Here is a 230686-nt window from a genome sequence, read left to right as displayed (position 1 = left end):
GCCTGACGCCCGCCACCCCCGGCGTGGCCCTGTGCAACGACCGCGCCGAGAAGCGCTACGTCCATATCGCGCTGCCCCGCACGGACGGGGTGGTGGCGGTGGACGACCTCGCGAAGGCGGCCGCCGAGCTGGGCAAGGAGGCGCTCGGCGGCTGGTCGCGGCTCGTACCGGACGACGATCCCCCGACGGCGCCCCGGACCCAGGAACACCCGCTGCGCTTCACCGAGCTGCTGGGCATCGGCGACGCGGGCGCGGTCGATGTCTCCGTCACCTGGCGGCCCCGGACCGCGTACGAGCGGCTACGGGTACCGATCGGCGTCGACACCGACGGCCGGCCCGTCATGCTCGACCTCAAGGAGGCCGCGCTGGAGGGCATGGGCCCGCACGGCCTGTGCATCGGCGCCACCGGGTCGGGCAAGTCCGAGCTGCTGCGCACTCTGGTGCTGGGCCTTGCCGTCACGCACTCCTCGGAGACGCTGAACTTCATCCTCGCGGACTTCAAGGGCGGCGCGACCTTCGCCGGTATGTGGCAGCTGCCGCACGTGGCGGCGGTGATCACCAACCTGGCCGACGAGCTGACGCTGGTGGACCGGATGAACGACGCGATCACCGGTGAGCTGAACCGCCGCCAGGAAGTGCTCCGTAGCGCGGGCAACTACCCCAACATCAACGACTACGAGCGGGCGCGGACCGCGGGTGCGCCGCTGGAACCGCTGCCGTCGCTGGTCATCGTGGTCGACGAGTTCAGTGAACTGCTGACCGCGAAGCCCGATTTCATCGATATGTTCACCCAGATCGGCCGGATCGGCCGCTCGCTGGGGGTGCATATGCTGCTCGCCTCGCAGCGGCTGGAAGAAGGCAGGCTCCGGGGGCTGGATTCCTATCTGTCGTACCGGATCGGTCTGCGGACGTTCTCCGCGGCGGAGTCGCGGGCGGCGATCGGCGTGCCCGATGCCTACAACCTTCCCAGTGCGCCGGGTGCCGGCATCCTCAAGTACGACGCCGAGGTGATGGTCGAGTTCAGGGCCGCGTATGTCTCCGAGCGCTATCGGGGGGACGGGGCCGGCGAACTCCCGGACGGGGACGACGCGCCGGCCGATACGGTCCTGGACGTCATCGCGCAGCGGCTGGAGGGACAGGGCCGCCCGGCGCATCAGGTGTGGCTGCCGCCGCTGGAGGAGCCGCCGTCCCTGGACCAGCTGCTGCCGGAGCTGGCCGCCTCGCACGAGCGCGGCATCCACCCGCCGCAGTACCCCGCGCTCGGCGGGCTCGTGGTGCCGGTCGCGCTGATGGACAAGCCGTTCGAGCAGCGCCGCGACGTGCTGTACCTGGACTTCTCCGGCGCCGCCGGCCACGGCCTGGTCGTCGGCGGTCCTCAGTCGGGCAAGTCGACGGCGCTCCGCGCGGTGATCGCCGCGTTCGCCCTGACCCACACACCGCGCGAAGTGCAGTTCTACGGAATCGACTTCGGCGGTGGCGGCCTGCTGGATCTGGAGGGCCTGGCGCATGTCGGCGGCGTCGCCTCGCGTCTGGAGCCCGACAAGGTGCGCCGCACGGTCGCCGAGGTGGCCGGCATCCTCGACGAGCGCGAGGAGTTCTTCCGCGCCAACGGCATCGACTCCATCGCCACCTACCGGCAGCGCCGGGCGGCCGGGAGCTTCCCCGACCAGGCATGGGGCGATGTCTTCCTGGTGGTCGACGGCTGGTCCACATTCCGCACGGACTACGACCACCTCGACCCGACGATCCTGGACATCGCCACCCGGGGCCTCGGCTTCGGCATCCACCTGATCATCGGCACCACCCGGTACGCCGACCTGCGGCCCGCCCTGCGCGACCAGCTCCTCAACCGCGTCGAGCTGCGGCTCGGCGACCCGATGGAGTCGGAGGTCGACCGCCGGCGGGCGGCGAACGTGCCGGCACGGCGTCCCGGACGCGGACTGTCGCCGGACAAGTACGACCTCCTCATGGCCCTGCCGCGCCTGGACGGCTCCAGCGACGTCGAATCGCTCGCCGGCGGTCTGGCACACCTGGTCTCCTCGGTCGACGCGCGCTGGCCGGGCCCGCCGGCGCCGCCGGTCCGGATGCTGCCGGCGCTGCTGTCGGTCGAGGACCTGCCGGGGAGCGGCGACCACCCCGGCCGCGGTGTCGCCTTCGCCGTCGACGAAACGACGCTGTCCCCGGCGTTCATCGACTTCGAGACCGACCCGCTGTTCGTCGTCTACGGCGAGAGCGAAGCGGGCAAGACGTCGGTGCTGCGCCTGCTCGCCCGGCAGATCGCGCGGCGCTACACGCCCGAGCAGGCGCTGATGGTCGTCGCGGACTACCGCCGGTCGCTGCTCGAGGGGATACCCGAGGACCATCTGTCCAGGTACTGCGGCACTCCTCCGCAGCTGGCGGAAACCATCGCCGATCTGGCCGGTTCCATGGGCCGGCGGATGCCGGGTCCGGACGTCACACCGGAGCAGCTGCGCAACCGCAGCTGGTACGACGCGCCGGATGCGTTCGTGATCGTGGACGACTACGACCTGGTGGCGACCAGCAGCGGCAATCCGCTCCACCCGCTGCTGGAGTACCTCCCGTTCGCCCGCGACATCGGCCTGCGTCTGATCATCGCGCGCAGTTCCTCGGGCGCCGGCCGGTCCTCGTTCGAGCCGGTGACCCAGCGGGTCAAGGAGCTGGGCGCCCAGGGCCTGCTGCTGTCCGGCGATCCCAGCGAGGGTGCGCTCCTCGGCAACCACCGGCCGGTCCCGCTGCCTCCGGGCCGCGCCCGGTTCGTCAGCCGCAAGGGAGGAGCCCAGCTGGTGCAGACGGCCTGGCTGCCGACCGGCTGACGACGCGGGCGGCCACCCACGCGCCGGCGGTCCGGGAACCCGTGCGCACTCCACACCGTCTTCCCGCGTGTTGGCATGAACGGTCCGTGGAGGAACCCGGTGGAGCACAGGATGTTGGGGGAGCGCTACGAGCTGGTGGAGCAGCTCGGGCACGGCGGTATGGGGACGGTCCACCGGGCCGTCGACCACCGGCTGCGCCGGACCGTCGCGGTGAAGACCCTCTCCGCCGAACTGGCGCAGCAGCCGGAGTTCCGCACCCGCTTCCAGCGCGAGGCGCACGCCGCCGCCGCGCTCAATCACCCCGGCGTGGCCACCGTGCACGACGTGGGCGAGGACGACGCCGGCGGCGGCATCGAGCCGTACCTGGTGATGGAGTACGTGGCGGGCCGGACCCTCAGCCGCGTCCTGCACGACGGCGCGCTGCCCGTGGCGCAGGCGGCCGACATCACGGGCCAGGTGCTCGACGCCCTGGAACACAGCCACCGGCACGCCATCGTCCACCGCGACATCAAGCCCGCGAACGTCATGCTCACCGCCGCGGGCACGGTCAAGGTCGTCGACTTCGGCATCGCCAAGGCGCTCAGCGAGGTGGCCACCCGGCTGACCGGCACCGGCGTGGCCGTCGGCACGCCCGCCTATCTGGCGCCGGAGCAGATCAACGGCCATGAGACCGATCACCGCACCGACCTGTACGCCGTGGGCTGCCTGCTCTACGAGCTGCTGACCGGGCGTCCCCCGTACACCGGCGACTCGCCCTTCTCCGTCATGCACCAGCACCTGGCCGCCGAACCCGTGCCGCCCTCCCGCCTCCGCCCGGAGCTGCCGCCCGCCCTGGACGCGGTGATCGTCACGGCGCTGCGCAAGGACCGGGGGGACCGTTTCGCGGACGCCGCCGCGATGAGGGCGGCGGTCGGTGCGGCCGCCCGTGGCGGGCCGGTGCCGGCCGCCGCGGTACGGACGCCCACCACGGTGGATGCGGCGCCGGGCGCGGGTGCGGCCACCGCAACCGCTCCCGGCCCTGAGGCCGCCGCTCCCGAAGCCGCCGCCCCGGAGGCCCCGGCCCCGGAGCCGGTGGCCCCCGCGCCGCCGCCCGCCCGCCGGAGAAGACCGCTGCGCGTGGTGTTCCGCCCCACCGCCGAGGGCGCGGTCGCGCTGCTCGGCTGCGTCCTGTCCGTGGCGATATCCCGTACGGACATGATCGAGGTCGGCCAGTTCCACCGCGTCGCCCTGCTCGCCGCCGCGGCCGGGGCGGTGTTCCTGCTGTGGTCCGCGCGGCTCGCCTGCGCGGTGGCCTGGGGGCCCGTGGCGGAGGCCGTCGCGGCGTGGTCGCAGCTCTCCCGCGGCTACGTCGGCTGGGAGACCCATTACGTCATCATCGCCCTGGTCCTGGCCATCGTCGCCGCGCTCTGCCTCGCCGCCGGTTACCGCGACGAACGGGCGGGCGGCTTCGCGCTGGTGGCGTTCTGGTTCACCGCCCTGACGGCCGTCTGGTTCTTCCTCGACGACCTGAACAAGATCGGGGTGTTCTATGTGCTGCTGCTGGGGGTGACGCTGGCCATCGGGGCGCAGGCGCTGAAGGCCCGTACGGCGGCGGCCACCGGCGCCCGCTGACCCGCCGGACAGGCCCTAGCCTGGAGGAATGGGCCCTGACGTGGTCACGCTGTCCCTCTGCGGCGATGTGATGCTCGGCCGCGGAGTGGACCAGATCCTGCCGCATGCCGGGGATCCGGCGCTGCGGGAGGGCTTCATCCGCGACGCCCGCGACTATGTGGTGCTGGCGGAGGAGGCGCACGGCCCCATTCCCCGGCCGGTCGATTTCTCCTGGCCGTGGGGGGACGCACCGGCGGTGCTGGAGAAGGCCGCGCCCGCCGCCCGCGTGATCAACCTGGAGACCGGCGTCACGCGCAGCGACACCTTCGCCCCGGGTCAGGGGATCCACTACCGGATGCACCCCGCGAACCTGCCCTGCCTGGCCGCCGGCCGCCCCGACGTCTGCGTACTGGCCAACAACCACGTCCTGGACTTCGGCCGCCCCGGACTGACGGAGACGCTCGACAGCCTGGCGGGCGCGGGGCTGCGGACGGCGGGGGCGGGCGAGGACGCCGCCGCGGCCTGGCGGCCGGCGAGCGTGCCCCTCGGCGGCGGCCGCCGGGTGCTGGTCTTCTCCTTCGGGATGCCGTCCAGCGGGATCCCGCATCTGTGGGCCGCGACCGCGCGGCGCAGCGGGGTCGCCTTCGTGGCCGGGCCGTCGGACGCCGCCGCGGCCGAGATCACCGGACGGGTCCAGGAGGCGAAGCGGCCGGGCGATGTGGCGGTGGCCTCGGTGCACTGGGGCTCCAACTGGGGCTACCAGGTCTCCCGCGAGCAGATCGCCTTCGCCCATGCGCTGATCCACGGCGGCGTGGACCTCGTCCACGGGCACTCCTCGCACCACCCCCGCCCCCTGGAGCTCTACCGGGGCAAGCTGATCCTCCACGGCTGCGGCGACTTCATCGACGACTACGAGGGCATCACCGGCTTCGAGCGCTACCGCGACGATCTGCGCCCGCTCTACCTCGCCTCGCTGGAGCCGGACACCGGCCGGCTGCACGCCCTGCGGATCGCGCCGCTCCAGGCCCGGCGGATGCGCCTGCGGCACGCCTCGCCCGAGGACACCCAATGGCTGCGGGCGCTCCTGGACCGGATCGCCGACGGCTTCGGCCCGTGCACCGTCGACGGGGCGGAGGGCACCCTCACCCTCCGCCCGGCCGCTGACTCCGGCCCTTCGGCCGCGTCCTAGCGTCCCGCGATCGCGTCGGCGAGGGCGAGGATCCGGCGGGCGTCCTCGACGTGCAGGTTCTCGATCATCCGGCCGTCCACGGTGACGACGCCGCGCCCTTCGCGGGTGGCGAGGTCGAACGCCTCGATGATCCGGCGGGCATGGGCGACCTGGGCGTCGGACGGAGCGAAGACCTCGTTGCACGGCCCGACCTGCGACGGATGGATCAGCGTCTTGCCGTCGAAGCCGAACTGCCGTCCCTGCACACACTCGGCCTCGAAGCCCGCCAGGTCCTGGACGTCGTTGTAGACCCCGTCCAGGATCGCCTTGCCGGACTCGCGGGCCGCCAGCAGCGCCAGCGACAGCCCGGTCAGCAGCGGCGCCCGGCCCGGTACGTGCTCGGCGTGCAGCTCCTTGGCCAGATCGTTGGTGCCCATCACCAGCACGGTCAGTCGTTCGCTCGCGCCGGCCACCGCACGGGCGTCCAGCATCGCCCGCGGCGTCTCGACCATCGCCCAGATCGCCGTACGGTCCGGGGCGCCGGCCGCCTCCAGCGCCCGCTCGACCTCCCGTACGGTCTCGGCGGATTCCACCTTGGGCACCACGACCGCGTCCGGGCCGGCCTCCGCGGCGGCCCGCAGATCGTCGGCGTGCCAGGCGGTGCCCGGCCCGTTGACCCGGATCGTCACCTCGCGGTGGCCGTACTCCCCGGAGGCCGCGGCGGCCGCGACGCGCTCGCGGGCGTCGGCCTTCGCGTCGGGGGCGACGGCGTCCTCCAGGTCGAGGATCAGCGCGTCGGCGGGCAGCGTCCTGGCCTTCTCCAGGGCGCGTGCGTTGGCGCCCGGCATGTAGAGGACGGAGCGGCGCGGCCGCAGGGTCGCGTCGGACATGGGAGTTACTCCTTGTTCTGCTGGGGCTCGGCCGCTGCGTAGGCGTCGCGCAGCTCGGGGTCGCGGGCGGCGAGCGCGTCCGCGAGCCCGACGACCACCTGGCACTGCTTGTACGTGGCGTCGTCCTGCATCTTGCCGTCGAGCATCACCGCGCCGGTGCCGTCGCCCATCGCCTCGATGACCCGGCGGGCCCAGGCGACGTCGGCGGGTGGGGGCGAGAAGACCTTCTTGGCGATGCCGATCTGCACCGGGTGCAGGCTCCAGGCGCCGACACAGCCCAGCAGGAAGGCGTTGCGGAACTGGTCCTCGCAGGCGGTGGTGTCCTTGATGTCGCCGAACGGCCCGTAGTACGGCAGGATTCCGTGCGCCGCACAGGCGTCGACCATCCGCGCGAGGGTGTAGTGCCACAGGTCCTGCTGGAAGGTGGCGCGCGGCGCGTCCGCGCTCCCGGCGTGCGGATCCTCGCGTACGAGATATCCGGGGTGGCCGCCGCCCACCCGGGTCGTCTTCATCCGGCGGCTGGCCGCCAGGTCGGCGGGGCCGAGGGAGATGCCCTGCATCCGGGGGCTGGCCCCGGCGATCTCCTCCACATTGGCGACGCCGGAGGCGGTCTCCAGGATGGCGTGGACGAGGATCGGCCGCTGCACACCGGCCTTCGCCTCCAGCTGGGCGAGCAGCCGGTCGACGTAGTGGATGTCCTCGGCGCCCTCCACCTTCGGCACCATGATCACGTCGAGCTTGTCGCCGATCTCGGTGACCAGCGTCAGCAGATCGTCCAGCGCCCACGGCGAGTCCAGGCTGTTGATCCGCGTCCACAGCTGGGTCTCGCCGAAGTCCGTGGCCTTGGCGATCTCCACCAGGCCCGACCGGGCCGCCTCCTTGCGGTCGGCGGCGACCGCGTCCTCCAGGTTGCCGAGCAGGACATCGACGGTGGGGGCGATGGACGGCACCTTCGCCGCCATCTTCGCGTTGCCCGGGTCGAAGAAGTGGATCATCCGGGACGGCAGAAACGGCACTTCCCGCACCGGTGTCGGCGCACCGACGGCCAACGGGCGGAAGAAGTCCTTCGGAGAGCGCATGCAGTCTCCCTGGTCGGATCGAGGGGTTCGGGCCGCCGACGGCGCCCGCCGGCGGTCATCCGGGCCTCACTTTAGAGCCGCGGGACGGTCACGCTACTGGCCGGTACGTGTGCCGTTGGTCACCGTCGGCGACGGCGGTCCGGGGCGGTACGGACGCCCCGGACCGCCAACGGCCTCGGCCTTTCCCCGCGGTGCCGCCCGCTATCCGGCGGACCCGACCCCGGCCGCGTCGCCCTGCACGACGGCGAAGGGGCCGCGCTCCTTGGTGCCGTCCGGCAGCAGCCAGTCGGCGGTGACGTGCCCGGGTGTCCGCGCCGTGTCCGCGGCGGGGCGGAGCACGCGGTGGACCCGTATTCCCACGGACACCGGGCCGGATGCCGCGGCGGCGGTCTCCACCACGACGTCCGTGCCCTGCGGCCCGTTGCCCGCGACGGCGGAGCCCACGACGCCGGACCCCGCGAAGGACCCGGAGAAGGACCTGGCGACGGTCGGGTCCGGGGTGTCGGTGAGGCTCTGGGCCTGCGGTTCGGCGGTGCCGCCGATCAGGGCGAACAGCTGCGCAACGAGCACCGGGTCATGGGTTCCGTCGTAGACCCACCGCGATCCGAGCACCTCGTGTTCGAGGGTGCCGACGAGCGCATGGTCGGCCCCGTCGAGCGGCGCTCCCCGGTACGTGAGCGGTACGTGATAGACGACCGGCCGGTCACCGGAGGTATCGGCGACCACCATGAACTCGATCCCGACCTCCCCGTCCGGGTCATCGAGCCGAAAACCGCCGGCCTTGGCCAGTTCCGGCTGACGCTGCCCCGAGCCCGCGTACCAGGGCTGCCGGGGGAGCCAGGGCGTCAGCAGCTCCAGCTTGGTGGGCTTCAACGCGACGTGATGAATGACGGACATATGCCTTCAACGTCCCTTCTCCGGACCGGACTTGCGGACTTCTGAACTTGCGAACTTGCAGACTTGCAGACGGGCGGACATCCGCGCCGCCGGGCTCAGCGCCGCTTGTTCCGGTCGAACCAGACGGTGGCCAGTGTGGGCACGAGCCCCGCCCAGAACAGCACTTCGGGCACGCCGCGGTCCGTCCACGGCACCTGGGAGATCAGCAGGGCGCAGAGCATCGCCCAGGCCGCCTGGGCGAGCACGACGCGGGCCCAGCGGCGGCGGCGCACCAGGGACCGCACATTCAGCTGGACGCCGACGCGCAGCCGGCGGTAGCGGCGCCAGGCGCCGAAGCCCCAGATCGCGGCCATGGGCAGGAGGATGTAGAGGCGGTTGCCGAGCGGGATCGGCAGGTCCCGCGGCACGGCGCCGTCCTTCGGGAAGAGGTCGATCATGGCGCCGGCGGCCGCCACGCACAGCAGCGCCAGCCAGCGGACGCCGCGCAGCAGCCGGTAGGTGGCCTGGTCGAGGCCGCCGCGGAGCCAGGGCGAGTCGGGGACCGTGGTGAGCGCTTCGGCGTACAGACCTGCCGCGGCCGCGGCCTTCACGCCCGGGGACTGCGCCGCCTGGTCCGTCTGCATGACCACGGCCAGCGCGTTCGTGGGGTCCAGGCGCCGCAGGGCGACCAGCGTCCGCTGTGCCGTCTCCTGGTCGCCGGCCAGCAGCGCGGCCTTGTACAGGGACTCGTACGCGCGCGGCTCCTCGGGCGCCAGCCGCACCCCCTCCTGGCCCAGGCGCACGCCCTCTTGGCGGTCGCCGTCCGGCAGCCAGGGCTGGATTTCGGCCAGCGTGGCATACGCCGTCCACCGCTGCGGGTCGACGCGGAGCGCCTCGCGCAGCGCCGCGCCCGTCTCCACCATGCGGGAGGCGCTGCGCAGGGCGCGGGCGCGCATGTGGAGGGTGGCGTAGTCCTCCGGCGCCAGCTTCAGGGCGGCTTCGCTCGCCTCGACGGCCTCGTCGCGCTCGCCGGCGGCCAGATGACACCGGGTGAGTTCCAGCCAGGCGCGTACGTCGGTGGGTTCCTCGCCGAGACGGGCGCCGAGCGCGGCCTTGGCGTCGTCGTACCGGCCGAGGTCGACGAGGGCCTCGGCCCGGACGACCGAGGGGTGATCGGTCACGGCTCGCTCCGTCAAAGCTTGCGCCTCTTCTTCAGGTATCCGAGCAGGTCGTCGTACATCCCGCCGTCGTTGGCGAACATCGCCACATTGCGTGCGGACGCGAACCACGGCTCGGTGGAGGGGACCACGGACCGTGCCGCGGCGAGCAGGTCCGTCATGCCGATCATGCGGACGGTGCCGGTGCGGGCGGAGTCGAGCAGCGCCATCTCGGCCGCGGACTCGCACAGATGGGCAAGGTCGGCGCCCGAGAGGCCGTCGGTGGCCCTGGCGAGTTTGGCCGGGTCGACGTTCTCGATCGGGCGGTCGCGCAGGTGGTAGCGGAGGATCGCCTCCCGCGCGGCCGTGTCGGGCGGCAGGACGAGCAGGGTGCGGTCCAGGCGGCCGGGCCGGCGCAGGGCGAGGTCCACGTCCCAGGGGAGGTTGGTGGCGGCGAGGACGAAGACGCCTTCGTTGGCCTCGGCGGCGATGCCGTCCAGCTCGGTGAGCAGCTGGTTGACGGTGTTGCGCAGGCCGCTGTGCTGGGTGCGGCTGCGCTTGCCGCCGAGTGCGTCCAGCTCGTCGAGGAAGACCACGCAGGGGGCCTGGCGGCGGGCGGTGGCGAACACCTCGTGCATATGGCGTTCGGAGTTGCCGATCCACATGTCGAGTACGTCGTTGATCGACACGGACAGGAAGCCCGCGCCGAGTTCACCGGCCACCGCGCGGGCGATGAAGGTCTTGCCGCAGCCGGGCGGGCCGTACAGCAGCAGTCCGCCCCGCAGGCTCTTGCCGTAGAGCCTGCGCAGTTCGGGATTGCGCAGGGGGGCGAGGAAGGCGGCCTCCAGCCGGTCCTTGACCTCCTGCATGCCGCCGACGTCCGCCAGGCGCAGGGTGCCGGGCGCGTCCACGTCCCAGGCGGATGCCGCTCCATCGCCGTCGCCGCCGTCGTCGGCGAGCGGGGCCTCGACGAAGCGGGGCGGGACCACGCCGTCGACCTCTTCCTCGGCGGCCCGCCAGTCGAAGCCCGCACGGGGCGCGGGCGGCCGTGCGGTACGGGCCGGAGCCGCGGTGGCGGGCGCCGCGCTCTGCCCGGTGGGAGACGGCGCTCCCATGGCGCGGGCCATCAGCTCCCGCGCCTGCGCGTCACCGGGGGTGTGCTGCAGCGCGACGGCCACCTCCGCGACGGCCGCGTCGTGCAGGCCCGCGTCCAGCAGGAGTTGCGCCAGGTGCAGCCGCAGCGGGACATCGCCGGGCGCCGCGGCAACGGCCGTACGCAGGCTCTGGATGAGGGGCGAATCCTCCGACATGGCCCACACTTTACGTATAAGACGACCGTGGACCCGCCCCGCGCCTCCCGGGCCGCCGCGCGGCCCGGGAACGGCGGCAGCACTAGCCGATGCAGACAACTCCCAGCAGGCACAGGTGTGTTGGCTTGCTCTGCTGGGCGGGCTCGGCGGCCGGGGTGCTCGGCGCGGTGGGCGCCGGGCTCGACGCCGCGGGGGCCGTGGCGGAGTCGTCGGCCGGTGCGGGGGCGGACGTCGCCGGTGCCGGGGCGGCGCGGTGGCGGCCCTGGGGCTGCCCGGCCGGCGCGGAGTCGGTGTGCGGCGACGTGTGCGGGGCCGCGAGGGGGTGGCCGGCGGTGGTGGTCTTCGGCTGCCGGGCCGTCGTGGTGGGCGGAGTGGCGGCGGTGGTCTGCTGCCGGTGGGTGCTCTGCGGCCGGTCGGCCGCCCGGGAGGGGCGGGAGTCGTGGTGGCGGGTGTCCCCGGCGTCCGGCTCCTTCGACGCGGAGGCGGCGGGCTCCGTCCGGGGCGTACCCACCTTCTCCGGCTCGGGCGTCGAGGCCGCGTGGGCCTGGGAGGGCTTGTTCTGCAGCATGCTGACGGTCAGGCCGCCGCCGATGAGGGCGAAGGCCGTTGCGGCCGCGGCCCGCCGCCGGTGCTTCTTCCAGCGGGCCAGCTGCCGGCGCCGGGCTGCCCGGCCCTGCCCGGTGGCGGAGGAGGTGTCGGGGCCGCCGGGGCCGTCGGGCTCGGCGGCGTCCACGGCCTTGGCCGCGCCGTCCATCGGTGCGGTGTCGGCGAGCGGGGTGCCCCGGTGCGCTGCCGGCGCGGGAGCGTCCGTGGCGGGCCAGGCCTCCCATGCCGCGGGAGCGGCCGCCAGCCGGTCCAGGCGGTCCGGGCGGTGGGCGGACGGGGCTATGTCGGGTGCGTAATCACCGCACCCGGGGCATACCAGGGCCCCATTGAGAATCCGGTGGCACGACGAGCAGTAGTCCATCTGGGATCTTTCTGTGCTGACTGCGCCGCCGGAGGGGGACGGCGGCGACCTGATCAAGGTCGCACGCGATTTCGAGCGGGCAGTAACGCTAACGGCCTCCACTCACCGCAGCACGTGGGGGGTGTGACGCTACGGTGGAGATTTCTTGAAGGCCCGCCCCGCACTTCGGACATGTCGCGATGGATCCCCCGGTGTGACACTGGACTTGTCGCGCACTGTGTGATCTCCGCCCGGCCGCGCCTCCGTCCGCGCCCTGCGAGGCCACGGGGCGAGGGCGCGGAAATGCGACATGCGCGGTGCGTCGGGAGCGCGGAAATGCGACGCACGCGGCGGCGCGAAGCGGGTGCGGAGCCGTATCCGGACCGGGCGGAAATCCCTTCCGGGCGCAGTGCGGCGGCGCCATACTGCACCTACTGCAACTCGCTCACCATCCCTAAAGGGAGAGGGAGTTCGACCATCGAAGGGTGCGTGATCGTGCCTGGTCAATCCGGAGCGCCGCCCCATGCGGACGCGGCGCCGCAGCACCTCCGCAGCGAGGCCACCAGGCTGCTGTGCGCGGGGGTCTACTTCGACAGCGGGTTCCGCCGCCGCGTCATCGGGCAGCTGGTCGAGCACGAGGAGCGCCCGATCGCCCCCTCGCTCGGCATCGACGCCCTGCCGGTCCTCGCGCATGCGCTGTACGCCCGCCGCCGGGAGGCGCAGACCGCGCTGGTGCTGATGGCCGTCTGGGCGGCGTTCATCTGGCTGGGGCTCGCCGGCGTCGGATCGGACACGGTGCTGCCCATCCCCTGGTTCCTGGGGTACGCCGTGGTCTGCTTCGTGTGCTGGAGCGTGCGCGGCGGCAGCGGCGCCGTCTTCACCCTCGGCCGCTCGGTGCTCAAGGAGGCCACCCGCGGCCGGCTGAAGGCGGTGCTGCCGGTCCTGCCGTTCGTCGTGACGGCCGGATACTGGGCGGCCGTGCTCTACACGCTGTTCGTCGGCGCCAACGCCTGGGCGGCCGTGGTGTTCCCGGCCCTGCTGGTGCCGCCCCTGTGGGTGTACCGGGCGCACACCGTCTCCGTCATGCGCCGCAAGCTGAGCCGGGCCGCGTACGCCAAGGTGCCCCGGGAGGAGCTGCCGGAGCGCGACCAGTACCGGCGCATCGGCGCCGCCATCGACCGCGAGCAGCATGCGAGCCTGGCGATCTACGACCCCTTCCGGCCGTTCGTCGGCGCCGGCGAGCCCTACCAGCCGTGGTCGTTCGTCATGGAACTGAAGCGGCGGACGGGGCCGGAGCCGCGCAAGCGGCTGGATCCGACGCGGCCGGACGCCGGGACGAGTGCCGGGGAAGGGGCCGCGCCGCTCACGGGACGCGAGGTCATCGACCTCATCACGCCACGCCTGGAGGCCCTGCGCACCTCGGCGGCGGCCAGCAGCCGCGACCGGCTGCGCTCCCTCGAAATCGACGAGATGGTCTATCTGCCGGTCGGCGCCGCCCGCGACCAGGTCACGTACGAGCCCGAAGCCGTCCAGCGGCATCTCGACGGCGCGGTCGGCGAGGGCGGCGAGGCGCGCCGGCACTTCCTGCGGGTCCGGGTCGGCGCCTGGGACGAACAGGTCGGGGTCTCCCTCCTGGCCCGCGTCCACACCCAGGGCGGGATGCTGGTCCTGGAGGTCGTGCCGCACGTCCTGACCCCGGTGCGCCCGGAGTTCAAGTCGGTGGACGTGATCGCCGCGCGCCCCGCGGAGGACGTGCTGCGCGAGGCGGTACGCGGCCTGCTCGCCGGCCCCGCGGCCGGCTGCGCCGCCGGGATCTCGTTGGTCCACACGGCCGTCTCCGTCTTCCGTACCTGGCTGACGCTCCCGCAGTACGCGATCCCGGACGGGCCGGTCACGTCGGTGCGGGAGCTGGGGAGCGTGAAGGAGGTCTCGCTGCTCCAGGAGATGGACATCAGCCGGTATGTGAAGACGCTGCAGGACCGCATCGCGAGCGGGGTGCGGGAGGCGCTGCGGACGAAGGGCTACGAGACGGGCGAGTTCGAGCAGTACGTCATCAACGTGAACGGCGGCGGGGTCTTCATCGGGAAGATGAGCGGGGGCGCGGTCGCGTCGGGCGAGCGGGCCTCGGCGAAGCAGGTGGACGCGGCGGCGGAGACGAAGGGCGGTCTGTTGTGACCACGGGGAGGCAGGACCCGGCGGCGGACGAGGGGGACGGCGCGCCCGTCAACCACCCATCGCCACAGGAGAGTTCGGGTGGCATCAGCATCGGCGTGCTGACCGGTGGCGCGGTGGCGGCGGGGGAGGGCGCCACCGCCGAGGACCGCTCGCGGCGCGTCGGCCCGTCGGCGCCACCGCCCTCCCCGCCCGGGAGCGAGGGCCCGCCCGTACCGCCGCGGGCCGCCCCCGGCGGCATCGGGATCGGCGTCATGACCGGAGGCGCCGCGGCCGTGGGTCCGCACGCCGCGGCCCTCGACGCCTCGACGCAGCTCATCGACGCCACCCCCGAACTCCTCGCGGCCGTACGCACCCTCCGCGAGCAGCTGGGCCTGCTCCGCCCCGACGAGGAGACCGCCGAGATCGACGCCCGGCTCGCCGAGGCCGAGGAGGAGATCGGCGCCACGGGGCAGGTGCGGCGCGGCCGTCTGCAGTGGCTGCGCGAACGGCTCGACTTCGGGGCGACGGCCGCGGCCGGGCTGGCCTCGGCGGCGTCCGTCGTGCAAGCGATCACGCAACTCTTCGGCAGACAGGGGTAGTTGGCGTGGACCCAGTGGACCGAGTGGGCCGAGTGGGCCAATGGGATGAGGACGGACAGGAGTGGGTTTCGCCGCCGCATCCGCACGGGCCGCCGCCGGGCAGCAGGCGTGGGCGCCTGCTGATCGTGGCGCTCGCCGTGGCCGTGCTGGCCGCGGCGGCCGGCACCGGGATCTGGCTGCTGGCCCGCGACGACACCCCGGACCGCTCGGACGGGCCGCCCGGGAGCTACCCCACGACGACGGCGTCCGGCTCCGGCGCCGCGTCCGACCCGTGCGCGGCGGTCGACGCCACCACGGCCAGGCAATGGGGACTGGACGCGGGCCGGCCCGACAATCCCGCCGACCCCAACGCCGGGCTGAAGTCATGCCAATGGACCTATTACGGCACGGGCACCACCGCAATGGCCGTGTTCCACCTCATCTACACGAAGGACGTGCCCATGTCGCCGTCGCCGACGCCGATCCCGGTGGCCGGCGTGCCCTCCGCGACGGCCTCGGGGAACGCCAACGGCTGTGCGGTCCTGTGGCCCACGTCGTTCGGACAGGCGATCGTGCATGTCGCGCCGTCCGGTGCAGGCCCGCAACGGGATCTGTGCGGCTTCGCCGCGGACTTCGCCGCGGCGGTGGCTCCCGGGGTGCCGCATTGACGACGCCCCGACACCCTCATGAGGCCGCTTCGCGCAGCCGGATCCCCTTGACGGTGGCGTCGAAGACCGGCCGGTACTGGTTCCATTGCGCGTTCGGCGCGGAGAGGTAGACCACGTACTGCGTGTCGTCGGTGCCGCTGAAGGCCAGCTCCACCGCCCGGTACTGCCGCAGCCGGCCCTGGAAGGTGAACTCCCAGTACGCCGCGGGCCGTCCGCGGAACGCCGAGGCGGCCATCCTGACCCGCTCATAGCCCGGGTTGTCGCGGCGCGTCTGGTCCTCTTCGGTCTCCCGCCAGTGCCGGAGCGGATCGGACCCCGCGAACCGGACGACGTCGACCCGCAGGGACACCCGCTGGGACGGGTCGATGTACGCCATTTCACCGCCGGGCATGTCCTTGGGGGTCCAGCCGTCCCGTACCGGGACGGAGAAGCCCTGGCCGGCCTCCACGAGGTGGTATCCGGCGGGAACCGGCGGCGGCGGGGAAGGACTGGCCGCCGGCGCGCGGCCGGAGGCCGTGGCCGGGGACGGGTGGCCCTGCACCGAAGGGGCACCGCTTCGGGACCACAGCAGTACGCCGCCGGTCGCGGTGGCGGCGGCCACCACCGCCGCGACGGTCCACAGCGCGGTGCGCCGGCCGCGCCGCGCCCCGCGCACGGGAGTCACGGCGTCGCTCGCGCGCTCCGGCCGCGTGGGCGCCTCGCCGTCGGCGGCGCTCCCCGTACCGGCCGCCCGGCCCAGGAGCCGTTCCGCCTCGTCGGCGGCCATGCGCCGGCCGGGTTCCTTCCGCAGCAGCCCCTCGATCACCGGGGCCAGCGCCCCGGCACCGCGCGGGGGTGCGTACGGCTCGGCGGCGATGGCGTACGCCGTCTCGATCGCGGTGTCGCGGCCGAACGGCGGGCGTCCCTCGACCGCCTGGTACAGCGTCACGCCGAGGGACCACAGGTCGCAGGCGGGGCCGGGCTCGGCGATCGTGCTGCGGAGGCGTTCCGGCGCGAGGTACTGGACCGACCCGACCAGCTCACCGGTCCTGGTCAGCGACGGGGTCCCGGACTCCACGGCGATCCCGAAGTCGGTGAGGACGATGCGCCCGTCGTCGCCGAGCAGGACATTGGCGGGCTTGACGTCCCGGTGCAGCACTCCCGCGTCGTGCGCGGCACGCAGCGCGGCGGCCATGATGCGCCCGATCCGGGCCGCCTCTTCCGGCGGCAGGGTGCCCTGCCGCTTGAGGACATCGCCGAGCGTCACCGAGGGGACGTACTCCATGACGATGCACGGCAGGCCCTCGTCGTCGACGACGTCGTGCACCACGATCACATTGGGGTGGGTGATCCGGGCGGCGCTGCGGGCCTCGCGGCGGGTCCGCTCGTGGAGCCGCCGGATCTCGTCGTCCTGCAGATGCGGGGGAACGTGCAGCTTCTTCAGGGCGACGTGCCGGCCGAGCAGTTCGTCCTCGGCCCGCCACACGGTGCCCATGCCGCCGCGGCCCACACGCTCCACCAGCCGGTAACGGTCGGCGATGAGCCGTCCCAGATCGGACACCGTGAGACCTACTTTTTCCCGCACGCCTGAGCACGCCCGAACAGATTGCGGGTGCACCTTAGCGCGTGCGGATTGCATGGCCATGGCAGATGTTTTCCCGGGCGACGGCGCGGTGTTCCGGGCCGCCGGGCGGGTCTTCGGGGCGGGTGCGGCAACTTCCTTTGCGGTCCGTCCCGTTCGCCGCTTCGGGGCCCGGCGCGGCCCAGCTAGGGCCGGTCCGAGGGGGCGGGCCCGGTCGCGGGATGGTCCCGCCCCAGGGCGAGGGCGCGCAGCCGCCGCCAGTCCATCGGGGGCTTCGGCCGCGGCACACCGGGGCGGCGTCGCGGCACGCGCACGCGCAGCGCCCCGGGCCGGATCGTGCAGCGGACGGGCGTCGGCAGGGTGAGCGACTCGCCGTCGACGCCGGCCTGGATCTCGGGCTCGTCGGCGTCGACGACGACCTCCCGGGCGGTCAGCGCGGTGAGGCCCGGCCCGTGCCTGCCGCGCAGGATCCCGGCCGCCTGCGCCGCGTTGTCGACGGTGATGCCGAGGACCCCGAGGACGCCCGCATCCAGGTCCTCCCGCCGTCCCAGTCCGGCCGGATCGCCCATGCGGTAGGGGTTGTTGCTGACGAGGACCGCCTGCGGCCCGTCGAGGGCCGTGCCCGCCGCGCGCACGGTCAGCCGCGGGCCGCGCTGGTGCGTCAGCAGGTCCGGCAGCAGCTCCAGGGTGGTCCGCACCTTGTCGTCGCGGTAGGCGGGGCTCCGTACGACCGCCGCGTACGTCCCGAAGGAGGCGTTGTTGACGAAGGCCCGCCCGTCGATGAAGCCGAGGTCGACCCGGAGTTCGACGCCGTCGGTGAGGGCGTCGAGGCAGCTCGCCGGATCGTCGCGGTCCAGACCGAGGTCGAGCGCGAAATGGTTGCGGGTGCCGGCCGAGATCACCAGGAACGGGATGCCGTGTTCCGCGGCCACGCCCGCGACCATGGCCTGGGTGCCGTCGCCGCCCGCGACCCCCAGGAGGTCGGCGCCCGCGGTCACGGCGCCGCGCGCCAGCGCGACCACGTCCTCGTGGTGAGCGGTGTCCAGCAGATGCACCTCGGCGCCGAGTTCCTCGGCCCGTTCCTTCAGGTGGAAGGCGCCCACCTTTCCCCCGCCGGAACGGGGATTCATCACGAGGAACGGGCGCTGGGGCGGAGCGGTGCGGGCTCCCGGCGCGCGGGCCCGCCGGGCGTCCCGGCTGAGCGCGGCCCCGCCGGCGGAGACCGCCAGGGTCCACAGGGCGAGCGCGACGAACACCACCCACAGCAGACCGGCCCAGGCGTACAGCGCGAGCACCACGGCCGGCGCCACGGCGGCCAGGGTGCCCGCGAGCACCCTGATGAGCCCGCGGCGCGCCAGCGTCCACCAGATGCCCGCGGCGGCGAGGGCGAGTCCGGCCAGTCCCACACCCAGGAGAGCGAAGCTCCGGAGGCCGGCGAACACGAGCAGCACCAAGGCCGCCGCGGCCGCCGCCGTCAGGGCCAGCAGCGCGGACCAGCGCTGTGTTCCGCGGTCGTGTGCGCCGGCATCCGTATCCATGGCGACTCCCGTGCCGTGCGCGTCCCCGCTGCCGAGCGGGTCCCCGCTCCGGCGTGCCGCCTGCCATTCCACGCCCGGCGGCCGGGCGCGGCATCACCCCGGGCGGGTGAACGTCGTCGGGCGGGCGGTCCCGCGCCCCGGATGGCGATCATGCTTCGGAGGCCGTGAAGATGGAGGGGAACGGGGCCTTCGGAAGGCGCGAAGCGGTGCAACGCAACGGATCGGTCCGCACCGCCCGGCGGAACGCGCCGGAGGGCGGTGCGCGGCGCCAGGAGGCCATGGCCGTACCCGGACGGTGGTGCCCATGCCCCGCAGCGCAGCCGCAGCGACGGCGGACGACGACGGGGAGTCCCGTACCTCCCGGGCACCGGCGACCGCCCCGGCTTCCGGCCGCGGCGGCGCCCCACACCTGGGGCCGACCGGTGACCCCCTGCTGGCCGCACAGTTCTCCGTCCCGTCCGTGCCGCGGGAAGCCATCCGCCGGCAGCGGCTGCTGGACCGGCTCACCGAAGGCACCGCGGGGCGGCCGCTGACCCTGATCACCGGCCCGGCGGGCGCCGGCAAGACGACGCTGGCCGCCACCTGGGCCCGCGAGGGCGGCGCACCGGGCCCGGTCGCGTGGCTGACGGCCGAACGCGACGACGCGGCGCCCGGGGTGTTCTGGTCCTATGTCCTGGAGGCGTTGAGCCATCACGGCGTCGGGCTGCCGGACGAGGTGGGCCGGCCCGGCTCCGCCGACATCGCCGACCACTCCCTGCTCGCGCGGCTCGCCGCCGCCCTGGCACAGCTGCCCCGGCCGGTCGTCCTCGTCCTCGACGGCCTGGACCGCGTGCCCGGCCGGGCGGTGGCCGACGGCCTGGACTTCGTCCTGACCCATGCGGCACCGCAGCTGCGCCTGGTGCTGATCAGCCGCGTCGACCCGCTGCTGCCGCTGCACCGCTACCGCGCCGACGGCCGGATACGGGAAATCCGCGGCGCCGACCTCGCGTTCACCCGCCAGGAGGCCGCGCGGCTGCTGCGCGGGCACGGTCTGGGACGGTACGAGGACAGCGTCGACGCCCTCCTGGCGCGCACCGAGGGCTGGGCGGCCGGGCTGCGGCTGTGTGCGCTGGAGATGCGGCGGGCCGACGACCCGGCCGGCTACGCCCGGTCGTTCGCCGCGTCCCAGAGCGCCCTCGCCGACTACCTGCTCACCGAGGTCTTCGCCGCCCAGCCCGCCGCCACCCAGGATCTGCTGCTGCGTGGCAGCATCCTCGACCGGGTGCACCCGGACCTGGCGAACGCGCTGACCGGCCGCGAGGACGCCGAGTGGATCCTGGCCCACCTCACCCGCGCCCATGTCTTCGTCGAGCCGATCGATGCCACGCCGTGGTGCCGGTACCAGCCGCTGTTCGCCGAGGTGCTCCGCATGCATCTGCGCCATCACCGGCCCGGCCTCGAACCCCGGTTGCGGCGCCGCGCCGCGACCTGGCTCGCCGACAACGGACGGCTCGCCGAGGCGGTGGCACAGGCCGCCGCGGCCGGGGACTGGGAGTGGGCCTGCGCGCGCACGGTCGGCCGCCTGGAGATCGGCCGGCTGCTCACCGGCCCCGAGGCACCCCGGCTGGCGCGGCTCTTCTCGCCCCTGCCCGACGAACTCGCCGGAGCGGCGCCCGCGCTGGTCGCGGCGGCCGGCGCGCTCGCCCGCCACGACACCGCGGGCGCTCGGGCGCGGCTGGACCGGGCCGAGGAAGACCTCCGCACGCCCGGAGAACGGCCCGCCCCGCAGACCCGGCTCGCCCTCGCCCTGCTCCGCCTGCTCGCCGAGTCCGGTGCCGACGGCGGCGACGGCGGCGACGGCGCACGTCAAGCAGCGCGGCGGATCCGCGAGCTCGCCGGACAGGTGCCGCGGCCACTGATGGAGGCGCACCCGGAGATCGAGGCGCTGCGGCGGTACGGGCTGGCCCGCGCCCTGCAGCTGGGCGGGCGGCCGGACGACGCCGAACGGGCCTTCGCGTACGCGGCGGAGGGCTGCACCGGCGACGCGGCCCGCACCGTCCGGCACCACTGCCTCGGCCGGCTGGCCCTGATGGAGTCCCGGCGCGGGGCGCTGCGCCAGGCCGAGCGGCACGCCCTGCGCGCCCTCGACGCCGCCCGGCACCGGTCCGTTCCGCCGGCCTGCCGGTCCGGCACCGGCCACCTCGCGCTGGCCGCTGTCGCCCTCGAACGCGCCGAACTCCGCGAGGCCCGCCGCCGTCTCGACCTGGCATCCGCGTCCCCCGACGCGGGCCACGACCCGGTCACCGACACCGAGATCGCCGTCATCCGCTCCCGGCTGGACCTCGCGCGCGGCCGCCCGGCCGCCGCGCTCGCGGCCGTCGGGACGGGCAACGTGCCGGCCGGCCCCCTCGCGCCGTGGCCGGCGCAGCGCCTCGCCCTCGCGCGGGCGGCGGCCCAGCTGGCCCTGGGCGACCCCGCGTCGGCGCTCGCCACCCTGGACGAAGGGGGCCCGGCCGGAGCGGCGCAGGCGCTCGTCCTCGCCCAGGCCCGGCTCGCCGCCGGAGACCCCGACCGGGCCCTCGGCCTCCTCGCGTCCCTGGACCGCCGGCCGGACCCGGGAGTCGCCGAACGGGTCCGCCTCGGCCTGCTCCGGGCCCGCGCCGCGACCCTGACCCAGGACACCGGGACGGCAGCCGGCCTGCTCCGCGACGCGCTGGCCGCCGCCCGCCCCGAACGGCTGCGCGGACCCTTCACCGAGGCGGGCCCCTGGCTGGCGCAGCTGCTGAAGCAGCGGCCCGAACTGGCCGCCGGACAGGCCTGGCTGTCGGCCCGTCCGGCGGACGCCAACGGCACCGCCCGCACGGCCGCCCGGCCACCGGCGCCGCCCGTCATGGTGGAACGGCTCACCGACCGCGAGCGCGAAGTGCTCGGGTACGGCGCGGAGCTGATGTCGACCGAGGAGATCGCCGAGGCGATGTATCTGTCGGTCAACACGGTCAAGACGCATCTGCGGAGCATCTACCGCAAGCTCGCGGTCTCCCGCCGCGGCGATGCCGTACGGCGCGCCCGGGAGCTCGGTCTCCTGTGACCGCGGGGGGCCGGGTGTCACCTCGTGCGGGTGATGCGGCCGGGCCCGGTGGCCGTTCAGCATCGGAAGCAACGACCGAACCGATGCGGGAACGACCGCACCGACACCGGGGAGGCGCGCCCTCATGCGATACGAGTTCCGCGTGACCGGCCATCTGTCGGCGGTCGTGGCCGAGGCGTTCCCCGAGCTTCAGCGGACCCGCGTTCCGGAGCACACGGTCCTCTTCGGCCAGGTCACCGACGAGGCCCATCTCTACGGGCTGCTCAACCGCTTCCAGGACCTGGGCCTGCGGGTCCTGGAGATGCGCCGGCTGCCGGAGCCATGACGGTCCGGCCCCGGGCCGCCCGTTACGGGTGATGCGGTGCGGTCCGGGGCGGGTGACCGTGGACCGAGGATCCCCGCGAAGGAGCACGCCATGGACTCGTCGTCCGCGGCCGCCCCCGCCCCCGGAGGCCACCAGGGGCCCCTGAGCGCCGCCGAGCGGGCGGAATACGAGCGTCTTCGCCGCGCCGCCGGAATGCGGCACCGTCGGCTGCGCTACGCCGCCACCTCCCTGCTGCTGGTGCTGACCTTCGTCCTGGCCCCGCTGGGTGTCGTCGCCGCCTGGCTGGACTCGCAGATCTCCGACACCGGCCGCTATGTCCAGACCGTCGCGCCGCTGGCCAAGAACCCGGCGGTCCGGAGCGCGGTGACCAACCGCGTGACGAACAAGGTCGTCAGCTACATCGACACCGCGAAGATCACCGCCGCGCTGGAGCGCGCCCTGCGCAAGACCGGCGCCCCGCCGGTGGTGGTCGACCGGAGCGGTCTGCTCGCCGGAGCGTTGAAGTCCGGCGCCACCTCCGCGGTCCATGCGGTGGTGAACAAGGTGGTGACCAGCGACCAGTTCGCGGACGTGTGGAACATCGCCAACCGCAAGGCCCACGCCGCCATGGTCAACGTCCTCACCGGCAAGGGCGGCAGCGCGGTGGAGGCCAAGGGCAACACCATCAGCCTCGACATCGGCACCGTGATCACTCAGGTGAAGAAGAAGCTGGTCGACGAGGGCTTCCAGCACGCCGACAAGATCCCGAGCATCGACAAGTCCGTCGTGCTGGTGAAGACCGACAAGCTGAACAAGGCCCAGAACCTCATGCGCCTGCTCACCATCGTCGGCGGCTGGCTGCCCGTGCTGGTCGTCGTGCTGGCGGCGCTGGCCGTGTGGTCGGGGCCCTCGCACCGGGTGGCGATGATGAGCGCGGGCGCCGGTGTCGCCGTGATGATGGCCGTGTTCCTCGTCGCGCTCGCCTTCGCCCGCGGGAAGTACCTCGACTCCGTGGGGCCCAAGGTCCAGTCGCCGGACGCCGCGGCCGCCGTCTACGACGATCTGGTGCGGTTCCTGCAGCAGAGCACCCGCACGGTGCTCGTCCTCGGGGTGATCATCCTGGTCGCCGGCTATCTCTACGGGCCCGGACACGGCGCCCGCCGGATACGCTCCGGCGCCGTCCGCTGCACCGACGCCGCCGGACGGGGCCTGGCCCGAGCGGGGCTGCGCACGGGCGGCGCGGGCCGCTGGCTCGACCGGCACCGCGGCTGGACGACCGGGGCCGTCATCGGTGCCGGGGCGCTGGCGCTGGTCCTGTGGAACTTCCCGACCCCGGGCGCGGTGGCCCTGGTCCTCGGGATCGTGGTGCTCGTCCTCGTCGTCCTCGGCATCCTCGCCGCCGCGCGCACGGCACCCACGCCGCCGGGACCCGGCCCCCGGTCGGCCCGCCACGACGCCTGACCTGCGACGCCTGACCGCCCGCATCCCGCCGCCGCTCCCGGCCGCCCTGCGCGCCCGGCCGATTCCGGCGATCCTGGAGCGGTGGCAGATCACGGCCCCGAGCACGAAGGCGCCACGGCCCGCGAGCCGGTCGCGGCCCGGGAGACCGACTACGCCGGCGCCGTCTACGGATCGCTGCTGGCCGCCTCCGTGGTGGCCGGCGCGGGCACGCTCGGTGCCTTCCCCCACATCAAGCTGGTGCTGCTGCTGCTCGGCACCGGTGTGGTGTTCTGGGCGGCGCACGTCTACTCCCGGCTCGTCGGGGACCGGCTGGTGCACCGGGCGCTGACCCGGCGGGAGATCCGCCGGGTCTGTGCGGACGAGTGGCCGATCGTGCAGGCGGCCGTCCCGCCTGCGGTGGCCGTGGCGGTGAGTCCGCTGCTGGGGCTCGGGCCGGACGGCGCGGCGTGGCTGGGGCTGTCTGTGGCCGCCGCCGAACAGGTGGGGTGGGCGAGCGTCGCGGTCGTCCGGGCCGGTGCCCCGCGTCATCTGGTGCTGGTCGCCGGCGCGGCCAATCTTCTCCTCGGCCTGATCATCGTCGCCCTCAAGGCCGCACTCCACTGACGGCCGCCGGGGCGGTCCACGACCGCGAACGGCCGGTCGGGTGAGGCGCCACCGGACAGCCTGTATGTCGAATACATCCCGCTTTGCCCTGCCTATGCTGAACCGCGGTGACGGCCGACCGGGCACCGCGCGGCACGTCGGAACCTCTGGAGGTGCACGCGGTGGGGCGCTGGCGGCCCTTGGCCATCCTCGGCACGGCCCAGTTCCTGATGGTGCTGGACACCTCGGTGATGAACGTATCGATCAGCCAGCTGGTCGAGGACTTCCAGACCGAGGTCACCGCGATCCAGGCCGTCATCACCCTCTACACCCTCGTCATGGCCGCATTCATGATCACCGGAGGGAAGCTCGGCGACATGTTCGGCCGCCGCCGCATGTTCGCCATCGGGCTGGTCGTGTACGGCGCGGGGTCCGCGCTCACCGCCGTGGCCCCCGCCCTGTGGGCGCTCACGCTCGGCTGGTCGGTGATCGAGGGACTCGGCGCGGCGCTGGTCCTGCCGGCCCTGGCCGCGCTGGTGGCCGGTGCCTACACCGGCCGGGACCGGGCCGTGGCCTACGGGGTCGTCGGCGGGCTGGCCGGGGCGGGCATCGCGGTGGGCCCGCTGCTCGGCGGCTGGGTCACGACGTACCTGACCTGGCGGCTGGTCTTCGCCGGCGAGGTCGTCCTGGTGGTGGCCATGCTCTGCCTCATCCGGTGGGTCAAGGACCACCCGCCGCCGGGGCCGCGGCCGCGGCTCGACACCGGGGGCGCGGTGCTCTCCGCCGTGGGCCTGGCCATCGTGGTCCTGGGCGTCCTGCAGAGCAGCTCCTGGGGCTGGCTGAGGCCCCGGAACTCCCCGGTGACCGTCTTCGGCTTCTCCCTCACCCTCTTCTTCATCGCGGCGGGCGTCGTCGTCCTCTGGCTGTTCCGCATCTGGGAACGGCGGCAGGAGGCCTGGGGCCGGGACCCGCTGGTCCGGCTCTCGCTGTTCGCGAACCGGCCGCTGCGCTCCGGCCTGACCATGCTGCTCAGCCAGAACCTCATCCTCCTCGGCCTGTTCTTCACCATCCCCCTGTACCTCCAGGTGGTGCAGGGCTTCAACGCCTTCCAGACCGGTCTGCGGCTGCTCCCGGTTTCCCTGACCATGCTGGTGTCCGCCATGAGCGGCCCCCTCCTCGGCCGGTTCGCCGCTCCGCGCACGGTCGTACGGACCGGTCTGCTGGTGCTGCTGCTCGCCATCGTCTGGCTGCTCGCGACCATCCGGCCGCGCATCGACGATCTGTCCTTCGCCCTGGCGATGGCCGTACTGGGGCTCGGTATGGGACTGCTCGCCTCCCAGCTGGGCAACATCGCGCAGTCCAGCGTCGGGGAGTCCGAGCGCAGCGAGGCGGGCGGCCTCCAGTACACCGCCCAGAACCTGGGGTCCTCCCTCGGCACCGCCCTGATCGGCGCCATCCTGATCGGCGCCCTGGTCGCCGCGTTCACCCACCAGATCGCCGACCACCCGAAGATCTCGGACAAGGTCCGCGAGCAGGCCGGCATCGCCATGGAGGCCGGGGTCAGCTTCGTCGGCACCGACGAGATCCGCGCCGCGGCCGAGCGCGCCGCGCTGCCGCCGGACGAGGCCGACGCGGTCGTGGACGCCTATGCCGAAGCCCAGCTGAACAGCCTCAAGGCCGCCATCCTGGCGGCCGCCGCCATCACGCTCGCGAGCCTTGCGTTCACCCGCCACCTGCCCACGGAACGGCTCGGCGGCGCGGCGGCCCCGTGAGCCGCGGGCGACGGCCGTCCGCCCGCCGGGCGCCCCCGGCCTGCTTCACCCGCGGAGGGTGATGTCCGCGCTCCCGGGCGGGCGGAGCCTGGAGGGGCGACTACGAGTAACAGGAGGAAAGCCATGGGCAACCTGTACCTGGCGTACGACTATCCGGTGCTCGGCGCCTTCTGGACGGTCATGTGGATCTTCCTGTGGGTCCTGTGGCTGATCGTCCTCTTCCGCGTCATCGTCGACATCTTCCGCGACCACGCGCTGAACGGATGGGCCAAGGCCGGCTGGCTGATCTTCGTCATCATCCTTCCGTTCCTGGGTGTCCTGGTCTACGTCATCGCGCGGGGCAAGGACATGGGCAAGCGCGAGGCGGAGCAGGCCAGGCATCAGCAGGAGGCGATCGACCAGTACATCCGCGAAACGGCGGCCGGTGGCCGTGCCGGTGGCCCGAGCCACGCCGATGAGCTGGGCAAACTCGCCGACCTCAAGGCCAAGGGCGCCATCACGGAGGAAGAGTTCCAGCGGGCCAAGGACAAGATCCTCCACTGAGGGCTCCGGTCCCGGGGCGGCCTCGGCGACGGCGGCGTCAGAGCCGGACGACGACGAAGGCGATGTCGTCGCCCGCCCCGCCGGTGACACCGAGGCGGGCCAGCAGGGCGTCGGCCAGGCGCTCCGGGCCGAGCCGGCTGTCCTTGCAGAGGGCATCGCCCAGTCGGGCCAGGCCGGCGTCGATGTCCTCGTCGCGGCGTTCGACGAGCCCGTCGGTGTAGAGCACGAGCGTGTCGCCGGGGTCGTAGGGCAGGCCGGCCTGGGGGCGCGGCGCCTGTTCGGGGCGGGTGCCGAGCGGCGGGTCGGTGGCCTGGTCCAGCCACTGGCAGGTGCCGTCGGGGTGCAGCAGTACCGGCGGCAGATGGCCGGCGCTGCTGTAGTCGATCCGGCGGCGGGCGGTGTCGATCACCGCCGTGACCGCGGTGGTGGCCATCGCCCCCTCGACCGAGCGCGCATACAGGTCCAGTACCTCCAGCGCCTTCGCGGATCCCTCGACCGCGCGGGCGGCGGCGCTCAGGGCGCTGTGGAGCATGCCCATGACGGCGGCGGCTTCCAGGCCGTGGCCGACGACGTCGCCGACCGCCACCGTGAAGCGGCCGTCCGGCAGATCGACCACGTCGTACCAGTCGCCGCACACGTTCAGCGAGCCGATGGCCGGCAGATAGCGCACGGCCACGTTCGCGTGCCGGGCCAGGTCCGGCGAGTGCAGCATCGCCTCCTGCAAGGTGATGGCGACCTGGCGTTCGCGGGCGTGCGCCTTGCGCAGTTCCTCGTTCAGCTGCTGCAGCGCCCGCGCCCGCGCGTACAGCTCGGCCTCCATGGCCTCCTCGCGCGCGCTCAGCTGCGCCCCCGGCGGCCGGGGGCGGCCGCGCCGGGAGCGGACGAAGGCGGTCACGTCCTCCAGCCGCAGCAGGATCCACGCCACCGATCCGTCCGGCCCCAGGACGGGGGTGTTGATGGGGGACCACCAGCGCTCCTCGAACTCCTCCGACCGGTGGGCGACGGGGATGTCGTACTTCTGCGGGGCCAGGGTGTCCCGCTCGCCGAAGGCCAGGACGCGGTTCAGCGAGGCGTTGAGGGTCTGCATCCCGTCGGAGTCGGGGTCCTCGGGATTGTCCGGGAAGGCGTCGAAGATGTGCTGCCCCACCAGCTCGCCGCCGGTGCGGCCGGTCGCCTCCAGGGCCGCCTCGTTGACGTCGACGATCACCAGGTCCGGGTCCAGCACGAGACAGGGACTCGGCGTGGCGGCGAACAGCGCCGCGTGATCGATCTCCGGTCTTGTCACAGGCGGCTCCCTGTCGGTCTCGCCGGCCCACCTCATCAATCTACGAGGTACCCGGCGCCCGCACGCGGCGCGACGCCGTCATCCGCCCGTATGCCCGAACGGTCCGGGCGCCCGTCCGGCGCACCCGGCAACCTTCGCGGGGCGCGGGCGGAGCGGCCGAACGGCCCCGGCCGACAACGGCGGGGCGGTGCCGCACTCGCGCTAGTGTGCGGGCGTGAGCCTTCATGTCGTCATAGGGTCCGGGCCCGCCGGGGCGGCCACCGCCCGGCTGCTGGCCGAACAGGGCCATTCGGTACGGGTCGTCACCAGGTCGGGCCGGAGCCCGGAGCCCGGCATCGAGCATGTCGCGCTGGACGCGACGGACCACGAGCGGCTGACCGAGGCCGTGCGGGGCGCGGCCGCGATCTACGGCTGTGCCGCACCGCCCTACCCGCGCTGGGCGCGCGACTGGCCGCCGCTGGCGTCGTCGGTCTGCGCGGCGGCGGAGGCGAGCGGGGCCGTCCTGGTCATGCTGGGCAACCTCTACGGCTACGGCCCGGTGGACGGTCCGCTGACCGAGGAGCTGCCGCTCGCCGCGACCGGCCCCAAGGGCCGGGTACGCGCCGCCGTGTGGGAGCAGGCGCGGACACTGCACGAACAGGGCCGTATCAGGGCGGTCGAGGTGCGGGCCTCGGACTTCTTCGGGCCGGGCGTGACCGACGGCGGGCATCTGGCCGCGCGGGTTCTGCCGCGGCTGCTGCGCGGCAAGCCGGTCTCCACGCTGGGGAATCCGGACGTCCCGCACAGCTGGAGCTATCTTCCCGACGTGGCCAGGGCGCTGGCCGAGGTCGCGGGCGAAGAACGCGCCTGGGGACGGGCCTGGCACGTCCCGACGGAGCCCGCGCGCTCCGTCCGGGAGATGGTCGAACGCCTCGCCGCCCGCGCGGAAACGGGGCCGGTCGCGGTGCGCGGGCTGTCGCCGGCCGTGCTGGGCGTCGCGGTGGTCTTCTCCCCGCTGATCCGCGAACTGAAGGAGATCCGCTACCAGTTCGACCGACCGTTCGTGGCCGATTCGCGCGCGTACGAAGCCGCCTTCGCGGTACGCGCCACCCCGGTCGACGAGCAGGTCACGGCGACGGTGGACTGGTGGCGCGAGCGACTGGCCACGACCGGGTGACGGCGGACGGGTCCAGGGCCTGTCCCTAGTCGGTGGCCTCGCCCACCGGCACCACGAGTCCGATGCTCTCGGCCGCCACGGCGATGGCGTAGTCGAAGAACGCGGACTCGTCCCGGACGCTGTCGTGGGTACGGCTGAAGACCTGGAAGACCAGGAGCCCGATCAGATTGCTCCACAGCACGATGCCGCGCTCGATGACGTCCGAGAACGGAGCCTCGGGCAGGCCGCCGAAGAGCTCCACGGCCTCCGGCAGCAGCAGCGGCGGACCGGGCACCGCCCGCCGGGGCGGGGTCAGTTCACCGGCCGCCAGCGCCGCACGCACGATGCCGGCCAGCACCGCGGGGGTGCGCGAGGCGGGCGGGACGGTGTCCTGCGGGGCGTGGTAGCCCGGCACGGGTGAGCCGTAGACCAGCGTGAACTCGGCGGGGTTGGCGAAGGACCACTGCCGCAGCGCGCGCGTCACGGCGAGGAGCCGCGCACCCGCCGACGCACGGTCGTCCGCGGCGGCCCGGTCGGCCCGCTCCATCGCCGCGCCGGACGCGTTGTAGGCGTCGATGAGCAGCGCGGTCAGCAGGTCGTCCCGATGCGGGAAGACGGCTTCGACGTCGCCGACGGCAAGCCCGCCGCCGGCGGCCACGGCCTCCGGGGTCAGCCCTGCGGCGCCCTGTTTCACCAGCAGTTGGCGCGCGGCGGCCTTGATGTCCGCCGTCCGCCCGGAATGCACATCGGCGGCGTTTGCCCCGGAAATATCCATGGCCAAACCGTACCTGTCGGTGACTGCGGGCGTCGGTGCATACGCGCGAGCGGGGGGAATCCGTCGTTGCGTGGAACGGCGCGCTCCCTCCCGGGAGTTGGCCACGGAGGGCGACGGGCCGTGGCCTAGCATGGCGCGCATGTCGCGCCGCCTGCCCACATCGCTCCGGACCTGGTTCGGGGCGTTGTTGGTGTGCGCGCTCTTCGTCTGCCTGTCGGGGATGGCGCGGCCCTTGACGGCGATGCCCGCACCGATGGAGAGGGCTCCTGTCGTCATGGCAGGCGGCCACCTCATGGCTCCCGAGGTGAGCGGGGCAGCCCCGCATCCGGCGCACTGCCCGATGGCCGAGCAGCGGTGCGAGGCGATGAAGGCGACCCTCGGGCAGGACACCCCGACGGGGCCGGTTCCCGCGCTCACCCCGCGGGCGACGGGCTGCCCGTTCCCGGCCGAATCGGCGCGGCCGCATGCCCCGCCGCGGACGGCGGCCCCTCCTGATCTGCACCGGTTGTGCGTTTCGCGGACGTGAGGGCGCGCTGCCCGTGAGGCCGTCGCCTCACGGGACACGCCGCATTCCTCACGTCCGCAGTGGCATGCCCGGACTTCCGTGGGCCCGGACTCCTCCAGGTCCTTCCACGGGCCCGGACTTCCCCACGCATGCCGTCGTCGCGGAACCACCGCAGAAGCAGAACAGGAGTAACGACGCATGCCGTCGTCCGTCGCTTTGTTGATCACCGGTGTGAGCACCGGTCTGTTCGCCGGTGGCGCCTCGTGTGCCGCCGTTCAAGGGGGGCTGCTGGCCGGCGCGGTGACCCGCCGCCGTACGCCCACCGCCCCGGCACCAAAACCCGGTCCGTCGGGCCCGGCGCGCTCGGCACACGTGGTCGCGCCGCTCGCGCCGGTGGGGGCGTTCCTGGCCGGGAAGCTGCTCTCCCATACCGTGCTCGGCGCGCTGCTGGGCGTCTTCGGCGATGCGTTGCAGCCCGGTCCGCGGGCCCAGGCGGTACTGCTGCTGGCCGCCGGCGCGCTCATGGTGCTGTTCGCGCTGGATCTGTTCGGGGTCAAGGCCGTGGGCAGGCTGGTGCCCCGGGCGCCGGCGTCCTTCGGCCGGCTGATGAGGCGCAGCGCCAAGGCCGATTCGGTGGCCGCTCCGGCGCTGATCGGTTTCGTCACGGTGCTGGTGCCGTGCGGGGTGACGCTGTCCATGGAGCTGCTGGCCGTCACCTCGGGGTCACCGGTGGCCGGCGCCGCGGTGCTGGCCGGGTTCGTGCTCGGCACGGCGCCGCTGTTCGCCGCGCTCGGCTACCTCTTCCGCCGGAGCGCCAAGGCGCTCTCCGGCCGGCTGGCCGCGCTGACCGGCGTGGTGGTGCTCAGCGTCGCCGTCTGGACGATGGCCTCCGCGTTGCAGGCGGGGGGCTGGGTCTCCTTCGAGGGCCGGGACGCACAGCAGCCGGCCGCGGCCGATGCGCCGTTCACCGTCGAGGGCGGTGACCAGGCCGATGGGCGGGCCGGTTCCGCGGGCCGGGGCGCGTCGGCGCCGGGCGCTCCGGTGCGTACGGACGCATCCGGCAGGCAGATCGTGACGGTGACGGTGACGGACGGCTACGCCCCTGCGCAGCTCACCGCGAAGGCCGGTGTGCCCACCACGCTGGTGCTGCACGGCCAGGGCGCCAACGGCTGCGCCCGAGCCTTCACCATTCCCGAGCTCGGCGTCCGGGAGATCGTCGGGCAGGACGGCGACACCAGGATCGACCTCGGCAGGCGACGGCCCGGCACCCTGCCCTTCTCGTGCGCCATGGGCATGAAGACCGGCGCCATCACCTTCACCTGAAGCCCTCACGGCGTGGAAGACGCCAAGAACCTGACGACCGTAACGGCCCCGAGGGCCGTGACGACCCCGAGGGCCGTAACGACCCCGAAAACCCTGGCGACCCCGAAAACCCTGAAGAGAAGGCAGAGATGAAGCTCTTCCCCCGTAAGAACAAGCCCGCGGCGCGAGCCGACGGCCCGCAGGTGAAGCTCGTCATCGAGGGCATGCACTGCACCAGCTGCGGCCTGCTGATCGACGACGCGCTGGAAGACCTGGCCGCGGTGCGCTCGGCGGCCACGGACGTCCGCGGCGGACGCAGCGTCGTCCGCCTGGAAGCGGGCGCCGGCGTGGACGGCGCCGCCCTCATCGCGGCGGTGGAAGCGGCGGGCGACTACACGGCGCGCATCGGGGACTGACGCGTCGGCCGGGACCGGCCGGGGGTGACCTCCCGGCCGGTCCCGGCCCTTCGGGCCGCGGCGGCACCCTTCACTCGGACGCCTCCTGGAATGCCGCGAGCATCTCCGGGGACCAGGTCAGGCTGCCGTCCCGCAGATCGCTGATCACCCCTTGCAGCCAGCGTTGCTCGGCGGCGAGGACGGCGAGCAGGTATTCGTTCTCGATCAGCGTGATCCGCGGCAGTCCGGTCGCGGCTTCGGCGGACTGGCGCTCCAGGTCGGCATGCTGCGCGAGGAGCCGCGCCGCCCGCCGTTCCAGGATCGGCGCCGCCTCGTCGGGGCTGAGCAGGAGCATGTTCGACAGCGCCGCCGGGAACGCGGGGAACTCCGCCTTGGGCGCCGCCAGCATCTGCTCCAGCCATTCGCGGGTGACCGCCCGGCCCTCGTCGGTGACCTCGTAGACGGTCCGCTCGGGGTACTGCTGGTCGCGCTCGGTCTGCCGGACCGCGATCAGCCCGCCGGCCTCCAGCCGCTCGATGGTGCGGTACAGCCCGGCCCGCTGGCCGACGTTGACGACCTGCTCCTTTCCCCACTGCTTGAGCAGGCGCTGGATGCCGTAGGGGTGCAGCGGCCGGTGGTGCAGCAGCGCCAGCACGGTCAGGCCGAGCGGTGAGCTCTTCACGGAGGCGGACATACCGGCATCGTAGTCAAGGCGGAATTAGTCGCATCCAGAGTAGTTGCAATAGGACTAGTGGCTTTGCAACTATGGCCGGGCGCCTGAACGGCGTATCCGCATGACCCACGGGAGGGGTTATGAGCGACAACGAAGGCCGCGGCTCCGGCGTACGGACGGCACTGGTCATCGGGGGCGGTGTGGCGGGCCCGGTCATGGCACTTGCGCTGCGCAAGGCGGGCATCACGGCGACGGTCCACGAGGCGTACCCCGCCGCGGCCGACGGCGTGGGGGCCTGGCTGGGGCTGGCGCCGAACGGCCAGGCGGCGCTGGCGACGGTCGGCGCCGACGCGGCGGTGCGGGCCGCCGGGCAGCCGGTGCCCGGCGTGGTGATGGCGGACGGCGCCGGCCATCACTTCGCCCGCTTCGGCGGTTTCCCCGGACTGCCGCCCACGGTGACGCTGCCGCGCGACCGGCTGTTCCGGGCGCTGACCGACCGGGCGACCGCCGCGGGCGTCCGCTTCGCGTACGGCAAGCGGCTGGTCGCCGCCGAGGAAACGCCCGACGGCGTCACCGCTCACTTCGCCGACGGGACCTCCGCCACCGCCGACATACTGATCGGCGCCGACGGCATCCGCTCCACCGTCCGCACCGTGATCGACCCGCACGCGCCCGGCCCCGAGTACGGCGGCGTGCTGAGCTTCGGCGGCTACGCGGCGGCGGGCGGCGCGGCCGGGGCCGAACCGGGCACCATGTACTTCGCGTTCGGCCGCGCCTTCATGGGCTGCTGGCAGGGCCCGGACGGGCGGATGATCTGGTTCGCCGGACTGCCCACGGACACCCCGCCGAGCCCGGCCGACCTGGCGCGGGTTCCCGCCGCCGAGTGGCTGAGCAGGCTGCGTGACCTGTACGCCGGTCATGACCCGGGCGAGCGGCTGTTGCGGCACACCGGCCCCGACGAGCTGATGGTGGTCGGGCGGATGGAGCGCATGCCGCCCGTGCCGCACTGGTACCGCGGCCGGATGGTGCTGGTCGGGGACGCGGTGCACGCCCCGTCCTCCAGCTCCGGGCAGGGGGCCTCGCTCGCCGTCGAGAGCGCGGTCGAACTGGCCCGCTGCCTGCGCGATCTGCCCACGTACGGCGAGGCGTTCGCCGCCTACGAGGCCCTGCGCCGCCCGCGTGTGGAGGCGATCGGCCGCAACGCCGCAGCCGTCAACAAAGTCAAGGCCGGCAAGTCCGACGCCCCCGCGTCGGCCTTCCCGAGCCCCGAGGACATGTTCCGCCCGCTCCACTTCCACCGGATCGACTGGGCGGAGAAGGTGCACGCGGTGCAGTCGCAGCCCCGGTAGGTCCGCCCGCTTGGAGTGGCCTCCAGGTGCACAGGTACGCCCTATTTGGGGGATTACCCCAAGCATTTGCCAGTTGATTTACCGATCGGCATTGCAGATGCAGTATGGGAGGGTGCGGTTGCCGGGCGGCTGAGGGGGCGGAGACGGTGGGCGGTGTCGCGGAGGCTCTGAGGGAACGGAGCGGCGGCGGTTCGGGCCACCGCCGTCCGGACCCCCGTATTGCCCAGATCGTCGCGGACGCGCTGGGCGGTGCCCGTACGGTCATCAACGTGGGCGCCGGCTCCGGGTCCTACGAGTCGGCGGCGCCGGCGGTGACGGCGGTGGAGCCGTCCGAGGCGATGCGTGCGCGGCGCGCGGCGGGCCTGTCCCGGGCGGTGAACGCGGTGGCGGAGAGCCTGCCGTTCGGGGACGGGGCGTTCGACGCGGCGATGACGGTGTTCAGCGTCCATCAGTGGAGCGATGTGGCGGCCGGCCTGCGCGAGATGCGGAGGGTGGCCCGCGGCCCGGTGGTCGTGCTGACCTGTGACCCGTTGCTGGTGCGGGAGTTCTGGCTGTACGAGTACGCGCCCGAGGTGCTCGACACCGAGGCCCGCCGCTACCCGTCGGTCGAGAAGCTGGCCGCCTCGCTCGGCGCGGCCGGCCATGTGCAGTCCGTGCCGATCCCGTGGGACTGCACGGACGGCTTCAACGAGGCGTACTACGGGCGCCCCGAGATGCTGCTGGATCCGGCGGCCCGGCAGGCGTGTTCCGCCTGGAGTTTCGTCGACGACCGCGTGCGCGAGCGGTTCACCACGCGGCTGCGTGCCGACCTGGATTCCGGCCGGTGGGACGAACGCTTCGGCCATCTGCGCAGCCAGGCGTGCTACGAGGGCTCGCTCGTCATCGTGCGCGCCACACCGTAAGGGAGTTCCCGCACGGACCGGCGGCGCGTCCGCGGTCAGTACACGTCGCGGACATAGCGTTTGTCGGCGGCCAGGCGCCGGACGTAGGCGGCTGCCTCGTCGTCGGCCAGGCCGCCGTGGGTGGCGACGATGTCCTTGAGGGCCTGGTCGACGTCCTTGGCCATGCGGCCCGCGTCGCCGCAGACGTAGAAGTGGGCGCCGTCCTGGAGCCACTGCCACAGCCGGGCGCCGCTTTCGCGCATCCGGTCCTGGACGTAGACCTTGTTGCGCTGGTCGCGGGAGAAGGCCAGGTCGAGGCGGTCGAGGTGGCCGGACGAGCGGTACGCCTCCAGCTCCTGGCGGTGGTAGAAGTCGGTGGCCTGGCGCTGTTCGCCGAAGAAGAGCCAGTTGGGGCCGGTGTGGCCGCGGGCCCGGCGGTCCTCGAGGAAGCCGATGAAGGGCGCCACGCCGGTGCCGGGACCCACCATGATCATGGGGGTGGCGGAGTCGGCGGGCGGGCGGAAGTGCGGGGCGCGCTGGACGAAGACCTGGACCGGGCCGTCGTCCGCGCGGTCGGCGAGGTACGTCGAGCACACGCCCTTGCGGTCGCGGCCGAGGTCGTTGGTGTAGCGGACGACGGAGACGGTGAGGCGGACCTCGCTGGGGTGGGCGAGCGGGCTGGAGGAGATGGAGTACAGCCGCGGCTGAAGGCGCTTGAGGGCACCGGCCCAGGCGGCCGCGGAGGCGCGGAGCGGGAACGCACCGATGACATCGGCGGCCTGCCGGCCCCAGCTCCACTTCGCCAGGGCGTCCTTGTTGTCGGGCCGCAGCAGTCGCTTCAGGTCGTGGCTGCCGGTGTGTTCGGCCACGAACTTCAGCAGGCCGGTGGTGATGCGGGCGATGTCCAGCCGGGTGCGCAACGCCTCTTCGAGGGGGAGGCGGGTGCTGTCGCCGAGGTCGCCGAGGTCGCCGAGGTCGCCGAGGTCGACGGGCTCATCGGGGTCGAGGCCGGTGAGGGCCAGCCATTCGGCGACGAGTCCGGCGTCGTTGGCCGGCCAGACGCCGAGGGCGTCACCGGCGTCGTAGGCGAGTTCGCCGTCGCGGGTGTCGAAGGCGAACTGCCGTACCTCCTTCTGCGAACCGGGCAGGCTCAGCAGCCGGTTGCCGACGAGGAGGGTGGCGAAGGGCGACGCCTTGCCGTGGCCGGCGGGCGCGGGGGACGGCGGCGGGGAGGGGGCGGCCGGTGGGGTCGCGGCGGTGGTCGTACGGGCTCCGCGGGTGGGCACGGGGTGCCGGTCGTCGGCCGTGGCCAGGGCGGCGACGACCCGGCCGAGCCACCGTTCGGCGGCCTCTTCGTAGTCGGGTTCGCAGTCGGTGCGGGCGAGGAGGCGGGTCGCGCCGAGTTCGTCGAGCCGCTGGTCGAGGCGGCGGCCGTGGCCGCAGAAGTCGTCGTAGCCGGAGTCGCCGAAGGCGAGGACCGCATAGCGGACACCCGCCAGCCGCCCGGCGTCCGGGGCGGACAGGGCCTGCCAGAAGCCGGCGCCGTTGTCGGGGGCGTCGCCGTCGCCGAAGGTGCTGGTGACGATCAGCAGATCGGTGGCGGTGTCGCCGGCGAGGAGGGCCGCGGCGGCGTCCGTCATGGGCAGGAGTTCGGGGGTGCGGCCCGCCTCGGCGAGGTGCCCGGCGGCGGTGGCGGCGAACTCCTCGGCGTTGCCGGTCTGGGACGCCCAGAGGATGACCAGGCGGCGGGCCGGTACGGCCGTCCCGGCGGCCGGCGCGGTCGGCCGCGCGGGCACCGGAGCGGGCGCGTCGGTACGGGAGAACATGCCGGCGAGGACGCCGTCGACCCACAGGGCGTGGTCCGGGTCGAAGGGGGCGTCCGGCGGCAGCACCGGGACGCGCCCGTCGGGCGGGGTGTGGGCGAGACCTGAGAGATAGCCGGAGAGGTAGCGGCGCTCCGGCTCGGCCAGCGGCGCGGGGGCCAGGCCGTCAAGGCCGAACAGCTCAGAGAGCGCGGAGAGCGCGGTGAGCGCGGGGGCGCCGGAGTCCGCCGGGGCGGTGGCGCCCGCCGCGGCGGTCTCGGGTCGTATGCGCGGGCGCGATGCCGGGACCGGGGCGGCGGTCCTGGCGAGGGTGACGGCGCAGACCTTGAACTCGGGCTGGAAGGAGATCGGGTCGATGGCGTCGTGGGTGACGGCGTTGATGCTGAGGTACTCGCCGAACAGGTCGTTCCAGTGGATGGGCGCGAAGCAGGTGCCCGGCCGGACCCGGTCGGTGACCACGGCGGGCAGGACGGCCCGGCCGCGGCGGGAGGCGACCTCCAGATGGTCGCCCGCCGAGACGCCGAGCGCGGCGGCGTCGTCCGGGTGGACCTCGACGAAGGGGCCGGGGTTGAGCTTGGTGAGCTTGGCGACCTTGCCGGTCTTGGTCATCGTGTGCCACTGGTGCTGGAGGCGGCCGGTGTTGAGGACGAACGGGTAGTCGTCATCGGGGAGTTCGGCGGCCGGCAGATGCGGGCGGGCGAAGAACCGCGCGCGTCCGCTCGGGGTCGGGAAGGCCAGGCGGGGGCGGCTGCCGTCGGCGCGTTCCCGCAGCGTCTGGCTGACGCCGTCGTTGAGGTAGCGGATCGGGTTGCGGTCCGGGCCGTCGGCGCTCGGCGCCGGCCACTGCACCGGAGTGGTGCGCAGCCGTTCGTAGGTCACCCCGCGCAGGTCCCAGCCGGTCCCCGGGTTCCAGGCCCGCTTGAGCTCCTCGAACACCTCCTCGGAGGAGGCGTAGCCGAAGGCGTCGGCGAAGCCCATCGCGCAGGCCACCCGGGCTATCAACTGCCAGTCGGGCAGGGCCTGTCCGGGCGGGTCGACGACGCCCGGGGCGAGGGTGAGGTTCCGCTCGGAGTTGACCAGGACGCCGTCGGACTCCGCCCACAGGGTCGCGGGCAGGACCACATCGGCGTAGGCGTTGGTCTCGGTCTCCACGAACACGTCCTGGGTGATGACGAGTTCGGCGGCCTCCAGACCGGCGATGACGGTCCTGCGGTTGGCGACGGAGGCGACCGGATTGGTGCAGATGATCCAGCACGCCTTGATGTCACCGGCGGCCATCCGCTCGAACATCTCGACGGTGCCGCGCCCGACCTCGGTGCGCAGGGAGCCCTCGGGGATGTTCCACAGGTCCTCGACGAAGGCCCGCTCGGTGTCGACGAGCACCGAGCGCTGGCCGGGCAGGCCGGGCCCCATGTAGCCCATCTCGCGCCCGCCCATGGCGTTCGGCTGGCCGGTCAGCGAGAAGGGACCGGAGCCCGGACGGCAGATGGCGCCGGTGGCGAGGTGCAGGTTGACCAGGGCGTTGGTGTTCCAGGTGCCGTGGGTGGACTGGTTCAGGCCCATGGTCCAGCAGCTCATCCACTCGCCGGCCTCGCCGATCCACTGCGCCGCCTGCCGGATGTCCCGCTCGGCGAGGCCGGTGATCTCGGCGACCCGGTCGGGCGGGTAGTCGGCGAGGAAGGCGGGCATCTCCTCCCACCCCTCGGTGGCGTCGGCGATGAACTCCTCGTCGGTGTGCCCGTTCGCGACCAGCAGGTGCAGCAGCCCGTTGAGCAGGGCGAGGTCGGTACCGGGCCTGATCTGCAGGAAGAGGTCGGCCTTGTCGGCCGTGGCGGTGCGCCGCGGGTCGACGACGATCAGCTTGGCGCCCGCCGCCTTCACCCGGTCCATCATGCGCAGGAAGAGGATCGGATGGCAGTCGGCCATGTTGGAGCCGATGACGAAGAACGCGTCCGCGCCGTCGAAGTCCTGGTAGGAGCCGGGCGGGCCGTCCGCGCCCAGCGACAGCTTGTAGCCGGAGCCCGCGGAGGCCATGCACAGCCGGGAGTTCGACTCGATCTGATGGGTGCGCACAAAGCCCTTGGCCAGCTTGTTGGCCAGGTACTGAGCCTCCAGGGACATCTGCCCGGACACGTAGAAGGACAGCGCGTCGGGCCCGTGCTCGTCCAGGATCGCCCGCAGGCGGCCCGCGACCGCCGCGATGGCCTCGTCCACATCGGCCTCGGCCGGCCGGCCGCCGCGCTCGGCGCGCATCAGCGCCCGCTCCATGCGTCCGGGCGCGGCCATCATGTCCGCGCTCGTCGCACCCTTGGTGCACAGGCGGCCGAAGTTGGTGGGGTGGGCCTTGTCCCCGGAGGCCTTCGCGGCCCGGCGCCGGCCGTCCGCCGGATCCCGTGTCACGTCGAGCAGGACCCCGCAGCCGACCCCGCAGTACGAACAGGCCGTGCGGACGCTGCCGTCGTTCGAGCCAGCTGACACCGAAACTCCACTCCGCGGCGTGTCTACCCTCCTGAACCGGACCACCCCATCAGCGCAGGGAGCCCAGGGACAGCACCGTAGGAAGAGCGAATTTCGGGTCCGTCACGCGCTGGGAACGCGCGGGGTTACACCCCGCGCACGCGGCACCTCGGGCAGATGTGAGGTGATCGCGCCGGTACCCGCCGCCGGTGGCCGGCGGCGGGCCGTCGATTCCCACGCGCGCGGCCACCGCACGACGACACATCCAGCGATTCCGGAGTGAGGAACATGACCTTTCGCTTTTCTTTTTCCCCGCCCTCGGCGGGAGACAGGACCGGAGACGCGGAATACGAACCCCTGGAGGACGAGGAAGATTATGAATGCCTCGTCATGCGAGCGTGTGACGTTCTCCGTGCGACCGATGCGGAATTCCACATCGGAGGATTCGGTCACCCGGACTGGAAGTTCGATATCGGGTACGACATGTCGACGGTGCTGGAGCAGCTCCCCGAGCTGATCGCCGGGCTCCGCTCCGGGACCCCCGCCCATCTGGATCTCTACTCCCAGGGCGTGGAGCGCACATTGTCGTTCGTGCCGGATGCCGAGCTCGTCAGGGTCACCTGCGTATCGCATACGTCCTGGATTCCGGAACCCGATGAGGAAGTGTGCGACAGACGAGAATTGCTGGAGATGTCGGTGCGGCTCGCCATCGGCTTTTCGCAAGCCGTGGAGGTGTGGGTCCCGCATATTGCCCGCCTGGCGCCCTTCGCGGAGTGGCGGCGCGGCGATGTCTGATCCGATCCGTGCGGAGGCAGTGCGTAACGCAACGGAGCCGGCCGCAGGCGCCCTGTCCGCCGGCCGTCCCCACCCACCGCGCCGCCGCCATCCGAAGGAATTGCCGGGCGGGCCGCTCAGCTTGCCATGATGAGCAGCTCCTCCAGCGCCTCGACGGCTTTTGCGGCCGGTGCCGGCGTGAGACCCCACCCGTATGAGGGGGTGCCGCCGGTCGCCGTTTCCGGAACATCGCCGATGCCGCCCCCGCGCGCCGGGGAGGCTCCGGCAGCCCAGGCACTCGGGGGCCCGGAGGCCTGTTCCTCAACGAGCCGGTCCAGAAGATCGACGGTCGCATCAACGGATGTGGCATGGCAGGCGAGCCGATCGAGGATGTGCAGCTGACTCGCCACTTCCTCGCGACGGTTGACGTAGACACCTCCCGACAGCTGCTCGAAATGGACGATATCCGGGCAATCCGCATCATCGAAGCGCAGGATGGTGACGGGATGCCCGGGAGCCGCGGGACCTTGTGTGCACGGCAGGACCTGCAGGGCGACATTCGGCCGTCGCGCCATCGTCCTCAGATGCGCGAGCTGTTCGCGCATCACCTCGGCACCGCCAAAGGACCGTTGCAGCACGGACTCATCCACGACGGCCCAGAGCTGCGGCGCGTTCGGCCGGGTCAGGACCTGTTGCCGACGCATACGCACCGACACCCGCCGTTCGATCTCGCCCGACGACGCCTCCGGGTATTCCTTGCGGGTGAGCGCCGCAGCGTAGGCCGGCGTCTGCAGCAGTGCGGGAACGAACTGAACCTCGTAGGTGCGGATCAGGGAGGCGGCCTGCTCGAGATCGATGTGCGTTTGGAGCCGGTCCGGCATCACGTCCGAGTAGGCATGCCACCACCCCGTCTCCCCACTGCCTCGTGCGAGCTCGGCGAACTGGTCCAGGAGCTGTGGATCGGTGACCCCGTACAGCGCCAAAAGCCGCGGGAGATCTCCCTCCTTGATTGCGGCCCGCCCACACTCCACCCGGGACACGTAGGGAGCAGAACGGTGAACGGCCGCCGCTGCCTCGTGCATACGCAGCTCCGCGGCCTGGCGCAGGCGCCGCAGCTGAGCGCCCAGCAGAATGCGCTGGACGGTCGGCCCCCCTCGTAGCCGGGACCGCCGGAGGCCGTCACCGCCCGCCGCCGCAGGTGCCGGCCCCGCCGACGGGACGAGCCGACACGGCTCGCCCGGTACGTCCCCACCGGACTCCGCAGGCCCCGAAGCGCCGGAGACCTCATCAGCGCCGGAGATCTCATCGAGCAGACGTTGCGCTCCGCTCACGCGGTACCTGGCGGCCGTGCGCAGCCAGCGCACCGCTCGTTCCGGTCGCCCTTGCTCCCAGTGCTCCACGCCCAGGGCGTAAGCGTCATGGCCGAGTTCGTCCCGTTCGGCTCGGAGCTCCAGAGCGGCGCATTGCTCCGGAGTCAGGGCGTCGAGATCACGCATGACCGCCTCGAAGCCGCACGCCGGCGAGCGCGTTCCGCCGACCTCTCGGCCTGCCTCTCCGCCGGGGTTCTCGTCATGGGTCATCGCGTGCCACCTCCTACGGGGGGCTGGTAGGTCTCCAGGGACGGTGTCGTCCGCAGCGCGGCAAGCGCCCGTTGCACCAGCTTCTTCACCCCGTCGTCACTGATCCCCATGAGCCTGGCGGTCTCCGGTACCGAGAGGCGATCGAGGTAGTGCAGCCCCATCGCCTCACGCTGTCTGGCCGGTAACCACTCCAGCGCCCGCTGAAGATCGATCCTCTGCTCGGCATCTCCCACGGCGTCCGGCGTCATGGCGCCGGCGAGTTCCTCCAGGTCGGGCGGATCCGTCGGCTCCGCCGTTCCCCTGCGGGCCCAGAAGTCGGCGATCCGGCAGCGGGCGCTGCAGTACAGGGCGACCGCCGGCTTCTCGTAGGAGGCGAGGTAGTGGTCATAGCGAAGGAAGAAGCCGCGCCAGATCTCCTGACAGATGTCCTCGGCGTCCCCGTGATCGGGCACCCGGCGTATGACGAACCGCCAGAGCCGTGGCTGCTGAGCCAGGTAGAAGTCCCGCATCGCCTCGCGCCGGCCCGCCCCTTCCCCGCACGGGGCATCGGCCGCGTCGTGTCCTGTAGGGCTCACCGGACGGCGACGCCGCCCGCCGGGACGCCTCCCGGACGGCAGGCGCCACCGCCAGGCACGCCGACCTCCACCGACCACTCGCCGTCACCGACGCGCTGGCGGGCCGACACCACTCGATCGCTGCGTGCGATCACCTCGGCCACCACGCGCATCGTCCGTTGCTGCTCACGCGTGCGGAGGGTCCTCGCGGCCAGGACGCCCAGGTACAGCACGCCCGAGACCACTGCCGTCACATCCGTCGGTCCCATCATCGGCGGTCCCACTGCTCCTTGCCCTCGATGAATCGCATCACCCTCTACATCAGCCGACGGCGCGGAACCGGGTACGCCGACCGCCAAGATTCTTTGCACGGGGCACGGCGGAGCCCCTTCCCGGGCGGGCGACGCTCGACGGGGCCTCGCCGACACCAACTCCACACGCCACGCGACGCCTCGGACGTAACTCACGCGACGCCGCCGCGATGTGGTGCCCACCGCCCGCGTGACGTGCACGCATGACATTTGTACTGCCCGACCCGGGACAGTCGGACCTGCCGGTGCCTCGTCATCGCGCGAAGAATGGGTTTCGTCCTGAGGAGGAACGAGACCATGAACATGCGGACGCCGGCGAGCATCGCCGAGAAGAGCCCGGTGCCGACCGGTGAAGCGGCGGCTTCGCGGGCGGGCGAATCGGCAGCCGGCCGACGACGCACTCCCAGCCGGGAAATGGTCCGTACGTTCCTCGGGGATGTGGCGCTTCCGCTCGGCCTCTACTACGGCCTACGCCTGGCGGGCGTGAACCAGTGGTTGGCGCTCGCAGTGAGCAGCGTGGTGCCCGTCGTCCAGCTGATACGGCGGCTGGCGACCGAACGCCGGGTCAGCGGGCCGACGTTGTTCACCCTGAGCCTCACGGCGTGCAGCGCCGCGGTAACCCTGCTCACCGGTGATCCGCGGCTTCTCCTGGCCAGGGAGAGCTACTTCACCGCGATCCTGGGGCTATGGATGGCCGGCTCCGTTCCCACCCGGCGCCCCTTCGTGTACACGGCGACCGTCAAACTTCTCCCCGACGCCACCGCCCGCGAGTGGGAAGCCAGGTGGGAAGAGTCACCCGGCTTCCGACGAACCATGCGCATGATGACCGGTGCCTGGTCCGCGGCCTTCCTGCTGGACTCCGCGGCACGCGTGGTGATGGCCTACACCCTGCCGGTCGACCTGGTCCCGATACTCAGCTCCGCCCTGCTGGTCGCGATGCTGATCATCGTGGTACGGCTCGGCAAGGCCTACGGAAAGCGTCGACTGGCCTGATGACCGGGGCCCCACGGCGACCGCACCCGCCGAGCGGGAGGGACCGCCAGGGGCGATCCGCGAACAGGCCAGGACGGTTCGCAGCGGAGATCCCTCCTCCGGCCCGCAGCTTCAGGGATCACGGTCCAGGGTCGTCGCCGATGCCCCACCGGACAGGCCACTAGCGGTGCGCCAGGGGCGCGATGCCCCGCAATCGGCCTGGACAACAAACAAGGCCCAGGTCGCTGACCTGGGCCTCAACTATGGAGCGGGTGACGGGAATCGAACCCGCGCTCTGAGCTTGGGAAGCTCATGTTCTACCATTAAACTACACCCGCGTGATTCGCTCGGATGCGGAGCGAAGCATCGTCGCACACTCTACCCCATGACCGCCCGTCGGTGTATTTGCCCTTTCCGGGTGCCTGGGAGGGGCGCCATCGGAGGTCGCGCGGGGTGGCGTGGGACACGGTCGCGGGGGTGGGATGCGGCTGCGGGGCGCGGGAGTTGGGGCGTACGGTTGGGGCTCGGAGTGCCGCGTGTGAGCGCGCCCAGTTCATCCCCTAATGTGGCTTTTGTTGTCCACGCAGTTGGGAGAGGGACTTGATGGAGCGCACCGTCGTACGTTGTGCCGAGGGCCACGTGTTCAGCACCGCTTCGTTCCCCATGCAGACCACCGACCGGCTCGGCCCGGGGCGGTTGCTGCGTTGCCCGCGCTGCGCTCGGCTGCGGCAGTCGGTGCCCGTGGGGTACGCGAAGCGGTAGCGACGGAGCAGACGCACCGGGAGCGGTAGCAGGAGCAGTACGGGAGTGAAGTGAAGTGGGCCCGGTCCCCTCGGGGGGCCGGGCCCTCGCCGTGCGGCGGGGGTGGTGCGGGCGCGTATCCTCGTCTGCGTGCTTCTCTCAGACAAGGACATCCGGGCCGAGATCGACGCTGGTCGGGTGCGCATCGACCCCTATGACGAGTCGATGGTGCAGCCGTCCAGCATCGATGTGCGCCTCGACCGTTACTTCCGGGTGTTCGAGAACCACCGCTACCCGCACATCGACCCCGCCGTCGAGCAGGCCGACCTGACCCGGGAGGTCGTTCCGGAGGGGGACGAGGCGTTCATCCTGCACCCGGGCGAGTTCGTGCTGGCCTCGACGTACGAGGTCATCACTCTGCCGGACGATCTCGCGTCGCGGCTGGAGGGGAAGTCCAGCCTCGGCCGGCTGGGGCTGCTGACGCATTCGACCGCCGGGTTCATCGACCCCGGGTTCAGCGGGCATGTGACGCTCGAGCTGAGCAATGTCGCGACGCTGCCGATCAAGCTGTGGCCGGGCATGAAGATCGGCCAGCTGTGCATGTTCCGGCTGACGTCGCCGACCGAGCACCCGTACGGCAGTGAGCGGTACGGCTCGCGCTACCAGGGGCAGCGCGGCCCGACCCCCTCCCGGTCGTTCAAGAACTTTCACCGTACGCAGGTCTGAGCCGCGGCCGCGCAAGACGACAGAAGGTCTGAGAGAAATTCATGAGTGACGTACGGGAGAACCTGACCTACGAGCGGTTCGGCGGGGCGATCCGGGAGCTGGCGCAGACGATCGCCGACGACGGGTACGAGCCCGATGTCGTGCTCTCGATCGCGCGCGGTGGCGTGTTCGTCGCGGGCGGTCTGGCGTACGCGCTGGACTGCAAGAACATCCACCTGGTGAATGTGGAGTTCTACACCGGGGTGGGGACCACCCTGGAGATGCCCGTCATGCTGGCGCCGGTGCCGAACGCGATCGACTTCTCGCAGAAGAAGGTCCTGATCGCCGACGACGTGGCGGACACCGGAAAGACGCTGAAGCTGGTGCACGACTTCTGCCAGGGGACGGTGGCCGAGGTCCGCAGCGCGGTGATCTATGAGAAGTCGCACTCGCTGGTGAAGTGCGAGTACGTGTGGAAGCGCACGGATGAATGGATCAATTTCCCGTGGAGCGTCGAGCCGCCCGTGGTGCGGCGCGAGAATCAGGTTCTTGACGCCTGAGTGCCGAGTGATAGCCGGGTGATACCCGACTCCGGCTTTTTGTCAGGGAGTTGAGCGACGGGCTGCCCGTCGCTGTGACCGCTTGCGCGGCTTTCGGCCAATACCGTTCCGGGTGTTCCACCGGTGACTACCTCCGAGTAGAAACCGGCGGTAACAGCAGACCGGAGGGGAGGCCCAATGGTGCGTGCGGGATGGTTGGGACGGTCGGGTTCACCGGGATCGGCGCGTAGGCCGGTACGGGAGAGACCGCCAAGACGGGCGAGGTGGGCGGGCAGGTCCGGATGGCCGGCCCTGTGGGCGGCGGTGGGTGCGGTCGGCCTGGTGGTGGGCGGGACCGGTGGGGCCACGGCGGCGCCCGTCGGGCCGGCGGGCCATTCGGCCACCGTGGCCGGGAAGCCGCTGCCGCCCGAGTTGGAGAAGATCCGGGCCGCGGAGGCCACCAAGCTGTACGGCGACCCGGCGGAGCGGCCGGTCGGGGAGCGGAAGACCTCGCTGATCTCGCTGGGCGACAGCGAGATCTCGGGGGAGGGCGTCGGGACGTACGAGCCGGGTACCGACGGGCCCGGCAATTGGTGTCACCGGTCGCCGGATTCCGCGATTCACCGGACGGGCATCGCGGCGGATGTGACCTATAACGTCGCCTGCTCGGGGGCGTACAGCGGGAATATCCGGATCGGCGGCAGCAAGCAGTATCCGGATGAGCTGGTGCAGAGCGACAATCTGGCGATCAAGGCGCGCAATACACGGCTGAAGATGGTGCTGCTGGTCGCCGGGGCCAATGATGATCTGCAGTTCGGGCCGGTGATGACGGACTGCGTCGAGCGCTGGTTCCTGCTGCAGGGGACCTGCGAGCCGAAATACCAGCCGGGGTGGCAGGCGCGGGTCGACGGACTGGTGCCGAAGGTCGAGCAGACGGTGAACGATCTGCGGACCGTGATGCGCGACGCGGGATACGCGGACGGCGACTACAAGCTCGTGGTGATGTCGTATCCGAGCCCGATCGGCCCGGATGTCGAGGACAATCCGCAATTCCCCGGGAAGATCCCGGGCGGCTGTACGGGATACACCTCGGATGCCGGGTGGGGGCGTAATGCCGCGGTGCCCGCATTCGAGGCGGGAACGAGAAAGGCCGCGCGGGACACCGGGGCGCTCTACCTCGATGCCTCGCGGCTCTTCCACGGGCACGAGGTGTGCATGGAGGACGCCTGGGCCCGGGGGCTGTACGTCAATGTCTCCAATCCCTTCCCGCCGGACGCGAATTCGGTGCGGCAGTCGTTCCATCCCAATGTCCGCGGGCACGGCGCGTTCGCCTCGTGTCTGACGCAGCTGTACGCGGCGTCGGGGCTGCGGGAGGCGTCGTGCGCCGATCCGGCGAGCACCGGGCAGCCCAAGCTGTACCCGGGGGCCTGGGACGACGCGTACTGGCCGCTGAAGAATGCCGGAACGGGCAGCTGTGTGGACGCCACCGGCGCATCGAGCCGTAATGGGACGGCGGTCACCGGCTGGGACTGCAACGGGCAGCGGAACCAGAACTGGTGGTACGACCCGGACGCCGCCCGCCGGTCCGTGCACGTGGGGCTGACCCAGGACCGGTGCCTGGACGTGCCCGGCGGGAAGTACGAGCCGGGGGCCGCGCTGGTGCTGTGGAACTGCTCGGGGGCGGCCAACCAGCAGTTCGTACAGGCCGGCGGCGGGGTGATCCGGCCGGCCGCGGCGGGCTCGCTGTGTCTGACGCTGGCCGGGGCGAAGGAGCCGCTCCGGCTGCAGAAGTGTGACGGCTCCGCCGGGCAGAACTTCGCCTGAGGTCCCGCAGGCGTCCGGAGACGCGAAGGGCCCCGCCACACGAGGTGTGGCGGGGCCCTTCGGCGGTATGCGGCCGGGGGACGGTCAGAGCGTGCCGAGCTTCAGCAGGGCCAGCAGCGCGACCAGCTGGATGGCGGAGGCGCCGAGCGCCTTGGGCCAGGGCAGGTCGTGCGACTTGCTGACCATGGTGGTGAGCAGGAAGCCGGTCGCGAGCCAGGTCAGCCAGCCCAGGACCTGGACGAGGCCGCTGTCGCCGCCGAGGAACATGGCGAAGAGCAGACGGGGTGCGTCCGTGATCGTCATGATCAGCATGGTCAGGCCGATGGTCGGCGCCCAGGCGCCGTCGCCACCGAGCTGGCGGGCCAGGGTGTGCGTGACCGTGCCCAGGATCAGGCTGCCGATGATGAACATCGCGGCCGTGATCAGCACCCAGGGGATGCTCTGGGAGAGGGTGGCGTTGAGCACATCCTCGCGGGCCTTGTCGAAGCCGAAGACCGCGAGCAGGCCGTAGACGAAGGTGACGGTCAGCGCCGGGCCCCACACCGTGTGGTCCCGCATCTGCCAGAACGTGGGCGTGGGACGCAGCACGATGCCGGACAGCAGCTGCTTCCAGTGCAGCCGGGGGCCGGCCGGCGGCGCGGCGTTCTGGCCGGAGCGGTACGTGCCGCCGTCGGCGTACTGGCCGTCGGGGCCGTGGCCGGGGCCGTTGTCGTACTGGTCGGGGTAGGGGCCGTATCCGTCGGAGCCGTAGTCCGCGGCCTCGCCGATGCTGAACTGGCGGGTGCTGCCCGGGTTGTTGTCCTGGGAGTACGGCGCATGTGCCGACTGCTGCGGGTCGTAGCCGCCGTCGCCGAAGTACTCGGGCTCGCCGCCGCCCTGGGGCCGCCCCTGAGGGCCGCCGCCGTACTGCTGCGGCGGCGCCTGCCACTGCCCGTGCGGAGGCGGGGGCTGCTGCCCGTACGGCCCTTGCTGCCCGTACGGAGCCTGCTGCCCCTGCTGCGCCTGCTGCTGCCCGTCCTGCGCGGAGCGGGGATCCCGTCCGCGACCCATCCTGAATCCAGCCACGCCTTCGAAAGTACCTGGTCCGTGGGGATTCGGTGGCCGACCACGGAGAGTGGGCGGGGGTTTGCTGCCGAGCTGTGACATCCCCTAGGGGAACGGTCAGGGGGATCCCGGAGGAAAGGGCGGGGTGGGCGTCCATCTGAGGGTCAGTTCCGGGAGGTTTTCCATGTTGCCGCTGCCGTCGTCGGTGGCGATGACCTGGAAGCCGTGGTGGGCGTAGAAGGCGCGGGCATCGGTGTTGAGCCGGAAGACGTGGAGGGTCAGGCCCGTGGGGCTCAGCCGCTGGGCTTCGGCGAGGAGGAGCGTGCCGATGCCGCCGCGGCGGACGTCCGGGCGGAGGTAGAGCTGGTCGAGGAGGTCGCCCTGTACGGCGGCGTAGCCGAGCAGCTCCGGGCCGCGGGCCGCGACCACGGTGCGGCACTGCGGCAGCACGATCTCCCGGATCCAGCGGGTGACTTCGTCGTGGGAGCGCTGCTGGGGCGGGAGGTAGGGCATCGTGGCGCGGCGCGAGGCCTGGTGGAGGGCGGCGATGCCGGGGGCGTCGGTGGGGGCGGCGGGGCGGATGCGGAGGGGCGGGGCGGGAGGTACGGGGGCGGCGTCCATGGGGTCATGGTTGGGGCGGGGCGGGCCGGGGGCAACCGGATTCCGGTGGGTGCGAAGGGGCGGCGGGTGAGGAAGTGCCCGTCGGCCGGGGCGTGTTGAAGATGATGCCCCGTCAGGCCCGTGCGGCCCGCTCGTACAAGGCGCGGGCGCGGCGGTCGAAGAGCACGGCGACCGACTCGCGGTCGGTGTCGCCGCCGCTCAGTACGCCGATGAGCCGGCCGGGCCGGGCGGCGCCGCCGTGGTCGGCGAGCCAGGGGCCGCCGCTGGTGCCGGGCCAGAAGCCGGGGCAGGTCATGCGGACCATGTACGGCTCGTCGGGGTCGCGGCGGGTGCGGGTGGTGCAGGAGACGGGGCGGTTGCGGGGGTTGTGGTCCTCGTCGGGGTAGCCGATGACGGTGACCCGGCGGCGCGCGGACGAGGACCAGTCGGGGGCCGCGGCGCCGACGACGTCCTGGAGGCTGCGGCCCGCCTTGTCGGGGGCGACGGTCAGGAACGCGTAGTCGCCCCGGTCGTCGTTGTCGTCCTTCCACAGGGTGCCGACGTGGATGGCGGTGACCTTCCACTTCCCGTACGGGTAGCGGCCGGGGGCGGCTCCGGAGAACTGCGGAGCGAAGCGCAGATCGCCGTCGAAGAGCCCCGGCTCGTAGCCGTCCTCCTTGTCCTCCTTGTGGAAATACACGCAGTGGGCCGCCGTGGCGATCACATTGCCCCGGGGGCTGTCGACCACGCTCGCCGTGCACCAGTGGTCGTTGTCGCTGGTGAGGACGCCGACGAAGGGAAGGCGCGAGGGGTGGCCGGCGGCCGGGCGCGACGGTGCCGGGGAGCCGCACCCGGCGAGGAGGGCCGCCAGGAGGAGGGCGGCCGGCAGGCGGGTGGCCAGGAGGCGGGCGCGAAGGGGACGGGGGGTGTGCGTGTGCATGGGGTGTGTCGTGTCCTGCCGTGTGCCCGATGGTGCGGAGCGGCATTCCCGCCCTTCCTGCCAAGAGGCCGGGAGGGCGGGACGGGTTCCCTGTCCCGCAATGCCGACGGCCGGCCCCGCGCGCAGCGGGACCGGCCGTATCGGCGAGCGAGCGGTGCTACTTCACCGGCTCGGGCTCCGGGGCGTCCTCGGACTCCGTGTCGCCCGTCGGGTCGACCGGGGTCTTGACGGAGTCCAGCAGGAGCTGGGCGACGTCGACGACCTGGATGGATTCCTTCGCCTTGCCGTCGTTCTTCTTGCCGTTGACGGAGTCGGTGAGCATGACGAGGCAGAAGGGGCAGGCGGTGGAGACGATGTCCGGGTTGAGGGAGAGGGCCTCATCGACGCGCTCGTTGTTGATGCGCTTGCCGATGCGCTCCTCCATCCACATCCGGGCGCCGCCGGCGCCGCAGCAGAAGCCGCGCTCCTTGTGGCGGTGCATCTCCTCGTTCCGCAGGCCCGGCACCTTGGCGATGATCTCGCGCGGCGGGGTGTAGACCTTGTTGTGGCGGCCCAGGTAGCAGGGGTCGTGGTACGTGATCAGACCCTCGACCGGGGTGACGGGGATGAGCTTGCCCTCGTCGATGAGGTGCTGGAGCAGCTGCGTGTGGTGGATGACCTCGTACTCGCCGCCCAGCTGGGGGTACTCGTTCGCGATGGTGTTGAAGCAGTGCGGGCAGGTGGCGACGATCTTCTTCGACGACTTGGGCTTCTTCGTCGACTCGTCCTCGTCGTCCTCGCCGAAGGCGGCGTTCAGCGTCGCGACGTTCTCCGCGCCGAGCTGCTGGAAGAGGAACTCGTTGCCGAGGCGGCGGGGCGAGTCACCGGTGCACTTCTCGTCGCCGCCCATGATCGCGAACTTCACGCCCGCGATGTGCAGCAGCTCCGCGAAGGCCTTGGTGGTCTTCTTGGCGCGGTCCTCCAGGGCACCAGCGCAGCCGACCCAGTACAGGTACTCGACCTCGGTGAGGTCCTCGACGTCCTGGCCGACGACCGGGATCTCGAAGTCGACCTCCTTGGTCCAGGCGAGGCGCTGCTTCTTGGCCAGGCCCCAGGGGTTGCCCTTCTTCTCCAGGTTCTTCAGCATCGTGCCGGCCTCGCTGGGGAAGCTGGACTCGATCATGACCTGGTAGCGGCGCATGTCGACGATGTGGTCGATGTGCTCGATGTCGACCGGGCACTGCTCGACGCAGGCGCCGCAGGTGGTGCAGGACCACAGCACGTCCGGGTCGATGACGCCGTTCTCTTCGAGGGTGCCGATCAGCGGGCGCTCGGCCTCTTCGAGAGCGGCCTTCGGGACGTCCTTGAGCTGCTCCTCGGTCGCCTTCTCCTCGCCCTCCACGGTCTTGCCGCCGCCCGCGAGCAGGTACGGGGCCTTGGCGTGTGCGTGGTCGCGCAGCGCCATGATCAGCAGCTTGGGGGAGAGCGGCTTACCGGTGTTCCAGGCGGGGCACTGCGACTGGCAGCGGCCGCACTCGGTGCAGGTGGAGAAGTCGAGCAGGCCCTTCCAGGAGAAGTGCTCGACCTGGGAGACGCCGAACTGGTCGTCCTCGCCCGGGTCCTCGAAGTCGATCGCCTTGCCCTCGCTGGTCATCGGCTGCAGCGCGCCGAGCGCCACATCGCCGTCCGACTCCCGCTTGAACCAGATGTTGGGGAAGGCCAGGAAACGGTGCCAGGCCACGCCCATGTCGGTCTTCAGGGCGACCGTGATCATCCAGATGAAGGACGTCGCGATCTTCAGGCCGGCGAAGAAGTACGTGAGGTTCTGGAGCGTCGCGACGTCCATGCCCTCCAGCCACGAGACGACCGGGTACGAGATGAAGAACGAGCCCTCGTAGCCGTCCACGTGGTGCTGGGCGCCCTCCAGGGCGTGCAGCATGAAGATGCAGACGCCGACGATGAGGATGACGGCCTCGACGAAGTACGCCTGGCGGAAGTTGGAGCCGGCGAAGCGGGACTTGCGGCCCGCCTTGTTCGGCTTGGACAGCTGCCGGATGACGATCAGGGTCAGGATGCCGAGCGTCGTCATGGTGCCGAGGAACTCGACGAAGATGTTGTACGGCGTCCAGTCACCGATGATCGGCAGGATCCAGTCGGCCTTGAAGAGCTGTCCGATGGCGTTGACGATCGTCAGCAGCAGTGAGAAGAAGCCCACCGCCACGAACCAGTGCGCCACTCCGACGACGCCCCAGCGGTTCATGCGGGTGTGGCCGAGGAATTCCTTGACCACGGTGACGGTGCGCTGCGTGGGGTCGTTGGTCCGGGAGCCGGCGGGCACGGGCTGGCCGAGCTTCACATAGCGGTAGATCTGTGCGATGGCACGGACGAACAGTGCGACGCCCACCACGATGAGGACCAGCGACACGATGATCGCGGCGAGTTGCATGGATGGCTCCTCGGGCCTGCGAGAGCGGGGAACTACTGGGAATTACTGCGATTACTAAGCGGTAACTTTTCGGGTCTGCGCTGAGAGTACCCAGTATCCGCCGCCCCATGAAGCCGCCCAGCCGGTGATCTGCGTCGCGCAGGCAACCCTCGGTGCCGTATCGGGCGTCGGGCAACCCTTTCCGCCGCGCCGACGTCCTTGCATACGCGCTGGTGAGGATAAGGCCCGTATAAAAGTTGAGCGGACTCGACTCAGCTCTGTTGACAGGTTTTCCTCGGTGTTGCACTCTTGAGCCTGTTCCACTCAAGTCAGCTGGAGGAATTGAAATGGCACGTGCGGTCGGCATCGACCTGGGCACGACGAACTCCGTCGTCAGTGTTCTCGAAGGCGGTGAGCCCACCGTCATCACCAACGCCGAGGGCGCCAGGACCACGCCGTCCGTTGTCGCCTTCGCCAAGAACGGCGAGGTGCTGGTCGGCGAGGTGGCCAAGCGCCAGGCGGTCACCAACGTCGACAGGACCATCCGGTCGGTCAAGCGCCACATGGGCACCGACTGGAAGATCGACATCGACGGCAAGGGCTTCAACCCGCAGCAGATGAGCGCCTTCATCCTGCAGAAGCTCAAGCGTGACGCCGAGTCGTACCTGGGCGAGAAGGTCACGGACGCGGTCATCACCGTTCCTGCCTACTTCAACGACTCCGAGCGCCAGGCCACCAAGGAGGCCGGCGAGATCGCGGGCCTGAACGTCCTGCGCATCGTCAACGAGCCGACGGCGGCCGCCCTGGCCTACGGCCTCGAGAAGGAAGACCAGACCATTCTGGTCTTCGACCTCGGTGGCGGCACCTTCGACGTCTCGCTGCTGGAGATCGGCGACGGCGTCGTCGAGGTGAAGGCCACCAACGGTGACAACCACCTCGGTGGTGACGACTGGGACCAGCGCATCGTCGAGTACCTGGTCAAGCAGTTCAGCAACGGCCACGGCGTCGACCTGTCCAAGGACAAGATGGCCCTCCAGCGCCTGCGTGAGGCCGCTGAGAAGGCGAAGATCGAGCTGTCCTCGTCCACCGAGACCTCGATCAACCTGCCCTACATCACCGCCTCCGCCGAGGGCCCGCTCCACCTGGACGAGAAGCTCACCCGGGCGCAGTTCCAGCAGCTGACCGCGGACCTCCTCGAGCGCTGCAAGACGCCGTTCCACAACGTCATCAAGGACGCGGGTATCAACCTGTCCGAGATCGACCACGTGGTCCTGGTCGGCGGCTCGACCCGTATGCCGGCCGTCGCCGAGCTCGTCAAGGAGCTGACCGGCGGCAAGGAAGCCAACAAGGGCGTCAACCCGGACGAGGTCGTGGCCATGGGCGCCACCCTCCAGGCCGGTGTCCTCAAGGGTGACGTCAAGGACGTCCTCCTGCTGGACGTCACCCCGCTGTCCCTCGGTATCGAGACCAAGGGCGGCATCATGACCAAGCTCATCGAGCGCAACACCACGATCCCGACCAAGCGGTCCGAGATCTTCACGACGGCCGAGGACAACCAGCCGTCCGTGCAGATCCAGGTCTACCAGGGTGAGCGCGAGATCGCGGCGTACAACAAGAAGCTCGGGATGTTCGAGCTGACCGGTCTGCCGCCGGCCCCGCGTGGCGTCCCGCAGATCGAGGTGTCCTTCGACATCGACGCCAACGGCATCATGCACGTGACCGCCAAGGACCTGGGCACGGGCAAGGAGCAGAAGATGACCGTCACCGGCGGCTCCTCGCTGCCGAAGGACGAGGTCGACCGGATGCGCCAGGAGGCCGAGCAGTACGCGGACGAGGACCACAAGCGCCGCGAGGCCGCCGAGGCCCGCAACCAGGGCGAGCAGCTGGTCTACCAGACCGAGAAGTTCCTCAAGGACAACGAGGACAAGGTCCCCGGTGAGGTGAAGACCGAGGTCGAGACCGCCGTCGGCGAGCTGAAGGAGAAGCTCAAGGGCGAGGACACGGCCGAGATCCGCACCGCCACGGAGAAGGTCGCGGCCGTCTCGCAGAAGCTGGGTCAGGCCATGTACGCCGACGCCCAGGCCGCGCAGGCCGCCGGTGGTGCCGAGGGCGCCCCCGCCGGTGAGCAGGCCGAGGCCGCCGACGACGTCGTGGACGCCGAGATCGTCGACGACGAGAAGCCCAAGAAGGACGGTGCCGCGTGACGGAGGAGACCCCGGGCTTCGACGAGAAGCCTGACGTCCCCTCTGACGCCGCTCCCGAAGACGCGGCGCAGGAGGCCGGGTCCGCCGACAAGGCGGGCTCGGCCCCGGCCGGGGACGCCAACGAAAGCATCCAGGATGTGGCCGTGACGGCGCAGCTGGACCAGGCCCGTTCGGCGCTCAACGAGCGCACGGCGGACCTCCAGCGGCTCCAGGCGGAGTACCAGAACTACCGCCGTCGGGTGGAACGGGACCGGGTCACGGTCAAGGAGATCGCCTCGGCGAACGTCCTGTCCGAGCTCCTTCCCACCCTCGACGACATCGGCCGCGCCCGCGAGCACGGCGAACTGGTCGGTGGTTTCAAGTCGGTGGCCGAATCGCTGGAGGCCGTGGTCGCCAAGCTGGGTCTGACCCAGTTCGGCAAGGAGGGCGAGCCCTTCGACCCGACGATCCACGAGGCACTGATGCATTCGTATGCACCGGATGTCACGGAGACCACGTGCGTGGCGATCCTGCAGCCCGGGTATCGCATCGGTGAGCGAACGATCCGCCCCGCGCGGGTCGCCGTTGCCGAGCCGCAGCCGGGTGCGCAGAGCGCCAAGTCCGGATCCGAGGACGACGCCAAGGGCGCCAAGGCCTCGGACGAGGAGAGCGGTGGCCCGGAAGAGGGCTGACGTGGGGACACACAAGGAAATCGCGCGGAAGGAGGGACGTCGGGGATGAGCACCAAGGACTTCGTCGAGAAGGACTACTACAAGGTCCTCGGCGTCCCGAAGGACGCCACCGAAGCGGAGATCAAGAAGGCGTACCGGAAGCTCGCCCGCGAGAACCACCCGGACGCCAACAAGGGCGACGACAAGGCCGAGGAGCGCTTCAAGCAGATCTCCGAGGCCAATGACGTCCTAGGCGACCCCAAGCGCCGCAAGGAGTACGACGAGGCGCGGGCGCTGTTCGGCAACGGCGGCTTCCGGCCGGGCCCCGGCGCCGGCGGTGGCAGCTTCAACTTCGACCTGGGTGACCTCTTCGGAGGTTCCCAGGGCGGGGGCCAGGGTGGCGGCGGCTTCGGCGGCGGCCTCGGGGACGTCTTCGGCGGCCTGTTCAACCGGGGCGGCGCGGGCACCCGTACGCAGCCCCGGCGCGGACAGGACATCGAGTCCGAGGTGACGCTGAGCTTCACCGAGGCGGTCGACGGGGCCACGGTCCCGCTGCGGATGTCCAGCAAGGAGCCGTGCAAGTCCTGTGCGGGCACCGGCGACAAAAACGGTACGCCGCGGGTCTGTCCGACCTGTGTCGGCACCGGCCAGGTCAGCCGGGGCGCGGGCGGCGGCTTCTCGCTCACCGACCCGTGCGCCGACTGCAAGGGCCGGGGCCTGATCGCCCAGGACGCCTGCGAGGTCTGCAAGGGCAGCGGACGCGCAACGAGCGCCCGCACCATGCAGGTACGCATCCCCGCCGGCGTCTCCGACGGGCAGCGCATCCGGCTGCGTGGCAAGGGCGGGCCGGGCGAGCAGGGCGGCCCGGCGGGCGATCTGTATGTCGTCGTGCATGTCCATGCCCATCCGGTCTTCGGCCGCAAGGGCGACAACCTCACCGTCACGGTGCCGGTCACCTTCCCGGAAGCCGCGCTGGGCGGCGAGGTCAAGGTGCCGACGCTGGGCGGCCCGCCGGTCACGCTGAAGCTGCCGGCCGGCACCCCCAACGGACGCACCATGCGCGCCCGGGGCAAGGGCGCCGCCCGTAAGGACGGCACTCGGGGCGATCTGCTGGTCACCATCGAGGTACAGGTCCCCGGGGACCTGAGCGACAAGGCGAAGGAATCGCTGGAGAACTATCGCGAGGCGACCGCGGGATCCGACCCGCGGGCGGAGCTGTTCCAGGCCGCGAAGGGAGCTTGAGATGGACAGCCGGGGCGGGCAGCGTCGTAACCCATATGAACTGACCGAAGAGTCGCCGGTGTATGTCATCTCCGTCGCGGCTCAGCTCTCCGGCCTGCATCCGCAGACCCTGCGCCAGTACGACCGGCTGGGGCTGGTCTCGCCCGACCGCACGGCCGGGCGGGGCCGCCGCTATTCGGCCCGGGACATCGAACTCCTCCGTACGGTGCAGCAGTTGTCCCAGGACGAGGGCATCAACCTCGCGGGCATCAAGCGCATCATCGAGCTGGAGAACCAGGTCGCGGCCCTTCAGCAGCGGGTCGCCGAGCTGCAGGGCGCCCTGGAGGGCGCGGCCAGCGCGATGCAGCAGCGGGAGGCGGCGGTGCATGCCTCGTACCGCCGCGATCTGGTGCCGTATCAGGATGTGCAGCAGACCAGCGCGCTGGTGGTGTGGCGGCCCAACAAGCGCTCCGAGTAGGGCCGTTGGCCGTAGGCATGACGAGGGCCGGGGTGCGATGCACCCCGGCCCTTCGTCGTCCGTGCGGATCGTGGTCCCTGCGGATCGTCGTCCGTACGGGGCCTCAGCAGCCGTTGTATCCGGCGGTCGGCATCGACAGCCGCCGGTGCACATGCGACTTCATCGCCAGGGTGTAGACCGGCTCGTCGAGGTCGGCGATCTCCAGGCGTACGCCCGCCGCAGCGCAGCGCGCGCTGAATTCATCGGCCCCGTCGATGGCGTTCTCCAGCGCCCGGCGGTTGGGCGCCACGAACACATCGACCAGGCCGTCCTCGACATCGCTCCACAGCGCACTGTGGTCGGCGCGCAGCTGATGCAGGCTGAGCCGGCAGGTCAGGCGGTAATCACGGGCTGCCGCCCACTGTTTGCACATGTCGTGCTGACTGCGGTCGTCGACCAGGAACGGATCCTCGTCCAGCTCGGACAGCGGCATCAGGCAGGCGATCGCCGTCACTCGGACCGGGTTCATCGTGCCCTCCGGGGCGTGGCGACTGTGGGGGCGACGATACCCCCGCAGACGCCCCGGGGTGGAGGGGCGGTACCGGGCGGCGAGGCATAGCCGCAGGCGTGGCAGATCTTCCAGCCGTCCTGGTTGATGGCGAGCTGGCCGCCGCACCGGGGGCAGAGTTCCGCGCGTGGGTGCGGAGGGGTGACTGCCGGGCGGCGGGGAACAGGCCGGGGAACGGTCGTTGCGGTGCACAGCACCTGCGCCATGCGGGCCTCCAGCTGCCGTCTTGTGCTCGAAGGAGGGCCGAGAAGGTCCGCTTGGGTGCGGAACTGTTCCATTCCTGCTCGGTGCCTGCCGTTTCTCTTCTCCTGGGTACCAGGTGAAGACAAGATGGCGGGCGCGGAGCGTCCGTTTTCGGCCAGGCCCGGACGGGGGATGTCCCGGGGAGTGTCCGTGGGTCGTCCGTACGGGGGCCGTGCGGGGGTCCGTACGAGGGCAGTGTGGGGTCCGTATGGGGCTCAGGCCCGCCCCATCGCCCTGGTCACGGCGATCTCGATCATGACGCGGTCGGGGTTCGGCTCCGGCGTACGGCGGTACCGCTCGGCGTACCGGCTCACCGCGTCGGCCACCGACTCGGCATCCGTACGCACCCGGGCGATCCCCTCCAGCGTCGCCCAGCGGCCGCGGTCCACCTGGCACACCGCGACGGCGGCGCCGGCGGCGCCGGCGGCGAGGATGTTCTTGACCTTGGTGCTGTCCTTGCGCGTGATGATCCGCGCGATCCGCTGCCCGGCGTCGTAGGTGACGCCCACCGGGACGACATGCGGGGTCCCGTTCGTACGCAGCGTGGTCAGGGTCGGCATCAGGTACTCGCCCCAGAAGGCGAGGTACTCGGGCGTGAGGGCGTTGAGGTCGTGGGCCATGGGGGCAAGGGTAGGCCCGCGTTCCTCAGGGCTTGCGGGCCGTTGCGGAAATGAGAGTCAGAGGAAGTCGGTGGTCTCCAGGCCGAAGGAGAAGGGGGCGGGGAGGGGGACGGGTTTGCCGAAGGGAACTGTGGTGCTGCCCACGTAGTCTTCTGCGGAAGGCTCGCTGAACAGCGTCACCGTGGACCTGTCGCGGTCGACGAGGAGGTAGAGCGGAATACCGGCGCGGGCGTAGGCGCGCCTCTTGCCCTCGCGGTCGTTACGGGGCCTGGTCGATGTCGCCTCGACGACCATGGCGACGCCGTCGCTGGGCATCCAAGGAGGCGCGCCTCGAAAGATCCGCCGGGCGCGCGGCGCGATGGTGGCGTCGGGGATCACGTGGTCAGCGGGCTGGTTGTCCGCTGCGGACAGTACGAGTCCCTTGTGGCCGGACCATTCCATGTCGGTTGCCGACTCCCGTAGCACCTGCCGGTTGACCGTGCTCAGGTAGTCCTCGTGATCGCCGTCCGGTGGCGGTGTCACAACAATCTCCCCCTCGATGAGCTCGGCCCTGAAGCCGGTCGGAGTTTCCAGGGCCAGAAAGCCCTCCAGGAGGGTGTCGTCCTGCGTGTGCAGGGGCTCGTGCGCCATAGCCGTCATGCTGCACCTCCTCGTGGTCGAAGGCCAGTGTTACCGGCTGTGGTCGGCAGCGAAGGTGCGTTCGCCCTCGTTCACCCGTAGGCGTGAGATACAGCCTTGAGTGGAATAGACTCAACTTATCGCACGTTGGAACCAGCAAGACGTATCGGAACAGCACACAGGGAGGACACCGGGCCGTGGAAGCCGAGCTGACCAACAAGAGCCGGGAGGCGCTGGCCGCCGCCAATGAGCGGGCGGTCACCGCCGGTCACGCGGACATGACGTCCGCGCATCTGCTGCTCGCGCTGCTGGCCGGGCAGGACAACGAGAACATCATGGACCTGCTGGCGAGCGTCGAGGCCGATGCCGCCGCGCTGCGCAACGGTGCCGAGCGTCAGCTGGCAGGGCTGCCCAGCGTCCAGGGTTCGACCGTCGCGCCCCCGCAGCCGGACCGCGACCTGCTGTCCGCCATCGCGGACGCCACGCAGCGCGCCCGCGATCTCGGTGACGCCTACGTCTCCACCGAGCACCTCCTCATCGGCATCGCCGCCAAGGGCGGCCGCACCGGTGAGCTGCTGGAGCAGCAGGGCGCCGGCGCCAAGAAGCTGCTGGCCGCGTTCGAGGCGAGCCGGGGCGGGCAGCGGGTGACCAATGCCGACCCGGAGGGCACGTACAAGGCGCTGGAGAAGTTCGGTACGGACTTCACGGCGGCCGCCCGCGAGGGCAAGCTCGACCCGGTGATCGGCCGCGATCACGAGATCCGCCGTGTGGTGCAGGTGCTGTCCCGCCGCACGAAGAACAACCCGGTGCTGATCGGTGAGCCCGGCGTCGGCAAGACCGCCGTCGTCGAGGGGCTGGCCCAGCGCATCGTCAAGGGCGACGTCCCCGAGTCGCTGCGCAACAAGCGGCTGGTCGCGCTCGACCTGGGCGCGATGGTCGCGGGCGCCAAGTACCGCGGTGAATTCGAGGAGCGCCTGAAGACGGTCCTGGCGGAGATCAAGTCCAGCGAGGGCCAGATCATCACCTTCATCGACGAGCTGCACACCGTCGTCGGCGCGGGCGCCGGCGGCGACTCGTCCATGGACGCGGGCAACATGCTCAAGCCGATGCTGGCCCGCGGCGAGCTGCGGATGGTCGGCGCGACCACCCTCGACGAGTACCGCGAGCGCATCGAGAAGGACCCGGCGCTGGAGCGCCGCTTCCAGCAGGTGCTGGTCGCCGAGCCGACCGTCGAGGACACGGTGGCCATCCTGCGCGGGCTCAAGGGGCGCTACGAGGCCCATCACAAGGTGCAGATCGCCGACTCCGCGCTGGTCGCCGCGGCCACCCTCTCCGACCGCTACATCACCTCCCGCTTCCTGCCCGACAAGGCCATCGACCTCGTCGACGAGGCCGCCTCCCGGCTCCGTATGGAGATCGACTCCTCGCCCGTGGAGATCGACGAGCTCCAGCGGGCCGTGGACCGGCTGCGCATGGAGGAGCTGGCCCTCAAGAACGAAACCGACGCCGGCTCCGTCCAGCGTCTGGAGAAGCTCCGCAAGGACCTCGCCGACAAGGAGGAGGAGCTGCGGGGGCTGACCGCCCGCTGGGAGAAGGAGAAGCAGGGGCTCAACCGCGTCGGTGAGCTCAAGGAGAAGCTGGACGAGCTGCGCGGACAGGCGGAGCGCGCCCAGCGGGACGGCGACTTCGACACCGCCTCCAAGCTGCTGTACGGCGAAATCCCCAGCCTGGAAAGGGAGCTGGAGGAGGCCGCCGCGGCGGAGGCGGAGCAGGAGGCGTCCAAGGGCGCCTCGGGCGGCAAGGAATCCATGGTCAAGGAGGAGGTCGGCCCGGACGACATCGCGGACGTGGTCGGCTCCTGGACGGGCATTCCGGCCGGCCGCCTTCTGGAGGGCGAGACCCAGAAGCTGCTGCGCATGGAGGACGAGATCGGCAAGCGGCTGATCGGCCAGGCCGAGGCCGTACGGTCGGTCTCCGACGCGGTCCGCCGCAGCCGCGCCGGTATCGCCGACCCGGACCGTCCCACCGGCTCGTTCCTCTTCCTCGGCCCGACCGGCGTCGGCAAGACCGAGCTGGCCAAGGCGCTTGCCGACTTCCTCTTCGACGACGAGCGGGCCATGGTCCGTATCGACATGTCGGAGTACGGCGAGAAGCACTCCGTCGCCCGCCTGGTCGGCGCCCCGCCCGGCTACGTCGGCTACGAGGAGGGCGGCCAGCTCACGGAGGCCGTCCGCCGCCGCCCCTACAGCGTCATCCTGCTGGACGAGGTCGAAAAGGCCCACACCGAGGTCTTCGACGTCCTTCTCCAGGTCCTCGACGACGGCCGCCTCACGGACGGCCAGGGCCGGACGGTCGACTTCCGCAACACCATCCTCATCCTCACCTCCAACCTCGGCTCCGCCTTCCTCATGGACCCCCTCCTCAAGGAGGAACAGCGGAAGGAAAAGGTGCTGGAGACGGTCCGGGCGTCCTTCCGTCCCGAGTTCCTCAACCGCCTCGACGACGTGGTGGTCTTCCACCCCCTGGGCACCGACCAGCTCCAGCGCATCGCCCGGATCCAGCTCGACCACCTCCAGCGCCGTCTGGCGGGCCGCCGCCTCACCCTGGACGTCACCGACCGGGCCCTGACCTGGCTCGCGTGGCTGGGGCAGGAGCCGGTCCTCGACGCCCCGGCGCCGGACTTCTCCTACGGCGCCCGCCCCCTGCGGCGCCTGGTCCAGACGGCCATCGGCGACCAGCTCGCCCGCGCCATCCTGGCGGGCGAGGTCCTCGACGGGGACACGGTGCGGGTCGATGTGGACGGTGATCGGCTGTCGGTGGAGCCGGTCCGGCAGGGTACGGCCTGACCAGGGACGACCGTGCGGCTTGACCGACACCTTGCCCGCATCCGCCGCGTCCGGGGTTGCCAGGACGGGGCGGATGTGGGGGAGGATGGCAGGGACCATACGAAGGGAATTCCACGGTGAGCATCGACCCGTCCTCGATTCCGAATTTCGGGGGCCAGCCCGAACCCGAGCCGTCGGGGCCTGATGGTCCCGTCGTGCCTGACCAGGACCTGGTCAAGCAGCTCCTCGACCAGATGGAGCTGAAGTACGTAGTCGACGAGGAGGGTGACCTCGCCGCCCCGTGGGAGCAGTTCCGCACGTACTTCATGTTCCGCGGCGAGGAGGAGCAGCAGATCTTCTCCGTCCGCACGTTCTACGACCGCGCCCACGGCATCGACGACAAGTCGAAGCTGCTGGAGGCGATCGACGACTGGAACCGCCGGACGCTGTGGCCCAAGGCCTACACCCACACCCACGACGACGGCACGGTCCGTCTGATCGGTGAGGCATCGATGCTGATCGGCACCGGTGTCTCGCTCGAGCACTTTGTGTCGAGCACGGTCAGCTGGGTTCGCGCCTCGATCGAATTCGACAAGTGGCTCGTCGAGCAGCTCGGCCTCGAAGCCGAGATCGAAGGCGACTCCGACGACAAGCCGGGGGACGGCGAGGCCTGAGCCCCGCACCCTCGATTTCCCGGCTGCGCGGGCCCCGGAGCTTCGGCTCCGGGGCCCGCGTCGTGCTCCGGGGCCCGCGTCGAGGGCCCGGCGTCCGCCGCTCAGAGCTTCCGCAGCCGTTCCGCCGCCTCCCGGAGGACCTCCTCCTGCTTGCAGAAGGCGAAGCGCACGTACGGCGCGCCCCGGTCCTTGTGGTCGTAGAAGACGGCGTTGGGGATGGCGACGACGCCGGCCCGCTCGGGGAGGGCGCGGCAGAAGGCGAAGCCGTCGCCCTCGTGGGACAGTGCGGCGCCGAGGGGGCGGATGTCGGTGGTGATGAAGTACGTGCCGGAGGGGCGGAAGATCTGGAAGCCGGCGTCCGTGAGGCCGGTGGCGAGGATGTCGCGCTTGGCGCGGAGGTCGTCGCGCAGGGCCGTGTAGTAGCTGTCAGGGAGGGCGAGGGCCTCGGCGACGGCGTACTGGAAGGGGCCGGCGGAGACATAGGTGAGGAACTGCTTCGCCGAGCGGACGGCGCTCACCAGCGGCGGGGTGGCCGTCACCCAGCCGACCTTCCAGCCCGTGAAGGAGAAGGTCTTGCCGGCGGACGAGATGGTGACCGTGCGGTCGCGCATGCCGGGGAACGACGCGAGGGGGGTGTGCTCGCCCTCGAAGACCAGGTGCTCGTAGACCTCGTCGGTGATGACGAGGAGGTCGCGCTCCACGGCCAGTTCGGCGACGGCGGCGAGTTCGTCGTGGGTGAGGACGGTGCCGGTGGGGTTGTGCGGGGTGTTGAGAAGGATGAGGCGGGTGTCGTCGGTGACGGCGTCGCGGAGCTCGTCGAGGTCCAGGTGGTACGAGGCGGTTGACGGGTCCGGGCGCAGGGTGACGGGGACGCGGCGGCCGCCGGCCATGGCGATGCAGGCGGCGTAGGAGTCGTAGTACGGCTCCAGGGCGATGACCTCGTCGCCGGGCTCCAGCAGCGCCAGCAGGGACGCGGCGATCGCCTCCGTCGCGCCCGCGGTGACCAGCACCTCGGTGTCGGGGTCGTAGGACAGGCCGCGGTGGCCGTAGAAGCGTTGCTGGTGGGCGGCGACGGCGTTGCGCAGTTCGGGGATGCCGGGGCCGGGCGGGTACTGGTTGCCGCGGCCGTCGCGCAGCGCGCGGACCGCTGCCTCTCTGACTTCCTCCGGGCCGTCGGCGTCGGGGAAGCCCTGGCCCAGGTTGATGGAGCCGGTCCGTACGGCGAGTGCGGACATCTCGGCGAAGATCGTGGTGCCGAATTCGGCGAGGCGGCGATTGAGCAGCGGTCGGTCCATGCGCGCCATCCTCCGCCGAACCTCTGGACTTCCTCAACTGTGCTTTGGGCTTCGAAGGCCCCGGGCATCAGTCCCGCACAACAGACATGGACGGCCGCCGGCGAGGGCGGCCAGCGGCGCACGGGGCGCCGGACGGAGCGATGCCTCGCTTCGGGGGAACGAGAGGAGTGTGGGGCAGATGATGGGTGCCGTGGTGTTCATCGTGATCGTTTTTGTGGTCGTGGGGCTGGTGTCCCTGGCGGCCCGGCCCGGGGGGAGCTACAGCAAGCGGCGCCGCGACTACTCGGGCTCGAACAGCAGCTGGTGGGCAGCCGGTGGCGGCGGCAGCAGCTGCGGATCGAGCGGCGGCCATCATGGTGGTCACCACGGCGGCTGCGGCGGCGGCTCCTCCTGCGGGGGTGGCGGCTGCGGTGGCGGTGGGGGCGGCGGCTGCGGCGGTGGCGGGGGCTCCTGAGCGCCCTCGGAACGACCGTCAGGCACCTTCCCAGCTGCGTAGATGCAGCACACATGCAGCACACATGCATACGGCTCATGCTTGACCGCATATGCGCCCGGCGGACCGCGACCTGATGGTCAACATCCGCCGGGCGCTTGGCTGTTGAACAACTGAACTGCGGGGCCCTCTAGGGGATGGAAACCCATCGAAGATGGGTAAAACGGCTGTGGCCGACCTGCCATCCGTGATTCCCTCTTCATAAGAGAATCCCCCAGTTCTCGCATCCCACGTGGGCACGAGCCGGCAGGCAGTCGTACATCCCTGATCCTTCTCGGGCGGGCCGGCCCACCATCCACTGCGTGTTGCGGAGCCGACCCATGCTCACCACCCTGAAAACGGCGTACACCGATACCCGTGCCTCCGATCTCGCCTGGGCCCTGGGCAGGGAACCCCTGCCGGCCCTGGCGGTGCTGGACCTTCAACTCGACGACGCTCAGGTGCAGTTGAGGCTGCTAGGGGCTTCTCATCAGGTGCTTCTGGAGGAGGAACGCGGTACGTGTTCCGAGACCGTCGCGTGTATGCCGGGCAGCAGTACGCCGCTGCCGCTCGGTGTGGCCAAGCGACTGGGCGACTGGGAGTACGAATTCGCCGCCCATGTGGAGACGCTGTCGTGCGGCTCCTTCGCGGGGCGCGCACAGGAATTGCTCGCCCTGGTCGCCGAACATCCGTACGGCCTGGCGGGCACGTTCCCGGGCTCGCCGCATGCGTTCACCGCGATGCTGGCGCAGCGTCGGCACGGCCAGGTGAGCTGGCGGACCTGGCACGCGTACCCGCAGGAGGGCCGACTGGTGGCCACCCGCACACGGGTGGGCGTACGGGCGGCGGTCGCGGCCGTCTAGACGCGGGTCCGGCAGGGGGCGTGCCGCCCCTCGTCGCGCACGGCTGCCATGGGTGCGGTGCCCCGGGGTTCGGGGCGGGACGCATACATATGCCCTGCGCATGACGGCACCGGCGGCACGCCCCGTGCGCTGCGCGACAACACGGACGGCAAGGATCATGTGTAGAACGGAGAGTGCACTCGTGTGGGTGACAAAAGGGTACGGAACCGTCACGTAGCGTTCGTTTCATGATCGACCCGCCAGAGCCCGCCATGTCCGGCACCCTCGGGCCGCCGGAGGCCATGGAACCGGCGCGGCTGCCCGTGCCGTCCGGGCTCGGCCGGCTGCTCGTCCTCGCCGTCGTCTTCGTCTGCGCCGCCTGCGGTCTGGTCTATGAGCTCGAACTGGTGGCGATGGCCGCGTACTTGGTCGGTGACTCCGTCACTCAGGCGTCGGTCGTGCTGTCCGTCATGGTCTTCGCCATGGGCATCGGCGCGCTGCTGGCCAAGCGGCTGCGCGGCCGGGCGGCGGTCGGCTTCGGCGCGGTCGAGGCGCTGCTCGCGCTGGTCGGCGGCGGCTCCGCGATGGCGCTCTACGCCTGCTTCGCCTGGTTCGGCCAGTCCCGCTCCGCGCTCGTCGGCTTCTCCCTGGCCATCGGCGTCCTGATCGGCGCCGAGGTGCCGCTGCTGATGACGCTGATCCAGCGGGTGCGCAGCCAGGACGCGGGCGGCGCGGTCGCCGACCTCTTCGCCGCGGACTATGTGGGCGCGCTCGTCGGCGGGCTGGCGTTTCCGTTTCTGCTGCTGCCCTGCCTGGGCCAGCTGACCGGCACGCTGGTCACCGGCGGGGTCAATGCGGTGGCGGGCGCCGCGCTGGTGCTGTGGCTCTTCCGCCGCGATCTGAGCGGCCGTTCGCGCTGGTTGCTGCTCCTGGCCAATGTGCTGGTGCTCGCGCTGCTGGCCACGGGTGCGCTGCTGACCTCGTCCTTCGAGCGGGCCGCTCGGCGCGCGGTGTACGGCGCGGCGGTGCGGGTCGCGGTGCAGACCGGCGTCCAGGAGGTGGTGCTGACCGGCGGCACGGGCGGCACGGCCGGGGGCGGAGGCGGTGCGGGGCGCGGGAGGAAAGGTTCCGGCCGGCCGCTGGAGCTGTATCTGGACGGCCGCCTGAGGGTCAGCGCGGCCAACGAGTTCCGCTACCACGAGGCGCTGGTGCACCCGGCGATGGCGGGTGGCCCGCACGGCCGGGTGCTGGTCCTCGGCGGCGGCGACGGCCTGGCGGTCCGCGAGATCCTGCGCTACCGCGCGGTCCGTTCGGTCACCGTCGTCGAACTCGACCCCGAGGTCCTGAACCTGGCCCGCACGGACCCCGGTCTCTCGAACCTCAACCACCACTCGATGAACGACCCCCGGGTGCACACGGTGACGGCGGACGCCTTCGACTGGCTGCGGGACCGGGCGAGCGGCCGGGTGCGGGGGCGGCGGTACGACGTGGTCCTCACCGACCTCCCCGATCCCGGGATCACGGCCAGCACCAAGCTCTATTCGCAGGAGTTCTACGGGCTCGTCGCGCGGATGCTGGCCCCCGGCGGGCGGCTGGCGGTGCACGCCGGGGCGCCGTTGCAGCGGCCGCGGTCGTACTGGACGGTGGACGCGACGCTGCGTTCGGTGGGGCTGGCGACCGTCCCGTACCGCGTCCCGGGGCGGCTCGTCGACTTCTCCGGTGCCCCGGACCGCGCCGTCGGCCTGGTCGGGCCGGACGGGCCCCCGGCGTCCCCCGCGCCGGAGGCCGGTGTGCCGGCGTCCGGACGGGTCAGGTACTGGGGCTTTGTGCTGGCCGCGCGGCGCCCGCCCCGGCTGGGCCTGGCGCCGGACGCGCCCCCGCTGGTCTCCGTCACCCGCCAGGCGCTGCGGGCCGACGAGCTGGGGGCGGCCGCGGGCCGGATCCGCTCCGTTGTGCCCTCCACGCTGATGCACCCGCGCTATCAGGAGTGAGGGCGCGCCAGGGTACGCCGCGGGGGCGGGCCGCGGGCCCGTCCGGCCCGGGTGCGCAGAAAGTTGTACGCAGCGGGCACTGGTGCGGGGGGTGCTGGGTAGGCTCAGTTGCCATGGAGCATGAGGTGTACGTTCCGTTTCCCGTCGGGACCGTGCGGCAGGCACTCACCGAGCCGGAGCGCGTGGCGCGCTGCGTCCCAGGAGTCCAGCTCGACGCCGATGCGGCCCCGCGCATTCCCGAGGGCCGGCTCCGGCTGCGCATCGGCAGCTCCACCATCACGTATCGCGGCACGCTGACGATCGCCGACGAGGGTGGCAGGTCCGCCCCCGATGACGCCGCGCTGGTCTTCGAGGTGAAGGGCACGGAGTCGCGTGGCGACGGCGCGGTCGCGCTGACGCTGACCGTACGGCTGGTCCCGGTCGCCGAGCCCGGTCCCGGGACGAACCTGGTCTGCACGGGCGAGCTGCGCGGCGACGGCCGGCTCGCCGAGGCGACCGACCGGTCCGCCGAGGCCGCGGGCCGCCGCCTCCTCGACCGCTTCGCGGAGAACCTGGCGGCGGATCTGGAGCAGCGGCCGGTGGCGGCCCCTGCTGAGGAGCCGTCCGGAGAGACGCCCGAGGAGCCGTCCGGGGAGCCGTCGCGGCAGGGGATCTTCGAGACCGAGGTGCCGCCGCCGTCGCTCGATCCCCACAGCGATGTGGACGACAGCGATGTGGACGACAGCGTTGTGGACGATGCCGACGACGGGGGTGCGACGCCGGCCCATGGCGACGGGCGCGGCCTCGGTGACATCCATGACCTCGATGACGTCCACGATCTCGACGATGTGGATGCCGCGCTCGACGGCGGCGGCGCGCGCGACGCGGACCATGCGTACGACGGCGATGCCGAGGGCGATGCCCCCGCGGAGGCCGCCCACGCGCGCCGGACGATGATCGGGCGCAGCGCCGAAGAGGTCGACCACGCACCGCCACGCGGGCGGTATGCGCCGGTGCCGCCGCCCGAGGTGAACACGGCCTCGGCGACGCTGCGCTGGGCCGCGCCCGCCGCGGCGGTGGTGCTGGCCTCGGCCGTGGTCGTCGGCCGGGTGCTGCGCCGTCGCCGCTGAGCGCGGTGACCGGGACGCGGCCGGTCGGCGAGGGCACCGGCGCCGCGCGCAGGCCCACCGTTAGGGTCGTGCCGTGAGTACCGACAACACCACGCAGAGCGCCTCGCGGACGCGGTCGGACGGCGTACGGCTGGCCGCCGGGGACGCCGAAGTGACGGTCCATCCGGAGAACGGCTGCCGCCTCGGCAGCCTCCGCGTCGGCGGCCTGGAGCTGCTGCGGCAGGGCGACAAGTACGGCAGCTTCCCGATGGTTCCGTGGTGCGGCCGGATCGACCACGGCCGTTTCCGCAACGGCGGTGAGCTGCATCAGATGCCGGTCAACGCCGCGCCGCATGCCATCCACGGCACCGGCCGCAACCTCCGCTGGCGGACCGCGCGCGCCGGCGCGACGGCGGCCGCCTTCACCTACGACCTCACCGATCCGGCCGCACCCTGGCCGTACCCGGGGACGGTGACCCAGCTGGTCGAGCTCGCCGAGGACGGCTCCTCGCTCACCCTGACCATGGGCGTCGAGACGATCGGCGACTCCTTCCCGGCGCAGGCCGGCTGGCACCCGTGGTTTCTGCGGAATCTGGGGGACGGCGGCGCGGACGTCACCGTCGACTTCGACGCCGAGTGGCAGGAGGAGCGGGGCGCGGACCACCTCCCGACCGGCCGCCGGATCCCGCCGAAGCCGGGGCCGTGGGACGACTGCTTCGGGATGCCGCAGGGCGTGGACGTCACGCTCACCTGGCCGGGGCGGCTCCAGCTGACGGTGACCAGCCGTGCCGAGTGGGTCGTGATCTACGACGAGCAGGAGGCGGCGGTCTGCGTGGAGCCGCAGTCGGGCCCGCCGAACGGTCTCAATTCGCTGCCGCGCCTGGTTACGCCGATCGATCCGCTGGAGATCTCCACCACGTGGAGCTGGCGGGCGCTGTCCTGAGCCCGTGGTCCGGACCCCGGGGTTCCGGGCCCGGGGTCTTAAGCTCATGGCCATGAGTGACGACGTGCGCGGCGCGCTGCTGCAGCAGATCAAGGACAAGGCCGTGGTGCACGGCAAGGTGACGCTTTCCTCCGGCAAGGAAGCCGACTACTACATCGACCTGCGCCGGATCACCCTGGACGGCGAGGCCGCGCCGCTGGTCGGTCAGCTGATGCTGGACATCACCGCGGACCTGGACTACGACGCGGTCGGCGGGCTGACGCTCGGCGCCGACCCGGTCGCGACCTCGATGCTGCACGCGTCCGCCGCGCGCGGCCGCCGGCTGGACTCCTTCGTCGTCCGCAAGGCGCAGAAGGCGCACGGTATGCAGCGCCGTATCGAGGGTCCGGACATCAAGGGCCGCCGGGTGCTGGTCGTCGAGGACACCTCCACCACCGGCGGCTCGCCGCTGACCGCCGTCGAGGCGGCGCGCGAGGCGGGCGCCGAGGTCGTTGCGGTGGCAACGATCGTGGACCGGGGCGCGGCGTCTGCCATCGCTGAGGCGGGGCTTCCGTACATCACCGGCTACCAGCTCGGCGACCTCGGCCTGGGCTGAGCGCGGTCCGGGCGGCCCGCCGGGGCTCCCACCTGGAGCGTATGCAGGGGGCGGTTGGTTTCACGTGAAACCGGCCGCCCTTTCGCATGACGGCCGGATGGGCGATGTGGAGCAAGGCATCGAGTCTGGGAAGATGGCCCCGGCGAAGTCCTCGCCCCCTGGTCAGGGCCAAGAACGCACACCCGCATACACAAGGAGCGGACAGATGCCCATCGCAACCCCCGACGTCTACAACGAGATGCTCGACCGGGCGAAGGCCGGCAAGTTCGCCTACCCGGCCATCAACGTCACCTCGACGCAGACGCTGCACGCCGCGCTGCGGGGCTTCGCCGAGGCCGAGAGCGACGGCATCATCCAGATCTCCACCGGTGGTGCGGAGTTCCTGGGCGGCCAGTACAACAAGGACATGGTGACCGGCGCCGTGGCGCTCGCCGAGTTCGCGCACGTGGTCGCCGCCAAGTACGACATCACCGTTGCGCTGCACACGGACCACTGCCCCAAGGACAAGCTCGACGGCTACGTCCGCCCGCTCCTGGACGTCTCCGCGGAGCGCGTCGCCAAGGGCCTGAACCCGCTCTTCCAGTCGCACATGTGGGACGGTTCGGCCGAGACCCTCGCGGACAACCTGGCCATCGGCCAGGAGCTGCTGGCCAAGGCCACCGCCGCCAAGATCATCCTTGAGGTCGAGATCACCCCGACCGGCGGCGAGGAGGACGGCGTCACCCACGAGATCAACGACGAGCTCTACACCACGGTCGACGACGCGCTGCGCACCGCTGAGGCGCTGGGCCTGGGCGAGAAGGGCCGCTACCTGCTCGCCGCCTCCTTCGGCAACGTCCACGGCGTCTACAAGCCGGGCAATGTCGTCCTCCGCCCCGAGCTGCTCAAGGACCTCCAGCAGGGCGTCGGCGCCAAGTACGGCAAGACCGCCCCGTTCGACTTCGTCTTCCACGGCGGCTCCGGCTCCACCGAGGAGGAGATCGCCACCGCGCTGGAGAACGGCGTGGTCAAGATGAACCTGGACACCGACACCCAGTACGCCTTCACCCGCCCCGTCGCGGACCACATGTTCCGCAACTACGACGGTGTGCTGAAGGTCGACGGCGAGGTCGGCAACAAGAAGACCTACGACCCGCGCAGCTGGGGCAAGCTGGCCGAGGCCGGTATGGCCAAGCGCGTGACCGAGGCCTGCGCCAACCTGCGCTCCACGGGCACCAAGATCAAGTAACCCGACCTGTCCGCTGCGCTTGGCTTTTGGCCCCACGTTGTCGGCCGTCCCGCCGTGGTGGTTGGTCGCCGTTGCGCCTGCGCGGCGGGCGTGGGTTTGTCGGGTGCGGTGCCACCCCTCCGGACTTCGTCCTGCGGGGTGGCCCCTCCCGTGGGTGGGTGGGAGAGGTCGGTGGGGGTGTGCGTCGAGCGTCAGGCTCAGCTGTGATGATCAACCCACCAGGCACGCATGACCGCCGACGCACGCCCCCACCAGTCCTCCCCCACCCCCAACGGGGAGGTGCCGGGCCGTAGCGGCGGAGCCGTGTAGGCCCGGTGCCGCAGCCGAACAGCCCCGCGCAAGCGGCACCGCCCGCCGCAGGCGCAACGGCGGCAAACCCCCACGGCGGGCCAGCCGAACACGTCGGCCCAGGCAAAGCGCAGCGGAACAGCCCCGCGCAAGCGGCACCGCCCGCCGCAGGCGAGCCCAGAGGAACCCCCACGGCGGGACAGCCGAACACGTGGGGCCCAGGCAAAGCGCAGCGAAGGGGCAACGGCGAGACGCCCTAACGGTGGGAAAGCCGAAAAAGTGGGGCCAAGCCAAGCGCAGCGGGAACGCTCCCCGTATGACCGAACCGAGCGAACCGAGCGGGCCCGGCGGGGTCCGGCTGGCCTCGGCGCAGGGCCGATGGGTGCTGGCGACGTCCGTGCTGGGATCCGGCATGGCGATGCTCGACAGCACGGTCGTCAATGTCGCGCTGCCCACCATCGGCCGCGACCTCAACGCCGACCTCGGCGTCCTGCAGTGGACCGTCTCCGCGTACATGCTCACCCTCGCCTCGCTGATCCTGCTGGGCGGCTCGCTGGGCGACCTCTACGGCCGGCGGCGGGTGTTCGTCATCGGTGTGGTGTGGTTCGCGGCGGCTTCGCTGCTGTGCGGGCTGGCGCCGAACGCCGGGGTGCTGATCGCCGCCCGTGCGCTGCAGGGCGTGGGCGGGGCGCTGCTCACGCCGGGTTCGCTGGCGTTGATGCAGGCGGTCTTCCATCCGGACGACCGGGCGCGGGCGGTGGGCGCCTGGTCGGGGCTCGGCGGGGTGGCCGCGGCGGTCGGGCCGTTCATCGGCGGCTGGCTGGTGGACGGGCCGGGCTGGCGCTGGGTGTTCTTCCTGAACGTGCCGCTGGCGGCGGTGTGCGTGCCGGTGGCGCTGCGGCACGTCCCCGAGACCCGGGAGCGGGCGGCCCGCGCGCGCCACGGGTTCGATGTGCTGGGCGCGGTGCTGGGGGCGCTGGCGCTGGCCGGGGTGACTTACGCGCTGATCGCGGCGCCGGCTGGGGGAGCGACGCCCGGCGTGATCGTCCCGGCGGTGCTCGGTCTGCTGCTCGGGGCGCTGTTCGTACGCGTCGAGCGGCGGCGTCCGGACCCGATGCTGCCGCCGTCGATCTTCGCCATCAGGCAGTTCACCGCCGTCAACGCCGTCACGGTCTGCGTCTACGCCGCCTTCGGCGGCTTCTTCTTCCTCGCCGTGCTCCAGCTCCAGGTCGTGTCGGGCTATTCGGCGCTGCAGGCCGGTACGGCGCTGCTGCCCACGACCGTGCTGATGCTGCTGCTCTCCGCGCGCTCCGGGGAGCTGGGCCAGCGCATCGGGCCGCGGATCCCGCTCACCGTGGGGCCGGTGCTGTGCGCCGCCGGGATGCTGCTGATGTTGCGGGTCGGCGCGCATGCGTCGTACCTGGCCGATGTGCTGCCCGCGCTGGTGGTGCTGGGCATCGGCATGGTGACGCTGGTCGCGCCGCTGACCGCGACCGTGCTGGCGGCGGTGGACGTGGACCGGGCGGGCCTGGCCAGCGGCATCAACAACGCCGCGGCGCGGGCCGCGGGACTGCTGGCGGTCGCCGCGCTGCCGCTGCTCGCGGGCGTCAGCCCGGAGGCCTACCGCTCGGCGGACGAGTTCGCGGCCGGCTTCCGGCGCGCCATGCCGCTGTGCGCGGGGATTCTGCTGGTCGGGGCGTTGATCGCCTGGTTCACCGTACGCACCGATGTGCTGCGCGGTGCCGCACCCGAGGCGCCCGAGCCGTGTCGCGCGGAGTGCCAGTACCACTGCGGGGTGAGCGCTCCGCCGCTGGACCCGGGCGAGGTCCGGGCGCCGGGACCGGGCGAACGGTAGCCGTGGAGCGGGCCGCACCGGGGACCAGGCAGACTTGAGACATGGCCATTCACGAGAATCTCCTCGGGGGACCGCCCCCGACCCATCTGCCCGATGACCCCGAGCCCCGTGAGCTGCTCGCCGCGGGCACGGCGCCGTCCGATGTCGCCGCGAAGTACCCGACCTCCTCGCTGGCCTGGGCACAGCTCGCCGACGACGCGTTCGAGGGGGGCCGGGTCGTCGAGTCGTACGCCTACGCCCGCACCGGCTACCACCGCGGGCTGGACGCGCTGCGCCGGGCCGGCTGGAAGGGCCACGGCCCGGTGCCGTTCGAGCACGAGCCCAACCGCGGCTTCCTGCGTGCGCTGCATGCCCTCGCCCGCGCCGCGCAGGTGATCGGCGAGCAGGAAGAGTACGAGCGCTGCACGACGTTCCTCCGCGACTCCTCGCCGACCGCGGCCGACACGCTGTCCTGACGTCGTACGACGGGGATCTCCAGGGGCCGGCCGCATGATCGCGGTCGGCCCTTGCGCGCCTGGAGAACAGCACCGATGATTTCAGGTGGGCGGGGTCGTCACCTCGCCCGAGGGGACCGGGGCTCCCGTGCCGACAAGGAAGGAGCGGACCGCTACCCGGTAGTTCGCACCTGAGGAGTCCCTCATGTCGCAACCTTCTCCGATTTCTCCGGTCACGTCCGGACCACCCGTGATGTGCGCCGGCACTGTTTCACGTGAAACCACGGCAGATCTGCCGTTCGCCCCCGATCTGAGCATCGGCAGCAGCACCACGACCCCGTACGAGGACTACGTCCAGGCGGGCGTCCTCACCCACCTCCAGCACCCGCTCTCCGAAGACCCCGGCGAGATGGCCTTCCTGGTCACGACCCAGGTCATGGAGCTGTGGTTCACGGTCATCGTCCACGAATGGAGCACCGCCGCCGAGGGGCTGCGCCGCGACGATCTGACGGTGGCGATGGACGCGCTGCGCCGCTCCACCTACGAGCTGGAGGCGCTGAACGCCGCCTGGAAGCCGCTCGCCCGGCTGACCCCGGAGCAGTTCAACGCCTACCGCGCCGCGCTCGGCGAGGGCTCCGGATTCCAGTCCGCGATGTACCGGCGGATGGAGTTCCTGCTCGGCGAGAAGTCCGCATCGATGCTGGTGCCGCACCGCGGCGCGCCGCGCGAGTACGCCGAACTGGAGAAGGCGCTCCAGGAGCCGAGCCTGTGGGACGAGGTGCTGCGGCTGCTCGCGCGCCGCGGCCACGCCGTTCCCGAGGCGGTACTCCGGCGGAATCCGGAGCTGCGCTATGAGCCCGACCCGGCCGTCGAGGCCGTATGGGCGGAGATCTACGCCGGCTCGCAGGAGGACGAACTGGTCCGGCTCGGCGAGGCGTTGACCGACGTCGGCGAGCTGGTCTGGCGATGGCGCAACGACCATCTGGTCGCGACCCGGCGGGCGATGGGCTCGAAGATGGGCACCGGTGGCTCCGCGGGAGTGGCCTGGCTGGAGAAGCGGGCCCGTAAGAACGTCTTCCCCGAACTGTGGACGGCGCGCAGCCATGTCTGAGACCCCCGAGAACACCGCCCCCCAGGCCCGCGAACACGCCGCACGGGCCGGTCAGCTGGACGCCGCCGACCCGCTCGGCGCGACGGTCCGCGACCGCTTCGTCCTCGACGACACGGTCTACCTCGACGGCAACTCGCTCGGCGCGCTGCCCCGCGGGGTGCCGGACCGGATAGCCGACGTCATCACCCGCGAATGGGGCGAGCTGCGCATCCGCTCCTGGGACGAATCCGGCTGGTGGACCGCGCCCGAGCGGATCGGCGACAAGATCGCACCGCTCATCGGCGCGGCACCGGGCCGCGTCGTGGTCGGCGACTCCACCAGCATCAATGTCTTCAAGGCCGTGGTCGGCGGCATCCGGATGGCCGGGAAGGGCTGCACGGAGATCCTCGTCGATGCCACGACCTTCCCGACCGACGGCTATATCGCCAGGTCAGCGGCCCGGATGACGGGTCTCGCGGTGCGCCCGGTCGAGCCCGCACGGATCGCCGACGAGGTCACCGAGCGGACCGCGCTCGCGCTGGTCAACCATGTCGACTACCGCACCGGACAGCTCAACGACCTGCCCGGCATCACGACCGCGCTGCACTCCGCCGGCGCGCTCGCCGTCTGGGACCTGTGCCACAGCGCCGGTGCGCTGCCGGTCGGGGTGGACGCGCACCACGTCGATCTCGCCGTCGGCTGCACCTACAAGTACCTCAACGGCGGGCCCGGATCGCCCTCGTATCTCTATGTGCGCGAGAGCCTCCAGGAGCGCTTCGACTCGCCGCTGCCCGGCTGGAACTCCCACGCCGACCCGTTCGGGATGGCCCCCGATTACGCCCCCGCGGAGGGCATCGTCCGCGGCCGGGTCGGCACCCCCGACATCCTGTCGCTGCTCGCCCTGGAAGCGGCGCTGGACGCCTGGGACGGCGTCTCGATCGAGGACGTCCGCGCCAAGAGTCTCGCCCTGACGGACTTCTTCCTGGAGTGCGTCGAGGCCTATACGCCGCCCGGTCTGGTCCGCTCGGTCACGCCGCGCGACCACAGCCGACGCGGCAGCCAGGTGTCGCTGACGTGCTCCCCCAAGCGCGCCGGCGGCGTCGAGCAGACAGGTGGCCCCGTCGCCGCCGACGTGATGGCCGAGCTGATCCGGCGCGGGGTGGTCGGCGACTTCCGCCGGCCCGATGTGCTGCGCTTCGGCTTCACCCCGCTCTACACCTCCTTCGCGGACGCGGAGCGGGCGGCGTGGGTGCTGGGTGAGGTGCTGCGGGCGCTGCCCGAGGCGGCGGCCGGACCCGGCGCGTGAGCGCACCGGACGAGGAGACGGCGCTGCTGGGGCTCGCCCCGGTGGCGCCGGACCGGACGCTGGCGTACGGGGCACATCCGGACCAGGTGGTGGACCTGTACGGGCCGTGGGGCGGGGGCCCCGGCCCGGTCGTCATGCTGCTGCACGGCGGCTTCTGGCGCGCCGCGTACGACCGCCGTCACCTCTCACCGCTCGCCGCCGAGCTGGCCGGGCAGGGGCTGCCGGTCGCGCTGGCGGAGTACCGCAGAGTGGGTGCGGGTGGGGGCGCGCCGCGGACGTTCGAGGACGTGGCGGCCGCGGTCGAGGCGGTGGCACAGGAGGCGGCGGGCCCCGCGGGCGGCGGGGCCGGCGCCGGCCGCGGCCTCGTCCTGGTCGGGCACTCCGCGGGCGGCCACCTCGCCCTGCTCGCCGCCGCCCGCCCCGGCACACCGGTCACCCGCGTCCTCGCCGTCTCGCCGGTCGCCGATCTGGCCCGCGCCCATGAGCTGGGCCTCAGCGGCGGCGCGGTCGCCGAGCTGCTCGCCGCCACCGGGCCCGACGGCGGTGCGGAGCCGGGCGGGGCGGAAGCGGGAAGTGCGGCACCGGCCGGAGGCGCCGGTTTCCGGGCGCGGCTCGCCGCCGCCGATCCGCTGCGCCATCCGCCGCCCGCTGCCCTCCCCGTCACGATCCTGCACGGCGCCGCCGACCCGGACGTACCGCCGGAGCTCTCCCGTCGCTACGCCGCCGCCCACCCCACCGCGACGGACCTGCACGAACTGTCCGGCGTCGGCCACTACGCACCGGTCACCCCCGGCACCGCGGCCTGCCGCGCCCTCCTCGCCCATCTCCGCCCGAGCCCGCCGCGCTCCGACACGTAGTACCTGCGACGGAGGCGGAAGATACCCGCCGCAGCGGACGCCGCGGCGGCCGCGCGTGCTTACCGTTGTCTGCGTGAACCAGACGACCCACACCTCCCGGACGCAGGACCACCTGCGCTCGGAGGCACGGATAGCCCGCGGCGCGCTGCACTGGCTGCGCCAGGACCTGTTCGTCGATGCCTTCGCCTTCCACCCGATGCCGCCGCTCGAGGACGCCAAGGTGGCCCGATGGGTGCCCTGGCCGCCGGAGCGGCTACGGCGCTGGGTGCGCTGGCTGCCGCACTCCCTCGTCGGGCTGTTCGCCGTCTGCGTCTTCCTGGCGACCTTCGCAGAGCGTGACGGCATGGGCCCGTTGGGCGGCGTGTTCAAGGTGGGCGTCAGCCTGCTGCTCGCGGTCCCGGTGGTGCTCACGCTGCTCCGCCCGGTGGGCGCCTTCTGGCTGTCGCTGATCGGGTTCGTCCTGGAGATGGCCGGGTCCGGCCTCTCCTCGCCCCTCGCCTACATGACCCACCTCGCCGTGATGACCCTGGTGGTGCTGCGTACCCGGCCGCGGATGGCGCTGGAGATGTGGCTGGTCACCTTCGGGGTGGCGGCCGTGCTGACGTCCGTCGTCGGTGCCAATGCGGGAGATCTGCCGCCGGTGGCGGTCTTCTCCGGGCTGATGCTGACCGCCGTGGCCGCGGTACGGGCCTGGCGCGAGGAGCGCCGGCAGGTCGTCGCCACGCAGACCGCCACCGCCGAGGAGCGCTCCCGGCGCACGCTCCTGGAGGAGCGCGCCACCATCGCCCGCGAGCTGCACGATGTCGTCGCGCACCATATGTCCGTCATCGCCATCCAGGCCGAGGCCGCCCCGTACCGCGTCAAGGACACCCCGCCCGAGCTGGCCACCTCCTTCGCCACGATCCGCGAGAACGCCGTGGCCGCGCTCACCGAGCTGCGCCGCATCCTGGGCGTGGTCCGTTCCGAGGACCCGGACGCGTTCGCCGAGCACGACCCGGAGGCGCCGCAGCCGACCCTGGCCAGCCTCGATTCGCTGCTGGACAGCGTCCGCAGCGCCGGGCTGACCGTCGAGGCCGTGATCACCGGTGCGCCCAAGCCGCTGCCGCAGGGCGTGGAGCTGTCCGCGTACCGCATCGTGCAGGAGGCGCTCAGCAACGCCCTGCGGCATGCGCCCGGGGCCGACGCCCGGGTGGAGATCTCCTACGTCCTGGGCGGGATCGGCCTGCGGATCGTCAACGGCGCCCCGAGCCGGCTGGCCAAGCCGTCCCCGGGCGCGGGGCATGGTGTGCTGGGGATGCGCGAGCGGGTGCAGATGCTGGGCGGCGAGATGACGGCCGACCACACAGAGGACGGCGGCTTCGAGGTCGCGGCGTTCCTGCCCGTGTCGCATACGGCGACGAACACGTCGGCGAACGGACCAGGGGAGGCCCGGACATGATCCGCGTACTGATCGTCGACGACCAGGTGATGGTCCGGGAGGGCTTCTCCGTCCTGCTCAACGCCATGCCGGACATCGAGGTCGTCGGCGAGGCCGTCGACGGCCGTCAGGCGGTGGACAGGGTCGCGGAGCTCAAGCCGGACGTCGTCCTGATGGACATCCGGATGCCGGAGATGAACGGCCTGGAGGCGACCCGCGAGATCGTGGCCGCCGACGCGGAGGCCAAGGTCCTCGTGCTGACCACCTTCGACCTGGACGAATACGTCTACCAAGCGCTGCGTTCCGGAGCCAGCGGCTTCCTCCTCAAGGACGCCTCGGCCGGCCAGCTCGCCGAGGGCGTCCGCATCGTCGCCTCCGGTGAGGCGCTGCTGGCCCCCACCGTCACCAAGCGCCTCATCTCCGAGTTCTCCCGCCTCGGCACCCCGCGCGCCCCCGCCCAGGAACGCATCGGCGATCTGACGGAACGCGAGACGGAGGTTCTGGTCCTGGTCGCCCAAGGGCTGTCGAACGGGGAGATCGCCAAGCATCTGATCGTCGCCGAATCGACGGTGAAGACGCACGTCAGCCGCATCTTGGTGAAGCTCGGGCTGCGCGACCGGACGCAGGCGGCGGTGTTCGCGTACGAGGCGCGGCTGGTGACGCCGGGGGGCTGACCGCGGCCCGGCCGGGTGGACCGAACGGTGGCCGGGTGGCGCCTGTGCGCTGCCCACAGCCTGTGGACAACGTTTCGCCCGGCCTGCTTTCGCCATCGGAACGGGGAAGTGCGCCGCCGGAGTCCGCTACGGCTCCGGCGGCGCACGCCGTGAGATCGGCCCGCAGGTCAGCCGATATCGCGCCGCCGGAGGCCGGTCAGACCCGCGGCGATGAAGAGGACCGAGAGGGCGGACAGCCAGACGAACGGGGCCGCCGCCACCTCGCCGCCCGGGAGCTTGGGCAGATGGCTGAAGGGCGACAGGTCCATCGCCCACTGGGGGAGCTCCAGCGCCGGGCCGATCCAGCCGAGCGCGAGGCAGCCGCCGACCACTGCCCAGATGGCGGCGGACGCCTGCGGAAGCAGCCCGTGGACGAGGACGGCCACGCCGGTGAGGGCCCAGACGGCGGGGACCTGGGAGAGCGTGGCGCCGAGCGCCGGGCCGAGCTGTCCGGCGACGTCATGGGCGGTGATGCCGTAGCCGACGCCCAGGGCCAGACCGCCGCAGGCGAGGATCACGGCGGTGCCCAGGTAGGCGATGGCCAGATGGCCGCAGGCCCAGCGCAGGCGGCCGACGGCTCCGGCCAGCACCGGTTCGGCGCGGTCGCCGGTTTCCTCACCGCGCAGCCGGAGCACCGAACCGGCCGCGTAGACCGACGCGATCATGCCCAGCATGCCGGCCATCGTGGCCAGGAAGGCGTTGGTCAGGCCCGCCTGGCCGCCCATCCGCTGAACGATCTCCAGGGTCTGCCGATTGCCGCCGACCAGGTCCGAAGCGCCCTTGGCGATACCGCCGAAGAGGGCACCGGCGCAGAGGAAGCCGAGCGCCCAGCCCAGCAGGGTGGTGCGCTGAAGGCGCCAGGCCAGGCCGAACGGGCCGCTCAGCGAGCGGGGCGCGCGGGCCGGGCCGGGGCGGGCCGGCAGAAAGCTCATACCGATGTCGCGACGGGCCGTCAGGACGTAGGCGACGGCGACGGTCAGGGCCGTCGCGCCGACGAGGAGAAGGAGGACCCACCAGCGTGCGTCGGCGTAGGCGCGGACGTTCTCGGCCCAGCCGATCGGCGAGCTCCAGATGAGCGGCGACGACGCCCCGTCGGCGGCGGCGTCGCCCGCGGCGCGCAGCGCGAAGGCGAGGCCGAGGACCGCGCCGGTCAGGCCCTTGGCCGACCGGGCGCTCTCGGTGAGCTGGGCGGCGATGGCGGCCAGGCCCGCGAAGAGCATGCCCGTGCAGCCGACGGCGAGCCCGAGGGCGAGCGAACCGGCCGCCGGCTGCCCGGACTTGGCGAGCCCGCCCGCGATCAGCGCCGCGACCACGGCATTGGCGGTCAGGGCCGCGAGCAGCGCCGCCGTCAGCGGCGCACGACGCCCCACCATCGCCGCGGAGAGCAACTCCTGACGGCCGGTCTCCTCCTCCTCGCGGGTGTGCCGTACGACGATCAGCAGGCTCATCACCGCGGCGAGCACCGCGCCGAAACCGGCCATCCGCCAGGCGACCAGACCGCCGATGGAGTCGCTGAAGACCGGGCCGTACAGGGCGCGCAGCGAGGCGTTGGCGTTCATCGACGTGGCCAGCCGCGCGCGCTCGGCGGCGGTGTCGTACAGCGCCGCGAAGGAGGAGCCCGTACCGCCCACGGCCAGTCCCAGGCCCAGTGCCCAGGCGGGGATCATCACCCGGTCACGGCGCAGCGCGAGGCGCAACAGGGCGCCGGTCCCGGCCAGATGACGGGGTCCGCGGACCGGGGCGAGGGCGGCCGCGGCCGCTACGGCGGTCATCGTGCGCCCGCCTTCTCGCCGCGGGTGTCGTCCTGGTAGTGGCGCAGGAAGAGCTCTTCCAGGGTGGGCGGGGTGCTGGTGAGGCTGCGTACGCCGGATTCGCTGAGCGAGCGGAGCACGGCGTCGAGCTTGTCGGTGTCGACCTGGAGCCGCACCTGGTGTCCCTGCCCCCGGTCGATCGGCCTGCTGGCCACGTCGTGTACGCCGGGGAGGTGGGCGAGGCCGTTGGGCGGGCCGGCCAGCTCGGCGATGACGGAGGTACGGGTCAGATGCCGCAGCTGCCCGAGGGAGCCGGATTCGACGGTCCGGCCCTTGCGGATGATGCTGACGCGGTCGCAGAGCGCCTCGACCTCGGACAGGACGTGGCTGGAGAGCAGGACGGTGCGGCCCCGGTCGCGCTCCTCGGCGACGCAGCTCTGGAAGACCTCCTCCATCAGCGGGTCCAGTCCGGACGTCGGTTCGTCCAGGATCAGCAGGTCCACATCGGAGGCGAAGGCGGCCACCAGGGCGACCTTCTGCCGGTTGCCCTTGGAGTACGTCCGCCCCTTCTTGGTCGGGTCCAGCTCGAACCGCTCCAGCAGCTCGGCCCGCCGCGCGGTGTCCAGCCCTCCGCGCAGGCGCCCGTACAGGTCGATGACTTCCCCGCCGGAGAGATTGCGCCACAGGGTGACGTCCCCGGGGACGTAGGCGACGCGGCGGTGGAGTGCCACCGCATCGCGCCAGGGGTCCTTGCCCAGGAGCTGGGCGGTGCCGCCGTCGGCGCGCAGCAGGCCCAGCAGGACGCGGATGGTGGTGGACTTCCCGGCGCCGTTGGGCCCGAGGAAGCCGTGCACCTCACCGGCCTCGACGCTGAGGTCGAGGCCGTCCAGCGCGTGGGTCCGGCCGAACGACTTGTGGAGCCCGGCCACCCGGATCGCGACAGAGGGAGAGATTGCCTTCGTCATGATTTCGAAGCTACGCTTATTTCACAAATTTGTGAAGTTAAGTGAAGTTAAGAAACTGTATTAAGTTGGAGCCGCGGTTCTGATCAGGGGAGATGATGCAGGTATGGCGGAACAGGAGCAGCGGGGCCGGCAGGAACAGCGGCCGGCGCAGCGGGATCCGGAGAAGCGCGACGCCGAGGCGGTCTCGGAGTTCGTCGAACGCTTCGCCTCACAGCTCGTCGACGCCGGAATGCCGCGGATGCCCTCCCGTGTCTTCGCCTGCCTGCTGGCCTCCGACTCCGGCGTCCTGACCTCGGCCGAACTCGGCGAGCGCCTCCAGGTCAGCCCCGCCGCCGTCTCCGGCGCCGTCCGCTACCTCTCCCAGGTCAACATGGTCGGCCGCGAACGCGAACCCGGCTCCCGCCGCGACCGCTACCGCGTCCACAGCGACCAGTGGTACGAGGCCCTGACCCGCCGGGACAGCGTCATCACCCGCTGGGAAGCCACCCTGCGCGACGGCGTCCAGAGCCTGGGCGAGGACTCCCCGGCCGGCCACCGGATCGGCGAGACCCTCGCCTTCTTCGAGTTCATACAGGGCGAGCTCGCCGGGATGATGGAGCGCTGGCGCAACCACCGCGACCAGCTGCGGGCCGGCGGCCAGGAGAGCTGACCGCCGGGACCGTCCGAGGGCCGGTCCGATCGGTCACGGCCGGGCGCCCGGCCGCGGCCGAAGGGGAACGGCTCGTTCAGCGGGGCACCGTCAGCCGCCAGGCCCCCGCCTGCGCCGTCCACGTACGCGTCCTGACGGGCCCGCCCACGACCGCGTCCGCCCGGTAGTGGAAGTCCGCCCCGGACACCGTCACCGCCCGCGCCCGCGCCCGTACCGGCCGCGCCTCCCCCGGCCAGCGCACCTCGACCTGGGCCAGCCCGCACGCCCCGGCCCCGTCGGCGAAGCCGGGACCGGGCCCCGCCACCCCGGGCACCACCGACACCGCCCGCACCGGCCGGTCCAGATCCGCCAGCACGACCCCGTCCGCCTCGATCCGCAGCCGGTGCGTCGGCACCCTTCCCCACGGTCTCAAGAGCGTGCGAGCAGGGGAGATCCCGTCGCGCCGCCCGCCGAGCCCGAGCCCCGCCGCCGGAGCCAGCAGCGCCAGAGCCGTGCGGGCCGTCCGCGCCGCCGGCTCCCACCAGGGCCGATGGCCGTCGTCCGGCGCCGCCCGCGGGCCGGGAGGCGCCGCCGCCTCCGGTACCTGCCCCTCGTGCTCCGGCACGTCCCCGCAGGGGATCCGCAGCCCGCCGAGCACGATCCCGTCGCTGTCGTCGGTCAGCAGATCCATGGCCCGCTCCCCGCCGTCCAGGACCGTCCGTGCCGCCGCCACCGTGTCCGTGGGCACGCCCAGCGCCCGGCTCAGCGAGACCGCGGCCGGTGCGCCCACCGGGACCACGGCCACCGGCACCCGCGCCAGCTCCCGCTCCTTGTGCAGCAGCCCCACGACCCGCAGCAGCGCACGGTCGTCCCCGATCACCACCGGCCGCCGCTGCCCCCGCCGGGCCAGCGCCCTGGCGAACTCCTCCGGCCCCTCCGGCAGGCAGATCTTCGCCCCGGCGCCCGCGCACAGCACATCCCGCGCAATCCGTACGGATTCGCCGTCCGTGCGGCGCGCGACCGGGTCGATGACCACAAGCAGGGGGTACCCCCGAACGGGGTCTGCGGGGGTGTGCCCAGAAGGCTGCGCCGACACCTCGGTCCTTCCTCAGGTAGCATCTCGGTGCAAGAGCCCCTTGCGCTATTGCGCCAGGGGCTTCGTCTATTCCGGGGCACCGGTCCAACGGCTCTAGCGATGACGCACGCGTGAACACGCACGCCGACGCCATCCGTGCACGTTGGACATGCCCCGCCCGGAAGGGGTGTACGCCTGTGCCCGCACTTGTGCTGCTCGGTGCTCAGTGGGGTGATGAGGGCAAGGGAAAGGCCACCGACCTGCTCGGTGGATCCGTCGATTATGTGGTGCGCTACCAGGGCGGCAACAACGCCGGCCACACCGTCGTCGTAGGCGACCAGAAGTACGCGCTGCATCTTCTCCCTTCCGGAATCCTCTCGCCGGGGTGTACCCCGGTCATCGGCAACGGCGTCGTCGTCGACCCTGCGGTCCTGCTCTCCGAGCTGAGCGGACTCAACGAGCGCGGTGTCGACACGTCCAAGCTGCTGATCAGCGGTAACGCGCATCTGATCACGCCGTACAACATCACCGTCGACAAGGTGACGGAACGCTTCCTCGGAAAGCGGAAGATCGGCACCACCGGCCGCGGCATCGGCCCGACCTACGCCGACAAGATCAACCGCGTCGGCATCCGGGTCCAGGACCTCTACGACGAGTCGATCCTGCACCAGAAGGTCGAGGCGGCCCTCGACGTCAAGAACCAGCTGCTCACCAAGCTCTACAACCGCCGCGCCATCGAGGCCGGACAGGTCGTCGAGGAGCTGCTGACCTACGCGGACCAGATCAAGGGCTACGTCGCCGACACCACCCTGATCCTCAACAACGCCCTCGACGAGGACAAGGTCGTCCTCTTCGAAGGCGGCCAGGGCACCCTGCTCGACATCGACCACGGCACGTACCCCTTCGTGACGTCGTCGAACCCGACCGCGGGCGGCGCCTGCACGGGCGCGGGCGTCGGTCCCACGAAGATCAGCCGCGTCATCGGCATCCTGAAGGCGTACACCACCCGCGTCGGCGCCGGCCCGTTCCCGACGGAGCTGTTCGACGAGGACGGCGAGGCGCTGCGCCGCATCGGCGGCGAGCGGGGCGTGACGACGGGCCGCGACCGCCGCTGCGGCTGGTTCGACGCGGTCATCGCGCGGTACGCGACCCGGGTGAACGGCCTCACGGACTTCTTCCTCACCAAGCTCGACGTGCTCACCGGCTGGGAGCAGATCCCCGTCTGCGTCGCGTACGAGATCGACGGCAAGCGCGTCGAGGAGCTCCCGTACTCGCAGAGCGACTTCCACCACGCGAAGCCGGTCTACGAGATGCTGCCGGGCTGGTCCGAGGACATCACCAAGGCGAAGTCCTTCTCCGACCTGCCGAAGAACGCGCAGGCGTATGTGAAGGCGCTGGAGGAGATGTCCGGCGCCCCGATCTCCGCGATCGGCGTCGGCCCCGGCCGCGACGAGACGATCGAGATCAAGTCCTTCCTGTCGTAGCGACAGCGGCAGTACGGGGTCGCCCGTACGGCCAAGGGCCCGCGCACCGCTTCGGCGGTGGGCGGGCCCTCGTGCGTAGGCGTGGCAGGAGCCGGCAGGCCCTAGGACTCCCTGGAGTACGACCGCGGCGCCTTGTCCCCGCCCAGGAACTCCCGCTGCAACGTCCCGTCCGTGCCCAGCCGGAGAACGGAGGTGCTGCTCGGCTCGCAGCCGGGTGCGGCCTGGTCGATGACCGACGGGCCGACCGTGAGGCGGCCCCGCTCCGCCGCGTAGAGGTAGGCGTGAGCGGTGCAGCGGCCGGCCGGGCCCTCGACGACCGTGGTCAGGACCGTACTGCCCGCCGGGGCCTGCTTGACGGTCAGGTGCTGGGTCCCGGAGTCGGCGGGGTCGGGCCGCTGCCAGGTGCCGAGGAAGGCGGCCGGGACGGTCGCGGTGGCGGGGCCGGAGCGGTGGAGCGTGGCGGTGCGGCCCGCGGCCGCCCACCGCAGTGTGCCGCCGCTGCCCGGCTCCAGGGTGTGTTCGCCCAGGGCGGCGCAGCGGCCCTCCGGGATGGACCGTACGACCTTGGTGTCCAGGCGGAGGGCGGAGCGCCCGTCGTGTGCCGTGACGGCCACCAGCTTGGCGTCGCTGCGGCATTCGTAGCTCGTGCCGAGGCTGGTGCTGTTGGCGACCACCTCCCCGACCTTGCCGTTGGTGATCACGAAGCGGCGCTGCTGGCCGGTGGGGTCGCCGTCGCGCAGCACCTGACCGGACCAGGTGCCGAGGTAGCGGGCGGGGATGTCGGAAGGGGAGGACGGGGAGTCGTCCCCGTTGCCCGTGGCGCCGGTCAGCAGCGGGACGGCCACGGCCGTTGCGGCCGCCGCGACGACGGCCGTGGCGGCGAGGGGGAGCCAGCGGCGTCGCCTGGCGGCGGGGGCGCTCTCCGGGGCGGCGGGGGCGCTCTTTGGCCGGGGCTCCTCCCTGGGGGCGACCCTGGTGGTCGTCAGCGTCGGCGGATGCCCGCCCGGCGGGGTGTCGGTGTCCAGGAGGCGTACGGCGTGCCGGCCCAGGCTCGCGATCAGTTCGGCGGGCAGCCAGGGGGAGGCAGGCCCGCCGCGGGTCTCCGGACCGAGCCGGGCGGCGATCTCCTCGGGGGCGGGGCGCGCGGCCGGGTCCTTGGCCAGACAGTCGCCGATCAGTCCGCGCAGGGCGTCCGGCGCGCCGGTCAGGTCCGGGTCCTCCTGCGCGATCTTGAACATCACGGCGTGCACGCCCGATCCGGCGTTGCCGAACGGCTGCCGCCCGGTCGCCGCGTACGCCAGCACCGAGCCGACGCAGAAGACATCGCTGGCCGGGCCGATGCGATGCCCCTGCACCTGCTCGGGCGACATGAAGCTGGGCGAGCCGACGACCGTGCCCGCACGGGTCTGGGTCTGGTCGCCGACCGCATCCAGGGCGCGCGCGATGCCGAAGTCGATGACCCGGGGGCCGTCGATGGTCAGCAGCACGTTCGACGGCTTGAGGTCGCGGTGGACCAGGGCGACGCCGTGGATGTCGCGGAGGGCGGAGGCGAGGCCGTAGGCGAGGTGGCGGAGGGAGTGCTCCGGGAGCGGGCCGTACATGCCCGGCCGGCCGTACTCGACGTGCGGATGGCCGACGACCTCGCTCAGGCTCGGGCCCGCGATGTAGCCGGTGGCCACCCACGGGATCTCGGCCTCGGTATCGGCGTCGAGCACGGGCGCGGTCCAGCGGCCGCCGACCCGGCGCGCGGCCGCGACCTCGGCGCGGAAACGGTCGCGGAACTCCTCCTCGGCCGCCAGTTCGGCCTTCACCAGCTTCACGGCGACGGTCCGGCCGCCCTCGGAACGGGCGAGGTAGACCCGGCCCATCCCGCCGCTGCCGAGACGGCTGAGCAGCCGGTAGTCCCCGATCCAGTGCGGATCGTGGGCGGTCAGCCCGCGCAGGCCCTCCATCCGGGCGCCCTCCCCTGTGTCGTTCCGTGCCCCTGGCGCGTGCCGGCCGCAGGCGTCCCCTCCGTACGAGCCTAGGCCGCGCCGCGTTGCGCAACGGCCGACACGGCGTCACGAGCGGAAAACGATCGACGGACCTGGGGCGTACGTACGGGACCGACGGGCCCGGGACGTAAGGGACTTCGGAGGTCATCCGGGCGCGCGCTGCGCCGGCCCGCCGTGTGCCGCGTCAGCCCGCCTTGCGGTACGTCAGCGGCGGCTGGCCGTTGTCCATCGTGCGCCGCAGTTTGCCGCCCACCATCTCCAGGGTGCTGGGGGCTCCGGGGCTGCAGCTCGTGGTCGGCCCCGACACCATCTTGGACGGCCCGAGGCGCACCGGCGGCCCCGCCTCCTCCAGGGCGGCCTGGAACTCGCAGCGGAATGTCTCGCCGGTGGCCGTCATCGTCAGGACGGTGTCGCCCGGCCCGCCCTGCTTGAGCGTGAAGCGTTGCACCTTGCCGGTGTCGGCGCCGACCGTGGTCTCCCACGTGCCCAGATAGTTCGAGGGGATGCTCCCCTTCCCGGTCTCCTGCGCCGTGTTGCCCTTCGCGTCCGCCGGCCGTACCCCTTCGTCGTCGTTGTTCATCAGCAGGTACGCGGTGACCGCCCCGGCCGCGGCGACGGCCAGCGCGACGCCGGTGAGCAGGGCGGAGCCCCCGCGCTTGCGGCGGCGGGACGTCCGGTGCGTCCCCGAGGCGGACGGCGGCGTGGGGGAGTACCCGTACTGCCCTGGTGGGGATGCGTACGGAGCCGGGACCTGGGAAGCGGGCGGCGGGGTGGAGTGTGCGGCCGCGGGCGAGGCGCCGGTCGGCGTGGCGTACCCGCCGGGGCCCCCACCGGGGTACGGCGCGAACGGGGCGCCGGGCCCGTCCGCGGCGCCCGGGTCCGGATCGCCCTCGGGATTCTCCGCCTCCAGCAGCTCCACGGCATGCCGCCCCAGCCGGGCGATCAGCGCCCCCGGCAGCCAGGGCTCGTCCTCGTCCACATGCTCCGCCGCGGCGCCCTCCGCCATCGCCACCAGCTGTGCGGGGGTGGGGCGGTGGGCCGGGTCCTTGGCCAGGCAGGCGGTGACCAGGGGGTGCAGCCCCGGGGGCAGGGCGGAGAGTTCGGGCTCCTCCTGGGCGATGCGGTACATCACCGCGTGCACCCCGCTCTCGGCCGTGCCGAACGGCTGCCGCCCGGTGCCCGCGTACGCCAGGACCGACCCCAGGGAGAAGACGTCACAGGCCGGGCCGATCGGTTCGCCACGTACCTGCTCGGGGGCCATGAAGCCGGGCGAGCCCACCGTGGCGCCGGTGCGGGTCATGCCGTTGTCGGTCACCGCTTCCAGGGCGCGCGCGATGCCGAAGTCGATGACCCGGGGGCCGTCGATGGTGAGCAGCACGTTGGAGGGCTTGAGGTCGCGGTGGACGATGCCGGCGGCGTGGATCGCCTGCAGGGCGCGGGCCAGCCCGGCCGCCAGGATCCGTACGGTCCGCTCCGGCAGCGGGACGGGGGCACCGCCCGCCCGGCCGGAGCCGGGCGCGAGGGCGCCCATGACCACCTGCTGCAGGGAGGGCCCGGCGATATAGCCCGTGGCGACCCAGGGCGTTTTGGCCTCGGTGTCCGCGTCCAGGACGGGCGCGGTCCACTCCCCGCCGACCTGCTGCGCGGCCCGCACCTCCCGCCGGAAGCGGGCCCGGAACTCCTCCTGGTCGGCCAGTTCCCCGCGGACGAGTTTGACGGCGACGGTGCGCCCACGATCGGAGCGGGCCAGGAACACCTTGCCCATGCCGCCCTCGCCGAGCCGCCTGATCAGGCGGTAGTCACCGATGCGCTGTGGGTCCCCCGGCTGGAGGGGCGCCAGCCCTCCGGGCCGTCCCGCCTGCCCCGCACGCCCCTGCTGTCCCGCACGTCCCGGCTGTTCCACGATCCGTCGCCCTTCCCCCATATCCGCCCTGCCCGCGCCCCGCGTCCGCGGTGAGGATATCCAGGGGCCCGCAGGCAGGGAGAGGCGGAGCGGCCCCCGGCCGCGCAACCCACACCGGGGGCGCGCCGCCGGTCATCCATGTCGCCGGCCGTCCGCGGCCGTTGTCCGCCATCTTCCGTGCCGTCACCGGTCTGGACGCGGTGCACTTCGGCCAGGGTTCCGTCCGCGCCGACCTGGCCCGACGCCTCGGTGAGGCGCTGACGTGGACCGTGCAACGGGCCGACACTGTCCGGGACTTGCCGTTCGCGGAGGCCGGATTCCGCGTCCCGGAACTTTCCGCGGGTACGGAACGTAGAACGCGTACCGCTGTCCATCCCCTCGCGCAGACCCCGGCGCACCGCACGGCGCAGACCCCGCCGCAGCACACCCTGCACGAAGCCCAGCACGGAGCGCCCCGCCGAACACCGGACAACGCACTCCGAAGACCGCTCGTTCCCGCCCGTTCCCGCACGATCGCCCGTCCCCACTCCCCTTTCAAGGAGACCGTGTGATTCCCGCCGTACGAGCCATCGCCCGCGCCGCCATGGCCGCGCGCCCGGTCCCGCTCGCCGACGTCCAGGCACGGGCCGAACTCCTCGCCCGCTTCGGCAACACCTATCTCGTCCCCGTCGATGTCTTCGCCGCCTTCGCGGCCGAGCTCACCGACCGGCGGCGGCCCGGTGGGCCGTTCGCCGCGCTGTGCATCAACGGCCGCCGCTGGTTCCGCTACCGCTCCGTCCACTACGACACCCCCGACCTGCGGTCCTTCCACGACTACCAGCAGGGCCGGCGGCTGCGCTACAAGATCCGCGAGCGGCTCTACGAGGACACCGGCGAGCGGCAGTTCGAGATCAAGCTCAAGGGGCACCGGGGCGAGACGGTCAAGCACCGGCAGCCGCTGCTGCCCGGCGACACGGCCCTCGGCGAGGCCCCGCGCGGCTTCCTCGCCTCCGTGCTGGACCGCTCGTACGGCATCGCCGCCCCCACCGAACTGGGCCATTTCATCGAGACCGACTACACCCGCGCCACCCTCGTCGCCAACGGTCAGCGCATCACCTGCGATGCGGCCCTGCTCTGCCGGGACCTGGAGACCGGCCGCACGGTACGGGCCGACGGCGGACTGGTCTTCGTCGAGACCAAGACCACCGGCCAGCTCACCGAGGCGGACCGGCTGCTGCGCGGCTACGGCGTGCAGGCCGCCGAATTCACCAAATACTGCGGCGGGTTGGCGGCGCTGCGTCCGGACCTCACCGCCCATCGCCGGCAGCCGGCGGTGAGCACGGCGTTTCCGGCGGCGGCCTGACGGCGGAGGGGCGGCCGGTTTCACGTGAAACCAGCCGCCCCTTCCGCGGAACGCGGCGGGCGGTGGCCCGCCGGCCCCGCCCCGTTCCGCCGGCCCCGCCCCGCCCCGCTCCTGGAGCTTCCTCCAGACGCGGCAGACATTCCGTGTGTCCCGTAGACATTCTGTCCGTGCGGGTGGTGAGCGCCATACACAGTGTCGGTACCGGCCACCGGGCCGTGATCCTTAGGCTGAGGGCGTTCGCCGGGCCTGTCCACCGGCGGCCCGAGCGACCCCGATCCGAGGTACTGACCGTGACCACGACGCCCTCCGCCTCCCCTGCCGCCGACCCCGCCGCCGGCGCGGCAGTCAAGGCCGCCGACCGCGCGCACGTCTTCCACTCCTGGTCCGCGCAGGGCCTCATCGACCCGCTGCCGGTCGCGGGCGCCGAGGGCTCGTACTTCTGGGACTACGACGGCAACCGCTTCCTCGACTTCTCCTCCCAGCTGGTCAACACCAACATCGGCCACCAGCACCCCAAGGTCGTCGCGGCCATCCAGGAGCAGGCCGCCAAGCTGTGCACCATCGCGCCCGGTTTCGCCGTGGACGTACGGTCCGAGGCCGCCCGGCTGATCGCCGAGCGCACCCCCGGCGACCTCGACAAGATCTTCTTCACCAACGGCGGCGCGGAGGCCGTGGAGAACGCGGTCCGGATGGCCCGGCTGCACACCGGCCGCACCAAGGTGCTCTCCACCTACCGCTCGTACCACGGCGCCACCGCCGCCGCGATCAACCTGACCGGCGACCCGCGCCGCTGGCCCTCGGACACCGCCTCGGCCGGCGTCGTCCACTTCTGGGGACCGTTCCTCTACCGCTCGCCCTTCCACTCGGAGAACGAGGCGCAGGAGTGCGAGCGCGCCCTCGCGCACCTCGAGCAGACCATCGCCTTCGAGGGCCCGCAGTCCATCGCGGCGATCATCCTGGAGACCGTCCCGGGCACCGCCGGGATCATGGTCCCGCCGCCCGGCTACCTGGCCGGCGTCCGCGAGATCTGCGACCGCTACGGCATCGTCTTCATCCTCGACGAGGTCATGGCGGGCTTCGGCCGCACCGGCCGCTGGTTCGCCGCCGAGCACTTCGGCGTCACCCCTGACCTGCTGACCTTCGCCAAGGGCGTCAACTCCGGCTATGTCCCGCTGGGCGGCGTCGCGATCAGCGCCGAGATCGCCGCCACCTTCGACCAGCGTCCCTACCCCGGCGGTCTGACGTACTCCGGACACCCGCTGGCCTGCGCCTCCGCCGTCGCCACCCTCAACGCGATGGCCGAGGAGCGGATCGTGGAGAACGCCGCGGAGATCGGCGAGACGGTCATCGGCCCCGCGCTCCGCGAGATCGCCGAGCGGCACCCCTCGGTGGGCGAGGTGCGTGGCCTGGGCGTCTTCTGGGCCCTCGACCTGGTCAAGAACAAGGAGACCCGCGAGCCGCTGGTGCCGTACAACGCCTCCGGCGCCGCCAACGCCCCGATGGCCGAATTCGCCGCGGCCTGCAAGCGCGGCGGCCTGTGGCCCTTCGTCAACATGAACCGCACGCATGTCGTCCCGGCCTGCACGATCACCGAGGCCGAGGTCAAGGAGGGCCTGACCGCCCTCGACGAGGCCCTGACGGCGGCGGACGCCCACACCGACGCGGCCTGAGCACCTGGGCCGCCGGGGGTCCGTACCGGACCGCACGGGATGCGCAGCCGTCCCGTACGAACCCGCTGCGGACCCTCGCCGGACCCGCGAAGCGGCGGTCGCGCGTCCCGCCTGGAACGTATCGTCCCAGGTACGACGCGTGGCCGCGGTCTCCCTCGCCTATCGTTGGCGAGGGCCGCTTCCCACCTGCGCGGTCATGAAGTCGTCGAAGGAGACGCTCACGATGGCCGTCGGCGGAGACAGCCCAGTCATACGGCGCAGCACGTTGCGCCAGCAGATCGCCGACGCCCTGCGCGACGAGGTCCTGGCCGGCCGGCTGCCGTCCGGTCACCCCTTCACCGTCAAGGAGATCGCGGAACAGTACGGCGTCTCCGCCACCCCGGTCCGCGAGGCGCTGCTCGACCTGTGCGCCCAGGGCCTGCTCGACGTCGAACAGCACCGCGGCTTCAAGGTGCACGCCTTCACCGCCGACGACTTCGTCGCGATGGTCGAGGCCCGCACCCTGATCGTCGAGGGCATCTTCCGCAGCGGCGCCGAACGCGCGCTGCGCGCCACCCCCGCCGAGGTGCTGATCTCCATCCGCCGCCGCGCCGACGAGGCCGAGCGGGCCGCGCGAGCCGGCGACCTCGACGTCCTGATCGGCTATGACCTGCGGTTCTGGCGCGAACTCGGCGGCATCGTCGGCAATCCGTACATCAGCGACTTCCTCGACCGGGTCCGCGTCCAGACCTGGATGTTCGCGGTGCCCGTGCTGCGCGGCATGGGCGATCTCCGGGGCCGGCTCTGGCACGGCCACAGCCAGTTGGCCAAGGCCCTCGTCCAGTGCGACCTGGCCGAGGCCCAGCGGCTGATCGCCGACTACAACGAGCACGCCCTCGCCCTCGTGGGGAAGCAGGGCTGAGGCCGGGCAGCCTTCCGGCTAGTACTACTGGGAAGGCGCTGCTGGGACTACGCTGTCCCGACCATCGGCCGTAATGGGTCGTACCTGTACACCCGTACGCGTACCCGTAGCCGTACCCGTGGCATTCCCTGCGCGCCGGTGACCCGTCCCCGACCGGAAGCGAGCCCTCACTCGTGGCATGTGACCTGTGGCTGGTGCCCCTCGTAGACGTGCTGTGCCACAGCCCCGACAACCCGTTCTCCGAAGAGATCGCCGCCTACGACAAGGCCCTGACGGACGCGGGCCTGCCGCCGATCCCGGTCTTCAGCTACATGCCGGGCCTGACCGGCGATGTCGCCCCGGTCGCCGGGTTCGACTACGACGCGCTGCACTTCCTGCGCCGCGCCTATCTCCTGCGCCTGTGCGGCCTGGAGGTGACACCGGTGGACGAACTGGGCGGCGACTACGAGCAGTTGCTGGAGATGTTCGAGGCGACGGCGCAGCAGTCCCACCTGGTCTGGCACTACGACCACGCGGGCGCCTATGTCCCGGTCGACTTCCCGCATCCGCTCGCCAGTGACGCACTGCTGGAGGGCGGCGGCCCGCTGGGCTCCTCGCACGGGCTGCTGCGCGAACTCGAAGTGGTGGCGCCGTCCTTGGGCATCGATCCGGCCAATCCCCCGGCCGCGCCCGAACCGCCGGCCGGGCCCACCACGCTGGAAGAGCGGGCGGCCGTCCCGCTGGACGACGGGCCGTTCGCCAGGGAGCGGCATGTGTGGCTCGGGCTGCACGCGGCCGCGACCAGGAGCCTGGGGCAGGGCTCGATGATCGTCTTCAGCTGACGCATTCCCTGGCACCCCTGGCACCCCTGGTTCACCGGGGGTGCCAGGGGGCGCCCCGCCGTCAGCGCCCCTGCTCCGGCGGCCGCTGCCGCGGCATGTTCGGCCGGGTGCCCGGCGGCAGCATGAACCGCGTCGGCGGCTCCAGGGCCTCCTGCCGCGGCGCCGCCCACGGCGCCGGCGCCCGCGTCGCCGACGGCGCGGGCCCGGCCCGGAACTCCGCCATCCAGTCCGCCGTTTCGGCCCGTACGAGCTCCCCGAGGTCCTCGTTGAACCTCCGCAGCACCCCCAGGCAGCGCTCCGCCGCCTCGCTCGCCGTGCCCTCGGTCGGCCCGAGCACCTCGCGCACGCTCTCCGACGCCCAGTCGAACTGCAGCGCCTCCAGCCGGCGGTGAATCGCCTGGGCGGTCGCAAGATCCCGCATCCAGCCGGCCGTCACCCCGAAATACCGGTCGCAGCCCACGCACACCGCCGCGAACAGCAGCGACAGATAGCCCCAGGGCGCCCCGCCGTCACAGGCGCCGGTGAAGTCCAGCAGCGGCAGCAGCCCGCCCACCGTCACCCCGGCCGCGGCACCCAGCCGCAGCGCCCGCGCGCCGCGGCGCTTGGCCTGCCGGTCGTGCAGATACCAGTCGGCGGCGCGCAGCGCGCCCGCCTCGGTCCAGAGATAGAGCGCGTCCAGACGGTCGGCCGGCTCCCCCCAGTCGCCCAGCGGGAACAGCCGCCCGGCAAGGTCCTCGCGCCCGCGGATCCGGTCGCCGGGCTCCTGGCCGTAACCGGCCTGCGGGTCGTCCCGGTCCCGGTCCCGGCCCCGTTCCCGGAAACGGCTGCGGTGCCGGTCCCGGTCGCGATACCGGTCCCAGCGCCCTTCGCGGCCGTGTCCCCGCCTCTGCCCGCCCTCCCTCCGGGGAAGCCCCTCGGGCTGCATCTCCGGCTGACTCACCCGTGCTCCCTCTATACGGCTCCGTGCGGTGCGCGCGACGGGGGTCCCTCCCATGCCTTTCGGGCCATGGGGGAGTACGGGACGGCCGTTGCGCGCAGCCCCCATTCCTACCGCCGAACGGTTGGCGTCCTTCGCAAGATCGCCTGATTTCCGCCCAGAAGTGGTGGTGGATCCGGTATAAGGCGACCGGGTGCCTCACCCGAAAGAGTTGTCCGGGAGAGTTGCCCCGGTGACGGCGGGCGGTTTCCGGCCGGTGCGTGGTGCTTGTGCGATCGGGGTACGGCCGACGTCCGGCCTTCTGGTGCGTTCGTCTAGGCTGCCTCCGTGAAGGTCCTCGTCATCGGCGGCGGCGCCCGCGAACACGCCCTGTGCCGCTCTCTGTCCCTCGACCCCGACGTCACCGCGCTGCACTGCGCTCCCGGCAACGCCGGAATCGCCGAGGTGGCCGAATTGCACGGGGTCAACGCCCTCGACGGCGCTGCCGTCGCCGAACTCGCCGTCGGCCTGGCGGCCGACCTGGTCGTCGTCGGCCCCGAGGCCCCCCTGGTGGCGGGCGTCGCGGACGCCGTACGCGACCGCGGCATCCCGGTCTTCGGCCCCTCGGCCGAGGCCGCCCAGCTGGAGGGCTCCAAGGCCTTCGCCAAGGACGTGATGGCCGCCGCGGCCGTCCCCACCGCCCGCAGCTACGTCTGCGCCACGCCGGAGGAGATCGACGAGGCCCTGGACGCCTTCGGGGCGCCGTACGTCGTCAAGGACGACGGCCTGGCGGCGGGCAAGGGCGTCGTCGTCACCGAGGACGTCGAGGCCGCCCGCGCGCACGCCCTGGCCTGTGACCGGGTCGTCATCGAGGAGTTCCTGGACGGCCCCGAGGTCTCCCTCTTCGCGGTCACCGACGGCGAGACGGTCGTCCCGCTCCAGCCCGCCCAGGACTTCAAGCGCGCCTACGACGGCGACCAGGGCCCGAACACCGGCGGCATGGGTGCGTACAGCCCGCTGCCCTGGGCCGACCCGAAGCTGGTCGACGAGGTCATGGCCACCGTGCTGCAGCCCACCGTCGACGAGCTGCGCCGCCGCGGCACCCCGTTCTCCGGGCTGCTCTACGCGGGCCTGGCGATCACCTCGCGCGGTGTCCGGGTGATCGAGTTCAACGCGCGCTTCGGCGACCCGGAGACCCAGGTCGTCCTCGCCCGCCTCAAGACCCCGCTCGCCGGTCTGCTGCACGCCGCCGCCACCGGCACCCTCGCCGCCCTCCCGCAGCTGCGCTGGAGCGACGGCGCGGCGGTCACGGTCGTCATCGCCTCGCACAACTACCCCGACACCCCGCGCACCGGCGACCCGATCTCGGGCCTGGCCGATGTCGCGGAGGAGGATGCCCCCACGGCGTATGTGCTGCACGCGGGCACCCGGCGCGACGAATCCGGCGCGGTGCTCAGCGCGGGCGGCCGGGTGCTGTCCGTCACCGCCACCGGGACCGACCTCACCACCGCCCGGCAGCGCGCCTACCGCGCGGTCGGCCGGATCTCCCTGGACGGCTCCCAGCACCGTACGGACATCGCCGCCAAGGTGGCCGGAGACGCCGTTTCGTAAGCCTGGTACGCCTGGTTCCCGGCTTTACCCAAAGCCATTCCATCGAGTGACGACGCCTGGGATCCGCTGACGGAACCCCCACCCCCAACTAGGGTGCCGCGCAAGCGTCCTGCGACAGCCGCGCCGGAAAACGGCGCGGCTGCCGCGGCGGCGTCCGGCAAGTGGCTCACCGGCATTGCGATGTCAGTGGCGGGTGCCACAGTGGTGGGGGAGCGAGCTCGGCGCAATGAGCCCGCCCGCCCCGCATTACGCGCAGTTCTCGTCAGTCCGTCCCGTGTTCTCTCCGTCCGGTTCCTTCAGGACAGCAGGGGGTGTACAGGCTCGTGGCAAGTCCGGAAACAGGCGTCCTGGCGGCGCGCGCCCGCGCCCTCGCCGTGCTGCGGATCCGCAGCTCAGCGACGGCCGTGGCGCTGCTGCCCGCGGCGGTTGCGGTGGTGCTGTTCGCCGGCCGCGCGACCGGCCATCTCGGCGCGGGCGGCGGCTGGGACACCGCACGCTGGGCCGTGAGCGGCCTCGCGGCGCTGGTGCTGCTCCTTGCGGTGCTGGTCGCCGCCGTGATCGTCCGCGCCAGACCCGCGCTCAGCCCCTCCGTGCCGCTCTCCGAGAAGTCGGCACCCGACCTCTACCGTCTGGTACGCGACCTCGCCGAGCGGCTCGAGGTCCCGGCGCCGTCCGCGATAGCGCTCACCCCCGACTGCGACAGCTGGCTGGAGGACCGTACGCACCGCGCCCACGGCCCGCCCCGCGCCACCGAGGACCGCCGGACGCCCCAGGCGCCGGTCCTGGTGATCGGCTCGCCGTTCCTGTGGTGGATGCGGGTCGCCGAGCTGCGCGCCCTGCTCGCCCCGGTCGTGGCCGGCACGGGACCGTCGGCGAATCCGGACATAGCCGCCGCCCGCCGCTTCATCCGGGGCCTGGACGCCGCGGTCGCGGTCTCGGCCCGCGCCACGGGCCCGCTGCGCGGCCTGCCGCTCCGGTTCGCCGGCCGGGTGGCGCGGCTGCTGCTGCGTGCCTGCCGCGACCACGCCACGATCATGGAGCGCGGGGTCGCCGCGGCCGCCTCGGAGCGGGCCCAGGGCGTCGACTACGGCCTGCGGATCGTCGCCCAGGAGCAGGTCGGGCTGGCCTACGCCGGCTGGGACCGGCTGCTGACCCGGGTCGCGCTGCCCGCCTGGCGGATGGGCCGCTGGCCCTCCAGGCTGGACGCCGGCGTGGTCTCCGCGCTCACCGAGCTCTCCCGCCGCGACCGCCTGGCCGAGGGCTTCGCCTCCCGGCTCGGTGAACGGCCCGCCTGCGACCTCCTCGAGGAGCCCGGCGCCATCGACAGCGCCGCCTCCCTGCTGGCTGCCCGGCTCTTCCACGGCGGCCCGGCCGAGCCCGGCCCCGACTGGTCCCCGGTGGGCTGGAACCAGTACCCGGAGGAGGTCGTGGACCGCAAATGGCGCCTGGAGGCCGCCCGCCTCCACCGCGTCCTCGACGACCTCCCGGCCACGGACCTCCCGGCGGCGGGCCAGGGAGCGGGCCAGGCGGCCGGTACGGCGACGCCGGCCGGTACGCCCGCCGCGGCGGGCACACCCCGCTCGTACGCCCGCACCCCGGCCCGCACGGCAGCCGGCCACCGCCTCCCCGCCCGCCCGGCCACCGATCACGCCCCACCCGGCCTCGCCGCCCCCGACGGCCTGTCGCCCGCCGCGACGGGCCCCACCCTCGCCCGGGTCATCGACCGGCTGGCCCGCGACGCCCGCGCGGGTGATCTGCTCGCCGCCCGGCTCGGCGCGGAGGTCGCCCGCGAGGAGCGCGAGGAAGCGGCCCGCCAGGCCGCCCGCGGCACCGTCGCGCAGGACGCCGCCGCGGGCGTGGCCTGGGGCGACGGCCTGGCCGAGGGCGGCCTCCCGCTCTTCCCGCTCCAGCCGCCCCGTACGGGCCGTGAGCTGCTCGCCGACCACGTCACCGCCATGGTGTGCTGTGCGGCCGTCGACACCGCGGGCGCCGCCCCGGGCCTGGACTGGCTGGACGGCCCGGCCCTGCTGGTCGACGGCGCCCGCCGCGCCGACCTCGGTCTCCCGGTGCTCAGCCTGGTGGACGACGGCGACGCCGAACCGCTCCGCGGCTGGCTGACGACGATCGGCGTCCGCCCGGAAAAGCCGGTCCGGCTGGTGTGAGCCGGGGCCCCGACCCCGGCCACACCGGCTGAATGTTCCCCTCCAGCTCGTGTTTCGGGCCAAGGGCCCCTAAATTCACGACGAAGGGTGACGGAGTGGGTGCGTAATGTGATGTGCTGGGACATGGAGCCGCATTCGTGCGGCGGGGACATAACGCAACCCGTCGTACCGAATCGGCCGGTGTCGGCCGCGACCAATGGGGGACGCGGACGCGGGAGGGGAGCGGAAGGTGGGCACGGAACAGATCAGGCGCTGGGAGTCGGGCGCGCTCGCCCACGCGGTCACGGACCCGTTCGGACAGGGCCCGCTGCCCTGGCTGCGCGGCAGCGAGAACTACTTCGACTCGGGCCGGGTGGTGCCCTGGTACGTGGATCCCGCCGTCGCCCAGGGCGATCTGCGGGTCCCGGCGCCACGCAAACACAACGGCCCGCGCACCGCCGATGACGTCCGCCGCCAGATCAAGGGCTTCGCCAGCACCGGCGCGGTGGCTCCCGGTGAGGCCATCGACTTCCGCGTTTCGGTCGATCCGCCGCAGCCGTTCAGCATCGACGTCTACCGCATCGGCCATTACGCGGGGGCCGGCGCCTCCAAGATCACTACCAGTCCGCGGCTGGCCGGCATCGTCCAGCCCGCCCCGCTGACGGTCGACCGCACCATCTCCTGCCACCACTGGTGGCTCTCCTGGCGCCTCCAGGTGCCCGCCTACTGGCAGCTCGGCGCCTACGTCGCCGTCCTGACCACCGCCGACGGCTACCGCTCCCACATCCCCTTCACGGTCCGCGACGACCAGCCCGCCGACCTGCTCCTGCTGCTGCCCGACATCACCTGGCAGGCCTACAACCTCTACCCGGAGGACGGCCACACGGGCGCCAGCCTCTACCACGCCTGGGACGAAAAGGGCGCCCTCCTCGGCGAGCAGGACGCCGCCACCACCGTCTCCTTCGACCGCCCCTACGCCGGCGCCGGACTGCCCCTCCACGTCGGCCACGCCTACGACTTCATCCGCTGGGCCGAGCGCTACGGCTACGACCTCGCCTACGCCGACGCCCGCGATCTGCACGCCGGCCGCGTCGACCCGTCCCGCTACCGCGGCCTGGTCTTCCCCGGCCACGACGAATACTGGTCGGTGCCCATGCGCCGCACCGCCGAGCGCGCCCGCGACACCGGCACGTCCCTGGTCTTCCTCTCCGCCAACACCATGTACTGGCAGGTCGAGCTCTCCCCGTCCCCCTCGGGCCCGGACTCCCTCCTCAACTGCCGCAAACGCCAGGGCCCCGGCCGCCCCGCCCTCTGGCGCGAGAACGGCGACCCCGAGCAGCGCCTGATGGGGATCCAGTACGCGGGCCGGGTACCCGAACCGGCCCCCCTCGTCGTCCGCAACGGTGACCACTGGCTCTGGGAGGCCACCGGCGCCCACGAGGGCGACGAACTCCCCGGCCTGGTGGCCGGCGAGGCCGACCGCTACTTCCCGCGCACCAGCCTCCCCGACCACACCCGCCGCATCCTGCTCGCCCACTCCCCGTACCGCGACGGCGACGGCGCCATGCGCCATCAGGAGACCTCCCTCTACCGCGCCCCCAGCGGCGCCCTGGTCTTCTCCTCGGGCACCTTCGCCTGGTCCCCGGCCCTGGACCGCCCCGGCCATATCGACCCCCGCATCCAGCGCGCCACGGCCAACCTCCTGGACCGCATCTGCAAGCGTGACTGAGGAGCTACCGACGGGCCGCCGTGCGCAGGGACCGGCGGCGGGCATGTCTCCGTACCCCTGGGGCCGCGCCGCCTCCCTCACCGCGGTCGCCCTTCGCGCAGCGCAAGGCGGGGCCCTCCGGTGTTCCGCCCCTCCGCCCGCCGACCCTGCGGCGAAGATCCGCTTCCGGATACGCGAGAATCGGACCGACTCCTGGATCAACCTACGCGGAGGCAGCGTGTCCGGTTTCGTAGAAAAGCCCGAGCCCGTGCAGGTCCCGGGTCTCACCCACCTGCACACCGGCAAGGTGCGCGACCTCTACCAGAACGCCGACGGCCAACTGATCATGGTCGCCAGCGACCGGCAGTCCGCGTACGACTGGGTGCTGCCCACCGACATCCCGGACAAGGGCCGCGTCCTCACCAAGCTGTCCCTGTGGTGGTTCGACCAGCTCGCCGACCTGGCGCCCCATCACGTCCTCTCCACCGACGTCCCGGCCGGCGCCCCGGCCGACTGGGCCGGCCGCACCCTCGTGTGCACCTCGCTGGCCATGGTCCCGGTCGAATGCGTGGCCCGCGGCTACCTCACCGGCTCCGGCCTCGCCGAATACCGGCAGTCCCGTACGGTCTGCGGCCTCGCGCTGCCCGAAGGCCTGGTCGACGGGTCCGAACTGCCCGCGCCGATCTTCACCCCGGCCACCAAGGCCGCCGTCGGCGACCACGACGAGAACGTCTCCTACGAAGAGGTCGCCCGCCAGGTCGGCGCCGACGTCGCCGCCGAGCTGCGCCACACCACCCTCGCCATCTACGGCCGGGCCCGCGACATCGCCCGCGAGCGCGGCATCATCCTGGCCGACACCAAGTTCGAGTTCGGTTACGACGAGCGCCCCGGGGGCGAGAAGGTGCTGACCCTCGCCGACGAGGTCCTCACCCCCGACTCCTCCCGCTTCTGGCCGGCCGACGAGTGGCAGCCCGGCCGCGCCCAGCCCTCCTTCGACAAGCAGTTCGTCCGCGACTGGCTGACCTCCCCGGCCGCCGCCTGGGACCGTACGGGCGAGCAGCCGCCGCCGGCCCTCCCGCAGGAGGTCGTCGACCGCACCCGCGCCAAGTACATCGAGGCCTACGAGCGCCTGACCGGACTGAGCTGGTCCTGACCGGACCCCGGTCCCGGCCCTCTCCCTCCGCGGCTCTCGGGGGCAGAGGGCCGGGCACACGTAAAGGCCCCGGTCGACAAGGATGCCGACCGGGGCCTTTACGTTCTTCCTCTGAGCGGACGACGAGGCTCGAACTCGCGACCTCAACCTTGGCAAGGTTGCGCTCTACCAACTGAGCTACGTCCGCCTGCCCGCCGCCGAAGCGTGCGGTGCGGGGTCCACTATAGCCAACCCCGCTCGCGTGCGATGCGCGCCGCCGCATGGCGATTCTCCGCGCCCAGCTTCGCGGTGGCCGACGAGAGATAGTTGCGCACCGTCCCCTGGGACAGCGCGGCCCGCTCCGCGATCTCCGCGACCGGCGCCCCGGCCGCGGCGAATTCCAGCACCTCCGCCTCCCGGACCGTCAGCGGCGAGTCCCCGGCGCTTATCGCATCCGCCGCCAACTCCGGGTCGACATAACGGCTTCCGGCCTGCACGGTACGGATGATCTCCGCCAGCCGCTGCGCCGAGACCGTCTTCGGTACGAACCCCCGCACCCCGGCCTCCAGCGCCCGCTTCAGATGCCCCGGCCGCCCATGACTCGTCACGATCATGGTTCGGCACTCCGGCACGTGCTCCCGCAAAGATGTGGCCACCGCCACACCGTCCGCCCCCGGCATCTGCAGATCCAGCACCGCCACGTCCGGCCGGTGCGCCCGCCCCATCGCACGGGCCTCCGGTCCCGACGCGGCCTCCGCCACCACCAGCAGATCGTCCTCCAGCGACAGCAGCGCCGCCAACGCCCCCCGGATCAGATGCTCGTCATCCGCCAGCAGCACCCGAATCACCCGGTCAGTCATCCGTCACTCACCCCGCCCCCTGCCCCGTCACCCACACCCACAAGGTCACCTTCGCCCGCCCCCACCGGCAGCTCGACCGTCAGCCGATAGCAGCCATCGAGCCCCGGCCCGGCCGCCAGCGTCCCGCCCAGGGGTTCGAGCCGCTCCCGCAGCCCCTTGAGCCCACTGCCGGGCGAGGCCTGGAACGCGGCCCCCGCCGACGGCGCGACGCCGTCGTTCTCCACCGTCATCACCAGTACGGAGCGCTGCGCATCGATACGGGTCCGCAGCGTGCAGCGACGGACGTCGAGGGCATGCCGCAGCACATTCGTGGTGCCCTCGCGGACGACCCAGCCGAGCGCCGACTGCGCCGCCGCCGACAGCTGCGTGCCCTCCTCACCCTCTATGCGGCAGTCCACCCCGGCCGCGAGCAATATCGAGCGCGCCCCGGCCAACTCCGCCTGCAGATCGGCCTTCCGGTATCCCCGCACCACCTCCCGCACCTCCCGCTGGGACTCCTGCGCCATCCGCTGGACCTCCACCATCTGGTCGACCGCCTCCGGCCGATCCCGCCGGGCCAGCTGGACCGCCAGCTCGCTCTTCAGGGCGATCACCGCCAGATTCCGGCCCATCACGTCATGCAGATCCCGGCCGAACCTCAGGCGCTCCTCGGCAACCGCGAGGCGCGCCTGGGCGCTGCGCGCCTTGTCCAGCTCCCAGAACATGGAGAGCAGCCACCCCGTCGGCCGCGCTATCACGAAGCTCCAGGCACCGGCGAACAGCAGGATGAACGCGAACCCCAGCCCGCCTCCCCAGTCCCGCGTCCACAGCCCCGCGAGCACCGTGAGCAGCACGCCCCCGCCGACGAGTGATGCCAGATATTTCCGCTTCGACATCACCAGGCTGCAGGCCAGGCAGAACAGCGCGGCAATTCCGGTGGCCGCCAGCATCATGGTGGCCAGATCGTTGATGGCCCACCCTCTCCTGACCGCTATGACGGCGAACACGGAAACCTCGTCGAGGACGGTCAGCACGCCGGAGACGACCAGCAGCCGCAGCGGTGTCGGCCCCCGCTTGAGATAGCACTGCAACGCACGGTCCAGCAGCCTGATCATCAGGAGCCCCTGCACCACGGTCAGCCCCAGCGCGGTGCCGGCCAGCAACAGGGGCAGCGGCTCGCCGCCTGCCTGGCCGAGGACCGGCGCCACGGCCGCGACCACCGCCAGCCAGGGGATGAGATACAGCGACCAGCGGAAGTAGAAGTCGACCTGGGACAACCGCGTCCGCGCCTGCCACTTCGCCCGCACACGTCCGATCACGCGCCCCGCCCCCGTCGTCCCGATCGCCCTACGCCCGCTCGTCCCCGTACGCCCCTAGCGCCGCGGATCCCAGCGGAACCATCGCCGCACAGCAAACACTGCGACTCCCGCCCACACCAATCCAACGACCAGCTGCTTCAGGGTGTCCCCGGGATCGGCTCTGCCGTTCCAGCCGGCGCGTATCAGCTCCATCGACGGGGACAGCGGCAGCAGTTCGAGGACGGCGGCGATCCGGTCCGGCAGCACCTCCAGCGGAACGACCATCCCGGACCCGCCCAGAGACAGCATCATCAACGGCAGGACCACCAGCTGCGCGGCTTCGCTCGTCCTGGCGAGGGCGGACGACGCCGCGGCGAACGCCACGACCACGACCATCCCGATCAGGATCCCGGCGACCACCAGATGCGGGGCGTCGGGCGGCTCGACATCCAGCGCCACCGAGCCCAGGACGATGAGCATCGCGCACTGCACCAGCCCCAGCATCACCGCCGGCAGCGCCATCCCGGCCAGGATTTCGCCGTCCCGCAGCTCGCCGGTGCGCAGCCGCTTGAGCACCAGCTCCTCCCGGCGCACGACATAGGCGCCGGTCATGTTCGAATAGACACCGAAGAGCAGGACATAGCCGAGCGTCGCGGGCAACAGTGCCGTGGCCACCGACAGTCCCTTACTCGGCAGGTCCATTCCGCCGAGCGCCGGTTTCATGGCAAACGCCAGCGTGACCGGCATGATCAGCGTCATGAACAGCGCGGTTTTGTTACGGCCGAGAAGCGTGAACTCCGCCCGCCCGAGGGCGAGTAGCCGCGCCCCGGCGCCGGTTTCCGTGCGCCCTTCCCAGCACTCTTCGGCATCGGCGGTACATACCGTCGCACTCATGCGGCCACCACTCCCTCAGTCATCTCCTTCTCGCTCTCCGTCTCCATCCCGATCTCCTTCTCCGCGCGCTTGGCGATGCCCAGAAATGCCTCTTCGAGGGATGCGGATCTGACATCCAGGCCGCGCAGCGTTATCCCCTTGTCCTGCGCCCACACCAGTACTCCGGTGGCGGCCCGCTGCAATTCGTCCGTCCGCAGCCGGACCGTGCGCCCGGCCGTCTCGTGCCCGATCACGCCCAGCTCTCCCAACGGCGGAAGATCCCCGAGAGCGAACCCGTCGGGAAGCTCGAAGGAAATGTGCGAGGGGTGCCTGCCCACCACCTCCGCGACCCGCCCGGCCGCGGCTATCCGGCCCTTGTGCATGATCGCGAGCCGGTCCGCCAGCTCCTCGGCCTCCTCCAGATAGTGCGTGGTCAGCACGACGGTCGTGCCACCGTCGCGCAGCTCCCGCACCAACTTCCAGGTCTCGTGCCGCGCTTCGGTGTCCAGCCCGGTCGTCGGTTCGTCGAGGAACAGCACCTCGGGCCGCCCCAGCAGGGCCAGCGCGAGATCCAGCCGCCGCCGCTCGCCCCCGGAGAGCTGCTTGACCCGGACATCCGCCCGCCGCGTCAGCCCCACCATCTCCAGCGACTCGCCGACCGGCCGTGCCCCGCTGGTGCACCCCGCCCACATCCGCAGCGTCTCGGCGGACGTGAGCTCGGACGGGAAGCCGCCCTCCTGCAACATGACGCCGATACGGGGCCGCACCTTCCGCCGTTCGGTGAACGGGTCGTGCCCGAGCACCCGCACCCGTCCCGCGGTCGGTGCCGCCAGCCCCTCGAGCAGCTCGACCGTGGAGGTCTTGCCCGCGCCGTTCGTCCCCAGCAGGGCGAACAGCTCCCCGCGGCCGACGGAGAAGTCGATCCCGCGCACCGCCTCGAAGGTCTTCCGCGCGTTCGAGCGCCGGCCGGCGGTGCCGTACCGTCTGCGCAGGCCCGTGACATCGATCACGTCGGCGCCGGAAGAGTCGGACCTGCCGGCACCCCCGTGGTCGGCACCCCCGCTGAATTGCTCTCCGAAGTTCATGTATCCAGCGTTCCGCCGCCGCCGCGCTTCCGGCAGTGCGGCGTGTCATCGCAGCTGATGACAAATGTCAGTTGCGCAGGGGCGGAAGCGGGGAAGGGGACGCCGGGTAAGAGGGGCGGCCAACGGGAAAACGAAGAAGGCCCCGGTCTCGATGACCGGGGCCTTCTTTCTTTGAGCGGACGACGAGGCTCGAACTCGCGACCTCAACCTTGGCAAGGTTGCGCTCTACCAACTGAGCTACGTCCGCAGGCATCCACTCGGCTTTCACCGAGCGGCGCGACAGTCACTCTACCTGATCCAAAGGAGAGATAGGGACTGTCAGAGCGGGTGACAGGGATTGCACACTGCGCCTCCCCCTTGGAAAGGGGGCGCTCTACTACTGAGCTACACCCGCGTGACTCCGTGAGGTTCGGCGTTTCGGCCTCGCCCCTCGGCGTGCTCCAGACTCTAGCTGATCAGTAGGGGTGCTGTGCAAGTCGGCTGCACGCGGCCGCGGAGCGTCGGCAAGGTGGCTAGTGGTTGGCGGCGTTGAAGGCCTCGTAGACCTTTTTGGGGATCCGGCCGCGCGGGGGTACGTCCATCTGGTGGGAACGTGCCCAGGCCCGGACCGCCGCGGGGTCGGGGTTCACCGCGGTCCGGTGGTAGGCCTTGCCGGACTTCGCCCGCTTGCGGCCCGCCTCGACGAACGGGGCGAGCGCACCGCGCAGTTTCTTCGCATTGGCGGGATTGAGGTCGATCTCGTACGACTTCCCGTCCAATCCGAAGGCGACCGTCTCTGCGGCTTCTCCGCCGTCGATGTCATCGGAGAGCGTTACTACTACGCGCTGCGCCACGGATATCGGTCCTTTCGTGCAGCAACCCCGTGTTGACATGGGGTGATGCTGCAGATCCGGCTGATTGGGATCAATGCTTTTTCATTTGTACAGCGATGGGCATTGCATTGTGAAGCCCAGTTAATTTTCTCAGCGTGTCCTCCGCAATCCGGACGCTAGATCTTTTCGAGGATTTTTCTTGGCGCGCACTCCCGTCGATACCGGGCCGTGATGGGTGCGACGGTATATCTATGCGCGTAGATTTTCGAACGGGGTACTGTGAGGTCACCGCCTTACGCACCACACCACCGGGAGTGCCAGTGGCACGCGTCGTAGTCGACGTCATGCTCAAGCCGGAGATCCTCGACCCGCAGGGGCAGGCGGTGCAGCGCGCACTGCCACGCCTGGGATTCGAGGGGATCGCCGACGTCCGTCAGGGCAAGCGTTTTGAACTCGAGGTGGAGGGTCCGGTCGACGAGGCCGCCCTCGCTCGCATCCACGAGATGGCCGAGACCTTCCTCGCGAACACCGTCATCGAAGACTTCATCGTTCATGTCGATGAGCCCGCCGGGGCCGGGTCATGACCGCTCGTATTGGAGTCATTACCTTCCCCGGCACGCTCGACGACCGCGACACCCAGCGCGCGGTCCGAGTGGCCGGAGCCGAAGCGGTGCCGCTGTGGCACCGCGACAAGGACCTCAAGCAGGTCGACGCCGTGGTGCTGCCCGGCGGCTTTTCCTACGGCGACTACCTGCGGGCCGGGGCCATCTCCCGTTTCTCGCCGGTGATGGAGACCGTTATCGAGCAGGCCAAGGCCGGTATGCCGGTGCTGGGTATCTGCAACGGCTTCCAGGTGCTCACCGAGACCCATCTGCTGCCCGGCGCCATGCTGCGCAACAACCATCTGCACTTCGTCTGCCGCGACCAGAAGCTGCGGGTGGAGAACGCGGACACCGCCTGGACCACCGATTACACGGCCGGCCAGGAGATCTCCGTACCGCTGAAGAACATCGACGGACGCTATGTCGCCGACGAGCGCACGCTCGACATGCTGGAGGCGGAGGGCCGGGTCGCCTTCCGCTACCTGGACACGAACCCCAACGGCTCCCTCCGGGACATCGCCGGCATCACCAATGAGGCGGGCAATGTCGTCGGCCTGATGCCGCACCCGGAACACGCCGTCGAGCCGCTGATCGGTACGGGCCGTACCGACGGCCTCGGATTCTTCACCTCGATCCTGAAGAAGCTGGTCAACGCCTGATGACTCTGGACACCGTCAAGCACGCAGCACAGACGCCGGACACCGACCAGCCGTGGGCCGAGCTCGGCCTGAAGCAGGACGAGTACGAGCGGATCAGGGAGATCCTGGGCCGCCGTCCCACGGGCGCCGAGCTCGCCATGTACTCGGTCATGTGGTCCGAGCACTGCTCCTACAAGAGCAGCAAGGTCCATCTGAAGCAGTTCGGCGAGAAGGCCCCGGAGAACGACGCCCTGCTCGTCGGCATCGGCGAGAACGCCGGTGTCGTCGACGTCGGCCAGGGCTACGCGGTCACCTTCAAGGTCGAGTCGCACAACCACCCCTCGTACATCGAGCCCTACCAGGGCGCGGCCACCGGAGTCGGCGGCATCGTCCGCGACATCCTCGCGATGGGTGCCCGGCCGGTCGCCGTCATGGACCCGCTGCGGTTCGGCGCGGCCGACCACCCCGACACCAAGCGGGTGCTCCCGGGTGTCGTCGCCGGCATCGGCGGCTACGGCAACTGCCTGGGCCTGCCCAACATCGGCGGCGAGGTCGTCTTCGACCCCTGCTACCAGGGGAACCCGCTGGTCAACGCGCTCTGCGTGGGCGTGATGAAGCACGAGGACATCCACCTCGCCAAGGCGTCCGGCGCCGGCAACAAGGTGATCCTCTACGGGGCCCGCACGGGCGGCGACGGCATCGGCGGTGTCTCCGTACTGGCGTCGGAGACCTTCGACGACACCAAGCCCGCGAAGCGGCCGGCCGTCCAGGTGGGCGACCCCTTCCAGGAGAAGCTGCTCATCGAGTGCACCCTGGAGATCTTCAAGGAAGACCTGGTCGACGGCATCCAGGACCTCGGCGGCGCCGGGCTGTCCTGCGCCACCAGCGAGCTGGCCAGCGCCGGCTCCGGCGGTATGCGCGTCGAGCTGGACACCGTCCCGCTGCGCGACTCCTCCCTCTCGCCCGAGGAAATCCTCATGAGCGAGTCGCAGGAGCGGATGTGCGCGATCGTCGAGCCCGGGAACGTCGACCGCTTCCTGGAGATCTGCGAGAAGTGGGACGTCATCGCGACCGTCATCGGTGAGGTGACGGACGGCTCGCAGCTGGAGATCTTCTGGCACGGCGAGCAGATCGTGGACGTACCGCCGCGTTCCGTCGCCCACGAAGGCCCGACCTACCACCGGCCGTACGCGCGCCCGGACTGGCAGGACGCCCTCCAGGCGGACGACGCCGCCAAGCTGGCGCGCCCGGCGAACGCCGAGGAGCTGCGGGCGCAGGTCCTGAAGCTGGTGGGCTCGCCCAATCAGGCGTCCAAGTCGTGGATCACCGACCAGTACGACCGGTTCGTCCAGGGCAACACCGTCCTCGCGCAGCCGGAGGACTCCGGCATGGTGCGCATCGACGAGGAGTCGAACCTCGGCGTCGCGGTGGCCACCGACGGCAACGGCCGGTACGCCAAGCTCGACCCGTACGCCGGCGCGCAGCTGGCGCTGGCCGAGGCGTACCGCAACGTCGCCGCCTCCGGTGCCAAGCCGCTCGCCGTCTCCGACTGCCTGAACTTCGGCTCGCCCGAGGACCCGGCGGTGATGTGGCAGTTCGCCGAGGCCACCCGTGGTCTCGCGGATGCCTGCCAGACGCTGGGTACGCCCGTGACCGGCGGCAATGTCTCGCTCTACAACCAGACCGGTGACGTGGCGATCCACCCGACGCCGGTGGTCGCGGTGCTGGGCGTGATCGATGACGTGAACCGCCGTACGCCGATGGCGTTCGCGGACGAGGGCCACCTGATCTACCTCCTGGGTGACACCCGCGAGGAGCTGGGCGGTTCGGCCTGGTCGCAGGTGGTGCACGAGCACCTCGGCGGTCTGCCGCCGAAGGTCGATCTGGCCCGTGAGCAGCTGCTGGCCGAGATCCTCATCTCGGCCTCGCGCGACGGCATGGTCGACGCGGCGCACGACCTCTCCGACGGCGGCCTGATCCAGGCGCTGGTGGAGTCGTGCCTGCGGGGCGGCAAGGGCGCGCGTCTGGTGGTGCCGGACGGCATCGACCCGTTCGTCTTCCTCTTCTCGGAGTCGGCGGGCCGGGCGATCGTGGCCGTACCGCGCAGCGAGGAGCTCCGCTTCACGGACATGTGCGGTGCGCGGGGCCTGCCGGTCACCCGTATCGGCGTGATCGACGGGGAAGAGATCGACGTCCAGGGGCAGTTCGGCATCCCGCTGAATGAGCTGAAGGACGCGCACGAGGGGACGATTCCGAGCCTGATCGCCTGATCGCTCGATCTCCTGATCGACGGATCGCCTCCCGGTTTCGCCCGGGACCGGTCCATGACGCAACGGCCCGCCGGTACGCCCGGCGGGCCGTTGCGGCTTTTCGCGCGTGCGCGCTCTTCGCTCCGGTCCGCCGTCCGCCGTCCGCCGTTCGCCGGTTCGGCCCTGGGGACCCGCACGGTCGCTCCCTTGCCAGAGATTACGTAATTACGTAATCTCTCATCATGGATCTCGAGCGGCGCGTCGCCGAGCTGGAGCGGCGCCTGGCCGCGCTGGAGCAGGCGGCCGGGCAAGCGGCCGGCCCGGGGGCGTCCGTCCCCTCGCCGAAGCGGGAGCCCGACGACGAGTTGTGGGCCCTGCACGGTCTGAAGGACCAGCTCGCCGGGCTGGGCGCGGACAACGGCGGGGTGCTGTTCACCGGCGCCGTACGGACACCGGTCGGCAAGCGCTACGAATGGCAGTACGGCCTGGTCACCGACGTCGTGCTGGAAGGCGACTGGGCGGACGCGGCCGAGTCGTTCGCGGCGCTCGGCCAGCCCGTACGGCTGCGGCTGCTGCGCGAGATCCTCGGTGGCCGCTGCACCGCCGCCGAACTCACCGAGCTCGACGGCACCGGCACCACCGGCCAGATCTACCACCACCTGCGGCAGCTGACCGCCGCCGGCTGGCTGCACACGGCCGCCCGCGGCCGCTACGAGGTGCCGGCCGACCGGGTCGTACCGCTGCTGGTGATGCTGACCGCCGCCGGGCGCTGACCGCCGCCCGGCCGACTTCAGGGGGAACGAAATGAAGCCCGGGTCCCAGACCCTGCGCAAGATATCCGGACACGCCGCCCGCATCTGCCTGCTGGTCTACGTGGTGATGGTCGTCGCGAGCTTCTTCGCCGACTTCCCCTACTGGTGGACATGGATACCGCTCGGCCTGTGGGTGCTGATCGGATTCGGGGTGAACCGCCGGACGGCCGGCGCGGACGGGCAGCCGCCGACCGGCCCGGCCGCCGGAGCGGTGGAGATCGCCGCGCCGGTCACAGGCCGCTGGAAGGCCCTGAACAGCCCGGCCGACAAGGTCCCCAGCCATGGCACACGGGCCTACGGGCAGACGTACGCCATCGACATCACGGCGGAGCCCGAGGGGGTCCCCCGGCCCGGTTTCGGCTGGTGGCCCGTCGCCCGGCGCAGCGAGGACTTCCCGGCCTTCGGCGCGGAGCTGCTCGCCGTCGCCGACGCCACCGTCGTCCGCACCGACGACGGTCAGCGCGATCACCTCAGCCGGACGTCCTGGTTCGCGCTCCTCTACTTCTTCGTCGTCGAGGCCGTCATCCGCTCGCTGGGCGGCGCCCGCCGGGTGATCGGCAACCATGTGATCCTCGACCTGGGCGAGGGCACCTACGCGCTCTACGCCCATGTGCAGCGCGGTTCGCTCACCGTCCGCCCGGGTGACCGGGTGCGCGCCGGGCAGACCCTCGGCCGGTGCGGCAACTCCGGCAACAGCACCGAGCCGCACGTCCACTTCCAGCTCATGGACGGCGCCGACCCGGACACCGCGAACGGCACTCCGTTCACCTGGCGGGGCATCGGTGTCCCGCGCAACGGCGAGACGTTCGAGGCGGCCGGGGCGCCGGTGGCGGAGCCCGGCGCCTGAATTCAGGGGCGGCTGTCAGTGGTGCCGCATACGCTGATCACATGTCATCTGCCGCCCGGAAGCCGCGCGTTCGCCGGTACGACCCGAAGAAGACCCGCGCCGCTGTCACGGCCCAGTTCGAGCAGGTCCGGCGGGCCGTGGCGGGCCTTGAGCCCGAGCAGTTCGCGCTGCCGACCCGGCTCGGGGACTGGACCGTGCGGGAGCTGGTGGCGCATCTGTCCATGGCGGTCGGCAGCGTGGCGCGGAATCTGCGCGAGCCGGCCCCGCCGCGGGTGGCGACCGAGCTGCTGGACTGGCCGTTCGCGACCGCGCCGGTGGCCGCCGGGATAGACGCCGACACCCGTGCCCTGGCCGCGGCCCACGATCCGTACGAGCTGCTCACGCACACCGCCGAGGAGCTGGCCGAGGTGCTGCCGCAGGCCGCCGATGACCGGATCATGACCACCCGCGTCGGTGCCATGCGGCTGGCGGACTACCTCGTCACCCGGTGCATCGAGCTCGTGGTGCACACCGACGACCTGGCGGCGGCGACCGGTGCGGAGATCCCGTACGACCGGCAGGCCCAGGCGATCACCACCCGGCTGCTGGCCGATGCCCTGGCCGCCAAGGCGCCCGGCGGGTCGGTCGAGGTGCGGGTGCCGCCGTTCGCGGTGGTGCAGTGCGTCGAGGGCCCCAAGCACACCCGCGGCACGCCGCCGAACGTCGTCGAGACCGACCCGCTGACCTGGATACGCCTGGCCACGGGGCGGACGACCTGGGCCGCGGCGCTGGACGATGCGCGCGTCAGCGCCAGCGGGGAGCGGGCCGACATCGGGGGACAGCTGCCGGTGATGAGCTGAGCCGGAGGCGGGGGCGGCCCGGCCCCCGCCTGGTAACCCCGCCGCCGGCCCGGCCGGAGGCGAGGCCCCTGCCCGCCCCGCGGCCCGGCCGCCGGTGTCAGCCCTTCGGATACGGCAGCAGGTCCTTGTCCACCGCCTCCCACGCCGCCCGCAGCCGCCCCAGCAGCTGTTTCTCGTCCGCCGCCTTGTCGGCCTGTTCGCGGGGATCGTTCGTCACGTCGAAGAGCCGGTCCGTGCCGTCCTTGCCCCGGTAGTACTTCCAGTCGCCACGGCGCAGCGCCCGCTCGCCGCGTACCCGCCAGAACAGATCGCGCTCGGCGAGCCGCTCACCGCGCAGCAGATAGCCCGCCAGGCTCGTACCGTCCAGCGGGTAGGCGCGGTCCGGGCGGGCCCCCGCGATCTCCAGCAGGGTCGCCGTCCAGTCCGGCGTGAACACCGGCTCATGGCTGACCTGGCCGCCGTCGAGCCGGGACGGCCAGCGCACGATCGTCGGCACCCGGATGCCGCCCTCCTGGAGCGAGGCCTTGTTCCCGGACAGCGGCCAGTTGTACGACCATCGCTCGCCGCCGTTGTCGCTGGCGAAGAAGACGAGCGTGTCCTCCTCCTGGCCGGAGCGCTTCAGGGCGGCCAGCACTTCCCCGATCGAGCGGTCGAGGTCCTCGACCATCTCCCGGTACTTCGCCAGCGAGCCGCCGTCCTGGTGCCACAGCGCGCCCGGCTCGCCCGCCTTGATACGGCGGACGATCTTCGCGCTCTCCTCCTCGTCGCCGTCCGCGATCCACGGCCAGTGGGGAGTGGTGAAGTTCAGGTTGAGCAGCCAGGGCCGGTCCGGCCGGCGCCCCGCACCGTCCCGCCGGCCCGCCTCCGTGATGTGGCCGACCGCCCGCTCGGTGATGATCCGCGTGTAATAGCGCAGGTCCTTGTACTGGGCGTCGCCCTCGTACAGGTCGTACTCCCCGGCCAGCCCCAGCTTCGAGTAGTACTCCAGCGCCCCGCCGAAGTTCCCGAAGAAGGTGTCCCAGCCCGACTTGGTGGGGCTGTAGTCCGGCAGATAGCCGCAGTGCCACTTGCCGATCAGCGCCGTCGTATAGCCCGCGTCGCGCAGCAGGGAGGCGAGGGTGGGGTGGCCGGGGGCGAGGCCGACGCTCTTGTCGGCGATGGGTTCGGCAAGGCCGCCCTTGGTGCGGCCCGGATAGCGGCCGGTGTAGAGGGAGAAGCGGGTGGGGGAGCAGGTCGCGGAGCCCGCGTAGGCCTGGGTGAAGCGGACGCCCTGGCGCGCCAGCCGGTCCAGGTGAGGGGTGCGGATGTCCGGAGAGCCGTACGAGGAAAGGTCCGCCCAGCCCAGGTCGTCGCCCAGGATGAAGAGGATGTTGGGGCGGCGCGAGTGGCGGCCGGGGGCGGCGCGGAACGCCCGCTCGTGGGTCCCCGGCAGCTCGGCGGCGGCCGCGTCGGGCGCGGCTGCCACGGTGCCGAGCCCGCCCACGGCGGCCGCGGCACCCACGCCGCCGGCCAGGCCGCCGAAGGCCCGCCTCGACAGGGAGCTCCCTGCCGAGGACGCCGGGACGGAGCTGTCGGACTTTTCGGGCGTGGACGGGCGAGAAGGGTCGACGGAAGACATCGGTGCGGCTCTCCAGAGAGATCGTGATGGGCCGTGATGCGGCGCGTCGGCCCCCGGGGACGGCGGCGGGCAGGGCTGCGTCGCGTATCTCACACGGGCAGGACGGGAGCGAAAGCGGCATAAGCCGCATCACAAGCGAACCCGTCATCCCGGGCGAGTGGGTAAAGGTGAGAGAAGGCGCAGCTCAGAGGGGGCGGCGAGAGGACCCGAGGAGGGGGCCTTGCTACCCGCGGCTACTGCGCGGACGCAGAGCGACAGATGGCGCTGGCGACGCGACCGAGGTCGACATGGCGGCGCCGCACCAAGGGCCGCGCGAGGCGGCGTACCCGGCGGCACACCAGGTGTGCCAAGGGCTGCGGGGTCTGCATGGGCAGAAATCCTGGCCGCGATCGCGCGCCCGCGTCAAGCACGCTTAACGCTGCGTTCATGCACTCATCCAGGTTCGAGGACATCCCCGGTTCGGATGAATCCGCGACCTGCCCTAGACTCAGGGACGTGCCACGTGGTGACGGACGACTCAACCACGACCTGCTCCCCGGCGAGAAGGGCCCCCAGGACGCTTGCGGCGTCTTCGGTGTCTGGGCTCCGGGTGAAGAGGTCGCCAAACTCACCTATTTCGGGCTGTATGCGCTGCAGCACCGTGGACAGGAGTCCGCGGGCATCGCGGTGAGCAACGGCTCCCAGATCCTCGTCTTCAAGGACATGGGCCTGGTGTCCCAGGTCTTCGACGAGACTTCCCTCGGCTCCCTCCAGGGCCATATCGCCGTGGGCCATGCCCGCTACTCCACCACCGGTGCCTCGGTGTGGGAGAACGCCCAGCCGACGTTCCGTGCCACCGCGCACGGCTCGATCGCGCTCGGCCACAACGGCAACCTGGTCAACACCGCCGAGCTGGCCGAGATGGTCGCCGCGCTGCCCCGCGAGGGCGGCCGCGCGACGCAGGTCGCGGCCACCAACGACACCGACCTGGTGACGGCTCTGCTGGCCGGCCAGGTCGACGAGGACGGCAAGCCGCTGACCGTGGAGGAAGCCGCGCCCCGCGTGCTCCCCAAGGTCAAGGGCGCCTTCTCGCTCTGCTTCATGGACGAGCACACGCTCTACGCCGCCCGCGACCCGCAGGGCATCCGCCCGCTGGTCCTCGGCCGCCTGGAGCGCGGCTGGGTGGTCGCCTCCGAGACCGCCGCCCTCGACATCTGCGGCGCCAGCTTCATCCGGGAGATCGAGCCCGGCGAGATGGTCGCCATCGATGAGAACGGCCTGCGCAGCAGCCGCTTCGCCGAGGCCCGCCCCAAGGGCTGCGTCTTCGAGTACGTCTACCTCGCCCGCCCGGACACCGACATCGCCGGCCGCAATGTGTACCTCTCCCGTGTGGAGATGGGCCGCAAGCTGGCCGCTGAGGCGCCCGCCGACGCCGACCTGGTGATAGCGACGCCGGAGTCCGGCACGCCCGCCGCGGTCGGCTACGCCGAGGCCAGCGGCATCCCGTACGGCTCCGGCCTGGTCAAGAACTCCTACGTCGGCCGGACCTTCATCCAGCCCTCGCAGACCATTCGCCAGCTCGGCATCCGCCTCAAGCTCAACCCGCTCAAGGAAGTCATCCGCGGCAAGCGCCTGGTGGTCGTCGACGACTCGATCGTCCGCGGCAACACCCAGCGCGCGCTGGTGCGGATGCTGCGCGAGGCCGGCGCCCTCGAGGTCCACATCCGGATCTCGTCCCCGCCGATCAAGTGGCCGTGCTTCTTCGGCATCGACTTCGCCACCCGCGCGGAGCTGATCGCCAACGGCCTGAGCGTGGACGAGATCGGCAAGTCGCTGGGCGCCGACTCCCTGGCGTACATCTCGATCGACGGCATGATCGCGGCGACCACGATCGACAAGCCGAACCTGTGCCGTGCCTGCTTCGACGGCGAATACCCGATGGAGCTGCCGGATCCGGAGCTGCTGGGCAAGCACCTCCTGGAGTCGGAGACCGCCGCGCCGGCGAAGTCCGACGTGGACGGCGTCCAGACGCTCACGGCCGGGGTCGGCGGCGCCGACGCGCTGCGTCGCCCGTAGAGCTCGTACACACCCGAAACGAAAGTTCTCAGCCATGTCCGCTGATTCCTCCGCCGGTGCCAGTTACGCGAGTGCGGGCGTCGACATCGAAGCCGGCGACCGCGCCGTGGACCTGATGAAGGAGTGGGTGAAGAAGGCCACCCGCCCCGAGGTCGTCGGCGGGCTCGGCGGCTTCGCCGGCCTCTTCGACGCGTCCGCACTCAAGCGGTACGAGCGCCCGCTGCTGGCCTCGGCCACGGACGGGGTCGGCACCAAGGTCGACATCGCCCGCAAGATGGGCGTCTACGACACCATCGGCCACGACCTCGTGGGCATGGTCGTCGACGACCTGGTCGTCTGCGGCGCCGAGCCGCTGTTCATGACCGACTACATCTGCGTCGGCAAGGTCTACCCCGAGCGGGTCGCGGCGATCGTCAAGGGCATCGCCGAGGGCTGCGTGCTGGCCGGCTGCGCGCTGGTCGGCGGCGAGACCGCGGAGCACCCGGGGCTGCTGGGCGTGGACGAGTTCGACGTGGCCGGCGCCGGTACGGGCGTCGTCGAGGCGGACCGGGTGCTGGGTGCGGATCGCATCCGTACGGGCGACGTGGTGATCGCCATGGCGTCGTCCGGACTTCACTCGAACGGGTACTCGCTGGTCCGCCATGTGCTGTTCGAGCGGGCGGGGATGGCCCTGGACCGGGAGATCCCGGAGTTCGGCCGGACGCTCGGCGAGGAGCTGCTGGAGCCCACCAAGATCTACTCGCTGGACTGCCTGGCGCTGACCCGCACGACCGAGGTGCACGCCTTCTCGCACATCACCGGCGGCGGGCTCGCGAACAACCTCGCGCGCGTCATCCCGGACAACCTGCACGCCACCGTCGACCGCACCACCTGGACGCCGGGCGCGGTCTTCGACCTGGTCGGCTCGGCGGGCTCCGTCGAGCGGCTGGAGCTGGAGAAGACCCTGAACATGGGCGTCGGCATGATCGCCGTCGTGCCGCAGGAGTCCGTGGACGTCGCCCTGACGACGCTGGCGGACCGCGGCGTGGACGCCTGGGTCAGCGGCGAGATCGTCGAGCGTGGCGACCACGCCGAGGCCGTGACCCTGACCGGCGACTACGCCGGCTGAACGGTCGGGCTACGGGGCCGCCACGGGGGCGGCCCCGTAGCGGCCCGCCGCGCGCTCACCCCAGCGGCCACGCGCACCCGAGCGGCGCTCTCACCTGAGCAGCACAGAACCCGGCTCCGGGCACTGCCCGGACCGGGTCCATGATGCTTTTCTCGATGACGCGTACGCGTGAGCGTGCAGAGCGTCAGGCGCGACGACGCTGGTTGGAGGAGTCGGCCTCGTCCTCGTCGTCATCGTCGTTGTACCGATCCGCGTACTGGGCGTACGGGTCGTCGTCCTCGTCATCCTCGAACGGTTCCCCGTTCGGCGGCTGCTGGCTCGACGGCGATGCACCCAGCTCGTCGGCCAGTCGTGAGAGATCGGTCCCACCGCTGCTGTACTTCAGCTGGCGGGCGACCTTTGTCTGCTTGGCCTTGGCCCGGCCGCGCCCCATGGGTCGACCCCCTCAATGACGGGGCTCTATGGCCCCAGAGTCTTGACACGCGTTCATGATTCAGAGCGGGCTCTCGACAGAGAGACCGGCCCGTAGAGCTTTAACGGTACCTGCTTCCGCGGCCATACGGTACGTCGCCCGCATCACCCACCGCTCGGCATGACCTGCGGGTCGCCCTTCCCCCGCTGGTCAACTGCGATTTTAACCTGTCCCATACGGCGACCCGCCGACGGGTGGTGAGGGATGTCTCCCCAACCTCCCGCGGCGGGCCGCACAAGGGCACGTTTTCGGCCAGCAGATCGCTGCTCCAGCGCTCCGGGCCGGTCAGGCGCGCCTGCCCTCCGCCATCCGCGCCTCGGCGAGCCGGTCGGCCGCCGCCGCCGGCGGAATGCCGTCCGCCTTCGCGCGAGCGAATATCGCCAGCGTGGTGTCGAAGATCTTCGCCGCCTTGGCCTTGCACCGGTCGAAGTCAAAACCGTGCAGCTCATCGGCCACCTGGATGACTCCGCCGGCGTTCACGACGTAGTCCGGGGCGTAGAGGATGCCGCGGTCGGAGAGATCCTTCTCGACGCCGGGGTGCGCGAGCTGGTTGTTGGCCGCGCCGCAGACCACCTTGGCGGTCAGTACGGGCACCGACACGTCGTTCAGCGCGCCGCCCAGGGCGCACGGTGCGTACACGTCCAGGCCCTCGGTGCGGATGAGCGCCTCGGTGTCCGCGACGGCCGTCACCCGGGGGTGCCGGGCGAGGATCCGGTCCACCGACTCCGCGCGGACGTCCGTGATCACGACCTCCGCGCCGTCCTGGAGGAGGTGCTCGACCAGGTGGTGGCCCACCTTGCCGACGCCCGCGATGCCGACCTTGCGGTCCCGCAGCGTCGGGTCGCCCCACTGGTGCTGCGCCGAGGCGCGCATGCCCTGGAAGACGCCGTAGGCGGTCAGCACGGAGGAGTCGCCGGCGCCGCCGTTCTCGGGGGAGCGGCCGGTGGTCCACTTGTTCGTACGGGCGACGACGTCCATGTCGGCGACGTACGTACCGACGTCGCACGCGGTGACGTAGCGGCCCCCGAGGGACGCCACGAACCGGCCGTAGGCGAGCAGGAGTTCCTCGGTCTTGAGCACGTCGGGGTCGCCGATGATCACGGCCTTGCCGCCGCCGTGGTCGAGCCCGGCCAGTGCGTTCTTGTACGACATGCCGCGCGAGAGGTTGAGCGCGTCCTGCACGGCCTCCTCTTCGGAGGCGTACGGGTGGAAGCGGGTGCCGCCGAGGGCGGGGCCCAGGGCGGTGCTGTGGATGGCGATCACGGCCTTGAGGCCGCTGGCGCGGTCCTGGCAGAGCACGACCTGTTCATGGCCGCCCTGCTCCGATCGGAACAGGCTCTGCAGGACGCCGCTGTCGACGCTGACAGCGGCGGGACGTACGTCGGTCACTGTGGTGACTCCCATAGTCGCGGAGGACGCCCCCCTGCGGGTGGGGAGGGCCGGTTGGGAAGAGCGTAAGACCTGCGGGGCGGGTTGATCGGCCGGGTCCCGGGGATCGCCCCCTAGCGGGGGACAGGCATGGGACGATTTGCCGTATCCCGGGCCCGGCGGGGGCAGACAACTCCTGGTGGCGGGCATGCCCTTGAATGCAGTGAACGTACCTTGAACAGATCCGAACGGATCTGAACGGACTTCCTTCCGAAGGAGCGGGCGCGTGGCCTTGGCGTCGTCGGTGATGGTCCCGTACATGGCATATCTGCGGGTCTACGAGCCGCTGGCAGCGTTCCCCGAGCCGGAGCGCTCCCACTGGGCGCGTTATGCCAAGCGCGAGGACACCCCCACCGCGCAGGACGAGCAGCGCCGGGCGCTGGCCGATCTGCTGCCGGTGCCGCCGGTGCCGGTGCCGGTCCATGAGAGCGCCGACGCGTTCATCGCCGTCGTGGACGAGGTGATCTGCGTCTGCCCGTGGCGCACCCGGCTGCGCGGCTGGCAGGCGCTGGAGGCCCTGGAGGAGCTGCTCCCGGCATCGGTCCTGGATGCGGCGCTGCCTCCGGTGGTGCGCCGGCAGGCCGCCACCGATTACGAGCAGTGGCGGGAGCGCAACCCCGACGCGCGGCCCTGGATCCGGGGCGCCACCTGGCACGTCCCGGTCCGCTGGTTCGTGCTCTTCGATGACGCCGAGCGCGAGTTCACGAAGGGTGACGGGGGCCCTCTGCTGCGTTACCGCACGCCAATGGTGCAGGCCAGACGGCGGGTCGCGCGCGGACTTCGGACGCTGCGGGACTCCCTGGAAGAGGGGCCGTTGATCGACGGCCTGGTAGATGTGGGGCGCTGGCTCGAAGAATTCCACCCGCGATCTCTCGTGGAGCTGGATTACGGAGGCCTGGTGCACGCGGTGCCCGAGGGGCAGCTCGCCGAGGACCGTTCCGCCGCGGAAGTGGCGGAGGGGCTGGCGGCGCTGCGCGACGGGGACGGCGAGCGGGCCGGCGTCGCCTACGAGAAGCTCTCGGACCGGTGGCGCGCGGTACGCGAGCGCCAGTTCTCCAGCTGAGAGCCGCGGGCACGGGACGTAGGTCCCTTTTTGGGCGATTGGAATAAGCGTGACCTAAAGCACTGACTTCGGGCCTTGCCACCAAGACGTACCCTCGTGCCAAAATAGGACAAGGAGCCTTACTGGGGCTCCTTCCGTCCAACTATGGGCGGATAGATCGGTATTGCGCTCCTTGAGGGGACTGGTGACACCTGATCACGTTGTGACTGATCGTCACGGTCGCGTGACTGTCCGTTATGACATGGTCCATCGGCTTCCGCCGAGGTTGAACACCTGAGAGGGCAATTCCATCGGTTTGGCCGACGTGGCTGGACAGATGGTGTAGTTGTAGTGCCGAGGACAAGCCGTTCGTCCTATAACCGACTCGGCCCGCGTCCGCCATTTCGGGCAACGCGGGTCAAGGTGCAGAATTTAGAGGAAAGAACCGTGATGGTTCGGTTCTCCCGAGGAGGCCGCTCATGACCGCTCGCACCCCTGACGCCGAGCCGCTGCTGACCCCTGCCGAGGTTGCCACGATGTTCCGCGTGGACCCGAAGACGGTCACCCGTTGGGCCAAGGCAGGCAAGCTCACGTCCATCCGCACGCTCGGAGGACACCGGCGTTACCGCGAGGCTGAGGTCCGCGCACTGCTCGCGGGTATCCCGCAGCAGCGCAGCGAGGCCTGAATAACCGCATAACCAGGCTTTTTTCGGGGCCCCCAACCCGGGAAATGCCGACTTTGCACCACATAGCTCGACCTGCTCCACCAAGCACTACAGCTTCATACGACGCGGCGCCTGCCCCAACAGGCCCCACACCCGCACCATCTGGGTACGTCACCGATCGCGCTGGACTCCGCCGGGTCCAGCGCGATCTTTTTTGTGTGTACGGCCGCTCTCCGGCCGCTCATCGCGGCTGGGTCGCCCTGGCGCCGACGTCGCCTCCGGTGGCGGCCAGCGTGCCGTCAGGGGTCCTGGAGGGGTCACTCTGCGCGGACCTGGCGACCCTCGGTCCGGGGTCGTCGAGGGGTGGTGCAATTGCACATATTAAATTGACCTGTTGTAGGGCGGGGGTAAGTTCCACATCTCGTGAAACTTGTTCGGTGACACCCGTCACATGCCCCGATCCTTGAAGGGCCGCGGCGGCTGCGGTAGTGAACTTCCCGCCCGCCGCCCCAACGGCCTTCCGTCGCAAGCGCGGTGGGCGGGCGCCGTGGATCACCGTCCCGGCGGACTGTGATCCTCCGCCGCAGGTCGCCCGCAGGCGGCCGGTGACGAGGCGGCCGGCTCCACGGGCGCGACGGCTGCCGGGCGGGCCTTGCGCGGCTCCATGACGAGCCGCAGCAGGCGATGGCAGACGGGGCAGTGCCTCGTCAGATGGCGGTACCTCGTGGCCGCCGAGAGATGGGCACGCAACAGCGCCCTGGTCTCGTGCCTTGCCGCAGTCGTCATCCGCACGCACCTCCCCGGCCCCACCCACGCTTTCTCTGTGAGTACCGGGGGCCCGTGCCGCCGTCAAGACGGCCCGGCGGGACGGGAGGCCGCCAGGGGCGGCAAAAGCGCTCGCACGCTCGGAGGATTGCGCGCCGCAGGAAAGGCGGTCTTGACGGGATCCGGCCCGCCCGGTCGTGGCTTTGCCGCGGACGCGGCCCGTACGGGCGGCGCAGCGGACAGCAGAACGGCCCGCACCGAGTGAACGATGCGGGCCGTAAAAAAGCGGTCCTGACGGGATTTGAACCCGCGGCCTCCACCTTGACAGGGTGGCGAGCACTCCAAACTGCTCCACAGGACCTTGCGTGTGCTTTCCGCTTGCGGCGGGCTGCGAGCAAGACTGTACAGCAGGTCAGGGGGTGCGGTCGAACTCGATACCGGTGACTGCCCCTCAGCGGGGCACGGCGGCGTCCACGGCCTTCACGATGCGCTTGTCCGAGACCGGATACGCGGTCCCCAGCGCATGCGCGAAGTAGCTCACCCGCAGCTCCTCGATCATCCAGCGGATCTCCCGGGCCGCGGCCGGCACCGGCCGCCCCTTGGGGAACTGCTCCAGCAGCCAGGCGTATTCGTCCTGCATCTCCTTCACCTTCGCCATCCGGGTGCGGTCCCGCTCGGCGTTGGTCGGCAGCTGCTGCAGACGGCGGTCGACGGCCACCAGATAGCGCATCAGATCCGGCAGCCGCTTGGCGCCGTGTGCCGTCACGAAGCCCGGCCTGATCAGCGCCGCCAGCTGCTCCTTGATGTCCGTCAGCGACGGCAGCAGCGAGGGGAACGTCGTGTCCTTCAGCCGGCGCTCGCACGCCTGCCAGGCGGCCAGCACCTCCTGGACCTGCTGGACGGTCTTCAGGGTGGCGTCCACCAGGTCCGCGCGCACCGCGTCGAACAGCTTCCGGAAGGACTCCTCGTCCCACGCCGGGCCGCCCCGCGCCGCGATCAGCCGGTCGGCGGCGGCGGTCACACAGTCCTCGAAGAGCGCCCCGATGGAGCCGTGCGGATTACGGGAGAGCGCGAGCTTCTGCTGGTTGCTCAGCTTGCCCTGGGCGAACTTGGCGGGGTTGGAGGGGACGTTGAGCAGGATGAGGCGGCGGGTGCCCGCCCACATCGCCTGCAGCTGCTCGGCCTCGGTGTCGAAGAGCCGTACGGCGACACTGCTGCCCTCGTCCACCAGCGCCGGGTACGCCTTGAGCGGCTGGCCCGCGCGCCGGGTCTCGAAGGTGCGCGGCAGCGCGCCGATCGTCCAGGACGTGAGCCCCGTGCGCTGCTCCAGACCGGCCAGCGCCGCCGCCCCGTCACCCTTGGCGCCCTTGCGGTCCTTGGCGGGCCGTTCGGCGGCCTGCTCGAAGGCCTTGGAGATGGCGGCCCGGGTCTTCGGCTTGAGCTGCAGCCGCAACGCCTCCAGGTCCTTGGCCTCGGCGAGCTTGCGGCGCCGCTCGTCGACCACCCGGAAGGTGATCTTCAAGTGGTCGGGAATCCTGGCGGTGTCGAAGTCGGCGGCCTCGACGGGGACGCCCACCATCCGCTGCAGCCCGGCGGCCAGAGAGGTGGTGAGGGCGCCCTGCAGGGGCACCGTGGAGTCCAGGAAGCGGGCCGCGAAGTTCGGTGCCGGCACGTAGTTGCGGCGGATCGGCTTGGGCAGCGACCGGATCAGCTCCGTCACCAGCTGCTCGCGCAGGCCCGGGATCTGCCAGTCGAAGCCCTCGGAGGAGACCTGGTTGAGGACCTGGAGGGGGATGTGGACGGTCACACCGTCCGCGTCCGCGCCCGGCTCGAACTGATACGTGACCTTGAACTTCAGATTTCCCTGCCGCCAGGAATCCGGATAGTCGTCCTTGGTGACGGCCTCGGCGGACTCATTGATGAGCATCGAGTGCTCGAAGTTCAGCAGCTCCGGCTCTTCGCGCTGCTGCTTCTTCCACCAGGAGTCGAAGTGCGCACCGGAGACGATGTCCGCCGGAATGCGCTGGTCGTAGAAGTCGAAGAGCGTCTCGTCGTCCACGAGAATGTCGCGGCGCCGGGCGCGGTGCTCCAACTCCTCGACCTCGCCGAGCAGTTTGCGGTTGTCATGGAAGAACTGGTGGTGAGTACGCCAATCGCCCTCCACCAGGGCATTACGGATGAACAGATCGCGCGAGGTCTCCGGGTCGATCCGGCCGTAGGTGACCTTGCGCTGCGCGACGAGCGGGACGCCGTAGAGCGTGACCCGCTCGTACGCCATCACCGCGGCCATCTTCTGTTCCCAGTGCGGCTCGCTGTATGTGCGCTTGACCAGGTGCTGGGCGAGCGGCTCGACCCATTCGGGCTCGATCTTGGCGTTCACCCGCGCCCACAGCCGGGACGTCTCGACCAGCTCCGCGGACATCACCCAGCGCGGGGGCTTCTTGAAGAGCGCGGAGCCGGGGAACACCGCGAACTTGGCGTTGCGGGCACCCAGGTATTCGTTCTTCGCGTCCGTGTCCTTCAATCCGATATGCGAAAGCAAACCGGAAAGCAGCGCGGTGTGAATGTGGTCGGGTGCGGCATCCTCCTCGCTGAGGTGAATGCCCATGGACTTGGCGACCGTACGCAGCTGCGAGTAGATGTCCTGCCACTCGCGTATCCGCAGATAGTTCAGGAACTCCGACCGGCACATCCGGCGGAAAGCGGACGAAGAAAGCATCTTCTGCTGCTCGCGGACATAACGCCAGAGATTGAGGAACGCCAGGAAATCGGACGTCTCGTCCTTGAACCGGGCGTGCTGCTGATCGGCCTGCTGCTGTTTGTCCGAGGGCCGCTCGCGCGGATCCTGGATGGACAGCGCCGCCGCGATGACCATGACCTCGCGGACACAGCCGTTGCGGTCCGCCTCCAGCACCATCCGCGCCAGCCGCGGGTCCACCGGGAGCTGGGAGAGCTTGCGCCCGATGGGGGTGAGGCGCTTCTTCGGGTCCTTCTGCCGGGCGTCGAGCGCGCCCAGCTCGCCCAGCAGGTCGACGCCGTCCTTGATGTTGCGGCGGTCCGGCGGATCGATGAACGGGAACTTCTCGATATCGCCGAGGTCGGCCGCGGTCATCTGCAGAATGACGGAGGCCAGATTCGTCCGGAGGATCTCCGCGTCGGTGAATTCCGGCCGGGCGAGGAAATCGTCCTCGGAGTACAGCCGGATGCAGATGCCGTCGCTGGTGCGGCCGCAGCGGCCCTTGCGCTGATTGGCGCTGGCCTGCGAGACGGGCTCGATGGGCAGTCGCTGCACCTTGGTGCGGAAGCTGTAGCGGGAGATGCGGGCCATGCCCGGGTCGATGACGTACCGGATGCCCGGGACGGTCAGCGAGGTCTCCGCGACGTTCGTGGCCAGCACGATCCGCCGGCCGGTGTGCCGCTGGAAGACGCGGTGCTGCTCGGCGTGCGACAGCCGGGCATAGAGCGGCAGTACCTCCGTCGACCGGAGGTTCTTCTTTATGAGCGCGTCCGCGGTGTCGCGGATCTCCCGCTCGCCGGAGAGGAAGACCAGGATGTCGCCCGGCCCCTCGGCCTGCAGCTCGTCCACCGCATCGCAGATCGCGGTGATCTGGTCGCGGTCACTGTCGTGGCCGCCTTCCTCCAGGAGCGGCCGGTAGCGCACCTCCACGGGATACGTACGGCCCGAGACCTCGACGATCGGCGCATCCCCGAAGTGCCGCGAGAACCGCTCCGGATCGATGGTCGCGGAGGTGATGACCACCTTGAGATCCGGCCGCTTGGGCAGCAGCTGGGCCAGATACCCCAGGATGAAGTCGATATTGAGGCTGCGCTCGTGCGCCTCGTCGATGATGATCGTGTCGTACTGGCGCAGCTCGCGGTCCGTCTGGATCTCGGCGAGCAGAATGCCGTCCGTCATCAGCTTGACGAGCGTGTCGCCGCCGACCTGATCCGTGAACCGGACCTTCCAGCCGACCGCCTCGCCCAGCGGCGTGCGCAGCTCCTCGGCGACCCGCTCGGCGACCGTGCGGGCCGCGATCCGGCGGGGCTGGGTGTGCCCGATCAGGCCCCGCACGCCCCGGCCCAGCTCCATACAGATCTTGGGGATCTGCGTGGTCTTGCCGGAGCCGGTCTCACCGGCGACGATCACGACCTGGTGGTCGCGGATCGCGGCGAGGATGTCGTCCTTCTTCTGGCTGACCGGCAGCTCTTCCGGATACGAGATCGCCGGCACGGCGGCGCGCCGCTGGGCGACCCGCAGCTCCGCCTCGTCGATGCCGTCGGAGATCTCGGCGAGCACGGCCGCGCGGGCCTCGGGCTTGCGGATCCGGCGGGCGCCGTCGAGCCGGCGCCCCAGCCGCTGCTGGTCGCGCAGCATCAGCTCGGGGAGACGCTCCAGCAGGGCTGGCAGGGTGGGAGGGGTGCCGCCGGGCGAGGTGGGAGCGGTGCCGTCGGGCAGGGCGGAGGCAGGCTGACTGGACATACGTCCCCCAGGATCTCACCTCGCCGAATCGCGTGGCGAACGATTTGCGGGCGACCGCGCCCGGACCGTGCGCGGTCGGGTGATCCGCGCCGGTCTGTCCGGGAATCACCCTTTAGCGTGCTTTCCGTGTCCGATCGGCGTGGTGCCCCGCGCCGCACGGTGCGCACGGACGGCCGCTGACCAGCGGCGAGAGATGGGCGGCGGTCACGGCGTCGCCCCCGGCCACATCGGTCGCCGGCTGCCGCCCGGCCGGGCGGTGGTCGCCGGCGCGGTGTTCCGGGTGTGGTGGCGCCGCCATCCGGGTGGGCGGGAGACCGGGGCACCGGAGCGTGCGGCGGACGCCTGATGTCGTCGCCCGCGCGAATTAAGGGGCGCTCACTCGGACGGGCCACTCACAATGCCCGCATGGACAAGGGATTACGACGCACGGCCGGAGTCGCCGCCATGGCCGCCGGTATCGCTCTCGCCGCCTGGCTGGTCTTCGGTACGCCGCACGACTGGGAGGGCGATGTGCGGCTGCTGCGCTGGGCGCTGGGACTCGGGGCGATGGGGGCCATCAGCGGTGGCGCCCGGCTGATCTTCTGGGAGCCGAAGAGCGAGCGCGCCCTGTAGGGGCGAACGAAGAAGGCCCCGGCTCAAAGAACCGGGGCCTTCTCCCAATGGGTGTGGCTGGGGCCGGGGTCGAACCGGCGACCTATCGCTTTTCAGGCGATCGCTCGTACCAACTGAGCTACCCAGCCGCAGCGGTCCTGACGGGATTTGAACCCGCGGCCTCCACCTTGACAGGGTGGCGAGCACTCCAAACTGCTCCACAGGACCTTGCATTGTGCGAAAGCGGCCTGAGCCAGTCTCGCACACGGTGATGCGTGCCCCCAACGGGATTCGAACCCGTGCTACCGCCTTGAAAGGGCGGCGTCCTGGGCCACTAGACGATGAGGGCTGGTGGCCACCTTGGCGTCGTTACCGGCGCCGTCGGGGACGTGAGAAGCATATGGGATGGGAGGACGGTTCGCCAAAACGGTTTACCGGCGGCGGTTACCGGGACTGTGGGAAGGGCTCCTGGTCGCGTGCGCGGAGGGACCGGAAGAGGGGCCCGGGGGCGGGGTGGCGCCCGGCTGGTTCTCGCGGGGGAGGTGGCGGCTGACCTCGGCGCGGGACAGGCCCAGCCCGCCGAGGGTGATCTCGTCCCAGGCCTGCAGCCGTTTGGTCGTACGGTCCAGATAGAGCACCGACGCCTGGACCGGAGCGGGCTTCTTGTTCTGCACGGCGCGCAGCCCGCCGCCGCCCGTCGAGCCCTCGACCATCAGCCGGGTGCCCTGGGGGAGCGTGGTGTTCTCGCGGTGGTGGAGATGCCCGGCCAGGGCCAGCGGGGCGAGGCCGTCGGCCTCGGTGGCGGCGGCGGGGTTGTGGGCCAGCGCGATGTCGACGGGCGTACCGGCCAGGCGCTGGGTGCGCAGCGAGTCGGCGAGCCGGCCGCCGGCCGTGCGCTCCGCGGGGTCGCCGGCCGCCACCACGGAGCGGTCCGGTGTGAACTGCGGGTCTCCGACGCCGGCGATGCGCACCCCGGCCACCTGGGTGACCTTGCCGTTGTCGAGGACGATGACGTGCCTGCGGCCGGTCAGGTACTTCTGCGTGGTGCGCGAGTCGTGGTTGCCGCGCACCCAGACGTACGGGGCGCCGAGGGTGGAGACCGGGTCCAGGAAGTGGTTCTCGGCGGCCGAGCCGTGGTCCATGGTGTCGCCCGTATCGATGATCACGTTGATGCGGTACTGCTCGACCAGGGAGGCGATGATCCGCCAGCTTGCGGGGTTGAGGTGGATGTCGGAGACGTGCAGGACGCGGAGGGTGCTGGGGTCGGGCCGGTAGGCGGGCAGCGTCGAGGCGGCGTCGTACAGCTTGGTCACGTTGGTGACCAGGCGTGCCAACTCCTCCTGATAGACGTTGAATTCGCTGACGATGCTGCGGGCGTTGCCGACCACGGACGGTGCCGAGGAGAGCAGTCCGGAGAACTTCGGCTCCAGGACGGACTGGGGGTTCCAGGTGGCGTACGCGGCGCCCGCGGAGGCGGCGAGCAGGGTGAGGCCGAGGCCGCCGGCGGCCAGGGCGCGGCGCGGGCGGCGGTGGACGGCCAGGCTCAGCGCGGCGGCGCCGCAGGCCACCGCGGCGCAGGAGCGGAAGGCCAGCCCGATGGCGCCGCGGGTGATGTCGTGGGTGACCTGGGCCTGGAGGCCGGCGAACCGCTCGGGGCGGTCGACCAGTGCCTGGGAGCGGACCGGATCCAGCCGGTCGACGTCGACATCGAGCCGAAGCGGCGCGTAGTGGCTGTTCAGCTCCAGGTCGCCCAGGGGTGCCACATCGATCCGGGTGCCGCCGGTCAGGGAGGGCCGCAGCGTCATGCTCGTGTCCATCGGGCCGACCGGGACATGGGCGGTGCCGAGGGTGAGGAGTCCCAGCCAGGCGCCCAGAACGGTGACGGTCAGCAGGCCGAGGGCGCGGGCGCAGGGCCGCGGCGGCGGCCGGTCGACGTCGGCCATCAGGGGCGGTGGGGGAGCCTTCCGCGCCCTTGGGAAACGGGTCCTTACGGCTTTGGTGAGGGTGTCAGCGGTCGGTGTCCGGGAGCGCGCCGAGCGGTCCATTGGTCCCGTATGCCCCCAAGTGGCGGTCATTAAGCGGGGAGCGGACGGCTCCGTGAGGCAGGGGCGGGCCGCGCCGGGAGTGTGTCCATGGGGCGTACGGGGGCGGAGGTACGGGGGAGAATGGTGGCGTGCTGGAAATGACGCGCGAGGAGTTCGAGGAACTGGTCGCCGAGGCGCTGGACCGGATCCCGCCAGAGCTGACCCGGCTGATGGACAACGTGGCGGTCTTCGTCGAGGACGAGCCCCCGGCCGACGCCCCCGACCTGCTCGGGCTGTACGAGGGGACGCCGCTGACCGACCGCGGGGAGTGGTACGCGGGCGTGCTGCCGGACCGGATCACCATCTACCGGGGGCCGACCCTGCGGATGTGCGAGACGCGCGAGGACGCGGTCGCGGAGACGGAAGTGACGGTCGTTCACGAGATCGCCCACCACTTCGGGATCGACGACGAGCGGCTGCACGCGCTGGGCTACGGCTGACCGGATCGGGCGCCCGGCGCGCGTGTCCTCCGGTGGCGGGCGGGAGTTGGGCAGGGAGTCCGTACCGCCGCCCCTGCGCTCCGGATCCGGAGGTCCCACCCGTGCGCCCGATCGCGTCAGGTCATTCGTCTCGTATCCCTGCAGTTCGTCCTCCCTCGGCCCGCGTCCCGTCGGACGGCACCCCCTCGGACGATGCGTCCCCGTCGTCGGCCGGGCGTCCGCTGGCCCGTGTCGCCGCGGCCGCGCTGACCGTCTCGGCGCTGGCCGCGTCGCTGGCCGGCTGCATGAGCGTCAGCGATGCGGAGCCGCCGAAGCCGTCGGGCAGCGCCGCGCAGCAGCACGGTGACGGCAAGGACGCCCAGGCGCGCCCCGGCGGGCTGGCGCCGGACGGGGGTGGCGTTGGGCCGCGCCGTACGGTGCGCGGCGACGGGGAGCGGCGGCCCGCGGACGACGGTGCGGGCGAGGAGGCTCCCTCGGTGGGCGCGACGCCCACGACGCCCGGCCGCAGCGCGTCGCCGCAGCCGGCGGAGCCTTCCGGCCCGGTGCCCAGCGACGGGAGCGGCCACGGCGGGCACGGCCGGCCGCCCGGCGGCTCCGCGGACCCGACGCCGTCGAGCCCCGGCCGGCCGTCCTCCCCGCCGGCCTCGTCGACCCCCACCACGCCCACTGCGCAGCCCACCCAGCCGCCGAGCAGTCCGCCGCCGCCCAGCTCGCAGGCCTCCGGTCTGTCGCCCTCCGCCTCGGTTCCGGAATCCGCTCCCGGCTCGATGTTTTCGCAGGTGGGGCCGGGTCAATGGCCGGATGCGTAGGGCGTGAGCGCGGGGGCGCGTAGGGTGGTGGGGCCCGGTCGTCCGGGGGGCCATTTGCCTTCCGGGGGTCAGGGTGCGTATGGTGGTAGATCGTTTGATCCCATTTGCCCGGCGCCAGAACAGAAGCGCGCCGCGTGGCGCGTTCTCTCCCTTGCCGTGGCTGACCGCATAGAGGCGGTCGTGTGAAACACACGGAGTTTGGGCGCGTGCCGAGACTCCGGAAGGTTTCGCATTTCGCATGTCAATTTCCACTGAGCAGTCCGTCATGCCCGCAGACGACGAGCAGACGGCTCCCGAGGTGATCGAGTCGGCCGAGGCGACGGACACCGTCGAGGCCGCTGAGGCCACCGAGGTCGCTGAGGCCGCCGAGGCCGCTGAGCCGACCGTCACCTTCGCCGACCTCGGACTGCCCGAGGGCGTCGTCCGCAAGCTCGCGCAGAACGGCGTCACCACCCCCTTCCCGATCCAGGCCGCGACCATCCCGGACGCCCTGGCCGGCAAGGACATCCTCGGCCGCGGCCGCACCGGCTCCGGCAAGACGCTCTCCTTCGGTCTGCCGACCCTGGCCCAGCTGGCCGGCGGCCACACCGAGAAGAAGAAGCCGCGCGCCGTCATCCTCACCCCGACCCGTGAGCTCGCGATGCAGGTCGCGGACGCCCTCCAGCCCTACGGCGACGTCCTCGGGCTGAAGATGAAGGTCGTCTGCGGCGGTACGTCCATGGGCAACCAGATCTACGCGCTGGAGCGCGGCGTCGACATCCTCGTCGCCACCCCCGGCCGGCTGCGCGACATCATCAACCGCGGCGCCTGCTCGCTCGACGCCGTCCAGGTCGCCGTCCTCGACGAGGCCGACCAGATGTCCGACCTGGGCTTCCTGCCCGAGGTCACCGAGCTGCTCGACCAGGTGCCGGCCGGCGGCCAGCGGATGCTCTTCTCCGCCACGATGGAGAACGAGATCGGCACGCTCGTCAAGCGCTACCTGAGCAACCCGGTCAGCCACGAGGTCGACAGCGCCCAGGGCAATGTCACCACCATGACCCACCACGTCCTCGTCGTGAAGCCGAAGGACAAGGCGCCGGTCACCGCCGCCATCGCCGCCCGCAAGGGCCGCACCATCATCTTCGTCCGCACCCAGCTGGGCGCCGACCGCATCGCCGAGCAGCTCGTCGACGCGGGTGTGAAGGCCGATGCGCTGCACGGCGGCATGACCCAGGGCGCGCGCACCCGCGTCCTCGCGGACTTCAAGGACGGCTACGTCAACGCGCTGGTCGCCACCGACGTCGCCGCCCGCGGTATCCACGTCGACGGCATCGACCTGGTCCTGAACGTCGACCCGGCCGGCGACCACAAGGACTACCTGCACCGCTCGGGCCGTACCGCCCGCGCCGGTCAGTCCGGCACCGTCGTCTCCCTGTCGCTGCCGCACCAGCGCCGGCAGATCTTCCGCCTGATGGAGGACGCGGGCGTGGACGCCTCGCGCCACATCGTCGGCGGCTCCGGCGCCTTCGACGAGGACGTCGCCCGGATCACCGGCGCGCGCTCGCTCACCGAGGTCCAGGCCGACGGCGCCAACAACTCCGCCAAGCAGGCCGAGCGCGAGGTGGCCGAGCTCACCCGCGAGCTGGAGCGGCTGCAGCGCCGCGCCACCGAGCTGCGCGAGGAGGCCGACCGGCTGACCGCCCGTGCCGCCCGCGAGCGGGGCGAGGACCCGGCCGAGGCGCTCGCTGCCGTCGCCGAGGCCGCCGAGGCCGAGGCCGCCGCCGAGGTCACCGTGCCGGCCCAGGCGACGTCGGACGACGCGCAGCGCCGCTCGTACGAACGCCGGGACGACCGGGGGAACTTCGAGCGCCGGGAGCGCCGCGACGACCGTCCGGCCGGCCGTTCCTTCGATCGCCGTGACGACCGTTCCGGTGGTGGCTTCAACCGCGACCGTCGGGACGACCGTCGGGATGACCGCTCCGGTGGCCGTTCCTTCGACCGCCGTGACGACCGTTCCGGTGGCGGCTTCAACCGCGACCGTCGCGATGACCGTTCCGGTGGGCGTTCCTTCGAGCGTCGTGACGACCGTTCCGGTGGCCGTTCCTTCGACCGTCGTGACGACCGTTCCGGTGGTGGCTTCAACCGCGACCGTCGGGACGACCGTCGGGATGACCGCTCCGGTGGCCGTTCCTTCGACCGTCGTGACGACCGCTCCGGTGGCGGCTTCAACCGCGACCGCGGCGACCGCCCGAGCCGCCCGTTCAACCGTGACGACCGTTCCGGTGGCCGTCCCACCGGTGGCTACCGTTCCGGTGGCGGCGACCGCCCGTTCAACCGTGACGACCGCTCCGGTGGCCGTCCCGCCGGTGGCGGCTACCGCTCCGGTGGCGGCGACCGCCCCTACGGCCGCCGCGACGACCACCGTGGCTCCGGCACCGCGACCGGCTCCTTCGGCCGCCGCGAGGACAAGCCGCGCTGGAAGCGCAACGGCTGATCGCTGATCGGCTGATCCACTGATCCGGACAGGGCCCGTACGACACGCAAGTGCCGTACGGGCCCTGTGCGTTGTGCGGTGGGCGGCCCGCGGCGCCGCTGGTTTTCCGGCACCCGTCGAGGCGTCCGGGCGCCCCGGCGGGAGAGCCATTGGGTAATGGCTTCGGGCTGCGGTGCGTCCTCGGGCTATGCTGCTCGGTGCGGGCCATTAGCTCAATTGGCAGAGCAGTGGACTTTTAATCCATTGGTTCAGGGTTCGAGCCCCTGATGGCCCACCGGTTGAGTGCTGGTTCTGACGTCCTGTGGGGCTGTGACCAGTGGAAAGGCCCCGGTACGCGAGAGCGGCCGGGGCCTTTCGCGCAGCGGCGCCGGCGGCCCGGCGCGGCCGTGGGCCGGACCCGCCGCTCCGGTGCCCGCACTCGCGTGACCCGTACGGCCCAGGACAATTCGCCGACCGGCCCGGTACCCGAAAGCCTTGGGAGTCGACAGCCTTGGCAGTGGGAAGAGGCCGGTGCGGATGCTTCGAGGCTGTGGGAACCGTTCGGCCGAACAGGAGCGGGCGGCGCGCCGCGCCGGGCTGTCACCGTTCGGCCGTCGCGTGGCCCGCTGGCTCCCCGCCGTCCTGATCGTCGGCGGCTTCGCCTTCGACCTGAGCACGCCGCCCCAGTACACCGCCGCGCCGTTCTTCGCCGCGGCGCCCCTGATCGCGGCGCCCCTCTTCTCCCTGGGCGCCACGGCCGTCACGGTCATCGCCGCGGTCGCGAGCGAGTACGTGGTCGTGATGTACCACAGCACGAAGGACAGCACCGAGTCGGTCACCGAGGCCCTGACCGTCCTGGTCGTCGCCTTCCTGGCGCTCGGTATCAACCGGGTCGTCCGGCGCGGCGACGCCCGGCTCGCCTCCGTCCGCGACGTCGCCGAGGCCGCCCAGCGCGCCCTGCTGCCCGCCCCGCCCGAACGGGTCGGCGGGCTCGCGGTCGCCGCGCGCTATATGGCCGCGCAGGCCGACGCCCGGATCGGCGGCGATCTCTACGCGGTGCAGGAGACCCCGCACGGCGTACGGCTGATCGTCGGCGATGTCCGCGGCAAGGGGCTGGAGGCGGTGGAGGCCGCGGTGATCGTCATCGGCGCGTTCCGGGAGGCGGCCGAACAGGAGGCCACCCTGGAGGCGGTGGCGGGCCGCCTGGAGCGGGCGCTGCAACGGGAGGGCGGGCGGCGGGCGGGGCTGGACCAGGTCGAGGGGTTCACCACGGCCGTCCTGGCGGAGATCCCGTCCGGCGCGCACTCCGTTCTGCGCGTCCTCAACCGCGGCCATCCGGCCCCGCTGCTGCTCGCCCCCGACGGCGGGCTGTGCGAGCTGAACCCCGCTTCGCCCGCGCTGCCGCTGGGGATGAGTGACGTGGCGGGGTGGCCGGACCGGGTGGACGAGACGTTCTTCCCGGCCGGTTCGCTGTTGCTGCTGTTCACGGACGGGGTGACCGAGGCCAGGGACCGGACCGGCCGCTTCTACGACGCGCCGGACCGGCTGCGCGGCCGTCACTTCCCCGGACCGGACGCCCTCCTGGACGTTCTGGCCCAGGACGTCGCCCGGCACACGGGTGGGCCGCAGGCGGACGATATGGCGCTGCTGGCGGTGCAGCGGCCGCTGGGGGAGTAGTTCAACCGGCGGCGGGCCACCCGTCGAGCCGGTGCAGGCTCTCGCCGTCCGGGCCGGTGAGGGCGACCGGGCGCTCGTCCAGCGCGAGGGTCAGCAGGCGGTCGTCCTCGGGGCGCGGGGCCCGTTGGCCCGGGGCGGTGATCCAGGGCAGGACGGTGTGGTGCTCGTGGGAGATCCAGTGGCCGGGGCCGGTCCGCTCGGCGAGCACCGACCGTACGAGCGCGGCGAACTCCTCGCGGCGGGCGGGCGGGAGGAAGGCCAGGGCGGCCGTGTGGAAGATGACCAGCGTCGCCTCGGACGGGGCCTCGGCGGCCAGCGCGGGCAGCTCGTCGAGCGGATCGCCGTGCACGATCCGGGGGCGGGGCGCGGGGCGTACGGCTTCGACGGCGGCCGCGAGCCGGTCGGCGCGGTTGTGGCTGTGGGAGAGGTGGGGGGTGTGGTTCCCGTCCTCGGGCCAGCGCAGGGCCTGGAGCCAGCGGAGGTCGTCGCGTGCGGTGAGCGGGTCGAGCGGGTCGGGGTCGATGCCGGCGCGCCAGACGATGTCGGGGAGGCGGGTGAGGGCTTCCGGTGCGGCGGGGGCGGGGCCGGCGCCGGTCGTCCGGCACACGAAGGTCACCGGGCTCCCGGGCGCCCCGAATTCCGTGCCGGAGCCCGCGCCGTCCTCCTCGTACCGGTAGCGGTACCGGTCGGGCTGCAGGCGCAGGCCCGCCGTCGCCCCGACCTCCAGCAGCGCCAGCGGCTGCGGCAGACGGGCGAGCAGCGGCAGCAGCGTGGCGCAGTGCGCAGGCTCCCCGGTCCGGTCGGTGCGGCGCATGATCACGGCACGGACCTCGTCCCAGTGCCGGATGGTCCACTCCCGCCAGCGTCCGTACGCCGTCTCGTTGCGCGGGCCCTGCTCGGCGTGCGGCCCGTCGAGATAGCGGACGGCGGCCAGGAGGAGGGTGGGTTGCTGTTTGCTCCCGGCCGGCAGCGATCCCGACAACAGATCGCAGAACTCCGCGTCGTGGCTGATCCGCGCGGTCAACTCCGCATGGGCGTCGGACCGTCCCCGCGCCTGTCGCCAGGAGAACTCCCGGTACCGATCCGCCACTGTCTGCGCGCTGTTCACGACGTTGACCACGTTGACGACCATGATCCGACGTTACTGCTCTCACGCTCCGTAAGGACCGGGCACCCCTCCGCATAACAACTGACGCACAATCACCGGAAGATCGTTTAGAGGGCTCCGGTCAACTCGCCCGATTTATGCCCGCGATGGGCGGAAAAGTCCACGCCAGAGCGCCTGCGGAGCGCATACGGATTCCCCGGAAGGCTTGGAAAATAGTCACGATCTCTATTACTGTCCGATAACGGAGCGCGGTCGTCCCAGCCGTCGCAAGAGGCGGCACCGCGCGCCTACGCCGAATCCCGCAAGCGCACGCCATGCACGTCGCACACGTCATCACGGCACGCAGGAGTACCCGTACGGATTGAGCGCATGTGCACGGACGGGCGCCAGTGGGCACTGAACAGCGCCGACCGGTACCGATCCACATGACCGCTCGCTCCACGCGACCCGCACCCCTGCGCCGCCCGTTCCGTCTGCGTCATCCGCACCATCCGCGCGGCATGCATGAAGTGCACCGAGGGAACCGGGGAACCACCACCTTGGGGTGAATCGGACGCCTCCCACCAGAGGCGCCCGTAGGAGACCTTCCTGCTCCGAACCCGTCAGCTAACCCGGTAGGCGTGAAGGAAGGAAAGGAGTGCGCCCCCGTGGCGTCCAACAGGCCTGCCCCAGAGGCTCCGTCCGCCGCCTACCTCGATGACCGGGGTCCGTCCGACGACGGATACCCCTTCGACGGATCCGGAGTCGTCTATCAGGGCGGCGAGTACGACCGCGAGCGTGACGACGCGCGCGACGGCGACGGGCCGTGGGAGGAGTGGAACCCCACCGAGGAGTCCGTCCGGTCCGTCCGCGGCAAGCACCGGGTGGCCAAGCAGCGCGGCGGCGCGCTCGCGCGCAGCGGTACGGTCCTGGGCGTCGGCGTCATCGCGGCGGTCGGCGCGGGCGGCATGGCCTCGGCCGAGGACCGCCCGCCGGTCCCGATCTCGATGCCCGACATCGGCGGTATGGCCCACGACATCGCCGAGAAGATGCCGGACGTCCCCGTCATAGGCGGCCTCATATCCGACTCCGGGGCGCCGCGGTCCGGTACGGACACCGGCTCCGCGTCCCCCCACGGCCCCCTCTCCCAGGCGGGCCTCACCCAGCACGAGGCGGCCCAGGGCGCCAACGCCGGCGAGACGCTGCGGAACCGCATCCTCCAGCAGGCCGACGCGCAGCAGGGCGCCGCCGAGCAGGAGCAGCGCGCCGCCGTCGAGACGGCCGCCGTCGACCGGGCCGGGAAGGACGCCACCGCGCATCAGGCGGCCGCCGAGAAGGCCGCGGCCGCCAAGCAGGCGGCGGAGCGCGAGGCCGAGCGCCGGGCGGCGGAGGCGGCCCGCAAGAAGGCCGAGGCCGAGCGCCTCGCCCAGCTGGCCAGGAGCTTCATCACCCCGGTGGCCTCGTACACCCTGACCGCCAGCTTCGGCCAGGCCGGCGACCGCTGGGCCGCGGACCACACCGGACAGGACTTCGCCGCCCCGACCGGCACTCCCGTCAGGGCAGTGCACTCCGGCACCATCACGCAGGCGGGCTGGGCCGGCTCGTACGGCTACCGCCTCGTCCTCACCCTCGACGACGGCACCGAACTCTGGTTCTGCCACCTGTCCTCCATGGTGAAGACCTCCGGCAAGGTCAGCACCGGCGACGTCATCGCCCGCGTCGGCGCCACCGGCAATGTCACCGGCCCCCACCTCCACCTGGAGGTCCGCCCGGGAGCCGGCGACCCGATAGACCCGATGCCGTGGCTGCGGGAGCACGGACTGAGCGTCTGACGCGACGGGGCCCGCTCCCGCTCCCGCTCCCCCGGGAATGCGGGAGCGGGCCCGGGGGAGCGGGAGCGGGTTCCGGGGAATGCGGGAGCGGGCCCGGGGAAATGTGGGAGCGGGTTCCGGGAATAACGCGCCTCTCCGCAACGCTGCAACAACGCATGACTGCGACACGCAAAACCCTCGGCTCGCTCTCCGTCTCGCCCCTCTCCCTCGGCGGCAATGTCTTCGGCTGGACGGCGGACGAGGCCGAGTCCTTCGCCGTACTCGACGCGTACGTGGCCGGCGGGGGCAACTTCATCGACACCGCCGACGTCTACTCGGCCTGGGTGCCCGGCAACAAGGGCGGCGAGTCGGAGACCGTCATCGGCAACTGGCTGGCCTCCCGCGGCAATCGCGCCGATGTCGTGATCGCCACCAAGGTGGGCGCCCACCCGGAGCTCAAGGGCCTGAGCGCCGCCACGATCAAGACCGCGGTCGACGCATCCCTCACGCGCCTGCGCACCGACTACATAGACCTCTACTACACCCACTACGACGACGAGTCCCAAGAGGTCGGGGAATTCCTCACCGCCCTCAACGACCTCGTCCAGGCCGGCAAGGTCCGCGAGATCGCCGCCTCCAACATCTCGGCAAAGCGCCTGGAGGAGTCCCTGGCCTTCTCCGCCCGTGAGGGCCTCGCCCGTTACGTGGCCCTCCAGCCCCACTACAACCTGGTCTCCCGCGACACCTACGAGGGCGAACTCGCCGACGTGGCCGCCCGCCACGGCGTCGCCGCCGTCCCGTACTACGCCCTCGCCTCCGGCTTCCTGACCGGCAAGTACCGCCCCGGCACCACCGTGGAGAGCGCCCGCTCCGAAGGCGCCGCCCGGCACCTCTCCACCGACCGCGGCCTGCGCGTCCTGGCGGCCCTCGACACCGTCGCCGCCGCCCACGACGCCGAACTCGCCACCGTCGCCCTCGCCTGGCTCGCCGCCCGACCCACGGTCGCCGCCCCGATCGCCAGCGCCCGCACGGTGGCCCAGCTTCCGGCGCTACTGGCGGTCGGCGAGCTGACCCTCACGGGAGCTGAACTGGCCCTCCTGAACGAGGCGTCGGCGTGACGGCCTGACCTTCTCGGCCTCGACGCGTGTAGGGGGGCGGGCGGCGGGGCCGGTGGGGCGGCGACGCCTTGGCCCCGCCGCCCCCCCCCGTATACGTCTCGGCTTACTACCCCCGCCGATCCACCACCGCCCACGACGCCACGGCAACCCCACCCGCCACCGCAAACACCGCGGGCCAGGCCCCGACCTTCTTGGCGAGCGGGTGGGAGCCGGCGAATGCGGCCACGTAGGTCGCGCCCAGGGCCGCCGCCGTGGGCCCACCGGCCTTCCGCACCCACTCCCGACCCGCCACGGCCCCTGCCGCGGCCAGCACCACACCACCCAGCGGCCGCTTCTTCGTCCAGCGGGCCACGGCGTAGCCGCCTACGAGCCCACTCGCCGCCACGACACTGCTCGGCACGCTAGCCATTACAGAAACCTCCACATCACAGACAACTTCCCTGAGCCTACGCTCGGGTAATCCGGTTCGAGTGACATGCTGATCAAGCAGTGGGCAGAATCCCCGTATGGCGAAGGCGACATCTCGAAATCCTGTGACGTTCGGTTCCCCTGCGGGGGTCGCAGTGGGGCAGCACTTCAAGAGTCATGCGGAGCTGCATGCGCATGGCGTACATCGGCAAACCGGACGGGGAATCTCCGGTACTGCGCGGGAAGGCGTCGACTCCATCGTGCTCTCCGGTGGCTATGTCGATGACATCTACGGCGACACCGAGATCGTCTATACCGGCGAGGGTGGACGCGACCAGAAGACGCAGCGCATGGTGGCCGACCAGACCATGGATACGCCCGGAAATGCCGGGTTGTTGCTGAATCAAGCCCTCGGTAATCCGGTCCGCGTCATTCGAGGCTTGGATATCAAACGGCAGAAGGCTACGGGTGGCTATCAGTACTGCGGTTTGTTCCGGGTGGCCGACAGCTGGACCACCGTCGGTAAGGAAAGGTTCCGCATCTGCCAGTTCCGGCTGGTCAAGATTGGGCTGGACGAAACGGTGAAGCCGCAATCCGTATCTCCGGATGGCGACACGCAAACCAGCCTGGAAGAACAATTCCGCCGTATCGTTGCATACGAGCGACTCTTGCGTGACTCTGCGGTGGTGCGGCGTGTCAAAGAGATGTACGACGACACCTGCCAAGTATGTGATACGCGGTTGGCGGTTTCGCCAGATGGCAAGGCAATTAGCGAGGCCGCACATATACAGGCATTGGGTAAACCCCACAACGGGCCGGACACGATAGAGAATGTGCTGTGCCTCTGCCCCAACTGCCACGCGCTGTTCGACCGTGGTGCACTCCAACTCACCGATGGTTTTGATGTGATTGATGGCTTGACGCAGAAATTCAAGCGCGCACTGACTCGGGTTAAGGAGCATGAGATACGGGTGGAGTGCATACGCCAGCATCGGAGTCGATGGGCGGAACGCACGTCCTAGCCCGAACCTGGGGCATCCATGAACGCCGGCCGCCCCCAAGGCAGGTTGTGCACCAGGTCGGCTGCTCGCCAGACACGGCTGCGACAGCCCTCGCATCCTCGTGTTCCCGGAGACGCGGCACCGTTGAGAAGGTTGCCATTGTGTCGGATGGGGCAGGGCAGATCGATGCCGGCGCGGGTCAGCGGGCCGTGCGACCCGGCGCGGTGGGGGCGTGTGCCGCAGAGGGCAGCGTGGCTGGCCAGTGAGCCCGATGCGTACGCAGCAACGCCTGAGCCAACGCCCCCTGCACCCAAGGCTGGTACTGCCAAATCTGCAGCAGCAGCTCCTGCTCGCGGGTGCTGAAGTCGTCCCTCGGGCCGGTCAGGTGTGCCCGCCGCCGGTGGAAGGAGAGGGCCGTGGTGAGGGTGGTGTATTCGGCTACCGCGCGGGCGGCGGTGGGGCCTTGGGTGCGGCGGGCCAGGGTGCGGGCCAGGCTGCGGGTTTTGAGGGAGGAGAGGGCGGTGGGTTCGGCGGGGGCGAGCCAGCCGGTGGCGGTGTAGGGGGCGAGGTAGTGGCGGAGGGAGAGGAGTTCCTGGTGGCGGGACCAGATCGCCAGCCAGGTGAGGGCGGTGAAGACGGGGACCATGAAGAGGCCGTAGACGGTGAGGAAGCCCAGGTCGCCCAGGGAGGTCGCGCCGTTCCAGATGGCGTGGAGGAGGACGGCGGTGAGCAGGCCGAGCAGGGCGATCACGGCGCGGGTGATGCGGCGGCGGTGGTGGCGGGTGGCGGCTATGCCGAAGGCCAGGCCGGTGAGCATGGTGAAGAGGGGGTGGGCGAAGGGGGAGACGACGATGCGGATGAAGAAGGTGCCGGCGGTGAGGGAGTGCAGGCCGGAGTGGCCCATGGACTGGTCCTCGCCGAAGGCGTTGCCGAGATAGAGGATGTTCTCGGTGAAGGCGAAGCCGGTGGCGCTGAGGCCGGCGATGACGAGGCCGTCCGTGATGCCGTCGAAGTCGTGCCGGCGGAAGCGGTAGAGGAGCAGGACGGCGGCCGCCTTGACGGATTCCTCCACGACCGGCGCGATGACCGTCGCACCCCAGGCCCGCGCGTCGGACGCCGACGCCCCGATGACATTGGTGGCCAGCCAGTCGGTGGCGAAGCCGTTGGCGAGGATCGCGACCAGCGTGGCCGCGCACGCTCCCCAGGCGAAGGCGAACGCGAGGTTGCGCCACGGCTCGGGCTCTATGTGGTCCAGCCAGCAGAACGCCGCTATGAGGGGCGGAACGGGGAAGACGGCGAGACCGAGGCCGACCAGGAAGCCCTCGGTGCCGGTCTGGTGGCGGACGATGGCCAGGATGATCACGCCGGAGAGCGCGAGCAGCGAGACCAGCGTGATCGCGCGGACGGTCTTGCTGTGCCAGGGGGCGGGGCGCCGGGAGCGCGGGGGCAGCTGGGAGGTGTGGGTGTCCGGCTGAGGTTCGTGGGGGTGAGGGTGGGGCGCGTACGCCGGGAGGGGCGGCTGCGGGGGCGGCTGGGACGGGTACACCCATCGACCTTACGGGCCCGGCCGGCGACGGTGACGGGGGCCTTTCCGGCTCCTGGGCGAGCGCCTTCCGGCGCCTACGGGCGCCGTCGGAACATCAGGTCGTGGACGACATGCCCCTTGTCCAGCCCCTGTCCCTCGAACTTGGTGAGGGGGCGGAAGTCGGGCCGGGGCGCGTACCCGGGGTGGAGGTTCTCGAGCGTCGGATCGGCGGAGAGGACCTCGAGCATCTGCTCGGCGTACGGCTCCCAGTCGGTGGCGCAGTGCACCAGGGCACCGGGGGCGAGCCGGGTGGATGCCAGCGCGACGAATTCCGGCTGGATCAGGCGGCGCTTGTGGTGGCGCTTTTTCGGCCAGGGGTCGGGGAAGAAGACGCGCAGGCCGGCGAGGGAGGCGGGGGCGAGCATCTCGCGCAGGAGGATGATCGCGTCGCCGTTCGCGACCCGGATGTTGGACAGGCCGTTCCGCTCCGCGAGACCGAGCAGATTGCCCTGGCCGGGAGTGTGCACGTCACAGCCGAGGATGCCGGTGTCCGGGTCGGCGGCGGCCATCTGGGCCGTGGCCTCGCCCATGCCGAAACCGATCTCCAGGACGACCGGCCGGCCGTCGAAGAATGCCTCCAGATCGATACGGGAGAGCCCGTCGATGTCCCGGCCCCACTTGGGCCACAGGCGGCGCAGCGCGTCGGCCTGTGAGGGCGAGACGCGGCTGCGGCGGGGTTGGAAGGAGCGGATCCGGCGCTCATGATGCGAGCCCGCGGGGTCGGCGGCGGGGCCGGTCCCGTCGGGGAACATCGGCTCGCCGCGGCGCGGCACGGCAGCCGAGGCGGCGGTGGCACCGAGGCGGGTGGCGTCCTGCGGCGCGGGGCTCGCGGCCATGGCGGGGGCCTGCGCGCCGCTCTCCGGGCCGTCGGCCTCGGGGGCGTCGGCGGCCTGGGGGACGTCGGTTGCGGGGGTGGCGGGATTCTCGGACACAGTGTGTTGATTCTACGGATGGTGAGGAGCGGCAGGATCCGGCCGCGGCGCCCCACGCCCCTCGGCCCCCGCGCCGCTCAGCCCTGCACCGCTCCCAGCACCCTCCGCGCCACTTCCCGTCCGATGGGCAGCGAGGCCGTGGCGGCGGGCGACGGGGCGTTGAGGACGTGGACCATGCCCGGCGATTCCGCGAAGAGGAAGTCGTCGACGAGGGTGCCGTCGGGGAGGACGGCCTGGGCGCGGACGCCGGCCGGGGAGGGGAGGAGGTCCTCCTCCTGGACGGCCGGGAGGAGGCGGCGGACCGCTTCGGTGAAGGCATGACGGGAGAGGGAGCGGTGGAGTTCGCCGGCGCCGTAGCGCCAGTGGCGGCGGGCTATCCGCCAGGAGCCGGGGTAGGCGAGGGTGCCGGCGAGGTCGGCGGGGCGGATGGTGCGCCAGTCGTAGCCCTCGCGGGCGAGGGCGGGGACGGCGTTCGGGCCGATGTGGACGCCGCCGTCGATGCCGCGGGTGAGATGGACGCCGAGGAAGGGGAAGGCCGGGTCGGGGACGGGGTAGACCAGGCCGCGGACCAGATCGGCGCGCGCCGGGGCGAGGGAGAAGTACTCGCCGCGGAACGGGACGATCCGCATGCCGGGGGCGTCGCCGGCCAGCCGGGCGATCCGGTCGCAGTGCAGGCCGGCGCAGTTGACCAGGGCGCGGGCGCGGTGGACCGTCCCGGAGGCCGTACGGACCGCGACCCGGCCGGAGCGGCGGCCGATCGTCGTCACCTCGGCGCCGTACACGATCCGGGCGCCGGCGTCCGTGGCGAGCGCGGCGTACTGGCGGGCGACCGCGCCGAAGTCGCAGACGCCGGTCGTGCCGACATGGATGGCGGCCAGGCCCTGCACCTCGGGTTCGTACTCCGCTATCTGAGCGGGGCCCAGCTCACGCACCGGCAGGCCGTGTTCGCGGCCGCGCTGGATCAGGCCGTGCAGCCGCGGCAGCTCGCTGCGGTCGGTGGCGACGATCAGCTTGCCGGTGACTTCGTGCGGGATGTCGTACTCGGCGCAGAATTTGACCATCTCCGCCGAGCCCTGGAGGGCGTAGCGGGCCTTGAGGGAGCCGGGCGGGTAGTAGATGCCGCTGTGGATCACGCCGCTGTTGCGGCCGGTCTGATGGCGGGCGGGCCCCGGCTCCTTCTCCAGCACCACGACGCGCGTGCGCGGCGCGGCACGCGTGATCGCATAGGCCGTAGAGAGCCCGATGATGCCGGCACCGATCACCAGCACATCGCAGTCGTACGCCGCCACTGCACCTCCCCAACCGGATCACCGCAGGTCCGCCCCTGGCCGGGGACCCGCGCGTCATTGCCGTCGACGTACTCCATCATGACGGCCGCCACTGACAATGCGGCGGGGACGAGACGCGGCGCACCGCCCGGTCCGTGCCGCGCGGGCCCGGCCGCGACGCTCCCGCCCCGAAGGCCCCGCCCCACCCGCCGCCACCCCTACGCGGGCGCCGCCAGCAGCGGCCGCGCCCGCTCGCGCAGCTCCACCACCCGCGGCTCGTCGCCGTACGGCTCCAGGCGGTGCAGCAGATCGCGGACGTACTCGGTGGTGCGGGCCGAGGAGATCCGGCCGGCCACCTCGACCGCGCGGGTGCCCGCGGCACACGCCGCGTCGAGGTTGCCCGACTCCAGTTCGGCGACCGCGGAGACCACCAGGCGCAGCCCGTGCGAGCGGACGAATTCCTCCGTGGGACGGGAGAGCGCCTGCTCCGTGAAGCGACGGACCTGGCGTGGCAGCCGAAGATCGCGGTAGCACTCGGCGGCGTCGGCGGCGAACCTCTCGTAGGAGTAGAAGTCCAGCCAGGACGGGTCCGGGTCGCCGCTGCGGGAGCGTTCCAGCCAGCCCTCGGAGGCCTTCAGCGCGACCTCGCAGGCGCGCGCCTCGCCGGCCTTGGCCTGCGCCCGCGCCTCCACCAGGCGGAAGAAGCTCATGGTGCGCGCGGTGGCCAGGCCGCGGTTGCGCTCCAGGGCGGCCTGGGCGAGATCGACGCCCTCGTCGGCGAAGCCGCGGTAGGTCGCCTGGAGGGACATCGAGGCCAGGACGTAGCCGCCCAGGGGGACGTCGGCGGCGGCGCGGGCGAGCCGCAGCGCCTGGATGTAGTAGCGCTGCGCGGCCTCCTGCTGGCCCGTGTCGAAGGCCATCCACCCTGCGAGCCGGGTGAGTTCGGAGGTCGCGCCGAACAGCGCCCGGCCGACCTCGTCGCTGTACGAGGCGAGAAGTAATGGCGCCGCGTCCACCCGCAGGCACTCCGGCACCATCGACGAGCGCCAGTCCCCACCGCCGTACTTGGAGTCCCAGCGGCGCGCGTCCTCGGCCGCCTCGCGCAGCTTGGAGACGTCGCTGTGCCCGACATGCTGCGGGATCCCGGCGTCTCCGGCGGCCGCGGCATCCTTGTCGCGCGCCTCGGCCGCCTCTCTGGCCACCGAGCTGTCGGCGGGAGATATCAGCCAGCGCGAGGCCGGCGTCGCATACGCGCTGACGGCGAACGATCCGGCCAGGCTCTGCCAGATGCCGCCACCGCCGGCCCGCCGTCCGGCCAGATCAAGTCGGTAGAGCTCGGTCGCGGACCGCACCGCCGCGCCCACATCGCGGGGAAATGCCAGGCCTACCTCGGGCGCCGGGTCCGCGTCCGCCAGCCCGATCTCGTGCAGCGGCACCGGCCGGCCGAGCTTGCTGCCGATCGCGGACGCGATCAGATGGGGCGCGGCGCCCTGCGGCACCATGCCCTTGGACACCCACCGCGCCACCGACGTCTTGTCATAGCGAAGCGTCAGTCCGCGCTGCGCCCCGAGGTCGTTGACCCGGCGCGCCAGTCCGGCATTGCTGATACCCGCGAGGGCGAGTACGGTGCCGAGCTTCTCGTTCGGCCCGCGTATATCCCTGGACATGCGCACCCCTCGACACAGCGACAGCCTCCCCGGTACCCCGGGGCATGCGTCCACCCAGAGTAGTTCGCCGGATCCCGACCGTTAAGAGTCGGTCTCCCGGATGGCGAGATTCGTGTTCAAACAGGGGTGCGGGAATTGGCATGTGCTCCGGGTACGTGTGCCCGTGCGCCCGTCCGTGCGCGCTGGCCGCTCTGTGACGGGAGCGCTTTCATGGGTCCTGCGTGGGTTGGCCCGCTGCACTGGATCCAGTGGGCTGGGGGACACCGTCACCTCATTCCCCGCGGGTGACGGTCCGGTCCGGGAGGCGAAGCCCGCTTCCCGGACCGTCGCGCAGACCGGCCGTCGGCCGGCCACGGCACCGGTTGACGCGACGCCCGAACGCGTCAACTCCACTGTGCAGTACGGACTTTGGCCGAAAATCGACGGATGGTGATTTCGCGCCGCGGCTCACCCGAGGCCGCCCCGGGGGCCACACGGGGGGCCGCCCGGGGCCGCCCCGCGGCCCGCCCGCACCGTAAAACGCCCGCATACGGGCCCCTCGCCGACCCCTCCTGCACGCCGCTCTCATGGCAGCATGGTCCGCGCAACACCATGGCGAGAGCGTGGCAATCCGTTGTACGGGGCGGCCGTTGGTCCCTCGGCGGGCGGGGAATCGGGTGGAGGCGGCGATGCGCTGGTTGGTGGGGTGGAGCAGTACCGCCACGGGACCGGCCGCCGGCGGTGAGGGCCCGGCCGTCCTGCCCGTCGGCGCCCAACTCCTGTGGGGCGAACCGGATCCACTGTGGGCCGTCGGCGACTGGCGGCCCGACGAAGTCCGCGTCGTACAGGCCGACCCCGAGACCCGGCTCGCCGTCTTCGGCATCTGCGGCGCCACCAACGACCAGCTGCGCGTCGGCCTGTTCGCGGCCCGCGGCGGCGCGCTGCGCCACCTCACCGCCTGGCCCGGCAGCTACACCGCCGTCGTCCAGGTAGGACGGCGGATCACCATTACCGGCGACCTGGCCGGCGCCCGCCCCGTCTTCCACACCCCCTGGGCCGGCGGCACCGCCTACGCCACCGCCGCCCTCCCGCTCGCCGACCTCATAGAGGCCAGCCTCGACGTCGGCCACCTCGCCGCGCTACTGGCCTGCCCGGACGCCCCCGAGGCCCTCGGCGACGGCACACCGTACGAAGGCGTCCGGCGCATCCCGCCCGGTCACGCCCTGGTGCTGCGCGCCGGCGCCCGCGACATCGCCTCGTACGAGCCGACCGCCTCGCTCGCCGTCGCCGCGCCCCAAATCGCCCCGGAACAAGCGGTGGACGGCGTCCGCGAGGCGCTGGTCGAGGCCGTCCGCGCCCGGCTGTCCGGCCCGCGGCACGCCCCCGACCCGGACGGCCCGGACGGCCTCGACCCCGGCCCGGTGCCCGGCATGGGACCGGCCGAGCGGCGGGCCGCGCGCGGCGCACCGGCCCCCGGCATCGGCGCCGACCTCTCCGGCGGCAGCGCCTCCGGAACCCTCGCCCTGCTCGCCGCCGGTCTCCCCGGCCAGCCCGGCACACTCAACGGCCACGGCGCACGCCTGCTCGCGGTCACCTTCAACGACCTTGCCACCCAAGGCGGTCAGGTCCACCGCACCGCCGAGCTGGAACGCGCCCGCAGCATCGCCGAGAACCCACGGCTGCGCCATGTCGTCGTCGCGGCGGGCGAAGAGGCCCTCCCGTACGCCGACCTCGAATCCGGACCGCTCACCGACGAGCCCGGCCCCTCCCTCACCGCCGCCGCCCGGCACCGCCGGCGGCTGCTCGCGGGCAGCGCGGACCACTTCGTCGGGAATGGTGCCCGCCAGGTCCTCGACGCCCATCCGGCGCGCCTCGCCGACCTCCTCCTGGACCGCCGACGCCGCCCTCTGCTGCGGCCGGTCACCGCGCTCGCCAAGGCCGACGGCCCCTCCGCCCAGTCCGTCCTCGTCCCCTTCACCGTCTACCGCGCCGCCCGCAAGCTCGCCCGTACGCCCTACGGCGAGGGCATCGCCGATACGGCGCGACGCCTCCTGGAGCGGCAGTTCGCCGACGAACCGGTGGCCGGCGGCGCGGTCGACGCCTCACTCGCCGCCCTCGCCTGGTGCCGCCCGGGGCCCGCCGCGCGCTGGCTCACCGGCGAGGCGCTGGCCCAGGTGTCGGTTCGCCTCGGGGACGCGGCGACCCGCTCGCCCGCCATCGGCCGGCCCGGAGAACGACGCGCCCGTGCCGCACTCTTCCGCCAGGCCGCCGACCACCGCGTCTTCGAGCAGGCCGCCGAGATCCGCGATCAGCGGCTGCACGCCCCGTTTCTCGACAACCAGGTCGTGCTCGCCTGCCGCGCGCTGCCGGACACCCTGCGGGTGCAGCCGGGGGCGCGGGCGGCGGTACTGCGCTCGGTCCTCGCCGGCGCCGGAGTGCGGGACCTGCCGCCCGGCTGGGGCGCCACCTCGCACCTCGCCCATGCGGCCGCGGTACGGGCCGGGCTGCGCAACGCCGTCGGCGAACTGGTCGGGCTCTTCGACACACCGCTGCTCGCCGATGCGGGGCTGGTGGAGGCGCGGGTGGTGCGCAAGGCGCTGCGGGCGGCGGCCGAGGGCGAGCCGCTCCCGCTGGACGGGCTCGCCGAGCTGGTTTCCACGGAGCTGTGGCTGCGGCGGCTACTGGCGCGGCGGGGCACATGCTGGACGGGCGCGGCGGCGCGGCAGCGGGCACTCGCGGGAGGTGTGGTGCCGCCCCGCGCGCAGCTGTGAGCGGGCGCCGCGACACCTAACCCCACGGACGCCGCCGATCGCGGTTTCACGTGAAACAAAGCCCTGGTGCCGTAAAGACGCCCAGGCCCCGGGCCCCAGGCCCCGGGCCCCAGGCCCCGGGCCCCAGGCCCCGGGCCTTCGTCACCGGCAACTGATCTGTGACCGCGCCCAGTCCGCCGGCGCCACCACGTCCCCGGGCGACACCGGCTCGACGATCAACCGCAGCGTCTTACGGCCCGTCAGCGGGACATGCACCGGCACCGCAGGGTCCCCGCCGTGCACCACGCCGGACCGCCACAGCCGCGCCCCGTCCGCGTACACCGAGAACCGCACCGCGCCCAGCCCCAGGCTCAGATCGTCGATGCCCGCGGCCGCGTCGTACGCGGTGCACTGCCGGTTGAGGTCGATCAGCACGGAGGACGGGCCGTGCACGCTCACGCCGTGCTCGTACGTCGTGTCACCGATCCTGGGGCGCTGCCGATGCCACAGCCAGCTGCTCTCGAACGTCCGCACCTCCGGCTCGGTGCCGTCGCCGACGACGTCGTACGACAGCGCGTCGAGACGGTACGGAGTCGGCGGCGGCTCCGGGGTGGGCGGTGTCGGGGTGGGCTTCGGCGGCGTCGGCGGGGGAGTCGGTGTCGGTGTCGGCGTCGGCGTCTGCGTCTGCGTCGGAGTCGGAGGGGGTGTGGGCGTCGGCTCGGGAGGAGGCGTCGGTGTGGGTGTAGGAGGGGGCGTCGGCTTCGACGACGGTGTGTGGCCGGCGGCCGGCGGGATCGGCTTCGGTGCGGGCTTCGGCGGCTCAGGCGCAGGCGTCCGCGGCGCGGCGGGCACCGACCGGTGTGGCCTCGCCTGCGGCTCCGACGGCGGCTGCGGGGAGCCGGTCAGCGCCAGTGCGAGCGCCGCGCCCGCCGCCACCGCCACCCCGACCCCGATGCCGACCTTGACCGGCGCGCCCAGCCCCTCGCTCACTGCGGAGCCCGCCGCACCGGAAGCCGTACCCGAAGCCGCACCGGACCCGGCCCCCGAGGCCGCCGCGGCCGCACCAGCCCCCGCCGCCGCACCCGCTCCCGCGACCCCCACCGCCGCGGCCGCCGCCTTGACGGCGTACCCCGCGGCGAACCAGCCGATGACCGCGACCGGCAGCAGCGCCCCGATCCGCTCATTGACGTCCGCGACCTCCAGCGCCGCCGTACGGCACCGGGCGCACCCGTCCAGATGCTTGCGCAGCCCCCGCTCGGCCCGCATCCGCAGCCCGCCCCGGGCGAACGCGCCGAGCCGGTCGGCGTACCGGGCGCAGTCGCCGCCGGCGGTCAGCGACTGGCTGACGTGTGCCTGCAGATAAGCCTGCCGGAGGCCCTCACGGGCGCGGTGCGCAAGGACGGCGGTGGCGTTCGCGGTCAGCCCGAGCAGCGGCGCGACCTCGCTCGGCGACTCGTCCTCGATCGTGGTGTGCCACAGCACCGTCTGATAGCGCTCGGGCAGGCTGCGGAACGCCCGCACCGCCATCGACTGCTCGGCTTCGTGCATGGCCCGGACATCCGCGCCCAGGTCCAGCGTGTCGTCGTCCCGCGACGACCCGGCCGAGGACACCGCGAACACCGCGAAGTCCTCGACCAGTTGCTCCCGTCTCTGGGTCTTCGCCCAGGCCGCGGCAACCCGCCGGACGGTCGTCAGCAGATAGGCGCGCACCGCGGAATCGGGTCCCGCGCCACCGCGCACCGCCTGCAGCGTGCGCGCGAAGACCTCGCCGGTCAGATCCTCTGCGGTATGCGTGTCCCGGCAGCAGCTGCGCGCATAGCGCCGTACCGCGGCGGCGTGCCTGCGGTACATCTCCACGTACGCGTCGTCGTCGCCGGCCCGCATATCGGAGATCAGCTGTTCGTCGGAAGGCGGAAGGCCGGCGCTCGCGCCCTCATCGGCGTCCACATCGCTCACGGATCCGCCGGCCGGCCCGCGCCCACCGGAGCGGCCGCGCTGCGCCGGCACCCCGTGCTCGGCGCCCTCGGCACGGTCGTGCCGCTCAGGGGCACGGTCCGCCGGGGGAGTCGCCCCCAAGGGCCCGGTCTGCCCCGGGACCTGAGGCCGGGCCACTCCGCCCGTCGCCTCACCGCCGCGCCGCTCGTCCCGCCCGTCAACACCCATCGCCGAGGCCCCCGAACACGCCGTCACACCGGAACACCGCGCAAGCGTGCCACACCGGACACCCGGGCTTCAGGGTCCCGGCGGGCAACCACTCATCCGAGGATCGTTCTTGTACGACCGCACTAGCGTTCACCCGTACGGGGCAGCCGCCGCCGGAGCGTACGGACGACACCCCACCGGCCGCCGAACCCGCCCGGCGCCCCACCGAAAGGAGGCGCCCGGACGGGCCCGCCGGCCGTTGCTCAGCCGACGGGGCGCGAGCGCAGCCCCTCCAGCAGGATCTCCAGCAGCCGCGCGGACGCGGCCTGCTGCTGTCCCGGGTCGGGCAGCGACGGTGCGCCCGTGGCGATGACCAGCAGGATGTCGGCGACCGTCACATCGGCCCGCAGCTCACCGGCGGTCTTCGCGCGCTCCACCAGCCGCCCGACGACCTCCAGCAGCGCCTGCGCACCGGCCGTCTCCTCGACGGCGTCCGCCCCGCCCTCCGGGACCTCGGCAGCGGCCGCCGGCTCGCTCCGCTCCTCCTCCGGCGCGACGCGCTGGGCGACCACCCGCAGGGTGCCGTCCGTGACGTCCGCCTCCGACCCCACCCGCTGCTGCGGCACGCGCGCCTCGGTGAGCTCCTCAGCCGACCGCTCGGCGTCCGCGCTCACCCGCAGAATGCTCGGCGGCAGCAGCCGCCCGGCACCCGAGGCGACCGAGGTCCGCAGAAACCTGGAGAGCGCCGACCATGCGTCGTCCTCCTGGCCGAGCGCCGTCCGCGCCTGGTCCGTCAGCCGCGAGGTCTCTTCCTCGGCTATCCGCCTGACCAGGACGTCCTTGCTAGGGAAGCGGCGGTAGACGGTGCCGACACCGACCCGGGCCCGCCGCGCCACATCCTCCATCGGCGCGCCGTACCCCAGCTCCCCGAACACCTCACGCGCGGCTCGCAGCACATGCTCCAGATTGCGCTGCGCGTCCACCCGCAGCGGAGTGGTCCGGCCGCCGGCACCCAGGCCGATACCGGCCCTGGCGCCATGCACCCCGTTGCTATTGCCGTTGCCGCCGGCGTTGCCGCCCGTGTTGCCGTTCCCGTTGTTGTGGCCGTTGGTCCCGCCGCCGTCGGACGCGCTGTCCGCAGTGGCGACGGCTGTCGGCCAATGAGAGCCCTGAATATGCATAGTGATTCCCCCGGTAATGACGTCTCCCCCCGGAGACTCCCCGCCCTGACGGTCGGGGCGTACCGACAGAGGGTGCACCCCAACGAGATACGAACATAGTTGAGCCCGGGTCAAGAATGAAGGGGGTGTTCCGCACACTGCGCCCCCCGATCGGCCCAACGGACCGGATCCGCCCCGATTGCGTACCCGTCCGCAGGCCGCCACGCGCGCCCTGACCTGCGCACCTTGCCCGGCACCCGCGGAAGATGACCGTCCGGACCGTTACCCGCCGCCGGTCACACATTTCGACGAGCCTGTGGACAAAGCCGTTCCCGGGGTGCGTCATGGAACAGTGGTGTCGGCTCGACCTCGCGAGGAGAACCTCTGTGACGGCAGTGTCTTCCAACGAAGTGGCGCGCATTCTCGTGGTCGGCGGCGGTTACGTCGGGATGTACACCGCCCTGCAGCTGCAGCGGAAGCTGAAGCAGGAGCTGCGGCGCGGCACGGTGGAGATCATCGTGGTCGATCCCGAGCCGTATATGACGTACCAGCCGTTTCTGCCCGAGGCCGCGGCCGGTTCCATCTCCCCGCGCCATGTCGTCGTACCGCTGCGCCGGGTGCTGCCCCACTGCCAGGTCGTCATCGGCGAGGTCACGGCCATCGACCACGCCGAACGCAAGGCCGTCATCACGACCCTGGCCGCCGAGGAGACCGGCGAGGGCGCGATCCAGGTGGCGTACGACGAACTGATCCTCGCGCCCGGCTCGATCTCCCGCACGCTCCCCATCCCGGGCCTCGCCGACGTCGGCATCGGCTTCAAGACCGTCGAAGAGGCCATCGGCCTGCGCAACCACGTCCTGGAACAGCTCGACATCGCCTCCTCCACCCGCAACCCCGAGGTCCGCGACGCGGCGCTGACCTTCGTCTTCGTCGGCGGCGGCTACGCGGGCGTGGAGGCGCTGGCCGAACTGGAGGACATGGCCCGCTTCGCCGTGCGCTACTACCACAACATCGAGCCCGAGGACATGAAGTGGATCCTCGTGGAGGCGACCGACCACATCCTGCCCGAGGTGGGCCCGGAGCTGGGCCGGTACGCCGTACGTGAGCTGCGCTCCCGCAATATCGACGTACGGCTGGAGACCCGGCTGGACTCCTGCGAGAACCGCATCGCCGTCCTCAGCGACGGCGCCCGCTTCCCCAGCCGGACCCTGGTGTGGACCGCCGGCGTCAAACCGCACCCCATCCTGGCCGCGGCCAACCTGCCGCTGAACGGCCACGGCCGCCTCAAGTGCACCGCCGCGCTCCAGGTGGACGGCGTCGAACACGCCTGGTCCGCCGGTGACGCCGCCGCGGTTCCCGATCTGACGGCCGACCCGCCCGCCACGCCCGACGAGCCCCGCGTGACCTGCGCCCCCAACGCCCAGCACGCCGTCCGCCAGGCAGCGGTGCTCGCCGAGAACATCGTGGCCACCCTGCGCGGCGGCCCGGTCGAGAACTACGCGCACAAATACTCCGGATCGGTGGCCTCGCTCGGCCTGCACAAGGGCGTCGCATATGTCTACGGGCGCAAGCTGAAGGGCTACCCGGCGTGGTTCATGCACCGCGCCTACCACCTCAGCCGGGTGCCCACCTTCAACCGCAAGGCGCGGGTGCTCGCCGAATGGATCCTCGCGGGCCTGTTCAAACGCGAGATCGTCTCGCTCGGCTCGCTGGAGAACCCGCGCGCCGAGTTCGAACTCGCCGCGGGAACCGGCCGGCACAACGAAGCCAGTTGACGAACCCTTTCGGCCAAGGGAGTTGGCGTCGCATCAGTCAAGGGGCGCCCGGATGCACCGGAACGCGGAACTCCACGCCGAGCCCCCGACGTCTGACGGATGCCAGTCCGGTCGGCCACACTGGACGTGTGACCATGGGTGGGCTCGTATCTGCAAAGAGTGACAATCACGAGGATTCTGGACGTTTGCTGCATTCCGCGAGAGGGCGCCGAGGGTGCCCCCAGCCGACCCTCCACCGGCCCTGGGCCGGGCGGAGCCAAGGGGAGTCCCCTCATGCCGACGGCCCGATCCCGCGCGACGACGCGAAGTAAGAGGTACCCCTCCGTGATCTTCACGCGCTGGAGCGCCAAGCTCCCCGGCACACAGCGGCGCACCGCCGCGCGATCCGACCGCGCCACACCCCCCGCCGGGCCCTCCGCGCCGACGCCGTCCGCCACACCCCCGGGGGCGGGCGACACGCCGACCACCCCCGGTACGGGATCCGTCCCCGCCGCCCGCGCCGAACGACTCTCCCCCGACGGACCGGCCCCGCTGGCCGTGCCCCCCACCGTCGACGCGCTGTCCGTCCACGACATCCTCGGCACCATCCCCGCCCTGGTGGCGGTCGTCTACGGCCCCGAGCACCGCATCGCGTACGTCAACGGCGCCTACGCCGACGTCTTCGGCCCCCGCCCGGCCGGCCACACGGCCCGCGAGGCCCTCCCCGAGCTCGCCGAACTGGGCCTGCTCCCGCTGATGGACCAGGTCCTGCGCAGCGGCAAGCCCCGTACGGTCAAGTCGCGCAAGGTCCCTGGCGGCGCCGGCCCGGACCGTACCCGCGACGGCTACTTCACCTTCACCTGCACCCCGATCGAGGTCGCCGCCAGCGGCCCGGCGCCCGACCCGGAGGTCGCCTGCGTCGCCCCGCACAAAGGCGTCCTGGTCTTCGGCGCGGACGTCACGGACCAGATCGAGTCCGCCGAACGCCTCCGCGTCAGTGAGGCGCGCCAGCGCGAGGCCGCCGTCACCCTCCAGCGTTCCCTCCTGCCCCAGGAGCTGGAGCAGCCCGACGACCTCTGCGTCGCCGCGACGTATCAGCCCGGCGGCACGGACGCGGCCGTCGGTGGGGACTGGTACGACGTGATCACGCTCGGCGCGGGCCGTACGGCCCTGGTCATCGGGGACGTCATGGGCCGGGGGGTGCGTGCCGCCGCCGTGATGGGTCAGCTCCGTACCGCCGTACGGGCCTATGCGCGTCTGGACCTGCCGCCCCACGAGGTGCTCCAGCTGCTGGACGGGCTGGCCGCCGAGATCGACGCGAGCCAGATCGCGACCTGTGTCTACGCCGTCCACGACCCCAACGAAGGCCGCCTGGTCTACGCCTCGGCCGGCCATCTGCCCATTCTCGTCCGCGACGCCGACGGCACGGTCCGCCGCGCCGCCGAGCCGACCGGGCCGCCGCTGGGCACCGGCGGCTGGCTGCACACTTCCGGCTCCGTCCCCCTCGGCCCCGGCTGCAGCGCCGTTCTCTACACCGACGGCCTCGTAGAACGCCGCGACAAGGACATCGACCACGGCGTCGACGCCCTGGAAGCGGCCTTCGCGGGCGCCACGGGCGCCCCCGACATCGTCTGCGACCGCCTCCTGCGCGCCCTCGGCATCACCGCCACGCACGACGACGACGTCGCCATCCTCGTCCTCCAGCACCCCGAGCGCACCGGCCACGACGCCGAGCTTTTCCACAACGCCGCCCTCGAACTCCACGGCGGCACCGAAGCGGCCCCCCGCGCCCGCGCCTTCGCCTCCGGCGTCCTCGCCTCCTGGCGCTTCTCCCCCGAACTCCACGACCTCGGGGTCCTGGCAGCCAGCGAACTGGTCGCCAACTCCCTCCAGCACGGCACACCCCCCATGCGGCTGCGGCTGCGCCGTACGGACCGGCGGCTGATCGTCGAGGTCACCGACGGCGACGACCACCTCCCCCGCCGCCGCCGCGCCGAGCCGGCCGACGAGGCCGGCCGCGGCATCTCCATCGTCGCGACCATCGCCTCGTCCTGGGGCTCCCGCCGCACCCCCGGCGGCGGCAAGGCCGTCTGGTGCGAATTCGCCCTCCCGCGCAGCTAGGCAGCGCCTCGCCGGTCAGCCGGCCCGTTGCTCAGGCCATGGTGCGGGCCGCCCTCACCGAACGACCGTCGCCTCGCCAACTGCCCTGTTAGCTTTGTCACTTGAGCGAGGGGGAGAGGACGGCGCATGACACCCACTGCGTTTCGTATCGGCGGGGACCTGGGCGTACGGCGGCTCGGGTTCGGGGCCATGCACTTGCCGACCGAGCCGGGCCACGCCCGTGAGAACGCTCTCGCGGTCGCCCGGCGGGCCGTCGAGCTGGGCATCACACTGATCGACACCGCATATATGTACGGCGGGGGAGCCAACGAGGAACTCCTGGCCGAGGCCCTGCACCCCTACCCGGACGGGCTGCTGGTCACCACCAAGGTCGGCTTGGCGCGATCGAGCCCCTCAGCCGAGTGGAAGCTCGACGGGCGGCCGGAGGTGCTGCGCGATCAGGTCGAGCAGGCCCTGCGCCGACTGCGCGTCGAGCGGATCGAGCTGCTTCAGCTGCACCGTATCGACCCGGAGACGCCGCTCGCCGACCAACTCGGGGCGCTGCGGGACCTCCGGACCGAGGGCAAGATCGGCCGGATCGGACTGTCCGAGGTCACCACCGACGAACTCGCCCAGGCACAGAAGATCGTCGACATCGTGAGCGTGCAGAACCGCTACAACGTGCTCGACCGTGAGCACGAGCCCGTGCTCACGGCCTGCGAGGCGGCCGGGATCGCCTTTCTGCCCTGGCGCCCCGTCGCCTGGGGAGAGTCGGGGGCGAAGGCCGAGATCGCCGCCGTGGCGTCCGAGCTCGGCGCCACTCCCACGCAGGTCGCCCTCGCCTGGCTCCTCGGCCACTCGCCGGTCATCCTTCCGATCCCGGGCACCGCCCGGGTGAACCACCTGGAGGAGAACCTCGCCGCGGAACGCCTCCAGCTCACCGAGGCCCACCGCGCCCGCCTGGACCGACTGGCCGAACGGGAATAGCGCTCCGCTCCTCCGGTCATGACCGAGCCGGCCGACCACAGGGACGGCTGCCCCACCAGCCGTCCCCACACCGTCACGCGGCCGCGGCCACCGTCTCCGACCGCGGCGCGGGAACCGCCGCCACGAGCCGATGCGGATTGTCCTGCCCCGGGCGCAGCATCCGCCCCAGTCGCAACGACAACCCCGTGATCCCCAGCGCGCACACCACCAGCATTCCGATGTACGCCAGATACATCCCATGCCCCACCATCAAGGCGCCCACGGCCGGTCCAACGGCCAACGCCAGCTGCTTGACCAGCGCAAACGCCGAGTTGTACTGACCTATCAACGAGGCCGGCGCCAAATCCGCCACCAGCGGCGCCACCGTGGGCGACAGCATCGACTCACCTATCCCGAACAACGCATACGTCGAGATCAGCAACGTCGTCGCCACGACCGGCGCACCATGCACCAGCCCGGAGACCCCCGCGGCTATCCACGCCACGGTCCAGATGATCCCGACAACCGCCATCACCCGGCTGCGCCGCCGCCGCTCCACCAGCTTCAGCACGACGAACTGCGCCGCCACGATCGCCGCAGTATTGGCGGCCAGCGCGATACCGAGCGTGGCCGGGGCGATCCGGGTGACCTCGGTGGCGTACGCCGCGAGCCCCGATTCGAACTGCCCGTAGCAGGCGAAGAACAGCACAAAGCCCAGCACGGACAGCCACATCATCCGCCGGTCACCGAGCAGCGCCCGCCACGCTCCCTTGGGCCGCTCCCCGGTCGGCACCGCATCCTCGACCTTCGGCGCCCGAGGCAGCCGTACGGAAGCAATCGCGGCACCCAGCACCAGGAACATCACGGCCTCGATGGCGAACAGCCGCACGAAACTCGCGGGGTGCGCGGCGTCGACCAGCAGTCCGCCGACCAGACCGCCCACACCCAGCCCGAGATTGTTCAGAAAGAACTGCGTCGCGAACGCCCGCGAACGGGTCAAGGTCGTCGAGCACCACACGATCATCGTCGCGAGGGCCGGCTGTATCACCGCGATCCCCGCACCGAGCGCCACGGCCGACGCGACGACCAGCGGCTCCGTGGCCGACAACCCCAGGCCCAGCGCCCCGATGGCGGCCGAGACCGTACCCACGATGGCCACCGGCAGCGGACCCCGCCGGTCGATCACCCGACCGGTCATCGGCAGCACGACCAGCGCGGACACGGCCAGCATGGCCAGCACCACACCGGCCGTACTCGCACCGAGGTCCCGCACCTTCGCCACATAGACGTACAGATACGGAACCGTGAAGCCGTTCCCGAACGCACTCAGGGCGTTCCCCAGCTGGATCCGGCGCAGCGCGGCGCCCATCGCGGTGGTCACACTCACCTACCTAGGTCAGTTCAAAAGACGAATAAGAGGGACGAACCTCGAAGCCGAGCCCGTCACGACGGGACCGGACAGTCACGCCTTGAAGACTTCAACTCTAAAGTTCGAAGCTAAAGACTACACAAGGAAGGACTTCGACGCCAATGACTTTCGTGTCATACTGCGCCGCATGCCTGAGCCCTCAGATGCGGCCCCCGACGCGACCGAGCCGAGCCTCGAGCAGCAGATCGCGGCCTACCAGCGCGAGTTCCAGGCCCTCGACCCCCAGGTCGAGCAGGTCGTCTCCGCACTTCAGCGCCTCAACCGCCGGATGAACGTCGCCTACGGGCGCCAGACGGCAACCCTCGGCCTGAGCAACGCCGAATGGGAGGTCCTCAAGGCCCTCGTCGTCTCCGGCGCCCCCTATCGGATGGGCCCCGGCGAACTCGCCAAGCGCCTCGGCCTCACGCCGGCCGCCATGACCCACCGCATCGACCGCATGGCGAGCGAAGGTCTGGTCACACGAGAGCGCGACGAGAACAACCGGGTCCGCGTGATCGTCGAGCTGACCGACGAAGGCCGCGACAAGTGGCTGGAGGCCATGCGCCTGGCAACCGTCTTCGAGGAGGACCTTCTCCAGGACCTCTCGAGCGACGACCGTCACCGCCTCGGCGAGGTCCTGACACGGCTCCTGCGCCGAGTGGAGGACGCCCAACCGGACGCCGAAGGCCGCCTCAACGACCTTGGCTGACCCAAGTTGACACACCCCCGGCCCATCCGTAGTGTTCTCCGAGTTGCCACACAGCCGTAACGGTTCTGCGGCAGCCATCCCGCCGCTTCGCGGCACACCACTACTGCACGGCCCCTCACCGGGAACAATTTCGGTATGCCGAAATTCGGACCGGGACTCGATTATGAGTCACCGAGGAATTCCGCTAAAGTAGTGACCCCGACAGGAAATCGGAACTGAATTCGAACCGGAAACGGAACGAAATCGGATCTGATACAGTCGGAAAGGCCGAAAAGCGAAAGCGAAGCGGCCGACCCCACTCCAACAGGGGGCCGGAGACGGAAACGGATCTGGTAAGGTTGGAAACGCGAAGAAGCCGAAAGGCGGAAACGCACCGGCGAAAATCGGAGCCGCAAGGATCTGATAGAGTCGGAAACGCAAGACCGAAGGGAAGCGCCCGGAGAGCCTGGTGAAACAGGCACAAAGGAAGCGTCCGTTCCTTGAGAACTCAACAGCGTGCCAAAAGTCAACGCCAGATATGTTGATACCCCGTCGACCGGAAACATCCGGGAGATGAGGTTCCTTTGAAAGTCCTGCCGACACCTTGTGTGACGGTAGGCAATACACAGCGAGGACGCTGTGAACGAGCAGGCTTATTCCGCCCGCTCGTTCCGCTCAACGCGAGTGTCACCCGATTACGGGTAAACATTCACGGAGAGTTTGATCCTGGCTCAGGACGAACGCTGGCGGCGTGCTTAACACATGCAAGTCGAACGATGAAGCCGCTTCGGTGGTGGATTAGTGGCGAACGGGTGAGTAACACGTGGGCAATCTGCCCTTCACTCTGGGACAAGCCCTGGAAACGGGGTCTAATACCGGATACGACACGGGGTCGCATGACCTCCGTGTGGAAAGCTCCGGCGGTGAAGGATGAGCCCGCGGCCTATCAGCTTGTTGGTGGGGTGATGGCCTACCAAGGCGACGACGGGTAGCCGGCCTGAGAGGGCGACCGGCCACACTGGGACTGAGACACGGCCCAGACTCCTACGGGAGGCAGCAGTGGGGAATATTGCACAATGGGCGAAAGCCTGATGCAGCGACGCCGCGTGAGGGATGACGGCCTTCGGGTTGTAAACCTCTTTCAGCAGGGAAGAAGCGAGAGTGACGGTACCTGCAGAAGAAGCGCCGGCTAACTACGTGCCAGCAGCCGCGGTAATACGTAGGGCGCAAGCGTTGTCCGGAATTATTGGGCGTAAAGAGCTCGTAGGCGGCTTGTCGCGTCGGATGTGAAAGCCCGGGGCTTAACCCCGGGTCTGCATTCGATACGGGCAGGCTAGAGTTCGGTAGGGGAGATCGGAATTCCTGGTGTAGCGGTGAAATGCGCAGATATCAGGAGGAACACCGGTGGCGAAGGCGGATCTCTGGGCCGATACTGACGCTGAGGAGCGAAAGCGTGGGGAGCGAACAGGATTAGATACCCTGGTAGTCCACGCCGTAAACGTTGGGAACTAGGTGTGGGCGACATTCCACGTCGTCCGTGCCGCAGCTAACGCATTAAGTTCCCCGCCTGGGGAGTACGGCCGCAAGGCTAAAACTCAAAGGAATTGACGGGGGCCCGCACAAGCAGCGGAGCATGTGGCTTAATTCGACGCAACGCGAAGAACCTTACCAAGGCTTGACATACACCGGAAAACCCTGGAGACAGGGTCCCCCTTGTGGTCGGTGTACAGGTGGTGCATGGCTGTCGTCAGCTCGTGTCGTGAGATGTTGGGTTAAGTCCCGCAACGAGCGCAACCCTTGTTCTGTGTTGCCAGCATGCCTTTCGGGGTGATGGGGACTCACAGGAGACTGCCGGGGTCAACTCGGAGGAAGGTGGGGACGACGTCAAGTCATCATGCCCCTTATGTCTTGGGCTGCACACGTGCTACAATGGCCGGTACAATGAGCTGCGATACCGCGAGGTGGAGCGAATCTCAAAAAGCCGGTCTCAGTTCGGATTGGGGTCTGCAACTCGACCCCATGAAGTCGGAGTTGCTAGTAATCGCAGATCAGCATTGCTGCGGTGAATACGTTCCCGGGCCTTGTACACACCGCCCGTCACGTCACGAAAGTCGGTAACACCCGAAGCCGGTGGCCCAACCCCTTGTGGGAGGGAATCGTCGAAGGTGGGACTGGCGATTGGGACGAAGTCGTAACAAGGTAGCCGTACCGGAAGGTGCGGCTGGATCACCTCCTTTCTAAGGAGCACTTCTTACCGGGCTTTGCCTGGTCAGAGGCCAGTACATCAGCGAATGTCTGATGCTGGTTGCTCATGGGTGGAACGTTGACTATTCGGCGCACTTGATTGGTTGTCACTAGTACTGCTTCGGCGTGGAACGTGGGGATTGAGATGGTGGGCCGGGCACGTTGTTGGGTATCTGAGGGTACGGGCTACGGTCTGGACCTTCGCGATGCCGGCCCCAGTGAACTCAGCCTTCGGGTTGGGGTGGTGGGTGGCTGGTCGTTGCTTGAGAACTGCACAGTGGACGCGAGCATCTGTGGCCAAGTTTTTAAGGGCGCACGGTGGATGCCTTGGCACCAGGAACCGATGAAGGACGTGGGAGGCCGCGATAGGCCCCGGGGAGCTGTCAACCGAGCTTTGATCCGGGGGTGTCCGAATGGGGAAACCCGGCAGTCGTCATGGGCTGTCACCCGCTGCTGAACACATAGGCAGTGTGGAGGGAACGCGGGGAAGTGAAACATCTCAGTACCCGCAGGAAGAGAAAACAACCGTGATTCCGGGAGTAGTGGCGAGCGAAACCGGATGAGGCCAAACCAGTCACGTGTGATACCCGGCAGGGGTTGCGTGGTTGGGGTTGTGGGATCTCTCTTTCATAGTCTGCCGGCTGTGAGACGAGTCAGAAACCGTTGATGTAGGCGAAGGACATGCGAAAGGTCCGGCGTAGAGGGTAAGACCCCCGTAGCTGAAACATTGACGGCTCGTTTGAGAGACACCCAAGTAGCACGGGGCCCGAGAAATCCCGTGTGAATCTGGCGGGACCACCCGTTAAGCCTAAATATTCCCTGGTGACCGATAGCGGATAGTACCGTGAGGGAATGGTGAAAAGTACCGCGGGAGCGGAGTGAAATAGTACCTGAAACCGTGTGCCTACAAGCCGTGGGAGCGTCGCACAAGGAACTTGTTCCTTGTGTCGTGACTGCGTGCCTTTTGAAGAATGAGCCTGCGAGTTTGCGGTATGTTGCGAGGTTAACCCGTGTGGGGAAGCCGTAGCGAAAGCGAGTCCGAATAGGGCGTTGAGTAGCGTGCCCAAGACCCGAAGCGGAGTGATCTAGCCATGGGCAGGTTGAAGCGGAGGTAAGACTTCGTGGAGGACCGAACCCACCAGGGTTGAAAACCTGGGGGATGACCTGTGGTTAGGGGTGAAAGGCCAATCAAACTCCGTGATAGCTGGTTCTCCCCGAAATGCATTTAGGTGCAGCGTCGTGTGTTTCTTGCCGGAGGTAGAGCACTGGATAGGCGATGGGCCCTACCGGGTTACTGACCTTAGCCAAACTCCGAATGCCGGTAAGTGAGAGCGCGGCAGTGAGACTGTGGGGGATAAGCTCCATGGTCGAGAGGGAAACAGCCCAGAGCATCGACTAAGGCCCCTAAGCGTGTGCTAAGTGGGAAAGGATGTGGAGTCGCAGAGACAACCAGGAGGTTGGCTTAGAAGCAGCCACCCTTGAAAGAGTGCGTAATAGCTCACTGGTCAAGTGATTCCGCGCCGACAATGTAGCGGGGCTCAAGCACACCGCCGAAGTCGTGTCATTGCGATATTACCTCTAACGGGGATCGTGATGGGTAGGGGAGCGTCGTGTGCCGGGTGAAGCAGCCGTGGAAACGAGTTGTGGACGGTTCACGAGTGAGAATGCAGGCATGAGTAGCGATACACACGTGGGAAACGTGTGCGCCGATTGACTAAGGGTTCCTGGGTCAAGCTGATCTGCCCAGGGTAAGTCGGGACCTAAGGCGAGGCCGACAGGCGTAGTCGATGGACAACCGGTTGATATTCCGGTACCCGCTTTGAAACGCCCAATATCGAATCCATTAATGCTAAGGCCGTGAAGCCGGCCTGGAGTCTTCGGACGAAGGGACGTGGTGGAGCCGCTGACCCAAGGTGGTAGTAGGTAAGCGATGGGGTGACGCAGGAAGGTAGTCCAGCCCGGGCGGTGGTTGTCCCGGGGTAAGGGTGTAGGCCGTGTGGTAGGCAAATCCGTCACACGTTAAGGCTGAGACCTGATGCCGAGCCGATTGTGGTGAAGTGGATGATCCTATGCTGTCGAGAAAAGCCTCTAGCGAGTTTCATGGCGGCCCGTACCCTAAACCGACTCAGGTGGTCAGGTAGAGAATACCGAGGCGTTCGGGTGAACTATGGTTAAGGAACTCGGCAAAATGCCCCCGTAACTTCGGGAGAAGGGGGGCCATTGCTGGTGATCCGATTTACTCGGTGAGCTGGTGGTGGCCGCAGAGACCAGCGAGAAGCGACTGTTTACTAAAAACACAGGTCCGTGCGAAGCCGTAAGGCGATGTATACGGACTGACGCCTGCCCGGTGCTGGAACGTTAAGGGGACCGGTTAGTCACATTTCGGTGTGGCGAAGCTGAGAACTTAAGCGCCAGTAAACGGCGGTGGTAACTATAACCATCCTAAGGTAGCGAAATTCCTTGTCGGGTAAGTTCCGACCTGCACGAATGGCGTAACGACTTCTCGACTGTCTCAACCATAGGCCCGGTGAAATTGCATTACGAGTAAAGATGCTCGTTTCGCGCAGCAGGACGGAAAGACCCCGGGACCTTTACTATAGCTTGATATTGGTGTTCGGTTCGGCTTGTGTAGGATAGGTGGGAGACTTTGAAGCAGCCACGCCAGTGGTTGTGGAGTCATTGTTGAAATACCACTCTGGTCGTGCTGGATGTCTAACCTGGGTCCGTGATCCGGATCAGGGACAGTGTCTGGTGGGTAGTTTAACTGGGGCGGTTGCCTCCTAAAGAGTAACGGAGGCGCCCAAAGGTTCCCTCAGCCTGGTTGGCAATCAGGTGTTGAGTGTAAGTGCACAAGGGAGCTTGACTGTGAGACTGACGGGTCGAGCAGGTACGAAAGTAGGGACTAGTGATCCGGCGGTGGCTTGTGGAAGCGCCGTCGCTCAACGGATAAAAGGTACCCCGGGGATAACAGGCTGATCTTCCCCAAGAGTCCATATCGACGGGATGGTTTGGCACCTCGATGTCGGCTCGTCGCATCCTGGGGCTGGAGTCGGTCCCAAGGGTTGGGCTGTTCGCCCATTAAAGCGGTACGCGAGCTGGGTTTAGAACGTCGTGAGACAGTTCGGTCCCTATCCGCTGTGCGCGTAGGAGTCTTGAGAAGGGCTGTCCCTAGTACGAGAGGACCGGGACGGACGAACCTCTGGTGTGCCAGTTGTCCTGCCAAGGGCATGGCTGGTTGGCTACGTTCGGAAAGGATAACCGCTGAAAGCATCTAAGCGGGAAGCCTGCTTCGAGATGAGGGCTCCCACCAACTTGATTGGTTAAGGCTCCCAGTAGACGACTGGGTTGATAGGCCAGATATGGAAGCGCCGTAAGGTGTGGAGTTGACTGGTACTAATAGGCCGAGGGCTTGTCCTCAGTTGCTCGCGTCCACTGTGTAGGTTCTGAAGTAACGACCGTTGAGTCATGCTCCGGTGTTAACTTCATAGTGTTTCGGTGGTCATTGCGTTAGGGAAACGCCCGGTTACATTCCGAACCCGGAAGCTAAGCCTTTCAGCGCCGATGGTACTGCAGGGGGGACCCTGTGGGAGAGTAGGACGCCGCCGAACAAATTTTGTGGGAAGCCCCGCACCGTATGGTGCGGGGCTTTTCTGCGTTCACCGGGTGGGTACGCTCGAGGGATGAGCTACGACCTGGTCATTTTCGATAATGATGGTGTCCTTGTGGACAGCGAGCCGATCTCGAATGGTGTCCTTGCTGCGTACCTCACGGAATTGGGCCACCCGACCACGTATGAGGAATCGCTACGGGACTACATGGGCGGGGCGATGCACCGTATTCACGATGCGGTGCTGGAGCGGTCGGGGGAGCGGCTGCCGGCGGACTTCGACGCGACGTTTCATGGGCGGGTTTTTGAGGCGTTCCGGCGGGACCTGGAGCCGGTGGCGGGGGTCGGCGAGGTGCTGGGGGAGCTGGCCGCGGAAAGCCATGCCTACTGCGTTGCGTCCTCGGGGAGCCATGAGCGGATACGGGTGGGGCTGAAGAAGACCGGGCTCTTCGAGCGGTTCGGTGACGAACGGATCTTTTCTGCACAGGATGTGGGGCGGGGAAAGCCTGAGCCGGATTTGTTTCTGCATGCGGCTCGGGTGATGGGGGTTGTCCCGGAGCGGTGTGTGGTCGTCGAGGACAGCGTGCTGGGGGTGCGGGCGGCGGTCGCGGCGGGGATGGATGTCTACGGGTACACGGCGATGACGCCGGGGGCGGCGCTGGCGGAGGCCGGAGCGACGGGGCTGTTCGCCGAGATGACGGAGTTGTTGGGGCTGCTGCACCAGGCGGGCGAGCCGTCCGCGGAATTGGTTGAGTGATCTATCTACCCATGAGTAGCGCCGAGTTCTAGGCTGTGCGGCCATGACGGCCCCACTGGTTCCAGGAGCGCAGCTGCGGCACGGACGTGCCTCGCTTGCCATCAGCTTCTTTATCCAGGGGGCGGTTTTCGCCCTTCTGGTGACGCGCATACCGGCGATCCAGGACCGGTATGGAATCTCGGACGGCCTGCTGCCGGTCTTCCTGGCGGCGGTGCCGGTGCTGGCCGGGGTCGGCAGCGTCGCCACCGAGCATCTGGTGAAGCGGGTGCGGCCCAGCCGGGTGCTGCGGTGTGTGCAGCCGGTGGTGTGCCTGGCGTTGCTGGCCGTGGGGTCGGTCGGGTCGATGGGGCAGGTGGCGTGCGCGCTGGCGGCGTTCGGGCTGTCCGTGGGGGCGCTGGACGCCTCGATGAACATGCTGGGCGTCAGTTTGCAGCGGGCGTACGGGCGAAGCATCATGCTCGGCTTCCATGCCGCGTACAGCCTGGGCGGCATAGTCGGGGCGTCGCTGGCGTGGGCCGGGGCGCACTGGCATCTGTCGCTGGCGGTGCTGTACGGGCCGGTGGTGCTGGTGTTGGCGCCGGTCGCGCTGCTGGCGGGCCGGTGGTTCGTGGACGGGGAGCCGGCCGAGGCCGCTGAGGGCGCAGCGGTGAAGGCGGCGCCGGTTGCGATGCGGCTGCTGTTGCCGCTGTGTCTGGTGATGGCGTTTGCGTATATCGGGGATTCGACGGTCTCCAACTGGAGCGCCAAGTATCTGCAGGACGTTCTGGGGAGCTCGGAGCAGCTGGCGACCGTGCCGTACAACGTCTACATGGTCACCACGCTGCTCGGGCGGGCCGTGGGGGACCTGGGGGTGCGGCGGTTCGGGGCGGCCGCGGTGGTGCGGACCGGGACGGTCGTCGCGGCGGCCGGCTTCGCGGTGGTGGCGGCGGCGCAGGGGGCGTGGATCGGGATGGCGGGGTTCACGCTACTGGGGCTCGGGCTGTGTGTGATCGTTCCGCAGACGTTCGCGGCGGCGGGCAGGCTGTTCCCCACGGCTTCGGACACGGCCGTCGCGCGGCTGAATATTTTCAACTATGTGGGGTTCTTGATCGGTTCGCCGTTGGTGGGGGCGCTGGGGGATGCCTGGAGCTATCGGGGGGCAATGCTCGTTCCGATGGCGCTCGTACTGGTGACGTTGGTGTATGCCCGCTCGTTCGGGTCACCGCAGGCCCGATACGGTGACGAACATGAGCGGCCGCGCACAGCTGATGTGGGATGAGGCAGTAACGGGTTATGACTTCGGGCCCGGCCATCCGATGGACCCGGTCAGGCTCGCGCTGACCATGCGCCTGGTGGAGGCGTACGAGCTCGACCGTGGGCCCCTGGAAGTGGTCGCGGCCAAGCCGGCCGGGGACTCCACGCTGCGGCTGGTGCATCGCGAGGACTACATCGAGGCGGTGCGGCGGGCCTCCCTCGACCCGGCTTCGGCGGACATGTCGTACGGGCTGGGGACGGAGGACGACCCGGCGTTCGTGGGGATCCATGAGGCGTCGGCGCTGATCGCGGGGCAGTCGGTCGGGGCGGCGGAGGCCGTCTGGCGCGGCGATGTGCTGCATGCGGTGAACTTCGCCGGCGGGCTGCACCATGCGATGCCGGGCGGCGCGTCCGGGTTCTGCATCTACAACGACGCGGCGCTGGCGATCGCCCGGCTGCTGGAGCTGGGCGCCGAGCGGGTGGCGTATGTGGATGTGGATGTGCACCACGGGGACGGCGTACAGGCGGCGTTCTGGGAGGACCCGCGGGTGCTGACGATCTCCCTGCACGAGCATCCGCGGACACTCTTTCCGCAGACCGGCTGGCCGGAGGAGACCGGCGGGGAGGGCGCGGAGGGCAGTGCCGTCAATGTGGCGCTGCCGGCCGGAACGGGTGACGAGGGATGGCTGCGGGCCTTTCACGCGGTGGTGCCGGAGCTGCTGGGCGCCTTCCGGCCACAGGTGATCGTGTCGCAGCACGGCGCGGACACGCACTTCGAGGACCCGCTGGCGCATCTGGCGGTGAGTGTGGACGCGCAGCGGGCGGTGGCGGAGGCCTGCCATGAGCTGGCGCATACGCATGCCGACGGCCGGTGGGTCGCGCTTGGGGGCGGCGGCTATGCGGTGGTCGATGTGGTGCCGCGCAGCTGGACGCATCTGACGGCGATCGCGGCGGGGCGGCCGATCGATCCGGCCTCGATGGTGCCGGAGGCGTGGCGGCATGAAGTGTTCCGCCGTACGCGGCAGTTGGCGCCGCAGCGGATGACGGACGGGCGTACACCGCAGTGGCGGGACTTCGCCGACGGCGGTTACGACCCCGCCGATCGGCTGGACCAGGCGGTGCTGGCCACCCGGCGGGCGGTCTTTCCCGCGCACGGGCTGCTTCCGTAACGGCGGGGTGGCCGAAGGGCGCTGACTCACCGTTGTCGCGGGTGAGCGCCTCCCCGGCCGTTCGGATGCGGCTGTACTTTTTCCTGTTCCTGTTCCTGTTCCTGCTCCTGCTCCTGCTCCTGTCCCCGTTCCCGTTTCCCGTTCCCGTGCCCCCGGATGTGTGACTACCCGTCGGTTAGGGCATCCGCGGCAGGTCGACGCATGACCATGGGGCGCGTGTTGGCCACCGGGGCGCTGCGGGCGCACCTGATCGAGGCGCGGCTCGCGGGGACGATCGCGACCCTGCGCGAGAAAAGTCTGGGACGCTATCGGCTCTTCGCGGCGCGCGATCCCCGGGTCCTCCTGGGGCTCGATCCCGAAGGGGACTGGCCGGTCGGCGAAGTTCTGCGACTGATGGGGCAGAAGTGCGGCGTTTCGGCCGATCCCGCGCACACTTCCGGCCCCGATGTGATCGATCCTGATCGAACCATCGCGGCGCTGGACGGGTTTGCGGAGCGGGTCGGCGAGGCGGCCGGCCGGCGGACGCCGGTGCTGCTCGGTACCGGGCATCCGCACCGGCTGCTGGAGTTCTACGCCACCCTCGCAGACGCTCTCTCGTCGGCGGGCTGCCCCGTCCTCACCCCGGCGTATGGCTGCCGTGTCGACATAGCGACCGGGTTCGGGGTACGTACCCGCTCGCTCGCTTACGTACGGGGAGTTGCGCTGATGCGCGAGGCGGGCGCGCGGGGAGCACCCGGTACGGGGGGCGTGCACACCCATTCGCCGCTCCCGGTACGGACCGCGCTGGCCGCCGCGGCGGACGCCGACGGGCCGCTTCCGGGGCTGGTGATCGGCGACCACGGATGGGTCTGCGGGGCAGGTCAGCTGGGCATCGAGGCGATCGGGCTGGCGGATACGGACGATCCCGCACTGTTCGTCGGACAGGCGGAGGGGCGGGTGTCCGCGGTGGTGCCGCTCGATGACGCCGTACGGCCCGCTTACTACCGGCCCCTGACGCGTTATGTACTCAATCGGGCGTGTCTGTCACAGTAGGCGGCTGTTCGCTGCTCCTCTTCCCCACTCGCATCACTGGCCCCTAATCTGGGGAGTGAGCGCATAGCGACGAAGAGTCACCGGAGGGGAAGCCGGTGACCGTCTTATGCGGAAGGTGCAGGTGTGGCATGGCTGCAGACCAGAGGCCTCTGAACGAGGTCGTGTTCCTGACCGTGGCGGAAGTGGCCACGGTCATGCGAGTGTCGAAGATGACCGTGTACCGCTTGGTGCACAGCGGTCATCTGCCCGCGATCAGGGTGGGGAGGTCTTTCCGGGTTCCGGAGCAGGCCGTTCATGACTACCTCCGCGAGTCCTATGTGGGGGTGGAATCAGCCTGACGGGTCCTTCGGCGACCCTCGGATTACGCCGTACGCTCGGCGCCGGGTAGGCTGGCCCGATGTAGGTAGTGTGGGCTCGGACGCCCCGCACCGAGTGATTCGAAGTGAGCGAGGGTAGTCGTGGGCTCTGTTATCAAGAAGCGGCGCAAGCGGATGGCCAAGAAGAAGCACCGCAAGCTGCTCAAGCGCACCCGTGTTCAGCGTCGTAACAAGAAGTAAGCGGCGCTGAATCACGATTTCGCGGCCTCCTGCCACCTTGGTGTGGCGGGGGGCCGCGGTGCGTTGTGGGCCGTATGGGCGTGCCTTGGGAGCGAAATGCAGCGAAGGGCATCCTGCGGTCATCGCCCCGCAACACCGACCCGATAGCGTGGCCCGTACAGCTCGACTCAGGCGGAGGCCGAGGGCGGGAAGGAAGGGCTGATCTTGGGCAAGGTCGTGCTCGTCACGGGAGCCGCACGCCAGCTGGGGGGCCGGTTCATCCGCCGTATCCAGCGCGATCCCGACATCGACCGGGTGATCGGGGTCGATGCCGTGCCACCGGAGCACCATTTGGGCGGCGCCGAATTCCTCAAGGCCGACATCCGGCAGCCGACGATCGCCAGGGTCCTGGCCGAGACGGGCGTCGACACCGTCGTCCACATGGACATCAACGGCACGCCCCTGGGCAGCCGCGGCGGCCGGACCGCCGTCAAGGAATCCAACGTCATCGGGACCATGCAGCTCCTCGGCGCCTGTCAGAAGGCCCCGAAGGTGCAGCGTCTGGTCGTCAAGTCGAGCGCCAGCGTCTACGGTTCCGCGCCGAGGGACCCGGCGGTCTTCACCGAGACCACCCCGCCCAAGTCGCTGCCCAGCGGCGGCTTCGCGAAGGACGTCGTCGAGATCGAGGGGTATGTCCGCGGGTTCGCCCGGCGGCGGCCCGATGTGGCGGTGTGTGTCCTGCGCTTCGCCAATGTCCTTGGGCCGTGCGCGGACTCCTCGCTCGCCGAGTACTTCTCCCTGCCCGTGTGGCCGACGGTCCTCGGCTATGACCCGCGGCTGCAGTTCGTCCATGAGGATGACGCGATCGAGGTGCTGCGGATCGCCGCCGCCGAGCCGCGTCGCGGCACGCTCAACAGCGGTACGTTCAATATCGCCGGGGACGGGGTGCTGCTGCTCTCGCAGATCTCCCGGCGGCTGGGGCGGCCCACGCTGCCGCTGTTCCTGCCGACCGTGACGTGGGCCGGTGCGGCGTTGCGCGCCATCGGCATCACGGACTTCTCGCCGGAACAGATCCGGATGCTGACACACGGCAGAGTCGTCGAGACGACACAGATGCGCGAGACACTGGGGTTCCACCCGCAGTACACGACGGCGGAGACCTTCGCGGAATTCGCCCGCAGCCGCGGCCCCGGGCTGCTGCCGCCCGAGTGCCTCGCCCGCACCGTCGACAAGCTCGCCGGCGTGCTGCCCGCACGCAGCGGCGCGACCCAGTGAGGAGTTCACCCACGATGGCGGACGCCAAGGTCATTCCCTTCGGCGAGGAGCCTCGGGCGCGCAGAAAGGCCAGGCGGGCCGAGCGCGCGGAGCAGGGTGCGGCGCTGGCGCCCGTACCGGAGGCGCGCAGCGAGCCCGAGGAACCGACGGCGCAACCGCGGCCCAGCGCCGGGCGGTCCCTCGACGAGAAGATCGCGGGCGGGCTGGCCTTCCTGCGCCGGCGGATCACCGGCGACTACGAGGTCGACGACTTCGGCTACGACGAGGAGCTGACCGACCAGGTCCTGATGTCGCTGCTGCGGCCGTTCTACGAGAAGTACTTCCGGGTCGAGGTGAGGGGTGTCGAGAACATCCCCTCCGACGGCGGTGCGCTGATCGTCGCCAATCACTCCGGGACCCTGCCGCTGGACGGCCTGATGCTCCAGGTCGCGGTGCATGACCATCATCCGGCCGAGCGTCATCTGCGGCTGCTGGCGGCCGATTTGGTGTTCGTCCTGCCGGTGATAAACGAACTGGCGCGGAAGGCCGGGCACACCCTGGCGTGCGCGGAGGACGCGCAGCGGCTGCTGGAGCGCGGTGAGGTCGTCGGGGTGATGCCGGAGGGCTTCAAGGGCATCGGCAAGCCCTTCGCGGACCGCTACAAGCTTCAGCGGTTCGGGCGGGGCGGGTTCGTCTCGACGGCGCTGAAGGCCGGGGTGCCGATCGTGCCGTGCTCCATCGTGGGCGCGGAGGAGATCTACCCGATGATCGGGAACGCCAAGACGCTGGCCCGCGTCCTGGGGCTGCCGTACTTCCCCCTCACGCCGACGTTCCCGTGGTTCGGGCCGCTGGGGGCGGTTCCGCTGCCGACGAAGTGGACGATCCAGTTCGGCGAGCCGATCTCGACGGACGGCTATCCGCCGGAGGCGGCGGACGACCCGATGCTGATGTTCAACCTGACCGATCAGGTGCGCGAAACGATTCAGCACACGCTCTACAAGCTGCTGGTGCAGCGGCGCTCGGTGTTCTTCTGAGTTCTTCTTCCGAGTTGTTCCGCGTTGTTCTGAGTTGCTCTGAGAAGTGATCGGTGAGGGCGTCGGCGTTCCCCGGGGGCGTGGGGGCGGGGGTCGGTCCCCGGGGGAGTGCTGCCGCAGCAGACGCGCTACAAGCTGGTCATGCAGCGGCGCTCGGTGTTCTTCCGAGGGAAGGACCGGAAGAACACCGAGCGCCGGTTCTGGAGAGAACGCTGGGTAGGGCTATTTCGGCAGGTCCTCGCCGTCGATGCCCAGGCCGGGAAGCAGTCCGGGCAGCAGCGGCGGGAGGGTGACATCGGGGTGGCCGGGGGCGCGGTGCCGTTGGCCGTGGCCGGTGTGCGGGGTGGGGCTGCCGCCCTTTACGGGCGGGTCGAGGAGGCCGCCGGTATTGCCGCCCAGCAGGCCTTCGTCCTGGGACGGTGAGGCCGACGGGCGCGGTGCGTGCGAACCGGCGCGGTGCTTGCCGGCGGAGGGCTTGCTGTCGGACGGCGTGGCGCGGTCGCCCGTGCCGGAGCCGGTGTCCGGGGTGGCGGGCGCGCCGTGCTGGGGGTGCTTGCTGTCCGCGGGCTGCGGCAGCAGCGAGCGGAGCGGACCGACCTCTTGGTCTATGGCGTCGAAGACCGAGCTGACGCTGTCACGGACGTCCGTGAGCTGTACGGGGAGCCTGTCGCGTAGCTGCTTCCACGTGCCGCGGTGCGACTTGGTGAAGGAGTTCAGCGCCTGGATGGGGCCGAGTGAGCCATCGCGTTTGTACGCCTCGTGCAGCAGGCGGTGTCCCTCACCGGCGTCATGGGTGACGCCGGCCAGTGCCTTGCGGACCTCGCCGAGCGCTTCGTGGTCGAGGTCGGCGACCCGGCCGCGCTCCATCAGCCGGCGGGCCTCCATCATGCGGGTGGCCGCCTGGTCGAGGTAGAGCCGCCCGCGGTCGGACTCGTCGTCGGCCATGCCGAGCTTGAGGTCCTCCATGCCGCGTTTGAGGCCGTAGAGGGAGTCGCCGGGGAGGGCGTCGGAGCTGGCCGCGGCGACGCCGCTGAACGCTCCGGCGGCGACGCCGACCGTCAGCCCGCCCGCGGCCAACCGCTTGGAGAGCCGTGAGTGAGGGCGCAGCCGGCCGAGGGATTTCGCGGCGCGGTGTGTGCCCTTGGATGTGCGCTGCTCGGGCACCCTGGCGTCGCCGGACGGTGCGCCTTCGGCGAAGGCGGCCTCCATCGCAGCGACGAGCTGGGCGCGCTGGACAGTCTTGACCTCGGCGGCCATCTCCGGCTTCGGGAGCTCCCCGAGGCCGTCGGCGACCGCCAACAGCCGTGCTTCTTCCGGCGCCTGCGCCGGGGTGTCGACCTGGTCCTCGGCCACCGTGCCCTGGAGGACCTGCTCCTCCAGGGCCTGGGCGAAGGCGTTGGCCCGCCGGTGCGCCGAGACATTCGCGATCACCTGCGGCACCTCCTCTCGTCATCCCGCTCGACTCCCCGGACTGGCTTTGACTGTCCAGACGGACCGGACGGTGCACGCCGTACGTCGCGACCACTCGAAAGAGTGAGGGGCGGCGGGCATGGCGTGACCGCATGGAGCCTGCATTCCGCACAACGAGCGCCGCGGCACTCGGGTTACGCACTCACGATGATCTGACCGACCGGACATGGGTGGTCACCAAGAGTAAGTGCGGCACGCCGTGGAGGAGTTGAGGAATTCGGTGGAGGTGGGGGTGGGAGGGCGGTCGGGTCGGCTTCGGTCAGCGGGCGTCTTCGGGCAGGAGCCGTGCCAGGGTGCGGACGGCCCGGTACTGGAGGGTCTTGATCGCGCCCTCGTTCTTGCCCATGACGCGGGCCGTCTCGGCGACCGAGAGGCCCTGCAGGAAGCGGAGTGTGACGCATTCCTGCTGTTGGGGGTTGAGCTTGCGTACCGCCTCCAGAAGGGCGGCGTTGGAGAGGGACTCGAGGACCGAGTCCTCGGGGCTGCGCTCGACCTCGTTGGCGTCGAGCATCTCTCCGGTGGTGACTTCCAGGCGGAAGCGGGAGGACTTGAAGTGGTCGGCGACGAGATTGCGGGCGATGGTCACCAGCCAGGCGCCGAAGTCACGGCCCTGCCAGGTGAAGGTGCCGATGCGGCGCAGCGCGCGCAGAAAGGTCTCGCTGGTGAGGTCTTCGGCGGTGGCCCGGCCGCCGACGCGGTAATAGATGTAGCGGTAGACCGTATCGGCGTACTGGTCATAGAGGCTGCCGAAGGCGTCGGCCTCGCCGGCCTGGGCGCGTTCGACGAGATCCATCATGCGACGGCTGTCGCTGTCGGCGGGGCGACGGGCGGTGGTCGTGCCGGTGCCGGAACGGCGGGTTCGGCCGGCGGCCTTGCTGACCGCAGCGCTCCCGTCGGCCAAGGCGTAGCAGGGGCCGGCAGCGGGGACGGCTGAGGCGAATGCGGGGACGGCGTACGCGGTGGGGACAAAACTGCGCAGGTGGTCGACGAGCGTCGTACGCAGCGTAGCCAGGCCCGAGGCGTCAACCCCGACGTGTGGGTACACGGGACTCCCAGAGGCAGAGCTTCCATCACGTGCAGTGCGGGACCGTTCACTCGTCGTAGGGACGTGTGGGTTCCGGATTGCGTCTGAGGAGAATAACGCTTCGTACAGGCAGCGCTACACCCAGTTGCTCAAATCATCGATTACTTACGGTCCGTGGCCGTTTGGTGGCAGATCAAGTATCGAATATGGAGCAACTATTGATCGGAAGGCGACGGAATCTGCCTGGTTGGAGGGCGTGTTGTGGTTGACCGCCAGCAGCGGGACTGACAGGGCGGCGGTGGGGGTAGGGAGTCCGGATGGCCCGCCGCGCCGTTCGGTGATCAACCCTGGTCAGCGGCGGCGGCGCTGGAGTGCGACGGCGGCCGCGGCGCCGCCCGCGAGGGCGCCCACTCCCGCGGCGGCGGGGATGCCGATCTTGGCCGCCTTGCGGCCGGTCCGGTAGTCACGCAGCCGCCAGCCCTGTTCCCGGGCGTGCTTGCGCAGTCGGCTGTCGGGATTGATCGCGTACGGGTGCCCGACGAGCGAGAGCATCGGGATGTCGTTGGCGGAGTCGCTGTAGGCGGCGCAGTGCGACAGCTCCAGGCCCTCGGCGGCGGCGAGCGCGCGGACCGCCTCGGCCTTGGCCGGGCCGTGCAGGGGTTCGCCCACCAACTTGCCCGTGTAGACGCCGCCGACGGACTCGGCGACGGTGCCCAGGGCGCCCGTGAGGCCCAGGCGGCGGGCGATGATCGTGGCGGTCTCGACCGGCGCGGCGGTCACCAGCCAGACCTTCTGGCCCGCGTCCAGGTGCGCCTGGGCGAGGGCGCGGGTGCCCGGCCAGACGCGCTCGGCCATGTACTCGTCGTAGATCTCCTCGCCGATGGACATCAACTCGGCGACGCGGTGGCCCTGGACGATCGAGAGCGCGCTGTTGCGGACGTCCGCCATGTGCTCGGGGTTCTCCGAGCCGGCCAGCCGGAAGTAGATCTGCTGCCAGGCGAAGCGGGCCAGATCGCGCTTGTGGAAGAAGTGCCGCTTGTAGAGGCCGCGGCCGAAGTGGAAGAGGGCCGCGCCCTGCATGACGGTGTTGTCGAGGTCGAAGAAGGCGGCGGCCGCCTCGTCCCCGGCGACCGGGAACTCCGGCTCCTCCGGGGCTTCCTCGGGCTCGGATGCCTCCTGGGAGGACTTGCGGGCGGCCTCGGCCGCGGCCTCGCCGGCCAGCACGCTGCGGGCCGTGGCGGGTCGTCTGCGGCGGGTGAACCAGTGGGGAGCGGGCGCCATGACGGTAGCGTAGCCAGTTTGTTCGGTGCGACTGGTTACGGGCGCGTGTCCGTAAGGCCTGGGGCGGCAAAAGGTTGGGCAAGGGCCCGCCGTACGGGCGTCCCGTGCGGGTGCCGGCGGGGCTCAGGCGCCCAGCGCCGCACGCAGCCGCTTGGGGTCGACACGCCAGAAATCGTGCTGTTTGCCGTCCACCAGGACGACCGGGATCTGCTCCCAGTAGAGGCGGTGCAGCTCGGCGTCCTCGGTGATGTCCTTCTTCTCCCAGGACGCGCCCGTCTCGGCGCAGACCTTTTCGATCACGGCCTGGGCGTCGTCGCACAGATGGCAGCCCGGCTTGCCGATGAGGGTGACCATCGCGTCGGCGGGGTTCTTGCGGGAGCTGCGGCTGAACAAGGGGGCCATGGGGCCATTGTGCCAATTCGGCAGGGTGCTCCGGGCCGCCCGTTCGCTTACCATCGGTGGGCGATTTGTAGGTTTCCGGGGGTATAGCGGCAAGGAGTGAGGGCTCGTGCTCCCGTCGGCGCTTCCGCGATATCAGCGGGAAGCGGGTGAACGGTGTGACGTGGGAGTTGGTTCCGCGAACACTGGTAAAAGCCGCGTGACCCCGGTCACTTTGGGCGGACAAAGCGGACACCATCTTTGTGCACGCGTTCACAAAGGCATAGCCTGCGAGAGACAGGGCGGTCGGGTTCCCAGCCGGCGCCCGCAGCCCCGCTCTACCCGCAGGAGCACCGTGGCAACTGGCCGAACTCACCGACCGGCGACCCGAAGCCGAGGCATTCCCGAGGCCACCGTCGCCCGGCTTCCGCTGTATCTGCGTGCACTGACCGCGCTCTCCGAGCGTTCGGTCCCCACGGTCTCCTCCGAGGAGCTCGCGGCCGCGGCGGGGGTCAACTCCGCCAAGCTGCGCAAGGACTTCTCCTACCTCGGCTCCTACGGGACCCGTGGCGTCGGCTACGACGTGGAGTACCTCGTCTACCAGATCTCGCGTGAGCTCGGCCTGACCCAGGACTGGCCCGTGGTCATCGTCGGTATCGGTAACCTCGGCGCCGCCCTCGCCAACTACGGTGGCTTCGCCTCCCGCGGCTTCCGCGTCGCGGCCCTGATCGACGCCGACCCGGCCATGGCCGGCAAGCCCGTCGCGGGCATCGCGGTCCAGCACACGGATGAGCTGGAGCACATCATCGAGTCCAACGGCGTCTCGATCGGCGTGATCGCCACGCCGGCCGGGGCCGCCCAGCAGGTCTGTGACCGTCTGGTCGCCGCCGGTGTCACCTCGATCCTCAACTTCGCGCCGACCGTCCTGACCGTCCCGGACGGGGTGGACGTCCGCAAGGTCGACCTCTCCATAGAGCTGCAGATCCTCGCCTTCCACGAGCAGCGCAAGGCGGGCGAGGAATCCGGCCAGGAAGGCGGCCCGGAATCCGGTCAGGAAGGCGGGCCGCAGGCCCCCGTGGCGCGCGCCGCCGCCCCGGCCGACCGTAAGGGACCCGACGGGGACATTCCCGCCGTGATGCCGGCATGAGTCTCCTCGTTGTCGGACTGAGCCACCGCAGCGCGCCGGTGAGCGTGCTGGAGCGGGCCGCGATCGCCCCCGAGGTGCGCGGCAAGCTGCTCCAGGACGCCGTGTCGGCGGAGCCGGCCACCGAGTCCGCGGTGCTGTCCACCTGCAATCGCATCGAGCTCTACGCCGATGTGGACAAGTTCCACGCCGGTGTCGCCGAGCTGTCCACCCTCCTGGCCCGCCACGGCGGCGCGGCCCTGGAGGAGCTCACCCCTTATCTCTACGTCCACTACGAGGACCGCGCCGTCCACCACCTCTTCTCGGTGGCCTGCGGCCTGGACTCGATGGTCATCGGCGAGGGCCAGATCCTCGGCCAGATCAAGGACGCGCTCGCCGTCGCCCAGGAGCAGCACACCGCGGGCCGGCTGCTGAACGACCTCTTCCAGCAGGCGCTGCGGGTCGGCAAGCGCGCCCACAGCGAGACCGGCATCGACAAGGCCGGCCAGTCGCTGGTCACCTTCGGCCTGGAGCAGCTCGCGGGCGGCGCCGACGTCGAGAAGTGGGCCGATGGCAAGCGGGCGCTGGTGATCGGCGCGGGCTCGATGTCCTCGCTCGCCGCGACCACGCTCGTACGGGCCGGCGTGGCCGAACTGGCGGTCGCCAACCGTACGGTGGCGCGCGCCGAGCGGCTGGTCCAGATCCTCACCGAGCCCGGCGGCCCCGGCGCGGCGAGCGGGCTGACCGCCCGCGCGGTGCCGATGGACGCCGTCGGGGCGGAGCTGGCGGGCGCCGATGTGGTCGTCTCCTGTACGGGCGCGGCCGGACTGGTGCTGGGCGCCGACGCGGTGGCCGCCGCACTGGCCGGCCGTACGGACGGCCTGGCGCTGCTCGACCTCGCCATGCCCCGCGACATCGACGCCGCGGTCCACCGGATCGAGGGCGCGCATCTCGTCGACATCGAGACGCTGGCCGACGCGTCCGCGGACGCGCCGATGGCGGCCGACGTGGACAAGGTGCGCGGCATCGTCTCCGACGAGGTCGCCGCCTTCGGCGCGGCCCAGCGGGCGGCGCACATCACCCCCACCGTGGTCGCCCTGCGCACCATGGCCGCGGACGTCGTGGCCGGCGAGATCGCCCGGCTCGACGGCCGCCTCCCCGACCTGGACGACAAGCAGCGCGCCGAGATCACCCAGACCGTGCGCCGCGTCGTCGACAAGCTCCTGCACGCGCCCACCGTGCGGGTCAAGCAGCTCGCCAGCGAGCCCGGCGGCGCCGGGTACGCGGACGCGTTGCGCGAACTCTTCGATCTGGACCCGCAGACGGTTGCCGCCGTCAGCCGGGCCGACACGCGCGCCGACAGGCACGATGCACGGGAGCGCACATCATGACCGACACCACTACCAGGGCCCTGCGACTGGGCACCCGGCGCAGCAAGCTCGCCATGGCCCAGTCCGGACACGTCGCCGAGGCGGTGCGCGAGCTGACCGGCCGCCCCGTCGAGCTGGTGGAGATCACCACGTACGGCGACACCTCCCGCGAGCACCTCGCGCAGATCGGCGGCACCGGCGTGTTCGTCTCCGCGCTGCGCGATGCGCTGCTCGCCGGGGACATCGACTTCGCCGTCCACTCGCTCAAGGACCTGCCGACCGCGCAGCCCGAGGACCTGACCGTGGCCGCGATCCCCGTCCGGGAAGACCCCCGTGACGCGCTGATCGCCCGCGACGGCCTCACGTTCGAAGAGCTCACCGCCGACGAGGACCGGGTGGCCCGCATAGGCACCGGCTCTCCCCGGAGGATGGCGCAGCTCAACGCCTGGGCCAGGATGCTGGGCCGGCGCGTGGAGACCGTACCGATACGCGGGAACATCGACACCCGCATCGGCTTCGTCGAAAAGGGCGAGCTGGACGCGGTCGTGCTGGCCGCCGCCGGACTCACCCGGATCGGCCGGATCGACGAGGCGACGCAGCTGCTGTCGCCCGACGTGGTTTTGCCTGCCCCCGGCCAGGGGGCGCTGGCGATCGAGTGCGCCGCGGTCAACGTGGACCTCGTCGCCCAGCTCGCCGGACTCGACGACCCGGACACCCGGGCCGCCGTGACCGCCGAGCGTTCCCTGCTCGCCGCCCTGGAGGCCGGCTGCTCCGCACCCGTCGGGGCACTGGCCGACCTGCAGGTTGACGAGCAGACTGTCACCGAATTGCACTTGCGCGGCGTCGTCGGCACGACCGACGGCAGCACGCTGGTGCACTTGTCCACCACCGGGCACGTACCCGCCTCTCCCGACGATGTGACGACCCCGCTGAACCTGGGTCGTGAACTCGCCGCCGAGATGCTCGCTAAAGGTGCGGCCGGTCTTATGGGGGAGCGAGCACTTTGAACCCCACCGCCCCAAACCACTCCGCCTCCGGTCAGGTCACCTTCCTGGGTGCCGGGCCGGGAGACCCGGGTCTGCTGACGTTGCGGGCCGTGGAGGCGCTGGCCTCCGCGGACGTACTGATCGCCGACCCGCAGGTGCTGGACGTCGTGCGCGTGCATGCCCGCGCACACGTGGACACACCGCTGCAGGCGTCAGCTGACGAGGCGTCAATCCCCGTCACCCCCAATGGCGTTTCGGCGCTTCGGGACACCGCCAATCTTGTCATGGCGGCCGCGCGCGCGGGCAAGCGGGTCGTGCGTGCGGTCACCGGCGACCCCGGCCTGGACGGATACGTCGCCGAGGAGATGCTGGCGTGCGCCGCCGAGGGCATCGTCTTCGAGGTCGTGCCGGGCATCGCCGCGGCCGTCGGTGTCCCCGCGTACGCCGGTGTTCCGCTGCGCGATGCGCAGGGTGCCGACGTCCGCTTCATCGACGCCCGCACCGCCGACGACCGCTGCTGGGCCGAGCTCGGCGCCAGCGACGCCACGGCCGTCGTCTCCACCACGCTGGACTCGGTGGCCTCGGCCGCCGGCGAGCTGGTGACGGCGGGCCGCAAGCCCGACACCCCGCTCAGCGTCACGGTCGCCGGCACCACCACCCGCCAGCGCACCTGGACCGCGACCCTCGGGTCCGTCGCCCAGGTGCTCAAGGCCGCCAAGGTGCTGCCCTCGCCGGACGGTGGCCAGTCGGTCATAGCCGTGGTCGGTGAGCGGAGCGCCCCGGCGCAGCGCGACCAGCTGTCGTGGTTCGAGTCCAAGCCGCTGTTCGGCTGGCGGGTGCTCGTACCGCGCACCAAGGAGCAGGCCGCGTCGCTCTCCGACCAGCTGGTGTCGTACGGCGCGGTGTCGCACGAGGTCCCGACCATCGCCGTCGAGCCGCCGCGCACCCCGCAGCAGATGGAGCGTGCGGTCAAGGGCCTGGTCACCGGCCGCTACGAGTGGATCGCCTTCACCTCGGTCAATGCCGTCAAGGCCGTCCGGGAGAAGTTCGAGGAGTACGGCCTCGATGCCCGTGCCTTCGCCGGGATCAAGGTCGCGGCGGTGGGTGAGCAGACCGCCAAGGCGCTGGTCGCCTTCGGTGTGAAGCCGGACCTGGTGCCGAGCGGCGAGCAGTCGGCCGCCGGGCTGCTGGAGGACTGGCCCCCGTACGACCCGGTCTTCGACCCGATCGACCGGGTCTTCCTGCCGCGTGCCGACATCGCCACCGAGACGCTGGTGGCCGGGCTGATCGAGCTGGGCTGGGAGGTCGACGACGTCACGGCCTACCGGACCGTGCGCGCCTCGCCGCCACCGGCCGAGACGCGGGAGGCGATCAAGGGCGGCGGCTTCGACGCGGTGCTCTTCACCTCCTCGTCGACCGTGCGGAACCTCGTCGGCATCGCCGGCAAGCCGCACAACGTGACCGTGATCGCCTGCATCGGCCCGGCCACGGCCAAGACGGCCGAGGAGCACGGGCTGCGGGTGGACGTCATGTCGCCGGAGCCCTCGGTCCACAAGCTGGCCGAAGCGCTGGCGGACTTCGGTGCCAAGCGCCGGGACGCGGCGCTGGAGGCCGGGGACCCGGTGACGCGCCCCAGCGAGCGCCGGCCGGGTGCGCGCCGTCGGCGGGCCACTCCGTAGCCGGGCCTTTGCGGCCGGGTGGGCGCCCCCTCGGGGGCGCCCGGCGTTGGCCCGGTGCCGCCGGGGCTATTCCCCGGTTGAGAGGCAGGGCTGGAAGGACGCCCGGATGGCGTCGGGCATCTCCTTCTTGCCGCCGGTCACGGTGTCGGTGAACACGTGCCGTATCTCGCCCTCCGCGATGAGCCGTTCGCCGACCTTGAACCTCGGGCGCACGATCATGCTCGTCGTGCCGAGATGGGTGATCGGCATTTCGATGTCGATCAGCTCGTCGTAGCGCGCGCCCTGGAGATAGCGGATCCGGGCTTCCGCCACGACCACGTCGGTGCCACTTTTGACCATGGATTCATAGCCCTCGGTGGCCTCGCGCCACAGCTCCGTCATGGCGACGTCGTAGTAGAAGAGGTAGTGGCCGTTGAACACGACGTTCTGCTGGTCGCATTCGCTGTAGCGCACCCGCAGTCGGTGAGTGAAGAGCGTGGTCATGGGCGCGAGCGTAATCGCCCTTCGTGCGGGTGATCGGGATGTGGGGGAGTCGAGGGGCTCCGCGAACTTCCGTGCGGGGTGACGGAGTTGGAGGGTGCGCCCTGCCAACCGGCGCCCGGGGGGCCGGGATCCGGTGGACCGGGCGCCGGTCCGGCGGGCCGTCAAGAAGAAAGAACCGGGGGAAAGAACCTTCCAAACCCACCAAACCCCGGATTCGTCACCCACGGGGGTGAATCGGCTCAACTCGGCTGGCGCGGGGGAGGTTTGGGCGGGCAGGCTCGCACAAAGACAACCGCAGACATGCGACGGCCCCCGCCGGGACTGGCATCCCAGTGCGAGGGCCTGACCACCAGAGGAAGAAACCCTTCCGAGGCTGAGGAGAGGAAGCACCCCTTCCTGATGGCTGAGACGCAGCTTAGCGCCGCCGCGCGCCCGCACCCCCGAGTTCGGCGAACTGCCACCCACACCGGTGTCACCCACATCAGGCACCACCAGCCGGACCGGTACACGATCATCGGCAATCACCTGGCCCAGCACCGTGAACTGTCCCTGACCGCGGTGGGGTTGGGGACCTACATCCTGTCGTTGCCGGAAGGTGCCCGGGTGGACATCCGGACCCTGGCCGCCCGTTTCCCGGAGGGCCGGGACCGGATCGCCTTCGCGCTGCGGGAGCTGGAGGCCCAGGGCTATCTGGCGCGGGTGCGGGAGCGGACGCCCGGCGGGCGGGTGATCACGCGGACCTATGCCTGCAACGATCCGGCCGCCGATCGCGCCCGGGGTGCGAGGGCGGCGGAGCCGGTGGCGCCGATTGCGCCGGTGGAGCCGTCTCCGGCCGTGGCGCCGCCTTCGCCGGTGGCCGTCGCGCCACGGCCCGTACCGGCCGGGGCCGCGGCGCCGCCCGCTCCTGCCGCCCCGCCCGCCCCGTCCGTCCCTGCCGAGCCGCCCCGTTCGCCGCGGCACGACACGGCCGTCGCGCTGCTGGCGGGGCTGCGGCGCAGCGACGACCGGCTGACGCTCGCCGAACGGGACGTCCGCCGCCTGGCGCCCGCCCTCGTCGCCTGGCTGGAGAACGGTGCCGGTCCGGCCGCCGTCCGCCGCGCGCTCACCGCGGGCCTGCCGGCCGAGGTGGAGAATCCGGCGGCGCTGGTCGCCTACCGGCTCCGGGAACTGCTGCCGCCGCCCCTACCCGAGGTCCCCTTGGAGCCATCGGAGGGCGCCGCGGGAGCCGGGCGCCCACCGCTCCCCTTCCAGACCTGCGACGGCTGTGAGCGGGCCTTCCGCGGCCGGGAGCCGGGGCTATGCCGCGACTGCCGCGGCGATGCGGCGGCCGGGGGCACCGTTCTCGCGGCCTGAGCGGTGCGCGTGGCCTGAGCGGTGCCCGAGCGCCTGCGCGGCCGACGATGCGTCGGCAAAGGGGGGTGCGGGGCGGGCGTAGCGTGGGTGGCATGACGAAGTACGGAAGCTTCCCCGGGGCGCGGCCGCGGCGCCTGCGTACCACCCCTGCCATGCGACGGATGGTGGCCGAGTACCGTCTCCACCCGGCCGACCTGATCCTCCCGGCGTTCGTGCGGGAGGGCGTTGCCGAGCCGGTGCCGATCTCGGCCATGCCGGGGGTCGTCCAGCACACCCGCGACACGCTCCGTAAGGCGGCCGTCGAGGCGGTCGAGGCCGGGGTCTCCGGGATCATGCTCTTCGGCGTGCCCGAGGAGGCGAAGAAGGACGCGGCGGGTACGGCCGGCACCGACCCCGACGGGATTCTCCAGGTCGCCATCCGGGACGTACGGGCCGAGGTCGGCGACGATCTCGTGATCATGTCGGACCTGTGCCTGGACGAGACCACCGACCACGGGCACTGCGGCGTCCTGGATGCCGAGGGCCGGGTCGACAACGACGCGACGCTGGAGCGCTACGCCGAGATGGCGCAGGTGCAGGCCGACGCGGGCGCCCATGTCGTCGGCCCCAGCGGCATGATGGACGGTCAGATCGGCGTCATCCGGGACGCGCTGGACCAGACCGGGCATGAGGACGTCTCGATCCTGGCGTACACGGCGAAGTATTCGTCGGCGTTCTACGGGCCGTTCCGCGAGGCCGTGGGGTCGTCGCTGAAGGGTGACCGCAAGACGTACCAGCAGGACCCGGCCAACCTCCGGGAGTCGCTGCGGGAGCTGGCGCTCGATCTGGAGGAGGGCGCCGACATGGTCATGGTCAAGCCGGCGCTGCCGTATCTGGACGTGCTGGCGAGGATCGCGGACGAGGTGGACGTGCCGGTCGCGGCGTATCAGATCTCGGGTGAGTACGCGATGATCGAGGCCGCGGCGGAGAAGGGCTGGATCGACCGCGACAAGGCGATCCTGGAGACGCTGACCGGCATCAAGCGGGCCGGGGCGAACATGATCCTGACCTACTGGGCGACGGAGGTCGCGCGGGGGCTGTGATCTGAGCCGATGCAACGTCGGAGGCCGGATAGTCCGCAGGGATCATCCGGCCTCCGAGCGTGTGTCACTGCAACACGGACAGCAGGATGAGGCAGAGCGCGAGCGAGAGCGCCATTCCTGCTCCGCCCAGCCTGACGCGGCGCTGATTGTCATGCCGCCAGCCTTCGAACATCACCCAGAGCCCTGCGTACATGCCGACCAGGTTCAGGCCGGTGAGCCACAGCCGGTTTCCGCTCACCAGCGACAGAACGATCAGGAGCCACGGAGCCAGGATCCCGCCCCCTAGCAGCACTCGGGTGAACTGCTGCCCCTCCCGCAGTGCCATCTCGTCGCTGGGCGACAGGGGTTCCAGGTCGGGGAGTTCGGAGTTCATGGCGCCCTCCATGGCGGTTGGGGTATCGGTCCGGGGTCAGGCCGACGGTGGGGGTTCGGTGCGGCGCGGTTTCACGGCAGGTGACCGCGGTCCATGGGTGCCGCTCGGTCCTATCCGTGATGCCGACCGTGTCCCTGTGTGCGTTCGCGCCGTTCCTGGTCGATCTCGTCCTGCTGCTGCTGGAGAAACTCCCTGCCTGCCTTCTCGGCCTCGGCTTTCTCCGACTCGGTCATTTCATCCCACTTCTCGCGGAATTTACCGATGTTCTGGACCAGGGCCTCCTCGTAGGCGCCGACACGTACCGCTTCGCGGATGCCGATGCGCCCCGAAAGGACTTCCCGGGCCATCTCACCCAGAACACTGTCTCCCCCCTTGGTGTCCGCCAATGCCTCCAGCTGCTTGCGCAGCATCCTGGCTACGGCCGGATCGCGGGCGACAGAGAGGAATTCTTCATCTCCGACGCGCTGTTCCTGGTCACGTTCAGTCATTTTCGTCGTTCCTGTAAGCCATTCAGACAGCGGGGTTGTCGTAACTCTTGCCGGGGAGTGGGAACTTGACCATATTGGCCTGGATGAGGTGCACGGTTTGCGTGACGATGGCAACAGCGCCACTTACCAGGAGCTGTACCTCGCTGACCACCGTCATTAGTTTATTCCACATGTTGATCATCGCGACGATTTCGCCGGCCACGGCGCCCGCAGCAATGACGGGGCCGAACACGGTAAAGCTGGTGGACGCTCCGGTGGCGGCCGTGATCGCGGCGACCAGGGCGGTGTCGAGAATTCCCCCCAAAAGGTCGCCGCAGGCCTCGGCGGCATGCCAGACGCCTTCTGTCACGGTTTCGTACTGCTCTTTGAGATTGTCGAACGACTCCTTCATCGCAGCCACGTCCTTGGCCAGCGTGTCGAAATAGACGTAGGCCGAGTCCGCTGCGTTTCCGGACCATGAAGCATCGAGTGCCTTGTTGCCTGCCTCGATGTTCTGCGCGAGCTCGTCACAGAAATTCCCCAGGGCGTGCCAGGCCTTGGCGCATTCTGCGTATTCTTCCCAATTTCCGCCGAGGAGCTTCTTGGCTTCGTCCATCGGGTTGAAATCAAAGGCAAGTTCGAGACCGTTGCTGATCATCGCCGACGGGCTAAATACATCGCCATAGGATGTGAGGTCGCGATAGGATGAACCCGGCTCTTCTTTGTCGCCGTCCACCTGCGGTTTTACCAGACGCTTGGTCGGCTCGGCTACATCGTGAAATCCCATTACTGAGGAACTCTCTCGCGTTTTCGGTTGGCTATGTGAGGTTGCTCAGCGTTTGGAAGCAGGGTATTTCGAATCTAGCTTTGAGGCCTCACTCTGGTCCGTTTTTTCATAGAATCCAGCGCTTCGCTCCATCTCCTCCTGGGATGCCTCCAGGATTCGATGCAGATGCTTCAAAGTGGACTCGACATTCGCCATCACGCCGTCATGTCCGCCGCCAAACATGCTCGCCAAAGCGGATAGCGGACCCTTGCTGAAGGTGCCGATTGTGCACTCACGCCGAAAATATTCAAGTGCTTGGCCGGTGTCGGACGAGGCCCTCCCGATTTGCTTGGAGAAGGAAGTGAGGTCGTCCGGATCGACCTGGAATGACATAGTATTCCCCCATGCTTAATAAGCGTTGACGTCATATTAGCGAAGGGGTAACACAGGGCAAAGTCTCGTCATCGCAAGAGGGATAGGGATGGCGATGCTCTTGCTTTCAGCGGCCGTAGCCGAGGGCGCCGGTCCTCGGGGCGCGGAGAAACGTGTGGGGGGCAGGGGTGGATGGCACTGCCTGGATCCACCCCGACGCCCCGCCCCGCCCCGCCATCGTCATGCCCTCCCCCTGGACGGTGGCCGGGTGGCGCACCTGCACGGTGGCTGCGACGACGTTCGCGCTGGGCGGCTACAACGTCCTCGCTTGCTCGGCGCCCGGCGTCGGCGCCACGGAAGGCGAGGTCGAGGCGGGCGGCGAATGGGACGTCCAGGACGGCTCCAAGGCGCTGGACTGCCTCCTTGCGCACGCCCCCGGCCACACCACCAAGGTCGGCTTCACCGGCCTGTCGTACGGCTCCGGGCTCAGCCGGCTGATCACCGCCCGCGACCGCCGGGTCGACGCGGTCGCCGCGCTCAGCGCCTGGGGCGACCCGGGCGAGGCTTCTACGAGAACCACACCCGGAACGTGGCCTCCGTACGGGCCCTCAGAACCCGCGCGAGACCCGCGGCACCGACGGGGTCTGCGGCCCGGCGTACCGACCGGCTGACCCGGCCCGACGCCGGTGGCGGGCTCCGACGCTCAGCCCGCCACCGCCTCCGCCAGCACCGACGCCACCCCCGCGACCAGCGGGTTGTCGTAGGGCGCGGTCTGCTCCGCCTTGCGGGTGAGCACGGCCAGCACGATCGGGGTGCCGTCCGCGGTCCAGGCGACGCCCACGTCGTTGCCGGTGCCGTACGAACCGGAGCCCGTCTTGTCGGCGATCACCCAGTCCTTGGGCAGCCCGGCGCGGAAGCGGTCGGTGTTGGTCTCGTTCGCCGTCATCCAGGACGTCAGCCGCTGCCGGTCGGCGGCCGTCAGGGCATCGCCCACCAGGAGCCGGGCGTAGCTGCGGGCGATGGCGTACGGGCTGGTGGTGTCCGTCGTGCGCCAGGGCTCGGCCGAATTGAGCTCGGTCTCCCAGCGGTCGAGGTGGGTGGTGCGGTCGCCGAGGGAGCGGGCGAAGGCGGTGATGCCGGTGGGGCCGCCGATCTCGCACAGCAGCAGATTGCCCGCCGTGTTGTCGCTGTGCTGGAGGGCGGCGGCGCACAGTTCGGCGATCGTCATGCCGGTCGCGACGTGGTCCTCGGTCACCGGCGAGTTGTCGACCAGGTCCGCCGCGCTGTAGTGGATCCGGCGCGCCAGGGTCTCGCCGTTGCGGTCGAGGTCGCGCAGTACGGCCGCGGCCGCGAGGGTCTTGAAGGTCGAGCAGAGGGCGAAGCGGGTGTGCGCGCGGTAGGCGACGGTCGCGCCGGTGGCGGTGTTGTGGGCGAACACGCCCAGTCGGGCGCCGTGTTCGCGTTCCAGGCGGCGCAGGTGCGCGAGAGCCCGGCCGTCCGGCCGGTGCCGGGGCGAGGCCGCGTGCGCGGGTGTGGTGCCCGCCGCCAGCAGGCCGGCGGCCAGACCGGCGCCGGTGCCCAGGACGGTGCGGCGGGATAAGGCGGTGGATGCCACGGTGGTACCTCCCATGTCGGAGTGTGCGGCCCTGCCCGGCCGCCGGGGGGGCATACGGGCGGGTGGCGGGCGGTGACCTTCCGCCCGCCACCCGTCCGGCCGTTGGGGCCTGTCCTAGTACGGTGCGCCGGGGTAGCCCGGGGGGCCTGCCGGGGGGCCTGCCGGGGCAGGGGCCGCGGCGGTGTTCGCCCTGGCGCGCTTACGGCCCAGGACGCCGATCAGTATGGCGCCGAGGACCATGACCAGGCCGGTGCCGGCGGCGCTGTAGCCGACCGTCGTCAAACCGGTGTCCAGGTCCGGGTGCTTGGTCTTGGACGTGCCGTCCTGCCCGGCCGGGTGCTTGTTGCCCTGGTACTTGACCGGGGCCGTTCCGTCGGCGGGCGGGTTGGCGGCGGCCTGGACCGCGGCCGCGGCGTTGATCGACCCGTGTCCGACCAGCGGGTTGTAGCCGCCGGACGGGTGGTGGGCCGTCTTGGCCAGCAGCGTGCGCACCTGCGCCGGCGTCAGTTTGTGGTTGTGGGAGAGCATGAGGGCCACGACGCCGGAGGCGAGGGCGGTCGCGGGCGAGGTGCCGTTGACCGGCCGGTAGCCGCCGGTGTTGTTCGCGCTCACGATGCCCACGCCCGGCGCCGCCACGGCGTTGTAGGTCCGTACGGTGGAGAACTCGGCGTGGCCGCCGCCCTTTTGCGTCGCGGCGACGGAGATCACTTCCGGATAGCCGGCCGGGTACTGCGCTTCGTTGAAGACATCGGCGTCGTTGCCCGCCGAGGCGAGGACCGGGACGCCCTTCTGCGCCGCATGCGCCAGGGCATCGACCTCCTCGTCGTTGTAGCGGAGGCCGAATCCCGAACCGCCGAGCGACATGGAGATGACATCGGCACCGTGGTCCACGGCGTAGTTGATGCCCTGGGCGATCGGGCTGGGGCCGCTCCGCAGCCCTTCGTGGTCCTTCTTGTCGTCGATGACCCGGACGGAAAGGATCTTGGCTGCGGGGGCGACCTTGAGGACGTCCGAGGCCATCGCCGTGCCGTGTCCGCCCCAGCGCGGGTTACCGGGGTGGAGGCCGTCCTTGAAGTAGTCGGGGCCCGTGGTGACCTTGCCGGCCACCGCCGGGTGGTTCGCCTCGACACCGCTGTCCAGGACCGCGACCGTGATGCCCGCACCCTGTGCGGTCCGTTGTGCCGAGGCCAGGCCGAGCGCCTGGTACTCCCAGCTCTTGGGGCTGGCGGCGGCCGCGGGGGTCGCGGTCGTGACACACAGCAGAGAGGCGAGGCCGGCCGCCGTCGCCGCGGCTTTGATGCGCCGGATTGTCATGCTGTCGTCTCCGTCACCAGTTCGTTGAGGTGCGGCCGCACCATGTCGAGGACGCTGGTGGCCGCGGCTTCCCAGGGGGAGCGGTCCTCGCCGGCGTCGGAGCGGTGGCGGCCCCACTCGCCGGGCAGCCTGCTCGCGATACGGCCGTCGACGGCGCCGGCGGAGGCCGCAACGGCGTAGGGAACATCCGAATTGTTGACCGTGTCGCCCGCCGAGCCGTTACGCCGGCTGTCGCTCCAGCCGGCGGCCAGGGTGCCCGGGACGGGGTACGCCTTCACCGCCTGCGTCGGGTTGTCCTTGTCGCGCTCGTCGCTGAAGAAGCCGTTCATGTCCTCCGGGTCGGTGCCCTTCGGCAGCGCGATCAGCGCGACCGTCACCACGGTGTTGCCCGTCGGGTCGACATAGGTGGCCCGCAGGGCTCCCTTGCAGCCGAGCTTCTCCGCCTCGGCCGCCGTGGCGCCGCTCAGCGCATCGTCGCACCCGGTCTTCTCGGATATGCCGACGCGATGCCACTGGGCGCGCTTGGGGTCGGTGATCTTGCCCTGGCTCAAGGGCGCGAGCGTGTCGGGGAAGAGCTTGTCCACGGACTCGTTGCGCCACATCGTCGGGCCGTAGGTGCTGCTGTTGTTGACGACCTGGCTCGCGTTGGAATACGCGTGGGCGATCAGCCCGCCGCCGCCCAGCAGCGCGAGGCCGCCGATGACGGCGAGGGCGAGGGTCAGGCAGGTGCGTCCCACACTGCGCTGCGGCCCCGGGGCGGGCATGCCGACGGGTGGCATGCCGGGCATCCCCGGGCCGCCCTGCATGCCGGGTCCGCCCGGCATACCCGGTCCGCCCTGTGGCGCCCAGCCGCCCTGCTGCGGGATCCACGGGCCCTGCGGGGGTCCTTGAGGCGGGCCCTGCGGGGGTGCCTGCGGCGCGCCCTGCGGCGGTGCGGGCGGCGGCTGCACGGCTGGTGGCTGCATGGACGGTGGCGGAGCCATGCCCTGGCCCTGCGGCCAGGCCCCTTGCTGGGGCTGTTGCCCGTACGGCCCGGCATTGCCGGGACTTTCGGGCGGCGTTGGGTAGGACACGGCTCCCCTCCTTGACGTCAACGTCCGGCACACGGGCTCGGAACGGCGGGGAAAGACAGGGTCACTGCCGCACGCCCCCGCGCGCGCGCTCAGGAGACACTATCGAGCACATGTTCAGGCGCGCGCAGCGCGTTTCGTCCGCCACCCGGGCCCGCGCCCGGCGGTGAACGGCGCAGCGGCGGCCCGGAAGGAATCCGGGCCGCCGCTGCGGTCAGTACGGGGCGGGGCTCACAGCCGCTCGGGCGTGCGGATGCCCAGCAGCGCCATCCCCTGGTGGAGGGTGCGGGCGGTCAGGTCGCACAGGAAGAGGCGGTTCTCGACGACCTCGGTGGGGTTGTCCTCGCTGACGACCTGGCACTGGTCGTAGAAGGTCGTGAACAGCGACGCCAGACCGTAGAGGTACGCGGCGAGCTTGTGCGGCTCGTACGCCTGGGCCGCCTCCGCGAGAGTCTCCGCGAACTGGTCGAGGTGCAGCCCCAACGCCCGCTCGGCCGGGGCGAGTTCGAGCTCCGGGTGGGCCGCCGGACGCACCTCGCCGGCCCGCCGGATGATCGACCGGATACGGGCGTACGCGTACTGGAGGTAGACGGACGTGTCGCCGTTCAGCGAGACCATCTGGTCCAGGTCGAACTTGTAGTCCCGGCTCGCCGACGTCGAGAGGTCGGCGTACTTCACCGCGCCGATGCCGATCTGGACGCCGTTCTCGACGATCTCCTCCTCGGTGAGGGCGATCTTCTCGTTGTTCTTCTCGCGCACGACCGCCGTCGCCCGCTCGATCGCCTCGTCCAGCAGATCCACCAGCCGCACCGTCTCGCCCGCACGGGTCTTGAACGGCTTGCCGTCCTTGCCCAGGACCGTGCCGAAGGCGAGCTGGACGGCGTGCGTCTTGTCGTTCAGCCAGCCGGCCCGGCGGGCGGTCTCGAAGACCATCTTGAAGTGCAGGGACTGGCGGACGTCCACGACGTAGAGGAGGGTCTCGGCGCCGAGGTTCTGGACGCGGTCGCGGATCGCGGAGAGGTCCGTGGCGGCATAGCCGAAGCCGCCGTCGGACTTCTGCACGATCAGCGGGACGGGGTTGCCGTCCGGGCCCTTGACGTCCTCGAAGAACACGCACAGTGCGCCCTCGGAGCGCACCGCGACGCCGGACTCCTCCAGCAGCCGGCAGGTCTCCGCGAGCATGTCGTTGTAGCCGGACTCGCCGACGACGTCGGGGTCGCGGATGTCCATGTCCAGCTTGTTGAAGACCGAGTAGAAGTAGATCTTCGACTCGTCCACGAACCGCTGCCACAGCGCGAGGGTCTCCTCGTCGCCCGCCTGGAGGTCGACGACCCGGCGCCGGGCCCGCTCCTTGAACTCCTCGTCGGAGTCGAAGAGGGCACGCGAGGCCTTGTAGAGGCGGTTGAGGTTGGACGCCGCCTCCTCGCCGGAGATCTCGGCGCTCTCGCCGCCCTTGTGGTCCAGCTCGTGGGGGTGCTCGGTCAGATACTGGATGAGCATGCCGAACTGGGTGCCCCAGTCGCCGATGTGATGCCGCCGGATCACCTTCTCGCCGGTGAACTCCAGGATCTCGACCATCGCCGCGCCGATCACCGCGGACCGCAGATGGCCGACGTGCATCTCCTTCGCGACATTCGGCTGCGCGTAGTCGATGACGGTCGTGCCCGCGCCTTCGGAGTACGGCACACCCAGCCGGGCGTCGGCGGCGCGCTCGGCGAGGGTCTTGATGATCGCCTCGTCCGCGACGGTGATGTTGAGGAACCCGGGGCCGGAGACCTCGATCTCCTTGAGGACGGCGTTCTCGCCGATCGCGTCCACGACCTTGGTGGCCAGCTCCCGCGGATTGCCCTTGAGCTTCTTCGCCAGCGCCAGCAGGCCGTTGGCCTGGAAGTCGGCCCGGTCGCTACGTCGCAGCAGCGGGTCCGCGGAACCGGCCTCCGGCAGGGCTGCCGAGAGGGCGTCCGCGACGCGCTGGTGGACCGTAGCTGCGAGGGAAGTGACCGAGGCCATGGAGATGAGCTCTCTTCTGGAGGGAGGGGTCGTCGGAGTGGAAAGGGTTTGCCAGCGAGTATCCCACGCCGATACCACTGAATTTCTGACCGGGCGATGTCTGGGAGAATGGCAGCGTCAGGCTTGTGTACGTCGGACGGCTGTGTCGGACGCACACCAGGGCGCAACGAGCAAGCACCAGGAAGAGGAAGGGCCGATCGTGGCTCAGCAGAGCACCGAGACCGACTGGGTCTCCAGGTTCGCGGACGAGGTCATTGCCGAGGCGGAGCGCCGCGCCCCGGGCAAACCGGTCGTCTGCGCCTCGGGCCTGAGCCCGTCCGGCCCGATCCACCTGGGCAACCTCCGCGAGGTCATGACCCCGCACCTGGTCGCCGACGAGGTCCGCCGCCGCGGCTACGAGGTCCGTCACCTCATCTCCTGGGACGACTACGACCGCTACCGCAAGGTCCCCAACGGCGTCCCGGGCGTCGACGACTCCTGGGCCGAGCACATCGGCAAGCCGCTGACCTCGGTACCGGCCCCGGCCGGCTCCGCGTACCCGAACTGGGCCGAGCACTTCAAGGCCGCCATGGCCGAGGCGCTCGCTGAGCTGGGCGTCGAGTACGACGGCATCAGCCAGACCGAGCAGTACACCGCCGGCGCCTACCGCGAGCAGATCCTGCACGCGATGAAGCACCGCGGCGAGATCGACGCGATCCTCGGTCAGTACCGCACGAAGAAGGCGCCGGCGAAGAAGTCGCAGAAGCCCGTCGACGAGGCCGAGCTGGAGGCCGCGGAGGGTTCCGGCGCGGCGGCCGAGGACGACGGCAGCGGCGGCTCGGCCGGCTACTTCCCGTACAAGCCCTACTGCGGCCGGTGCGAGAAGGACCTCACCACCGTCACCTCGTACGACGACGCGACCACGGAGCTGGCCTACACCTGCACGGAGTGCGGCTTCGGCGAGACCGTCCGGCTGAGCGAGTTCAACCGCGGCAAGCTGGTCTGGAAGGTCGACTGGCCGATGCGCTGGGCCTACGAGGGCGTGATCTTCGAGCCGTCGGGTGTCGACCACTCCTCGCCCGGCTCCTCGTTCGTCGTCGGCGGGCAGATCGTCCGCGAGATCTTCGACGGGGTCCAGCCCATCGGCCCCATGTACGCCTTCGTCGGCATCAGCGGCATGGCCAAGATGTCCTCCTCCAAGGGCGGCGTGCCCACCCCGGGCGACGCCCTGAAGATCATGGAGGCGCCGCTGCTGCGCTGGCTCTACGCCCGCCGTAAGCCCAACCAGTCGTTCAAGATCGCCTTCGACCAGGAGATCCAGCGGCTCTACGACGAGTGGGACAAGCTGGCCGCCAAGGTCGCCGACGGCTCGGCGCAGCCCGCCGACGCCGCCGCCTACAAGCGCGCCGTCGGCATCGCCGCCGGTGAGCTGCCCAGCACGCCGCGCCCGCTCCCGTACCGCACCCTGGCGTCCGTCGCGGACATCACCGCGGGCCACGACGAGCAGACGCTGCGCATCCTGAGCGAGCTGGACCCCGACCGCCCGGTTGCCTCCCTGGACGAGGTCCGGCCGCGGCTGGACAAGGCCGAGTGCTGGATCACCACCCAGGTCCCGGCCGACCAGCGCACGATCGTCCGCGACCAGCCCGACGAGGAACTCCTCGCCACGCTCGACGACCAGGGCCGCGCCTCGCTGCGGCTGCTGCTCGACGGGCTGGAGGACCACTGGTCGCTGGACGGCCTGACCACGCTGGTCTACGGCGTGCCGAAGATCCAGGCGGGCCTGGAGCCGGACGCCAAGCCGACGCCGGAGCTCAAGGTCGCCCAGCGGGCGTTCTTCGCGCTGCTCTACAACCTGCTGGTCGGCCGGGACACCGGGCCGCGGCTGCCCACGCTGCTGCTGGCGGTCGGCGCGGACCGGGTGCGCAAGCTGCTCGGTGGCTGAGCGCTTGAGCGGCTGAGCGGCTGAGTGATTGCCGCCGGTCGATTGCCGCTGAGTCGTACGCGCCGGTCCGGGCGTGCGACTTGGGGAGGAGAACGGGTTCGGCCCCGGGGACGAAGAGCCCCGGGGCCGAACGCGTCACGCTGGGGACATGAGGGGAATCATCGGATTCATCGCCATGATCCAGGGGGCGGTCGGCTTCGTCGGCCAGGTGTTCTTCGACAAGAACTTGGGCATACTCGCCCATTGGTTCGATCCGCCGGCGGTGGCCCATATCGGGCTGTTCGCCGCGGGTGCGGCGCTCGCCGTATGGGCCGATGCGGACAAGAAGCGCAAGCAGAAGCGGGAGCGGGGGCAGGGGCAGGAGCAGGTGGAGGGCGGGGCGGCGTAGGTCGCGCGGGTTGCGTGGACCGCATGGGGTCGCGTGGACCGCGGGGGCCGCTGATGCCGTTACGGGATGTACTCGGTCTCCATCTCCGACCGGAACCGCAACTGGAACTCCCGTACGAAGCTCCGCAGATATCCCTCGGTCAGCGGGCCGCCGTTGCGCCCCTCGACCCCGTGGGACTCCAGTAGATAGCGCCCGAACTGCCGGGAGTCGGGGAACGTGTTCTTCTCGGCGACATAGGCGCGGTAGGCGAGGAAGTACGCCTCGTCGCGGGGGACGTCGTCGGGGAGGGTGGTGATCGGGGGGAGGGGGTCGGGGGCCGACTCGGGTGCCGGTTCGGGGGCGCCGGCCGGGCCCAGGGGGCGGCTGCGGCCGGGGCCCACGGGGACGGTCAACTGGCTTGTGGCGGCGGGCTGTTCGGGGGCTTCTGTCGCTTGGGTGACGCCCTGGGGAGCCTCGCGGGAGGCCGCATCGGCGAGTTCTCGGGCGGACTCATGGGCGTACTCATGAGGGGACCCGTAGGGCGACTCGGCGGCGGCCTCGTGGACGGGCTCGCGGCGGGGGGCGAGTGGCGGCGGGCCTGCCGGTGCTTCGGCCGCCTGCGCCGTGCCTGCCTGCGCCGGGGCTGCCTGGGCGCCGGCCGTCCGTGCCTCGGCTGTCGGGGCCGGGCCTTCCGGGGCTATGAGTTCCGGGGCGCCGCTGTGCGGCTGCGCCCCGGGGGCCGGTGTCGAGCCCGCCGCCGGCATCAGCACCGGCGGCGCTATCCCCGCGGCCGTCAGCCCGGCCGGCGCGGTCTCGGCCAGCGGCACTCCGTACCGCGCCAGCCGCAGCGGCATCAGCGCCTCGACGGGCGCCCGGCGCCGCCACGCCCGGCCGTAGCGGGCCCGCAGCCGCGCCTGGTAGACGAGGCGGTCCTGTTCGAGCCGGATGACCTGGTCGTAGCTGCGCAGCTCCCACAGCTTCATCCGGCGCCACAGCCGGAACGTGGACGGGAAGGCGAGCAGCCAGCGGGTCAGCCGGACGCCCTCCATGTGCTTGTCGGCCGTGATGTCGGCGATCCGGCCGACGGCGTGCCGGGCGGCCTCCACGGCCACCACGAACAGCACCGGGATGACCGCATGCATGCCCACACCCAGCGCGTCCGGCCAGGCGGCCGCGCCGTTGAACGCGATCGTCGCGGCCGTCAGCAGCCACGCCGTCTGGCGCAGCAGCGGGAACGGGATACGGATCCAGGTCAGCAGCAGATCCAGCGCCAGCAGGACGACGATCCCCGCGTCGATGCCGATCGGGAAAACGGCCGAGAACGCGCCGAAGCCCTTCTTCTCGGCCAGCTCGCGCACCGCCGCGTACGAGCCGGTGAACCCGATGGCCGCGATCAGTGCCGCCCCGGCGACGACCACGCCGATCAGGATGCGGTGTGTACGCGTCAACTGCGCCGTCTTCGTCGCGGACACCCGCGGTTCCTCCCCGGCCTCGGCGAAATGGCGCGCCTAGCGTGGCACACCCGGTCAAGCCGGGGCCGGAGAGGGCCCGGGGCTACGGTGCTCCGGCGGTGTCGCGGCCGGTGCTGCGGTGCTGCGGTGCTGCGTCAGCCGTTCGCCTTGATGGCGGCGTTCACGGCTTCCTTGGTGGCGGCCTGGGCGTTCTTCAGCAGGTCGGCGCCCTTGGGGGTGTCGGCGCCGGCCATGCCCGCGCCGTTGTAGTTGACCGTGACGACGATGTTCGCGGTGCGGGCGATGACCGTCGTGTTCTTGAAGGAGTTGCCTTCCTTCTTGATGTCGTAGGTGATCGCGGTCGCCTCGTCGCCGGTTCCGGAGATCTTGAGGGCCGCCAGCTTCTTGGCGCCCGAGGTGGCCTTCGCCGCGGAGACCTGCTTGGCGTAGAAGTCCGTGGCGCGCTTCTCGCCGGAGCCGATCTTCGGGTTCGGGTCCGAGTCGTAGCGCTGGAAGCCGATGTCCAGCCAGCGGAACTGGGTGCCGTCGATGCCCTTGTCGTCGGAGCTGTCCCACGAGCAGGTGCCGTGCTCGCTGTCGGTGGAGTCGCCCTGCCGCCCGGCCTTGTTCTTCGTCTTGGGCACCATCGTCTTGAGGGTGTCCTTGGAGAACCCCTCGCACGGCCGCGGCAGCTTCGTGAACTTCGCGGCCGCAACGGTCGGCGACGGGCTGCCCGACTTGGTGGGCTCGTGCGAGGTGTCGTCGGAGCTCTTGGTGTCCGAGCCGGAGCAGCCGGCGACGAGCATCACCGGGACTGCTGCGCAGGCGAGAAGGCTGGCAAGTCGCTTGGCTGAACGGTGCATGGTTCCTTCGCTGTTCGTCGTCGTGGCGGCGGCCTCGCCTGTCGTACGAGGTTCGTACGGGGGTTCGTACGGGGGCGGGGCTAGACGGCACGGTACGCGGCTGAGCGAGATCGGTGGCCGATTCGTGTCGTTTGAACGATCGGATGAATGGGGTGAGGAGCCCCCAATGCGCCTAATGGGTCAGCTCGCCCAATTGGGACTATTCGCTCAAGCTGTCGGCCAGCTCTCCGGCCAGCGAACGGGCCTTGTCCTGCAGTTCCTGGCTGTCGGGCAGGTTGGCCTTGTCCGTGGACCACTGGTCGTACGCGATCGTCACGATGACGTTCGACGTGCGAAAGACCACAGTGATGTCGCGGTGCACACCGGAGTCCGCGGTGGCCAGTTTGTCGTTCAGGAACGCCGCGTCGCCGAGGCCGCCCAGAACGCGCGGCGCGGTGGAGCTGCCGGGGTCCGTGCTCGCCTCCGCGGAGGGTGACGCCGGGGCGCCGGACGGCTTCCCCTTGCCGTCCTTGCCGCCCTTGTCGGCCTTGGCGTTGCCGTCCTTGGCGCTCTTCGCCTCCGGCGTGCTCTTGGGGGACGAGGGCGGGGCGGTGGGCGTCGCGGAGCCGTCGGTCGGTATTTCGGCGGCCTGCTCCTTGCCGTCGTAGATCTCCTGGGCCCGGTCGTCGTCGCTGACGGCGGGGTCGTACGAGACCACCCGCACGATGTCGAGCGCCAGATGGCGGGTGCCCTCGGTCGTCTCGCGCTTCCAGTGGCAGCCGACGCGGCGGTCGGTGTCATAGGTGACGTCGGCCTGACCCGCGTAGATCTTCTCCGCTTCCTCGGGGGAAAGCTGCTGGTCATCGCCGGGCAGCAGGGAGCGTACGGTGCTGCGCGCGGGGAGTCGGCAGGCCTCGGGGAGGGTCTGGTAGCGGCCCGGTTCGACGGCCTGGCTCGAGGTGGAGGTGTCGCCGCCCTTGGCGTCGGCCGCCCCGTCGTCGACGCCGGAGCCGGCGGTGCAGCCGGTGAGGCCGACGGCGAGCGCGGTGGCGGCCACCAGCGCGGCGCCGGGGGCGAACGACTTCCGTAGCGACTTTCGCTGCATGGCTGACTGCATGGCTGACGGCGTGGCTGACGGCGTGGCCGACTGTGCGGGTCGTTGCGCGGTTCGTTGCATCGTTCGCGGCTCCTTTCCTGTGGAGTCCCCCACGAAATGTGGTTGCCGCCGGGCGGCGGCCGATGGACACAATGTCTACCGCACGTCTCGCCGCAAACGTCGGCCAACCGTCCAAGATCCGATGAGTTGTCCGTGTTTTGCGTTTTATCTTTTTTCGGGGGAATGAGGAAGTTATGTCGTACACCGAGGTACCCGGCGCGCAGGTACCGATCCGTATGTGGACGGATCCGGCCGCGGTCGAGGGCGTCGCGATGCAGCAGCTGCGCAATGTCGCCACCCTGCCGTGGATCAAGGGCCTGGCCGTGATGCCGGATGTGCATTACGGCAAAGGGGCCACCGTCGGCTCGGTGATCGCGATGCGGGGCGCGGTCTGCCCGGCGGCGGTCGGTGTCGACATCGGCTGCGGGATGAGCGCGGTGAAGACCTCCCTCACCGCCAACGACCTGCCCGGCGACCTCTCCCGCCTCCGCTCCAAGATCGAGCAGGCGATCCCGGTCGGGCGTGGGATGCACGACACTCCGGTCGATCCGGGGCGGCTGCACGGCCTTCCGACGGCGGGGTGGGGGGACTTCTGGGCGCGGTTCGACGGAGTCGCCGAAGCGGTCAAATTCCGTCATGAACGCGCCACGAAGCAGATGGGTTCGCTCGGAGGCGGAAATCACTTCCATGAGATCTGCCTCGATGAGGACCAGTCGGTGTGGATCATGCTGCACTCGGGTTCGCGCAACATCGGCAAGGAGCTCGCCGAGTACCACATGGGCGTGGCGCAGAAGCTGCCGCAGAACCAGGGACTCGTCGACCGCGACCTCGCCGTCTTCATCGCCGACACCCCGCAGATGGCCGCGTACCGCAACGATCTGTTCTGGGCGCAGGAGTACGCGAAGCACAACCGCGAGATCATGATGGCCCTGACCCAGGACGTGATCCGCAGGGAGTTCAAGAAGGCGAAGGTCACCTTCGACGAGGTCATCTCCTGCCACCACAACTACGTGGCGGAGGAGCGGTACGACGGCATGGACCTGCTGGTGACCCGTAAGGGTGCGATCCGGGCGGGCAGCGGCGAGTACGGCATCATCCCCGGCTCGATGGGCACCGGCTCCTACATCGTCAGGGGCCTGGGGAACCCCGCGAGCTTCAATTCCGCCTCGCACGGTGCCGGCCGGAAGATGAGTCGTAACGCGGCGAAGAAGCGGTTCTCGACGCGGGACCTGGAGGAGCAGACGCGGGGAGTGGAGTGCCGTAAGGACTCCGGTGTGCTCGATGAGATCCCGGGTGCGTACAAGCCGATCGAAAAGGTCATGGAGCAGCAGCGGGATCTGGTGGAGGTCGTCGCCCATCTCAAGCAGGTCGTCTGCGTGAAGGGCTGAGCGCAGCACCCCACGTGATCGACAGGCCCCGGACCGGGCGTGGACGCTGTTCGCGGATCGGCGCGGTCCTGTGTGACGACGGCCTGTACAACTCCGTTGGGGGTTGTGCAGGCCGTCGGCGTGTGCGGAGGGTTCTCGGTGGACGTTCCGGTCAGCGCTCCGGCGAGAGCGGAGCCAGCGGACGGGCGAGCGGGACGGACGGCTCTTCGAAGGCCTTCGGCGCGGCCGGCTGCGTGAACCGTCGCGGCGCGGCGGGCGCATCGATGTCGCACATCGCCTTCGCCGTGAAGGCCCCTGTCGCGGCGTCAATCGGCCCCGGCTTGATGTGGCCCGTCGCGTCGAGCTGCTGGTACTTGGCCCGGTTGAACCCGAACGTCATCTGGCGCTTGCCGTCGGGCGTCGAGTACGTCACCGTCTCGGCGCCCCACACCGAGCCGGTGTGTCCCCAAAAACGCCCGCACGCAGTGTCGATCGCGGCGATGCCGAGGCCGTAGTGCATCTGCACATTGCCCTCTGCGTCCTTGGCCTCGACGGTGGTCTGCATCTGGCGGAGTTCGGCGGGTGCGAGCAGATCGCCGGTCAGCAGCGCCCGGTAGAAGTCGTTCACGTCCTCCATCGTCGCGACCAGCGCCCCGGCGGTACCGGCCCAGGACATGTCGTACGTGCTATAGTCCCGGGCCGGGCTGATCAGCCCGTAGAAGGATTCGTACATCTTGGAATGCGGCCCGGATATCCGCGCGGAGGTCGGGAAGTAGGTGTGCTTCAGGCCGGCCTTGCGGATGACATTGCGGGTGATGTACTTCTGCGGATTCTCGCCGGTGACCTTCTGCAGCAGCATTCCCGCGATGACGTAATTGGTGTTGGCGTAGGCCCACTTCTCGCCGGGCTTGCCGGTCGGCGGTGCCTGAAGGCCCAGGCGCGCGAGCTTCTCGGGGGTGAAGTGGCGGTAGCGGTTGGCGTCGATGCTTTCGACACTCCCCTTGAGGAGCGAGGGGAAGGCGCCGGGTATGTAGTCGGCGATGCCGCTGGTGTGGTTGAGCAGCATGCGGACGGTGATCTGCCGGCCGCGTTCACCGGGGACGAGGTCGGGGAGGTAACGGGAAATGGGGGCGTCCAGATCGATCCGGCCCGCGCCGACCTGCTGCAGCACGGCGACGGCGGTGAACGCCTTGGTGAGGCTGCCCACGCGGTGCCGCATCTGCGGCCCGACCGGGCGGTTGGTGGCGATGTCGGCGACACCGGACGCGCCCCGCCATGCGTCCCGGCCCTCCCGGACGGCCGCGTAGGTGCCGTACATACCCGCTCTGTGCAGTGCCGCCAGCTTCTGGTCCAGCGCCTTGCGGTCGAGATGGCCCGGGTGGTGGGCCGTTGCTCCCGCGGTGGCATGGGCGCCGGGTGCGGGGGCCGTTGCGGCCTGGGCCGGTACTGCTGCCGCTACCAGGGCGAGCGTAGCGGCCATGGTGGTGCCGGCGATCCGTGCACGACGGCGGCGTACCGGGCGGGGCAGGGGCATGTCTTCTCCCGTTACAACTTCCTGCAACTGCGGTCGATCACGCGGGTGATCTCGGTCGTTTTGATTCTCTCGACCGGCCGCGGTCCGCACCGTCCTCCCGAAGAACGACCCGTCTCATCAACACTGATGACATTTGTCAGGCGTCTGCGGGCCCGAAGTGTGTATGCCTGAAGCGCGATTGCCCGAACTGCGATTGCTCGAACTGTGGCTACTCGAACTGTGGCTACTCGAACTGTGACTGCTGAACGGCGTGTTCAGGGATTGGGCGGGTCCGGGGTGCGTATGGTGCCGAGCCGTGCTCGGTCCGCGTGATGTGACGGCGCAGAAGATGCCCAAGTGGGATGACGGTTGTTGAGTGCCGCCCTGGTGTTATCGGTTGCCGTCATCACTATGTCAGCAAGGAGTAATACGAGGGGATGGATCATCTCAAGCAGGTGATCTGCGTCAAGGGCTGAGGTCCAGCACTCCACGTGGTCGAGCGGCCGGGACCGGAGACGGACCGGAGGTGGTCCGGATGCGGTCCGGAGGTGGGGAGTCGGCCGGACCGAGGTGGCTCAGGCGGATGCGTTTCGGCAGGGCGTCTCAGGAAGGCGTTCAGGCCCCCGTGCTTCGTGTGGCGGCCCGGCCGGTTTTCGCTGCCTCATCGGGGCGACGAGGTCGGGCGTCGTTTTCTCGCTGTGCGGTGTCGCTGGATCAGGTACTCGGCCACGATCAGGTTGAGGACGAGGGCGAGCCAGGCTGTGCCGCTGGCTATGTCATGGGCGGCGGTGAGTTGGTCTCCGCCGTAGCTGACCGGGTCGGAGAGCTGGGCGGCCGCGAGGTGTTCGAGCAGCGGCTGGATGAGGCGCGAGGTGATGGCGACGAGGGTGAGGGCGAAGTTACGGATCATCCATACGCGGTGGTCGGCGTAGCGGCGTCGGCGCGCGGTGCGGTAGCCGGCGACACCGGTGATGATCCAGAGGATGTCGAGGACGGCCAGGGAGAGTTCGTTGCTCAGACCCGTGGGCACGAGGTAGACGACGGGGAGTCCGATGAGCGCGGACGGGAAGACGCCGGCGAAGAAGTAGGCGCGGCCGGTCCAGCGGTGTACGGCGGGATGGCGGCGGCGTAGCCAGGGCCAGAACTGGGCGACGCCGGTGAGCACGGCGAGGGTGGCCGTGACGATGTGCGCCAGGAGCAGCGCGTAGTGGAGCTGGCTGCGCGGGGGGACGCGGCTGGTGTGCAGGTCCGGGGGGATGTAGGCGCTCAGCGCCTGGGCGGTGACGAGAACGATCACCGCGGCCATGGGTATCAGCCACCAGGCACCGCGGCGGCGCCGGGCGCGGGGTGTGGTCGGGTGGGTCGGGCCGGGCGGTCCGGTGCGGGTGGTGGCCTGTGGGGTGGCGTGGCCGGCGGCGGGGCCGTCCGGGCGCGTCGCGGAGGTCATGGATCCACTCTCGCGAGAGCGGCGCCGCGGGACACGGGGCCGGGACACCCGGTTGGGGGTGTACCCAGGCCCCGTACGCGAGGGGGACGGCATCAGGTGGGGCGACGGGCGAGGCGCCCGTCGGTGCCCGGGGCGGCGCGCGGTCGGTGCCCGGGGCGGCGCGCGGGTGGTGCCCGGGTTTGCGCGAGGGTGCGCCCCGCCGCCGGGGCCTCACATGGTGCGGTGAACCTTGGAGTTGGACGCCTGGGCGCGCGGGCGGACGACGAGGAGATCGATGTTGACGTGTGCGGGGCGAGTGATCGCCCAGGTGATGGTGTCGGCGACATCGTCCGCGCTGAGCGGGTCGGCCACGCCCTCGTAGACCTTGGCGGCCTTGGCGCTGTCACCGCGGAAGCGGGTGGTGGCGAACTCCTCGGTCTTGACCATGCCGGGGGCGATTTCGACGATCCGTACGGGCTTGCCGCACAGCTCCAGGCGGAGCGTTTCGGCGATGACATGCGCGCCGTGCTTGGCGGCGACATAACCGCCGCCGCCCTCGTAGGTGGCGAGGCCGGCGGTGGAGGACAGCACGACGACCGTGCCGTCTCCCGATGCCGTGAGGGCGGGCAGCAGCGCCTGGGTCATATGGAGCACACCGAGCACATTGACCTCGTACATCGCGCGCCAGTCGGCCGGGTCGCCGGTGGCGACGGGCTCGGCGCCGTAGGCGCCGCCGGCGTTGTTGACGAGGACGTCACAGCGGTCGAGGCCGGCCGCGAAGGCGTCGACGGCGGCGCGGTCGGTGACATCGAGGGCGTATGCCTCGGCGTGCGGCAGCTCGGCGGCGAGCTCCTCGATGCGGTCCTTGCGGCGGGCCGTCAGGACGACGCGGTATCCGGCCGCGGCCAGCTGCCGTGCGGTGGCGGCGCCGATGCCGCTGCTCGCTCCGGTGATGACGGCGGTACGGGCACCCGACGCGGCGGCGTCCGGGGTGCGGCCCTCGGCGGTGTGGGCGTCGGCGGTCATGCGCTCTCCTCGTGGCCGGGGTGGGGCCGGGACGGGGCCGGGGTGTGGCCCGGGTCGGTGGTGGTCGGGCGGTACCAGGGCCGTGGCCGGGGTGTAGTCGGGCTGTACTCGGCCAGGATATGCAGGCGCGGTCAGCGGCCCCGTGGGACGTACATGATCACCGCCATACCGGCCAGGCAGATCAGCGCGCCGATGACGTCCCAGCGGTCGGGGCGGTAGCCGTCCGCGACCATGCCCCAGGCCAGCGACCCGGCGACGAAGACCCCGCCGTACGCCGCCAGAATGCGGCCGAACTCGGCGTTCGGCTGGAGCGTTGCCACAAAGCCGTACAGGCCCAGGGCGATCACCCCCGCGCCGATCCAGACCCAGCCCTTGTGTTCCCGGACCCCCTGCCAGACCAGCCAGGCACCGCCGATCTCGAACAGCGCGGCCACGACGAACAGGGCGATGGAACGGGCGATCAGCATGGGGCCAGGCTAAGGAGCGGCAGGCCGCGCGAGGGCGGGCACCGTCGGGAACGCCGATGTCAGTGCCCTGTGAGAGTTTCGAGGGCATGCTCATCGAACGCGCCTACGTGGACCTCCCGGAAGGGAAGGGGACGGCCGCGGACGGCTGGCCCTGGACCGTGCCCTGTGTACGGCAGCTGGCGGCGGAGGGGCTGACCTTCCGGGCCCCGGTGACCTTCCTCGTGGGGGAGAACGGCTCGGGAAAGTCGACCCTGGCGGAGGCGCTGGCGGAGGCCTTCGGGCTGGACCCGTACGGCGGCTCGGCGGGCTACAAGTACGCCAGCTCGCAGGTGCGGTCGGAGCTGGGCGGACTCGTGCGCTTCGATCCCACGCACGCCGGGCGGCGGATGGTCCGGGGGCCGCGCACCCGCCGGCGCGGCTTCTTCCTCCGGGCCGAGACCGCGCTCGAGGCGCTGGGCCGCGAGCGGCTGGCCCCGAGCACGATGAGCCATGGCGAGGGCTTTCTGCTGGCCTTCCGTGAGAAGTTCGTGCGGCAGGGGCTGTATGTGATGGACGAGCCGGAAGCGGCACTGTCGTTCTCCTCCTGTCTCCAACTCGTGGGCCTGATGGATGAGCTGGCCGCGATGGGCGCGCAGGTCATCTGTGCCACGCACTCGCCGGTGCTGACGGCGCTGCCCGGCGCCGAGATCGTCGAGGTCGGTGAGCACGGCATGCGGACTGCCGACTGGGCGGAGCTGGGCCTCGTCGATCACTGGCGCCGGTATCTGACCGATCCGGGGGCCTATCTACGGCATGTGCTCACGTGACATGTGCTCACCCGGGGTGCGTTGACCTGGCGTGCCCCGACCTGAGATGCGCTGACCTGGCGTGCGTTCGCGTGGCGTGCGTTCGCGTGTGCCATGCGCTCCCTGGTTCATGAGGTGACGGCGACGTGGTCGGCCGACTCCGCCGGGCCCGCCCCGGCGGGGGCTATCGCCGCGCCCGTCCACTGCACGAGAGCGGTATGGAGCGCGGCGGTGCGCTCGGCCGGTGAGGTGGCGTCGGTGGCCCAGGCGACATAGCCGTCGGGGCGGACGAGCAGGGCGGTACGACGGTCGCTCTCCCAGGAGGCCGCGGTGACGCGGTCGGTGGCGGGGCGGAGGGAGCCGGTCTCATCGGCCGGGGTGATGAGGACGAATGTGCCCCGGCGGAGGAGTTCGTACAGGCGGCTGCCGTCGGCCAGGCGGACATCGGGGGCGCGACGACCGGCGAGGCGGTGGGCGCCGCGCGCGGCGCGGTAGCTGATGTCGATGCCGGAGAGGGCACGGACCGCACGGCGGGACAGCGGGCGGAAGCCGTTGACGAGCCGGGCGGCCAGGGCGCGGGCGGCGAACGCCGGCGCGGTGTGCACCAGCCCGAGGCGGAGGATGGCGCCGCTGGTGCGCAGCACCTGCTTGCCGACCGGATGACGCTCGCTCTGATAGCTGTCCAGCAAGCTGTCGGGGGCGTGGCCGTGCAGCACCGCGGCCAGCTTCCAGCTGAGGTTGGCGGCGTCCTGCAGGCCGGTGTTCATGCCCTGGCCGCCGGCCGGGGAGTGGACGTGCGCGGCGTCCCCGGCGAGGAAGACGCGCCCCGTGCGGTAGTCGGAGACCTGGCGTTCGTCGCTGTGGAAGCGCGAGACCCAGCGGGCGTCATGCATGCCGTAGTCGCTGCCGAAGGCGCGCCGCACGCACTCGCGGACCTCGTTGAAGTCGGCGGGCGCGTCATCGGCGCCCCGGTGGTGGCGGTCCCAGCCGATGACCCGGTACCAGCCGTCGCCGAACGAGGCGATCAGCGCGAAGGCGTCACGGGTGGAGTTGACGGCGAAGGGGGACGCGGGCTCCTGCGCGAGCCGGACATCGGCGAGGACCAGCGAGCGGACGGCCGACCGGCCGGGGAAGGGCAGGCCGAGGGTCTCGCGGATCGTGCTGCGCACACCGTCCGTGCCGGCGAGGTAGGCGGCGCGGGCACGACCGGTGCCCTCGGCGTCGCGGACGCGGACCGTCACCCCGTCGGCGTCCTGGACAAGGCCGAGCACCTCACAGCCGTGGCGGAAGGTGACCCCGGCCGCGCGGGCCCGCCGTGCGAGCAGCCGTTCCACCTCGAACTGCGGGGTGACCAGTACAAAGGGGAAGCGGGACGGGATGAGCGAGGGGTCGAGGGACGCGTCACCGAAGAGCCGGAGACGGGTGAGCCGATGGCCGCCGGCGACCAGCTCGTCGGCGAGCCCGCGGGCGTCCAGCTGCTCCAGGGTGCGGGCATGCACCACCAGCGCGCGGGTGAGATTGCTGAGCGCCTCGGGGCGGCGCTCCAGGAGTGTGACACGCAGTCCGGCCTCGGCGAGGTCGCCGGCGAGCAGCAGTCCGGTCGGGCCGGCGCCGACGACGATGACGTCGCTGTCCGGCGTCTCGGTCTCGGGGGTTGTCGTCGAGTCGGTGGTGCTGGGCTTGCGGTTCGTCGCCGCCATGGCCGCCTCCAGTGCCAACTGATCCAACTGATCCAACTGATCCAACTGAGCAAAGAGCGCGAGAGTGCCAACAGGTGTTGGTCAACGCTTGTTGGCAAGCGTAAATCGCCCGCGAGTGGCATGTCAACAGTCGTTGGCCTACATTTGTTGGCATGACCGAGCGCAGACCTGCCACCACCCCTCCCACCAGGCCCGACGTGGACGCCGGCGCACCCCCCGTCGCCGCCGAGGCCCCCGACGCCGGCGCCCACACCCGCCCCCGCCGCTCCGCGGCGACCCGCGCCGCGATCCTCGCCGCCGCCCGGGACCGCTTCGCCGCCGACGGCTACGAGCGCGCCACGATCCGCGCCATCGCCCGCGACGCGGGCATCGATCCGTCGATGGTGATGCGCTACTACGGCAACAAGGAGGGCCTCTTCGCGGCCGCCTCGGAGATCGACCTGCGCCTCCCCGACCTCAGCCGTGTACCGCACGAGGAGGTCGGCGCCCGGCTCGTCCGCCACTTCATCGAGCGCTGGGAGGGCGACGAGACGCTGACCGGCATGATGCGCGTCGGCGTCACCAACACCGCGGGCGCGGAGCGGGTGCGGGAGATCTTCGCCGAGCAGATCAGGCCGGTGCTCGACGCCGTCTGCCCGGTGCCCGAAGAGGCCCCGATGCGCGCCGCGCTGATCGGATCTCAGATCCTGGGCATGGCGCTGTGCCGCTATGTCCTGCACATGCCGCCCGCCGTCGCGCTCGACCGTGACGACATCGTGGCGTGGCTGGCCCCCACCATCCAGCGTTACCTGACGGCCGAACGGCCCTGAGGAGCCCGCCCCGCATGCGGCGCTCCGGGCCGCGGCTCAGCGCCCGTACGCCGTCGGGGACACCCCCACGGTCGCCGTGACCTCCCGGATCAGATGCGCCTGATCGCTGTAGCCCAACTCGGCGGCGACCGCGGCCCAGTCGGCCTCCGCCCCGGAGGCGGCACGCTCCAGGGCCTCATGGACGCGATGGCGCAGCAGCACACACTTGGGGCTGACCCCGACATACCCGGCGAACAGCCGCTGCAGCGCCCGTACGGACATCCGCTCGTCCCGTGCGAACTCCGCAACCCGCCGGATCGTACGGTCCCGGCGGATCCGGTCGGCCAGCCGCATGGCGAGCCCGGCCTGCTCCAGGACCCGCGGCCCGCCCCGTAGCAGCGGGGTCAGAAAGGCATCGAGCGCGGCCACCCGGGCGTCCTCGTCGTCCGGCTCCAGCACACCGGGCGCGTGCGCGCCTCCATCGGGGCGGTCCGCGCGGCCGTGCTCCCCACCGCCGAACACCACATCGAGCGGCAGCCGCCGCCCCGTCCAGTCCGTGACCGGCCGCCCCGGCGCGAACGGCCGGAAGCCACCTGGCCGGAACTGCACCCCGCACACCCGCCCCCGCCCCACCAGCTTCTGCGAGAACAGCTCCAGCCCGACACCCGCGACCTCGCCGAAGCAGCGCCGGTCCGCGTACCGCTGGAAGACGACGTTCACGGACGGGTGCGGGACGACATGTGTGGCGTACGGCTCGGCCAGATCCCAGTCGATCAGCCAGTAGTGCTCCACGTACGGGCGCAGCGGTGCGGCGGGGACGCGGCGGCGGAACCGCACCTTTGTGAGGAGTTCCCGGGCGTCGACGATGCCCCGGGTATCGCGCCGTGGAGCGGTCATACCCACGAGCCTAGAGCGCGTGGTGACGCTGACGAAGAGGCCTGCTGTCGCGTTTTTTCAAGCCACCGGCGCGGGGGGCTCCTAGCGTCGGGCACATGACACAAGAACCCATCAGCGAACTGCTCGACGCGGCCGCCGGGGCCGCGCTCCCCGTCCTGCGCGGCGTGCGCGACGACCAGCTGGACCGGCCGACGCCGTGCGCCGCATACGACGTACGGGACCTGCTCAACCACCTCTTTCACGTGATCGTCGAGTTCCAGGCGCTGGCCGCCAAGAAGGACGCCGACTTCAGCCGTACGCCCGACCGGATCGGCGAGTACGCGGCGCGGTGGCCGGACCGGTTCGCCGAGGAGGCGGCGCGGCTGGTCGAGGCCTGGGCGGCGCCCGGCGCGGAGGACGGGCTGAGCGGTGGGATGAAGCTGCCGGCCCGGATCGTCGGCGGGATGGTGCTGCTGGATCTGACGGTGCACACCTGGGACGTGGCGCGGGCGACGGGCCAGGCGTATGTGCCGGCCGCGGGGTGCCTGGCCGAGCTGCGCGCGCTGGTCGCCCAGATGTCCCCGACGGCCCGGAAGATGGACGTCTTCGCCGCGCCGGTCCCCGTACCGCCGGGCGCGTCCGACTTCGAGATGCTGCTGGCGGAGACGGGGCGCGATCCCCACTGGCCGGCCGGCTGAGGGCGTCAGCCAGATGCCGACGGGCCAGGCAGGGACGCGGCCCGCTCCGCCACCCGGCCCAGATGCCGGGCGAGCACCCCGCGCGCTTCCGGTGTCAGCGTCCGCAGCGCCACCATCGCCGTCACGATCACGTCGCAGAGTTCGCTCTGTACGTCGTCCCAGGTGTGGCTGTGACCCTTGCGCGGGTTCTGGCCGGTGGCCCCTATGACGGCCTGCGCGACCTCGCCCGCCTCCTCCGAGAGTTTGAGGATCCGCAGCAGCCGCACCTGTTCGGGCGGCAACGCACTCTCCCGGTCGAGCCAGCGCACCAGCTCTTCGACGACCTCCCAGGCGGCCGCCCCCGCCGAGGCACCCTCGGTGCCCGACCCGGCATCGGGTACGGCAGGAGGCACGGCGCCGGGCATGGCGTCAGACACGGGATCAGGCATGGCGTCAGACACGGCGTAAGGCATGGCGTCAGACACGACGTAGGGCACGGCATCAGGCATGGCCCGATTGTGCCCGCGCCGCGCCCGCCTCCTGCCTAGGGTGTGGACCACACCAGCAGTACGGGAGGCCGTCATGCATCAGCCGACGCCCATGCCTCAGCCGACGCCCGAGGCCCTGATCGACTTCTATGGGCTGGTCCCGCTGCCCCGCGAGGGCGGGCGGTTCCGGCGTACCTGGGCCGGGCCCGAGCGGGCGGACGGGCGGCCGGAGGGGTCGGCGATCGTCATGCTGCTGACCGCCGATCCCGGTGACTTCTCCGCACTGCACCGGTTGCCGACCGATGAGATCTGGCACTTCTACCGGGGCGATCCGCTGACCCTGTTGCTGCTGTACGCGGACGGCACCGCCCGTACGGTCGTCCTCGGCCCGGACATCCTGGGCGGGCAGCACGTCCAGTTCACCGTCCCGGCCGGTACGTGGATGGCCGCGGCGGTCGCCGATGGCGGTTCGTGGGCGTTCTTCGGCTGCACCATGGCGCCGGGCTTCACCTTCGAGGACTACGAGCACGGGGACGCCGCCGAACTGGCGGTGCAGTTCCCCCGGGAGGCGGCGCGGATCGCGGAGCTGAGCCGGCCATGACAGGGGCGACGGCCCCCTTTGGGGCCCACAACGTGGGCGGTGGGCCGGTCACTCCCGAGGGGGCCGGTGGGGCCGGAAGTACGCCCGAACGTGCTAACGACACGCCCGGCCAACAGGGCGGCCCCCGTCGGCCAGATAGCCCCGACCACCTCGGCCGGCCCGGTTACCGTGATCGCCCCGATCAATCAGATCTATCCGAGCGATCCGAGCGATCCGGTCGTGCGGATCAAGCCGACCACCTCGACCGCCCCGACCACCTCGACCGCCCCACCCGCCCCACCCACCCGTCCCTCCCCGACCTCAGCGGCCAAGTGGCCCTGGTCACCGGCGCAGGCGGCACCATCGGCCGCGGGATCGCGCTGCGGTTCGCCGCGGCGGGTGCCGCCGTGGTGGCGCATTACCGTACGGCTGCCGGTGCCGCGCAGGAGCTGGTCCGGCGGATCGAGGCGGACGGCGGGAACGCCCTGGCGCTGCCCGCCGATCTGACCGTCGAAGAGGAGTGCCACCGGCTCGTGTCGGAGGCCGCCGCCTGGCGCGGCCGGCTGACCGCGCTGGTCAACAACGCGGGGGTGCAGCCGACCCAGGCGCTGGCGGGCATGTCGCTCGCCGACTGGCGGGCGGTGGCGGATCCGAACGTCCACAGCGTCTTTGCCTGCACGCAGGCCGCGATGGACGTGATGCGAGCGGCCGGCGGGGGATCGGTGACCCATATCGCCTCCATCGAGGCGGACCGCCCGGCGCCGCTGCATGCCCACTACAGCGCGGCCAAGGCGGCGGTGGTGATGCATGCGCGGTCGGCGGCGCTGGAGTACGGGGCGTACGGCATCCGCGTCAACAGCGTCTCACCGGGACTGATCGCGCGTCCCGGCCTGGAGGACGACTGGCCGGAGGGGGTGCGGCGCTGGCAAGCGGCCGCGCCCGCCGGGCGGTTGGGGCGGCCCGACGACGTCGGCGATGCCTGTGTCTTCCTCGCCTCCCCGATGGCCTCCTGGATCACCGGTCACAATCTCGTCGTGGACGGCGGGGTCTCGGCCCGTCCTACGTGGTGAGGCCGCCGCCGCGGACGCGCAGCCGTTGCACCACACCTGGGCAAGCATCTGCGAGTAGGCAGGCATCTGCGAGCAAGCAGGCATCTGCGAGGCCATTGCACCTGGTCATGAGCCCTATATCGGCAGTGGCTGCAGGGAAGTTGCGGTGCCACGATGAGGTGTATGGAGGGGCGTCGGCACCATCTGGACCACCATCAAGACCACCATCCTGACCGCGACCCAGACCATCATCATGAGCACCATCAACACCACCCTCACATGTCGACCACACCGGCGCTATCCGTCATGTCAGCCGTACGCCACCGGGCCGCGCACCTGATGAAGCCGCACGGCCACCAGGCGGCGGACAAGGTCGACCCCGCGCTGGAGGCCTCCGGCGAAGGGATGCGCACGCTGTGGATCTCACTGGCCGTCCTGGGGCTGACCGCCGCGGTGCAGGCCCTGGTGGTCGTCTGGTCGGGGTCGGTGGCGCTGCTGGGGGACACCGTCCACAACGCCGCCGACGCGCTGACCGCCGTGCCGTTGGGCATCGCCTTCGTGCTGGGCCGGCGGGCGGCGGATCGCCGCTACACCTACGGCTACGGCCGGGCCGAGGATCTGGCCGGTATCGCCATCATGCTGACGGTCGCCGCGTCGGCGGTGGTTGCCGCCTGGGAGGCCGTCGACCGGTTGCTGCACCCCAGGGACGTCTCCCACCTGGGGGCGGTGGCGCTGGCCGCGGTGGTCGGGTGTGTCGGCAACGAGTGGGTGGCCCGCTACCGGATCCGTACCGGCCGGAAGATCGGTTCGGCGGCGCTGGTCGCGGACGGACTGCATGCCCGCGCCGACGGCTTCACCTCGCTCGCCGTGCTGCTGGGGGCGGGCGGCGTGGCGCTCGGCTGGCGGGCGGCCGACCCGGTGGTCGGCCTGCTGATCACCGCCGCCATCGTGCTGGTGCTGCGGGACACGGCGCGGGAGGTCTGCCGGCGGCTGATGGACGCCGTCGATCCGGAGCTGGTCGAGCGGGCCGAGTCCGCGCTGCGCGGTGTGCCGGGGGTGCGGGACATCGGGACGGTGCGGATGCGGTGGATCGGCCACACGCTCCGGGCCGAGACGGACATCGTGGTCGACCCGCGGCTGTCGGTGGCGGCGGCGCACGAGCTGGCGGTGGCGGCCGAGCACGCCTTGATCCATGCGGTGCCGCGGCTCACCGGGGCCACCGTCCACACGGACCCCGCCGCCGCCCTCCTCGACGGCGCCGCCGCTGATCCGCATGCCGCGCTGGCACACCATCACGATCACCGCCGACAGCAGCCGCACCGTCACGATCACCGCCGGCGGCACGCCCCCGCCTGACGAGGAGCCCTCCGAACCGGCCGGCGAGGCGTGGCCGCCGGGACGGCCCGCGTCGATATGCCTCGGCGCCTATGCCTTCGCCTTCGCGCCTACGCCTTCGCCTACGCGCCCGCGCCTACGCCCCGGCGTCCATGCCCGAGCGCCGATGCCTCGCGGCACGGTGGTCAGCGCCGGTCAGGTCAGGGCGGACCAGGGCAGACCAGGGCAGGGCAGGTCAGGTCAGGGCCACACCAGGCAGTACGCCTGATGTCCCGCCTCGTGCAGCCGGTGACTGAAGTCCTGCCACTCGTGCAGGAGCTGGTAGACGGTGTAGGCGTCGCGGGGGCCGCCGCGGTCGGGGACGGTGGACCAGATGAAGGCGGCCGCGCCGACCGATTCCTCGCCGACGCCGCGCAGCGGGTCGACGACGGTCATGGGGAGCTTGACGACGGCGTAATCGGGGTGGAGGACCACCAGCTCGAGCGGGGGGACCTTATGGAGGGGTATGCCCTCTATACCGGTGAGGACCATCGCCGCCATGGTCTCCGGCTTGATCTTGGTGAACATGCCGCCCATGCCGAGTTCGTCGCCGCCGAGTTCCTCGGGGCGCATCGAGATCGGGACCCGGGCCGCGGTCGCGCCATTCGGCGCGCCGAAGTATTTGTATGTCACCCCCATGCGGCCGCCCCTGTGTTCCCCGCCCGTGATGCCCTCGACGTCCTCGCGCCGGTGACGGCCGCGCTGGGCGCGCTCGGGACCCCGGTCATTGGTCCCCTCACCCAGTTCGCCACCGCGATGCATATCTCCACCCGACCACTCGCAGCCCAAGCCGCGCAACCCGATCATCGTCACAGAGACCTCCCCCGTAACCGGCATGTGAAACGCCCGGCCACGCGCCCCTGTATGCCTCTGAGACCATTGCTTGCGTGACTTACTCGTCCGTCGCCCCAGTTTTGCAGACGCATGGGGGCTGACGCCCGGTCGAGAGCGAGAGGAATCAAAAAAGGGACCGAGATGGAACCGCGCGGCGCCCGATGGGGTCCGCGAGGGGATTCCCGCACCGTTGTCAGCCGGGCCGTGTCCGCGTGTCGCCGCCCTCCCTCCGTTTATGCAGGTCAGGATCACAGTGTCTTTTCCGTATGAAGCCCCTGTTTCGCAGTCGCTGTTCGACCGGGCGTCCGTGGTGACCCCGGGCGGCGTCAATTCCCCGGTGCGGGCGTTCCGCGCCGTGGGCGGTACGCCCCGTTTCATGGTGTCCGGTACGGGTCCGTACCTCACCGACGCCGATGGCCGGGAGTATGTCGATCTGGTGTGTTCGTGGGGGCCGATGATCCTCGGCCACTCGCACCCCGAGGTGACGGCCGCCGTCCAGGAGGCGGTCGCCCGCGGTACGTCGTTCGGCACGCCCGGCGCGGGCGAGGTCGAGCTGGCCGAGGAGATCGTGGCCCGCATCGAGCCGGTCGAGCAGGTGCGGCTGGTCTCGTCCGGCACCGAGGCGACGATGTCGGCGATCCGGCTGGCGCGCGGGTTCACCGGCCGGGCGAAGGTGGTCAAGTTCGCGGGCTGCTACCACGGGCATGTCGACGCGCTGCTCGCCGCGGCCGGTTCGGGAGTGGCGACCTTCGCGCTGCCCGACACGCCCGGGGTGACCGGTGCGCAGGCGGGCGACACGATCGTGCTGCCGTACAACGACCTGGAGGCGGTCCGGGCCGCGTTCGCCGCGCACGAGGGCGAGATCGCGTGCGTCATCACGGAGGCGTCGCCGGGGAACATGGGCGTGGTGCCGCCGCTGCCCGGCTTCAACCAGGGGCTCAAGGACCTCTGCTCCGCCAACGGTGCGCTCTACATCTCCGACGAGGTCATGACCGGCTTCCGGGTCAGCAAGGCCGGCTGGTACGGGATCGACGGCGTCCGTCCGGACCTGATGACCTTCGGCAAGGTCATGGGCGGTGGCTTCCCGGCGGCGGCGTTCGGCGGGCGCGCCGACGTCATGGCGCACCTCGCGCCGGCCGGGCCGGTCTATCAGGCGGGCACCCTGTCCGGGAACCCGATCGCCACCGCCGCGGGCGTCGCGCAGCTGCGGCTGCTGGACGATGCGGCGTACGAGAAGGTCGACGCGGTCTCCGCCGAGCTGCGGACGCTGGTCGACGAGGCGCTCACCAAGGCGGGCGTGGCGCACCGGCTCCAGGTGGCGGGCAACATGTTCTCGGTCTTCTTCACCGACCGGGACGTGACGAACTACGAGACGGCGAAGACGCAGGAGTCGTTCCGGTTCACCGCCTTCTTCCAGTCGATGCTGGCGCAGGGCGTCTACCTCCCGCCGTCCGCCTTCGAGTCGTGGTTCGTCTCGACCGCGCACGATGCGGCGGCCATCGAGCGGATCGCCGCCGCGCTGCCGTCCGCGGCGCGGGCCGCCGCCGAGGCGACCGCGTGAGCGCCACGGACCGGCAGGCGAGTGACCGGAAGGTGAGTGACGGGGACATGAGCGGCGACGACATCACCGTGGTGCATCTGATGCGGCACGGCGAGGTGCACAACCCGGAGGGCGTTCTCTACGGGCGCCGCCCCGGCTATCACCTCTCCGATCTGGGCCGGAAGATGGCCGACCGGGTCGCGGAGCATCTGGCGGGGCGGGACATCACCCATGTCGTCGCCTCCCCGCTGGAGCGTGCGCAGGAGACCGCGCTGCCGATCGCGGGTGCCCATGGGCTGGATCTGGCCACCGACGAGCGGCTGATCGAGGCGGGCAACGTCTTCGAGGGGAAGACCTTCGGGGTCGGTGACGGCGCGCTGAAGAAGCCGGGGAACTGGAAGTACCTGACCAATCCGTTCCGGCCTTCGTGGGGCGAGCCGTACATCGAGCAGGTCGTCCGGATGATGGCGGCGCTCGGCGCGGCGCGGGACGCGGCGCGCGGGCACGAGGCGGTGGCGGTCAGCCATCAGCTGCCGATCTGGATCGTGCGCAGCTTCGCCGAGCGGCGGCGGCTGTGGCACGACCCGCGGAAGCGGCAGTGCACGCTCGCCTCGCTGACGTCGTTCACGTTCCACGGCGACAAGATCGTCTCGGTCGGCTACAGCGAGCCGGCGCGCGACCTGGTTCCCTCCCATCTTCTGGCGGGCGCCAAACCCGCCAAGGGAAAGTCCAAGGCTTTCGGGGCCTGATGCCGCCTCAATTGGCGGAATGTCAAACGCGAGGAAAACAAGAGATGTGAGCGCATAAATCGGAACCCCATCCTTCGACATGCCCTCTACTCAGTTGTCCGTTTATATGGACTTTGAGTACGGCGAGTACGGATGGGGTCACGGTATGCGCGCGATCAGTCGGCGGGACCTGCTGGGCATGGGAGTTGGGGCGGCGGCCGCCTTTGGCATAGCCGGCTGCTCCTCGTCCGGTTCGGGCGAGGAGGCGGACAAGCAACGGGTGCAGAACTCGGTGCAGGCCCGCTCAAAGCTCATCGGCGACGGCTCCACTGCCAATTCGGGTGCGCAGCCCCATCAGCCCAAGCGCCCCGAACGGCTGGAGCCCGGCCAGACCCCGCCGCAGTTCGTGGTCTTCTCCTGGGACGGCGCGGGAGAGGTCGGCAACGGCCTCTTCCCGCGCTTCCTCAAGCTCGCCAAGGACCACGGCGCGGCCATGACGTTCTTCCTCTCCGGGCTCTATCTCCTCCCGGAATCCAAGCGCCACCTCTACGACCCGCCGAACAACCGCCGCGGCGCCTCCGACATCGGCTATCTCGCCGATGACCACATAAAGCAGACGCTGAAGTACGTACGCGAGGCCTGGCTGGACGGCCATGAGGTCGGCACCCACTTCAACGGCCACTTCTGCTCCGGATCCGGCACCGTGAAGCACTGGACGCCCCGGCAATGGCAGTCCGAGATCGACCAGGCGATGGATTTTGTCACCAAGTGGCGTACGCATACGGGGTTCACGGACATAGAACCGCTGCCGTTCGACTACCGCAAGGAATTGGTCGGCGGCCGTACCCCCTGCCTGCTCGGTCAGGAAAACCTCCTGCCGACCATCAAGAATCTCGGCTGGCGCTACGACGCCAGCTCGCCCGGCGGTCTCCAGATGTGGCCCAAGAAAAAGTCCGACATCTGGGACTTCCCGCTCCAGCAGGTTCCCTTCCCGGGTCACTCCTTCGAGGTCCTCTCGATGGACTACAACATCCTCGCCAATCAGTCGCGGAACTCCACCAAGGCCCCGCCGGCCAACTACCCCGGATGGCGGCAGCAGGCCACCGACGCCTATATCGCCGGATTCAAGCGGGCCTACGAGACCAACCGCGCGCCGTTTTTCATCGGCAACCACTTCGAGCAGTGGAACGGCGGCATCTACATGGACGCCGTCGAGGAAGCGCTCAAGCACATCGCCGACGAGAGCAACCGCGATGTGCATCTCGTCTCCTTCCGGCAGTTCACCGACTGGATCGACGCCCAGGACCCGGAGGTGCTGGCCAAGCTCCAGCGGATGGGCGTCGGCGAGCGGCCGGCCGGTGGCTGGAACGCGTACCTCTCGGCGGCCTGAGTGCCTGCGTCCGTCCGGGTTCCCGCGTCCGTCTGAACCCCCGCGTCCGTCCCACGCCGCACGGCCCTGACCGGGCCCCCGCGTCCGGCCGGGCCCCGCACCTGCCCCGAGTCCGTACCTCCCGGCATGCCCCGTTGTGCCGGGCGGCGCCGTGCGAGGGGGGTGCGGAAGATCCGGAATCGGCCCATGCGAAACTTTTCACATGAGTGCCTGCCGTCCACGCCGCACCAGCCGTCGCCGCATTGCCCTGTTCGCCGCGGGGGCCGCGGCGGCATCGCTCGCGCTGAGTGCCTGCGCCGAGGGCACCTCCGGCGGCTCCGCCCAGACCCGGTTCGTGCAGGGCAAGAACGGCATCGCCACGGTGCCCAGGGCCGACCGGAAGGCGGCGCCCGACCTGTCCGGGAAGACCACCGCCGGCAAGGCGCTGGACGTCGCCGACTACAAGGGCAAGGTCGTCGTCCTCAACGTCTGGGGATCCTGGTGCGGGCCGTGCATCGCCGAGGCGCCGAATTTCGCGAAGGTCGCGAACGAGACCAAGGCCAAGGGCGTGCAGTTCGTCGGGATCAACACCCGTGACCCGGAGCTGGTGCAGGCCGTCAACTTCGAGGAACAGCACAAGATGCCGTACCCGAGCCTGTACGACCCCAAGGGCAAGCTGCTGCTGCGCTTCCCCCCGGGCAGCCTGAACCCGCAGTCGGTCCCCTCGACCATCGCCCTCGACCGGCAGGGCAGGATCGCCGCCCGCTCGCTCGGTCCGCTCACCAAGGACGATCTGCACAAGATGATCGACCCGCTGATCGCCGAGAAGTGATCTTGTGATCGAGCTCGCCGCCACCGCCGTGGAGACCCAGACCGTCCAGACCGGCGCACTGCTCGCCGCCATACCCATCGCGGTGCTCGCCGGACTCGTCTCCTTCTTCTCCCCCTGCGTGCTGCCGCTGGTCCCCGGCTACATGTCGTATGTGACCGGCGTCACCGGCACCGACCTCGGCGAGGCCAAGCGCGGCCGGATGCTGGCCGGCGCCACGCTGTTCGTCCTCGGCTTCACCACCGTCTTCGTCTCCGGCGGCGCCCTCTTCGGATACTTCGGGCAGACCCTCCAGGGGTACAAGGACGTCGTCGCCCGGATCCTCGGCGTCCTGATGATCCTGCTCGGCCTGGCGTTCGCGGGCATCCTCCAGCGCTTCGGCCAGCGCGAGCTGCGCTTCCACAAGAAGCCCGCCATGGGGCTGGCCGGCGCGCCGCTGCTCGGGGCGCTCTTCGGCATCGGCTGGACGCCCTGCATGGGCCCCACCTTCGCCGCCGTCAGCACCCTCTCGCTCAATGGGGCCAGTGCCGGCCGCGGCGCCCTGCTCACCGTGGCCTACTGTCTGGGCCTGGGCCTGCCGTTCATCGCCGTGGCGCTGGCCTTCCGCCGGGTGCTCGGCGCGTTCGGCTGGGTCAAGCGGCACTACCAATGGGTGATGCGGATCGGCGGCGGCATGATGGTCGCGCTCGGCCTTCTCCTCGTCACCGGCATCTGGGACGGCCTGATGCAGCAGCTGCAGGGCTGGACGCAAAGCTTCAATGTTGGGATCTGATTGATGGCCACGAAGACCGGCAGTCCCCGCGAGCCGGACACCGGCGCACCGGACACCTCCGATGCGGGCGGCGATCTCGGCGCCGCCGGATCCCAGCTCTCCACGGCGCCCAAGGAGGACATCAGCGTCCCCTCGCTCGGCCCCCTCGGCTGGGCCCGCTGGTTCTGGCGGCAGCTGACCTCCATGCGGGTGGCGCTGCTGCTGCTCTTCCTGCTCTCCATCGGCGCGATTCCCGGCTCGCTGATCCCGCAGACCAGCATCGACCCGGTCAAGGTCGACCGGTTCAAGGCCGAGCACGACACCCTCGGCGCGATCTACGACAAGCTGGGGATGTTCCACGTCTACAGCTCGGTGTGGTTCTCGGCGATCTATCTGCTGCTGTTCATCTCGCTGATCGGCTGCATCGTCCCGCGCACCTGGCAGTTCGTCGGCCAGCTCCGCGGCCGCCCGCCGGCCGCCCCCCGCCGGCTGACCCGGCTGCCCGCGTACACCACCTGGCGCACGGACGCCGCACCGGAGGCGGTCCTCGACGCGGCGCAGCGGATGCTGAAGAAGCGCCGGTTCCGCGCGCACCGGACCGGCACCGCGGTCGCCGCCGAGAAGGGCTATCTGCGCGAGGTCGGCAACCTCGTCTTCCACATCGCGCTGATCGTGATGCTGGTGGCGTTCGCCGTGGGCAGCCTGTGGAAGTCCGAGGGCGGCAAGCTGATCACCGAGGGCGACGGCTTCGCCAACAGCCTCGTCCAGTACGACGACTTCAAGTCCGGCCCGTTCTTCGACACCGACACCATGGAGCCCTTCGGCTTCACGCTGAACAAGTTCGTGGCGACCTACGAGCGGACCGGGCCGCAGAAGGGCACCCCGCGGGTCTTCCGCGCCGACATCAGCTACTTCGCCGGCGCGGACGGCAAGGAGCACCGGACCGCGGTCGAGGTGAACACCCCGCTCGACATCGCGGGCAACAAGGTCTATCTGCTCTCGCACGGCTACTCGCCGGTGGTCACCGTCAAGGACGGCCGCGGCAAGGTCGTCTACCACGGCGCGGTGCCCTTCCTGCCGCAGGACCCAAAGAACTTCACCTCGACCGGTGTGGTCAAGGTGCCAGGCGCCCAGACCAAGGACGGCAAGCCGAATCAGCTCGGTTTCAACGGGCTGTTCGTGCCGACCTTCGGCGGCAAGAACTCCGGGTCGATGTTCTCGCAGTTCCCGGCGCTGGACTTCCCCGTGCTGGCGGTCAACGCCTGGCACGGCGATCTGGGCGTCGACTCCGGCCTGTCGCAGAACGTCTACCAGCTCGACACCAAGCGGATGAAGCAGTACAAGGACGCCAAGGGCAACATCTTCAAGAAGATGCTGATGCCCAAGGACCGTCTGGCCCGGCAGGCGAAGCAGCACGCCGGCATCAAGGGCGGCCTGACGAAGAAGGACATCGAGGCCGACAGCACGATGCAGCTGCCGGGCGGCCAGGGCTCCATCACCTTCGAGGGCGTCAAGAGCTGGGCCAGCTTCAAGATCACTCACCAGTCCGGCAACGGCCTCGCGCTGATCGGCGCGGTGTGCGCGCTGGTGGGCCTGGCCGGATCGCTGTTCATCCAGCGGCGCCGGGTGTGGATCCGGGCCGAGCAGGGGGCCGACGGGGTCACCGTCGTCGAGATGGCGGGCCTGGGCCGCAGCGAGTCGCCCCGGCTGCCGGAGGAGCTCGCGGATCTCGCCGTGGCGCTCGGGCCCGACGCCCCGCCCGCCCCGGACGCCGAGCCGCAGGCCGGTACGGAACCCACGGCGAAGGCCGCCGACCAAGACCCGACGGAGCCCACCGACTCTGCCGATCCTGCTGACCCCTCCGAAGGAGCGCGCGCGTGAATCTCGCTGCCGCAGCCAACGAGACACTGGCTCACAACAGCAATCTGCTGGTCTATTCGGCGATGGCCGTCTACACCCTGGCCTTCCTCGCCCATATGGCCGAGTGGGTGTTCGGCAGCCGCAGCAAGGTCGGCCGCACCGCCGCCGCGCTCACCTCCGAGGCCAAGCCGGCGGCGAGTGTCTCCGTCACGGCGGCCCAGAAGGGCGGGGGCACCGCCGTACTGGAGCGCCCGAAGATCATCACCAAGGCGGCGGCCGGCAGCCGTGACGTCCCCGACGGCCCCGGCGCCCACGGCGGCACCGAGAAGGGCGACCTCTACGGCCGGATCGCGATCTCGCTGACCGTCCTGGCCTGGGCGCTGCACGTGGGCGGCGTCGTCACCCGCGCCCTGTCCGTACAGCGTGCCCCCTGGGGCAACATGTACGAGTTCTCCACGACGTTCGCGGCCGTCGCGGTCTTCTTCTACCTGCTCCTTCTCGTGCTGAAGAAGAACGTCCGCTGGATCGGCCTGCCGCTGGTCACCACCGTCCTGCTCGACCTCGGGCTCGCCGTCTCGGTGCTCTACACCGCCAGCGACCAGCTGGTGCCCGCGCTGCACTCGTACTGGCTGTGGATCCACGTCAGCTGCGCGATCATCTCCGGCGCGGCGCTCTACCTGGGCGCGGTCGCCACGCTGCTCTTCCTCTTCCGCGACCGCTACGAGGCCAAGCTCGCCGACCCGGCGCTCAAGCAGCCCGGCGGCTTCGCCGCCTCCGTCCTGGAGCGGCTGCCCTCGGCGGCCTCGCTGGACAAGTTCGCCTACCGCATCAACGCCACCGTCTTCCCGCTGTGGACGTTCACCATCATCGCGGGCGCCATCTGGGCCGAAGCCGCCTGGGGCCGCTACTGGGGCTGGGACCCCAAGGAGGTCTGGTCCTTCATCACCTGGGTCGCCTACGCCTGCTACCTGCACGCCCGCGCCACGGCCGGCTGGAAGGGCCGCAAGGCCGCCGTCCTGGGCCTGATCGCGTTCGCCTGCTACCTGTTCAACTACTACGGCGTGAACATCTTCGTCACCGGCCTGCACTCCTACGCCGGAGTCTGAGCCCACGCCTTCCGGTGCCGTACGGGGCCCGGCTCGCCATGAGCCGGGCCCCGTACGGCACCGTCGTATGTGCGGACCCGCTCAGCGCCGCCTGCGCCGTCCGCGCTCCTGGTGGGGCAGCTGCTGGCCCGCCCCCGGCAGCGTCGGCTTCGGCAGATGCGCCACCTCCCACTGCGCGTCGGCCAGCTGGTCGGCGGTGTCCTCCGGCAGCCGCGGCGGGCGGCGCGCCGCATGCCGGAAGCCGAACGCGGAGGTCAGATCGCCGAAGGCCGAGCGCCGCCAGTCGCTGATGTTGGGCTCCTCGACGCCGGTGAAGCGCTCCAGGAAGCGCAGCACCGAGGTGTGGTCGAAGGCGTCGCCCGCGGCCCAGCCGCCGACCGTCCAGGGAGAGACGATCGTGCACGGGACGCGGAAGCCGCCGCCGATCGGCAGGCCCTGGACGAACTCGTCCTTCGTCCCGGCGGGTGGCACCGGCGGCGGCACATGGTCGAAGAGACCGTCGTTCTCGTCGTAGTTCAGGATGAAGACGGTCTTGCGCCACACCGCCGGGTTCGACGCGATGGCCTCGATCTTCTTCGCCACGTAGTCGGCGCCGGCGGCCGGCAGATAGTCCGGGTGTTCGGACTGCTCGCTGGTGGGGATCAGCCACGAGACGGCCGGCAGCCGGTCATTGCGGGCATCGTCCTCGAAGGTCCCGGCCGGCTGCGGCCGCATCCCGCGCTCGTACAGCGGCTCCCCCGGCTTGGCGTCCCGGAAGGTCTGGAACTGCTCCAGCAGATTGCAGCCGTAGTCGTCCTCCTCCTGGTACACCTTCCAGCTGATCCCGGCGGCCTCCAGCCGCTCCGCGTACGTCGTCCAGCGGTACGGCTTGGGTGCGGTGTTGTTGAGGACAGGGCCGCCCTGGGTACCGCCGGGGTCGATGGTGCCGGTCATCCAGTAGAGGCGGTTGGGCCAGGTGGGGCCGAGGACCGAGCAGAAGTAGTTGTCGCAGAGGGTGAACGCCTCGGCGAGGGCGAACTGGAAGGGGATGTCCGCGCGGGTGTGGTAGCCCATCACATAGGGCCCGTTGATCCCGTCGGCCTTGCGGTGCGCGGGCAGCCAGCGGTCCATCCGGCCGCCGTTCCACGCCTCGTGCTGGACGGACCAGGCGTGACTGGTCGACGGGATGGCCTGCGCGCTGGAGGTGTGCGTATTGAGGCGGAACGGCAGCATGAAGCCGTCCGGGTTCTCCGTGTCCGGCTGGTGGAAGACGGACCGGCCGCCGGGCAGGGACAGGGCATCCGGGTCGGCGAAGCCGCGGACGCCGCGCAGGGTGCCGAAGTAGTGGTCGAACGACCGGTTCTCCTGCATGAGCATGACGACATGCTCGATGTCCTGGAGCGAGCCGTGACGTGGGGGTCCGGCGGCGACGGCCTTTTGGACGCTGGGCGGCAGCAGCGACAGCGCGGCTCCGCCACCGATCGCGCCGGCGGCGGAGCCGAGGAGTCTGCGTCGGGTCATGTCGGGCATATGTGCCACTCTCCCTGAGTCGCGTACGGCCTCGGAGGGCCGACCCGACTGTGGCGGCGGCCCGGTTTCCCGGGCAGGGGGAGGTAGCTGAACGCTCTATCAATTGGCTGTGAACAGGCCCGAGTTGGCGCGTTGCCGCTACGTCTCGTACGCCACACGAAGCAGTGCGCAGCGGACCGTCCGTGGCGCAAACTACGCGTTTATGACGTAGTGTCAGGACACGCGGCTCAGGCCCGGAGTTCCCCCGGGTGCAGGGTAGGGACGCTCCTGCGGAAGCAGCGCGGCCGCCGCCGCCCCCTCGCCGGCGCGCACCAGCGCATGGATCTCCCGGGCCAGCGGCGTGACGTCCGTGATCGACATCGTCCACTCGTCCGCGTACCGCCGCGAGGCCTCTCCGGCCAGCCCGAGCTGCAGCGACCGGTACGGCAGCGCCGCCAGATCCAGATCGCGCTCCGGGTCCCACTGCACCCGGGCCGGCGAGGCCTTCAACCGCCGCTGCCAGGCCTTCCGGTCACCGTGCTCGGCGGCGTCGTAGTGCGACAGGCAGGCATGGCCCAGCGCCCAGTCGAAGCCGGCCCGGTCGATCTCGACGGCCAGCACGGTCTCCTGGTCCTCCTTGGCGCCCCAGCCGCAGCGGTACATCATCCACAGGAACGACGGCTTGATCCACGTCATCCGCTCGCGCTTCCAGGCCGCGGGGAACCGCCCGTCCCGGGCGGCCGGGACGCCCAGCGCCGGGGCGTACGCCTGATAGACGGTGACGGTCCGTTCGGTGTGCAGCGCCCGGATCCGGCGCAGGGGTTCGGGGGCATCATGGTGTGCGGTGCTCATCGCGGCTCATCCTGGCGGACGGCCGGCCCGCGGGGCCACCGGATTCCGCCGGGCGCCGGCCGGCCTGGGCCTGTCCGATGGGTCGGGGGCGGACAGGCCCTACTCGTCCCCGATGTCCTCGCGCCACAGCGCCGGGTGCGCCCCGATGAAGTCCCGCATCATCGCCGCGCACGCGGGGTCGTCCAGCAGCACGATGCGCACGCCGTGCCGGGCCAGCCAGTCGTGCCCGCCGTGGAAGGTACGGGCCTCGCCGATCACCACCCGCGAGATCCCGAACTGGCGCACCAAGCCGCTGCAGTACCAGCAGGGGGAGAGGGTGGTGACCATCGTCGTACCGCGATAGCTGCGCTGGCGCCCGGCCGCGCGGAAGGCCGCGGTCTCGGCGTGCATCGACGGGTCGTCGTCCTGGACGCGGCGGTTGCGCCCCCGCCCCAGCAGCGCCCCGTCCGGCCCGTACAGCGCCGCCCCGATCGGGATCCCGCCCTCGGCCAGCCCCGCCCGCGCCTCGGCCACCGCCGTCGCCAGCATCGCGCGGGCCTGCTCCTGGACGTGGTCGGGGTGCCCGTGCGGGTCGGTATGGCCGTCGACGCTGCCGTGCTGCCGGAGCGCGTCACGGTCGGCCGCCCAGTCCTGAGCGCGCCCCTGATCCGGTGCCTGGTCCATGACCGCAACTCTCCTCGCTCGACCGCGGCCCGGCAACGTGCGAATGGGGGAACGCGGGGGAGTACGAACGGGGGAAGTGCGGACGGGCTCAGCCCTTGGCGGGCGGCGGGGTCTCCTCGGGGCCGCTGCCTGCCTCGCCTTCCTTACGGCCTTCCGTCCGGCCTTCCTTGCGCCGCAGCTCCTCCTCGCGGCGGCGCAGATCGGCCTCCCAGTCCTTGAGCAGGGCCTCGTCCTTCTTGTTCTCTTCCTTGAGGGACCTGAGGAACTCGGGATTGTCGTCCGGCGCGACCCACCGGCCGCTGTGGTTGCGGTGCCACTCCGAGGGCGTGCTGCCGCCGCCCGTCACCGGATGCCGCTGCTTGCCCGCCGCCAGCCAGGCGATCGGGCCGATCAGCACCTCTCCGAAGAGCAGGATGATGATCACCCACACCACCTTGGGCAGGCCGCGCACCTGCGATTCGGGGGTGTTGAGGCAGTCGATGAACGCGTAGATCCACAGCGCCAGGACCAGAAGAAACGGCAGATACCTGAGCATTGCGGTACGTCCCCCTGCACATGACGGCGGGCCCACGTCGGGGCCCGGTGACCCGTACAGGGTAGTGCGTACCGGATACTGGAGCGCATGGCTTACGACGATCTTCGCTCCCTGCTGCGGGCCCTGGAGCGCGAGGGCGACCTCAAGCGCATCAAGGCCGAGGTCGACCCGTATCTGGAAGTCGGCGAGATCGTGGACCGGGTGCAGAAGTCCGGCGGCCCGGCACTGCTCTTCGAGAACGTCCGCGGATCGTCGATGCCGCTGGCCATGAATGTGTACGGCACCGACCGCCGCCTCCTCAAGGCGCTCGGCCTGAAGTCGTACGGCGACATCAGCGACAAGATCGGCGGACTGCTCAAGCCGGAGCTGCCGCAGGGCTTCGTCGGGGTGCGGGAGGCGTTCGGCAAGCTCGCCGGGATGACGCATGTCCCGCCGAAGAAGGTCAAGGGCGAGAGCGCCCCGGTCCAGGAGGTCGTGCTCCAGGGCGACGAGGTCGACCTCGACCGGCTCCCGGCCCTGTTCACCTGGCCCGAGGACGGCGGCTCCTTCTTCAACCTGGGCCTGACGCACACCAAGCACCCGGAGACGGGCGTGCGCAATCTGGGCCTGTACCGCCTCCAGCGCCACGACCAGCGCACCATCGGCATGCACTGGCAGATCCACAAGGACAGCCGCAACCACTACCAGGTCGCCGCCAAGCGCGGTGAGCGGCTGCCGGTGGCGATCGCCTTCGGCTGCCCGCCGGCCGTGACGTACGCCTCGACCGCGCCGCTCCCCGGCGATATCGACGAGTACCTCTTCGCGGGCTTCGTCCAGGGCAAGCGGATCGAGATGGTCGACTGCAAGACCGTCCCGCTCCAGGTCCCGGCGAACGCCGAGGTCGTGCTGGAGGGCTGGCTGGAGCCCGGGGAGATGCTGCCCGAGGGGCCGTTCGGCGACCACACCGGCTTCTACACGCCGCAGGAGCCGTTCCCCGCGCTGAAGATCGACTGCGTCACGATGCGCAAGCGCCCGCTGCTCCAGTCGATCGTGGTGGGCCGCCCGCCGACGGAGGACGGTCCGCTGGGCCGTGCGACGGAGCGGTTCTTCCTCCCCCTCCTCAAGATCATCGTCCCGGACATCGTGGACTACCACCTCCCCGAGTCCGGCGGCTTCCACAACTGCGCGATCGTCTCGATCGACAAGAAGTACCCCAAGCACGCGCAGAAGGTCATGCACGCCATCTGGGGCGCGCACATGATGTCGCTGACCAAGCTGATCGTGGTGGTGGACGCCGACTGCGACGTCCACAACCTGCACGAGGTCTCCTGGCGGGCGCTCGGCAATACCGACTACGCCCGCGACCTGACCGTCGTCGAGGGCCCCGTCGACCATCTCGACCATGCCTCCTACCAGCAGTTCTGGGGCGGCAAGGCGGGCATCGACGCGACGAAGAAGTGGCCCGAGGAGGGCTATACGCGCGACGGGGGGTGGCCCAACATGGTCGAGTCCGACCCGCGGACGGCCGCCCTGGTCGACCGCCGCTGGAAGGAGTACGGACTGTGACCGCCTCGGCCGCCGCCGTCCCGCAGCAGCCGGGCCGGGCCAAGGCCTTCCTCCGCCTGGTGATGATCGAGCACTCGGTCTTCGCGCTGCCCTTCGCCTACATCGCCTCGCTGACCGCGATGTTCCAGTGGGACAAGAACATCCACTGGGGCAAGCTGCTGCTGGTCACCGTCGCCATGGTCGGGCTGCGCACCTTCGCGATGGCCTGCAACCGCATCATCGACCGCGAGATCGACGCCCGGAACCCGCGCACCGCGAGCCGCGAGCTGGTCACCGGCGCGGTCACGGTGAAGTCCGCCTGGACCGGTGCGCTGATCGCCGTGGTGCTCTTCCTGGGCGCGGCCGCGCTGCTCAACCCGCTGTGCCTGGCCCTCGCCCCCATCGCCGTGATCCCGATGGTCGTCTATCCGTACGGCAAGCGCTTCACCAACTTCCCGCATGCGATCCTCGGCCTCGCGCAGGCGATGGGGCCGGTCGGCGCCTGGATCGCGATCAGCGGGACTTGGTCGTGGGACGCGGTCATCCTCGGTCTCGCGGTCGGTGTCTGGATCGGCGGCTTCGACCTGATCTTCGGCTGCCAGGACGTCCAGGCCGACCGGGCGCACGGCGTGAAGTCCGTGCCGGCCCGCTTCGGCATCCCGGCGGCGCTGCACGGCGCCCGCGCCAGCCATGTCGTCACCACGGCGCTGCTGGTCTGGTACGCGCTGGCGACCGGTGCCGGGATCTTCTTCTGGGCCGGCCTGGTGATCGTGGCCGCGGCCTTCCTCTACGAGCACACCATCGTGCGCCCGCACGATCTGTCGCGGCTCAACCGGGCCTTCTTCACGGTCAACGGCTTCATCGGCATAGCGCTGTTCGTCTGCGCGCTGCTGGATCTGCTGGTGCGGGGCCTGACGGTCTGACCGTCTGACGGAGGGCCTGACGGCCCGACACGGGACTGACGGTCCGACGGGACTGACGGGGCTGAGGGACCGCACGCCGCGGCCGTCGGCCGGCTCGGGCCGACGGCCGTTCGGAGGGATCAGACCTTGGCCATCGGCCAGGCGATCAGCCGCGGATAGGTCCACAGCTCGCCGCTGTTCGCCTTCACCGTGCCGATGATGGCGCAGACCATCCCGGCGACGGCGTAGGCGGCCATGATGCCCAGCACGGTCAGCACCGGCACCGCCAGGCCCGGCCCCTGCCGCTGGGACTCGTTGGCGGCAGCCACGAAGATGAGGGTGCTGCCGAAGTACAGCACCACGCCGAGGGCCGCGACTATCGCCTGGGTGAAGCCGAAGTTCATGGCCTGGGTGGCGTGGTGGCGGACGTAGGGGTCGTTCTGATGGCGGGCGTTGTTGCGGATCGACAGCGGGACGATCCAGCCGAGGAAGCCGCCCAGGCCGCAGCAGATCCCCGAGCCCACGGTGACCGTCAGCAGGGCGCCGAGGTGGGACCACATCGCGGGGCTCGTCGAGGGCGAGGGCTGCTGGGGGGCGTACCCGGCGACGGGCTGCTGATAGCCGGGGCCGGGCGGATAGCCGTAGCCCGGCTGCTGGCCGTACGGCTGCTGTGGTCCTCCGGCGTGCGGTCCGTAACCTGGCTGGTAGTAGTCGGACATCGTCTGCTCACCCCGTGGTCGCTGCGGTTGCCATCCGCCGCTGCCGTGGCGTCAGCCGTCAACTGGCCCCGGCAGCAAGCGGGTCCCATGCGTCTGAGACTACGGGACGGGTCGGACAGTCGCCCCGGCGGTCAGGGACCGGGGGCGTTCGCGCAGCACGAAGGCCGCCGCCACGCCGCCTATCAGCCCGAACAGATGCCCCTGCCAGCTGATCTGGCTGTCGGTCGGCAGCGCGCCCCAGACGATGGAGCCGTACACCGCGCCGACCAGCACCCCGATGCCGATGTCGAGCAGCTTGCGTTCGATGAAGCCGCGCAGCAGGAGATAGCCGAAGAGGCCGAAGACGACGCCGGAGGCGCCCGCGGTGTTGCTGCCGGCCGCGGCGGTCAGCCAGACGCCGATGCCGCTGGTGAGGATCACCATCAGGACGACGGCGAGGAAACGGCGGATGCCCGTGCGCAGCGCGGCGACGAAGCCGAGCACCAGCAGCGGCACGGTGTTGGCGGCAAGATGGCCGAAGCCGAAGTGGAGGAAGGCGGCGGGCACCACATCGACCAGCTCGGCGGGGTCGCGCGGCTCGATGCCGAAGGTGTCCAGGGCGTTCCCGGTGACGAAGTCGACGCCCTCGAGCACCCAGAGCAGGGCGACCCAGCCCAGCATCAGGCAGATCGCGGGCTTCGCGCGGGCTGTCATCACTCCGGCCGTCCTTTCCTTTCCCCGGCGCTCGGCCCGGGGCTCGTCCCGGGTCCTGCCCCGGGGCGTCTCCACCGGGGCGCATCCCCGGGGCGCACCCCGGCGGGCGCCCCTCGGCGGGGTCGCGCGCGGGGCGCACAGGTAGGAACGGCCGTGACGGGGTCGGTGGTTCCGCCGGATAGGCTCGATGGTGTGGAGCCGCCGCACAACAACACCAGGAAGCAGGACCCCGGCCGCCGCCGTCCGTGGGTCGTGGGGATCTCCGGCGCGTCCGGAACGCCGTATGCCGCGTCCGTGCTGCGCGGGCTGCTCGCCGCGGGGGAGGCGGTGGACCTCATCGTCAGCCGGGCGTCGCGGCTGACGCTGCTGGACGAGACCGGCATCGCCTTCCGGGACGCGCATTGGCGCACCGACCTGCGGGAATGGCTGGCGCTCGGGGCGGACGGCAAGCCGGAGACGTTTGCCGTGACGGAGCAGACGCTGGCGGATGTGCGGTACTGGCCGGCCGGTGATCTGGCGGCCGGCCCGTCCTCCGGTTCGTATCCCGTCAAGGGAATGCTGATCGTCCCGGCGAGCACGGCGTGTGTGGCCGGGGTGGCGCTCGGACTCTCGAAGGATCTGCTGCAGCGGGTGGCGAGCGTGACGCTCAAGGAGCGGCGCCGGCTGGTGGTCACGGTGCGGGAGACTCCGCTGAACGGACCTACGCTGAAGCATCTGGTGGCGCTGGACGAGGCGGGCGCCGTGGTGCTGCCCGCCTCGCCGGCGTTCTACGCGGGAGCGACGCACATCCAGGATCTGGTGGACTTCGTCGCGGGCCGGGTGCTCGATGCGGCCGAGGTGCCGCACGGTCTGTACCGGCGCTGGGAGGGGGAGCTGCGGGGAGGCTCCAAGGAGGAGGCCCCGGACCCGTCCTAGCTGTGTCTAGCGCTTCTTGGCGGTGGCGCGGCCGAAGAGGCGCCGGGACCGCGGGGCGGCTTGCTTGTGGGCACGTGAACGATTGGCCTGGTCCTGCAGCTCGCGCATGCGGGCGTAGGCCATCTCGATCGAGTACACGGTGACAACTCCTGTGAAGATCGTCGCTGATCGTCGGAAGATTCGAAAGAATCACAGGGCATCAGGCCCTGTATGCCTTAGATTCTACATGCAGAACCCGAAAATGCGTAAAGATTGGAAGGCTTGAGGGCATGGACGCGGTGGATAGGCAGCTCATCCAGGCACTTCGCGAGAACGGCAGGGCCTCGTACGCCGAGCTCGGCCGGCTCGTGGGCCTCTCCGGGCCCAGCGTCACGGACCGGATCAACCGTCTCGAAGCGGCGGGCGTGATCACCGGCTACCGCGCCACGGTCGACGCCGCCTCCCTCGGGCTCGGCGTCACCGCGCTGGTCGGCATCTCCCTGTCGGACGCCGCCGACCACGAGGACGTGGCGCGCCGGCTCAAGGACCTCGCCGAGATCGAGGACTGCTGGTTCATCGCCGGCGACGACTCGTACATGCTCAAGGTGCGGGTGGGGGACGTGGACGGCCTGGAGCGCACCATCCGGCGGCTGTCCGGCACCCGGGGCGTCTCCCGTACGCGTACCACCATCGTGCTCTCCACCAAGTGGGAGAACCGCGTCGGCGAGCTGCCCGAAGAGGTCGAGTAGGCGCCCGGACCGGTCCGCATACGCGGGCGGACGGGGCGCGCCCAGGGGCCTCCGTCCGCCCGGAAAACGGGGGAGTAGGCTCTTCGAAGCCGTTTTTTTCGGCACCGAAAGGCACCGAAAGGCACCGAAGCGGCACCGAAGCGGCACGGATACGGCAGAGATACTGGGAGGCGACGGGATGGCTGCATCTATGGATGCGGGCCTCAAGCGCGAGCTGGAGGCCAAGGTCCACGCCGGAGAGCGGCTGACCCGCGAGGACGGTATCGCCCTCTACGAGTCCGACGACCTGGCATGGCTGGGCGGCCTCGCCCACGAAGTGCGGACGCGCAAGAACGGCGACGTCGTGCACTTCAACGTCAATCGCCACCTCAACATGACCAACGTGTGCACCGCGTCGTGCGCCTACTGCTCCTTCCAGCGCAAGCCGGGCGAGAAGGACGCGTACACGATGCGCATCGAGGAGGCCGTCCGCCTCGCCAAGGCGATGGAGAACGAGAACCTCACCGAGCTGCACATCGTCAACGGTCTTCACCCCACCCTCCCCTGGCGCTACTACCCGCGCTCCCTCAAGGCCCTCAAGGAAGCCCTCCCGCAGGTCTCCCTCAAGGCCTTCACCGCCACCGAGATCCACCACTTCGAGACGATCTCCGGCCTGACCGCCTCCGAGATCCTCGACGAGCTGATCGACGCGGGCCTGGAGTCGCTGACCGGCGGCGGCGCCGAGATCTTCGACTGGGAGGTCCGGCAGCACATCGTCGACCACCGCACCCACTGGGAAGACTGGTCGCGCATCCACCGCCTCGCCCACGAAAAGGGCCTCAAGACCCCCTCGACCATGCTCTACGGGCACATCGAGGAGCCCCGCCACCGCGTCGACCACGTCCTGCGCCTGCGTGAGCTCCAGGACGAGACCGGCGGCTTCCAGGTCTTCATCCCGCTGCGCTACCAGCACGACTTCGTCGACATGCAGGACGGCAAGGTCCGCAACAAGCTCCAGGCCCGGACGACCATGGCCAGCGGCGCCGAGGCCCTCAAGACCTTCGCGGTCTCCCGCCTCCTGTTCGACAACGTCCAGCACGTCAAGTGCTTCTGGGTGATGCACGGCCTGCAGACCACCCAGCTCGCGCTCCAGCACGGCGCGGACGACATGGACGGCTCGGTCGTCGAGTACAAGATCACGCACGACGCGGACAACTACGGCACGCCGAACAAGCTCACCCGTGACGACCTGCTCGACCTGATCCGCGACGCCGGCTTCCGCCCCGTCGAGCGCAACACCCGCTACGAGGCCATCCGCGAGTACCCGGGCCCGGACCCGGACCGCCGCGAGGCTCCGCAGCCGATGCGCCTTTGACCTGGTCACGGACGACTGTCAGAGGCGGGCGTTAGGGTCCGGGTCATGAACGTGCGCTTCGACCTGGACCCCTCCGTCACCCCGGAACTCCGCGACGGTATCTGCGCATTGTGGGCGGATGTCTCGAACGCCGGCGGGGCCGTGGGCTTCGTGCCGCCGGTCACCACCGAGGACATCCGCCCCGATCTGCTGCGGCATCTGACGGCCATGGCCGAGGGCCGCGAGCGCCTGGTCGTCGGCCGTGACGCCGACGGCCGCGTCCTGGCCACGGCCTTCCTCACCCTCAACGGCCACCGCCTGATGCGGCACTGGCTGTGGGTCTACACCGTCATGGTCCACCCCTCCCTCCAGGGCCGGGGCACCGGCCGCGCCCTGATGTCCGCGGTCGCCGACGCCGCCCGCACCCTCGACGGCATACGGGGCATCCGCCTGACCTGCCGCGGCGGCACGGGCATCTCCCGCTTCTACGGCTCGTGCGGCTACAAGGAGGTGGGCCGGGTCCCCGGCGCGATCAAGGTGGCGGAGGGGGACTTCCGGGACGACGTCACGATGTGGCTCGAACTGGCCTGAGGCCCCGGCCGGGGCGCGGGGGCGGCGCCGGGGGCGCGGAAGATCGCCCCGGCCGCTGTGCTTCACTGGCAGGAGACCCTTTCGGTTGCCGTTGAGAAGAAGGTCCTGTCCGTGAGTAGCCCCCAGTTCGCCACGCTCCGCTACACCGCCCTTCGCATCGGCCTCTTCGTCGCCTCGTTCGCCGTGGTGTGGGTGCTGGCCTACTTCCGGATCATTCCGCTCGGCGTCGGCAGCTCCAACTTCATCTGGCTGCTGCTGCTGGCCATCGTGATCTCCGCGCCGCTCAGCTTCGTGCTGCTGCGCAAGCAGCGGGATGCCATGTCCGAGCAGATCGTGGCCAAGGTGGACCGCCAGCGCGAGCGCCTCGCGGCCAACCGCAGCCAGGAGGACGGCGTGTAAGACGCCTCACACCACACTCTGCGCGGCCGGCGCCCGGTAGTTGGGAACTCCCCAACTACCGGGCGCCGGCCGCGTTTTGCCCGTTTCCGCCCCTTGCGGCGCGCTTCCCTTGAGCCGTCCCGTCCCAAAGATTTTCTTTGGGTTCCTCAAAGTTCAAGTGTTAACGTGTTTGTCATGAAGACAGCAGCCGCGCCCCCGTCCCCCATGAGCGTTCCGCTCGTGGCGCGCCTGCACGTCGATCTTTGCCGCTGTATGTCCGCGGCCTGTTGCCGCCGCTGAGGACCACCATCCAGCGGCCGGAGATCCCACGTACGGACCTCCTGGCGCTTTTTCACGCCGTTCCCCGAAAAGCTTCCTCGCCCTCACCGGAGTGTGTCCGTTGTCCTCGTCCCCGTCTGCCCAGGCCACGCCTGCCCCGGCGGCTCCCAAGTCCTCCCGAATACCCAAGATCCCGTTCTGGGTCCAGATCCTGGCCGGTCTCGCCCTCGGCGTGCTGCTCGGCTGGGTCGCCAAGAGCAATGACCTCGGCTGGCTCACCTCGACGCTCCAGCACATCGGCGACCTCTTCGTCCAGCTGCTGAAGCTGGCCGTCGCCCCGCTGGTCTTCTTCGCGATCCTGGTGTCGATCACCAACCTGCGGCAGGTCAACAACGCCGCCCGGCTCGCCACTCGCACCCTGCTGTGGTTCATGGCCACCTCGCTGATCGCCGTGGCGATCGGCCTGGCCATCGGCCTGCTCACCAACCCCGGCGCGGGCACCGGCCTGACCCCCAAGGACGGCAAGCTCCCGGACCACGCCGGCT

General features: G+C 71.1%; 197 protein-coding genes, 9 tRNA genes, 3 rRNA genes and 1 riboswitch (2 of these 210 running past the window's edge). Of the genes, 120 read left to right on the top strand and 89 right to left on the bottom strand.

Translation table 11 applies throughout. The features are described 5' to 3' along the window. The 3 genes from eccCb to AC5677_RS18665 form a co-directional block, all read left to right on the top strand. Positions 1–2834: the 3' portion of a type VII secretion protein EccCb gene (eccCb, locus tag AC5677_RS18675; protein WP_497196146.1), read on the top strand. The gene continues 1531 nt to the left of window position 1, outside the view; only the last 2834 of its 4365 coding nucleotides appear in the window; the start codon falls outside the window, past its left edge; the stop codon is at positions 2832–2834. A 99-nt stretch (positions 2835–2933) separates the two neighbouring features. Beyond that, positions 2934–4445 carry a protein kinase domain-containing protein gene (locus AC5677_RS18670; protein WP_497196145.1) on the top strand — a complete coding sequence of 504 codons (1512 nt, stop codon included), beginning with the start codon at positions 2934–2936 and terminating at the stop codon, positions 4443–4445. 28 nt (positions 4446–4473) lie between these two features. Next, positions 4474–5613, top strand: coding sequence for a CapA family protein (locus AC5677_RS18665; protein ID WP_497196144.1), 1140 nt, complete (start codon positions 4474–4476; stop codon positions 5611–5613). Here AC5677_RS18665 and AC5677_RS18660 read toward each other — a convergent pair. From AC5677_RS18660 to AC5677_RS18635, 6 genes are all read right to left on the bottom strand, one after another. Continuing rightward, positions 5610–6482, bottom strand: a complete 873-nt coding sequence (locus tag AC5677_RS18660; RefSeq protein WP_497196143.1) for an HpcH/HpaI aldolase/citrate lyase family protein — start codon at positions 6480–6482, stop codon at positions 5610–5612. The two genes, AC5677_RS18665 and AC5677_RS18660, sit on opposite strands and share 4 nt — an antisense overlap. A gap of 5 nt (positions 6483–6487) precedes the next feature. Further along, entirely contained in the window at positions 6488–7561 is a 1074-nt protein-coding gene (locus tag AC5677_RS18655; RefSeq protein WP_497196142.1) for an HpcH/HpaI aldolase/citrate lyase family protein, read from the bottom strand. A 201-nt stretch (positions 7562–7762) separates the two neighbouring features. Next, positions 7763–8458, bottom strand: coding sequence for a maltokinase N-terminal cap-like domain-containing protein (locus AC5677_RS18650; protein WP_497196141.1), 696 nt, complete (start codon positions 8456–8458; stop codon positions 7763–7765). A gap of 95 nt (positions 8459–8553) precedes the next feature. Further along, a complete protein-coding gene (locus AC5677_RS18645; RefSeq protein WP_497196140.1) occupies positions 8554–9618 on the bottom strand; it encodes a tetratricopeptide repeat protein in 1065 nt (354 codons plus the stop codon). An 11-nt stretch (positions 9619–9629) separates the two neighbouring features. After that, on the bottom strand, positions 9630–10904 hold the full coding sequence (locus tag AC5677_RS18640) for an ATP-binding protein (RefSeq protein ID WP_497196139.1): 1275 nt from the start codon (positions 10902–10904) through the stop codon (positions 9630–9632). Positions 10905–10986: 82 nt separating this feature from the next. Next, positions 10987–11871, bottom strand: coding sequence for an SCO2400 family protein (locus AC5677_RS18635; RefSeq protein WP_497196138.1), 885 nt, complete (start codon positions 11869–11871; stop codon positions 10987–10989). A gap of 474 nt (positions 11872–12345) precedes the next feature. Between AC5677_RS18635 and AC5677_RS18630 the strand changes: the two genes are divergently transcribed. From AC5677_RS18630 to AC5677_RS18620, 3 genes are read left to right on the top strand one after another with little or no spacing between them, the layout of a single operon-like run. Further along, positions 12346–14025, top strand: coding sequence for an AbeC-like domain-containing protein (locus tag AC5677_RS18630; protein ID WP_497196137.1), 1680 nt, complete (start codon positions 12346–12348; stop codon positions 14023–14025). Further along, positions 14022–14603: a hypothetical protein gene (locus AC5677_RS18625; RefSeq protein WP_497196136.1), complete on the top strand. Its 582-nt coding sequence runs from the start codon at positions 14022–14024 to the stop codon at positions 14601–14603. Before AC5677_RS18630 ends, AC5677_RS18625 begins: the two co-directional genes overlap by 4 nt. 32 nt (positions 14604–14635) lie before the next feature. Then, entirely contained in the window at positions 14636–15250 is a 615-nt protein-coding gene (locus AC5677_RS18620) for a DUF3558 family protein (RefSeq protein WP_497196135.1), read from the top strand. A gap of 16 nt (positions 15251–15266) precedes the next feature. Here AC5677_RS18620 and AC5677_RS18615 read toward each other — a convergent pair whose 3' ends face one another. After that, positions 15267–16790, bottom strand: coding sequence for a serine/threonine-protein kinase (locus AC5677_RS18615; protein ID WP_497196134.1), 1524 nt, complete (start codon positions 16788–16790; stop codon positions 15267–15269). A 206-nt stretch (positions 16791–16996) separates the two neighbouring features. Next, entirely contained in the window at positions 16997–18349 is a 1353-nt protein-coding gene (locus AC5677_RS18610) for a diacylglycerol/lipid kinase family protein (RefSeq protein WP_497196133.1), read from the bottom strand. 304 nt (positions 18350–18653) lie between these two features. Here AC5677_RS18610 and AC5677_RS18605 point away from each other — a divergent pair, with 304 nt between their 5' ends. From AC5677_RS18605 to AC5677_RS18580, 6 genes are all read left to right on the top strand, one after another. Beyond that, complete coding sequence (locus tag AC5677_RS18605; protein WP_497196132.1) at positions 18654–21416, top strand: winged helix-turn-helix domain-containing protein; 2763 nt, start codon at positions 18654–18656, stop codon at positions 21414–21416. A 124-nt stretch (positions 21417–21540) separates the two neighbouring features. After that, positions 21541–21741: a DUF8691 family protein gene (locus tag AC5677_RS18600; RefSeq protein ID WP_497196131.1), complete on the top strand. Its 201-nt coding sequence runs from the start codon at positions 21541–21543 to the stop codon at positions 21739–21741. A gap of 90 nt (positions 21742–21831) precedes the next feature. After that, positions 21832–23181: a hypothetical protein gene (locus AC5677_RS18595; RefSeq protein ID WP_497196130.1), complete on the top strand. Its 1350-nt coding sequence runs from the start codon at positions 21832–21834 to the stop codon at positions 23179–23181. An 81-nt stretch (positions 23182–23262) separates the two neighbouring features. Continuing rightward, the gene (locus AC5677_RS18590) at positions 23263–23784 is read left to right on the top strand and encodes a hypothetical protein (protein WP_497196129.1); all 522 of its coding nucleotides are present in this window, start codon (positions 23263–23265) and stop codon (positions 23782–23784) included. 161 nt (positions 23785–23945) lie between these two features. Beyond that, the gene (locus tag AC5677_RS18585; protein WP_497196673.1) at positions 23946–25535 is read left to right on the top strand and encodes an MFS transporter; all 1590 of its coding nucleotides are present in this window, start codon (positions 23946–23948) and stop codon (positions 25533–25535) included. Positions 25536–25658: 123 nt separating this feature from the next. After that, positions 25659–26078 (top strand): SHOCT domain-containing protein, encoded by a 420-nt coding sequence (locus tag AC5677_RS18580; protein ID WP_497196128.1) that lies wholly within the window; start codon positions 25659–25661, stop codon positions 26076–26078. A 37-nt stretch (positions 26079–26115) separates the two neighbouring features. On the opposite strand, the gene AC5677_RS18575 is transcribed toward AC5677_RS18580, so the two are convergent. Beyond that, positions 26116–27399: a PP2C family protein-serine/threonine phosphatase gene (locus AC5677_RS18575; RefSeq protein ID WP_497196127.1), complete on the bottom strand. Its 1284-nt coding sequence runs from the start codon at positions 27397–27399 to the stop codon at positions 26116–26118. A gap of 178 nt (positions 27400–27577) precedes the next feature. Here AC5677_RS18575 and AC5677_RS18570 point away from each other — a divergent pair, with 178 nt between their 5' ends. Continuing rightward, positions 27578–28519 (top strand): NAD-dependent epimerase/dehydratase family protein, encoded by a 942-nt coding sequence (locus AC5677_RS18570; protein ID WP_497196126.1) that lies wholly within the window; start codon positions 27578–27580, stop codon positions 28517–28519. Between the two features lie 25 nt (positions 28520–28544). Here AC5677_RS18570 and AC5677_RS18565 read toward each other — a convergent pair whose 3' ends face one another. Beyond that, positions 28545–29273: a TetR/AcrR family transcriptional regulator gene (locus AC5677_RS18565; RefSeq protein WP_497196125.1), complete on the bottom strand. Its 729-nt coding sequence runs from the start codon at positions 29271–29273 to the stop codon at positions 28545–28547. A gap of 139 nt (positions 29274–29412) precedes the next feature. Here AC5677_RS18565 and AC5677_RS18560 point away from each other — a divergent pair, with 139 nt between their 5' ends. From AC5677_RS18560 to AC5677_RS18550, 3 genes are all read left to right on the top strand, one after another. Then, positions 29413–29799, top strand: a complete 387-nt coding sequence (locus AC5677_RS18560; RefSeq protein ID WP_497196124.1) for a hypothetical protein — start codon at positions 29413–29415, stop codon at positions 29797–29799. A gap of 177 nt (positions 29800–29976) precedes the next feature. After that, positions 29977–31101 carry an urease accessory protein UreH domain-containing protein gene (locus AC5677_RS18555; protein WP_497196123.1) on the top strand — a complete coding sequence of 375 codons (1125 nt, stop codon included), beginning with the start codon at positions 29977–29979 and terminating at the stop codon, positions 31099–31101. Positions 31102–31229: 128 nt separating this feature from the next. Further along, positions 31230–31496 carry a cation transporter gene (locus tag AC5677_RS18550; RefSeq protein WP_497196122.1) on the top strand — a complete coding sequence of 89 codons (267 nt, stop codon included), beginning with the start codon at positions 31230–31232 and terminating at the stop codon, positions 31494–31496. A 70-nt stretch (positions 31497–31566) separates the two neighbouring features. Here AC5677_RS18550 and AC5677_RS18545 read toward each other — a convergent pair whose 3' ends face one another. Then, positions 31567–32169 carry a PadR family transcriptional regulator gene (locus AC5677_RS18545; RefSeq protein ID WP_497196121.1) on the bottom strand — a complete coding sequence of 201 codons (603 nt, stop codon included), beginning with the start codon at positions 32167–32169 and terminating at the stop codon, positions 31567–31569. A 119-nt stretch (positions 32170–32288) separates the two neighbouring features. Here AC5677_RS18545 and AC5677_RS18540 point away from each other — a divergent pair, with 119 nt between their 5' ends. Then, positions 32289–33497 carry an FAD-dependent monooxygenase gene (locus AC5677_RS18540; RefSeq protein ID WP_497196120.1) on the top strand — a complete coding sequence of 403 codons (1209 nt, stop codon included), beginning with the start codon at positions 32289–32291 and terminating at the stop codon, positions 33495–33497. Positions 33498–33643: 146 nt separating this feature from the next. After that, a complete protein-coding gene (locus AC5677_RS18535) occupies positions 33644–34399 on the top strand; it encodes a class I SAM-dependent methyltransferase (protein WP_497196119.1) in 756 nt (251 codons plus the stop codon). Positions 34400–34434: 35 nt separating this feature from the next. Here AC5677_RS18535 and AC5677_RS18530 read toward each other — a convergent pair whose 3' ends face one another. Beyond that, positions 34435–38679: a bifunctional nitrate reductase/sulfite reductase flavoprotein subunit alpha gene (locus AC5677_RS18530; protein ID WP_497196118.1), complete on the bottom strand. Its 4245-nt coding sequence runs from the start codon at positions 38677–38679 to the stop codon at positions 34435–34437. A gap of 267 nt (positions 38680–38946) precedes the next feature. Here AC5677_RS18530 and AC5677_RS18525 point away from each other — a divergent pair, with 267 nt between their 5' ends. Next, positions 38947–39453 carry a hypothetical protein gene (locus AC5677_RS18525; RefSeq protein ID WP_497196117.1) on the top strand — a complete coding sequence of 169 codons (507 nt, stop codon included), beginning with the start codon at positions 38947–38949 and terminating at the stop codon, positions 39451–39453. A 116-nt stretch (positions 39454–39569) separates the two neighbouring features. On the opposite strand, the gene AC5677_RS18520 is transcribed toward AC5677_RS18525, so the two are convergent. From AC5677_RS18520 to AC5677_RS18510, 3 genes are read right to left on the bottom strand one after another with little or no spacing between them, the layout of a single operon-like run. After that, positions 39570–41012, bottom strand: coding sequence for a helix-turn-helix domain-containing protein (locus AC5677_RS18520; RefSeq protein ID WP_497196116.1), 1443 nt, complete (start codon positions 41010–41012; stop codon positions 39570–39572). Next, entirely contained in the window at positions 41009–41587 is a 579-nt protein-coding gene (locus tag AC5677_RS18515) for a sigma-70 family RNA polymerase sigma factor (protein ID WP_497196115.1), read from the bottom strand. Before AC5677_RS18515 ends, AC5677_RS18520 begins: the two co-directional genes overlap by 4 nt. After that, complete coding sequence (locus tag AC5677_RS18510; protein ID WP_497196114.1) at positions 41584–41838, bottom strand: hypothetical protein; 255 nt, start codon at positions 41836–41838, stop codon at positions 41584–41586. Before AC5677_RS18510 ends, AC5677_RS18515 begins: the two co-directional genes overlap by 4 nt. A 336-nt stretch (positions 41839–42174) precedes the next feature. Here AC5677_RS18510 and AC5677_RS18505 point away from each other — a divergent pair, with 336 nt between their 5' ends. After that, positions 42175–42870 (top strand): VC0807 family protein, encoded by a 696-nt coding sequence (locus tag AC5677_RS18505; protein WP_497196113.1) that lies wholly within the window; start codon positions 42175–42177, stop codon positions 42868–42870. Positions 42871–43113: 243 nt separating this feature from the next. Here AC5677_RS18505 and AC5677_RS18500 read toward each other — a convergent pair. Then, positions 43114–43187: transfer RNA gene (locus AC5677_RS18500), tRNA-Gly, on the bottom strand. A gap of 553 nt (positions 43188–43740) precedes the next feature. On the opposite strand from AC5677_RS18500, the gene dcd reads away from it, so the two are divergent. The 3 genes from dcd to AC5677_RS18485 all read left to right on the top strand — a co-directional run bounded on the left by dcd (position 43741) and on the right by AC5677_RS18485 (position 46658). Further along, positions 43741–44316 (top strand): dCTP deaminase, encoded by a 576-nt coding sequence (gene dcd / locus AC5677_RS18495; protein WP_497196112.1) that lies wholly within the window; start codon positions 43741–43743, stop codon positions 44314–44316. Between the two features lie 41 nt (positions 44317–44357). Continuing rightward, a complete protein-coding gene (locus AC5677_RS18490) occupies positions 44358–44855 on the top strand; it encodes a phosphoribosyltransferase (RefSeq protein WP_497196111.1) in 498 nt (165 codons plus the stop codon). A 177-nt stretch (positions 44856–45032) separates the two neighbouring features. Next, positions 45033–46658, top strand: coding sequence for a ricin-type beta-trefoil lectin domain protein (locus tag AC5677_RS18485; RefSeq protein ID WP_497196110.1), 1626 nt, complete (start codon positions 45033–45035; stop codon positions 46656–46658). 84 nt (positions 46659–46742) lie between these two features. Here the strand turns inward: AC5677_RS18485 and AC5677_RS18480 are convergent, their stop codons facing one another. The 4 genes from AC5677_RS18480 to AC5677_RS18465 form a co-directional block, all read right to left on the bottom strand. Next, on the bottom strand, positions 46743–47708 hold the full coding sequence (locus AC5677_RS18480; protein ID WP_497196672.1) for a Yip1 family protein: 966 nt from the start codon (positions 47706–47708) through the stop codon (positions 46743–46745). A gap of 111 nt (positions 47709–47819) precedes the next feature. Further along, complete coding sequence (locus tag AC5677_RS18475) at positions 47820–48323, bottom strand: GNAT family N-acetyltransferase (protein ID WP_497196109.1); 504 nt, start codon at positions 48321–48323, stop codon at positions 47820–47822. A gap of 112 nt (positions 48324–48435) precedes the next feature. Continuing rightward, positions 48436–49242: a trypsin-like serine peptidase gene (locus AC5677_RS18470; RefSeq protein WP_497196108.1), complete on the bottom strand. Its 807-nt coding sequence runs from the start codon at positions 49240–49242 to the stop codon at positions 48436–48438. Between the two features lie 157 nt (positions 49243–49399). Continuing rightward, on the bottom strand, positions 49400–51667 hold the full coding sequence (locus AC5677_RS18465; RefSeq protein WP_497196107.1) for a (Fe-S)-binding protein: 2268 nt from the start codon (positions 51665–51667) through the stop codon (positions 49400–49402). Positions 51668–51993: 326 nt separating this feature from the next. On the opposite strand from AC5677_RS18465, the gene dnaK reads away from it, so the two are divergent. The 4 genes from dnaK to AC5677_RS18445 are packed head-to-tail and all read left to right on the top strand — an operon-like array spanning position 51994 to position 56199. Continuing rightward, entirely contained in the window at positions 51994–53850 is a 1857-nt protein-coding gene (gene dnaK, locus AC5677_RS18460) for a molecular chaperone DnaK (protein WP_497196106.1), read from the top strand. Then, positions 53847–54521, top strand: a complete 675-nt coding sequence (grpE, locus tag AC5677_RS18455; protein ID WP_497196105.1) for a nucleotide exchange factor GrpE — start codon at positions 53847–53849, stop codon at positions 54519–54521. The genes dnaK and grpE overlap by 4 nt, the downstream gene beginning before the upstream one ends. A gap of 45 nt (positions 54522–54566) precedes the next feature. Further along, positions 54567–55742 (top strand): molecular chaperone DnaJ, encoded by a 1176-nt coding sequence (gene dnaJ, locus AC5677_RS18450; RefSeq protein ID WP_497196104.1) that lies wholly within the window; start codon positions 54567–54569, stop codon positions 55740–55742. Between the two features lies 1 nt (position 55743). Further along, entirely contained in the window at positions 55744–56199 is a 456-nt protein-coding gene (locus AC5677_RS18445; protein ID WP_403500357.1) for a heat shock protein transcriptional repressor HspR, read from the top strand. A 103-nt stretch (positions 56200–56302) separates the two neighbouring features. Here AC5677_RS18445 and AC5677_RS18440 read toward each other — a convergent pair whose 3' ends face one another. The 3 genes from AC5677_RS18440 to AC5677_RS18430 form a co-directional block, all read right to left on the bottom strand. Beyond that, positions 56303–56707, bottom strand: coding sequence for a hypothetical protein (locus AC5677_RS18440; protein WP_497196103.1), 405 nt, complete (start codon positions 56705–56707; stop codon positions 56303–56305). A gap of 497 nt (positions 56708–57204) precedes the next feature. Next, positions 57205–57609, bottom strand: a complete 405-nt coding sequence (locus AC5677_RS18435; protein WP_497196102.1) for a pyridoxamine 5'-phosphate oxidase family protein — start codon at positions 57607–57609, stop codon at positions 57205–57207. Between the two features lie 57 nt (positions 57610–57666). Further along, the gene (locus AC5677_RS18430; protein WP_497196101.1) at positions 57667–58248 is read right to left on the bottom strand and encodes a Uma2 family endonuclease; all 582 of its coding nucleotides are present in this window, start codon (positions 58246–58248) and stop codon (positions 57667–57669) included. A 176-nt stretch (positions 58249–58424) separates the two neighbouring features. Here AC5677_RS18430 and clpB point away from each other — a divergent pair, with 176 nt between their 5' ends. Beyond that, on the top strand, positions 58425–61073 hold the full coding sequence (gene clpB, locus AC5677_RS18425) for an ATP-dependent chaperone ClpB (protein WP_497196100.1): 2649 nt from the start codon (positions 58425–58427) through the stop codon (positions 61071–61073). 116 nt (positions 61074–61189) lie between these two features. Further along, positions 61190–61726 carry a YbjN domain-containing protein gene (locus AC5677_RS18420; protein ID WP_497196099.1) on the top strand — a complete coding sequence of 179 codons (537 nt, stop codon included), beginning with the start codon at positions 61190–61192 and terminating at the stop codon, positions 61724–61726. A 101-nt stretch (positions 61727–61827) separates the two neighbouring features. Here AC5677_RS18420 and AC5677_RS18415 read toward each other — a convergent pair whose 3' ends face one another. Further along, positions 61828–63021 carry a pyridoxal phosphate-dependent aminotransferase gene (locus AC5677_RS18415; RefSeq protein ID WP_497196098.1) on the bottom strand — a complete coding sequence of 398 codons (1194 nt, stop codon included), beginning with the start codon at positions 63019–63021 and terminating at the stop codon, positions 61828–61830. 178 nt (positions 63022–63199) lie between these two features. On the opposite strand from AC5677_RS18415, the gene AC5677_RS18410 reads away from it, so the two are divergent. The 14 genes from AC5677_RS18410 (at position 63200) to AC5677_RS18345 (ending at position 78101) form a co-directional block, all read left to right on the top strand. Then, on the top strand, positions 63200–63475 hold the full coding sequence (locus tag AC5677_RS18410) for a hypothetical protein (protein ID WP_497196097.1): 276 nt from the start codon (positions 63200–63202) through the stop codon (positions 63473–63475). A gap of 359 nt (positions 63476–63834) precedes the next feature. After that, on the top strand, positions 63835–64356 hold the full coding sequence (locus tag AC5677_RS18405; protein WP_497196096.1) for a DUF2617 family protein: 522 nt from the start codon (positions 63835–63837) through the stop codon (positions 64354–64356). Positions 64357–64583: 227 nt separating this feature from the next. Then, complete coding sequence (locus AC5677_RS18400; protein WP_497196095.1) at positions 64584–66326, top strand: polyamine aminopropyltransferase; 1743 nt, start codon at positions 64584–64586, stop codon at positions 66324–66326. Positions 66327–66439: 113 nt separating this feature from the next. Further along, positions 66440–67435, top strand: a complete 996-nt coding sequence (locus AC5677_RS18395; RefSeq protein WP_497196094.1) for an SRPBCC family protein — start codon at positions 66440–66442, stop codon at positions 67433–67435. A gap of 73 nt (positions 67436–67508) precedes the next feature. Next, positions 67509–68357 carry an aldose epimerase family protein gene (locus AC5677_RS18390; RefSeq protein WP_497196093.1) on the top strand — a complete coding sequence of 283 codons (849 nt, stop codon included), beginning with the start codon at positions 67509–67511 and terminating at the stop codon, positions 68355–68357. Positions 68358–68409: 52 nt separating this feature from the next. Next, positions 68410–68952 (top strand): orotate phosphoribosyltransferase, encoded by a 543-nt coding sequence (gene pyrE / locus AC5677_RS18385; RefSeq protein WP_403500391.1) that lies wholly within the window; start codon positions 68410–68412, stop codon positions 68950–68952. Between the two features lie 205 nt (positions 68953–69157). Then, entirely contained in the window at positions 69158–70180 is a 1023-nt protein-coding gene (gene fbaA / locus AC5677_RS18380) for a class II fructose-bisphosphate aldolase (protein WP_497196092.1), read from the top strand. A gap of 604 nt (positions 70181–70784) precedes the next feature. Then, positions 70785–72323, top strand: coding sequence for an MFS transporter (locus AC5677_RS18375; protein ID WP_497196091.1), 1539 nt, complete (start codon positions 70785–70787; stop codon positions 72321–72323). A 41-nt stretch (positions 72324–72364) separates the two neighbouring features. Then, positions 72365–72778, top strand: a complete 414-nt coding sequence (locus tag AC5677_RS18370) for a DUF3151 domain-containing protein (protein ID WP_497196090.1) — start codon at positions 72365–72367, stop codon at positions 72776–72778. Between the two features lie 232 nt (positions 72779–73010). Beyond that, positions 73011–73868, top strand: a complete 858-nt coding sequence (locus AC5677_RS18365; RefSeq protein WP_497196671.1) for a tryptophan 2,3-dioxygenase family protein — start codon at positions 73011–73013, stop codon at positions 73866–73868. Continuing rightward, a complete protein-coding gene (gene kynU, locus AC5677_RS18360; protein ID WP_497196089.1) occupies positions 73861–75153 on the top strand; it encodes a kynureninase in 1293 nt (430 codons plus the stop codon). The genes AC5677_RS18365 and kynU overlap by 8 nt, the downstream gene beginning before the upstream one ends. Then, on the top strand, positions 75150–76010 hold the full coding sequence (locus tag AC5677_RS18355; protein ID WP_497196088.1) for an alpha/beta fold hydrolase: 861 nt from the start codon (positions 75150–75152) through the stop codon (positions 76008–76010). Before kynU ends, AC5677_RS18355 begins: the two co-directional genes overlap by 4 nt. Positions 76011–76083: 73 nt before the next feature. Next, positions 76084–77448: a sensor histidine kinase gene (locus tag AC5677_RS18350; protein WP_497196087.1), complete on the top strand. Its 1365-nt coding sequence runs from the start codon at positions 76084–76086 to the stop codon at positions 77446–77448. Then, a complete protein-coding gene (locus AC5677_RS18345; protein ID WP_497196086.1) occupies positions 77445–78101 on the top strand; it encodes a response regulator in 657 nt (218 codons plus the stop codon). Before AC5677_RS18350 ends, AC5677_RS18345 begins: the two co-directional genes overlap by 4 nt. A gap of 167 nt (positions 78102–78268) precedes the next feature. Here the strand turns inward: AC5677_RS18345 and AC5677_RS18340 are convergent, their stop codons facing one another. Together AC5677_RS18340 and AC5677_RS18335 are read right to left on the bottom strand one after the other, a co-directional pair. Beyond that, the gene (locus AC5677_RS18340; RefSeq protein WP_497196085.1) at positions 78269–79912 is read right to left on the bottom strand and encodes an ABC transporter permease; all 1644 of its coding nucleotides are present in this window, start codon (positions 79910–79912) and stop codon (positions 78269–78271) included. After that, complete coding sequence (locus tag AC5677_RS18335; protein ID WP_497196084.1) at positions 79909–80856, bottom strand: ABC transporter ATP-binding protein; 948 nt, start codon at positions 80854–80856, stop codon at positions 79909–79911. Before AC5677_RS18335 ends, AC5677_RS18340 begins: the two co-directional genes overlap by 4 nt. Positions 80857–80959: 103 nt before the next feature. On the opposite strand from AC5677_RS18335, the gene AC5677_RS18330 reads away from it, so the two are divergent. Continuing rightward, positions 80960–81505 (top strand): GbsR/MarR family transcriptional regulator, encoded by a 546-nt coding sequence (locus tag AC5677_RS18330; RefSeq protein ID WP_497196083.1) that lies wholly within the window; start codon positions 80960–80962, stop codon positions 81503–81505. 76 nt (positions 81506–81581) lie between these two features. Here the strand turns inward: AC5677_RS18330 and AC5677_RS18325 are convergent, their stop codons facing one another. After that, positions 81582–82520: a diacylglycerol kinase family protein gene (locus AC5677_RS18325; protein ID WP_497196082.1), complete on the bottom strand. Its 939-nt coding sequence runs from the start codon at positions 82518–82520 to the stop codon at positions 81582–81584. A gap of 236 nt (positions 82521–82756) precedes the next feature. On the opposite strand from AC5677_RS18325, the gene AC5677_RS18320 reads away from it, so the two are divergent. Next, positions 82757–84043, top strand: a complete 1287-nt coding sequence (locus tag AC5677_RS18320) for an adenylosuccinate synthase (protein WP_403829894.1) — start codon at positions 82757–82759, stop codon at positions 84041–84043. A gap of 101 nt (positions 84044–84144) precedes the next feature. Here AC5677_RS18320 and AC5677_RS18315 read toward each other — a convergent pair whose 3' ends face one another. Then, positions 84145–85995 (bottom strand): serine/threonine-protein kinase, encoded by a 1851-nt coding sequence (locus AC5677_RS18315; protein ID WP_497196081.1) that lies wholly within the window; start codon positions 85993–85995, stop codon positions 84145–84147. A 226-nt stretch (positions 85996–86221) separates the two neighbouring features. Then, positions 86222–87940 carry a protein kinase domain-containing protein gene (locus AC5677_RS18310; protein WP_497196080.1) on the bottom strand — a complete coding sequence of 573 codons (1719 nt, stop codon included), beginning with the start codon at positions 87938–87940 and terminating at the stop codon, positions 86222–86224. Between the two features lie 547 nt (positions 87941–88487). On the opposite strand from AC5677_RS18310, the gene AC5677_RS18305 reads away from it, so the two are divergent. The 4 genes from AC5677_RS18305 to AC5677_RS18290 all read left to right on the top strand — a co-directional run bounded on the left by AC5677_RS18305 (position 88488) and on the right by AC5677_RS18290 (position 92674). Then, positions 88488–89282 (top strand): VTC domain-containing protein, encoded by a 795-nt coding sequence (locus tag AC5677_RS18305; protein ID WP_497196079.1) that lies wholly within the window; start codon positions 88488–88490, stop codon positions 89280–89282. Between the two features lie 290 nt (positions 89283–89572). Continuing rightward, positions 89573–90952, top strand: a complete 1380-nt coding sequence (locus tag AC5677_RS18300; protein WP_497196078.1) for an aspartate aminotransferase family protein — start codon at positions 89573–89575, stop codon at positions 90950–90952. A 223-nt stretch (positions 90953–91175) separates the two neighbouring features. After that, a complete protein-coding gene (locus AC5677_RS18295; protein WP_497196670.1) occupies positions 91176–91853 on the top strand; it encodes a GntR family transcriptional regulator in 678 nt (225 codons plus the stop codon). Between the two features lie 173 nt (positions 91854–92026). Continuing rightward, a complete protein-coding gene (locus tag AC5677_RS18290; RefSeq protein WP_497196077.1) occupies positions 92027–92674 on the top strand; it encodes a putative DNA-mimic protein in 648 nt (215 codons plus the stop codon). Between the two features lie 61 nt (positions 92675–92735). Here AC5677_RS18290 and AC5677_RS18285 read toward each other — a convergent pair whose 3' ends face one another. After that, positions 92736–93614 carry an SLATT domain-containing protein gene (locus AC5677_RS18285; RefSeq protein WP_497196076.1) on the bottom strand — a complete coding sequence of 293 codons (879 nt, stop codon included), beginning with the start codon at positions 93612–93614 and terminating at the stop codon, positions 92736–92738. 324 nt (positions 93615–93938) lie between these two features. Here AC5677_RS18285 and purD point away from each other — a divergent pair, with 324 nt between their 5' ends. From purD to AC5677_RS18265, 4 genes are all read left to right on the top strand, one after another. Next, positions 93939–95201, top strand: a complete 1263-nt coding sequence (gene purD, locus AC5677_RS18280; RefSeq protein ID WP_497196075.1) for a phosphoribosylamine--glycine ligase — start codon at positions 93939–93941, stop codon at positions 95199–95201. Between the two features lie 323 nt (positions 95202–95524). Further along, a complete protein-coding gene (locus AC5677_RS18275) occupies positions 95525–97363 on the top strand; it encodes a hypothetical protein (RefSeq protein WP_497196074.1) in 1839 nt (612 codons plus the stop codon). A gap of 229 nt (positions 97364–97592) precedes the next feature. Then, positions 97593–99071 (top strand): N,N-dimethylformamidase beta subunit family domain-containing protein, encoded by a 1479-nt coding sequence (locus tag AC5677_RS18270; protein WP_497196073.1) that lies wholly within the window; start codon positions 97593–97595, stop codon positions 99069–99071. A gap of 217 nt (positions 99072–99288) precedes the next feature. Further along, positions 99289–100203: a phosphoribosylaminoimidazolesuccinocarboxamide synthase gene (locus tag AC5677_RS18265; RefSeq protein WP_497196072.1), complete on the top strand. Its 915-nt coding sequence runs from the start codon at positions 99289–99291 to the stop codon at positions 100201–100203. 114 nt (positions 100204–100317) lie between these two features. Here the strand turns inward: AC5677_RS18265 and AC5677_RS18260 are convergent. From AC5677_RS18260 to AC5677_RS18225, 8 genes are all read right to left on the bottom strand, one after another. Beyond that, a tRNA-Gly gene (locus AC5677_RS18260) sits at positions 100318–100390 on the bottom strand. 34 nt (positions 100391–100424) lie between these two features. Then, positions 100425–101042, bottom strand: coding sequence for a response regulator transcription factor (locus tag AC5677_RS18255; RefSeq protein WP_497196071.1), 618 nt, complete (start codon positions 101040–101042; stop codon positions 100425–100427). Beyond that, positions 101039–102340, bottom strand: coding sequence for a sensor histidine kinase (locus AC5677_RS18250; protein WP_497196070.1), 1302 nt, complete (start codon positions 102338–102340; stop codon positions 101039–101041). Before AC5677_RS18250 ends, AC5677_RS18255 begins: the two co-directional genes overlap by 4 nt. A 54-nt stretch (positions 102341–102394) precedes the next feature. Continuing rightward, positions 102395–103213, bottom strand: coding sequence for an ABC transporter permease (locus AC5677_RS18245; RefSeq protein ID WP_497196069.1), 819 nt, complete (start codon positions 103211–103213; stop codon positions 102395–102397). Further along, on the bottom strand, positions 103210–104277 hold the full coding sequence (locus AC5677_RS18240; RefSeq protein ID WP_497196068.1) for an ABC transporter ATP-binding protein: 1068 nt from the start codon (positions 104275–104277) through the stop codon (positions 103210–103212). The genes AC5677_RS18245 and AC5677_RS18240 overlap by 4 nt, the downstream gene beginning before the upstream one ends. Positions 104278–104451: 174 nt before the next feature. Further along, a tRNA-Gly gene (locus tag AC5677_RS18235) sits at positions 104452–104524 on the bottom strand. Between the two features lie 75 nt (positions 104525–104599). Continuing rightward, positions 104600–104671, bottom strand: a tRNA-Gly gene (locus AC5677_RS18230). Between the two features lie 118 nt (positions 104672–104789). After that, the gene (locus tag AC5677_RS18225; protein ID WP_086720559.1) at positions 104790–105110 is read right to left on the bottom strand and encodes a histone-like nucleoid-structuring protein Lsr2; all 321 of its coding nucleotides are present in this window, start codon (positions 105108–105110) and stop codon (positions 104790–104792) included. A 299-nt stretch (positions 105111–105409) separates the two neighbouring features. On the opposite strand from AC5677_RS18225, the gene purS reads away from it, so the two are divergent. The 6 genes from purS to AC5677_RS18195 all read left to right on the top strand — a co-directional run bounded on the left by purS (position 105410) and on the right by AC5677_RS18195 (position 111076). Beyond that, positions 105410–105673 (top strand): phosphoribosylformylglycinamidine synthase subunit PurS, encoded by a 264-nt coding sequence (gene purS / locus AC5677_RS18220; RefSeq protein WP_497196067.1) that lies wholly within the window; start codon positions 105410–105412, stop codon positions 105671–105673. Then, entirely contained in the window at positions 105670–106350 is a 681-nt protein-coding gene (purQ, locus tag AC5677_RS18215; protein ID WP_497196066.1) for a phosphoribosylformylglycinamidine synthase subunit PurQ, read from the top strand. The genes purS and purQ overlap by 4 nt, the downstream gene beginning before the upstream one ends. Continuing rightward, entirely contained in the window at positions 106350–108599 is a 2250-nt protein-coding gene (gene purL / locus AC5677_RS18210; RefSeq protein ID WP_497196065.1) for a phosphoribosylformylglycinamidine synthase subunit PurL, read from the top strand. Before purQ ends, purL begins: the two co-directional genes overlap by 1 nt. A 221-nt stretch (positions 108600–108820) precedes the next feature. After that, a complete protein-coding gene (locus AC5677_RS18205) occupies positions 108821–109351 on the top strand; it encodes an ArsR/SmtB family transcription factor (RefSeq protein WP_497196064.1) in 531 nt (176 codons plus the stop codon). Between the two features lie 31 nt (positions 109352–109382). Next, on the top strand, positions 109383–110237 hold the full coding sequence (locus AC5677_RS18200; protein WP_497196063.1) for a M23 family metallopeptidase: 855 nt from the start codon (positions 109383–109385) through the stop codon (positions 110235–110237). 41 nt (positions 110238–110278) lie between these two features. Then, complete coding sequence (locus AC5677_RS18195) at positions 110279–111076, top strand: maleylpyruvate isomerase family mycothiol-dependent enzyme (RefSeq protein WP_497196062.1); 798 nt, start codon at positions 110279–110281, stop codon at positions 111074–111076. A gap of 97 nt (positions 111077–111173) precedes the next feature. Here AC5677_RS18195 and AC5677_RS18190 read toward each other — a convergent pair whose 3' ends face one another. After that, positions 111174–112694, bottom strand: a complete 1521-nt coding sequence (locus tag AC5677_RS18190; RefSeq protein WP_497196061.1) for a sulfatase family protein — start codon at positions 112692–112694, stop codon at positions 111174–111176. 233 nt (positions 112695–112927) lie between these two features. After that, a complete protein-coding gene (locus AC5677_RS18185) occupies positions 112928–113062 on the bottom strand; it encodes a putative leader peptide (RefSeq protein ID WP_497196060.1) in 135 nt (44 codons plus the stop codon). 127 nt (positions 113063–113189) lie between these two features. On the opposite strand from AC5677_RS18185, the gene purF reads away from it, so the two are divergent. Together purF and purM are read left to right on the top strand one after the other, a co-directional pair. After that, positions 113190–114749 (top strand): amidophosphoribosyltransferase, encoded by a 1560-nt coding sequence (purF, locus tag AC5677_RS18180; protein ID WP_497196059.1) that lies wholly within the window; start codon positions 113190–113192, stop codon positions 114747–114749. Positions 114750–114783: 34 nt separating this feature from the next. Next, positions 114784–115857: a phosphoribosylformylglycinamidine cyclo-ligase gene (purM, locus tag AC5677_RS18175; protein ID WP_497196058.1), complete on the top strand. Its 1074-nt coding sequence runs from the start codon at positions 114784–114786 to the stop codon at positions 115855–115857. Between the two features lie 184 nt (positions 115858–116041). Here the strand turns inward: purM and AC5677_RS18170 are convergent, their stop codons facing one another. Both AC5677_RS18170 and AC5677_RS18165 read right to left on the bottom strand, forming a co-directional pair. Then, positions 116042–116290, bottom strand: a complete 249-nt coding sequence (locus AC5677_RS18170; protein WP_497196057.1) for a DUF3073 domain-containing protein — start codon at positions 116288–116290, stop codon at positions 116042–116044. A 324-nt stretch (positions 116291–116614) separates the two neighbouring features. Continuing rightward, positions 116615–117733 (bottom strand): Leu/Phe/Val dehydrogenase, encoded by a 1119-nt coding sequence (locus AC5677_RS18165; protein WP_497196056.1) that lies wholly within the window; start codon positions 117731–117733, stop codon positions 116615–116617. A 250-nt stretch (positions 117734–117983) separates the two neighbouring features. On the opposite strand from AC5677_RS18165, the gene AC5677_RS18160 reads away from it, so the two are divergent. Both AC5677_RS18160 and bldC read left to right on the top strand, forming a co-directional pair. Continuing rightward, positions 117984–118820, top strand: coding sequence for a DUF8083 family protein (locus AC5677_RS18160; RefSeq protein ID WP_497196055.1), 837 nt, complete (start codon positions 117984–117986; stop codon positions 118818–118820). A gap of 458 nt (positions 118821–119278) precedes the next feature. Then, positions 119279–119485: a developmental transcriptional regulator BldC gene (gene bldC / locus AC5677_RS18155; RefSeq protein WP_003949541.1), complete on the top strand. Its 207-nt coding sequence runs from the start codon at positions 119279–119281 to the stop codon at positions 119483–119485. A 531-nt stretch (positions 119486–120016) separates the two neighbouring features. On the opposite strand, the gene AC5677_RS18150 is transcribed toward bldC, so the two are convergent. From AC5677_RS18150 to hrpA, 3 genes are all read right to left on the bottom strand, one after another. Next, the gene (locus AC5677_RS18150) at positions 120017–120250 is read right to left on the bottom strand and encodes a DUF6274 family protein (protein WP_497196054.1); all 234 of its coding nucleotides are present in this window, start codon (positions 120248–120250) and stop codon (positions 120017–120019) included. Between the two features lie 265 nt (positions 120251–120515). Then, positions 120516–120590 (bottom strand) — tRNA-Asp (locus AC5677_RS18145). A gap of 90 nt (positions 120591–120680) precedes the next feature. Continuing rightward, on the bottom strand, positions 120681–124709 hold the full coding sequence (hrpA, locus tag AC5677_RS18140; protein ID WP_497196053.1) for an ATP-dependent RNA helicase HrpA: 4029 nt from the start codon (positions 124707–124709) through the stop codon (positions 120681–120683). Between the two features lie 193 nt (positions 124710–124902). Here hrpA and AC5677_RS18135 point away from each other — a divergent pair, with 193 nt between their 5' ends. After that, positions 124903–125055: a hypothetical protein gene (locus AC5677_RS18135; RefSeq protein ID WP_497196052.1), complete on the top strand. Its 153-nt coding sequence runs from the start codon at positions 124903–124905 to the stop codon at positions 125053–125055. A gap of 59 nt (positions 125056–125114) precedes the next feature. Further along, the gene (locus AC5677_RS18130; protein ID WP_497196051.1) at positions 125115–125321 is read left to right on the top strand and encodes a hypothetical protein; all 207 of its coding nucleotides are present in this window, start codon (positions 125115–125117) and stop codon (positions 125319–125321) included. 54 nt (positions 125322–125375) lie between these two features. Here AC5677_RS18130 and AC5677_RS18125 read toward each other — a convergent pair. From AC5677_RS18125 to AC5677_RS18110, 4 genes are all read right to left on the bottom strand, one after another. Next, positions 125376–125449 (bottom strand) — tRNA-Phe (locus AC5677_RS18125). Between the two features lie 4 nt (positions 125450–125453). Beyond that, positions 125454–125528, bottom strand: a tRNA-Asp gene (locus AC5677_RS18120). 48 nt (positions 125529–125576) lie between these two features. After that, positions 125577–125649: transfer RNA gene (locus AC5677_RS18115), tRNA-Glu, on the bottom strand. A gap of 82 nt (positions 125650–125731) precedes the next feature. Next, positions 125732–127243, bottom strand: coding sequence for a metallophosphoesterase family protein (locus AC5677_RS18110; protein WP_497196050.1), 1512 nt, complete (start codon positions 127241–127243; stop codon positions 125732–125734). A 230-nt stretch (positions 127244–127473) separates the two neighbouring features. On the opposite strand from AC5677_RS18110, the gene AC5677_RS18105 reads away from it, so the two are divergent. The 5 genes from AC5677_RS18105 (at position 127474) to AC5677_RS18085 (ending at position 132762) form a co-directional block, all read left to right on the top strand. Continuing rightward, positions 127474–127824, top strand: a complete 351-nt coding sequence (locus tag AC5677_RS18105; protein ID WP_497196049.1) for a metallopeptidase family protein — start codon at positions 127474–127476, stop codon at positions 127822–127824. A gap of 101 nt (positions 127825–127925) precedes the next feature. Further along, a complete protein-coding gene (locus tag AC5677_RS18100; RefSeq protein WP_497196048.1) occupies positions 127926–128633 on the top strand; it encodes a hypothetical protein in 708 nt (235 codons plus the stop codon). Positions 128634–128871: 238 nt separating this feature from the next. Continuing rightward, positions 128872–131106: a DEAD/DEAH box helicase gene (locus AC5677_RS18095; RefSeq protein ID WP_497196047.1), complete on the top strand. Its 2235-nt coding sequence runs from the start codon at positions 128872–128874 to the stop codon at positions 131104–131106. 201 nt (positions 131107–131307) lie between these two features. Then, positions 131308–131380 (top strand) — tRNA-Lys (locus AC5677_RS18090). Positions 131381–131622: 242 nt separating this feature from the next. Further along, on the top strand, positions 131623–132762 hold the full coding sequence (locus AC5677_RS18085; RefSeq protein ID WP_497196669.1) for a PP2C family protein-serine/threonine phosphatase: 1140 nt from the start codon (positions 131623–131625) through the stop codon (positions 132760–132762). A gap of 1 nt (position 132763) precedes the next feature. Here AC5677_RS18085 and AC5677_RS18080 read toward each other — a convergent pair whose 3' ends face one another. Next, positions 132764–133894: a DUF2332 family protein gene (locus AC5677_RS18080; RefSeq protein WP_497196046.1), complete on the bottom strand. Its 1131-nt coding sequence runs from the start codon at positions 133892–133894 to the stop codon at positions 132764–132766. 460 nt (positions 133895–134354) lie between these two features. Continuing rightward, positions 134355–134506, top strand: a riboswitch (cyclic di-AMP (ydaO/yuaA leader). An 11-nt stretch (positions 134507–134517) separates the two neighbouring features. On the opposite strand from AC5677_RS18080, the gene AC5677_RS18075 reads away from it, so the two are divergent. Together AC5677_RS18075 and AC5677_RS18070 are read left to right on the top strand one after the other, a co-directional pair. Next, positions 134518–135681: a M23 family metallopeptidase gene (locus tag AC5677_RS18075; RefSeq protein WP_497196045.1), complete on the top strand. Its 1164-nt coding sequence runs from the start codon at positions 134518–134520 to the stop codon at positions 135679–135681. Between the two features lie 155 nt (positions 135682–135836). Further along, positions 135837–136778 (top strand): aldo/keto reductase, encoded by a 942-nt coding sequence (locus tag AC5677_RS18070; protein ID WP_497196044.1) that lies wholly within the window; start codon positions 135837–135839, stop codon positions 136776–136778. Positions 136779–136884: 106 nt separating this feature from the next. Here AC5677_RS18070 and AC5677_RS18065 read toward each other — a convergent pair whose 3' ends face one another. Beyond that, positions 136885–137187 (bottom strand): hypothetical protein, encoded by a 303-nt coding sequence (locus AC5677_RS18065; RefSeq protein WP_497196043.1) that lies wholly within the window; start codon positions 137185–137187, stop codon positions 136885–136887. A gap of 97 nt (positions 137188–137284) precedes the next feature. Here AC5677_RS18065 and AC5677_RS18060 point away from each other — a divergent pair, with 97 nt between their 5' ends. Further along, on the top strand, positions 137285–138208 hold the full coding sequence (locus AC5677_RS18060) for a YDG/SRA domain-containing protein (protein ID WP_497196042.1): 924 nt from the start codon (positions 137285–137287) through the stop codon (positions 138206–138208). A gap of 178 nt (positions 138209–138386) precedes the next feature. On the opposite strand, the gene AC5677_RS18055 is transcribed toward AC5677_RS18060, so the two are convergent. The 4 genes from AC5677_RS18055 to AC5677_RS18040 all read right to left on the bottom strand — a co-directional run bounded on the left by AC5677_RS18055 (position 138387) and on the right by AC5677_RS18040 (position 143639). Then, positions 138387–139733, bottom strand: coding sequence for a PrsW family intramembrane metalloprotease (locus tag AC5677_RS18055; RefSeq protein WP_497196041.1), 1347 nt, complete (start codon positions 139731–139733; stop codon positions 138387–138389). A gap of 74 nt (positions 139734–139807) precedes the next feature. Beyond that, positions 139808–140704, bottom strand: coding sequence for a tRNA (guanosine(46)-N7)-methyltransferase TrmB (trmB, locus tag AC5677_RS18050; protein ID WP_497196040.1), 897 nt, complete (start codon positions 140702–140704; stop codon positions 139808–139810). A 77-nt stretch (positions 140705–140781) separates the two neighbouring features. Continuing rightward, complete coding sequence (lhgO, locus tag AC5677_RS18045; RefSeq protein ID WP_497196039.1) at positions 140782–141993, bottom strand: L-2-hydroxyglutarate oxidase; 1212 nt, start codon at positions 141991–141993, stop codon at positions 140782–140784. 197 nt (positions 141994–142190) lie between these two features. Then, positions 142191–143639: an NsdA family TPR-like regulatory protein gene (locus AC5677_RS18040; protein ID WP_006604728.1), complete on the bottom strand. Its 1449-nt coding sequence runs from the start codon at positions 143637–143639 to the stop codon at positions 142191–142193. 668 nt (positions 143640–144307) lie between these two features. On the opposite strand from AC5677_RS18040, the gene AC5677_RS18035 reads away from it, so the two are divergent. Continuing rightward, positions 144308–146389: an asparagine synthase-related protein gene (locus AC5677_RS18035; protein WP_497196038.1), complete on the top strand. Its 2082-nt coding sequence runs from the start codon at positions 144308–144310 to the stop codon at positions 146387–146389. A gap of 141 nt (positions 146390–146530) precedes the next feature. Here the strand turns inward: AC5677_RS18035 and AC5677_RS18030 are convergent, their stop codons facing one another. Both AC5677_RS18030 and AC5677_RS18025 read right to left on the bottom strand, forming a co-directional pair. Beyond that, the gene (locus AC5677_RS18030; protein ID WP_497196037.1) at positions 146531–148531 is read right to left on the bottom strand and encodes a sigma-70 family RNA polymerase sigma factor; all 2001 of its coding nucleotides are present in this window, start codon (positions 148529–148531) and stop codon (positions 146531–146533) included. A 242-nt stretch (positions 148532–148773) separates the two neighbouring features. After that, positions 148774–149691, bottom strand: a complete 918-nt coding sequence (locus tag AC5677_RS18025; RefSeq protein ID WP_497196036.1) for a TetR/AcrR family transcriptional regulator — start codon at positions 149689–149691, stop codon at positions 148774–148776. Between the two features lie 374 nt (positions 149692–150065). On the opposite strand from AC5677_RS18025, the gene AC5677_RS18020 reads away from it, so the two are divergent. From AC5677_RS18020 to AC5677_RS18010, 3 genes are all read left to right on the top strand, one after another. Then, entirely contained in the window at positions 150066–151445 is a 1380-nt protein-coding gene (locus AC5677_RS18020) for an NAD(P)/FAD-dependent oxidoreductase (protein ID WP_497196668.1), read from the top strand. Between the two features lie 324 nt (positions 151446–151769). Further along, the gene (locus tag AC5677_RS18015; RefSeq protein ID WP_497196035.1) at positions 151770–153545 is read left to right on the top strand and encodes an ATP-binding SpoIIE family protein phosphatase; all 1776 of its coding nucleotides are present in this window, start codon (positions 151770–151772) and stop codon (positions 153543–153545) included. Between the two features lie 126 nt (positions 153546–153671). Further along, on the top strand, positions 153672–154511 hold the full coding sequence (locus AC5677_RS18010; protein WP_497196034.1) for an aldo/keto reductase: 840 nt from the start codon (positions 153672–153674) through the stop codon (positions 154509–154511). A 73-nt stretch (positions 154512–154584) separates the two neighbouring features. On the opposite strand, the gene AC5677_RS18005 is transcribed toward AC5677_RS18010, so the two are convergent. Next, positions 154585–155871, bottom strand: a complete 1287-nt coding sequence (locus AC5677_RS18005; protein ID WP_497196667.1) for an MFS transporter — start codon at positions 155869–155871, stop codon at positions 154585–154587. 175 nt (positions 155872–156046) lie between these two features. Here AC5677_RS18005 and AC5677_RS18000 point away from each other — a divergent pair, with 175 nt between their 5' ends. The 12 genes from AC5677_RS18000 (at position 156047) to AC5677_RS17945 (ending at position 169452) form a co-directional block, all read left to right on the top strand. Continuing rightward, a complete protein-coding gene (locus AC5677_RS18000) occupies positions 156047–156607 on the top strand; it encodes a MarR family winged helix-turn-helix transcriptional regulator (RefSeq protein ID WP_497196033.1) in 561 nt (186 codons plus the stop codon). A 687-nt stretch (positions 156608–157294) separates the two neighbouring features. Further along, positions 157295–158823 (top strand): 16S ribosomal RNA (locus AC5677_RS17995). A 302-nt stretch (positions 158824–159125) separates the two neighbouring features. Next, positions 159126–162247, top strand: a 23S ribosomal RNA gene (locus tag AC5677_RS17990). Positions 162248–162321: 74 nt separating this feature from the next. Then, positions 162322–162438: ribosomal RNA gene (rrf, locus tag AC5677_RS17985) — 5S ribosomal RNA — on the top strand. Together the 16S, 23S and 5S rRNA genes form the textbook arrangement of a ribosomal RNA operon. A 72-nt stretch (positions 162439–162510) precedes the next feature. Continuing rightward, positions 162511–163194: an HAD family hydrolase gene (locus AC5677_RS17980; protein WP_497196032.1), complete on the top strand. Its 684-nt coding sequence runs from the start codon at positions 162511–162513 to the stop codon at positions 163192–163194. A gap of 43 nt (positions 163195–163237) precedes the next feature. Beyond that, positions 163238–164452, top strand: a complete 1215-nt coding sequence (locus AC5677_RS17975) for an MFS transporter (protein ID WP_497196031.1) — start codon at positions 163238–163240, stop codon at positions 164450–164452. Then, complete coding sequence (locus tag AC5677_RS17970; protein WP_497196030.1) at positions 164421–165596, top strand: acetoin utilization protein AcuC; 1176 nt, start codon at positions 164421–164423, stop codon at positions 165594–165596. Before AC5677_RS17975 ends, AC5677_RS17970 begins: the two co-directional genes overlap by 32 nt. Before the next feature lie 216 nt (positions 165597–165812). Next, positions 165813–166628: a phosphatase gene (locus AC5677_RS17965; RefSeq protein WP_497196666.1), complete on the top strand. Its 816-nt coding sequence runs from the start codon at positions 165813–165815 to the stop codon at positions 166626–166628. A gap of 128 nt (positions 166629–166756) precedes the next feature. Then, a complete protein-coding gene (locus tag AC5677_RS17960) occupies positions 166757–166966 on the top strand; it encodes a helix-turn-helix domain-containing protein (RefSeq protein WP_014144137.1) in 210 nt (69 codons plus the stop codon). A 120-nt stretch (positions 166967–167086) separates the two neighbouring features. Then, positions 167087–167185: a 30S ribosomal protein bS22 gene (locus AC5677_RS17955; RefSeq protein ID WP_003948845.1), complete on the top strand. Its 99-nt coding sequence runs from the start codon at positions 167087–167089 to the stop codon at positions 167183–167185. A 204-nt stretch (positions 167186–167389) separates the two neighbouring features. Next, positions 167390–168439: an NAD-dependent epimerase/dehydratase family protein gene (locus tag AC5677_RS17950; protein WP_497196029.1), complete on the top strand. Its 1050-nt coding sequence runs from the start codon at positions 167390–167392 to the stop codon at positions 168437–168439. Between the two features lie 14 nt (positions 168440–168453). After that, positions 168454–169452: a lysophospholipid acyltransferase family protein gene (locus tag AC5677_RS17945; protein ID WP_497196028.1), complete on the top strand. Its 999-nt coding sequence runs from the start codon at positions 168454–168456 to the stop codon at positions 169450–169452. A 222-nt stretch (positions 169453–169674) separates the two neighbouring features. On the opposite strand, the gene AC5677_RS17940 is transcribed toward AC5677_RS17945, so the two are convergent. The 4 genes from AC5677_RS17940 to AC5677_RS17925 all read right to left on the bottom strand — a co-directional run bounded on the left by AC5677_RS17940 (position 169675) and on the right by AC5677_RS17925 (position 173629). Then, positions 169675–170883: a DUF5667 domain-containing protein gene (locus AC5677_RS17940; protein ID WP_497196027.1), complete on the bottom strand. Its 1209-nt coding sequence runs from the start codon at positions 170881–170883 to the stop codon at positions 169675–169677. A gap of 298 nt (positions 170884–171181) precedes the next feature. After that, positions 171182–171967 carry an ECF subfamily RNA polymerase sigma factor, BldN family gene (locus tag AC5677_RS17935; protein WP_403515921.1) on the bottom strand — a complete coding sequence of 262 codons (786 nt, stop codon included), beginning with the start codon at positions 171965–171967 and terminating at the stop codon, positions 171182–171184. A gap of 330 nt (positions 171968–172297) precedes the next feature. Next, entirely contained in the window at positions 172298–173227 is a 930-nt protein-coding gene (locus tag AC5677_RS17930; protein WP_497196026.1) for an HAD family hydrolase, read from the bottom strand. 123 nt (positions 173228–173350) lie between these two features. Next, a complete protein-coding gene (locus AC5677_RS17925; protein WP_497196025.1) occupies positions 173351–173629 on the bottom strand; it encodes a glutaredoxin family protein in 279 nt (92 codons plus the stop codon). A 331-nt stretch (positions 173630–173960) separates the two neighbouring features. Between AC5677_RS17925 and AC5677_RS17920 the strand changes: the two genes are divergently transcribed. The 4 genes from AC5677_RS17920 to AC5677_RS17905 are packed head-to-tail and all read left to right on the top strand — an operon-like array spanning position 173961 to position 178763. Continuing rightward, on the top strand, positions 173961–174752 hold the full coding sequence (locus tag AC5677_RS17920; protein ID WP_497196024.1) for a redox-sensing transcriptional repressor Rex: 792 nt from the start codon (positions 173961–173963) through the stop codon (positions 174750–174752). Next, a complete protein-coding gene (locus AC5677_RS17915) occupies positions 174749–176119 on the top strand; it encodes a glutamyl-tRNA reductase (RefSeq protein ID WP_497196023.1) in 1371 nt (456 codons plus the stop codon). The genes AC5677_RS17920 and AC5677_RS17915 overlap by 4 nt, the downstream gene beginning before the upstream one ends. Beyond that, positions 176116–177105: a hydroxymethylbilane synthase gene (hemC, locus tag AC5677_RS17910; protein ID WP_497196022.1), complete on the top strand. Its 990-nt coding sequence runs from the start codon at positions 176116–176118 to the stop codon at positions 177103–177105. The genes AC5677_RS17915 and hemC overlap by 4 nt, the downstream gene beginning before the upstream one ends. Next, positions 177102–178763 carry a bifunctional uroporphyrinogen-III C-methyltransferase/uroporphyrinogen-III synthase gene (locus AC5677_RS17905; RefSeq protein ID WP_497196021.1) on the top strand — a complete coding sequence of 554 codons (1662 nt, stop codon included), beginning with the start codon at positions 177102–177104 and terminating at the stop codon, positions 178761–178763. Before hemC ends, AC5677_RS17905 begins: the two co-directional genes overlap by 4 nt. Before the next feature lie 66 nt (positions 178764–178829). On the opposite strand, the gene AC5677_RS17900 is transcribed toward AC5677_RS17905, so the two are convergent. Then, complete coding sequence (locus tag AC5677_RS17900; RefSeq protein ID WP_497196020.1) at positions 178830–179246, bottom strand: acyl-CoA thioesterase; 417 nt, start codon at positions 179244–179246, stop codon at positions 178830–178832. 399 nt (positions 179247–179645) lie between these two features. On the opposite strand from AC5677_RS17900, the gene AC5677_RS17895 reads away from it, so the two are divergent. Further along, positions 179646–180599, top strand: coding sequence for a helix-turn-helix domain-containing protein (locus AC5677_RS17895; protein WP_497196019.1), 954 nt, complete (start codon positions 179646–179648; stop codon positions 180597–180599). Between the two features lie 92 nt (positions 180600–180691). Then, positions 180692–181681 carry a porphobilinogen synthase gene (gene hemB, locus AC5677_RS17890; RefSeq protein WP_497196018.1) on the top strand — a complete coding sequence of 330 codons (990 nt, stop codon included), beginning with the start codon at positions 180692–180694 and terminating at the stop codon, positions 181679–181681. A 64-nt stretch (positions 181682–181745) separates the two neighbouring features. Here hemB and AC5677_RS17885 read toward each other — a convergent pair whose 3' ends face one another. The 4 genes from AC5677_RS17885 to AC5677_RS17870 form a co-directional block, all read right to left on the bottom strand. Next, positions 181746–182054 (bottom strand): hypothetical protein, encoded by a 309-nt coding sequence (locus tag AC5677_RS17885; RefSeq protein ID WP_497196017.1) that lies wholly within the window; start codon positions 182052–182054, stop codon positions 181746–181748. 110 nt (positions 182055–182164) lie between these two features. Then, entirely contained in the window at positions 182165–182542 is a 378-nt protein-coding gene (locus AC5677_RS17880) for a hypothetical protein (RefSeq protein ID WP_497196016.1), read from the bottom strand. 22 nt (positions 182543–182564) lie between these two features. Continuing rightward, positions 182565–183308: a hypothetical protein gene (locus tag AC5677_RS17875; RefSeq protein WP_497196015.1), complete on the bottom strand. Its 744-nt coding sequence runs from the start codon at positions 183306–183308 to the stop codon at positions 182565–182567. A gap of 45 nt (positions 183309–183353) precedes the next feature. Next, positions 183354–183680, bottom strand: a complete 327-nt coding sequence (locus AC5677_RS17870; protein WP_497196014.1) for a WXG100 family type VII secretion target — start codon at positions 183678–183680, stop codon at positions 183354–183356. Positions 183681–183847: 167 nt separating this feature from the next. Between AC5677_RS17870 and AC5677_RS17865 the strand changes: the two genes are divergently transcribed. Continuing rightward, complete coding sequence (locus tag AC5677_RS17865) at positions 183848–184330, top strand: alpha/beta hydrolase family protein (RefSeq protein ID WP_497196013.1); 483 nt, start codon at positions 183848–183850, stop codon at positions 184328–184330. Between the two features lie 32 nt (positions 184331–184362). Here AC5677_RS17865 and bla read toward each other — a convergent pair whose 3' ends face one another. From bla to argS, 4 genes are all read right to left on the bottom strand, one after another. After that, positions 184363–185274 (bottom strand): class A beta-lactamase, encoded by a 912-nt coding sequence (bla, locus tag AC5677_RS17860; RefSeq protein ID WP_497196012.1) that lies wholly within the window; start codon positions 185272–185274, stop codon positions 184363–184365. 114 nt (positions 185275–185388) lie between these two features. Next, the gene (locus AC5677_RS17855) at positions 185389–186588 is read right to left on the bottom strand and encodes a S8 family peptidase (protein WP_497196011.1); all 1200 of its coding nucleotides are present in this window, start codon (positions 186586–186588) and stop codon (positions 185389–185391) included. Next, positions 186585–187661, bottom strand: a complete 1077-nt coding sequence (locus AC5677_RS17850; protein ID WP_497196010.1) for a hypothetical protein — start codon at positions 187659–187661, stop codon at positions 186585–186587. Before AC5677_RS17850 ends, AC5677_RS17855 begins: the two co-directional genes overlap by 4 nt. A 228-nt stretch (positions 187662–187889) precedes the next feature. Next, on the bottom strand, positions 187890–189668 hold the full coding sequence (gene argS, locus AC5677_RS17845) for an arginine--tRNA ligase (RefSeq protein ID WP_497196009.1): 1779 nt from the start codon (positions 189666–189668) through the stop codon (positions 187890–187892). A 199-nt stretch (positions 189669–189867) separates the two neighbouring features. Between argS and lysS the strand changes: the two genes are divergently transcribed. Beyond that, positions 189868–191592, top strand: coding sequence for a lysine--tRNA ligase (lysS, locus tag AC5677_RS17840; protein WP_497196008.1), 1725 nt, complete (start codon positions 189868–189870; stop codon positions 191590–191592). 148 nt (positions 191593–191740) lie between these two features. After that, entirely contained in the window at positions 191741–191980 is a 240-nt protein-coding gene (locus AC5677_RS17835) for a hypothetical protein (RefSeq protein WP_497196007.1), read from the top strand. Between the two features lie 59 nt (positions 191981–192039). On the opposite strand, the gene AC5677_RS17830 is transcribed toward AC5677_RS17835, so the two are convergent. From AC5677_RS17830 to AC5677_RS17820, 3 genes are all read right to left on the bottom strand, one after another. Beyond that, positions 192040–193431: a DUF2637 domain-containing protein gene (locus tag AC5677_RS17830; RefSeq protein ID WP_497196006.1), complete on the bottom strand. Its 1392-nt coding sequence runs from the start codon at positions 193429–193431 to the stop codon at positions 192040–192042. 134 nt (positions 193432–193565) lie between these two features. Continuing rightward, on the bottom strand, positions 193566–194273 hold the full coding sequence (locus AC5677_RS17825; protein ID WP_497196005.1) for a DUF3558 domain-containing protein: 708 nt from the start codon (positions 194271–194273) through the stop codon (positions 193566–193568). 199 nt (positions 194274–194472) lie between these two features. Next, positions 194473–195357, bottom strand: coding sequence for a hypothetical protein (locus AC5677_RS17820; protein ID WP_497196004.1), 885 nt, complete (start codon positions 195355–195357; stop codon positions 194473–194475). A 245-nt stretch (positions 195358–195602) separates the two neighbouring features. Between AC5677_RS17820 and AC5677_RS17815 the strand changes: the two genes are divergently transcribed. After that, positions 195603–196796: an RtcB family protein gene (locus tag AC5677_RS17815; protein WP_497196003.1), complete on the top strand. Its 1194-nt coding sequence runs from the start codon at positions 195603–195605 to the stop codon at positions 196794–196796. A gap of 151 nt (positions 196797–196947) precedes the next feature. Here AC5677_RS17815 and AC5677_RS17810 read toward each other — a convergent pair whose 3' ends face one another. The 4 genes from AC5677_RS17810 to AC5677_RS17795 form a co-directional block, all read right to left on the bottom strand. Continuing rightward, positions 196948–198309 carry a serine hydrolase domain-containing protein gene (locus tag AC5677_RS17810; RefSeq protein ID WP_497196002.1) on the bottom strand — a complete coding sequence of 454 codons (1362 nt, stop codon included), beginning with the start codon at positions 198307–198309 and terminating at the stop codon, positions 196948–196950. Between the two features lie 640 nt (positions 198310–198949). Beyond that, on the bottom strand, positions 198950–199735 hold the full coding sequence (locus AC5677_RS17805) for a DUF2306 domain-containing protein (protein ID WP_497196001.1): 786 nt from the start codon (positions 199733–199735) through the stop codon (positions 198950–198952). A 210-nt stretch (positions 199736–199945) separates the two neighbouring features. Continuing rightward, the gene (locus AC5677_RS17800) at positions 199946–200740 is read right to left on the bottom strand and encodes an SDR family NAD(P)-dependent oxidoreductase (RefSeq protein ID WP_497196000.1); all 795 of its coding nucleotides are present in this window, start codon (positions 200738–200740) and stop codon (positions 199946–199948) included. 131 nt (positions 200741–200871) lie between these two features. Beyond that, entirely contained in the window at positions 200872–201207 is a 336-nt protein-coding gene (locus tag AC5677_RS17795; RefSeq protein ID WP_497195999.1) for a YnfA family protein, read from the bottom strand. A gap of 86 nt (positions 201208–201293) precedes the next feature. Between AC5677_RS17795 and AC5677_RS17790 the strand changes: the two genes are divergently transcribed. Further along, positions 201294–202013 carry an AAA family ATPase gene (locus AC5677_RS17790; protein ID WP_497196665.1) on the top strand — a complete coding sequence of 240 codons (720 nt, stop codon included), beginning with the start codon at positions 201294–201296 and terminating at the stop codon, positions 202011–202013. 107 nt (positions 202014–202120) lie between these two features. Here AC5677_RS17790 and AC5677_RS17785 read toward each other — a convergent pair whose 3' ends face one another. Continuing rightward, a complete protein-coding gene (locus AC5677_RS17785) occupies positions 202121–203692 on the bottom strand; it encodes an FAD-dependent oxidoreductase (RefSeq protein WP_497195998.1) in 1572 nt (523 codons plus the stop codon). Between the two features lie 152 nt (positions 203693–203844). On the opposite strand from AC5677_RS17785, the gene AC5677_RS17780 reads away from it, so the two are divergent. Further along, positions 203845–204501, top strand: a complete 657-nt coding sequence (locus tag AC5677_RS17780) for a TetR/AcrR family transcriptional regulator (RefSeq protein ID WP_497195997.1) — start codon at positions 203845–203847, stop codon at positions 204499–204501. Between the two features lie 36 nt (positions 204502–204537). Here AC5677_RS17780 and AC5677_RS17775 read toward each other — a convergent pair whose 3' ends face one another. Then, on the bottom strand, positions 204538–205377 hold the full coding sequence (locus tag AC5677_RS17775) for a DUF6597 domain-containing transcriptional factor (RefSeq protein WP_497195996.1): 840 nt from the start codon (positions 205375–205377) through the stop codon (positions 204538–204540). Between the two features lie 95 nt (positions 205378–205472). Here AC5677_RS17775 and AC5677_RS17770 point away from each other — a divergent pair, with 95 nt between their 5' ends. Beyond that, positions 205473–206054: a TIGR03086 family metal-binding protein gene (locus tag AC5677_RS17770; RefSeq protein ID WP_497195995.1), complete on the top strand. Its 582-nt coding sequence runs from the start codon at positions 205473–205475 to the stop codon at positions 206052–206054. A gap of 5 nt (positions 206055–206059) precedes the next feature. Here AC5677_RS17770 and AC5677_RS17765 read toward each other — a convergent pair whose 3' ends face one another. Beyond that, positions 206060–206470, bottom strand: a complete 411-nt coding sequence (locus AC5677_RS17765; RefSeq protein WP_497195994.1) for a MazG-like family protein — start codon at positions 206468–206470, stop codon at positions 206060–206062. A gap of 145 nt (positions 206471–206615) precedes the next feature. Between AC5677_RS17765 and AC5677_RS17760 the strand changes: the two genes are divergently transcribed. The 3 genes from AC5677_RS17760 (at position 206616) to AC5677_RS17750 (ending at position 209506) form a co-directional block, all read left to right on the top strand. Continuing rightward, positions 206616–207122 carry a cupin domain-containing protein gene (locus tag AC5677_RS17760; protein ID WP_497195993.1) on the top strand — a complete coding sequence of 169 codons (507 nt, stop codon included), beginning with the start codon at positions 206616–206618 and terminating at the stop codon, positions 207120–207122. 311 nt (positions 207123–207433) lie between these two features. Then, complete coding sequence (locus tag AC5677_RS17755) at positions 207434–208171, top strand: SDR family NAD(P)-dependent oxidoreductase (RefSeq protein WP_497195992.1); 738 nt, start codon at positions 207434–207436, stop codon at positions 208169–208171. A 162-nt stretch (positions 208172–208333) separates the two neighbouring features. Beyond that, a complete protein-coding gene (locus AC5677_RS17750) occupies positions 208334–209506 on the top strand; it encodes a cation diffusion facilitator family transporter (RefSeq protein WP_497195991.1) in 1173 nt (390 codons plus the stop codon). Positions 209507–209725: 219 nt separating this feature from the next. On the opposite strand, the gene AC5677_RS17745 is transcribed toward AC5677_RS17750, so the two are convergent. After that, positions 209726–210286, bottom strand: coding sequence for a hypothetical protein (locus tag AC5677_RS17745; protein WP_403506051.1), 561 nt, complete (start codon positions 210284–210286; stop codon positions 209726–209728). Between the two features lie 325 nt (positions 210287–210611). Here AC5677_RS17745 and hemL point away from each other — a divergent pair, with 325 nt between their 5' ends. From hemL to ccsB, 7 genes are all read left to right on the top strand, one after another. After that, complete coding sequence (gene hemL / locus AC5677_RS17740) at positions 210612–211919, top strand: glutamate-1-semialdehyde 2,1-aminomutase (protein WP_497195990.1); 1308 nt, start codon at positions 210612–210614, stop codon at positions 211917–211919. A 47-nt stretch (positions 211920–211966) separates the two neighbouring features. Then, a complete protein-coding gene (locus AC5677_RS17735; RefSeq protein WP_497195989.1) occupies positions 211967–212647 on the top strand; it encodes a histidine phosphatase family protein in 681 nt (226 codons plus the stop codon). A 145-nt stretch (positions 212648–212792) separates the two neighbouring features. Then, positions 212793–214016, top strand: coding sequence for a polysaccharide deacetylase family protein (locus tag AC5677_RS17730; RefSeq protein WP_497195988.1), 1224 nt, complete (start codon positions 212793–212795; stop codon positions 214014–214016). Between the two features lie 202 nt (positions 214017–214218). Then, entirely contained in the window at positions 214219–214827 is a 609-nt protein-coding gene (locus tag AC5677_RS17725) for a TlpA family protein disulfide reductase (protein ID WP_497195987.1), read from the top strand. Positions 214828–214831: 4 nt separating this feature from the next. Further along, positions 214832–215596, top strand: a complete 765-nt coding sequence (locus tag AC5677_RS17720; protein ID WP_497195986.1) for a cytochrome c biogenesis CcdA family protein — start codon at positions 214832–214834, stop codon at positions 215594–215596. A gap of 3 nt (positions 215597–215599) precedes the next feature. Beyond that, positions 215600–217456: a cytochrome c biogenesis protein ResB gene (gene resB, locus AC5677_RS17715; protein ID WP_497195985.1), complete on the top strand. Its 1857-nt coding sequence runs from the start codon at positions 215600–215602 to the stop codon at positions 217454–217456. Then, complete coding sequence (gene ccsB, locus AC5677_RS17710; RefSeq protein ID WP_497195984.1) at positions 217453–218541, top strand: c-type cytochrome biogenesis protein CcsB; 1089 nt, start codon at positions 217453–217455, stop codon at positions 218539–218541. The genes resB and ccsB overlap by 4 nt, the downstream gene beginning before the upstream one ends. An 81-nt stretch (positions 218542–218622) precedes the next feature. Here ccsB and AC5677_RS17705 read toward each other — a convergent pair whose 3' ends face one another. The 4 genes from AC5677_RS17705 to AC5677_RS17690 form a co-directional block, all read right to left on the bottom strand. Further along, entirely contained in the window at positions 218623–220050 is a 1428-nt protein-coding gene (locus tag AC5677_RS17705; RefSeq protein ID WP_497195983.1) for an alkaline phosphatase family protein, read from the bottom strand. A 213-nt stretch (positions 220051–220263) separates the two neighbouring features. Continuing rightward, on the bottom strand, positions 220264–220881 hold the full coding sequence (locus AC5677_RS17700) for a DUF4291 domain-containing protein (protein ID WP_497195982.1): 618 nt from the start codon (positions 220879–220881) through the stop codon (positions 220264–220266). A 99-nt stretch (positions 220882–220980) separates the two neighbouring features. Then, positions 220981–221544, bottom strand: a complete 564-nt coding sequence (locus AC5677_RS17695) for a nucleoside deaminase (RefSeq protein WP_497195981.1) — start codon at positions 221542–221544, stop codon at positions 220981–220983. 88 nt (positions 221545–221632) lie between these two features. Beyond that, complete coding sequence (locus AC5677_RS17690) at positions 221633–222079, bottom strand: PLD nuclease N-terminal domain-containing protein (RefSeq protein ID WP_497195980.1); 447 nt, start codon at positions 222077–222079, stop codon at positions 221633–221635. Positions 222080–222166: 87 nt separating this feature from the next. On the opposite strand from AC5677_RS17690, the gene AC5677_RS17685 reads away from it, so the two are divergent. Together AC5677_RS17685 and mqnP are read left to right on the top strand one after the other, a co-directional pair. Continuing rightward, complete coding sequence (locus tag AC5677_RS17685; protein WP_497195979.1) at positions 222167–223624, top strand: menaquinone biosynthesis decarboxylase; 1458 nt, start codon at positions 222167–222169, stop codon at positions 223622–223624. After that, positions 223621–224526 carry a menaquinone biosynthesis prenyltransferase MqnP gene (gene mqnP / locus AC5677_RS17680; protein ID WP_497195978.1) on the top strand — a complete coding sequence of 302 codons (906 nt, stop codon included), beginning with the start codon at positions 223621–223623 and terminating at the stop codon, positions 224524–224526. Before AC5677_RS17685 ends, mqnP begins: the two co-directional genes overlap by 4 nt. A gap of 119 nt (positions 224527–224645) precedes the next feature. Here mqnP and AC5677_RS17675 read toward each other — a convergent pair whose 3' ends face one another. Continuing rightward, a complete protein-coding gene (locus tag AC5677_RS17675) occupies positions 224646–225224 on the bottom strand; it encodes a magnetosome magnetite crystal formation protein family (protein ID WP_497195977.1) in 579 nt (192 codons plus the stop codon). Positions 225225–225323: 99 nt separating this feature from the next. Continuing rightward, positions 225324–225917: a rhomboid family intramembrane serine protease gene (locus AC5677_RS17670; RefSeq protein ID WP_497195976.1), complete on the bottom strand. Its 594-nt coding sequence runs from the start codon at positions 225915–225917 to the stop codon at positions 225324–225326. A gap of 192 nt (positions 225918–226109) precedes the next feature. Here AC5677_RS17670 and AC5677_RS17665 point away from each other — a divergent pair, with 192 nt between their 5' ends. Then, positions 226110–226832 carry a UbiX family flavin prenyltransferase gene (locus tag AC5677_RS17665; protein WP_497195975.1) on the top strand — a complete coding sequence of 241 codons (723 nt, stop codon included), beginning with the start codon at positions 226110–226112 and terminating at the stop codon, positions 226830–226832. Between the two features lie 6 nt (positions 226833–226838). On the opposite strand, the gene AC5677_RS17660 is transcribed toward AC5677_RS17665, so the two are convergent. Continuing rightward, on the bottom strand, positions 226839–226970 hold the full coding sequence (locus AC5677_RS17660) for a hypothetical protein (RefSeq protein ID WP_497195974.1): 132 nt from the start codon (positions 226968–226970) through the stop codon (positions 226839–226841). A gap of 131 nt (positions 226971–227101) precedes the next feature. Here AC5677_RS17660 and AC5677_RS17655 point away from each other — a divergent pair, with 131 nt between their 5' ends. The 5 genes from AC5677_RS17655 to AC5677_RS17635 all read left to right on the top strand — a co-directional run. Next, a complete protein-coding gene (locus AC5677_RS17655; RefSeq protein WP_403505901.1) occupies positions 227102–227560 on the top strand; it encodes an Lrp/AsnC family transcriptional regulator in 459 nt (152 codons plus the stop codon). A 190-nt stretch (positions 227561–227750) separates the two neighbouring features. Further along, positions 227751–228914, top strand: coding sequence for an aminofutalosine synthase MqnE (gene mqnE / locus AC5677_RS17650; RefSeq protein WP_497196664.1), 1164 nt, complete (start codon positions 227751–227753; stop codon positions 228912–228914). A 45-nt stretch (positions 228915–228959) separates the two neighbouring features. After that, positions 228960–229484 carry a GNAT family N-acetyltransferase gene (locus AC5677_RS17645; RefSeq protein WP_497195973.1) on the top strand — a complete coding sequence of 175 codons (525 nt, stop codon included), beginning with the start codon at positions 228960–228962 and terminating at the stop codon, positions 229482–229484. Positions 229485–229595: 111 nt separating this feature from the next. Further along, a complete protein-coding gene (locus tag AC5677_RS17640) occupies positions 229596–229883 on the top strand; it encodes a DUF4229 domain-containing protein (protein ID WP_497195972.1) in 288 nt (95 codons plus the stop codon). A gap of 379 nt (positions 229884–230262) precedes the next feature. Then, positions 230263–230686: the beginning of a dicarboxylate/amino acid:cation symporter gene (locus AC5677_RS17635; protein WP_497195971.1), read on the top strand. Its footprint extends 929 nt past the window's final position; the window shows 424 of its 1353 coding nt (coding positions 1–424); its start codon is at positions 230263–230265; its stop codon lies beyond the right edge, outside the window.

The sequence above is a fragment of the Streptomyces sp. JLSY215 genome (assembly GCF_059682825.1).
Note: the sequence above shows the minus strand (reverse complement) of the source record. Positions and strands in the feature narration are given on the sequence as shown.

Coding starts and splice junctions, on each gene's coding strand:
- AC5677_RS17705 (WP_497195983.1), bottom strand. CDS start 220,050: ATGCCCGACATGACCCGACGCAGACTCCTCGGCTCCGCCGCCGGCGCG.
- hrpA (WP_497196053.1), bottom strand. CDS start 124,709: ATGTCCAGTCAGCCTGCCTCCGCCCTGCCCGACGGCACCGCTCCCACC.
- AC5677_RS18200 (WP_497196063.1), top strand. CDS start 109,383: ATGAAGCCCGGGTCCCAGACCCTGCGCAAGATATCCGGACACGCCGCC.
- AC5677_RS18315 (WP_497196081.1), bottom strand. CDS start 85,995: ATGGAGGGCCTGCGCGGGCTGACCGCCCACGATCCGCACTGGATCGGG.
- AC5677_RS18565 (WP_497196125.1), bottom strand. CDS start 29,273: ATGGATATTTCCGGGGCAAACGCCGCCGATGTGCATTCCGGGCGGACG.
- AC5677_RS17670 (WP_497195976.1), bottom strand. CDS start 225,917: ATGACAGCCCGCGCGAAGCCCGCGATCTGCCTGATGCTGGGCTGGGTC.
- AC5677_RS17875 (WP_497196015.1), bottom strand. CDS start 183,308: ATGGGATTTCACGATGTAGCCGAGCCGACCAAGCGTCTGGTAAAACCG.
- AC5677_RS18010 (WP_497196034.1), top strand. CDS start 153,672: ATGACACCCACTGCGTTTCGTATCGGCGGGGACCTGGGCGTACGGCGG.
- AC5677_RS18345 (WP_497196086.1), top strand. CDS start 77,445: ATGATCCGCGTACTGATCGTCGACGACCAGGTGATGGTCCGGGAGGGC.
- AC5677_RS18510 (WP_497196114.1), bottom strand. CDS start 41,838: ATGATGGGACCGACGGATGTGACGGCAGTGGTCTCGGGCGTGCTGTAC.
- AC5677_RS18525 (WP_497196117.1), top strand. CDS start 38,947: ATGACCTTTCGCTTTTCTTTTTCCCCGCCCTCGGCGGGAGACAGGACC.
- AC5677_RS17655 (WP_403505901.1), top strand. CDS start 227,102: ATGGACGCGGTGGATAGGCAGCTCATCCAGGCACTTCGCGAGAACGGC.
- resB (WP_497195985.1), top strand. CDS start 215,600: ATGGCCACGAAGACCGGCAGTCCCCGCGAGCCGGACACCGGCGCACCG.
- AC5677_RS17685 (WP_497195979.1), top strand. CDS start 222,167: ATGGCTTACGACGATCTTCGCTCCCTGCTGCGGGCCCTGGAGCGCGAG.
- AC5677_RS17690 (WP_497195980.1), bottom strand. CDS start 222,079: ATGCTCAGGTATCTGCCGTTTCTTCTGGTCCTGGCGCTGTGGATCTAC.
- AC5677_RS17885 (WP_497196017.1), bottom strand. CDS start 182,054: ATGAACTCCGAACTCCCCGACCTGGAACCCCTGTCGCCCAGCGACGAG.
- AC5677_RS18025 (WP_497196036.1), bottom strand. CDS start 149,691: ATGCATATTCAGGGCTCTCATTGGCCGACAGCCGTCGCCACTGCGGAC.
- AC5677_RS18435 (WP_497196102.1), bottom strand. CDS start 57,609: ATGGCCCACGACCTCAACGCCCTCACGCCCGAGTACCTCGCCTTCTGG.
- AC5677_RS18555 (WP_497196123.1), top strand. CDS start 29,977: ATGCCGTCGTCCGTCGCTTTGTTGATCACCGGTGTGAGCACCGGTCTG.
- AC5677_RS18135 (WP_497196052.1), top strand. CDS start 124,903: ATGGGCGGCGGTCACGGCGTCGCCCCCGGCCACATCGGTCGCCGGCTG.
- AC5677_RS17760 (WP_497195993.1), top strand. CDS start 206,616: ATGCATCAGCCGACGCCCATGCCTCAGCCGACGCCCGAGGCCCTGATC.
- AC5677_RS18295 (WP_497196670.1), top strand. CDS start 91,176: ATGGCCGTCGGCGGAGACAGCCCAGTCATACGGCGCAGCACGTTGCGC.
- AC5677_RS18065 (WP_497196043.1), bottom strand. CDS start 137,187: ATGGCTAGCGTGCCGAGCAGTGTCGTGGCGGCGAGTGGGCTCGTAGGC.
- bldC (WP_003949541.1), top strand. CDS start 119,279: ATGACCGCTCGCACCCCTGACGCCGAGCCGCTGCTGACCCCTGCCGAG.
- AC5677_RS17970 (WP_497196030.1), top strand. CDS start 164,421: ATGAGCGGCCGCGCACAGCTGATGTGGGATGAGGCAGTAACGGGTTAT.
- argS (WP_497196009.1), bottom strand. CDS start 189,668: ATGGCCTCGGTCACTTCCCTCGCAGCTACGGTCCACCAGCGCGTCGCG.
- purQ (WP_497196066.1), top strand. CDS start 105,670: ATGACCGCTCGTATTGGAGTCATTACCTTCCCCGGCACGCTCGACGAC.
- AC5677_RS18070 (WP_497196044.1), top strand. CDS start 135,837: ATGACTGCGACACGCAAAACCCTCGGCTCGCTCTCCGTCTCGCCCCTC.
- AC5677_RS18190 (WP_497196061.1), bottom strand. CDS start 112,694: ATGTCTTCCGTCGACCCTTCTCGCCCGTCCACGCCCGAAAAGTCCGAC.
- hemC (WP_497196022.1), top strand. CDS start 176,116: ATGACCGACACCACTACCAGGGCCCTGCGACTGGGCACCCGGCGCAGC.
- AC5677_RS18485 (WP_497196110.1), top strand. CDS start 45,033: ATGGTGCGTGCGGGATGGTTGGGACGGTCGGGTTCACCGGGATCGGCG.
- AC5677_RS18240 (WP_497196068.1), bottom strand. CDS start 104,277: ATGAACTTCGGAGAGCAATTCAGCGGGGGTGCCGACCACGGGGGTGCC.
- fbaA (WP_497196092.1), top strand. CDS start 69,158: ATGCCCATCGCAACCCCCGACGTCTACAACGAGATGCTCGACCGGGCG.
- AC5677_RS17810 (WP_497196002.1), bottom strand. CDS start 198,309: ATGCCCCTGCCCCGCCCGGTACGCCGCCGTCGTGCACGGATCGCCGGC.
- AC5677_RS18205 (WP_497196064.1), top strand. CDS start 108,821: ATGGATCTCGAGCGGCGCGTCGCCGAGCTGGAGCGGCGCCTGGCCGCG.
- AC5677_RS18150 (WP_497196054.1), bottom strand. CDS start 120,250: ATGACGACTGCGGCAAGGCACGAGACCAGGGCGCTGTTGCGTGCCCAT.
- AC5677_RS18545 (WP_497196121.1), bottom strand. CDS start 32,169: ATGTCCGCCTCCGTGAAGAGCTCACCGCTCGGCCTGACCGTGCTGGCG.
- AC5677_RS18340 (WP_497196085.1), bottom strand. CDS start 79,912: ATGACCGCCGTAGCGGCCGCGGCCGCCCTCGCCCCGGTCCGCGGACCC.
- AC5677_RS18405 (WP_497196096.1), top strand. CDS start 63,835: ATGCTCACCACCCTGAAAACGGCGTACACCGATACCCGTGCCTCCGAT.
- AC5677_RS18000 (WP_497196033.1), top strand. CDS start 156,047: ATGCCTGAGCCCTCAGATGCGGCCCCCGACGCGACCGAGCCGAGCCTC.
- AC5677_RS17770 (WP_497195995.1), top strand. CDS start 205,473: ATGACACAAGAACCCATCAGCGAACTGCTCGACGCGGCCGCCGGGGCC.
- AC5677_RS17795 (WP_497195999.1), bottom strand. CDS start 201,207: ATGCTGATCGCCCGTTCCATCGCCCTGTTCGTCGTGGCCGCGCTGTTC.
- AC5677_RS18445 (WP_403500357.1), top strand. CDS start 55,744: ATGGACAGCCGGGGCGGGCAGCGTCGTAACCCATATGAACTGACCGAA.
- AC5677_RS17780 (WP_497195997.1), top strand. CDS start 203,845: ATGACCGAGCGCAGACCTGCCACCACCCCTCCCACCAGGCCCGACGTG.
- AC5677_RS17980 (WP_497196032.1), top strand. CDS start 162,511: ATGAGCTACGACCTGGTCATTTTCGATAATGATGGTGTCCTTGTGGAC.
- pyrE (WP_403500391.1), top strand. CDS start 68,410: ATGAGTGACGACGTGCGCGGCGCGCTGCTGCAGCAGATCAAGGACAAG.
- AC5677_RS17775 (WP_497195996.1), bottom strand. CDS start 205,377: ATGACCGCTCCACGGCGCGATACCCGGGGCATCGTCGACGCCCGGGAA.
- AC5677_RS17930 (WP_497196026.1), bottom strand. CDS start 173,227: ATGGCGCCCGCTCCCCACTGGTTCACCCGCCGCAGACGACCCGCCACG.
- AC5677_RS18440 (WP_497196103.1), bottom strand. CDS start 56,707: ATGAACCCGGTCCGAGTGACGGCGATCGCCTGCCTGATGCCGCTGTCC.
- AC5677_RS17820 (WP_497196004.1), bottom strand. CDS start 195,357: ATGCAGCGAAAGTCGCTACGGAAGTCGTTCGCCCCCGGCGCCGCGCTG.
- AC5677_RS17695 (WP_497195981.1), bottom strand. CDS start 221,544: ATGGACCAGGCACCGGATCAGGGGCGCGCTCAGGACTGGGCGGCCGAC.
- AC5677_RS18060 (WP_497196042.1), top strand. CDS start 137,285: ATGGCGAAGGCGACATCTCGAAATCCTGTGACGTTCGGTTCCCCTGCG.
- AC5677_RS18185 (WP_497196060.1), bottom strand. CDS start 113,062: ATGCAGACCCCGCAGCCCTTGGCACACCTGGTGTGCCGCCGGGTACGC.
- purM (WP_497196058.1), top strand. CDS start 114,784: ATGTCCGCTGATTCCTCCGCCGGTGCCAGTTACGCGAGTGCGGGCGTC.
- AC5677_RS18255 (WP_497196071.1), bottom strand. CDS start 101,042: ATGACTGACCGGGTGATTCGGGTGCTGCTGGCGGATGACGAGCATCTG.
- AC5677_RS18330 (WP_497196083.1), top strand. CDS start 80,960: ATGGCGGAACAGGAGCAGCGGGGCCGGCAGGAACAGCGGCCGGCGCAG.
- AC5677_RS17735 (WP_497195989.1), top strand. CDS start 211,967: ATGAGCGGCGACGACATCACCGTGGTGCATCTGATGCGGCACGGCGAG.
- AC5677_RS17700 (WP_497195982.1), bottom strand. CDS start 220,881: ATGAGCACCGCACACCATGATGCCCCCGAACCCCTGCGCCGGATCCGG.
- AC5677_RS18085 (WP_497196669.1), top strand. CDS start 131,623: ATGCTTCGAGGCTGTGGGAACCGTTCGGCCGAACAGGAGCGGGCGGCG.
- AC5677_RS17925 (WP_497196025.1), bottom strand. CDS start 173,629: ATGGCCCCCTTGTTCAGCCGCAGCTCCCGCAAGAACCCCGCCGACGCG.
- AC5677_RS18650 (WP_497196141.1), bottom strand. CDS start 8,458: ATGTCCGTCATTCATCACGTCGCGTTGAAGCCCACCAAGCTGGAGCTG.
- AC5677_RS18165 (WP_497196056.1), bottom strand. CDS start 117,733: ATGGGAGTCACCACAGTGACCGACGTACGTCCCGCCGCTGTCAGCGTC.
- AC5677_RS17880 (WP_497196016.1), bottom strand. CDS start 182,542: ATGACTGAACGTGACCAGGAACAGCGCGTCGGAGATGAAGAATTCCTC.
- dnaK (WP_497196106.1), top strand. CDS start 51,994: ATGGCACGTGCGGTCGGCATCGACCTGGGCACGACGAACTCCGTCGTC.
- AC5677_RS18110 (WP_497196050.1), bottom strand. CDS start 127,243: ATGGCCGACGTCGACCGGCCGCCGCCGCGGCCCTGCGCCCGCGCCCTC.
- purL (WP_497196065.1), top strand. CDS start 106,350: ATGACTCTGGACACCGTCAAGCACGCAGCACAGACGCCGGACACCGAC.
- AC5677_RS17805 (WP_497196001.1), bottom strand. CDS start 199,735: ATGACCTCCGCGACGCGCCCGGACGGCCCCGCCGCCGGCCACGCCACC.
- AC5677_RS18365 (WP_497196671.1), top strand. CDS start 73,011: ATGTGCGCCGGCACTGTTTCACGTGAAACCACGGCAGATCTGCCGTTC.
- AC5677_RS17800 (WP_497196000.1), bottom strand. CDS start 200,740: ATGACCGCCGACGCCCACACCGCCGAGGGCCGCACCCCGGACGCCGCC.
- AC5677_RS17855 (WP_497196011.1), bottom strand. CDS start 186,588: ATGACAATCCGGCGCATCAAAGCCGCGGCGACGGCGGCCGGCCTCGCC.
- kynU (WP_497196089.1), top strand. CDS start 73,861: ATGTCTGAGACCCCCGAGAACACCGCCCCCCAGGCCCGCGAACACGCC.
- AC5677_RS18635 (WP_497196138.1), bottom strand. CDS start 11,871: ATGGACTACTGCTCGTCGTGCCACCGGATTCTCAATGGGGCCCTGGTA.
- AC5677_RS18410 (WP_497196097.1), top strand. CDS start 63,200: ATGATGGGTGCCGTGGTGTTCATCGTGATCGTTTTTGTGGTCGTGGGG.
- AC5677_RS18575 (WP_497196127.1), bottom strand. CDS start 27,399: ATGAGGTGGGCCGGCGAGACCGACAGGGAGCCGCCTGTGACAAGACCG.
- AC5677_RS17975 (WP_497196031.1), top strand. CDS start 163,238: ATGACGGCCCCACTGGTTCCAGGAGCGCAGCTGCGGCACGGACGTGCC.
- AC5677_RS17725 (WP_497195987.1), top strand. CDS start 214,219: ATGAGTGCCTGCCGTCCACGCCGCACCAGCCGTCGCCGCATTGCCCTG.
- AC5677_RS17785 (WP_497195998.1), bottom strand. CDS start 203,692: ATGGCGGCGACGAACCGCAAGCCCAGCACCACCGACTCGACGACAACC.
- AC5677_RS18505 (WP_497196113.1), top strand. CDS start 42,175: ATGAACATGCGGACGCCGGCGAGCATCGCCGAGAAGAGCCCGGTGCCG.
- AC5677_RS18130 (WP_497196051.1), top strand. CDS start 125,115: ATGGACAAGGGATTACGACGCACGGCCGGAGTCGCCGCCATGGCCGCC.
- AC5677_RS18665 (WP_497196144.1), top strand. CDS start 4,474: ATGGGCCCTGACGTGGTCACGCTGTCCCTCTGCGGCGATGTGATGCTC.
- AC5677_RS17895 (WP_497196019.1), top strand. CDS start 179,646: ATGGCTGAGACGCAGCTTAGCGCCGCCGCGCGCCCGCACCCCCGAGTT.
- AC5677_RS17750 (WP_497195991.1), top strand. CDS start 208,334: ATGGAGGGGCGTCGGCACCATCTGGACCACCATCAAGACCACCATCCT.
- mqnE (WP_497196664.1), top strand. CDS start 227,751: ATGGATGCGGGCCTCAAGCGCGAGCTGGAGGCCAAGGTCCACGCCGGA.
- AC5677_RS18605 (WP_497196132.1), top strand. CDS start 18,654: ATGCCCCGCAGCGCAGCCGCAGCGACGGCGGACGACGACGGGGAGTCC.
- AC5677_RS18030 (WP_497196037.1), bottom strand. CDS start 148,531: ATGGGTGTTGACGGGCGGGACGAGCGGCGCGGCGGTGAGGCGACGGGC.
- AC5677_RS18480 (WP_497196672.1), bottom strand. CDS start 47,708: ATGGGTCGCGGACGGGATCCCCGCTCCGCGCAGGACGGGCAGCAGCAG.
- AC5677_RS17815 (WP_497196003.1), top strand. CDS start 195,603: ATGTCGTACACCGAGGTACCCGGCGCGCAGGTACCGATCCGTATGTGG.
- AC5677_RS17960 (WP_014144137.1), top strand. CDS start 166,757: ATGGCTGCAGACCAGAGGCCTCTGAACGAGGTCGTGTTCCTGACCGTG.
- AC5677_RS18040 (WP_006604728.1), bottom strand. CDS start 143,639: ATGTCCAGGGATATACGCGGGCCGAACGAGAAGCTCGGCACCGTACTC.
- AC5677_RS18600 (WP_497196131.1), top strand. CDS start 21,541: ATGCGATACGAGTTCCGCGTGACCGGCCATCTGTCGGCGGTCGTGGCC.
- AC5677_RS17945 (WP_497196028.1), top strand. CDS start 168,454: ATGGCGGACGCCAAGGTCATTCCCTTCGGCGAGGAGCCTCGGGCGCGC.
- AC5677_RS18655 (WP_497196142.1), bottom strand. CDS start 7,561: ATGCGCTCTCCGAAGGACTTCTTCCGCCCGTTGGCCGTCGGTGCGCCG.
- AC5677_RS18595 (WP_497196130.1), top strand. CDS start 21,832: ATGGACTCGTCGTCCGCGGCCGCCCCCGCCCCCGGAGGCCACCAGGGG.
- AC5677_RS18400 (WP_497196095.1), top strand. CDS start 64,584: ATGATCGACCCGCCAGAGCCCGCCATGTCCGGCACCCTCGGGCCGCCG.
- AC5677_RS17915 (WP_497196023.1), top strand. CDS start 174,749: ATGAGTCTCCTCGTTGTCGGACTGAGCCACCGCAGCGCGCCGGTGAGC.
- AC5677_RS18540 (WP_497196120.1), top strand. CDS start 32,289: ATGAGCGACAACGAAGGCCGCGGCTCCGGCGTACGGACGGCACTGGTC.
- AC5677_RS17835 (WP_497196007.1), top strand. CDS start 191,741: ATGAGGGGAATCATCGGATTCATCGCCATGATCCAGGGGGCGGTCGGC.
- AC5677_RS18465 (WP_497196107.1), bottom strand. CDS start 51,667: ATGCAACTCGCCGCGATCATCGTGTCGCTGGTCCTCATCGTGGTGGGC.
- AC5677_RS18640 (WP_497196139.1), bottom strand. CDS start 10,904: ATGTCGGAGGATTCGCCCCTCATCCAGAGCCTGCGTACGGCCGTTGCC.
- hemB (WP_497196018.1), top strand. CDS start 180,692: ATGACGAAGTACGGAAGCTTCCCCGGGGCGCGGCCGCGGCGCCTGCGT.
- AC5677_RS17825 (WP_497196005.1), bottom strand. CDS start 194,273: ATGCACCGTTCAGCCAAGCGACTTGCCAGCCTTCTCGCCTGCGCAGCA.
- AC5677_RS18095 (WP_497196047.1), top strand. CDS start 128,872: ATGTCAATTTCCACTGAGCAGTCCGTCATGCCCGCAGACGACGAGCAG.
- AC5677_RS17730 (WP_497195988.1), top strand. CDS start 212,793: ATGCGCGCGATCAGTCGGCGGGACCTGCTGGGCATGGGAGTTGGGGCG.
- AC5677_RS18035 (WP_497196038.1), top strand. CDS start 144,308: ATGCGCTGGTTGGTGGGGTGGAGCAGTACCGCCACGGGACCGGCCGCC.
- AC5677_RS18395 (WP_497196094.1), top strand. CDS start 66,440: ATGGAGCATGAGGTGTACGTTCCGTTTCCCGTCGGGACCGTGCGGCAG.
- AC5677_RS18660 (WP_497196143.1), bottom strand. CDS start 6,482: ATGTCCGACGCGACCCTGCGGCCGCGCCGCTCCGTCCTCTACATGCCG.
- AC5677_RS18430 (WP_497196101.1), bottom strand. CDS start 58,248: ATGACGGCTATGGCGCACGAGCCCCTGCACACGCAGGACGACACCCTC.
- AC5677_RS18610 (WP_497196133.1), bottom strand. CDS start 18,349: ATGGATACGGATGCCGGCGCACACGACCGCGGAACACAGCGCTGGTCC.
- AC5677_RS17645 (WP_497195973.1), top strand. CDS start 228,960: ATGAACGTGCGCTTCGACCTGGACCCCTCCGTCACCCCGGAACTCCGC.
- AC5677_RS18550 (WP_497196122.1), top strand. CDS start 31,230: ATGAAGCTCTTCCCCCGTAAGAACAAGCCCGCGGCGCGAGCCGACGGC.
- AC5677_RS18560 (WP_497196124.1), top strand. CDS start 29,413: ATGTCGCGCCGCCTGCCCACATCGCTCCGGACCTGGTTCGGGGCGTTG.
- AC5677_RS17900 (WP_497196020.1), bottom strand. CDS start 179,246: ATGACCACGCTCTTCACTCACCGACTGCGGGTGCGCTACAGCGAATGC.
- AC5677_RS18475 (WP_497196109.1), bottom strand. CDS start 48,323: ATGGACGCCGCCCCCGTACCTCCCGCCCCGCCCCTCCGCATCCGCCCC.
- AC5677_RS18470 (WP_497196108.1), bottom strand. CDS start 49,242: ATGCACACGCACACCCCCCGTCCCCTTCGCGCCCGCCTCCTGGCCACC.
- AC5677_RS18170 (WP_497196057.1), bottom strand. CDS start 116,290: ATGGGGCGCGGCCGGGCCAAGGCCAAGCAGACAAAGGTCGCCCGCCAG.
- AC5677_RS18195 (WP_497196062.1), top strand. CDS start 110,279: ATGTCATCTGCCGCCCGGAAGCCGCGCGTTCGCCGGTACGACCCGAAG.
- AC5677_RS18490 (WP_497196111.1), top strand. CDS start 44,358: ATGAGTGACGTACGGGAGAACCTGACCTACGAGCGGTTCGGCGGGGCG.
- AC5677_RS18245 (WP_497196069.1), bottom strand. CDS start 103,213: ATGAGTGCGACGGTATGTACCGCCGATGCCGAAGAGTGCTGGGAAGGG.
- AC5677_RS17870 (WP_497196014.1), bottom strand. CDS start 183,680: ATGTCATTCCAGGTCGATCCGGACGACCTCACTTCCTTCTCCAAGCAA.
- AC5677_RS18370 (WP_497196090.1), top strand. CDS start 72,365: ATGGCCATTCACGAGAATCTCCTCGGGGGACCGCCCCCGACCCATCTG.
- AC5677_RS18520 (WP_497196116.1), bottom strand. CDS start 41,012: ATGACCCATGACGAGAACCCCGGCGGAGAGGCAGGCCGAGAGGTCGGC.
- AC5677_RS18580 (WP_497196128.1), top strand. CDS start 25,659: ATGGGCAACCTGTACCTGGCGTACGACTATCCGGTGCTCGGCGCCTTC.
- AC5677_RS18080 (WP_497196046.1), bottom strand. CDS start 133,894: ATGGTCGTCAACGTGGTCAACGTCGTGAACAGCGCGCAGACAGTGGCG.
- AC5677_RS17745 (WP_403506051.1), bottom strand. CDS start 210,286: ATGCATCGCGGTGGCGAACTGGGTGAGGGGACCAATGACCGGGGTCCC.
- dnaJ (WP_497196104.1), top strand. CDS start 54,567: ATGAGCACCAAGGACTTCGTCGAGAAGGACTACTACAAGGTCCTCGGC.
- AC5677_RS17790 (WP_497196665.1), top strand. CDS start 201,294: ATGCTCATCGAACGCGCCTACGTGGACCTCCCGGAAGGGAAGGGGACG.
- AC5677_RS18375 (WP_497196091.1), top strand. CDS start 70,785: ATGACCGAACCGAGCGAACCGAGCGGGCCCGGCGGGGTCCGGCTGGCC.
- AC5677_RS18335 (WP_497196084.1), bottom strand. CDS start 80,856: ATGACGAAGGCAATCTCTCCCTCTGTCGCGATCCGGGTGGCCGGGCTC.
- AC5677_RS17675 (WP_497195977.1), bottom strand. CDS start 225,224: ATGTCCGACTACTACCAGCCAGGTTACGGACCGCACGCCGGAGGACCA.
- AC5677_RS18415 (WP_497196098.1), bottom strand. CDS start 63,021: ATGGACCGACCGCTGCTCAATCGCCGCCTCGCCGAATTCGGCACCACG.